General features: G+C 65.9%; 221 protein-coding genes, 2 tRNA genes and 2 pseudogenes (1 of these 225 only partly in view). 126 read left to right on the top strand and 99 right to left on the bottom strand.

All coding sequences use genetic code 11. The features are described from left to right. The 3 genes from GRI72_RS08150 to GRI72_RS08140 all read left to right on the top strand — a co-directional run. Positions 1-691: the 3' portion of an efflux RND transporter periplasmic adaptor subunit gene (locus tag GRI72_RS08150; protein WP_160733411.1), read on the top strand. The gene continues 509 nt to the left of window position 1, outside the view; 691 of the gene's 1,200 nt are visible here — the last part of the coding sequence; its start codon lies off the left edge, out of view; it ends in the stop codon at positions 689-691. 3 nt (positions 692-694) lie between these two features. Next, on the top strand, positions 695-4,183 hold the full coding sequence (locus GRI72_RS08145; protein ID WP_160733410.1) for an efflux RND transporter permease subunit: 3,489 nt from the start codon (positions 695-697) through the stop codon (positions 4,181-4,183). A 77-nt stretch (positions 4,184-4,260) separates the two neighbouring features. Then, positions 4,261-5,472 carry a DUF445 domain-containing protein gene (locus GRI72_RS08140; protein WP_160733409.1) on the top strand — a complete coding sequence of 404 codons (1,212 nt, stop codon included), beginning with the start codon at positions 4,261-4,263 and terminating at the stop codon, positions 5,470-5,472. A gap of 16 nt (positions 5,473-5,488) precedes the next feature. Here GRI72_RS08140 and GRI72_RS08135 read toward each other — a convergent pair whose 3' ends face one another. The 4 genes from GRI72_RS08135 to GRI72_RS08120 form a co-directional block, all read right to left on the bottom strand. After that, positions 5,489-6,406, bottom strand: a complete 918-nt coding sequence (locus tag GRI72_RS08135; RefSeq protein ID WP_160733408.1) for an energy transducer TonB — start codon at positions 6,404-6,406, stop codon at positions 5,489-5,491. Position 6,407: 1 nt separating this feature from the next. Then, positions 6,408-7,304, bottom strand: a complete 897-nt coding sequence (locus GRI72_RS08130) for an energy transducer TonB (protein ID WP_160733407.1) — start codon at positions 7,302-7,304, stop codon at positions 6,408-6,410. A gap of 94 nt (positions 7,305-7,398) precedes the next feature. Then, the gene (locus GRI72_RS08125) at positions 7,399-8,328 is read right to left on the bottom strand and encodes an electron transfer flavoprotein subunit alpha/FixB family protein (protein ID WP_160733406.1); all 930 of its coding nucleotides are present in this window, start codon (positions 8,326-8,328) and stop codon (positions 7,399-7,401) included. Between the two features lie 121 nt (positions 8,329-8,449). Further along, positions 8,450-9,196 (bottom strand): electron transfer flavoprotein subunit beta/FixA family protein, encoded by a 747-nt coding sequence (locus GRI72_RS08120; RefSeq protein WP_160733405.1) that lies wholly within the window; start codon positions 9,194-9,196, stop codon positions 8,450-8,452. A gap of 198 nt (positions 9,197-9,394) precedes the next feature. Here GRI72_RS08120 and GRI72_RS08115 point away from each other — a divergent pair, with 198 nt between their 5' ends. Further along, a complete protein-coding gene (locus GRI72_RS08115; protein ID WP_202389021.1) occupies positions 9,395-9,928 on the top strand; it encodes a DUF6265 family protein in 534 nt (177 codons plus the stop codon). Between the two features lie 21 nt (positions 9,929-9,949). Here the strand turns inward: GRI72_RS08115 and sucC are convergent, their stop codons facing one another. Beyond that, entirely contained in the window at positions 9,950-11,149 is a 1,200-nt protein-coding gene (gene sucC, locus GRI72_RS08110; protein WP_160733404.1) for an ADP-forming succinate--CoA ligase subunit beta, read from the bottom strand. 103 nt (positions 11,150-11,252) lie between these two features. Between sucC and GRI72_RS08105 the strand changes: the two genes are divergently transcribed. After that, positions 11,253-12,041: a 3'(2'),5'-bisphosphate nucleotidase CysQ gene (locus tag GRI72_RS08105; protein WP_160733403.1), complete on the top strand. Its 789-nt coding sequence runs from the start codon at positions 11,253-11,255 to the stop codon at positions 12,039-12,041. Positions 12,042-12,136: 95 nt separating this feature from the next. Here the strand turns inward: GRI72_RS08105 and GRI72_RS08100 are convergent, their stop codons facing one another. Continuing rightward, entirely contained in the window at positions 12,137-12,826 is a 690-nt protein-coding gene (locus GRI72_RS08100; protein WP_160733402.1) for a YiaD family glycine zipper/OmpA-like lipoprotein, read from the bottom strand. A gap of 167 nt (positions 12,827-12,993) precedes the next feature. Here GRI72_RS08100 and GRI72_RS08095 point away from each other — a divergent pair, with 167 nt between their 5' ends. Then, entirely contained in the window at positions 12,994-14,286 is a 1,293-nt protein-coding gene (locus GRI72_RS08095; protein WP_160733401.1) for a hemolysin family protein, read from the top strand. 90 nt (positions 14,287-14,376) lie between these two features. Here the strand turns inward: GRI72_RS08095 and GRI72_RS08090 are convergent, their stop codons facing one another. From GRI72_RS08090 to GRI72_RS14570, 11 genes are read right to left on the bottom strand one after another with little or no spacing between them, the layout of a single operon-like run. Beyond that, positions 14,377-14,805, bottom strand: a complete 429-nt coding sequence (locus GRI72_RS08090) for a DUF3035 domain-containing protein (RefSeq protein WP_160733400.1) — start codon at positions 14,803-14,805, stop codon at positions 14,377-14,379. A gap of 2 nt (positions 14,806-14,807) precedes the next feature. Beyond that, positions 14,808-15,338, bottom strand: coding sequence for a signal peptidase II (gene lspA, locus GRI72_RS08085; protein ID WP_202389020.1), 531 nt, complete (start codon positions 15,336-15,338; stop codon positions 14,808-14,810). Then, positions 15,335-18,355 (bottom strand): isoleucine--tRNA ligase, encoded by a 3,021-nt coding sequence (ileS, locus tag GRI72_RS08080; protein WP_160733399.1) that lies wholly within the window; start codon positions 18,353-18,355, stop codon positions 15,335-15,337. The genes lspA and ileS overlap by 4 nt, the downstream gene beginning before the upstream one ends. Before the next feature lie 49 nt (positions 18,356-18,404). Beyond that, positions 18,405-19,445 (bottom strand): glycerophosphodiester phosphodiesterase family protein, encoded by a 1,041-nt coding sequence (locus GRI72_RS08075; RefSeq protein WP_160733398.1) that lies wholly within the window; start codon positions 19,443-19,445, stop codon positions 18,405-18,407. Continuing rightward, positions 19,445-20,371 carry a bifunctional riboflavin kinase/FAD synthetase gene (locus tag GRI72_RS08070; RefSeq protein ID WP_160733397.1) on the bottom strand — a complete coding sequence of 309 codons (927 nt, stop codon included), beginning with the start codon at positions 20,369-20,371 and terminating at the stop codon, positions 19,445-19,447. Before GRI72_RS08070 ends, GRI72_RS08075 begins: the two co-directional genes overlap by 1 nt. Continuing rightward, on the bottom strand, positions 20,368-21,552 hold the full coding sequence (locus GRI72_RS08065; protein WP_337191157.1) for a dipeptidase: 1,185 nt from the start codon (positions 21,550-21,552) through the stop codon (positions 20,368-20,370). The genes GRI72_RS08070 and GRI72_RS08065 overlap by 4 nt, the downstream gene beginning before the upstream one ends. Then, positions 21,549-22,043: a dihydrofolate reductase gene (locus tag GRI72_RS08060; protein WP_160733395.1), complete on the bottom strand. Its 495-nt coding sequence runs from the start codon at positions 22,041-22,043 to the stop codon at positions 21,549-21,551. Before GRI72_RS08060 ends, GRI72_RS08065 begins: the two co-directional genes overlap by 4 nt. Before the next feature lie 7 nt (positions 22,044-22,050). Further along, the gene (locus GRI72_RS08055; RefSeq protein WP_160733394.1) at positions 22,051-23,106 is read right to left on the bottom strand and encodes a 5-(carboxyamino)imidazole ribonucleotide synthase; all 1,056 of its coding nucleotides are present in this window, start codon (positions 23,104-23,106) and stop codon (positions 22,051-22,053) included. Next, entirely contained in the window at positions 23,103-23,609 is a 507-nt protein-coding gene (gene purE / locus GRI72_RS08050; RefSeq protein WP_160733393.1) for a 5-(carboxyamino)imidazole ribonucleotide mutase, read from the bottom strand. Before purE ends, GRI72_RS08055 begins: the two co-directional genes overlap by 4 nt. Before the next feature lies 1 nt (position 23,610). Next, positions 23,611-24,297: a 2,3-diphosphoglycerate-dependent phosphoglycerate mutase gene (gene gpmA, locus GRI72_RS08045; RefSeq protein ID WP_160733392.1), complete on the bottom strand. Its 687-nt coding sequence runs from the start codon at positions 24,295-24,297 to the stop codon at positions 23,611-23,613. 34 nt (positions 24,298-24,331) lie between these two features. Beyond that, complete coding sequence (locus tag GRI72_RS14570; protein WP_202389019.1) at positions 24,332-24,493, bottom strand: hypothetical protein; 162 nt, start codon at positions 24,491-24,493, stop codon at positions 24,332-24,334. Positions 24,494-24,584: 91 nt separating this feature from the next. Between GRI72_RS14570 and GRI72_RS08040 the strand changes: the two genes are divergently transcribed. From GRI72_RS08040 to GRI72_RS08030, 3 genes are all read left to right on the top strand, one after another. After that, positions 24,585-24,659, top strand: a tRNA-Thr gene (locus GRI72_RS08040). A 78-nt stretch (positions 24,660-24,737) separates the two neighbouring features. Continuing rightward, positions 24,738-25,205 (top strand): PH domain-containing protein, encoded by a 468-nt coding sequence (locus GRI72_RS08035; RefSeq protein ID WP_160733391.1) that lies wholly within the window; start codon positions 24,738-24,740, stop codon positions 25,203-25,205. Between the two features lie 8 nt (positions 25,206-25,213). Continuing rightward, a complete protein-coding gene (locus GRI72_RS08030; RefSeq protein ID WP_202389018.1) occupies positions 25,214-26,755 on the top strand; it encodes a PH domain-containing protein in 1,542 nt (513 codons plus the stop codon). A 53-nt stretch (positions 26,756-26,808) separates the two neighbouring features. Here GRI72_RS08030 and GRI72_RS08025 read toward each other — a convergent pair whose 3' ends face one another. After that, positions 26,809-27,123, bottom strand: coding sequence for a GNAT family N-acetyltransferase (locus tag GRI72_RS08025; RefSeq protein ID WP_419880243.1), 315 nt, complete (start codon positions 27,121-27,123; stop codon positions 26,809-26,811). A gap of 56 nt (positions 27,124-27,179) precedes the next feature. On the opposite strand from GRI72_RS08025, the gene GRI72_RS08020 reads away from it, so the two are divergent. Continuing rightward, positions 27,180-28,175 (top strand): threonine aldolase family protein, encoded by a 996-nt coding sequence (locus GRI72_RS08020; protein ID WP_160733388.1) that lies wholly within the window; start codon positions 27,180-27,182, stop codon positions 28,173-28,175. Then, the gene (locus tag GRI72_RS08015) at positions 28,172-29,092 is read left to right on the top strand and encodes a DMT family transporter (protein ID WP_337191156.1); all 921 of its coding nucleotides are present in this window, start codon (positions 28,172-28,174) and stop codon (positions 29,090-29,092) included. The genes GRI72_RS08020 and GRI72_RS08015 overlap by 4 nt, the downstream gene beginning before the upstream one ends. A 10-nt stretch (positions 29,093-29,102) precedes the next feature. Here GRI72_RS08015 and GRI72_RS08010 read toward each other — a convergent pair whose 3' ends face one another. Next, positions 29,103-29,897, bottom strand: a complete 795-nt coding sequence (locus GRI72_RS08010; RefSeq protein ID WP_160733387.1) for a Rossmann-fold NAD(P)-binding domain-containing protein — start codon at positions 29,895-29,897, stop codon at positions 29,103-29,105. 54 nt (positions 29,898-29,951) lie between these two features. Here GRI72_RS08010 and pepN point away from each other — a divergent pair, with 54 nt between their 5' ends. The 8 genes from pepN to GRI72_RS07970 all read left to right on the top strand — a co-directional run bounded on the left by pepN (position 29,952) and on the right by GRI72_RS07970 (position 39,463). Continuing rightward, positions 29,952-32,606, top strand: coding sequence for an aminopeptidase N (gene pepN / locus GRI72_RS08005; RefSeq protein WP_160733386.1), 2,655 nt, complete (start codon positions 29,952-29,954; stop codon positions 32,604-32,606). Next, positions 32,599-33,351, top strand: coding sequence for a peptidoglycan editing factor PgeF (pgeF, locus tag GRI72_RS08000; protein ID WP_160733385.1), 753 nt, complete (start codon positions 32,599-32,601; stop codon positions 33,349-33,351). The genes pepN and pgeF overlap by 8 nt, the downstream gene beginning before the upstream one ends. 177 nt (positions 33,352-33,528) lie before the next feature. Further along, the gene (gene petA / locus GRI72_RS07995; RefSeq protein WP_160733384.1) at positions 33,529-34,116 is read left to right on the top strand and encodes a ubiquinol-cytochrome c reductase iron-sulfur subunit; all 588 of its coding nucleotides are present in this window, start codon (positions 33,529-33,531) and stop codon (positions 34,114-34,116) included. A 17-nt stretch (positions 34,117-34,133) separates the two neighbouring features. Continuing rightward, a complete protein-coding gene (locus GRI72_RS07990; protein ID WP_160733383.1) occupies positions 34,134-35,426 on the top strand; it encodes a cytochrome b in 1,293 nt (430 codons plus the stop codon). Positions 35,427-35,453: 27 nt separating this feature from the next. Then, positions 35,454-36,314: a cytochrome c1 gene (locus tag GRI72_RS07985; protein WP_160733382.1), complete on the top strand. Its 861-nt coding sequence runs from the start codon at positions 35,454-35,456 to the stop codon at positions 36,312-36,314. 73 nt (positions 36,315-36,387) lie between these two features. Continuing rightward, complete coding sequence (locus GRI72_RS07980) at positions 36,388-36,924, top strand: adenine phosphoribosyltransferase (RefSeq protein ID WP_160733660.1); 537 nt, start codon at positions 36,388-36,390, stop codon at positions 36,922-36,924. A gap of 77 nt (positions 36,925-37,001) precedes the next feature. Beyond that, the gene (locus GRI72_RS07975) at positions 37,002-38,855 is read left to right on the top strand and encodes a cation:proton antiporter (protein WP_160733381.1); all 1,854 of its coding nucleotides are present in this window, start codon (positions 37,002-37,004) and stop codon (positions 38,853-38,855) included. A 17-nt stretch (positions 38,856-38,872) separates the two neighbouring features. Further along, the gene (locus tag GRI72_RS07970) at positions 38,873-39,463 is read left to right on the top strand and encodes an OmpA family protein (protein WP_160733380.1); all 591 of its coding nucleotides are present in this window, start codon (positions 38,873-38,875) and stop codon (positions 39,461-39,463) included. Positions 39,464-39,466: 3 nt separating this feature from the next. Here the strand turns inward: GRI72_RS07970 and GRI72_RS07965 are convergent, their stop codons facing one another. Genes GRI72_RS07965 through cysD form a run of 3 tightly spaced genes read right to left on the bottom strand, consistent with a single transcriptional unit; the run spans position 39,467 to position 43,076 of the window. Then, positions 39,467-40,204, bottom strand: coding sequence for a 3'(2'),5'-bisphosphate nucleotidase CysQ (locus GRI72_RS07965; protein WP_160733659.1), 738 nt, complete (start codon positions 40,202-40,204; stop codon positions 39,467-39,469). A 2-nt stretch (positions 40,205-40,206) separates the two neighbouring features. Then, positions 40,207-42,132, bottom strand: a complete 1,926-nt coding sequence (cysN, locus tag GRI72_RS07960) for a sulfate adenylyltransferase subunit CysN (RefSeq protein ID WP_160733379.1) — start codon at positions 42,130-42,132, stop codon at positions 40,207-40,209. Further along, positions 42,132-43,076 carry a sulfate adenylyltransferase subunit CysD gene (gene cysD / locus GRI72_RS07955; protein ID WP_160733378.1) on the bottom strand — a complete coding sequence of 315 codons (945 nt, stop codon included), beginning with the start codon at positions 43,074-43,076 and terminating at the stop codon, positions 42,132-42,134. The genes cysN and cysD overlap by 1 nt, the downstream gene beginning before the upstream one ends. A 141-nt stretch (positions 43,077-43,217) precedes the next feature. Between cysD and GRI72_RS07950 the strand changes: the two genes are divergently transcribed. Next, positions 43,218-43,291 (top strand) — tRNA-Gly (locus GRI72_RS07950). A 179-nt stretch (positions 43,292-43,470) separates the two neighbouring features. Here GRI72_RS07950 and GRI72_RS07945 read toward each other — a convergent pair. Further along, positions 43,471-43,572: a helix-turn-helix domain-containing protein gene (locus GRI72_RS07945; RefSeq protein WP_160733377.1), complete on the bottom strand. Its 102-nt coding sequence runs from the start codon at positions 43,570-43,572 to the stop codon at positions 43,471-43,473. 49 nt (positions 43,573-43,621) lie between these two features. Then, positions 43,622-44,488: a pantoate--beta-alanine ligase gene (gene panC, locus GRI72_RS07940; RefSeq protein ID WP_160733376.1), complete on the bottom strand. Its 867-nt coding sequence runs from the start codon at positions 44,486-44,488 to the stop codon at positions 43,622-43,624. Between the two features lie 57 nt (positions 44,489-44,545). Between panC and GRI72_RS07935 the strand changes: the two genes are divergently transcribed. From GRI72_RS07935 to pgmG, 3 genes are read left to right on the top strand one after another with little or no spacing between them, the layout of a single operon-like run. Further along, positions 44,546-45,373 (top strand): division plane positioning ATPase MipZ, encoded by an 828-nt coding sequence (locus GRI72_RS07935; RefSeq protein ID WP_160733375.1) that lies wholly within the window; start codon positions 44,546-44,548, stop codon positions 45,371-45,373. A 3-nt stretch (positions 45,374-45,376) separates the two neighbouring features. Next, entirely contained in the window at positions 45,377-45,676 is a 300-nt protein-coding gene (locus tag GRI72_RS07930) for a J domain-containing protein (protein WP_337191154.1), read from the top strand. 9 nt (positions 45,677-45,685) lie between these two features. After that, a complete protein-coding gene (gene pgmG, locus GRI72_RS07925) occupies positions 45,686-47,089 on the top strand; it encodes a phosphoglucomutase/phosphomannomutase PgmG (protein ID WP_160733374.1) in 1,404 nt (467 codons plus the stop codon). A gap of 75 nt (positions 47,090-47,164) precedes the next feature. On the opposite strand, the gene GRI72_RS07920 is transcribed toward pgmG, so the two are convergent. Next, the gene (locus tag GRI72_RS07920; protein WP_202389016.1) at positions 47,165-48,034 is read right to left on the bottom strand and encodes a BON domain-containing protein; all 870 of its coding nucleotides are present in this window, start codon (positions 48,032-48,034) and stop codon (positions 47,165-47,167) included. Between the two features lie 242 nt (positions 48,035-48,276). Here GRI72_RS07920 and GRI72_RS07915 point away from each other — a divergent pair, with 242 nt between their 5' ends. Next, on the top strand, positions 48,277-50,739 hold the full coding sequence (locus GRI72_RS07915) for a ligase-associated DNA damage response DEXH box helicase (RefSeq protein WP_160733373.1): 2,463 nt from the start codon (positions 48,277-48,279) through the stop codon (positions 50,737-50,739). A gap of 18 nt (positions 50,740-50,757) precedes the next feature. Here the strand turns inward: GRI72_RS07915 and GRI72_RS07910 are convergent, their stop codons facing one another. From GRI72_RS07910 to GRI72_RS07890, 5 genes are all read right to left on the bottom strand, one after another. After that, positions 50,758-51,204: an ExbD/TolR family protein gene (locus GRI72_RS07910; protein WP_160733372.1), complete on the bottom strand. Its 447-nt coding sequence runs from the start codon at positions 51,202-51,204 to the stop codon at positions 50,758-50,760. 160 nt (positions 51,205-51,364) lie between these two features. Further along, positions 51,365-51,811, bottom strand: a complete 447-nt coding sequence (locus GRI72_RS07905; RefSeq protein WP_160733371.1) for an ExbD/TolR family protein — start codon at positions 51,809-51,811, stop codon at positions 51,365-51,367. A 30-nt stretch (positions 51,812-51,841) separates the two neighbouring features. Continuing rightward, a complete protein-coding gene (locus tag GRI72_RS07900) occupies positions 51,842-52,375 on the bottom strand; it encodes an ExbD/TolR family protein (protein WP_202389015.1) in 534 nt (177 codons plus the stop codon). 74 nt (positions 52,376-52,449) lie between these two features. Continuing rightward, positions 52,450-53,244 (bottom strand): MotA/TolQ/ExbB proton channel family protein, encoded by a 795-nt coding sequence (locus GRI72_RS07895; protein WP_160733370.1) that lies wholly within the window; start codon positions 53,242-53,244, stop codon positions 52,450-52,452. A 78-nt stretch (positions 53,245-53,322) separates the two neighbouring features. After that, positions 53,323-53,994, bottom strand: a complete 672-nt coding sequence (locus GRI72_RS07890) for an energy transducer TonB (protein ID WP_202389014.1) — start codon at positions 53,992-53,994, stop codon at positions 53,323-53,325. 336 nt (positions 53,995-54,330) lie between these two features. Between GRI72_RS07890 and GRI72_RS07885 the strand changes: the two genes are divergently transcribed. Continuing rightward, complete coding sequence (locus tag GRI72_RS07885; protein ID WP_160733369.1) at positions 54,331-55,194, top strand: hypothetical protein; 864 nt, start codon at positions 54,331-54,333, stop codon at positions 55,192-55,194. An 89-nt stretch (positions 55,195-55,283) separates the two neighbouring features. Then, the gene (locus GRI72_RS07880; RefSeq protein WP_160733368.1) at positions 55,284-56,594 is read left to right on the top strand and encodes a homoserine dehydrogenase; all 1,311 of its coding nucleotides are present in this window, start codon (positions 55,284-55,286) and stop codon (positions 56,592-56,594) included. A gap of 4 nt (positions 56,595-56,598) precedes the next feature. Here GRI72_RS07880 and GRI72_RS07875 read toward each other — a convergent pair whose 3' ends face one another. Continuing rightward, positions 56,599-57,135, bottom strand: a complete 537-nt coding sequence (locus GRI72_RS07875) for a hypothetical protein (RefSeq protein ID WP_160733367.1) — start codon at positions 57,133-57,135, stop codon at positions 56,599-56,601. 56 nt (positions 57,136-57,191) lie between these two features. Here GRI72_RS07875 and glpX point away from each other — a divergent pair, with 56 nt between their 5' ends. From glpX to GRI72_RS07800, 15 genes are all read left to right on the top strand, one after another. Then, a complete protein-coding gene (gene glpX, locus GRI72_RS07870; protein ID WP_160733366.1) occupies positions 57,192-58,175 on the top strand; it encodes a class II fructose-bisphosphatase in 984 nt (327 codons plus the stop codon). A gap of 133 nt (positions 58,176-58,308) precedes the next feature. Then, complete coding sequence (locus GRI72_RS07865; RefSeq protein ID WP_160733365.1) at positions 58,309-59,244, top strand: ribose-phosphate pyrophosphokinase; 936 nt, start codon at positions 58,309-58,311, stop codon at positions 59,242-59,244. Between the two features lie 9 nt (positions 59,245-59,253). Next, positions 59,254-60,042 (top strand): histidinol-phosphatase, encoded by a 789-nt coding sequence (gene hisN / locus GRI72_RS07860; RefSeq protein WP_160733364.1) that lies wholly within the window; start codon positions 59,254-59,256, stop codon positions 60,040-60,042. A 49-nt stretch (positions 60,043-60,091) separates the two neighbouring features. Then, a complete protein-coding gene (locus tag GRI72_RS07855) occupies positions 60,092-62,110 on the top strand; it encodes a sulfatase-like hydrolase/transferase (RefSeq protein WP_160733363.1) in 2,019 nt (672 codons plus the stop codon). Between the two features lie 164 nt (positions 62,111-62,274). Then, on the top strand, positions 62,275-62,478 hold the full coding sequence (gene rpmI, locus GRI72_RS07850; RefSeq protein ID WP_160733362.1) for a 50S ribosomal protein L35: 204 nt from the start codon (positions 62,275-62,277) through the stop codon (positions 62,476-62,478). Positions 62,479-62,507: 29 nt separating this feature from the next. Further along, positions 62,508-62,867: a 50S ribosomal protein L20 gene (gene rplT / locus GRI72_RS07845; RefSeq protein ID WP_160733361.1), complete on the top strand. Its 360-nt coding sequence runs from the start codon at positions 62,508-62,510 to the stop codon at positions 62,865-62,867. A 200-nt stretch (positions 62,868-63,067) separates the two neighbouring features. Beyond that, positions 63,068-63,925 carry a helix-turn-helix domain-containing protein gene (locus tag GRI72_RS14920; RefSeq protein ID WP_160733360.1) on the top strand — a complete coding sequence of 286 codons (858 nt, stop codon included), beginning with the start codon at positions 63,068-63,070 and terminating at the stop codon, positions 63,923-63,925. A 59-nt stretch (positions 63,926-63,984) separates the two neighbouring features. After that, positions 63,985-65,085: a phenylalanine--tRNA ligase subunit alpha gene (gene pheS, locus GRI72_RS07835; protein WP_160733359.1), complete on the top strand. Its 1,101-nt coding sequence runs from the start codon at positions 63,985-63,987 to the stop codon at positions 65,083-65,085. After that, positions 65,082-67,472 carry a phenylalanine--tRNA ligase subunit beta gene (pheT, locus tag GRI72_RS07830; protein ID WP_160733358.1) on the top strand — a complete coding sequence of 797 codons (2,391 nt, stop codon included), beginning with the start codon at positions 65,082-65,084 and terminating at the stop codon, positions 67,470-67,472. Before pheS ends, pheT begins: the two co-directional genes overlap by 4 nt. After that, positions 67,469-68,221, top strand: coding sequence for an SDR family NAD(P)-dependent oxidoreductase (locus tag GRI72_RS07825; protein ID WP_160733357.1), 753 nt, complete (start codon positions 67,469-67,471; stop codon positions 68,219-68,221). The genes pheT and GRI72_RS07825 overlap by 4 nt, the downstream gene beginning before the upstream one ends. Before the next feature lie 121 nt (positions 68,222-68,342). After that, a complete protein-coding gene (locus tag GRI72_RS07820) occupies positions 68,343-69,863 on the top strand; it encodes a peptide chain release factor 3 (RefSeq protein ID WP_160733356.1) in 1,521 nt (506 codons plus the stop codon). Positions 69,864-69,949: 86 nt separating this feature from the next. Beyond that, positions 69,950-70,540, top strand: coding sequence for a pyridoxamine 5'-phosphate oxidase family protein (locus GRI72_RS07815; RefSeq protein WP_160733355.1), 591 nt, complete (start codon positions 69,950-69,952; stop codon positions 70,538-70,540). Positions 70,541-70,557: 17 nt separating this feature from the next. Then, positions 70,558-71,259, top strand: a complete 702-nt coding sequence (locus tag GRI72_RS07810) for an endonuclease/exonuclease/phosphatase family protein (protein ID WP_160733354.1) — start codon at positions 70,558-70,560, stop codon at positions 71,257-71,259. A 149-nt stretch (positions 71,260-71,408) separates the two neighbouring features. Then, positions 71,409-71,747 carry a P-II family nitrogen regulator gene (locus tag GRI72_RS07805; RefSeq protein WP_160733353.1) on the top strand — a complete coding sequence of 113 codons (339 nt, stop codon included), beginning with the start codon at positions 71,409-71,411 and terminating at the stop codon, positions 71,745-71,747. Between the two features lie 14 nt (positions 71,748-71,761). Beyond that, positions 71,762-73,090, top strand: coding sequence for an ammonium transporter family protein (locus tag GRI72_RS07800; protein WP_160733352.1), 1,329 nt, complete (start codon positions 71,762-71,764; stop codon positions 73,088-73,090). A gap of 162 nt (positions 73,091-73,252) precedes the next feature. On the opposite strand, the gene GRI72_RS07795 is transcribed toward GRI72_RS07800, so the two are convergent. From GRI72_RS07795 to GRI72_RS07785, 3 genes are read right to left on the bottom strand one after another with little or no spacing between them, the layout of a single operon-like run. Further along, entirely contained in the window at positions 73,253-74,839 is a 1,587-nt protein-coding gene (locus tag GRI72_RS07795) for a GMC family oxidoreductase N-terminal domain-containing protein (RefSeq protein WP_160733654.1), read from the bottom strand. A gap of 26 nt (positions 74,840-74,865) precedes the next feature. Further along, positions 74,866-75,813, bottom strand: coding sequence for a sterol desaturase family protein (locus GRI72_RS07790; protein ID WP_160733351.1), 948 nt, complete (start codon positions 75,811-75,813; stop codon positions 74,866-74,868). A gap of 9 nt (positions 75,814-75,822) precedes the next feature. Then, positions 75,823-76,221, bottom strand: a complete 399-nt coding sequence (locus tag GRI72_RS07785; protein WP_202389012.1) for a hypothetical protein — start codon at positions 76,219-76,221, stop codon at positions 75,823-75,825. Between the two features lie 96 nt (positions 76,222-76,317). Between GRI72_RS07785 and GRI72_RS07780 the strand changes: the two genes are divergently transcribed. After that, entirely contained in the window at positions 76,318-77,751 is a 1,434-nt protein-coding gene (locus GRI72_RS07780) for an amidohydrolase (RefSeq protein WP_160733350.1), read from the top strand. 100 nt (positions 77,752-77,851) lie between these two features. On the opposite strand, the gene GRI72_RS07775 is transcribed toward GRI72_RS07780, so the two are convergent. Further along, positions 77,852-78,292: a protein tyrosine phosphatase family protein gene (locus tag GRI72_RS07775; protein ID WP_160733349.1), complete on the bottom strand. Its 441-nt coding sequence runs from the start codon at positions 78,290-78,292 to the stop codon at positions 77,852-77,854. Continuing rightward, complete coding sequence (locus GRI72_RS07770; protein WP_160733348.1) at positions 78,289-79,095, bottom strand: TerC family protein; 807 nt, start codon at positions 79,093-79,095, stop codon at positions 78,289-78,291. The genes GRI72_RS07775 and GRI72_RS07770 overlap by 4 nt, the downstream gene beginning before the upstream one ends. Positions 79,096-79,346: 251 nt before the next feature. Here GRI72_RS07770 and GRI72_RS14850 point away from each other — a divergent pair, with 251 nt between their 5' ends. The 7 genes from GRI72_RS14850 to GRI72_RS07735 all read left to right on the top strand — a co-directional run bounded on the left by GRI72_RS14850 (position 79,347) and on the right by GRI72_RS07735 (position 86,124). After that, positions 79,347-80,084 carry a cold-shock protein gene (locus GRI72_RS14850; RefSeq protein ID WP_160733347.1) on the top strand — a complete coding sequence of 246 codons (738 nt, stop codon included), beginning with the start codon at positions 79,347-79,349 and terminating at the stop codon, positions 80,082-80,084. A gap of 121 nt (positions 80,085-80,205) precedes the next feature. Beyond that, positions 80,206-81,396, top strand: coding sequence for an aspartate aminotransferase family protein (locus tag GRI72_RS07760; RefSeq protein WP_160733346.1), 1,191 nt, complete (start codon positions 80,206-80,208; stop codon positions 81,394-81,396). Beyond that, positions 81,396-82,325, top strand: coding sequence for an ornithine carbamoyltransferase (gene argF / locus GRI72_RS07755; RefSeq protein ID WP_160733345.1), 930 nt, complete (start codon positions 81,396-81,398; stop codon positions 82,323-82,325). Before GRI72_RS07760 ends, argF begins: the two co-directional genes overlap by 1 nt. Positions 82,326-82,371: 46 nt before the next feature. Further along, positions 82,372-83,265: an Hsp33 family molecular chaperone HslO gene (gene hslO / locus GRI72_RS07750; RefSeq protein ID WP_160733344.1), complete on the top strand. Its 894-nt coding sequence runs from the start codon at positions 82,372-82,374 to the stop codon at positions 83,263-83,265. A 45-nt stretch (positions 83,266-83,310) separates the two neighbouring features. Then, a complete protein-coding gene (locus GRI72_RS07745) occupies positions 83,311-83,748 on the top strand; it encodes a DUF3617 domain-containing protein (protein ID WP_237486941.1) in 438 nt (145 codons plus the stop codon). Between the two features lie 71 nt (positions 83,749-83,819). After that, positions 83,820-84,527: a 7-cyano-7-deazaguanine synthase QueC gene (gene queC / locus GRI72_RS07740; RefSeq protein WP_160733343.1), complete on the top strand. Its 708-nt coding sequence runs from the start codon at positions 83,820-83,822 to the stop codon at positions 84,525-84,527. Next, a complete protein-coding gene (locus GRI72_RS07735) occupies positions 84,508-86,124 on the top strand; it encodes a spinster family MFS transporter (protein ID WP_160733342.1) in 1,617 nt (538 codons plus the stop codon). The genes queC and GRI72_RS07735 overlap by 20 nt, the downstream gene beginning before the upstream one ends. A gap of 133 nt (positions 86,125-86,257) precedes the next feature. On the opposite strand, the gene GRI72_RS07730 is transcribed toward GRI72_RS07735, so the two are convergent. From GRI72_RS07730 to GRI72_RS07670, 13 genes are all read right to left on the bottom strand, one after another. After that, a complete protein-coding gene (locus GRI72_RS07730) occupies positions 86,258-86,797 on the bottom strand; it encodes a superoxide dismutase family protein (protein WP_160733341.1) in 540 nt (179 codons plus the stop codon). Between the two features lie 91 nt (positions 86,798-86,888). Next, positions 86,889-87,974: an OmpA family protein gene (locus tag GRI72_RS07725; RefSeq protein WP_160733340.1), complete on the bottom strand. Its 1,086-nt coding sequence runs from the start codon at positions 87,972-87,974 to the stop codon at positions 86,889-86,891. Positions 87,975-88,168: 194 nt separating this feature from the next. Continuing rightward, positions 88,169-88,642 carry a DUF2793 domain-containing protein gene (locus GRI72_RS07720; protein WP_160733339.1) on the bottom strand — a complete coding sequence of 158 codons (474 nt, stop codon included), beginning with the start codon at positions 88,640-88,642 and terminating at the stop codon, positions 88,169-88,171. Positions 88,643-88,700: 58 nt separating this feature from the next. Beyond that, entirely contained in the window at positions 88,701-90,899 is a 2,199-nt protein-coding gene (locus GRI72_RS07715) for a GTA baseplate fiber-binding domain-containing protein (RefSeq protein ID WP_160733338.1), read from the bottom strand. A gap of 5 nt (positions 90,900-90,904) precedes the next feature. Beyond that, complete coding sequence (locus tag GRI72_RS07710; RefSeq protein WP_160733337.1) at positions 90,905-91,321, bottom strand: NlpC/P60 family protein; 417 nt, start codon at positions 91,319-91,321, stop codon at positions 90,905-90,907. Next, entirely contained in the window at positions 91,318-92,133 is an 816-nt protein-coding gene (locus GRI72_RS07705) for a DUF2163 domain-containing protein (protein ID WP_160733336.1), read from the bottom strand. Before GRI72_RS07705 ends, GRI72_RS07710 begins: the two co-directional genes overlap by 4 nt. Then, positions 92,130-94,469: a DUF2460 domain-containing protein gene (locus GRI72_RS07700; RefSeq protein ID WP_160733335.1), complete on the bottom strand. Its 2,340-nt coding sequence runs from the start codon at positions 94,467-94,469 to the stop codon at positions 92,130-92,132. The genes GRI72_RS07705 and GRI72_RS07700 overlap by 4 nt, the downstream gene beginning before the upstream one ends. 322 nt (positions 94,470-94,791) lie before the next feature. Continuing rightward, entirely contained in the window at positions 94,792-95,196 is a 405-nt protein-coding gene (locus GRI72_RS07695; protein ID WP_160733334.1) for an HK97 family phage prohead protease, read from the bottom strand. Next, positions 95,193-95,501, bottom strand: coding sequence for a DUF6127 family protein (locus tag GRI72_RS07690; protein ID WP_160733333.1), 309 nt, complete (start codon positions 95,499-95,501; stop codon positions 95,193-95,195). The genes GRI72_RS07695 and GRI72_RS07690 overlap by 4 nt, the downstream gene beginning before the upstream one ends. A 174-nt stretch (positions 95,502-95,675) precedes the next feature. Further along, positions 95,676-96,812, bottom strand: a complete 1,137-nt coding sequence (locus tag GRI72_RS07685) for a phage portal protein (protein ID WP_160733332.1) — start codon at positions 96,810-96,812, stop codon at positions 95,676-95,678. A 97-nt stretch (positions 96,813-96,909) separates the two neighbouring features. Beyond that, positions 96,910-97,437, bottom strand: coding sequence for a hypothetical protein (locus GRI72_RS07680; RefSeq protein ID WP_160733331.1), 528 nt, complete (start codon positions 97,435-97,437; stop codon positions 96,910-96,912). A gap of 67 nt (positions 97,438-97,504) precedes the next feature. Beyond that, positions 97,505-98,809 carry a DNA-packaging protein gene (locus tag GRI72_RS07675; RefSeq protein WP_160733651.1) on the bottom strand — a complete coding sequence of 435 codons (1,305 nt, stop codon included), beginning with the start codon at positions 98,807-98,809 and terminating at the stop codon, positions 97,505-97,507. An 82-nt stretch (positions 98,810-98,891) separates the two neighbouring features. Next, positions 98,892-99,470, bottom strand: a complete 579-nt coding sequence (locus GRI72_RS07670; protein ID WP_202389011.1) for a hypothetical protein — start codon at positions 99,468-99,470, stop codon at positions 98,892-98,894. A 228-nt stretch (positions 99,471-99,698) separates the two neighbouring features. Here GRI72_RS07670 and GRI72_RS07665 point away from each other — a divergent pair, with 228 nt between their 5' ends. Beyond that, complete coding sequence (locus GRI72_RS07665) at positions 99,699-100,358, top strand: YqaA family protein (protein ID WP_160733330.1); 660 nt, start codon at positions 99,699-99,701, stop codon at positions 100,356-100,358. On the opposite strand, the gene GRI72_RS07660 is transcribed toward GRI72_RS07665, so the two are convergent. Beyond that, positions 100,335-101,018, bottom strand: a complete 684-nt coding sequence (locus GRI72_RS07660) for a Crp/Fnr family transcriptional regulator (protein WP_160733329.1) — start codon at positions 101,016-101,018, stop codon at positions 100,335-100,337. The two genes, GRI72_RS07665 and GRI72_RS07660, sit on opposite strands and share 24 nt — an antisense overlap. 49 nt (positions 101,019-101,067) lie before the next feature. Between GRI72_RS07660 and GRI72_RS07655 the strand changes: the two genes are divergently transcribed. Continuing rightward, positions 101,068-101,916, top strand: coding sequence for a sterol desaturase family protein (locus tag GRI72_RS07655; RefSeq protein ID WP_160733328.1), 849 nt, complete (start codon positions 101,068-101,070; stop codon positions 101,914-101,916). Here GRI72_RS07655 and GRI72_RS07650 read toward each other — a convergent pair. The 5 genes from GRI72_RS07650 to GRI72_RS07630 all read right to left on the bottom strand — a co-directional run bounded on the left by GRI72_RS07650 (position 101,913) and on the right by GRI72_RS07630 (position 105,003). Further along, positions 101,913-102,344, bottom strand: a complete 432-nt coding sequence (locus GRI72_RS07650) for an OsmC family protein (protein WP_160733327.1) — start codon at positions 102,342-102,344, stop codon at positions 101,913-101,915. The two genes, GRI72_RS07655 and GRI72_RS07650, sit on opposite strands and share 4 nt — an antisense overlap. A gap of 39 nt (positions 102,345-102,383) precedes the next feature. Beyond that, positions 102,384-102,869, bottom strand: a complete 486-nt coding sequence (locus GRI72_RS07645) for a GSU2403 family nucleotidyltransferase fold protein (RefSeq protein WP_160733326.1) — start codon at positions 102,867-102,869, stop codon at positions 102,384-102,386. Between the two features lie 144 nt (positions 102,870-103,013). Then, positions 103,014-104,264 (bottom strand): serine palmitoyltransferase, encoded by a 1,251-nt coding sequence (gene spt, locus GRI72_RS07640; protein WP_160733325.1) that lies wholly within the window; start codon positions 104,262-104,264, stop codon positions 103,014-103,016. Beyond that, a complete protein-coding gene (locus tag GRI72_RS07635) occupies positions 104,261-104,506 on the bottom strand; it encodes an acyl carrier protein (RefSeq protein ID WP_160733324.1) in 246 nt (81 codons plus the stop codon). Before GRI72_RS07635 ends, spt begins: the two co-directional genes overlap by 4 nt. A gap of 128 nt (positions 104,507-104,634) precedes the next feature. Further along, the gene (locus tag GRI72_RS07630) at positions 104,635-105,003 is read right to left on the bottom strand and encodes a response regulator (RefSeq protein WP_160733323.1); all 369 of its coding nucleotides are present in this window, start codon (positions 105,001-105,003) and stop codon (positions 104,635-104,637) included. Positions 105,004-105,118: 115 nt separating this feature from the next. Between GRI72_RS07630 and GRI72_RS07625 the strand changes: the two genes are divergently transcribed. The 5 genes from GRI72_RS07625 to GRI72_RS07605 are packed head-to-tail and all read left to right on the top strand — an operon-like array spanning position 105,119 to position 108,384. Then, positions 105,119-105,391 carry a DUF3572 domain-containing protein gene (locus GRI72_RS07625; protein ID WP_337191153.1) on the top strand — a complete coding sequence of 91 codons (273 nt, stop codon included), beginning with the start codon at positions 105,119-105,121 and terminating at the stop codon, positions 105,389-105,391. Further along, entirely contained in the window at positions 105,388-106,032 is a 645-nt protein-coding gene (locus GRI72_RS07620) for an HAD family hydrolase (RefSeq protein ID WP_160733321.1), read from the top strand. Before GRI72_RS07625 ends, GRI72_RS07620 begins: the two co-directional genes overlap by 4 nt. Further along, the gene (locus tag GRI72_RS07615; protein ID WP_160733320.1) at positions 106,029-106,487 is read left to right on the top strand and encodes a RidA family protein; all 459 of its coding nucleotides are present in this window, start codon (positions 106,029-106,031) and stop codon (positions 106,485-106,487) included. Before GRI72_RS07620 ends, GRI72_RS07615 begins: the two co-directional genes overlap by 4 nt. Continuing rightward, positions 106,484-107,248: a glycerophosphodiester phosphodiesterase family protein gene (locus GRI72_RS07610; RefSeq protein WP_160733319.1), complete on the top strand. Its 765-nt coding sequence runs from the start codon at positions 106,484-106,486 to the stop codon at positions 107,246-107,248. Before GRI72_RS07615 ends, GRI72_RS07610 begins: the two co-directional genes overlap by 4 nt. Then, positions 107,245-108,384: a GNAT family N-acetyltransferase gene (locus tag GRI72_RS07605; RefSeq protein WP_160733318.1), complete on the top strand. Its 1,140-nt coding sequence runs from the start codon at positions 107,245-107,247 to the stop codon at positions 108,382-108,384. The genes GRI72_RS07610 and GRI72_RS07605 overlap by 4 nt, the downstream gene beginning before the upstream one ends. Here the strand turns inward: GRI72_RS07605 and GRI72_RS07600 are convergent. Beyond that, the gene (locus tag GRI72_RS07600) at positions 108,381-108,710 is read right to left on the bottom strand and encodes a hypothetical protein (RefSeq protein WP_160733317.1); all 330 of its coding nucleotides are present in this window, start codon (positions 108,708-108,710) and stop codon (positions 108,381-108,383) included. The two genes, GRI72_RS07605 and GRI72_RS07600, sit on opposite strands and share 4 nt — an antisense overlap. Positions 108,711-108,998: 288 nt before the next feature. On the opposite strand from GRI72_RS07600, the gene dksA reads away from it, so the two are divergent. The 6 genes from dksA (at position 108,999) to kynU (ending at position 114,100) form a co-directional block, all read left to right on the top strand. Further along, a complete protein-coding gene (dksA, locus tag GRI72_RS07595; RefSeq protein WP_160733316.1) occupies positions 108,999-109,457 on the top strand; it encodes an RNA polymerase-binding protein DksA in 459 nt (152 codons plus the stop codon). Between the two features lie 186 nt (positions 109,458-109,643). Continuing rightward, positions 109,644-110,021 (top strand): PilZ domain-containing protein, encoded by a 378-nt coding sequence (locus GRI72_RS07590; RefSeq protein WP_160733315.1) that lies wholly within the window; start codon positions 109,644-109,646, stop codon positions 110,019-110,021. A gap of 73 nt (positions 110,022-110,094) precedes the next feature. Continuing rightward, positions 110,095-111,570, top strand: a complete 1,476-nt coding sequence (locus GRI72_RS07585; protein ID WP_160733314.1) for an ABC transporter substrate-binding protein — start codon at positions 110,095-110,097, stop codon at positions 111,568-111,570. An 18-nt stretch (positions 111,571-111,588) separates the two neighbouring features. Then, positions 111,589-112,011, top strand: a complete 423-nt coding sequence (locus GRI72_RS07580) for a DUF4112 domain-containing protein (RefSeq protein WP_160733313.1) — start codon at positions 111,589-111,591, stop codon at positions 112,009-112,011. 50 nt (positions 112,012-112,061) lie between these two features. Next, a complete protein-coding gene (locus GRI72_RS07575; protein WP_160733312.1) occupies positions 112,062-112,853 on the top strand; it encodes a tryptophan 2,3-dioxygenase in 792 nt (263 codons plus the stop codon). Positions 112,854-112,867: 14 nt separating this feature from the next. Beyond that, the gene (gene kynU / locus GRI72_RS07570; RefSeq protein ID WP_160733650.1) at positions 112,868-114,100 is read left to right on the top strand and encodes a kynureninase; all 1,233 of its coding nucleotides are present in this window, start codon (positions 112,868-112,870) and stop codon (positions 114,098-114,100) included. Between the two features lie 152 nt (positions 114,101-114,252). Here the strand turns inward: kynU and GRI72_RS07565 are convergent, their stop codons facing one another. Then, on the bottom strand, positions 114,253-114,858 hold the full coding sequence (locus GRI72_RS07565; protein WP_160733311.1) for an HNH endonuclease: 606 nt from the start codon (positions 114,856-114,858) through the stop codon (positions 114,253-114,255). Positions 114,859-114,996: 138 nt separating this feature from the next. Between GRI72_RS07565 and gluQRS the strand changes: the two genes are divergently transcribed. From gluQRS to GRI72_RS07540, 5 genes are all read left to right on the top strand, one after another. Further along, positions 114,997-115,848, top strand: coding sequence for a tRNA glutamyl-Q(34) synthetase GluQRS (gene gluQRS, locus GRI72_RS07560; protein WP_160733649.1), 852 nt, complete (start codon positions 114,997-114,999; stop codon positions 115,846-115,848). Further along, a complete protein-coding gene (locus GRI72_RS07555; protein ID WP_160733310.1) occupies positions 115,845-116,075 on the top strand; it encodes an HIG1 domain-containing protein in 231 nt (76 codons plus the stop codon). Before gluQRS ends, GRI72_RS07555 begins: the two co-directional genes overlap by 4 nt. A 17-nt stretch (positions 116,076-116,092) precedes the next feature. After that, positions 116,093-116,662 carry a cob(I)yrinic acid a,c-diamide adenosyltransferase gene (locus GRI72_RS07550; protein ID WP_160733309.1) on the top strand — a complete coding sequence of 190 codons (570 nt, stop codon included), beginning with the start codon at positions 116,093-116,095 and terminating at the stop codon, positions 116,660-116,662. Between the two features lie 92 nt (positions 116,663-116,754). After that, positions 116,755-117,624, top strand: coding sequence for a 3-hydroxyacyl-CoA dehydrogenase NAD-binding domain-containing protein (locus GRI72_RS07545; protein WP_160733308.1), 870 nt, complete (start codon positions 116,755-116,757; stop codon positions 117,622-117,624). Positions 117,625-117,677: 53 nt separating this feature from the next. Next, positions 117,678-118,016 carry a hypothetical protein gene (locus tag GRI72_RS07540; protein WP_160733307.1) on the top strand — a complete coding sequence of 113 codons (339 nt, stop codon included), beginning with the start codon at positions 117,678-117,680 and terminating at the stop codon, positions 118,014-118,016. Positions 118,017-118,041: 25 nt separating this feature from the next. Here the strand turns inward: GRI72_RS07540 and GRI72_RS07535 are convergent, their stop codons facing one another. From GRI72_RS07535 to mutS, 3 genes are read right to left on the bottom strand one after another with little or no spacing between them, the layout of a single operon-like run. Continuing rightward, positions 118,042-118,443 (bottom strand): YidH family protein, encoded by a 402-nt coding sequence (locus tag GRI72_RS07535; protein ID WP_160733306.1) that lies wholly within the window; start codon positions 118,441-118,443, stop codon positions 118,042-118,044. Continuing rightward, positions 118,421-118,858 (bottom strand): hypothetical protein, encoded by a 438-nt coding sequence (locus GRI72_RS07530; protein WP_160733305.1) that lies wholly within the window; start codon positions 118,856-118,858, stop codon positions 118,421-118,423. The genes GRI72_RS07535 and GRI72_RS07530 overlap by 23 nt, the downstream gene beginning before the upstream one ends. A 27-nt stretch (positions 118,859-118,885) precedes the next feature. Further along, complete coding sequence (gene mutS / locus GRI72_RS07525) at positions 118,886-121,522, bottom strand: DNA mismatch repair protein MutS (protein ID WP_160733304.1); 2,637 nt, start codon at positions 121,520-121,522, stop codon at positions 118,886-118,888. Between the two features lie 130 nt (positions 121,523-121,652). Here mutS and GRI72_RS07520 point away from each other — a divergent pair, with 130 nt between their 5' ends. Beyond that, complete coding sequence (locus tag GRI72_RS07520; RefSeq protein WP_160733303.1) at positions 121,653-123,917, top strand: NADP-dependent malic enzyme; 2,265 nt, start codon at positions 121,653-121,655, stop codon at positions 123,915-123,917. Here the strand turns inward: GRI72_RS07520 and GRI72_RS07515 are convergent. The 6 genes from GRI72_RS07515 to GRI72_RS07490 form a co-directional block, all read right to left on the bottom strand. Beyond that, on the bottom strand, positions 123,914-124,834 hold the full coding sequence (locus tag GRI72_RS07515; RefSeq protein ID WP_160733302.1) for a YeeE/YedE thiosulfate transporter family protein: 921 nt from the start codon (positions 124,832-124,834) through the stop codon (positions 123,914-123,916). The two genes, GRI72_RS07520 and GRI72_RS07515, sit on opposite strands and share 4 nt — an antisense overlap. Positions 124,835-124,865: 31 nt before the next feature. Beyond that, on the bottom strand, positions 124,866-125,336 hold the full coding sequence (locus tag GRI72_RS07510) for a carboxymuconolactone decarboxylase family protein (RefSeq protein WP_160733301.1): 471 nt from the start codon (positions 125,334-125,336) through the stop codon (positions 124,866-124,868). Between the two features lie 138 nt (positions 125,337-125,474). Next, a complete protein-coding gene (locus GRI72_RS07505) occupies positions 125,475-126,911 on the bottom strand; it encodes a dihydrolipoyl dehydrogenase (protein ID WP_160733300.1) in 1,437 nt (478 codons plus the stop codon). A gap of 46 nt (positions 126,912-126,957) precedes the next feature. Then, a complete protein-coding gene (msrB, locus tag GRI72_RS07500; protein ID WP_160733299.1) occupies positions 126,958-127,401 on the bottom strand; it encodes a peptide-methionine (R)-S-oxide reductase MsrB in 444 nt (147 codons plus the stop codon). Next, positions 127,398-128,021 (bottom strand): peroxiredoxin-like family protein, encoded by a 624-nt coding sequence (locus tag GRI72_RS07495; RefSeq protein ID WP_160733298.1) that lies wholly within the window; start codon positions 128,019-128,021, stop codon positions 127,398-127,400. Before GRI72_RS07495 ends, msrB begins: the two co-directional genes overlap by 4 nt. 121 nt (positions 128,022-128,142) lie before the next feature. Next, complete coding sequence (locus GRI72_RS07490) at positions 128,143-128,646, bottom strand: YkgB family protein (RefSeq protein WP_160733297.1); 504 nt, start codon at positions 128,644-128,646, stop codon at positions 128,143-128,145. Between the two features lie 125 nt (positions 128,647-128,771). On the opposite strand from GRI72_RS07490, the gene GRI72_RS07485 reads away from it, so the two are divergent. Beyond that, positions 128,772-129,641, top strand: a complete 870-nt coding sequence (locus GRI72_RS07485; protein WP_160733296.1) for a LysR family transcriptional regulator — start codon at positions 128,772-128,774, stop codon at positions 129,639-129,641. A 26-nt stretch (positions 129,642-129,667) separates the two neighbouring features. Here GRI72_RS07485 and GRI72_RS07480 read toward each other — a convergent pair whose 3' ends face one another. The 4 genes from GRI72_RS07480 to GRI72_RS07465 form a co-directional block, all read right to left on the bottom strand. Further along, positions 129,668-130,204: a choice-of-anchor V domain-containing protein gene (locus tag GRI72_RS07480; RefSeq protein WP_160733295.1), complete on the bottom strand. Its 537-nt coding sequence runs from the start codon at positions 130,202-130,204 to the stop codon at positions 129,668-129,670. Further along, positions 130,197-131,231, bottom strand: coding sequence for a Vgb family protein (locus tag GRI72_RS07475; RefSeq protein ID WP_160733294.1), 1,035 nt, complete (start codon positions 131,229-131,231; stop codon positions 130,197-130,199). The genes GRI72_RS07480 and GRI72_RS07475 overlap by 8 nt, the downstream gene beginning before the upstream one ends. Before the next feature lie 249 nt (positions 131,232-131,480). Then, positions 131,481-132,662 (bottom strand): type II toxin-antitoxin system HipA family toxin, encoded by a 1,182-nt coding sequence (locus GRI72_RS07470; RefSeq protein ID WP_202389009.1) that lies wholly within the window; start codon positions 132,660-132,662, stop codon positions 131,481-131,483. A gap of 75 nt (positions 132,663-132,737) precedes the next feature. Further along, positions 132,738-132,962: an XRE family transcriptional regulator gene (locus tag GRI72_RS07465; protein WP_008601437.1), complete on the bottom strand. Its 225-nt coding sequence runs from the start codon at positions 132,960-132,962 to the stop codon at positions 132,738-132,740. A gap of 504 nt (positions 132,963-133,466) precedes the next feature. Between GRI72_RS07465 and GRI72_RS07460 the strand changes: the two genes are divergently transcribed. From GRI72_RS07460 to GRI72_RS07355, 22 genes are all read left to right on the top strand, one after another. Next, positions 133,467-133,709: a hypothetical protein gene (locus tag GRI72_RS07460; RefSeq protein ID WP_143712226.1), complete on the top strand. Its 243-nt coding sequence runs from the start codon at positions 133,467-133,469 to the stop codon at positions 133,707-133,709. Positions 133,710-133,924: 215 nt separating this feature from the next. Then, on the top strand, positions 133,925-134,830 hold the full coding sequence (locus tag GRI72_RS07455; protein ID WP_156501945.1) for a DUF7146 domain-containing protein: 906 nt from the start codon (positions 133,925-133,927) through the stop codon (positions 134,828-134,830). A 75-nt stretch (positions 134,831-134,905) separates the two neighbouring features. Continuing rightward, positions 134,906-139,159: a strawberry notch family protein gene (locus GRI72_RS07450; RefSeq protein WP_160733292.1), complete on the top strand. Its 4,254-nt coding sequence runs from the start codon at positions 134,906-134,908 to the stop codon at positions 139,157-139,159. A gap of 59 nt (positions 139,160-139,218) precedes the next feature. Further along, positions 139,219-139,488 (top strand): type II toxin-antitoxin system Phd/YefM family antitoxin, encoded by a 270-nt coding sequence (locus GRI72_RS07445; RefSeq protein ID WP_010240558.1) that lies wholly within the window; start codon positions 139,219-139,221, stop codon positions 139,486-139,488. Between the two features lie 3 nt (positions 139,489-139,491). After that, the gene (locus GRI72_RS07440; RefSeq protein ID WP_064305634.1) at positions 139,492-139,848 is read left to right on the top strand and encodes a type II toxin-antitoxin system RelE/ParE family toxin; all 357 of its coding nucleotides are present in this window, start codon (positions 139,492-139,494) and stop codon (positions 139,846-139,848) included. A 378-nt stretch (positions 139,849-140,226) separates the two neighbouring features. Then, positions 140,227-142,200 carry a ParB/RepB/Spo0J family partition protein gene (locus tag GRI72_RS07435; protein WP_054523288.1) on the top strand — a complete coding sequence of 658 codons (1,974 nt, stop codon included), beginning with the start codon at positions 140,227-140,229 and terminating at the stop codon, positions 142,198-142,200. 233 nt (positions 142,201-142,433) lie between these two features. Then, the gene (locus tag GRI72_RS07430) at positions 142,434-144,368 is read left to right on the top strand and encodes a toll/interleukin-1 receptor domain-containing protein (RefSeq protein ID WP_054523289.1); all 1,935 of its coding nucleotides are present in this window, start codon (positions 142,434-142,436) and stop codon (positions 144,366-144,368) included. Next, positions 144,365-145,921 carry an argonaute/piwi family protein gene (locus tag GRI72_RS07425; protein WP_054523290.1) on the top strand — a complete coding sequence of 519 codons (1,557 nt, stop codon included), beginning with the start codon at positions 144,365-144,367 and terminating at the stop codon, positions 145,919-145,921. Before GRI72_RS07430 ends, GRI72_RS07425 begins: the two co-directional genes overlap by 4 nt. A 175-nt stretch (positions 145,922-146,096) precedes the next feature. Next, entirely contained in the window at positions 146,097-147,026 is a 930-nt protein-coding gene (locus GRI72_RS07420; protein WP_054523291.1) for an ArdC family protein, read from the top strand. 11 nt (positions 147,027-147,037) lie between these two features. Further along, positions 147,038-147,478 (top strand): hypothetical protein, encoded by a 441-nt coding sequence (locus GRI72_RS07415; RefSeq protein WP_054523292.1) that lies wholly within the window; start codon positions 147,038-147,040, stop codon positions 147,476-147,478. Positions 147,479-147,697: 219 nt separating this feature from the next. Then, the gene (locus GRI72_RS07410) at positions 147,698-148,636 is read left to right on the top strand and encodes a DUF2493 domain-containing protein (RefSeq protein ID WP_054523293.1); all 939 of its coding nucleotides are present in this window, start codon (positions 147,698-147,700) and stop codon (positions 148,634-148,636) included. A 130-nt stretch (positions 148,637-148,766) separates the two neighbouring features. Then, entirely contained in the window at positions 148,767-149,720 is a 954-nt protein-coding gene (gene dmeF / locus GRI72_RS07405) for a CDF family Co(II)/Ni(II) efflux transporter DmeF (protein ID WP_054523294.1), read from the top strand. Positions 149,721-149,843: 123 nt separating this feature from the next. Further along, positions 149,844-150,218 (top strand): hypothetical protein, encoded by a 375-nt coding sequence (locus tag GRI72_RS07400; protein WP_054523295.1) that lies wholly within the window; start codon positions 149,844-149,846, stop codon positions 150,216-150,218. A gap of 18 nt (positions 150,219-150,236) precedes the next feature. Further along, positions 150,237-151,535, top strand: coding sequence for a TolC family protein (locus tag GRI72_RS07395; protein ID WP_237486938.1), 1,299 nt, complete (start codon positions 150,237-150,239; stop codon positions 151,533-151,535). A gap of 11 nt (positions 151,536-151,546) precedes the next feature. After that, a complete protein-coding gene (locus GRI72_RS07390; RefSeq protein ID WP_067679325.1) occupies positions 151,547-152,695 on the top strand; it encodes an efflux RND transporter periplasmic adaptor subunit in 1,149 nt (382 codons plus the stop codon). A gap of 37 nt (positions 152,696-152,732) precedes the next feature. Then, the gene (locus GRI72_RS07385) at positions 152,733-155,996 is read left to right on the top strand and encodes an efflux RND transporter permease subunit (protein ID WP_160733648.1); all 3,264 of its coding nucleotides are present in this window, start codon (positions 152,733-152,735) and stop codon (positions 155,994-155,996) included. Between the two features lie 174 nt (positions 155,997-156,170). After that, positions 156,171-158,696, top strand: coding sequence for a heavy metal translocating P-type ATPase (locus GRI72_RS07380; RefSeq protein ID WP_160733291.1), 2,526 nt, complete (start codon positions 156,171-156,173; stop codon positions 158,694-158,696). Continuing rightward, on the top strand, positions 158,683-159,126 hold the full coding sequence (locus GRI72_RS07375; RefSeq protein ID WP_082892251.1) for a SpoIIAA family protein: 444 nt from the start codon (positions 158,683-158,685) through the stop codon (positions 159,124-159,126). The genes GRI72_RS07380 and GRI72_RS07375 overlap by 14 nt, the downstream gene beginning before the upstream one ends. Next, a complete protein-coding gene (locus GRI72_RS07370; protein WP_047822049.1) occupies positions 159,123-159,752 on the top strand; it encodes a cation diffusion facilitator family transporter in 630 nt (209 codons plus the stop codon). The genes GRI72_RS07375 and GRI72_RS07370 overlap by 4 nt, the downstream gene beginning before the upstream one ends. Continuing rightward, on the top strand, positions 159,749-160,591 hold the full coding sequence (locus tag GRI72_RS07365) for a hypothetical protein (RefSeq protein ID WP_160733290.1): 843 nt from the start codon (positions 159,749-159,751) through the stop codon (positions 160,589-160,591). The genes GRI72_RS07370 and GRI72_RS07365 overlap by 4 nt, the downstream gene beginning before the upstream one ends. Next, positions 160,591-161,520 (top strand): cation diffusion facilitator family transporter, encoded by a 930-nt coding sequence (locus GRI72_RS07360; RefSeq protein WP_047824211.1) that lies wholly within the window; start codon positions 160,591-160,593, stop codon positions 161,518-161,520. The genes GRI72_RS07365 and GRI72_RS07360 overlap by 1 nt, the downstream gene beginning before the upstream one ends. A gap of 141 nt (positions 161,521-161,661) precedes the next feature. After that, positions 161,662-163,896, top strand: a complete 2,235-nt coding sequence (locus GRI72_RS07355; protein ID WP_160733289.1) for a TonB-dependent receptor family protein — start codon at positions 161,662-161,664, stop codon at positions 163,894-163,896. A gap of 13 nt (positions 163,897-163,909) precedes the next feature. On the opposite strand, the pseudogene GRI72_RS07350 reads toward GRI72_RS07355, so the two are convergent. After that, positions 163,910-164,215: pseudogene (locus GRI72_RS07350) on the bottom strand (MerR family DNA-binding protein); the annotation flags it as partial. A 307-nt stretch (positions 164,216-164,522) separates the two neighbouring features. Here GRI72_RS07350 and GRI72_RS07345 point away from each other — a divergent pair. Further along, a complete protein-coding gene (locus GRI72_RS07345; RefSeq protein WP_067463339.1) occupies positions 164,523-165,620 on the top strand; it encodes a hypothetical protein in 1,098 nt (365 codons plus the stop codon). On the opposite strand, the gene GRI72_RS07340 is transcribed toward GRI72_RS07345, so the two are convergent. Beyond that, the gene (locus GRI72_RS07340) at positions 165,612-167,438 is read right to left on the bottom strand and encodes an HAD-IIIC family phosphatase (protein WP_160733288.1); all 1,827 of its coding nucleotides are present in this window, start codon (positions 167,436-167,438) and stop codon (positions 165,612-165,614) included. The two genes, GRI72_RS07345 and GRI72_RS07340, sit on opposite strands and share 9 nt — an antisense overlap. Before the next feature lie 743 nt (positions 167,439-168,181). On the opposite strand from GRI72_RS07340, the pseudogene GRI72_RS07335 reads away from it, so the two are divergent. Further along, positions 168,182-168,511 (top strand): annotated as a pseudogene (locus GRI72_RS07335) (cation efflux transmembrane domain-containing protein); the annotation flags it as partial. 132 nt (positions 168,512-168,643) lie between these two features. Here the strand turns inward: GRI72_RS07335 and GRI72_RS07330 are convergent. After that, positions 168,644-169,051, bottom strand: a complete 408-nt coding sequence (locus GRI72_RS07330; protein WP_160733287.1) for a MerR family transcriptional regulator — start codon at positions 169,049-169,051, stop codon at positions 168,644-168,646. 76 nt (positions 169,052-169,127) lie between these two features. Between GRI72_RS07330 and GRI72_RS07325 the strand changes: the two genes are divergently transcribed. Both GRI72_RS07325 and GRI72_RS07320 read left to right on the top strand, forming a co-directional pair. Continuing rightward, positions 169,128-169,745, top strand: coding sequence for a cation efflux transmembrane domain-containing protein (locus GRI72_RS07325; protein WP_160733286.1), 618 nt, complete (start codon positions 169,128-169,130; stop codon positions 169,743-169,745). 91 nt (positions 169,746-169,836) lie between these two features. After that, positions 169,837-171,768: a cytochrome c/FTR1 family iron permease gene (locus GRI72_RS07320; protein ID WP_202389008.1), complete on the top strand. Its 1,932-nt coding sequence runs from the start codon at positions 169,837-169,839 to the stop codon at positions 171,766-171,768. 20 nt (positions 171,769-171,788) lie between these two features. Here the strand turns inward: GRI72_RS07320 and GRI72_RS07315 are convergent, their stop codons facing one another. From GRI72_RS07315 to GRI72_RS07275, 10 genes are all read right to left on the bottom strand, one after another. Further along, the gene (locus tag GRI72_RS07315; RefSeq protein ID WP_251104431.1) at positions 171,789-172,211 is read right to left on the bottom strand and encodes a hypothetical protein; all 423 of its coding nucleotides are present in this window, start codon (positions 172,209-172,211) and stop codon (positions 171,789-171,791) included. Positions 172,212-172,324: 113 nt separating this feature from the next. After that, positions 172,325-174,682: a heavy metal translocating P-type ATPase gene (locus GRI72_RS07310; protein ID WP_160733284.1), complete on the bottom strand. Its 2,358-nt coding sequence runs from the start codon at positions 174,680-174,682 to the stop codon at positions 172,325-172,327. Between the two features lie 109 nt (positions 174,683-174,791). Beyond that, entirely contained in the window at positions 174,792-174,917 is a 126-nt protein-coding gene (locus GRI72_RS14845; RefSeq protein WP_255351904.1) for a hypothetical protein, read from the bottom strand. A gap of 84 nt (positions 174,918-175,001) precedes the next feature. Then, on the bottom strand, positions 175,002-175,400 hold the full coding sequence (locus tag GRI72_RS07305) for a copper-binding protein (protein WP_237486934.1): 399 nt from the start codon (positions 175,398-175,400) through the stop codon (positions 175,002-175,004). Further along, positions 175,379-178,546, bottom strand: a complete 3,168-nt coding sequence (locus GRI72_RS07300; protein ID WP_160733283.1) for an efflux RND transporter permease subunit — start codon at positions 178,544-178,546, stop codon at positions 175,379-175,381. Before GRI72_RS07300 ends, GRI72_RS07305 begins: the two co-directional genes overlap by 22 nt. Then, the gene (locus GRI72_RS07295) at positions 178,543-180,039 is read right to left on the bottom strand and encodes an efflux RND transporter periplasmic adaptor subunit (RefSeq protein ID WP_160733282.1); all 1,497 of its coding nucleotides are present in this window, start codon (positions 180,037-180,039) and stop codon (positions 178,543-178,545) included. Before GRI72_RS07295 ends, GRI72_RS07300 begins: the two co-directional genes overlap by 4 nt. A gap of 8 nt (positions 180,040-180,047) precedes the next feature. Beyond that, the gene (locus GRI72_RS07290; protein ID WP_160733281.1) at positions 180,048-181,277 is read right to left on the bottom strand and encodes a TolC family protein; all 1,230 of its coding nucleotides are present in this window, start codon (positions 181,275-181,277) and stop codon (positions 180,048-180,050) included. Between the two features lie 123 nt (positions 181,278-181,400). Further along, positions 181,401-181,646 (bottom strand): hypothetical protein, encoded by a 246-nt coding sequence (locus GRI72_RS07285; RefSeq protein WP_160733280.1) that lies wholly within the window; start codon positions 181,644-181,646, stop codon positions 181,401-181,403. 288 nt (positions 181,647-181,934) lie between these two features. Further along, positions 181,935-182,225, bottom strand: a complete 291-nt coding sequence (locus tag GRI72_RS07280) for a hypothetical protein (RefSeq protein WP_160733279.1) — start codon at positions 182,223-182,225, stop codon at positions 181,935-181,937. Between the two features lie 83 nt (positions 182,226-182,308). Further along, on the bottom strand, positions 182,309-182,575 hold the full coding sequence (locus tag GRI72_RS07275) for a hypothetical protein (protein ID WP_160733278.1): 267 nt from the start codon (positions 182,573-182,575) through the stop codon (positions 182,309-182,311). Between the two features lie 139 nt (positions 182,576-182,714). Here GRI72_RS07275 and GRI72_RS07270 point away from each other — a divergent pair, with 139 nt between their 5' ends. Beyond that, positions 182,715-183,173: a Cu(I)-responsive transcriptional regulator gene (locus GRI72_RS07270; RefSeq protein ID WP_054527532.1), complete on the top strand. Its 459-nt coding sequence runs from the start codon at positions 182,715-182,717 to the stop codon at positions 183,171-183,173. 14 nt (positions 183,174-183,187) lie between these two features. Here GRI72_RS07270 and GRI72_RS07265 read toward each other — a convergent pair whose 3' ends face one another. The 4 genes from GRI72_RS07265 to GRI72_RS07255 all read right to left on the bottom strand — a co-directional run bounded on the left by GRI72_RS07265 (position 183,188) and on the right by GRI72_RS07255 (position 186,030). Further along, positions 183,188-183,634, bottom strand: a complete 447-nt coding sequence (locus GRI72_RS07265; protein ID WP_054527531.1) for a DUF411 domain-containing protein — start codon at positions 183,632-183,634, stop codon at positions 183,188-183,190. 16 nt (positions 183,635-183,650) lie between these two features. Continuing rightward, positions 183,651-184,481 carry a multicopper oxidase family protein gene (locus GRI72_RS14565; RefSeq protein WP_337191166.1) on the bottom strand — a complete coding sequence of 277 codons (831 nt, stop codon included), beginning with the start codon at positions 184,479-184,481 and terminating at the stop codon, positions 183,651-183,653. Beyond that, positions 184,465-185,121 carry a multicopper oxidase domain-containing protein gene (locus GRI72_RS14560; RefSeq protein WP_202389006.1) on the bottom strand — a complete coding sequence of 219 codons (657 nt, stop codon included), beginning with the start codon at positions 185,119-185,121 and terminating at the stop codon, positions 184,465-184,467. Before GRI72_RS14560 ends, GRI72_RS14565 begins: the two co-directional genes overlap by 17 nt. 276 nt (positions 185,122-185,397) lie before the next feature. Next, a complete protein-coding gene (locus GRI72_RS07255; protein ID WP_160733277.1) occupies positions 185,398-186,030 on the bottom strand; it encodes a methyltransferase family protein in 633 nt (210 codons plus the stop codon). A gap of 441 nt (positions 186,031-186,471) precedes the next feature. On the opposite strand from GRI72_RS07255, the gene GRI72_RS07250 reads away from it, so the two are divergent. The 4 genes from GRI72_RS07250 to GRI72_RS07235 all read left to right on the top strand — a co-directional run bounded on the left by GRI72_RS07250 (position 186,472) and on the right by GRI72_RS07235 (position 191,330). After that, on the top strand, positions 186,472-186,915 hold the full coding sequence (locus GRI72_RS07250) for a CBS domain-containing protein (protein ID WP_067463815.1): 444 nt from the start codon (positions 186,472-186,474) through the stop codon (positions 186,913-186,915). 94 nt (positions 186,916-187,009) lie between these two features. After that, positions 187,010-189,574, top strand: a complete 2,565-nt coding sequence (locus GRI72_RS07245) for an NAD-dependent epimerase/dehydratase family protein (protein WP_160733276.1) — start codon at positions 187,010-187,012, stop codon at positions 189,572-189,574. A 135-nt stretch (positions 189,575-189,709) separates the two neighbouring features. Next, a complete protein-coding gene (locus tag GRI72_RS07240) occupies positions 189,710-190,372 on the top strand; it encodes a peroxiredoxin (RefSeq protein ID WP_160733275.1) in 663 nt (220 codons plus the stop codon). A gap of 556 nt (positions 190,373-190,928) precedes the next feature. Continuing rightward, positions 190,929-191,330, top strand: coding sequence for a hypothetical protein (locus tag GRI72_RS07235; RefSeq protein WP_153038138.1), 402 nt, complete (start codon positions 190,929-190,931; stop codon positions 191,328-191,330). 688 nt (positions 191,331-192,018) lie between these two features. On the opposite strand, the gene GRI72_RS07230 is transcribed toward GRI72_RS07235, so the two are convergent. The 10 genes from GRI72_RS07230 to GRI72_RS07185 all read right to left on the bottom strand — a co-directional run bounded on the left by GRI72_RS07230 (position 192,019) and on the right by GRI72_RS07185 (position 199,829). Beyond that, on the bottom strand, positions 192,019-193,371 hold the full coding sequence (locus tag GRI72_RS07230) for an MBL fold metallo-hydrolase (RefSeq protein WP_160733274.1): 1,353 nt from the start codon (positions 193,369-193,371) through the stop codon (positions 192,019-192,021). Between the two features lie 43 nt (positions 193,372-193,414). Beyond that, positions 193,415-194,119: an NAD(P)H-binding protein gene (locus tag GRI72_RS07225; RefSeq protein ID WP_160733273.1), complete on the bottom strand. Its 705-nt coding sequence runs from the start codon at positions 194,117-194,119 to the stop codon at positions 193,415-193,417. 108 nt (positions 194,120-194,227) lie between these two features. Further along, positions 194,228-194,716, bottom strand: coding sequence for a DUF6692 family protein (locus GRI72_RS07220; RefSeq protein ID WP_160733272.1), 489 nt, complete (start codon positions 194,714-194,716; stop codon positions 194,228-194,230). Then, on the bottom strand, positions 194,713-195,240 hold the full coding sequence (locus GRI72_RS07215; protein WP_202389005.1) for a DUF305 domain-containing protein: 528 nt from the start codon (positions 195,238-195,240) through the stop codon (positions 194,713-194,715). The genes GRI72_RS07220 and GRI72_RS07215 overlap by 4 nt, the downstream gene beginning before the upstream one ends. Continuing rightward, positions 195,237-195,650: a potassium channel family protein gene (locus tag GRI72_RS07210; RefSeq protein ID WP_119511733.1), complete on the bottom strand. Its 414-nt coding sequence runs from the start codon at positions 195,648-195,650 to the stop codon at positions 195,237-195,239. The genes GRI72_RS07215 and GRI72_RS07210 overlap by 4 nt, the downstream gene beginning before the upstream one ends. Next, entirely contained in the window at positions 195,647-196,996 is a 1,350-nt protein-coding gene (locus GRI72_RS07205) for an APC family permease (protein ID WP_160733271.1), read from the bottom strand. Before GRI72_RS07205 ends, GRI72_RS07210 begins: the two co-directional genes overlap by 4 nt. A gap of 282 nt (positions 196,997-197,278) precedes the next feature. Further along, entirely contained in the window at positions 197,279-197,929 is a 651-nt protein-coding gene (locus tag GRI72_RS07200) for an AlbA family DNA-binding domain-containing protein (protein ID WP_123880436.1), read from the bottom strand. Positions 197,930-198,178: 249 nt separating this feature from the next. Beyond that, a complete protein-coding gene (locus tag GRI72_RS14720) occupies positions 198,179-198,460 on the bottom strand; it encodes a DUF5676 family membrane protein (protein ID WP_054527892.1) in 282 nt (93 codons plus the stop codon). 203 nt (positions 198,461-198,663) lie between these two features. Further along, on the bottom strand, positions 198,664-199,128 hold the full coding sequence (locus tag GRI72_RS07190) for a DUF411 domain-containing protein (RefSeq protein WP_008603937.1): 465 nt from the start codon (positions 199,126-199,128) through the stop codon (positions 198,664-198,666). Next, positions 199,125-199,829, bottom strand: a complete 705-nt coding sequence (locus GRI72_RS07185) for a class I SAM-dependent methyltransferase (protein WP_160733270.1) — start codon at positions 199,827-199,829, stop codon at positions 199,125-199,127. Before GRI72_RS07185 ends, GRI72_RS07190 begins: the two co-directional genes overlap by 4 nt. Positions 199,830-199,962: 133 nt before the next feature. On the opposite strand from GRI72_RS07185, the gene GRI72_RS07180 reads away from it, so the two are divergent. The 26 genes from GRI72_RS07180 to GRI72_RS07055 all read left to right on the top strand — a co-directional run bounded on the left by GRI72_RS07180 (position 199,963) and on the right by GRI72_RS07055 (position 221,665). Beyond that, entirely contained in the window at positions 199,963-200,259 is a 297-nt protein-coding gene (locus GRI72_RS07180; RefSeq protein ID WP_066761572.1) for a hypothetical protein, read from the top strand. 3 nt (positions 200,260-200,262) lie between these two features. Continuing rightward, the gene (locus GRI72_RS07175) at positions 200,263-200,697 is read left to right on the top strand and encodes a Spy/CpxP family protein refolding chaperone (protein ID WP_160733269.1); all 435 of its coding nucleotides are present in this window, start codon (positions 200,263-200,265) and stop codon (positions 200,695-200,697) included. A gap of 6 nt (positions 200,698-200,703) precedes the next feature. Further along, on the top strand, positions 200,704-201,264 hold the full coding sequence (locus GRI72_RS07170) for an RNA polymerase sigma factor (protein WP_160733268.1): 561 nt from the start codon (positions 200,704-200,706) through the stop codon (positions 201,262-201,264). 55 nt (positions 201,265-201,319) lie between these two features. After that, positions 201,320-203,128 carry a copper resistance system multicopper oxidase gene (locus GRI72_RS07165; RefSeq protein ID WP_054522842.1) on the top strand — a complete coding sequence of 603 codons (1,809 nt, stop codon included), beginning with the start codon at positions 201,320-201,322 and terminating at the stop codon, positions 203,126-203,128. Next, entirely contained in the window at positions 203,125-204,438 is a 1,314-nt protein-coding gene (locus GRI72_RS07160) for a copper resistance protein B (protein ID WP_160733267.1), read from the top strand. Before GRI72_RS07165 ends, GRI72_RS07160 begins: the two co-directional genes overlap by 4 nt. A 24-nt stretch (positions 204,439-204,462) precedes the next feature. Next, positions 204,463-204,981, top strand: coding sequence for a YybH family protein (locus GRI72_RS07155; protein ID WP_009823989.1), 519 nt, complete (start codon positions 204,463-204,465; stop codon positions 204,979-204,981). A 27-nt stretch (positions 204,982-205,008) separates the two neighbouring features. Then, entirely contained in the window at positions 205,009-205,740 is a 732-nt protein-coding gene (locus tag GRI72_RS07150) for a PepSY domain-containing protein (protein WP_009823988.1), read from the top strand. 230 nt (positions 205,741-205,970) lie between these two features. After that, complete coding sequence (locus GRI72_RS07145; RefSeq protein ID WP_160733266.1) at positions 205,971-206,642, top strand: DUF2231 domain-containing protein; 672 nt, start codon at positions 205,971-205,973, stop codon at positions 206,640-206,642. A gap of 14 nt (positions 206,643-206,656) precedes the next feature. Further along, positions 206,657-207,064 (top strand): hypothetical protein, encoded by a 408-nt coding sequence (locus GRI72_RS07140; protein ID WP_160733265.1) that lies wholly within the window; start codon positions 206,657-206,659, stop codon positions 207,062-207,064. 283 nt (positions 207,065-207,347) lie between these two features. Beyond that, entirely contained in the window at positions 207,348-207,701 is a 354-nt protein-coding gene (locus tag GRI72_RS07135) for a hypothetical protein (protein ID WP_160733264.1), read from the top strand. 71 nt (positions 207,702-207,772) lie between these two features. Then, complete coding sequence (locus GRI72_RS07130) at positions 207,773-208,042, top strand: hypothetical protein (protein ID WP_160733263.1); 270 nt, start codon at positions 207,773-207,775, stop codon at positions 208,040-208,042. A gap of 269 nt (positions 208,043-208,311) precedes the next feature. Further along, the gene (locus GRI72_RS07125; protein ID WP_160733262.1) at positions 208,312-208,698 is read left to right on the top strand and encodes a single-stranded DNA-binding protein; all 387 of its coding nucleotides are present in this window, start codon (positions 208,312-208,314) and stop codon (positions 208,696-208,698) included. Positions 208,699-209,098: 400 nt separating this feature from the next. Beyond that, a complete protein-coding gene (locus GRI72_RS07120; protein ID WP_010240235.1) occupies positions 209,099-209,320 on the top strand; it encodes a hypothetical protein in 222 nt (73 codons plus the stop codon). Positions 209,321-209,892: 572 nt separating this feature from the next. After that, positions 209,893-210,165, top strand: coding sequence for a helix-turn-helix transcriptional regulator (locus GRI72_RS07115; protein WP_010240237.1), 273 nt, complete (start codon positions 209,893-209,895; stop codon positions 210,163-210,165). A gap of 9 nt (positions 210,166-210,174) precedes the next feature. Further along, positions 210,175-211,056, top strand: coding sequence for a replication initiator protein A (locus tag GRI72_RS07110; protein ID WP_160733261.1), 882 nt, complete (start codon positions 210,175-210,177; stop codon positions 211,054-211,056). Positions 211,057-211,076: 20 nt separating this feature from the next. Next, positions 211,077-211,745 (top strand): DUF2840 domain-containing protein, encoded by a 669-nt coding sequence (locus GRI72_RS07105; RefSeq protein ID WP_083508413.1) that lies wholly within the window; start codon positions 211,077-211,079, stop codon positions 211,743-211,745. Next, positions 211,742-212,323 carry a conjugative transfer signal peptidase TraF gene (gene traF, locus GRI72_RS07100; protein WP_160733260.1) on the top strand — a complete coding sequence of 194 codons (582 nt, stop codon included), beginning with the start codon at positions 211,742-211,744 and terminating at the stop codon, positions 212,321-212,323. Before GRI72_RS07105 ends, traF begins: the two co-directional genes overlap by 4 nt. Further along, complete coding sequence (locus GRI72_RS07095; protein ID WP_160733259.1) at positions 212,320-212,652, top strand: DUF736 domain-containing protein; 333 nt, start codon at positions 212,320-212,322, stop codon at positions 212,650-212,652. The genes traF and GRI72_RS07095 overlap by 4 nt, the downstream gene beginning before the upstream one ends. Before the next feature lie 43 nt (positions 212,653-212,695). Then, positions 212,696-213,337 carry a lytic transglycosylase domain-containing protein gene (locus tag GRI72_RS07090; protein WP_160733644.1) on the top strand — a complete coding sequence of 214 codons (642 nt, stop codon included), beginning with the start codon at positions 212,696-212,698 and terminating at the stop codon, positions 213,335-213,337. Positions 213,338-213,527: 190 nt separating this feature from the next. Then, positions 213,528-214,601, top strand: coding sequence for an IS110 family RNA-guided transposase (locus tag GRI72_RS07085; protein WP_047822294.1), 1,074 nt, complete (start codon positions 213,528-213,530; stop codon positions 214,599-214,601). Positions 214,602-215,102: 501 nt separating this feature from the next. After that, entirely contained in the window at positions 215,103-216,851 is a 1,749-nt protein-coding gene (locus GRI72_RS07080) for a relaxase/mobilization nuclease domain-containing protein (protein WP_160733643.1), read from the top strand. A gap of 74 nt (positions 216,852-216,925) precedes the next feature. Further along, complete coding sequence (locus tag GRI72_RS07075) at positions 216,926-217,357, top strand: antitoxin Xre-like helix-turn-helix domain-containing protein (RefSeq protein WP_047822813.1); 432 nt, start codon at positions 216,926-216,928, stop codon at positions 217,355-217,357. Next, positions 217,344-218,045, top strand: a complete 702-nt coding sequence (locus tag GRI72_RS07070) for an RES domain-containing protein (protein ID WP_202389004.1) — start codon at positions 217,344-217,346, stop codon at positions 218,043-218,045. Before GRI72_RS07075 ends, GRI72_RS07070 begins: the two co-directional genes overlap by 14 nt. A 100-nt stretch (positions 218,046-218,145) precedes the next feature. Next, entirely contained in the window at positions 218,146-220,140 is a 1,995-nt protein-coding gene (locus GRI72_RS07065; RefSeq protein WP_160733258.1) for a conjugal transfer protein TraG, read from the top strand. Next, complete coding sequence (locus tag GRI72_RS07060) at positions 220,137-220,607, top strand: CopG family transcriptional regulator (protein ID WP_160733257.1); 471 nt, start codon at positions 220,137-220,139, stop codon at positions 220,605-220,607. Before GRI72_RS07065 ends, GRI72_RS07060 begins: the two co-directional genes overlap by 4 nt. A 134-nt stretch (positions 220,608-220,741) precedes the next feature. Beyond that, positions 220,742-221,665 (top strand): HEPN domain-containing protein, encoded by a 924-nt coding sequence (locus tag GRI72_RS07055; protein WP_160733256.1) that lies wholly within the window; start codon positions 220,742-220,744, stop codon positions 221,663-221,665. A gap of 23 nt (positions 221,666-221,688) precedes the next feature. On the opposite strand, the gene GRI72_RS07050 is transcribed toward GRI72_RS07055, so the two are convergent. Both GRI72_RS07050 and GRI72_RS07045 read right to left on the bottom strand, forming a co-directional pair. Next, the gene (locus GRI72_RS07050) at positions 221,689-224,160 is read right to left on the bottom strand and encodes a tetratricopeptide repeat protein (protein WP_160733255.1); all 2,472 of its coding nucleotides are present in this window, start codon (positions 224,158-224,160) and stop codon (positions 221,689-221,691) included. Positions 224,161-224,338: 178 nt separating this feature from the next. After that, on the bottom strand, positions 224,339-224,703 hold a 365-nt coding region (locus GRI72_RS07045), incomplete at its 5' end, for an integrase core domain-containing protein (protein ID WP_160733254.1).

Here is a 224,703-nt window from a genome sequence, read left to right as displayed (position 1 = left end):
CATCTCCAAGGCCGACGTCGATCGCCTGACCGCGACCCGCGACGCCGCCCGGGCCCGCGTGCAGGTGGCGCGGGCGCAGCTGGGCGAGCTGCAGGAGCGCACGGCCCGGCTGAACATCTATGCCCCGGCTTCCGGCCTCGTGCTCGACCGCAATGTCGAACCGGGCCAGACGGTGGGGGCCGGCAGCGGCGCCCTGTTCACGATCGCGCGCGGCGGGGAAATGGAAATGCTGGCCAAGGTCAGCGAGACCGACCTCGCCAGCCTCTCGGTCGGGACCCAGGCCACCGTGCAGCCGATCGGCACGGACGAGACCTTCACCGGCCAGGTGTGGCAGCTTTCCCCCACGATCGAGGCGGACAATCGCCAGGGCACGGCGCGGATCGCGCTGTCCTATGCCCCCGGCCTGCGCCCCGGCGGCTTTGCCAGCGCCACGATCAGCAGCGGCACGATCGTGGCCCCGATGCTGCCCGAATCGGCGGTGCTTTCCGACAATCAGGGCAGCTACGTCTATGTCGTCGACGATGAGAACAAGGCGCAGCGGCGCGCGATCCGGCTGGGCATGGTGACCGATCGCGGCATTGCCATCGCCGAAGGGCTGTCGGGCACCGAACGGGTCGTCCTGCGCGCCGGCGGCTTCCTCACCGAAGGGGAAACCGTCGAACCGCGCAAGGTCGATGCCGACGGGAACTGACGCATGAATTTCCGCAACATCTCCGCCTGGTCGATCCGCAACCCGGTCATCCCGCTCGTGTTCTTCACGGCGCTGCTGCTGGCCGGGCTGCTGTCGTTCCGGCAGATGGACGTGGTCAACAACCCGGATATCGAGTTTCCGGCGGTCAACATCTCGATCTCGCAGCCCGGGGCCGCGCCGACCGAGATCGAGAACCAGATCACGCAGCGGGTGGAATCGGCCGTCCGCTCGATCAACGGGGTCAAGTCGCTCAACTCGACCGCCAGCGAAGGCAATTCGAACACTTTCGTCGAGTTCGAGATCGGGATCGATCCCAACGATGCCGTGTCCGAGGTGAAGAACGCGATCGACCAGATCCGCGGCAGCCTGCCCGACGGAATCATCGAGCCGCGCATCACCAAGGAGGAGATCGCCGGCGGCTTCCTGGGCATTTTCGCCGTCGAAGCCGACGACATGACGATCGAACAGCTCAGCTGGTTCATCGACGATACGGTCGCCAAGCGCCTGCTCTCGATCGAGGGCATGGCCGAGGTGAACCGCTTCGCCGGTGTCGATCGCGAGATCGAGGTGATCATCGACCTCGAGCGGATGCAGGCTTTCGGTGTCACCGCCAGCCAGATCAACAACGTCCTGCGCCAGACCAATATCGACGCGGCCGGCGGCAATACCGAGGTGGGGGGCACGCGCCAGTCGGTCCGGGTCCTGGGCAGCACCGAAACCGCTTACGAGCTGTCGCAGCGCCAGATCCAGCTGGGCGACGGGCGCACGGTCAAGCTGGCCGATGTCGCCACCGTGCGCGACGGCTACAGCGAGCGGACCTCGATCAGCAAGGTGCGCGACAAGGAAGTGGTGAACTTCGGCATCTCGCGCGCGAAGGGCGCGTCCGACGTCACCGTGTTCGAGGCCGCGGCCGAGGAAATCGCCGCGATCGAGGCGGAAAACCCGGGCGTGCGCTTCATCCCGCTGTTCAACACGGTCCAGTACACCGAAGAACAGTACGAAAGCTCGATGGCGGCGATGATCGAGGGCGCGGTCCTCGCGGTCGTCGTGGTGTTCTTCTTCCTGCGCGACTGGCGCGCGACGGTGATCTCGGCGATTGCCATCCCGCTCTCGGCCATCCCGACCTTCTGGTTCATGGACCTGATGGGGTTCAACCTGAACTCGCTCTCGCTCCTCGCGCTCGGCCTGGTGGCGGGCGTGCTGGTCGACGACGCGATCGTCGAGATCGAGAATATCGTGCGCCACATGCGCATGGGCAAATCCGCCTACCAGGCCTCGATCGACGCCGCGGACGAGATCGGCCTGCCGGTCGTGGCGACCAGTTTCTGCATCGTCGCGGTCTTCCTGCCGGTCGGGCTGATGCCCGGCATCTCGGGCCAGTTCTTCAAGAACTTCGGCATTACCGTGGTGATCGCGGTGCTGATGTCGCTCGCCGTGGCGCGGATGATCACGCCGATGCTCGCGGCCTATTTCCTCAAGGCCAAGGGGCACGCCGCGCATGGCGAAGGGCCGATGATGGACCGTTACATGCGCGTGCTGTCGTGGTCGCTCAACCGGGGCAAGATGCACTCCCGCCGCGCCGGGCTGGAGCCGCCGCGCAGCCGGTTCCTCTATGGCCTGGCCTTCCTGGCCGTTGTCCTCGTGCTGATCGCGACGCCGCTCGTTGCGGTCTTCCTCTCCTACGATTTCCTCCAGGGGCTCGCCGTGCCGGAGACGATCGCCGGCCCCCTGGCGTCGGACAGCGGCGGCGGCTTCCTGCACTGGCTGGTCCTGAAACCGCTCGAGATCGTCGAACTGGCGATCGCGGTGGCGATCGGCTTCGGCGCGGGGTGGGGCGTGCTCAAGCTGCTGGGGCTGCCCTGGACCGGCCGGCTGGGCGACAGCTGGCGCTGGCTGGAGGCGCGTTTCTACGATCACCGCGTGTGGATGATGATGACCGGCTATTTCGCGCTGATCCTCACCGTCCTGCTGTTCATGAACGTGCCCCCGCAGTTCCAGCCGCAGATCAACAGCGACAACAGCCGGGTCGAGATCGAGATGGTCCCGGGGACGACGCTGGAGACGACCGAGCGGGTGGCCGACCAGGTCGCGGAAATCCTCTACGCCGAACCGGAAGTCCTCCGGGCGCTCGAACGGGTGCGGGTCGGCAATGCGACGATCTACATCACCCTGCGGCCCGACCGCGAACGCACATCGATCGAGTTCGAGCGCGCGCTGGCGCCGCGCCTGGCGCAGATCCCCGATGCGCGGGTACGGTTCCAGTCGCAGTCCGGCGGTTTCGGCAGCGGCCGCGACCTGACCGTGATGCTCGCCGGGTCCGACCCCGACCTGCTGGAGGAAACCGCGGCCACCCTGGTCGAGCAGATGAAGGGGCTCGACACCCTCGTCGCGCCGCGCATCAGCGCCGACATCAACCGGCCCGAGATCATCGTCGAGCCGCGCGCGGACCTCGCAGCCGAGCTGGGGGTGACGACCGCGGCGCTGAGCCAGACGATCCGCATCGCCACGCTGGGCGAGATCGAGCAGAACGCGGCCAAGTTCTCGCTGTCGGACCGGCAGATCCCGATCAGGGTCAAGCTGCCGGAGCAATCGCGCGAGGACATGACCACGATCGAGAACCTGCCGGTGCCGACCCGCAACGGCGGCACGGTGCCGCTGTCGCGCGTGGCCGACATCAGCTTCGGTTCCGGCCCGACCGCGATCCAGCGCTACAACCAGAACCGCCGCGTCCTTGTGGGGGCGGACCTGGCGCAGGGCGTGGTGAAGGGGGAGGCCGATGCCCAGATCAGCCAGCTGCCGATCCTGCAGGACCTGCCGCGAGGCGTGATCCGCGACCTGGTGGGCGAGGACGAGTGGCAGCAGGAAATGCTCGGTAGCCTTAGGATTGCGATCCTTTCGGGCATCCTGCTGGTCTTCGCGGTGCTGGTCCTGCTCTACAAGCGGCTGATGAGCCCGCTGGTCAACATGACCTCGCTCGCGCTGGCGCCGCTTGGCGGCATCCTGCTCGTCTGGCTGGTCGGGCAGCCGCAATCGATGCCGGTCTATATCGGCATCCTGCTGCTGCTGGGCATCGTGTCGAAGAACTCGATCCTGCTGATCGACTTCGCGCTGGAAGAGATGGACAAGGGCACGCGCAAGCTCGACGCGATCCTCGATGCCGGTCACAAGCGCGCGCAGCCGATCGTGATGACGACCGTGGCGATGACGGCGGGCATGGTCCCCGTCTCGCTCTCGCTTTCGGGCGACGGGGCCTGGCGCGCGCCGATGGGCACCGTGGTCATCGGCGGCCTGATCATGTCCACCCTCTTGACCCTTCTGATCGTGCCGGCCGGTTTCAGCCTGGCCGACGGGCTGGAGAAGCGGCTGGGCCCGTGGCTGCGCAATCGCCTGCTCACCTATCGCCCGGGGGAGGAAGCGCCGCGGCCGGGGCCTGACGACGATGGCGACGGGCCGGTGCCCGCCACCCGGGCGGGGCCGCAGCCGGCCGAGTGACCGGGGAAACCGAGCCGCTGCCGGTGCGTTCCAGCAGGATGAGGCGTGCTTCGCTCCCGCCAGATCGTGCCCGCCGGATGCGCCTGACGGCCACGGCGATGCTGGTCCTGATGGCGGCGATCTTCCTCGCCACCCATCGCCTGCTCGATCTCCACCCGGCCTGGGGCTACGTCCACGCCTTCGCCGAAGCGGCGATGGTCGGCGGCCTGGCCGACTGGTTCGCGGTCACCGCGCTGTTCCGCCACCCCCTCGGCCTGCCGATTCCGCATACGGCGATCATCCCCGAGAACAAGGACCGGATCGCCGACACGATGGCGCAGTTCCTGCGCGACAACTTCCTTACCCCCGCGGTGGTCGCGCGGCGAATGCACGCGATGAACATGGCGCGCGCGATGGGCGACTTCCTCGTTCGCGCCCCGGGCGGCGCGCAGTCGCGAATCGGGGCGGGCGCGGCGGAGCTCTTTGCCGAAGTGCTCGAATCGCTCGACCCCGATCGTCTCGGCGGCCAGGTGCGCAGCGGCCTGAAGCACCAGCTGGAACGGTTCGAGGTCGCCCCGCTGCTCGGCCAGATGCTGGAGGCCGCGATTGCCGACAAGCGGCACCTGCCGTTGATCGACAGCATCATCCGATGGGCGGGCCTGACGCTGGAGGACAACGAGGACATGGTCCGCGCCATGATTCACGAGCGGGCGAATGCCTTGCTGCGCTGGACCGGCCTCGACGAGCGGCTCGCGAACTCGGTGCTCGACGGGCTCTATCGCCTGCTGGCCGAGGTTCTCGTCGATCCGGAGCATCCGCTGCGGCGCAAGATCGAGGAAGGGCTGGAGCAGACGGCGCACGATCTCGTTCACGATCCCGCCACGCGGGAGAAGGTCGAACGGATGAAGCGCGAGCTGCTCGACAACCCGGCGGTCGCGGAATGGTGGCAGGGGGTATGGGAACGGCTGCGGACCCGGCTGGTGGCCATGGCGCGCGATCCCGATTCGGCGCTCGACGGCTGGCTCGGTTCGACGCTGGGCGAAATCGGCGCCGCGCTGCGCCAGGACGTGCGGTTGCAGATGCAGGTCAACCGGTTCGCCCGACGCACCGCGGTCGGCGTGGCCACCCGCTATGGCGGGCAGATCGTCCAGCTGGTGTCCGAAACCGTGCGCCGCTGGGATGCGCGCACGATTACCGACCGGCTGGAGAACGCCGTCGGGCGGGATCTTCAGTTCATTCGCATCAACGGCACGCTGGTGGGCGGGCTGGTCGGCGTGACCATCCACGCGGTCACGGCCATCCTGCCGTGACCGGGCCGCGAAGGGCCTAGGGCACCAGGAAGTTGACCGTGCTGCGCCAGTAGGAAGCGACCGGGCGGCCTTGCGAATCGAGCGCCGGCTCGAACCGGGCGCGGCGCATCAGCGCGTTGCACACGGCCTCGTCGAAATCCCGCGGACGGATAGAACGTTGAATGTGGCAATCGGTCGGCACGCCTTCGGCACTGACGCTGAGCCTGAAATGGACGAGCCCTTCGACACCCTTGCTGGCGAGGTCGCCCGGATAGTCTCTGCTCACGACCCAGTGGCCGGGATTGCCCTTGGGCCGGACCTCGCGCGTCAGGGCGCGGTGGCTTTCCAGGTCGATACCCCAATGGGTGAGCAGCTCTTCGGTGCATTTGCGCATGGCGGCCATCGGCGGCCCCATCGAACCGAGCGCGAGCCGCACGGGGCGCCGCTTTCCGCGCTGGATCTCCAGCCAGGTAATCGCCGCCTCCTGTTCGAAAGCGATCGCCTGGTCGAATACGCTGATCGTGCCGGCGTCGGCATCGCGAGCCTCGGCGCCCCCGCGCTCGCCGAGGTTGGGCGGAGCGGCGAGGAAGAGGCCGCTGCCCAGCACGATGGGCGAGTATTCCCCCATCTCGCCGGTCCGGAACGCGCCCTCCTCCTCGTACCCGTCCGGCCCGAAGCGGAAGGCAGTGTCGGTGTAGAGCTGGGCCTTCAGCGGATCGCCGCCGACGATGAGGGAGAACCGGTCGCCGGGTTCGTACCGCTCGAGAATGAAGATCGTCTTCTCCTCCCCTTCGCCGAACGTGCGCGCCATGCGGCAGCTGTCGTCGGCATAGTCGAGGACCCACTGCGATGCGGGCCGGAGGACGAGCGGCTCCTTCGCCGCGGCCTGCGCGGCAAAGCCACCCAGCGCGGAGAGGAGCGCGCATGCGATTCCGATCTGCCTTGCCGCCGTCATGTCAGCGATACCGGGCGATGGCGAACAAGCTGGAACTGACCCAGTAAGCCGCCACCGGTCGTCCTTCGGCGTCGCGCGCCGGGGTGAACCGCGCGCGGTGGCGCAGCGCCTTGCAGGTGGCTTCGCGAAAAGCGTGATCGGAGTAGGCCGCCTGGACCACGCAGTCGGACACGTTGCCCTCCGCGTCCACGGCCAGGCGGAACCGCACCGCGCCGGCCAGGTTGTCGCGCAGCGCGGTGTCCGGATAGTCGGTCCCCCGGATCCACAGGCGGGGGTGGGACCGCGGGTGCGGCCAGGCGCTCAGCGCGCTGAGCTGTTCCGGATCGTAGCCCCAGCTGCGAACCAGGTCGACCAGGCAGGTGTCGAGCGCCGCCATTGCCTTGGCCAGGCTGCCGGTGCGGAGCGAGACCGGCTGCCTGACGCCGGAGACGATCGTGAAGGCTTCGGTCTGTTCGGCAATCCGGGTCTCGACCGCCTTCAACCCGCCCGGCTCGCTGCCACCGCCGACATGGGCGAGCATCGCGCGCGGGATCAGTTCGCCGGTGAACTGCCAGATGGTCTGCCCGTCGTCGGCCGTGCCGAACAGGGCATGGCGCTCCTCGTCCGGTTCGCGGACCGGGTCGAACCGATAGGCGAAACGATCGCCATCGGGGCGCAGCGGCGTTCCCGCCACGACGAACTCCATCGCGATGCCCGGGGCGTATTTCGCCAGCGTGAGCACGACTTCCTGCTCACCTTCGCCGAACGAGCGCGAAAGGCGGCAGGCTTCCTTGTCGTAGCGAAGCTGCCACGGTGAGGACGGGGCCAGGTGGACCGGTTCGCCGGCCGATGCCGGTTGGCCTGCGAAAACGGCCGCCAGGGCGGCGGCGCCGGCGGCCGGGACCGATAGTGTTTTCATCGTGCGCTCCCCCCGATCGGCACGGCGATGGAGGCGCACTTATAACACGGGCGGCGCCGACCGGAAGACGGCACCGCCCGTTGTCATGCAAGCATCAAAGCTTGTCGGTCAGTTCCGGAACGGCCTTGAACAGGTCCGCCACCAGGCCGATGTCGGCGACCTGGAAGATCGGGGCGTCCTCGTCCTTGTTGATCGCGATGATCGTCTTGGAATCCTTCATCCCGGCGAGGTGCTGGATCGCGCCGGAAATGCCGATCGCGAAATAGACTTCCGGGGCGACGATCTTGCCCGTCTGCCCGACCTGGTAATCGTTCGGGACATAGCCGGCATCCACCGCGGCGCGGCTGGCGCCGACGCCCGCGCCGAGCTTGTCGGCCAGCGGCATGATGTACTGTTCGAACGTCTCGGCATCCTTGAGCGCGCGGCCGCCCGAAACGATCACCTTGGCGCTGGTCAGTTCGGGGCGTTCGCTTTCCGCCAGTTCCTGGCCGACGAAGCTGGAAATGCCGGCGTCGCCGGGGCCGGACACCGTCTCGACCGAACCCGAACCGCCTTCGGCGTCCGCCTTGTCGAAGGCCGTCCCGCGCACGGTGATGACCAGCTTGGCGTCGCTCGATTCGACGGTCGCGATCGCGTTGCCGGCGTAGATCGGGCGGGTGAAGGCCTTCTCGCCTTCGACCGAGAGGATGTCGGAAATCTGCATCACGTCGAGCAGAGCCGCCACGCGCGGGGCGATGTTCTTGCCGGTCGTGGTCGCGGGCGCGAGGAAGGCGTCGTGGTCCTTCATCAGGTCGGTCGCAAGCGGGGCGACGTTCTCGGCCAGCTGGTGTTCGTAGGCTGTATCGTCGGCCAGGTAGACCGTGCCCGCGCCTGCGATCTTCGCCGCGGCATCGGCCACCGCGGCGCAGCCGCTGCCGGCCACGAGCAGGTTGACGTCGCCCAGCTTGGCCGCGGCGGTGACGGTGGCGAGGGTCGCGTCCTTCACCGAAGCGTTGTCGTGTTCGACCAGAACGAGAGTCTTCATCTCAACTTCCCTTCAAATCTGCCCCGCTCGGCCCGGTTCGCCGGTGCCGGCCCGGGCCTTGCGCTCCCGGCGGCTGCGCTGGCGGCCGGGGGCTCGCGCCGGGCGAGGCGGGGGATAATCCTCACGCGATGCCGAGCGCCTTGATCTTGGCGACCAGCTCGTCGACGTCGGCGACCTTGATCCCGGCCTGGCGCACCGGCGGCTCGGATACATTGGTCGTGGTCAGCCGGGGCGCGGTATCGACGCCGTAATCGGCCGGGCTCTTGGTATCGAGCGGCTTGGACTTGGCCTTCATGATGTTCGGCAGCGAGGCATAGCGCGGCTCGTTCAGGCGCAGGTCGGTCGTCACGATCGCCGGCAGGGTCAGCTTCACCGTTTCCAGGCCGCCGTCGATCTCGCGCTTCACCGTGACGCTGTCGCCGTCGATCTCGACCGTGTTGGCGAACGTGCCCTGCGGCCGGCCGGTCAGCGCGGCGAGCATCTGGCCCGTCTGGTTCGAATCGTCGTCGATCGCCTGCTTGCCCAGGATCACCAGGCCCGGCTCCTCCGCCTCGTAGATGGCCTTGAGGATCTTGGCGACCGCGAGCGGTTCGATTTCGTCGTCGGTCTGGACCAGGATCGCCCGGTCCGCGCCCATGGCGAGCGCGGTACGCAGCGTTTCCTGCGCCTTGGCCGGGCCGATCGAAACGGCCACGATCTCGTCCGCCTTGCCCGCTTCCTTGATCCGGATCGCTTCTTCCACCGCGATCTCGTCGAACGGGTTCATGCTCATCTTGACGTTGGCCAGGTCGACGCCCGTACCGTCCGCCTTGACGCGCGGCTTCACGTTGTAGTCGATCACCCGCTTGACGGGCACGAGGATTTTCATCGGTTGTCCTTCCTCTCGAATTACACGAGGGTTCGCCTAGCTAGCGTTTACGTAAGCGTCAAGTCGCGAGGACCCGCCCGCTCTGATTGAACCTGCCGGCTGTCCTCGCGTTCCGGGTCGGCGCGGTCAAGCCTCGATCGCTTTACCGCCCGGCCGATCCGGGATAGCCTCGCCCCGGGGCAATAGAGGGGAATGCCTATGATGCGCGGGGCCATGATGACGCTGGCGGCGATGCTCGCCCTGCCGGCGGCGGCACAGGAAACGCAGGTCGCAGCCGAAGGGCACGTTCCGCCACCGGCGACGATCGCCGATGCGGCGTGGCTGGTCGGCGACTGGGCCGGGGCCGGGATCGCCGGCGCGCCGGCGGCGGAAAGCTGGCTGCCCCCGGCCGGGGGCACGATGGTCGGCGTGTTCGTGCAGCAGCAGCACCAGGGCGGCCTGATGTTCACCGAACACATGCAGATCGCCGAGGAGGAAGGCAGCCTCGTCCTCAGGCTCAAGCACTTCAACCCCGACCTGACCGGGTGGGAGGAGAAGGACGAGATGGTCCGGTTCCGCCTGATCGCGGCCGAACCGTGCCTGCTGCGCTTCAGCGCGCTGACCTATCGCTGCGACGGCGAGGGCGGCCTGATCGTCGCCGTGCGGATGCAGGGGGAAGGCGAGACCTTTACCGAGCAGGTGTTCCGGTTCGCCCGCCGGGAGAAGACAGCGGCGGCGGAGCCCACGCCCTAGCGCGCGCCCCGCCGTGCCAGGTCAGGCGGCCTGCTTGACCTCGGCCACGATCTTGCGCGCGGCGTCGCCCAGGTCGTCGGCGCTGACGATCGGCAGGCCCGAGTTGTTCAGGATGTCCTTGCCCTGTTCGACATTGGTGCCTTCGAGGCGAACCACCAGCGGGACCGAGAGGTTCACGTCCTTGGCCGCCGCGACGATGCCGTCGGCGATCACGTCGCACTTCATGATTCCGCCGAAGATGTTGACGAGAATGCCCTCGACCGCGGGGTCCTTGAGGATGATCTTGAACGCGGCGGTCACTTTCTCGCGATTGGCGCCGCCGCCCACGTCGAGGAAGTTGGCCGGGAAGGCGCCGTTGAGCTTGATGATGTCCATCGTGGCCATGGCCAGGCCCGCGCCATTGACCATGCAGCCGATGTTGCCGTCGAGCTTGATGTAGGCGAGGTCGTATTCGCTCGCCTCGACTTCGGCCGGGTCTTCTTCCGTCTCGTCGCGCATCGCCTCCACGTCGGGGTGGCGGTAGAGCGCGTTCGAATCGAAGCTCATCTTGGTGTCGAGGACGAGGAGCTTGCCGTCCTCCGTCTCGACCAGCGGATTGATCTCCAGCATCGCGCAGTCGAGATCCATGAAGGCGGTATAGAGCTGCTTCGCCAGCTTCTGGGCCTGCTTGTTGAGATCGCCGGTCAGCTTCAGCGCGAAGGCGACCGCGCGGCCGTGATGCGGCATGAAGCCCTGGGCCGGGTCGATCGTGATGGTGGTGATCTTCTCCGGCGTGTCGTGCGCGACCTGCTCGATATCCATACCGCCTTCGGTCGAAACGATCATCGCCACGCGCCCGGTGGCGCGATCGACCAGCATCGAGAGGTAGTATTCACGCGCGATGTCGACCCCGTCGGTGACGTAGAGGCGATTGACCTGCTTGCCCGCTTCGCCCGTCTGCACGGTCACCAGCGTATTGCCCAGCATGTCGCGCGCGTTCGATTCGACGTCCTCGACCGACTTCGCCAGGCGCACGCCGCCCTTGGCATCGGGGCCGAGTTCCTTGAACGTGCCCTTGCCCCGGCCGCCGGCGTGGATCTGGGCCTTGACCACGTAGAGCGGCCCGGGAAGCTTCTTCGCGCCCTCGACCGCTTCCTCCACGGTCGTGGCGGCATGGCCGGCCGGGATGCCGATGCCATACTTCGCGAGCAGTTCCTTGGCCTGGTATTCGTGGATATTCATGGAAGGCGGGCCCCGTTGTTGCGGATGGGAAGGATGCGGCGGGGCATAAGCACGGATTGCCCCGCTTGAAAAGTCCGGCGTCCGCTCCCAACAGCGAAGCACGATGATCGATCGCGCCCGCCTGGAAGACATCGTCCGCGAAGCCGGGCGGATTGCGTTCGGGTCGTGGCCCGGCGCGGGCCATGCGCTGGAAAGCTGGGAGAAGACCCCGGGGAACCCGGTATGCGCGGCCGATCTGGCAGTCGATGCCTTCCTGCGGCGCGAGCTCGGCCGGCTGCTGCCCGCGGCCGGGTGGCTTTCGGAGGAGACGGCGGACGATCCCGCGCGGCTCGATCGCGGGCTGATCTGGCTGGTCGATCCGATCGACGGCACGCGCGATTTCATCCGCGGGCGCACCGGCTGGGCCGTGTCGGTCGCGCTGATCAGCGAGCGCCGGCCCCTGATCGGAATGCTGGCGGCCCCGGCGCGCGGGGAAGAATGGATCGGCATCTCGGGCCAGGGCTCGTGGCGCAATGGCGAGCCGCTGCGCGCGTCGCGGCGGGAGGTTTTTCCCGGGGCGCGGGTGCCGGCCGATTCGCTGCGCCGCGAAGACCGCGACCTGGCGACCGTGAACAAGCCCAATTCGATCGCCCTGCGCGCGGCGATGGTCGCGGCGGACGAGGCGGACCTGCTGGCGACGCTGCGCTGGGGTTACGAATGGGATATCGCCGCCGCGGCGCTGATCGCGCGCGAGGCGGGCGCTGCCGTGACCGACGCTTTCGGCGATCCGCTCAACTACAACAAGCGCGATCCGCGCGCCTTCGGCCTGCTGATCAGCGCCCCGGCGATCCATTCCGCCGCGGTCGATCGGCTGGCCGGCCGGGCGCACGCCCTGGCGCGGCCCCGGCGCTGAACAGCCTCCGGCGGGGCCGGTGGCCCGGGCATGGAAAAGGAGCCGATCCATCCGGGCCGGCCCCTTCGCCTTTGCTGCCCCGCGGGCAGGCGGGATCAGCGGTTCTGGGCCGCGTCGATCTCTGCCTGCGTCAGCGGGATGATCTTGATTTCCACCCGGCGATTGCGCTGCCGGCCGTAATCGGTCGAGTTGTCGGCCACCGGCATCGTTTCGCCGAAGCCCTGCCAGCGAATGCGCGCCGAGTTGACGCCGCGGCTGGTGAGGTAGTTCGCCACCGTCTGTGCACGCCGTTCGGACAGGCCCTGGTTGAACGATTCCGAACCGGTCGAATCGGTATGCCCGTAAACGTCGATCAGGCTGTTCGGATATTGCGTCAGGTTGGCGGCCACGTCGTCGAGCGTGGAGCGGAACGCGGGCTTGAGCGTCGCGCTGCCGACATCGAACGTCACGCCGTCGGGCAGATTGACCAGGATCGCCTCGCCATTGTCCACCTCGGTCACGTCGATGCCCGAGCCGGCGGTCGATTCGCGCAGTTCCTTGATCTGCTGGTCCATCCTGTAGCCCACGACGCCACCGATCGCGCCGCCGCCGACGGCGCCGATGATGCGCCCGGTCTTGCCCCCGATCAGCCCGCCGAGCAGTGCACCGGCCGCCGCGCCCCCGACGCCGCCGATCGCCGTGCGCGAAATCTTGCGTTCGCCGGTGTTCGGATCGGTAACACAGGCCGACACGCTCACCAGCGACATCGCGGCAAGGCTGGCAACGATCATTTTCGACTTCTTCATGGGTATTTCCCCTCTGCTGCACACGCATTGAGTCGTTGGAGGGCACGGCCCCCGTCTGCGTCTCGCCCTTGCGAAACTATCGTAAGGTGCGCCCGTTCCCCGATCCCGTCAACGATCCCGCACGCGGGAGGCTGGCGCGGCGCGGCATTTGTGCTAGCGCTGCCGGCGTGACACCCTTTCCCTGGTCAGACCTGCTCATCATCGCCGGGCTCATCCTGCTGAACGGCGTGTTCGCGATGTCCGAACTGGCGATCGTTTCCGCCCGCACCGCGCGCCTCAAGGCGGCCGCCGACAAGGGCAGCTCCGCCGCGACCACGGCGATCGCGCTGGCGGCGGACCCGGGCAAGTTCCTCTCGACCGTGCAGATCGGCATCACGCTGGTCGGGATCGTCGCCGGCGCCTATTCGGGCGCCAGCCTCGGCGGCCCGGTCGGCGAGCGGCTGGAGGCGCTCGGCCTCCCGTCCACCTATGCCGACGAGGCGGGCTTTGCCGTCGTCATCGCGCTGACGACTTACGGCAGCCTGGTCGTGGGCGAGCTCGTGCCCAAGCAGGTCGCATTGCGCGCCGCGGTGCCCATCGCGCTGGTCATGGCGCGCCCGATGGCGCTTCTCGCCCGGATCGCCGCGCCGCTGGTCTGGCTGCTCGACACCTCGTCCGGCCTGCTGATCCGCCTGCTGGGCGTGCGGCCCGGCGGGCAGTCGAGCGTGACCGCGGAAGAACTGCACATGATCTTCGCCGAGGCGACCCGGTCGGGCGTGATCGAGGTGGACCAGCACCAGATCCTCGCCGGCGTCGTGCGGCTGGCGGAAAAGCCGGTCCGCGACGTGATGACGCCGCGGACCGAGCTCGACTGGGTCGATGCCGATGCCGACGAGGCGGAGATGCGCGCCGCGATCGAGAAGAGCCCGCACTCGCTGCTGCCCGTGGCGGAAGGTTCGCCCGATCGCATCGTCGGGGTGGTCAAGGTGCGCGAGGTCCTGGCCCGGATGGTCGCGAACGAGCCGGTTTCGCCACGCGCGATCATGCGCCAGGCCGAAGTCGTGCCCGACCAGCTCGACGCGATGGACGCGCTGCGCGTCCTGCAGCAATCGGAAGTGGCCATGGCCATGGTGCACGACGAATACGGCCATCTCGACGGGATCGTCACCCCGTCCGACCTGCTGACCGCGATCGCCGGCCAGTTCGCCAGCGATCAGGACCAGGGCGACCAGCCGGGCATTGTCGAGCGCAGCGATGGTTCGCTGCTCGTGTCCGGGGCCCTGCCGGCGGACGACCTCGCCGACCGGCTGGGAATCGAGTACGGCGAGGATCGCGAGTTCGCGACCGTCGCCGGTTACGTGCTCTCGGTGCTCAAGAACCTGCCGCAGGAAGGCGAGAGCTTCGCCGACCAGGGCTGGCGCTTCGAAGTCGTGGATATGGACGGGCGCAAGATCGACAAGATACTGGTCGCGCCCGAGTAAAGCCCGGCCGCGCGCCGCCAGCGCCGCTTCGCATCGATGGTTTCGCCATTGCCTGCCGGGCCCGGGTCGGCACCGGCAGGGCGGGGCGCGTCAGCCCGGGATCACGGCCTGGGCATACTGGCCGTCGCCTTCGGGCGCGGCGACGATGTCGCGTGTCACGCTGCCTTTCGCGACGGTGTGCGTCTGCGGATCGCCGACGGTCGAACGGATGCCCGGGTCGGCCGCCCCCGCACGGTCGAGAACGCTGGTTTCGACCGCGCTGCGCGGGGCCGGGCCGCCGAACAGCGCCTCCAGCGCCTGTTCGCCCGCCGTGCCTTCCGCCGGGCGCGGCGCGCCGGGGGCCGGGGGCACGAGGTTGAAATCGGGCGGCACGACCAGCGGCGCCTGCCGCTGGACCGCGAACTCGTCGGGCCGTTCGCGCGCGAGGATCCCGCCGTTGCTGCCGCAGGCGGCGAGCATGGCGCTGGCGCCGGTCAGAAGGGCGAGGGTGGTCGCTTTGCGCCTGGAAAATTGGCTCATTGTCAGCTCTCCGCGGCGCCGGGCGCCGTCTCGGTTTCGGATGTTTCCTCCTTGTCGCGCAGGAAAAACGCGCGGGCAAGGATAATGAGGACGCCGATGGTGATCGCGGCATCGGCGATGTTGAAGATCAGGAAGGGGCGAAACTCGCCGAAGTGCAGGTCGGCATAGTCGACGACATAGCCCAGCTCGTATCGATCGCGGATATTGCCCAATGCGCCGCCGAGGATCAGGGCAAGGCCCAGGATCTCGCCCAGCAGCCGCTCGCGCAGCATCCAGATCGTCACCACCAGGGCGATCAGGCTGGTCACGCCGACCAGCAGCCAGCGCATTTCCATCGAATCCGCCTGGAACATGCCGAGCGAGATGCCGAAATTGTAGGTCAGCCGGAAATCGAAGAACGGCAGCAGCTCCACCACGTCGCCGCGCTGCATCGCCAGCGTCTGCGTGACGTAGTGCTTCATCGCCTGGTCGGCCAGGAACAGCGCGATCGCCACCGCGAAGCCGGCCAGCCGGTATTTCATGACCTTGCTCATGCCGCATCATCCAGTTGCGCGATCACGCCGGCGCAGCGGCCGCACAGGGCGCCGTCCTCGCTCACTTCGGGCAGGAGCCGCCAGCAGCGGCCGCACTTGTTGTCGTCGGTGCGCGTCACGGTCACGCCTTCGCCCTGCCCGCGCGCGACTGACGCAGTGATGAACAGCTCGGCCAGGTCGGCGTCGCCGAAACCCTCGGGCACGGCGGCTGCGGGCACCGTCACCGCGGCTTCCAGGCCCGATCGGATGACTTTCTCCCGCCGCAGCGGCTCGATCGCTTCCATCACCTGTTCGCGCAAGTCGCGCAGCTTGCCGAAGCGTTCGGCGAGGGCCGGATCGACCCAGCTTTCGGGCATCGGCGACAGTTCGAGCAGGTGCACGCTGCCGCGATCGGGGAAACGCGTCGTCCACACTTCTTCCGCGGTGAACACCAGCACCGGCGCGGCATAGCGCACGAGCGCGTGGAACAGGATGTCCAGCGTGGTGCGATAGGCGCGGCGGCGCAAGTCGCCCTCGCCGTCGCAATAGAGGCTGTCCTTGCGGATATCGAAGAAGAAGGCCGAAAGGTCCTCGTTCGCGAAATCGACCAGCGCGCGGGTATACTCGTTGAAGTCGAAATCGGCGATCGCGCGGCGCAGCGTGGCGTCGAGCGCATGGAGTTCGCCCAGGACGTAGCGCTCCAGCTCCGGCATTTCCGCCGGGTCCACCCCTTCCGTCTCGCTATCGAACCCCTGGAGCGCGCCGAGCATGTAGCGGAACGTGTTGCGCAGCTTGCGATACTGGTCCGCGACGCCCTTCAGGATCTCGTCGCCGATCCGGTGATCCTCGGTAAAGTCCACCGATAGCGCCCAGAGGCGGATGATGTCGGCCCCGTACTGCTGCATGACCTTGTTCGGATCGACCGTGTTGCCGAGCGATTTCGACATCTTCTTGCCGTCGCTGGCCATCGTGAACCCGTGGGTGAGCACGGCATCGTAAGGCGCGCGCCCGCGCGTGGCGCAGGCTTCGAGCAGCGAGGACTGGAACCAGCCGCGATGCTGGTCCGACCCTTCGAGGTAGAGGTCCGCCGGCCAGCGCAGCTCGGGCCAGCGCCCGCTTTCGAGCACGAAGGCGTGGGTGCAGCCCGAATCGAACCACACGTCGAGGATATCGGTCACCCGTTCGTAATCCGCCGGATCGTAATCGGGGCCGAGCAGGTCGGCGGCGGCTTCTTCCGTCCAGGCATCGACGCCTTTCGCGCGCACGGCCTCCACGATCCGCGCGTTGACCGCCGGGTCGGCAAGGTATTCGCCGGTCTTGCGGTCGACGAACAGCGTGATCGGCACGCCCCAGGCGCGCTGGCGCGAAAGGACCCAGTCGGGCCGCCCCTCCACCATCGCGCCGATGCGGTTGCGGCCCTTTTCGGGCACGAAACGCACGCGCTCGATTTCGGCGAGGGCGGTGCTGCGCAGGGTCGCACCCCCTCCGTCAGCCGCTGGCGCGGCTGCCACCTCCCCCAAGGGGGGAGGATTGTCGTAACCCGATCCTCCCCCGCTGGGGGAGGTGGCCCGAGCGGAGTGAGGGTCGGAGGGGGCCAGCGGCTTGCCCATCGGCACGAACCACTGCGGGGTGCAGCGATAGATGACCTTGGCCTTGGACCGCCACGAGTGGGGGTAGGAATGCCTGTAGTCGGCGCTGGCCGAAAGCAGCGCGCCCGCTTCGCGCAAGTCCGAGCAGATCGGGCCGTCGGGCGCGTTGAACTTCGGGTTGATGACCGACATGCGCCGTTCGTCGTCGCCGCCGAGCCACAGCCAGTCGTCGCGATAGCGGCCATCGGCCTCGACCACGAACCTGGGCGTCAGGCCGTTGGCCTTGCACAAGGCGAAGTCGTCCTCGCCGTGATCGGGCGCCATATGGACGAGGCCCGTACCGCTGTCGGTCGTGACGAAATCGCCGGCAAGCAGCGGGCGAGGCTCGGCGAAGAACCCGCCGAGGTGGTGCATCGGGTGGCGGGCGACGGTGCCTTCGAGGTCGGAGCTAGTTATCTCCTGTTCCAACTGCAGGAGAACGTCATACGGACGGGTCTCAGAGAGCCGTTGCTTAAAGGCGTCGACTAAATTGGCCGCAATCAGAATCCGACGCCCAATCGCTGGATCGTCCTTCGTGGCCTCGCGAAGACCATCTAACTTCTGATCGACAATGCTGTCCTCACTTGGCCCAGTCCACACCGCTCTAGGCTGGTCGACAACTCTATAGATTCCGTACTCAATCTCCGGCCCATAGGCCAAGGCCTGGTTGACCGGGATCGTCCATGGCGTGGTCGTCCAGATCACCGCGTGGGCGCCGACCAGTTCGGGGATCGGGCTTTCGACGATCTCGAACGCGACGTCGATCTGGGTCGAGGTGATATCCTCGTACTCGACTTCGGCTTCGGCCAGCGCGGTCTTTTCCACCGGGCTCCACATCACCGGCTTGGCGCCGCGGTAGAGATTGCCCGCCTCGGCGAATTTCATCAGCTCGGCGACGATCGTCGCCTCGGCCTCGAAATCCATCGTCAGGTAGGGATTGTCCCAGTCGCCGTTGATGCCCAGCCTTTTGAGCTGTTCGCGCTGCGTATCGACCCAGTGCTGCGCATAGGCGCGGCATTCGGCGCGGAATTCCGCCGGGGGCACCTCGTCCTTGTTCCGCTTCTTCTTGCGGTACTGTTCCTCCACCTTCCATTCGATCGGCAACCCGTGGCAGTCCCAGCCGGGCACGTAGGGCGCATCCTTGCCGAGCAGGGTCTGCGTGCGCACCACCATGTCCTTCAGCACGTGGTTGAGCGCGTGGCCGATATGCATGTCGCCATTGGCATAGGGCGGGCCGTCGTGGAGGACGAACGTCTCGCGCCCCGCGCGCTCCTCGCGCAGCTTGCGGTAGAGGCCCTGTTCCTCCCAGCGCGCGAGAATGCCCGGCTCCTTCTGCGGAAGGCCGGCCTTCATGGGAAAATCGGTCCTGGGCAGGAAGACCGTGTCCTTGTAGTCGCGCTGTTCAGTCATGCGGATGGGCCGTTAGGGCAATTGCCGCGCGCGATAAAGCCGGTTCGCGTCACCGGGCGGCCCGCCGCCGTTCGAGCGCGGCCTGCGCGGCGTCGATTTCCGCCTGCGAACGGTCGTCGAACCGGTTGATCAGCGCGGGGATGACGGTGAACCCGTCGTCCACCAGGGCATAGCCGTTGAAGCTGGCCGGGATCTCGCCCAGCTGCTCGGGGAAAGTCAGCCCGGCCAGGCGGTCGCCGCCGCCCGGCGCGGCGACGACGACGTGCGCGCCGGCTTCTTCCATCCGCGCGACCAGGCGGTTGGGCCAGCCGGCAAAGGCCCACTGGCGGTCGAGCGGCACGATCAGCGTGCCGCCCCGGCAGGCGGCGGGCACGATCCCGAACCAGCCCTGCCACCTGTAGGCGCTCGTGCATTTCCGGGCGCTTTCGGGCGAGAATGCCCAGGCATCGGGATGGATCTGCGCGATTCGCGCGATCGGCGCGGGCGGGCCGTGGAAACCGTCGCCGGCGGCCACCGGATCGCGGCCCGCCGCGCGCAATGCCGCGGCGAGCAGGTCCGCCTCGGCCGCGTCGTCGGCGGTAAAGCGATAGAGCAGGCGCGCGCGGCCGGCGGCGCGAATGCCCTCCGCCAGAGTCGCGATCGCGCCGGTTTCGCCATCGCGCAGCGGGTAGGTCCCGCCCTCGGCGCGGAAGCCATGGCCAGGGTCGAGCGCCTTGAGCGCGGCCATCGACTGCCCGCGAACCGGCCCGGTGCCGTCGGTCCGGCAATCGAGCGTCTCGTCGGCGAACAGCGCGATCTGCCCGTCGGCGGTCGGGGTCACGTCCACCGCGATCACGTGGGCGCCCAGCTTGGCCGCGCGCGCGATCGAACGCGCGGTGTTCGCGATGTAATCGTGCGCCGGCTGCTCGATCCGCGTGCCGGGGCAGGGCACGTCGTCGTTGTCATCCGGCGCCGGCAACTGGCGCAGGCCGCCATCGGCGATCAGCTTGACCGCCCCTTTCGGCTCGGGCGCGAGCCAGCTGGCGTTGACCACGGTAAGCGCGAGGAACCCCAGCGCGAGGGCAAAGGCGAGATAGCGCAGCCAGGGCATCAGCCGAGCAGCTCCCGCGCGCGCGCACAATCCCGCTCCATCTGCGCGATCAGCCCCTCGATCGTGTCGAACTTCGCCTCCGGCCGCAGGAAATGGCGGAAGGCAACTTCGATTTCCTGCCCGTAGAGATCGCCCGAAAAGTCGAAGAAATGCGGTTCGAGCAGTTCGCGCGGGGGGGCGAACTGGGGGCGCACGCCGATATTCGCCGCGCCGGTCAGCACCTGCCCGGTGGCAAGGACGCGGCCGGTCACGGCATAGATGCCGAAACGCGGGCGCAAGTAGCTCTCGATCGCGAGGTTTGCGGTGGGATAGCCGATTTCGCGCCCGCGCTTGTCGCCATGTTCGACGACGCCGCGAATGGCGAAGGGGCGGGTAAGGAGGCGGGCGGCTTCCTCCGGATCGCCGGCACGGAGCGCTTCGCGTACGCGGCTGGAGGATACGGGGGCACCGCCGTCCATCACGGGGGCGACCGCGCGCGTGGCAATGCCGGCCTCGCCGCCCAGGCGCGCCAGCACCGCGCGATCGCCGGCCCGGCCCTTGCCGAAAGTGAAGTCTTCCCCGGTGACCACCCCGGCAACGCCCAGGCGTTCGTGCAGCAGGACGCGGACGAAGTCTTCCGCGCTCGTCCCGGCCAGCGCGGCGTCGAAATGGAACACCAGCATCGCCGTCGCCCCGGCCGCGAGGTAGAGTTCCTGCCGCTGTTCCAGCGTGGTCAGGCGGAACGGAGCCGCGTCGGGTTTGAAGAAGCGCACCGGGTGCGGATCGAACGTGGCGATGATCGCCGGGCGCCCTTCGGCGCGGGCCCATTCGATCGCCTCGCGCGCGACCGCCTGGTGGCCGAGGTGGAAGCCGTCGAAATTGCCCAGCGCGATGATCGCGCCGCGCAGGCTGTCGGGCAGCGGCTGGCGATGGTCGAGCCACCTCATCGGGCCGGCTCCATCGGCGCGATCCCGGCGCGCAGCACGCGCAGGGCATTGCCCCCCATGGCGGCGCGGATCTCTTCGTGGGTAAACCCTTCGTCCAGCAGCGCCTGCGTCACCTGAACCAGCTGGCTGGTGTCGAACCGCACCGTCGTCGCCCCGTCGTAATCGCTGCCCAGCGCCACGTGCTCGATCCCCACCAGGTCGCGCACGTGCTTCATCGCCCGGGCCGCGGCGCGGGGAGAGGTATCGCAGATCGCGGCGTCCCAGTAGCCGATGCCGATAATGCCGCCGGTGCGCGCCACGCCGCGGATCTCCTCGTCGGAAAGGTTTCGGTTGACCTTGCAGGTGGCCTGGACCCCGCCGTGGCTGGAGACGACCGGGCGCCGCGCCATGGCGAGGATGTCGGCGACGCAGGCATGGCTGCAATGCGCGATGTCGACGATCATGCCGAGGTCTTCCATGCGCCGGATCGCCGCGCGCCCTTTTGCGGTCAGGCCGCCTTTCGCGATCCCGTGCATCGATCCGGCGAGGTCGTTGTCGAAGAAATGGGTCAGCCCCGCCATGCGGAAGCCCGCGGCGTGGAGCCGGTCGAGATTGGCGAGGTCCCCTTCGAGGTTGTGCAGCCCCTCGACCGAGAGCATCGCGCCGACCGGCGTGTTCCCGCCCTCGCCCCTGCGCGCGAGCAGGCCGTCCAGCTCGCCCGGCGTCGTCACCCGGGCGAGGCGGCCGTCCGAGGCGGCCACTGCCCTGTCCAGCTTCTCGCCGTGGTAGAGCGAGCGCTCGAGCAGCGATGTCCAGGTGCGGACCGGCTGCAACTGAGCGATCACCAGCGGGGTGATATTGTCGCTATCGCCGTCGTTGGCGTCGTAGTTCTGGCCGCTCGGCGTCTTGGTGACGCTGGAGAAGACCTGCAGCGCGACGTTGCCTTCCTCCATCCGCGGCAGATCCTCGTGCCCGCGCCTGGAGCGGGAGAGGAGGTCGCGATCCCACATCAGGGTGTCGGAATGCAGGTCGACGATGGTCAGCGTTTCGTGGAGCGCGCGCGCTTCGTCGGACACGGCGATCGGCGGCTGGCCGTCGATCCGGTTCATGCTGCGTTCGACCAGCGCCGGGCCGAGCGTGAAGAAGGCGCCCGCGGCCACCGCCACGACCGCCAGCAGGCCCCAGGGGAGCCGCGCCTTCACGCCGCTTCCCTGACGAGGGTGACGAAATCGAACGCCGGCAGTTCGCCCGACGCCGGGTGTTCCTCGCGCCGCTTCTCGGCCCATTCGGGGCCGAGCCGGGGCATCAGCACATCGCCTTCGTAGCGCGCGTGAATCTCGGTCAGCTCGATCCGGTCGGACCGCGGCAGGAAGACGTCGAAGATCGCCGCCCCGCCGATCACGGCGACTTCGGGGCAGGCTTCGCCGGCCAGGGACAGCGCCTCTGCGGGAGAGCGCGCCACGCTCGCGCCTTCGCTGCCCCAGCCTTCACGTCGGGTCAGCACGATGTGCCGGCGACCGGGCAGGAGGCCCGGCAGGCTCTCGAACGTCTTGCGGCCCATGATCATCGGCTTGCCCATCGTCAGGGCCTTGAACCGCCTGAGATCGGCCGGGATGTGCCAGGGCAGCCGGCCCCGGTCGCCGATCACGCCGTTGGCGGCCCGGGCGTAGATGCAGAAGATTTCCTGCGTCACGCGGGCCTCATCCCGCGCCGATCCGCGTGACGTGGCCCATCTTGCGCCCGGGGCGGGCCTGGCGCTTGCCGTAGAGGTGGAGGTGCGCGCCGGGCTGGCCCAGGCATTCGTGCGCGGCCTGCGCGTCTTCCCCGATGATGTTGGTCATCACTACCTGGCCGGCCGTGGTCGCGGTGTCCCCCAGCGGCAGGCCGCAGATCGCGCGCACGTGGTTCTCGAACTGGCTGGTGGCCGCGCCCTCGATCGTCCAGTGGCCCGAATTGTGCACCCGGGGGGCCATTTCGTTGAACACCGGCCCTTCGGCAGTGGCGAAGAATTCCAGCGTCAGCACCCCGACATAGCCGAGCGCCTCGGCCACTTGCGCCGCCAGGTCGCGCGCGGCGGGCACCTGTTCGGCGACCATGGCGCTGGCGGGCAGGGTCGAAGTGGCCAGGATGCCGCCGACATGGGTGTTCTCGGCGCTGTCCCAGAAGCGGACCTCCCCGTCGCGGCCGCGCACGAGGATGACCGAGAATTCGCACCCGAATTCCACGAACCCTTCGTAGATCGCCGGCGCGTCGGGCACGCGGATGGCGTTGGCGTCGCGCGCGGTCTGGATGCGCCACTGGCCCTTCCCGTCGTATCCGTCGCGGCGGGTCTTGAGAATGCCGGGCGCGCCGATCCGGTCGACCGCGGCGGCGAGGTCGTGCGCGCTGTCCACGGGGGCATAGGCCGCGGGCACACCGCCGAGCCCTTCGACGAAGCGCTTTTCCTTCAGCCGGTCCTGCGCGGTTTCGAGCGCGCGCGGATGGGGGGCGAGCAGCCCCTCGATCGGGGCCAGCGGGGCGACCGGGACGTTCTCGAATTCCCAGGTCACGACGTCGCACCCCTCGGCGAAGCGCGCGAGCGCGGCCTCGTCGTGCCAGGGGGCGCAAGTGAACTGCGCGCTCACTTCGGCCGCGACGCTGTCGCGCCCCGGTTCGTAGACATGGCAGCGATAGCCGAGCTGCGCGGCGGCAATGGCCATCATCCGGCCCAGTTGCCCGCCGCCCAGGATGCCGATCGTTCCCCCCGGTGCGATCATGAGTCCTGCGGCCGCTCGGCCACGGCGGCGCTGCGCGCGGCGCGCCAGGCCTGGAGGCGCTGCGAAAGGTCGGCATCGCCGAGCGCGAGGATCGCCGCGGCGAGCAGGCCCGCGTTGGTCGCCCCCGCCTTGCCGATCGCCAGCGTGCCGGTCGGCACCCCGGCAGGCATCTGCACGATCGACAGCAGGCTGTCCTGCCCCGAAAGCGCCTTCGATTCGACCGGCACGCCCAGCACCGGCAGGTGGGTCAGCGCGCTCAGCATCCCCGGAAGGTGCGCCGCGCCGCCCGCGCCCGCGATGATCACGCGGAAGCCTTCGCCCTCGGCCTCCTTGCCGAAGGCGTACATGCGGTCGGGCGTACGGTGGGCGGAAACGATCCGCGCCTCGTACGCGACGCCCAGCTCGTCCAGCACTTCGGCCGCGCACTTCATCGTCGGCCAGTCCGACTGGCTGCCCATCACGATGGCGACGCGCGCCCCGGTCCCCTCTCCGCCGCCGGCCATGTCAGCGATCCTTCAGGTACTGGCGTTCGCCGCACTTCATGTCGGCATCGAATTCATAGACGATCGGCTCGCCGGTCGGGATCTCCAGCCCGGTGATGTCGTCGTCCGAGATGGCGGAAAGATGCTTGACCAGCGCGCGCAGCGAATTGCCGTGGGCCGAGACGATCACCGTTTCCCCGCTGGCGAGCACGGGCAGGATCTCGTTTTCCCAGTAGGGCAGGACGCGTTCGATGGTCAGCTTCAGGCTCTCGGTCCGCGGAACCTCGATCCCGGCATAGCGCGCATCGGCCGCCAGGTCGTAGTCGCTGCCGTCCTCCATGACCGGGGGCGGCACGTCGAAGCTGCGGCGCCAGACATGGACCTGCTCGTCGCCGTGGCGGTCGCGGGTTTCCTGCTTGTCGAGGCCGGTCAGCCCGCCGTAGTGGCGTTCGTTGAGGCGCCAGTCCTTCGTCTCGGGGATCCACAGCCGCCCGCAAGCCTCCAGCGCCAGGTGCAGCGTCTTGATCGCGCGCGTCTGCAGCGAGGTGAAGGCCCGCGTGGGCAGCACGTTCTTCGCCGCCAGCAGTTCGCCCGCGGCGACCGCTTCGGCCACCCCCTTCTCGGTCAGGTCCACGTCCCACCAGCCGGTGAAACGGTTTTCCAGGTTCCACTGGCTCTGGCCGTGACGGACTAGGATCAGCGTGGGCAAACGAAAGGCTCCTCTATCGGTCGGGCGTGTGCGGTTAGCTTTTCGGGCCGGCGTTGGAAAGCCCGCTGTCTGCCGATTCGGGGCTTTCCGCGCCCGCGATCCGGCGCGACTGCGCCTTGCGTCGGCGCAGGTTTTCGCGCAGCTTGGCGGCCAGGCGTTCTTCGCGCGTGGGCTGGGGGTCGTTGTCCCGGGACATGGCGCTGCGTCTTGCCGCGAATGCGCGCGCGGCTCAAGCTTGGCTTGACTTTCGACCGGTGCGCGACAATAGCGCGCCCGCTTCGTCAGGCGCTGCTGTAGCTCAGTGGTAGAGCGCACCCTTGGTAAGGGTGAGGTCGGGAGTTCAATCCTCCCCAGCAGCACCATTCCTTCCGGGCACCCGGCCCGACGCCCGGCGAATTTGCGCCTTGCCCTTCGTCACCGTCTTATCCATGTAAGGCACCATGGACGACCGCGAAGAGCTGACCGCGCTGCACCCGAATCACGTCAAGGTCCTGCGCATCGCCGCCGCGCTCACCGCGCTGCCCTTCGTGATAGGCTCGCTGGTGCTCGAGGTCGCCGATCTCCTGCCGCGGGGCGCCTTTGCCGTCCCGGTCCTGCTCGTCGCCGGGTTTCTGATCGTGCGGGTGCCGCTGCGCCGCCATGCCGCGCGCGGCTATGCCATGGGGGAAGACAGGCTGCGGGTCGTGCGGGGCATTCTCTTCCGGTCGGATACCGTCGTGCCGTTCGGCCGCGTCCAGCATATCGACGTGGACCAGGGCCCGCTGGAACGCGCCTATGGCCTCGCCACGCTCACGCTCCACACGGCCGGCAACCACAATGCCTCGGTCGCGCTGCCCGGCTTGGCGGAGGAGGACGCGCGGGCGATGCGCGAGACGATTCGCGCGCGTATCCGGCGCGACACGATGTGACGCCGGCGATGACGGAATCTGGCGCGGAACAGGGGCAGGCCCGGCGCACCGAGCCGGTCGGCCTGGCCGTTCACGCGGCAACGGGGCTGCGCCAGGTCGTGCCCGCGCTGCTCGCGGCGGGCTTCGTCCTGCGCGACGAGGGGCGCTGGCTGCTGGCGCTCATCCCGCTCGCTTTCGCGCTGCTGTCGCTCACGCTCGGCCTGGCCTGGCTCCAGTGGCGGCGGCTGACCTATCGCGTGGGGGCGGAAGACATACGGGTGGAAAGCGGCGTGCTGAGCCGCGCCGCCCGCTCGGTTCCCTACGAACGGATCCAGGACGTCAGCCTCGAGCAGGGGCTGCTGGCCCGGCTTTTCGGACTGGTCGAGGTGCGGTTCGAAACCGGCGCGGGCGGGCAGGACGAGCTGAAGCTTGCCTTCCTGCGCGAAGAGGAGGGGGAGCGCCTGCGCGAGGTCGTGCGCGCGCAGAAGGACGGGCCCGGCGCCCCGGCAGGCGAGACCGAGGGCGAGACAGAGGGCAGGGCCGAGGGCGAGATCGAGGGCAGGCCGCCGATCTTCGCCATGGGGCCCCGGCGGATTGTCCTCTTCGGACTGTTCGAATTCTCGCTCGCGGTCGTGGCGGTCGTCGCCGGCCTCGCGCAGCAGTTCGATTTTCTCCTGCCGTTCGACCTGTGGGACTTCGACGCGTGGGAGGAACGGCTGGCCGGGCCCGGCGCGTGGCTTTCCGGCCTGGGCCAGACCGCGCAAGTCGTGGGCGGGACACTGGCCGTCGCCACCTTCATCGCGCTCGGCGTCGCGACCGGCGTGATCCGCACCGTCTTGCGCGACTGGGGCTTTGTGCTCGAGCGGACCAACAAGGGCTTCCGCCGTCGCCGGGGCCTTCTGACCCGGACCGACGTCGTCATGCCGGCCCACCGGGTCCAGGCGCTGACGTTCCGCACCGGCGTGATCCGCCGCCGGTTCGGTTGGCACGGGCTCAAGTTCGTCAGCCTCGCGCAGGATGCCGGGGCGGCCAGCCACGACGTCGCGCCCTTCGCCCGCTGGGGCGAACTCGCGCCGATCGCCCGCGCGGCCGGTTTCGCGATGCCGGCCGAAGATCTCGACTGGCACCGGGCCAGCGGCCGCTACCGGCTCGACAGCGCCCTGCTGGCCGGCGGGCTTGCCGGGGCGATCGCGCTGGCGGTTTTCGTCGCCTTGTCGCTGAACGGGCTGGCCAGCCCTTTGTTCGCGCTCGTGCCGCTGGCGGCGGGCGCGATCCTCGCGGCCTGGCAATGGTTTCTGTGGCGTTTCGAACGGCACGCGATCGACGACCGCTGGCTCTACGCCCGCCGTGGCTGGCTGGCCCCGCGGACCGACGTGGCGAGCCGGGTGAAGCTGCACTCGGTGGAAGTGGTCGCGGGCCCGATCGCCCGCCGGCGCGGCTATGCCACGCTTCGCCTGGGCCTCGCCGGCGGAAGCCTGGAAATCCCCGGCCTCGCGCACGGGCGGGCCTGGGCGCTGCGCGGCGCGATTGCCGAGAGCATCTGCGCGCGCGATTTCTCGCGCCTGGCCTAGCGTACCCCGGTTCAGGCCGGTTCAAGCCGGGTCAGCCCCGGATCAGGCCCGAATCAGGAAGGCGTCGGGGCCAGCAGCTCGCTCCATTCCGGGTGGCGGCGAAACTGGGCATCGACGTAGGAACACTGCGGCACGATCATGAAGCCCTGTTCGCGCGCGTCGGCCACCAGCGCCTCGACCAGCGCGGCCGCGACCCCGCGACCGCCGATTTCTGGCGGCACCAGCGTATGATCGGCGATTCGCGCATTGCCGCGCGCTTTCCAGGTCAGCCGCCCGACATGGTCGCTGCCGGGCACGTGCGCGCGGTACTCGCCGTGCACCGGCTCCTCCCCCGGTCCGGGGTGGCGCGTGATCTCCAGGCCTTCGATGGTCATGCTGCGCTCCTTCTTGCGCTCAACGCTGCGGCAGCTAGACGCGTTCCGCGATGCAGTTCCTTTCCGACAACGCCGCCGCCGTCCATCCCCGCGTGTGGGAGGCCATGCGCGCCGCCGACGCCGCCGATGCCCCCTACGACGGCGACGGCCTGTCGAACCGGCTGGACGAGGCCTTCACCGCGATGTTCGGGCGCGAATGCGCGGCGATCTGGGTCGCGACCGGGACCGCGGCGAACTGCCTCGCGCTGGCGACGCTGGTCCAGCCGCACGGCGCGGTCGTCTGCCACCGCGAGGCCCATATCGAGATGGACGAAGGCGGCGCGCCGGGGTTCTACCTGCACGGGGCCAAGCTGCTGCTGGCCGAGGGGGCGGGGGCGAAGCTCGATCCCGCGGCCATCGCCGCGACGATCGATCCGATCCGCGACGACGTCCACCAGGTCCAGCCCCATGCCGTCTCGGTCACCCAGGCGAGCGAATACGGCCTGTGCTACCGGCCGGGCGAACTGGCGGCGATCGGCCGCCTGGCGCGCGAACGCGGGCTGGGGCTGCACGTGGACGGCGCGCGGTTCGCCAATGCCGTGGCCTTCCTCGATTGCCCCGCGGCCGAAGCGGCCGGCCCGGCCGACGCCCTGAGCTTCGGCTGCATCAAGAACGGCGCGATGAGCGCGGAGGCCGTCGTCTTCTTCGACCCTGCCGCCGCCGATCTCGCCCGCTATCGCCGCAAGCGGGCCGGGCACCTGCAGTCGAAGGGGCGCTTCCTCGCGGCGCAGGTCCTCGCGATGATCGAGGGCGACCTGTGGCTGGCCAATGCGCGCGCGGCCAATGCCGCGGCCGCGGAAATCGCCGGGGCTTGCGGCGACCGTCTCCTCCACCCGGTCGAGGCGAACGAGGTCTTCGTCCGCCTTTCGCCGGAAGAACGCGCCGCGCTGCGCGGGCAAGGCTTCGGCTTCTACGACTGGGGAAGCGACGCGGCGCGCTTCGTCACCGCGTGGAACAGCGCGGACGCGGCCGTCGCGGCCCTGGCGCGCGCGATTTCCGGCTTGTGACCGCGCCCGGCCCCGCCGCTCCGCCGCACGCGCTGCTGCGGCTGCGGATCGCCTTGCCGTTCCTGGTCGTGGCGCTGATCTGGGGGTCGACCTGGTATGTCATCACCGGGCAGATCCACGAGGTCGCGCCCAGCTGGTCGGTCGCCTACCGGTTCGCGATCGCGACGCCTGCAATGTTCGCCGTCGCGCTGGCGATGCGGCGTTCGCTGGCGATCGGCAGGGCCGGCCACTTGCTGGCGCTGGCGGTCGGGCTGACGCAGTTCTGCGGCAATTTCAACTTCGTCTATCGCGCCGAACTGCACCTGACCTCGGGCGTGGTCGCGGTCATGTTCGGCATGCTGATGGTGCCCAATGCGCTGTTCGGGCGCTGGCTCCTGGGCCAGAAGGTCACCCCGCGTTTCCTGGTGGGCAGCGCCATCGCGATCGGCGGCATCGCGCTCCTCCTGCTGCACGAGGCGCGCCTCTCGCCGCTGGGCGGCAGCGTCATGCTCGGCGTGGCGCTGGCGATCGGGGGCATCCTCTCGGCCTCGATCGCCAATGTCATCCAGGCCAACGAGACCGGCCGCGCGCTGCCGATGGCCAGCCTGCTCGCCTGGTCGATGCTCTACGGCACGGGCTTCGACATCGCCGTCGCCTGGGCCCTTGCCGGCCCGCCGACGATCCCCGCCGCGCCGGCGTTCTGGGCCGGCACCGCCTGGCTCGCCATCGCCGGGTCGGTCGTGACCTTCCCGCTCTACTACACGATCGTGCGCCAGATCGGGGCGGGCCGGGCGGCCTATAACGGGGTGCTGGTGATCGTGGTCGCCATGGTCATCTCGACCCTGGCCGAAGGTTATGCCTGGTCGCTGCTGGCCGTGGCAGGCGCCGTCCTGGGGCTGGGCGGCATGTTGATCGCGCTGCGCGCCCGCCAGGTGTGACGCGCACCTTTCAGGCCAGCGCGGCCAGCCCTTCGCGGAACGTGGGATAGCGCGGCTCCCAGCCGAGTACGCGCCGTGCCTTGCCGTTCGCGATGCGGCGATTCTCCGCGTAGAATCCGCGCGCCATCGGTGAAAGGCCGGCCTGCTCGACCGTCAGGAGCGGGGGCGGGGCGCGGCCGAGCAGGCGGCAGGCTTCCTCCACCACCGCGTTCTGGCTGGCCGGGCAATCGTCGGCGAGGTTGTAGGCCCCGGCCGGCGCGCCGAGCGCGGCGATCGCGCCGGTCACGATATCGTCCACGTGGACGCGGCTGAAGACCTGCTGCGGCGCGCCGGGGCCGAGATCGATCCGGTGTGCCTTGCCGGCGCGAACCCGGTCGAGCGCGCTGCGCCCCGGCCCGTAGATCCCGGGGAGGCGCAGGACCCGCGCGCCGCGCGCGAGCCATTCCCGGTCGGCCGCCGCGCGCGCAGTGCGCCGGCCGGTGCCGGTGGGGGCGCTTTCGTCCACCCAGGCACCGCCGGTATCGCCGTAGACGCCGGTGGAGGAGAGATATCCGATCCACCGGCCGCCGCCTTCCAGCCACTCGCCATATTCGGCCAGGACCGGGTCGGCGCCGCTGGCGCGGTCCGGCGGCACGGAGGAAAGCACGTGGCTGGCCCGGTCGAGCGCCTCGCGCACCGCGGCCGCGTTGTCGAAAGCGACGTTTCCGCCCGAGCCCGTTCCGCCGACCGACCATCCGCGCGCCTCCAGCGCAGCGGCAATGCGGCTCGCCGTATATCCGATGCCGAAGATGAACATTGTGCCCATATGCGCGTTCTATCCGATGGACGCGCCAGAGAAAGGACCTAGAAGCTTCGAATCATGGACATTCGCCCCGATCCGAGCACGCCCGATGGCAACCCCGAGATGGCCGATGCAGCGCCCGAGCCGAAAGAGCCGCCGCTGATCCGGCGCGAGGATTACCGGCCATTCCCCTGGCTGGTGCCCGAGATCGCGCTGGATTTCGATCTCGGCCTCGAATGCACGGTCGTGAGGGCGAAGCTGACCGTCGCCCGCAACGCGCGCGGCGACCGGGCGGAGACGATCCGCCTCGACGGCGACGGGCTAACGCCGCGGCAGGTCACGGTCGATGGCCAACCGGTGAACGACTGGGCGATGGACGAAGGCGATCTCGTCCTGCCGCTGGCGGGGGATGCGCACGAGATCGCAATCGAGACCCGCATCGACCCGTCCGCCAATTCGCAGCTCATGGGCCTCTATGCCTCGGGCGGGATGCTGTGCACCCAGTGCGAGGCCGAGGGCTTCCGCCGGATCACCTTCTTCCCCGACCGGCCCGACGTGCTGTCCACCTATCGCGTCCGGCTGGAAGGGCCGCGCGCGCAGTTCCCCGCCCTGCTGTCGAACGGCAACAAGGTCGCCGAAGGCGAGGCGAGCGACGGCCGTCACTGGGCCGAATGGCACGATCCCTGGCCCAAGCCGAGCTATCTCTTCGCGCTCGTCGCCGGCGACCTCGTCGCGCGGTCGGATCGGTTCGTCACGATGGGCGGGCGCGAGGTCGCGCTGAACGTCTGGGTCCGCGAGGCCGACCTGCCGCGCACCGAGCACGCGATGGAATCGCTCAAGCGCGCGATGAAATGGGACGAGGAGGCCTTCGGCCGCGAATACGACCTCGACCAGTTCAACATCGTGGCCGTTGGCGATTTCAACATGGGCGCGATGGAGAACAAGGGCCTGAACATCTTCAACACGAAGTATGTCCTGGCCGACCCGGAAACCGCCACCGACGGCGATTACGACGCGATCGAGGGCGTGATAGGGCACGAGTACTTCCACAACTGGTCGGGCAACAGGGTGACCTGCCGCGACTGGTTCCAGCTGTCGCTGAAGGAAGGCTTCACCGTCCTGCGCGACCAGCTTTTCAGCCAGGACCTGCAGGGCGAGGCGGTCAAGCGGATCGAGGACGTGCGCGTCCTGCGCTCGGTCCAGTTTCCCGAGGATTCGGGGCCGCTGGCGCACCCGATCCGGCCCGACAGCTTCCGCGAGATCTCGAACTTCTACACCGCCACGGTCTACAACAAGGGGGCCGAGGTCATCCGCATGATGCGCACGATGGCCGGGCCCGAAGCCTTTCGCGCGGGGACCGATCTCTATTTCGACCGCCACGATGGCGAGGCCGCGACCTGCGAGGATTTCGTCAGGGCGATGGAAGACGGCGCCGGGCTGGACCTGGGCGCGTTCCGCCGGTGGTACTCGCAGGCCGGAACGCCCAAGGTCTCGGTCGATCTCGACCACGCGGGCGACAGCGCGACGCTGACGCTGCGGCAATACGTCCCGCCCACGCCGGGGCAGCCGTCCAAGCAGCCGATGCCGATCCCGTTGCGCCTGGCCCTGTTCGACCGCAAGGCGGGCACCCACCGCGGGGAAGAGCTGGTGATCCTCGACGAAGAGGAAAAGACGATCGCCTTCGACCGGTTCTCCGCCCCGCCGGTGCTCTCGATCAACCGCGGGTTCTCCGCGCCGGTCTCGATCGAGCGACAGGTCCCGCGCGAAGACCTCGTCTTCCTCGCCGCGCGCGACGACGATGCCTTCGCCCGGGCGGAAGCGATGCAGGAACTCGTCGTCGGCCACCTCGTGGCCGCGGCGGGCGAAGGGCTCGACGCGAAAGACCGCGAGCGGGGCCAGGCCGCGATTGCCGAGGCGCTGACCGCGGTGCTCGACGACGAGCGGCTCGACGACCTGATGCGCGGCGAGCTGATGGTCCTGCCGGGCGAGACCTATCTCGCCGAGCAGATGCTGGTGGCCGACCCCGGGCGGATCCATCGCGAGCGCGAGGGGCTGAAACGGTGGCTGGCCGGCGAGCTGGGCGACCGCCTGCTGCGTCTCCACCAGCGGGCGAGCGAGGTGCCCTACGGCCTCGAGCGCGAGGCCCGCGGGGCGCGCAAGGTCAAGACCCTGGCGCTGACTTACCTCGCCGCCGGCGATCCGGCCGGCGCGGCCGATGTCGCCGCGGGGCAATACGATTCGGCCGACAACATGACCGACCGCCAGGGCGCGCTGATGGTCCTGTGCGGGCTGGACAGCGCGGCCCGGACCGATCGCCTGATCGACTTCTACCGCCGCTACGAAGGCAATGCGCTGGTGATCGACAAGTGGTTCAGCCTGCAGGCGATGTCGCTTCACCCTGCCGCGATCGAACACGTCAAGGCGCTGCGCGGGCACGCGGACTTCACGCTGCGCAACCCGAACCGCGTGCGGGCGCTCTACATGGCCTTCGCCGGCAATCCCCAGGCCTTCCATGCGCCCAGCGGCGAGGGCTACCGCCTGATCGCGGACCTGATCCTCGAGCTCGACCCGATCAATGCCCAGACCGCGGCCCGCTTCGTCGCCCCGCTCGGCCGCTGGCGCCGGATCGAGCCGGGTCGCGCGGCGCTTATGCGGGCGGAGCTGGAACGTATTGCCGCCGCGCCCGGCCTTTCGCGCGACACGCGCGAGCAGGTGGGGCGCTCGCTTGGCTGAGGCATTGCGCGCAGCGGCGCTGGACGGGGTTCCGCACGGCTTCCTGACCCGCCGCGGCGGCGTGTCGCGAGGCGCGGTGGGCGGGCTGCAATGCGGCTTCGGCGCCGGCGACGACCCGGCCGCGGTGCGCCGCAACCGCGAGCTGGCGGCCGGCGCCGTGCTGCCGGGGGCGAGCCTGGTCGGCCTGCACCAGGTCCATTCCCCCGATGTCATCGTGGCGACCGCGCCGTGGGAAGACGAAGCGCGTCCGCGCGGCGATGCCCTGGTGACCGACCGCGCGGGCCTGCTGCTCGCGGTCGTGACCGCCGACTGCGCGCCCGTCCTCCTCGCCGATCGCGCGGCCGGCGTGGTCGGGGCGGCCCATGCCGGCTGGCGCGGGGCACATGACGGGGTGCTGGAAAACACCGTCGATGCCATGGTGGCGCTGGGCGCCGATCGCGCCGCGATCGCCGCGGCGATCGGCCCCTGCATCATGCAGGCCAGCTACGAAGTGGACGATGGCTTCCGCGCGCGCTTCGGCGAAGGCGAGGGCGCGTTCTTCGCGCCGGGGCGGGCAGGGCACTGGCAGTTCGACCTGCTGGGATATGTCGCGGCGCGGCTGGAGCGGGCCGGCGTGGCGCGGGTCGAGAGCCTGGGGCGCGACACTTATGCGGAGCCGGAGCTGTTCTACTCCTTCCGCCGCGCGACGCACCGGGGGGAGCCCGATTACGGGCGCCTGATTTCGCTCGTCGGAATGCCTGCCTAGCCCCCCGATCATCCGAAAAAGGCGGTTGGCAGCGGTGACTTTCGCGTCTACAGGCCGCCCAAACCGGCTCCGCGGGGGGCCTCGTCCGCATGTGTGCGGATGACGGCCGTGTGGGGGTCCTCCCCGCCGGCGGCGGGCCGGATCAGGGCAAGACACGTCGGAACTAAGGCAGAACTGATGGCTGATACGACTGGCGCCGCGACACCCGAAGCCGTCGCCGATCCGCACGATGCGGGGCATGGCGATGGGGTGCACCGGCGCGATTTCATCAACATTGCGGCGGTCAGCGCCGCGGGTTTCGGCGGGGTCGCGGTTCTCTATCCGCTGATCAGCCAGATGGCGCCTTCGGCCGACGTTCTTGCCGAGAGCACGACCGAGGTCGACGTTTCGGCGATCGAGCCGGGGCAGTCGATCAAGGCGATCTTCCGCAAGCAGCCGCTGTTCGTGCGCCGCCTGACCGAGCGCGAGATCGCCGAAGCGAACGCGGTCGATGCCAGCTCGCTGCGCGATCCGCAGACGCTGCAGGAACGGACCAAGGAAGGCCACGAGGACGTGCTCGTGACGATGGGCGTGTGCACCCACCTCGGCTGCGTGCCGCTGGGTGCGGCCGAGGGTGAGAACAAGGGCGAATTCGGCGGCTATTTCTGCCCCTGCCACGGTTCGCACTACGACACGGCAGCGCGCATCCGCAAAGGCCCGGCGCCGACCAATCTCGAAGTGCCGGAATACGAGTTCACGTCCGACACCGTGATTCGCGTCGGCTGAGGAGCGAGAGACAGAAAATGAGCTTCCCTTGGGCCAAGGAATATACGCCGACCAACCCGGTCATGAAATTCTTCGACGAGAAGCTGCCCCTGCCGCGGCTCGTCTACAACGCGGTGGGCGCCGGCTACCCGGTGCCGCGCAATCTCAACTACATGTGGAATTTCGGCGTCTTCGCCGGGTTCTTCCTCGTCCTGCAGATCGTGACCGGTATCGTCCTGGCGATGCATTACGCATCCGACGCCACCGTCGCCTTCGGCAAGGTCGAACACATCATGCGCGACGTGAACTGGGGCTGGCTGATGCGCTATGCCCACGCGAACGGCGCAAGCTTCTTCTTCATCGTCATCTACATGCACATCTTCCGCGGGTTCTATTACTCCTCGTACAAGGCGCCGCGCGAGATGGTGTGGCTGCTGGGCGTGGTGATCTTCCTGCTGATGATGGCGACCGCCTTCATGGGCTACGTCCTTCCCTGGGGGCAGATGAGCTTCTGGGGCGCGAAAGTGATCACCGGCCTGTTCGGCGCGATCCCCGTGGTGGGCGAGCCGCTGCAGGTCTGGCTGCTGGGCGGGTTCGCCCCCGATGACGCGGCGCTCAACCGCTTCTTCTCGCTTCACTTCCTCCTGCCCTTCGTGATCGCGGGCGTCGTGATCCTGCACATCTGGGCGCTGCACATCCCGGGGTCTTCGAACCCCACGGGTGTCGAGGTGAAGAGCGAGAGCGACACCGTGCCGTTCCACCCCTATTACACGGCAAAGGACGGCTTCGGCCTCGGCGTGGTCCTGATCCTGTTCGCGATCATGGTGTTCTTCCTGCCGAACGCGCTGGGTCACCCGGACAACTACATCGAGGCGAACCCGCTCTCGACCCCGGCGCACATCGTGCCCGAATGGTACTTCTGGCCGTTCTACGCGATCCTGCGCGCCTTCACGATGGACTTCATCCTGCCGGCGAAGCTGTGGGGCGTGATCGCGATGTTCGCCGCGATCCTGCTGTGGTTCTTCCTGCCCTGGCTCGACCGTTCGCCGGTGCGCAGCGGCCACTATCGCCCGCTGTTCCGCAAGTTCTTCTGGTTCGGCCTGATCCCGGCGATGGTCGTGCTGTTCTGGTGCGGCGGGGCCCCGGCGGAAGAGCCCTACGTCATGCTCAGCCAGCTGGCGACGGCATATTACTTCCTGCACTTCCTGGTGATCCTGCCGCTCGTCTCCTCGTTCGAGAAGCCCGAGCCGCTGCCCTACTCGATCACCGAGGCCGTGCTGGGGTCGGACAAGAAGGCCGTGCTCGGCGAAAACACCAAGCCCGCGACCTGAGTTGAGGACGAGAGAAAGAGACGCACAATGATCCGGCCTATCGCAATCCTCGTCGGTCTCGGCTTCAGCATCGTGGTGCTGCTGGCCTTCGTCACCGGCGCCTATACCTGGGCGACCGAAGAGACCCAGCCTTCCGCCGAGTACGAGTTCTACCTCGCGCCCCACGGGCCCGAGGGCGGGTTCCAGCACGACGGCCCGCTGGGCACCTGGGACGTGGCCCAGCTCCAGCGCGGGTACCAGGTGTACAAGGAAGTCTGCGCCGCCTGCCACAGCCTCAAGTACGTCGCGTTCCGCGACCTCGCCGGGCTGGGTTACACCGAAGGCCAGATCAAGGCCGAGGCGGCGAGCTACCAGGTGCCGGGCATCAACCCGGACACCGGCGAAGACACGTTCCGCCCGGGCCTGCCGACCGATTACTTCCCGTCGCCCTATCCCAATGCAGTGGCGGCGGCCGCGGCCAACAACAACGCCGTTCCGCCCGATCTCTCGCTGATCACCAAGGCGCGGCACCACGGCACCGAGTACGTCTATTCGCTGCTGACCGGCTATGGCCCGATCCCCGAGGAGCTGAAGGCGGAATTCCCGGATTTCGACACCCCGCCGGGGCTGCACTTCAACCAGTACTTCCCCAACCTCAACCTGGCGATGGCGCCGCCGATCACGGCCGATGGCCAGGTGACTTATGCCGAGGGGAACCCGGAACCGACGATCCGCCAGATGAGCGCCGACGTCGCCGCCTTCCTGACCTGGACCGCCGAACCCAAGCTGGTCGAGCGGCGCCAGACCGGCTGGCCGGTGCTCGGCTTCCTGATCTTCGCCACGATCCTGGCCTTCCTCGCCAAGAAGCAGGTCTGGTCGAGCGTGACGCCCCGGCGCGAACGCGACTGAAGCGGCCTGCAGCGCGCAGCATGATGCCCCCCTCCATCCACCGCGATGCGAGGGGGGCTTCGCATTGGGCATGATGACACCCGACGAACTCAAGGCGATCGTCCGCACCGTGCCGGACTTCCCCGCGCCGGGCATCCGGTTCCGCGACATCACGACCCTGATCGGCCACGGCGAAGGCTTCGCCGCCGCGGTGGCGCACCTTGCGGACCGCGCGCGTGCCGCCGGGGCGGAGGCGGTCGCCGGGATGGAGGCGCGCGGTTTCATCTTCGGTGCCGCGGTTGCCGTCACGCTCGGCGTGGGCTTCGTCCCGGTGCGCAAGCCGGGCAAGCTGCCGGTCGAGACGATCTCCGCCGATTATGCGCTCGAATACGGGTCCGACCGGCTGGAGATCGATCCCGGCGCCGTGGCCGCGGGGCAGAAAGTGGCGATCGTGGACGACCTGATCGCCACCGGCGGCACGGCGCTGGCGGCCGCCGCGCTGCTGCGGAAGGCCGGCGCGCAAGTTCCGGCGGCGCTGTTCGCGATCGACCTGCCGGATCTCGGCGGCGCGGACCGGCTGCGCGCCGAGGGGATCGCGGTGGAGGCCCTGATGCAGTTCGAGGGCGACTGAGGGATCGGCGGGCCGGCGGGATAGAAAACGCGGCTGGCGCGTTGGTTCGGGGCGGCAGAGGGGAACACTCCGAAACGATGGAAGAACAGGCACTCGTCATCGCCCTCGTGGGTGTGCTGGGAATCGGTGCCCAGTGGGTTGCCTGGCGCACCGGCTGGCCGGCGATCGTCCTGATGCTGGCCGCGGGTTTCCTCGCCGGGCCGGTGCTCGGCCTGTTCGATCCCGAACACGCCTTCGGCGAACTGCTGGAGCCGATGGTCGCGATCGGGGTCGCCCTGATCCTGTTCGAGGGCGGGCTGAGCCTCGACTTGCGCGAGCTTCGCCACGCCGGCGACGCGGTCTGGCGGCTGGTGCTGTTCGGCGTGCCGATCGGGTGGCTGCTGGGCAGCTTCGCCGGCTATTACATCGCCGGCCTCGTCTGGCCGGTGGCGATCCTGTTCGCCGGCATCCTGGTCGTCACCGGGCCCACCGTCGTCCTGCCAATGCTGCGCCAGTCGAACGTCCAGCCGCGCCCGGCGGCGGTGCTCAAGTGGGAAGCGATCGTCAACGACCCGATCGGCGCGCTCTGCGCGGTCATCGCCTACGAGTATTTCCGCATGGTCGCCGCGGCGCCCGATGCGACGGTGGTGGACGTGGTGCCGCCGATGATCATCGCCGCGATCCTGGCGGCGGGCATCGGCTATGTCGCCGCGCGCTTCGTCGCCTGGTCGTTCCCGCGCGGGCTGATCCCGGAATACCTGAAGGTGCCCGTACTGCTGACGATGGTGATCGGCGTCTTCGTCCTCAGCAACAAGATCGAGCACGAGGCGGGGCTCGTCGCCGTGACCGTCATGGGCGTGGCACTGGCGAACATGAACGTCTCCAGCCTCCGCTCGATCCACCCGTTCAAGCAGAACATCGCCGTCCTGCTCGTCTCGGGCATCTTCGTCCTGCTCTCCGCCTCGCTCGACTACAGCGAACTCAGCTATCTCAACTGGCGCTTCGGGCTGTTCCTGCTCGCGCTGCTGTTCCTCGTCCGGCCGCTGACGATCCTCACCAGCCTGCTGTTCAGCTCGGTGCCGTGGAACGAGCGGCTCTTCCTCGCCTGGATCGCGCCGCGCGGAATCGTGCTCGTGGCGATCTCGGGCCTGTTCGCGCTGCGCCTGTCCGATCTCGGTTATGCCGACGGGGAAGTGCTGATCGGCCTCAGCTTCGCGGTCGTCGTGGCGACGATCGTCGCGCACGGTTTCACCGTCAATCTCGCCGCGCGGTTGCTGGGGGTGAAGGGGACCAGCCGCCCGGGCCTGCTGATCGTGGGCAGCACGCCGTGGACGATCGCGCTGGCGCAGGAGATGCAGTCGCTCAAGACCCCGGTGATGATCGTCGATTCGAGCTGGCAGCGCCTCGCCCCCGCGCGCCGGGCCGGGCTGCCCTATTACCACGGCGAGATCCTCAACGAGGCGACCGAGCACAATCTCGACCTCTCGCCGTTCCAGGTGCTCGTCGCGGCCACCGATAACGAGGCGTACAACACGCTCGTCTGCAACGAGTTCGCTTACGAGATCGGGCGTGACACCGTCTATCAGCTGGGCGAATCCGCCGACGAGGCGGACAAGCACGCGATCCCCGCGTCGCTGCGCGGCCGCGCGCTGTTCGAATCGGGCTTCGGCGTCGCCGACGTCAACGAACGCCAGGCCAAGGGCTGGGTCTTCCGCAAGACCAAGCTTTCGGACGAGTTCGACTTCGACGACGCGCAAGAGGTCCTGCCCGACGAGGGGCACCTGCTCCTGCTGGTGCGCAAGGGGGGCACGCTGCGCTTCTTCACCCATGCCATGCGGCCCGATCCGCGCCCCGGCGACACGATCATATCCTTCACCCCGCCCAAGAGCCGGCCGGCGGGGGAAACGACGCGGCGGCCCGCCGGCGGCGAGCCGGGCGCCCAGCCGGCATGATCGAGAGGACCAGAAGCATGAAACGATGGCTCGCGACCGCGGCCGCGCTCGCTCTGGCAGGATGCGAAGGCCGCGAGGCCCCCGCCCCCGAGCCGAGCCCCGTGCCGACGACGACCTCCGCCTCCATCATCCGGCCCGACGTCGAGGTGGAGCGGATCGCGCCCGCGCTGGAGCCGCTGGAGGCCAGCGTTACGTTCGCCGAGGGTGGCGACACGCTGTCCGACGACGCGCTCGCGGACCTGGAGGCAATCATGGATTCGCCGCAGATGGAGGCCGGGGGGGATATCGTCCTGCGCGGTCACACCGATTCGCTGGGCGATGACGAGGCGAACCTGCGCGTATCGCGCCGCCGGGCGGAGCTGGTGCGCGACTGGCTGGTCGAGCGCGGCGTCGATCCGCAGCGGATCGGCGTGGTGGCGCTGGGCGAACAGCGCCCGATCGCGCCCAATGCCCACCTCGACGGATCGCCGGACGAGGCGGGGCGGGCCGCCAATCGCCGGGTCGACGTGTCGATCGCCGTGCCCGGCGACGCGGCGGGGGCCGCCGAAGAAGCGACCCCGACGCCCGCGGCGGACACGGCCGCCGCGGAGGATGCCGCGGCCAGCTAGCGCTCAGGAGGCGCGGCGCACTTCCTCCAGCACCCGCTCGGCCCATTCGGGGCGGCAGATGAGCAGGTCGGGCAGGGCGGTGTCGGGCCCGTTGTAGCGCAAGGGGCTGCCGTCGATCCGCGAACAGTGCAGCCCGTGCGCCGCCGCGACCGCGACCGGCGCGCAATTGTCCCACTGGTACTGCCCGCCGGCGTGGAGGTAGATCTCCGCCGCGCCGCGGACGACCGCCATGGCCTTGGCCCCGGCCGAACCCATCGCCACCAGCTCGCCGCCGATCGCCCGGGCCACCGCTTCGGCCTGGGGCGCGGGACGGGTTCGGCTGACGACCAGCCGCGGGCGTTCGGGTGCCGGCCCGGGCGGGGCGGTGCGGTCGCTGCGCAGGATCTCGCCGCCGTTGAGCCCGGGCAGCGCGACCGCGCCCACTTTCGCCTCGCCGCCGATCGACAGGCCGACGTGGACCGCCCAGTCGGCCCGCGCCTCGCCATATTCGCGCGTGCCGTCGACCGGGTCGATGATCCAGACGCGGTCCTTGTCCAGCCGGGTCAGCGTGTCGCGGCTTTCCTCCGACAGGATGCCGTCGTCGGGCCGCTGGGCGCGCAGCGCGTGGAGCAGGAAGCGGTTCGACACCTCGTCGCCCGCGCTGCCGAGCTGCTTGCCCGCGAACAGGCCGCTTTCGCGCACTTCGATCAGGATACGGCCGGCAGTGCGCGCCAGGTGCGCGGCCAGTTCGGCGTCGGTCATCGTCATTTCAGCGGCAGTATCCTGGAAATGATGTAGTCGGCGGCTTCTTCCACCGTCATCTCGACGGTGTTCACGCGGATTTCCGGGTTCTCCGGTTCCTCGTAAGGGCTGTCGATCCCGGTGAAGTTCTTCAGCTGCCCGCTGCGCGCCTTCTTGTACAGGCCCTTCACGTCGCGCGCCTCGGCCACTTCCAGCGGGGTATCGACGAAGATCTCGATGAACTCGCACTCGTCCATCATCTCGCGCACCATCTGCCGTTCGGCGCGGAACGGGCTGATGAAGGCGGTCAGCACGATCAGGCCGGCGTCGGTCATCAGGCGGGCGACTTCGCCCACGCGGCGGATATTCTCGATCCGGTCCGCCTCGGTAAAGCCGAGGTCCTTGTTGAGCCCGTGGCGCACGTTGTCCCCGTCGAGCAGGAAGGTGTGCCGGTTCATCAGGTTCAGCTTCTGCTCCACCGCGTTCGCGATGGTGGACTTGCCCGATCCCGACAGGCCGGTGAACCACAGCACGCGGGGGCGCTGGTTCTTCATCGCCGCGTGGTCTTCGCGCGTGATCGTGGTCGGCTGCCAGTGCACGTTCTGCGCCCGCCGCAGGCTGAAATGCAGCATGCCGGCACCGACCGTGGCATTGGTCATCTTGTCGATCAGGATGAACCCGCCCAGCGTACGGCTGTCGGCATAAGGTTCGAAGACGATCGGCCGCTCGGTGCGCAGCTCGGCGACGCCGATCGCGTTGAGGCCCAGGGTCTTCGCCGCGAGCCGCTCCAGCGTGTTGACGTTGATCTCGTACTTGGGCTCCTGCACCGTGGCGGTGACGGTCTGGGTGCCGAGCTTGAGCCAGTAACCGCGCCCGGGCTTGAGCGCCTCGTCGCTCATCCAGACGATCGTCGCCTCGAACTGGTCGGACGTCTCGGGCGGGTCGTCGGCGGCCGCGATCACGTCGCCGCGCGAACAATCGACCTCGTCGGCCAGGGTCAGCGTGACCGACTGGCCGGCCACGGCCTCCTCGCGCTCGCCATCGAAGGTGACGATCGATTTGACGTGCGTGGTCTTGCCCGACGGGACGACGCGCACCGGGTCGCCCGGCTTGACGGTGCCGCCTGCCAGCAGCCCCGAGAAACCGCGAAAGTCGAGGTTGGGCCGGTTGACCCACTGCACCGGCATGCGAAACGCCCGCGCCTGCGCGGCGGCATTGGCGATCTCGACCGTCTCGAGGTGCTCGACCAGGCTCGGCCCTTCGTACCACGGCGTCGCCGGCGAAGGGGCGGCGGTGATATTGTCGCCCTTGAAGCCGGAGATCGGGATCGCGGTGAAATCCTCGATCCCGATTTCCTCGGCGAAGGCGCGATAGTCGGCCACGATGCTGTCGAACGTCTCGCGGTCGTAATCGACCAGGTCCATCTTGTTCACCGCCAGAACCAGGTGGCGAATGCCGATCAGGTGCGCGAGGTAGGAATGGCGGCGCGTCTGCACCAGCACGCCCTTGCGCGCATCGACCAGGATCACCGCGAGATCGGCGGTCGAAGCCCCGGTGACCATGTTGCGCGTATATTGCTCGTGCCCCGGCGTGTCGGCGACGATGAACTTGCGCTTCTGCGTCGCGAAAAAGCGATACGCGACATCGATCGTGATGCCCTGCTCGCGCTCGGCCGCCAGCCCGTCGACAAGGAGGGCGAAATCGAGATCCTGGCCCTGGGTGCCGACTTTCCTCGAATCCGCCTCGAGGCTGGCGAGCTGGTCTTCGAAGATCATCTTCGAATCGTAAAGCAGCCGCCCGATCAGCGTGGACTTGCCGTCGTCCACGCTGCCGCAGGTGATGAAGCGCAGCAGGCCCTTGTTCTGGTGCTGCTCCAGGTAGGCGTCGATATCCTCGGCGATCAGGCTGTCGGCCTTGTAGGCCGGTTCGTGCGAAGCGTCGCGGGCCATCAGAAATACCCCTCCTGCTTCTTCTTCTCCATCCCGGCGCCGCCCTCGTCCTTGTCGATCGCGCGCCCCTGGCGTTCGCTGGTGGTGGTCAGCAGCATTTCCTGCACGACCTCGCTCAGCGTCGAGGCCTCGCTCTCGACCGCGCCGGTCAGCGGGTAGCAGCCGAGCGTACGGAAACGGATCGACCGCATGACCGGCTCTTCCCCGGGCGCGAGCGGGAAGCGCTCGTCATCGACCATCAGCAGCAGGCCATCGCGCTCGACGGTCGGGCGCGGCGCGGCGAGGTAGAGGGGGACGATCTCGATCCCTTCGGCCATGATGTATTGCCAGATGTCGAGCTCGGTCCAGTTGGACAGGGGGAAGACGCGGATGCTCTCGCCCCTGGCCTTGCGCGCGTTGTAGAGGTTCCACAGCTCGGGGCGCTGGTTCTTCGGGTCCCAGCCGTGGCTGGCGGTGCGGAACGAGAAGATCCGTTCCTTCGCGCGGCTCTTTTCCTCGTCGCGCCGCGCGCCGCCGAAGGCGGCGTCGAACCCGTAATGGTCGAGCGCCTGTTTCAGCCCCTGGGTCTTCCACATGTCGGTGTGGAGCGGGCCGTGGTCGAACGGGTTGATTCCGCGCTCCATCGCCTCGGGGTTGTGCCAGACGTGCAGCTCCATCCCCGCCTTCTCGGCCATCCTGTCGCGCATCTCGTACATCGCGGTGAATTTCCACGTCGTGTCGACGTGGAGCAGCGGGAAGGGCGGGGGCGAGGGGTGGAAGGCCTTGCGCGCCAGGTGGAGCATGACCGCGCTGTCCTTGCCCACGGAATAGAGCATGACGGGGCGCATGGCCTCGGCCGCGACCTCGCGCATGATGTGAATGCTCTCGGCCTCGAGCCGTTCGAGATGGGTCAGTCGACGCATGACGTTATGAGAAAGGTTCTGCCACTGCTGGGGATCGGCCATGCTGGCTAGCGCATCGGCAGATCGCGGCAAAAGCGGATTTGCTTGGGGGGCGGCAAGGTCAGCCTGCCGGAAAGGCGCCGCAGCGGCCAAACGCGATATTGCGAATCCGCGCCGATGATGGCAACGGAAGGTTCGGAGCGAGCGGGTATAGCTTAGTGGTAAAGCCCCAGCCTTCCAAGCTGGTTATGCGGGTTCGATTCCCGCTACCCGCTCCAGCCCTTCCGTTCGTATCCGGCCTGCGTCGCGTCCAGGATGCCCGGGGGTAACCGGGCCGCGGCACATCATGGCATGGGCGGGGTTCCGATATGGACTGCGCCCTCGAAAGGTCCGCTCTCCACGATATGCACCTGGGCATTCGCGAACGTCTGCGCGATCTGCGCGATCGTACTTTCCTTCACGCCCCGCTGCCCGCTTCGAACCGTTGCAGCATCGGTTTGCTGATGCCGGACTGCGCGGCGAGATCCGCCAGCGTCCAACCGAGGCCGGCCCTCGCCATCCGGGACTGTTGCGGCGTGATAGTCCGGTGTTTCGATGACACCGCGCTGTCAGCCAGGTCGCGGGCTGACCGGCATGTTGTCGATCAGGCGCGTGCCTTCGATCCGGGCGGCGACGAGCAGGCGGGCGGGGCGCGGGCCGAGGGATCGAAGGGGGGCGAGGCTCTCGGCATCGGCGAGCTCGGCGTAGTCGATCGGGGCGAAGCCAGCCCCGGCGAGCGCTTCTGCCAGCGCGGCCAGCGTCGGGCCGACATCCTCGCCGGCCTCGATCCGGGCGATCGCCTCGCGCATCGCGCGCGGCAGGGTGGCGGCCCGGGCGCGGGCCTCGGCCGAAAGGTACCGGTTGCGGCTCGACATCGCGAGGCCGTCCGCCTCGCGCACGGTCGGTACGCCGACGATCGCGTCGGCGCGCGGGGCGAGGAGATCGAGGTCGCGCGCCATGCACCGGATCACGGCCAGTTGCTGCCAGTCCTTCTCGCCGAACAGCGCGAGGTCGGGCCGGACCTGGTTGAACAGCTTGCACACGACCGTGGCGACCCCGTCGAAGTGCCCCGGGCGGCTCGCGCCGCAGAACCCCTCGCTCACGCCGGCAACGGCAACCGAGGTCGCGAAGCCCGCGGGATACATCGCCGCCACCGACGGGGCCCAGAGCAGGTCGACCCCCTCGGCCTCGAGCATTCGCGCGTCTTCGGCCAGCTGCCGCGGATAGGCGTCGAGATCCTCGTTCGGGCCGAACTGGGTCGGGTTGACGAAGATCGACACCGCGACCCGGTCGGCGCGCCTGCGCGCCTCGCGCACCAGCGTCAGGTGCCCTTCGTGCAGCGCCCCCATCGTCGGCACGAGGGCCAGCGCGCGCCCGCCGTCGCGCAGTTCGGCCACGGCCGTTCTCAACACATCAAGCTCGGTCGCGGTTTGCACGGGCCGGGGGCCTCCGATAAAGCTGGCGGGGCGCCACCTAGCCTCCGGCGCCCGGCAATGACAACAGACAGGAAGCCTGCACCCGTGCCCGACCAGCGTCCCCATCGGATCGTCTTCGCCAACGAGAAGGGCGGGACCGGCAAGTCGACCACCGCGGTCCACGTCGCCGTGGCGCTGGCCTATCGCGGGGCGCGGGTCGCTGCGCTCGATCTCGATTCGCGCCAGCGCACGATGCACCGCTATTTCGAGAACCGGGGCGAGACGGAAAGCCGCCGCGGGATCGAGCTGCCCGGCGCGCACTGCGAGGTCTTCCGCGGGCAGGACGCGGAAGAGCTGGAAGGCGCGCTGGAGCGGCTGGGCGCGGGCGTGGATTTCATCGTCGTCGACACGCCCGGGCGCGACGATCCGCTGGCCCGCCACGCGGCGACCGGGGCCGATACCCTGGTGACCCCGCTCAACGACAGCTTCGTCGATTTCGACCTGATCGGGCAAGTCGATGCGGAAAGCTTCAAGGTTCGGCGGCTGAGCTTCTATGCCGAGCTGATCTGGGAAACGCGCAAGACGCGGGCGCTCCAACGGCGGCAGGAGATCGACTGGGTCGTGGTGCGCAACCGGACCGGCCACGTCGAGGCGCGCAACATGCAGCGGATCGAGCGCGCGCTGACCGAACTGTCCAAGCGCGCCGGTTTTCGCGTCGCGCGCGGGCTGTCCGAACGCGTGATCTACCGCGAGCTGTTCCCCTCCGGCCTCACCCTGCTGGACAAGGGGCACCTTGGCGAACTGGGCACCAGCCACCTCGTCGCCCGGCAGGAACTGCGCACGCTGGTCGCCGGGCTCCACCTGCCCGAACCGGCGCGCCGATCGCCCGAACTCGAGCTGGCCTGACGCGTGCTGCGGCTGATCGTCATCGCGGCGGTCGTGTCGATCGGCTGCAGGATGATCTTCGGCAAGTGGCCGTGGGATTACCTGCGGATGCGTTCGGCGCGGGGCCAGGCGGTCGTGCGCGCGCGCCGCCTGCTGGGCGTGGGCGAGAATGCCGATCACGGGGAAATAATCGCCGCGCACAAGCGTTTGGTCGCCGTGGTGCACCCGGACCGGGGCGGCACCGCCGCGCAGGTGCACGAGGCCAACGCCGCGCGCGACCTGCTGCTCGATCATCTGCCCCGTCGCGGGCTCGACCAATCGTGAAGGATACGCATGGCGCACCAGTTCCATTCCACCGTTCTGCGCGAATACGACATTCGCGGTATCATCGGCGAAACGCTCGGCCCCGATGACGCGCGGGCCATCGGCCGCAGCTTCGCGACGCTGCTGCGCGAGGCAGGCGGCAGCAAGGTCGCCGTGGGGTACGACGGGCGGGTCAGCTCGCCGACGCTGGAACATGCCCTGATCGAAGGCCTCACCGCCAGCGGCTGCGACGTCGTGCGGATCGGCATGGGGCCGACGCCGATGCTCTATTTCGCGGAAGCCTCAGCCGATGACGTGGACGGCGGCATACAGATAACCGGCAGCCATAATCCCGCCAATTACAACGGCTTCAAGATGGTATTCCAGGGCCGGGCCTTCTTCGGGCAGGATATCCAGCGGATCGGGCGCCTGTCCGCCGACGGGGCCTGGAGCGACGGGACCGGCGAAGTCGAATCGCGCGAGATCATGGCGACATATGTCGATCGGCTCCTCGCCGGGCTCGACGGGATCGACCGCTCGGCGTTCGACGGCCTGCGGGTCGGGTGGGATGCCGGCAACGGCGCGGCCGGCCCCGCGCTGGAGGCGCTGGCCGCGCGCCTGCCCGGCGAACACCACCTGCTCTACACCGATGTCGACGGCAATTTCCCGAACCATCATCCCGATCCCACGGTCGAGGAGAACCTGTCGGACCTGCGCGCGATGGTCGCGGAAAAGAACCTCGACTTCGGGGTCGCATTCGATGGCGACGGCGACCGGATCGGGGCGATCGACGGGCAGGGGCGGATCATCTGGGGCGACCAGTTGCTGGCGATCTTCGCGCAGGACCTGCTGGCGCGGCAGCCGGGGGCGACGGTGATCGCCGACGTCAAGGCCAGCCGGGCGCTGTTCGACCAGGTCGCCGACCTCGGTGGAAAGCCGGTCATGTGGAAGACGGGCCACTCGCTGATAAAGTCCAAAATGAAGGAAACTGGTGCTCCCCTGGCCGGGGAGATGAGCGGCCACGTCTTCTTCGCAGACGAATACTATGGCTACGACGACGCGCTCTATGCCGGGGTGCGCCTGCTCGCGGCGAGCGCGCGGCTGGGCCGGTCGGTCACCGCGCTGCGCGGCGCAATGCCGGAGATGATCAACACGCCCGAAATGCGCTTCCAGGTCGACGAGGAACGCAAGTTCGCCGCGATCGACGAAGTCCGCGCCCGGCTGGCCGAGGGGCCGGCCGACGTCGACGGCACCGACGGCGTGCGCGTCACCACCGAAGACGGCTGGTGGCTCCTGCGGGCATCGAACACGCAGGACGTCCTCGTTGCGCGGGCGGAAAGCGATAGCGAGGAAGGGCTCGCGCGCCTCATGGCGCAGATCGACGAGCAGCTCGCGCTCTCGGGGCTGGAACGCGGGGCCCAGGCGGGACACTGATTGCGCGGCGGAACGAGAGAGGGGGGAGAGGGGCAGGCGCCCCGTCTCCCCCCCTTTTCGGCCCGCAGGAATGTCTCAGCCTTCGGCCGAGCGGGATTCGCCCGTTTCCGCGCGCTGTTCGCGCACGCTGACGCGCAAGTTGTTCTGCACGTGGTTGACGCCCGAAACCCAGTCGGCGCGGTCCTCCGCCCGGCGCTTCTCGAACCGGTTGGCGATCGTGCCGTCGAGCGTGACCTCCCCGTCCTTGACCGTGACCTGGATGTTGCGCGCGTCGAGCTCGCGATCGTCGGTCAGCGCGTCGCACACGTCCTCCAGGATGCGTTCGTCGGACCGGGTATAGTTCGCCGGGCCGCGGCCCCGATGGTCCATCTGCCGGCGGCGGGCGGCATCCTCGTCGCCGAACCAGCTGGCCACTTCGTCCCCGGCCTTCTCCAGGAAGCCGCGATCTTCATACCTGTCGGTATGGCCGGGGTGCGGCGCGGCGTCGTACCGGCCCGAGGCGTAGTCGGCCGAATAGCCGCCCAGTCCGGGGCCGTAGCCGCCATAGGGCCGGCGGGCGCCGGCCACGAAGTCCGCCCCGCCCTGGTCGTTGCCGGTGAAGCTGTTGAACCCGCGCCCTTCGCGCGCGTCGAAGCGCGAGGGGCCGAAGCTGGAGCCATAGTCGGACTGGCGCGGGCGATCCGCCTCGCGCCGGCCGCGCTCGGCATGGCGGCCATAGTCGCGCGAGCGATCGGCATACGGATCCCCGCGATAGGGGGCCTGGTCGCCCATCTGGCCGCCCTGCCAGTCGTCGTGGCGGCCTTCGGCATAGCCCTGCTGGCCGAAGTCGTCGGCCGCGAACTGGTCGGCCTGGCGGTAATAGCTGTCGTGTTCGCGATAGCGGTCGTTCTCGTGGCGCCGCGGATCGTCGCGATAGCGCCGGCGGTCGTCGTTTCGATAAGCCATGGTGAAGCATCTCCTGCCTGGTGTGAAACAGCGATTGGTCTGGCGCGGAAAGAGGCCTTGCGACCCCCTGCCGCGACACCCTGTTGCGTTGAATCAACGCGCGGCCGGCGCGATCGTTGCGTCGGCTGGGCGCGGAGAGGCGACGGCCCGGCGCAGCGGCACCGGCCGGGCCAGGCGCGGAACCTTTCGTGTCGCCGCGATATCTGCTGGAGTGACCGCGATGCGCACCCCCGGCCCGATCGATGCCTGAAGCGGCCGTTCCGCCCGAGGTGGAAAGCTGGTTTTCCGGCCGCGGCTGGCGCGTGCGGCGCCACCAGGCGGAGATGCTGGCAGCGGCCGATGCCGGGCGGCATGCCCTGCTGGTGGCGGACACCGGCGCGGGCAAGACGCTCGCCGGCTTCCTTCCGACCCTGGCCGATTTCTGCCCCTCGCGCCTCGGCGCTGCGCCCGCGCCCGACGGGCTGCACACGCTCTACGTCTCGCCGCTGAAGGCCCTGGCGCACGATGTCCAACGCAACCTCCTCGCCCCGGTGGAGGACATGGGGCTTCTCCTGCGGATCGAAACGCGCAGCGGCGACACGCCCGCCGATCGCAAGCGGCGGCAGCGCGGGCGCCCGCCGCATGTCCTGCTGACGACGCCCGAATCGCTGTCGCTCCTGCTCAGCTATCCCGAAAGCCTGGAGATGTTCGCCGGCCTGCGGCGGGTGGTGATCGACGAAGTCCATGCTTTCGCGACGGGGAAGCGGGGCGACCTGCTGGCGCTCGCGCTCGCGCGCCTCCAGGCGATTGCGCCGCAGATGCAGCGCGCGGCCCTTTCGGCCACCGTCGCCCGGCCCGAGGGCTACCGCGAATGGCTGGCCCCCTGGGGCGAGATCGAGACGGTCAGCCTGGTCGAGGGGGAGCCGGGGGCGCCGGCCGAAGTGGAGATCCTCCTGCCCGAGGAAGAGCGCGTGCCCTGGGGCGGGCACGCCGGGCGCTGGGCGATCCCGCAGCTCTATGACCAGATCCGTCGCAACCGGACCACGCTTGTCTTCACCAACACCCGGTTCCTGGCCGAATTCGTGTTCCAGCTGCTGTGGGACGTGAACGAGGACAAGCTGCCGATCGGCATCCACCACGGATCGCTGGCGAAAGAGGCGCGGCGCAAGGTCGAAGGGGCGATGGCCCGGGGGGAACTGCGCGCGCTGGTGGCCACGGCCAGCCTGGACTTGGGGGTGGACTGGGGCGACATCGACTGCGTCGTCCAGATGGGGGCGCCCAAGGGTTCCAGCCGGCTGCTGCAGCGCATCGGCCGGGCCAACCACCGCCTCGACCAGCCGAGCCGGGCGATCCTGGTCCCGGGCAACCGCTTCGAATTCCTCGAGGCCACCGCGGCGAAGGAGGCCGTGGACGAGGGGCGGCGCGACGGCGACGATTTCCGGCCGGGCGGGCTCGATGTCCTGGCGCAGCACGTCATGGCCTGCGCCTGTGCCGCGCCGTTCGACGAGGCGGCCCTGCTGGCCGAGATCCGCTCCAGCCTCGCATACGCCTGGGTCGACGAAGCGGTGTGGCAGCGCGTGCTCGGCTTCGTCGAGAGCGGCGGCTATGCCCTGCGCGCTTACGACCGGTTCAAGCGGATCGTGCGCGACGCGGCGGGCACCTGGCGCCTGACGCACCCCGAACAGGCGCAGCGACACCGGATGAACGCCGGGATCATCGTCGATTCGGAAATGCTCACCGTCCGGTTCCGCAACGGCCGCCAGCTGGGCAAGGTGGAGGAACGGTTCGCGGCGACCCTTTCGCCCGGCGACACGTTCTTCTTCGCCGGGACGAGCCTGGAGGTCGAGCAGATCAAGGACATGGACGTGATCGTGCGCGCCGCCCGCGCCTCGGCGACGATCCCTTCCTACGGCGGGCAGCGCCTGCCGCTGACGACCCACCTGGCGGACCGGGTGCGGGCCATGCTGGTCGATCGCGCCGGCTGGGCGCGCTTTCCCGACGACGTGCGCGAATGGCTGGAAGTGCAGGACTGGCGCAGCCGCCTGCCCGGACCGGGCGAACTGCTGGTGGAAAGCTTCCCCCACGCGCGCAAGCACTACAGCGTCTATTACACGTTCGAAGGCTGGAACGCGAACCAGAGCCTGGGGATGCTGATCACGCGCCGGATGGAAGATCGCGGGCTGGCGCCCGGCGGCTTCGTCGCGAACGACTATTCGCTGGCGGTCTGGGGCCTGAAGCCGGTGGCCGATCCGGCCCCGCTGCTCTCGCCCGACATCCTCGCGCACGAGTTCGTCGAATGGGTCACCGATTCGCACCTGCTGCGCCGCGCCTTCCGCGAGGTCGCGGTGATCGCGGGGCTGGTCGAACGGCAGCATCCCGGCAAGCGCAAGACGGGCAAGCAGGTGACCTTCTCGACCGACCTGATCTACGATGTCCTGCGCAAGTACGAGCCGGAACATGTCCTGCTCGAAGCCGCATGGGCCGATGCCCGCGCGCGCCTCACCGATGTCGGCCGGCTGGCGGACCTGCTCGAACGCTCGGCCGAACAGCTCGTGCATGTCGAACTCGACCGGGTCAGCCCGCTGGCGGTGCCGGTCATGACGATGATCGGGCGCGAGGCCATGCCGCAGGGCGCGGTGGACGAAGAGCTGCTGCTCGAAGCCGAAACGCTGGCGGCGGAGGCGATGCGGGTCGACCCGGCCGAGGACGAAATCGACCGGGCCTGACCGGTTTCCCGGCTCCGATCAGCGGGCGCCGAATGTCCGGTACTTCTCGTTCCCGACGAAGCCGAACCGCGTGACGCCAGACCGTTCGACCAGCCGCAGCACCCGGGCGGAGGCCTGGTAGCTGGCCGATGCCGCCGGCTCGAACTGGAGCTCCGGCTCCTGCGGGAGATCGCGCGCGGCGACGAGCAGCGCGGCGAGCTGGCTTTCGCCGACGATGCTGCCGTTCCAGGCGAGCCGGTCCGCCCCGTCGATCGTGAGCCGGTTGACCGTGGGATCGACTGCCGGACAGTCGGCGCAGTCGCGCGGCAGGTCCATGTCCACCGAATGGGTGGCGACCGGAATCGTGATGACGAACATGATCAGCAGGACGAGCAGGACGTCGATCAGCGGCGTCGTGTTCATTTCTGCCATCGGGGCGTGATCGGCCCGGGCGCGGTCTGGTACGGCGTGGTCGGGTTGGGGCATGCGTGCTCTCCCTCTCGCAACCCTCCCGCCGGGGGCATCGTAGCATGATTCGCGCCGGTTCGCGACACACGCCGCCGGATGCTGCCGCGAGCACGCCCGACACGAAAAAGGGGGCGGATCGCTCCGCCCCCTTTCGCTGTCCGGTAAGGAACCGTTTCGGTCAGGCGCCGGCCGGCGCGCCGAAGGTCCGGTACTTCTCGTTGCCGACGAAGCCGAACTTGGTGACGCCTGAACCCTTGATGATGTTCAGCACTTTCACCGAGAGGTCGTAGCTGGCGTACTGTTCCGGTTCGAACTGAAGCTCGGGCTCCGGCTCGATCGTCTTGCTGATCTCCAGGTTGCGAACCAGCTCGCCCTGGTCGATCGCGTCGCCGTTCCAGAGGATCTCGCCCGCCTGGGTGATGACGATCTTGTTCTTGATCGGATCGATCTGGTCTTCCGGCGGCGGGTTGGGGTTCGGCGCCGGGAGGTCGATGTCGACCGAGTGGGTCGCCACCGGGATGGTGATGATGAACATGATGAGGAGCACGAGCATGACGTCGATCAGCGGCGTCGTGTTCATTTCCATCATCGGTGAGCCGTCGTCGCGGCCGCCTGACATTGCCATGGTGGGCTACTCCTGTGTCCTTGCGCCCGATCAGCCGTTGGGGTCGACCGGGTTGGAGATGAATCCGACGGTCGGATAGCCGGCCGCCTGCACGTTGTAGATCGTGCCGGCGATGCACTGCCACGGGGCGTTCACGTCGCCGCGGATGTGCACCTGCGGGATCTTGTCCGGATCGTCCATGATCGCATCGGCGCCGCCGGCGCGCTGGACGATCGCGTCGAGCCGTTCGAACGCGCGGTCGTAGAGTTCCTGCGAATCCACGGCGGTCGTGTTGTTGAAGTAAACGCGGCATTCGCCCTCGCGGGCGGCCCCTTCGTAGCCGGGTTCGCCGGCACTGCGTCCCGCGGCGTCGGTCGTGCTGACCGTGAGCTGCAGGTTTTCGACCTTGTCCTTCGATTCGGTCGATTCAAACACCGGGATGCGCAGCTTCTCGATCGTCTGGATCGCGACCGGAACCGCGATCAGGAAGATGATGAGGAGCACCAGCATCACGTCCACCAGCGGCGTGGTGTTGATGTCCGACATCGGCGTTTCCTGGCCGCCGCCTCCCATCGAAATCGCCATGGCTATATCCTATCCAACTATTCCGTTTGCCTGGGTCGCCGGGCCGGAACGTTCCGGCCCGGCGGCTAGGCTTTTCAGCGCTTCGGCGCGGCGGTGGTGGCCGGCTTGCTGGCCGGGGCAGTGGCCGCGGCCTTGCCCGACTGCTGGGTCGAGGTCTTGGTCATCACGGCCGGCTTCACCGCACCCTTCGAATTGATGTTCGCGAGGATGTCGGTCGAGAAGCCCGAGAGCAGCTCGGCGATGCGCTTGTTGCGGCTCTGCAGCCAGTTGTAGGCCAGCACGGCCGGGACGGCGACGAGCAGACCGATGGCGGTCATGATCAGGGCTTCACCGACCGGGCCGGCGACCTTGTCGATCGAGGCCGAGCCCGCGATGCCGATGTTGATCAGCGCGCGGTAGATGCCGATGACGGTCCCGAGCAGACCGACGAACGGCGCGGTCGCACCGACGGTCGCGAGGAACGGCAGGCCGCCGGCGAGCTTGGCATTGATGGTCGCTTCCGAACGGGCGAGCGAGCCGTGCAGCCAGTCGTGCGCCTCGAGGCTGTCGGTCATCTTCGTGTGGGCTTCCTCGGCGGCGAGGCCGTCGTCGACCAGCTGGCGCCAGGCGCTGTTCTTGTCGAGCTTGGTCGCGCCTTCGCGCAGCGAGCCGGCTTTCCAGAACTGCGTGCGCACGTTCTTGTACTGGTTGAAGATCTTCTGCTGTTCGAGAAGCTTGGTGATCAGGATGTAGAACGAGCCGACCGACATGATCACGAGCACGCCGAAGATCGACCAGGCGATCAGGCCGCCCTGGTTCATGGCTTCCCAGAAGCCGAAGGAGTTCTGCGGAGCAGCTTCACCCGCCGCGGCAAGAAGTTCGATAAGCATTGCGAAAGTCCTCTCAGAAAGAAGCGAATTGGGAAGGAGTTACCGTGTCGCGCGCCCGGCGCGCGACACGGAATATCGTTAGTCCGGTATCTGCCAGCGGACGGTGCTCGAGTACGAGCCGGCCACTTCGTCGCCGTTGCCGTCGGTCGCCGGGCGGAAGCGGGCACGCCGTTCGATCAGGCGGCATGTCGCGTCCTTCAGCTCCTGCGGCGCGGTGCCTCCGGTAACCGAGCAGGATTCGACCCGGCCATTGGTGCCCACGCGAACGGTGAACGAGGCCGTGCCGCTGTACTCGCGGTTGATCCAGCTGCTGCGATAGTCGGAGTTCGTCACCCAGCTGCCCGGGTTGTTCCGCGGCTCCGCGGCCTTCGGCTGCACCCGCGGCGGGGGCGGCGGGGGCGGCGGTGCGGGCGGGGCCGGCGGCGGCACGCGCAGGACCGGCGGCGCAGGCGGCGGAATCGTCGGCTGCGTGCGGATCGGCGGCGGAGCCGGCGCGATGCTGATTGGCGGCGGAGGAGCCACGGGCGGCGGCGGGGCCGTATCGGGCTCGGGCGGTGGGGGCGGTTCGTCTTCCGGTTCGGGGGGCGGCGGTTCGTCGATATCGACCGTCGTCACACGCTCGACCACCTGGGTCACCGCCTCGTAGGCGAGACCGGTAATCAGCGCATACCCGACCAGAACATGGATGATCGCCACAATAATCAGGGCGACAATCCGGTTCCCGCTCATCTGTTGGTCAGCGTAGGCCATTCAGTCGCGTCACTCCATCGTCTCACGCCGGGGCAGACCCGGCGACTCTCCTCACGACAAGCAAATCCCTTGCCAGAGGGCAATCCCAATTGTCCACCCTGCCGGCGCTACGGCGACGCGTAGGCCAAATCGGACCCAGCGCCGCTTGGCCAGCATGGGCCCGCCCAAGGCGTTTTATCGTGTCATTACCTCGGGCTGGCGCGACCATTAGCTGCGATACCCGGGGCGCGCAAACGCTTTTCCGGTTAACCCCGGATTCACGCCGGCAAGTCTTGGAACGTCCGAGGCACGAATCGGTTCACGAAGTTGCGATCCGATGTCACGATTGGATTAGAAATGACCCATACCCGATCCCCGAAGACGTTCACCCTCGGGCTGGCAGCCGGGCTTGCCCTTGCCGGCGCGCTTGCCCCGGCAGGCGCCGCGGCGCAGCCGGCCGCGGTTCCCGCTAAAGGCGGCGGGCCGACTTACGCCGACCTCGCCGACCTGGCCGACCCGGCCGACCTGGTGATCCGCGCCGAGGTCCGCCGCCAGGCACTCCTCAAGCCGGAACGCGCGCCGAACGTGCGGCCGGGCTACGGGCGCCTCTATGTCGAGGCGCGCACGACCGCGCTGATCGCGGGCAATGCGCCGATCGGCGAATCGATCCGCTACCTCGTCGATGTCCCGCTCGATGAAGACGGCGATCCGCCCCGGCTGAAGCGGGAGGAGGTGATCCTCTTCGCCCGCCCCGGGGGCCGCCCGGGCGAGATCCAGCTGGTCGCCCCCGGCGCGCAGCTGCTGTGGAGCGAGCCGCTCGAGGCCCGCCTGCGCCCGATCCTGGCCGAGCTCTCGGCGCCCGACGCCCCGCCCTCGGTCACCGGGGTGCGCGATGTCCTGTCGATGCCGGGCAACCTCGCCGGCGAATCGGAAACGCAGATGTTCCTCAACACCAATGGCCAGGGGCCGGTCTCGATCACCGTCGTGCGCCGCCCCAACATGGCGCCGGTGTGGGGCGTTTCCTGGACCGAGATCGTCGACCAGGCCGCCCGCCCGCCGGCGCGCGACACGCTCGCCTGGTATCGCATCGCCTGCTTCCTCCCGCGCGAGCTGCCGGCCGAGGCGAACATCGCGCAGGACGCGCGATCGCGCGCGCAGGCGGCGGAAGATTTCGCCTTCGTCCGGCAGAGCATTGGCGCCTGCCCCCGCAACCGCAACTAGCGCCGCCCCAAGCGAATCTGGCTCCCAAGCGGCGCCGCGGCGGGCTAGGGGCGCGGGCATGAAACCTGCCAAACGCACCCCCCGCTCCGATGGCTGAGCCGCTGCGAATCGCCCTCGCCGGGCTCGGCACCGTCGGGGCGGGCGTCATCCGCCTGCTCGATACCAACGCCGCCCTGCTGCGCGCCCGCGCCGGGCGCGAACTGCAGGTCGTCGCCGTCAGCGCGCGCGACCGCGACAAGGATCGCGGCGTCGACCTGGCGCGGTTCGACTGGCACGACGACATGACCGAAATGGCCGCGCGCGACGACGTCGATGTCGTGGTCGAACTCGTCGGCGGTGCGGACGGCCCCGCGCTCACCCTGGCGCGCGGCGCGCTGGGGGCGGGCAAGGCGCTGGTGACGGCCAACAAGGCGATGATTGCCCATCACGGCCAGGCCCTTGCCGAGACGGCGGAGAATGCCGGGCTCGCGCTGAAGTTCGAAGCCGCTGTGGCCGGCGGTATCCCGGTCGTGAAGGCGCTGCGCGAAGGCGCGGCGGCCAACGCGATCGAGCGCATCTACGGCATTCTCAACGGCACCTCGAACTACATCCTCTCGACGATGGAAGCGAGCGGGGCGGACTTCGGCGAAACCCTCGCCGAGGCGCAGCGCCAGGGCTATGCCGAGGCCGATCCGGCCTTCGACATCGAGGGGACCGACGCCGCGCACAAGCTGGCGATCCTGGCCGCCATCGGCTTCGGCGCACGGGTCGACTTCGCCGGCGTCTCCTGCGAGGGGATCGCCGCGATCCGGGCGGAGGACATCGCCCGCGCCGACACGCTCGGTTACGTCGTGCGGCTGATCGGGATGGCCGACCTGGAGGGCGGCGAAGACGGCGCACCGGCCCTGTTGCAGCGGGTGAAGCCGTGCCTCGTGCCCAAGGGCCACCCGCTGGCCCACGTGACCGGCCCGACCAACGCGGTCGTGGCGGAAGGCAATTTTTCCGGCCGCCTGCTGTTCCAGGGCGCCGGCGCCGGGGCCGGGCCCACCGCGAGCGCGGTCGTGGCCGACCTGATCGACATCGCGCGCGGCGAGATCGGGGCGCCGTTCTCGATCCCCTCGGCCCAGATGACGCCGATGGCCAGGGCCGAGGCCGGGCACCGCACGGGGCGGACCTACTTGCGCTTTACCGTCGCCGACCGGCCGGGCGTCCTCGCCGAGATGACCGCCGCGATGCGCGATGCGGGCGTTTCGATCGAGAGCCTGATCCAGCAGGGGCGGCAGGAAGAAGGCGGCGAAGTCCTGGTCGCGATGGTCGCGCACGAGGGGCCGCAGCGCAATGTCGAGCGCGCGCTCGAGCTCCTGCGCGGTTCGGACAGCCTGACCGCCCCGCCGCTGTCGATGCAGATCCTCGAAGGCTGAGCGGTCAGTCCGGCCTCGCCGGCGGCGCGTCGCCGGCGGTTTCGGCTTCCCCCGGCGGCGCGGGCGTGAATTCCCCGTCGTAACCGCGCGGTGCCAGCCCGCGCGCGGCGCGATCGGCATCGGAGCCGGGCGGGGCCTCGGGCAGTTCGTCGAAATCGACCATGTGCGCCGGCGGCGGCGGGCAGGGCGGGATCACGCAGAGCCCGGAGACCGTTGCCGGCCCCTGGAAGATACCCGGCCCGGAGACGTCGGGCGCGGGCGGGTTGCCCTTGTTCATCGTCGCCGCGGCATATTCGTCCTCGGCCTCCTCGTCCGACCGGATGCGGAACTGCGACTGTTCCTCCAGCCGCGCGCAGACGACGATCTCGTTGCCTTCGGGCTGCTCGCAATCGGGCTGCGGGGGCGAAGGCGGCGGCGGCCCGTAAATCTCGCGGACCGCCTCGAACGCCTCGTCGAGCTGGTCGGGCTCCGCCTCCTGGGCGGCCAGCGGTGCCGCCCCCGCGACGAGGGCCAGCGCGAAAGACAGCTGTATTCTCGACATTCCCGCTCCCGCTGGCTAAGCGCCCTGCCAAGCACTCCCGGGGGACTGAATCCAGCATGAACACCGAAAATCCTGCCACCGGCTCGCAGCTCGATCGCGTCCTCGTGCTCGAACTGGTCCGCGTGACCGAGGCAGCCGCCGTCGCGGCCAGCAAGCTGATCGGCCGCGGCGACGAGAAGGCCGCCGATGCGGCCGCGGTGGAGGCCATGCGCAAGGCCTTCGACCAGCTCTATATCGACGGCACGGTCGTGATCGGCGAGGGGGAGCGCGACGAGGCGCCGATGCTCTACATCGGCGAGAAAGTCGGCGGCGCGCCGGGCAAGGGCCCGCGAATCGATATCGCGCTCGACCCGCTCGAGGGGACGACCATTACCGCCAAGGCCGGCCCCAACGCGCTGGCCGTTCTCGCCGCGGCGGAGGAAGGGTGCCTGCTCAACGCGCCCGATACCTACATGGACAAGCTGGCGGTCGGCCCCGGCTATCCCGAGGGGATCATCGACCTCGCCCGCAGCCCGAGCGACAACGTGCGCGCGGTGGCCGAGGCGAAGGGTGTCGAGCCGGGCGACATCATCGTCTGCGTGCTCGACCGGCCGCGCCACGCGGACCTGATCGCGGAGCTTCGCTCGCTCGGCTGCGGCGTGGTCCTGATCGGCGACGGCGACGTGGCCGGGGTGATCGCGACGACCGATCCGGAAACCACGATCGACATGTACATGGGGCAGGGCGGCGCGCCCGAAGGCGTCCTCGCCGCCGCCGCGCTGCGTTGCGTCGGGGGGCAGTTCAACGGCCGCCTGGTCTTCCGCAACGAGGACGAGAAGGCGCGCGCGCGCAAGTGGGGGATCGAGGATCTCGACCGGATCTACAAGCTGGAAGACCTGGCGAGGGGCGACTGCATCTTCGCCGCGACCGGCGTCACCTCGGGTTCGCTGCTCGACGGGGTCAAGCGGCTGCGCGGCGGCACGATGACGACCGAAAGCGTGGTCATGCGCGCCAGCAGCGGCACGGTGCGCTGGATCCGGGGCGAACATCGCCTGGGCTGACCTGCCCGGCCTGCCCGGGGATTTCTGCCCGCCGGTGCCCGCCTGCCGGGCCCCGCCTGTTGCAATCGCGTGACGCCGGGCTAAGCGGGGCGGAGCCGATTCCCGCCTCAGCAACCGAAGGGCACCCCTTTCCATGAAGATCATGTCCGGCAATTCGAACCTGCCGCTCGCACGCGCGATCGCGGCCTATCTCGAACTGCCGCTGACCGATGCCAGCGTGCGCCGATTCGCCGACGAGGAAGTCTTCGTCGAAATCCACGAGAACGTGCGCGGCGAAGACGTTTTCCTGATCCAGCCGACCAGCTTCCCGGCCAACGACAACCTGATGGAACTGCTGATCTGCATCGACGCGCTCAAGCGCGCATCGGCCAAGCGGATCACCGCCGTCGTGCCCTATTTCGGCTATGCCCGGCAGGACCGGAAGCCGGGGCCGCGCACGCCGATCTCGGCCAAGCTGGTGGCCAACCTGATCACCCAGGCCGGGGCGGACCGCGTGCTCGCGGTCGATCTCCACGCCGGGCAGATCCAGGGCTTCTTCGATATCCCCACCGACAACCTCTATGCGGCGCCGGTGATGGCGGCCGATATCCAGGCCCGCTACGGCGACCGGGACCTGATGGTCGTTTCCCCCGACGTGGGCGGCGTCGTGCGCGCCCGCGCGCTCGCCAAGCGGCTCGACAACGCGCCGCTGGCGATCGTCGACAAGCGCCGCGATCGCCCGGGCGAGAGCGAGGTCATGAACATCATCGGCCAGGTCAAGGGGCGGCACTGCATCCTGATCGACGACATCGTCGATTCGGGCGGGACGCTGTGCAACGCGGCGCAGGCGCTGCTGGACCAGGGCGCCAGCTCGGTCGCGGCCTATATCACCCACGGCGTGCTGTCGGGCGGCGCGGTCGCGCGGGTTGACGGTTCGATGCTGACCGAACTGGTCATCACCGACAGCATCCGCCCGACCGATGCCGCGCAGGACAGCGAGAAGATCCGCATCCTCACCATCGCGCCGCTGATCGGCGAAGCGGTGCGCCGGATCGCCGACGAAAGCTCCGTCTCCAGCCTGTTCGACTGAGCGGCCGCGATGCCGAGTGCTGCCGACCTTGCCCTTGCCAACCGGCTGGCGGACGCTGCCGGCGAGGCGATCCGCCCGCTGTTCCGCGGCGACTGGGCGGAAGAGCGCAAGTCCGATGCGACGTTCGTGACCGAGGCCGATCGCGCGGCCGAGGCGGCCATGCGCGCGATCATCGAAAGCGAGCGGCCCGACGACGGGATCATCGGGGAAGAATACGGCAACCGGAACCCCGGCGCGGGGCGCCAGTGGGCGCTCGACCCGATCGACGGCACGACCAGCTTCATCGCCGGGCGGCCGATCTTCGGCACGCTGATCGCGCTGATGGAAGGCGGCTGGCCGGTCATCGGCCTGATCGACCAGCCGATCCTGCGCGAACGCTGGGCGGCGCTGGTCGGCGCGGGGACGACCTTCAACGGGCAGCCCGCGCGCACCGCGCCCTGCCCGGACCTGTCCAATGCCGTGCTGGGAACGACCAGCCCGCATTGCTTCTCCGGCGAGCAGGTCGATGGCTTCATGGGCCTGGCGGGCAAGGTGGCCGAGCGCAAGATCGTCTATGGCGGCGATTGCTACAGTTACGGCCTGGTCGCATCCGGGCACATGGACATCGTGTGCGAGGCCGGCCTCAAGCTCCACGATTTCGCCGCGCTCATCCCGGTGGTCGAGGGGGCCGGGGGCACGATGTGCGACTGGCAGGGCGAACCGCTCAACGCCGATTCGGGGGGCGAGGTGATCGCGCTGGGCGATCCCGCCCGGCTCGAAGACGTGATCGAGGCCATGGCCGGGCACGATCACGGTTAGCACAATGCTAACCCTGCCGCGCTAGGTCGCTGCCAGTCCGGAGGGCGGGATGGCGATGGCAACGGCGGCGGAACGGCACGGGATCGATGGCACGCTTGCGCGCGCGGGAATGCGCGGGCTGCCCGTGCGCCTGCTCGCCTGGATGCCGCTCGCGGTCATGGTGGTGGTTTCGGCGATCGAGCTGGCGCTGGCCGATCGCAAGTATGGCCTGTTCAGCGGCGGTTTCGGGCAATCGCGCGCGGTCGATACCGCGGCCGAGCTGTTCCAGTTCGCCGTCGGCTACGCGCTCGCCCAGGCGCTCGTGGCCATGGCCGGCTGGCTCCTCGCGCTGCGCCTCGCGCGCGGGCGGCCGGGCTGGGCGGCGGCCTATGCCTTCGCGCTCGTCAACGGCGCGGGGTTCTGCCTCCTGCTCGCGGCGCAGTACCAGCTTCATTCCTATTTCAGCGACACGGTGAACTTCTCCCTCCTCAGCAAGCTCGGCGGGGGCAGCCTGGCCGACGCCCTGCTGTTCGCGGCGAGCGAGATCGGGATCGCGCTGGCCGGGCTGGCCGCGCTGGGCCTGGCGGCGTGGATCGTCTGGCGCATCGCCCTGCGGGCCCTGCCGGCCGGCATGGCGCCGCCGCAGCGGCCGCGCGCGGTCACGCTGGTCGCGCTCGCCTGCGCCTTCCTGGTGGCCGCGCAGGCCATCTTCGCGATCCGGTCCGACGCGGCTTTCGGGCTCGGGCGCACGCTCGCCTGGTCGGGCCTGGCCGCCGCGCTCGACCGGGCGACCGATTTCGACGGCGACGGCTACGGCCTGTTCGCGGTCCAGCGCGACGGGGCGCCTTTCGATGCCGCGCGCCATCCGCTCGCGCTCGACATTCCGGGCAACGGGATCGACGAGGACGGCTACGGCGGCGACCTCGCGCTCGTCCCCCTCGCCGCGCCGTTCGGTCCGCAAGCGTTCGTCGGGGACCGGCCCCATGTCGTCGTCGTCGTCATGGAATCGATGCGCGGCGACGTGCTGGGCAAGCGGGTCGACGGCAAGCCCGCTGCGCCCAACCTCGAGGCGCTGGCCGCCGCCGGCAGCGTGGCACAGCCCGCATACAGCCACGTCGGCTTCACCACCGAGAGCCTGAAATCGCTGTTCACCGGGCAGCTCGTGCCGCCGCCCGGCGCGCCGTCGCTGTTCCGCGACCTCAAGGCCAGCGGCTATCGCATCGGCGTGTTCTCCGGCCAGCCGGAGGATTTCGGCGACATCTCCGAAACGGTCGGCATGCGCGAGGCCACCGATGTCTATGTCGATGCCGAGGATCTGCGGGAAAAGCGCGCGTTCGATTTCGCGGCCAAGGGCAGCCTGCTGGTCGACGAAAGCCACCTGCTCGCGGCGTTCGACCGGACCCTGGGGGCGCAGGACTGGGACGCCGCGCCGCATTTCGTCTATTTCAATTTCCAGACCGCGCATTTCCCCTATCACCACGGTGACGTGGCTCCGCGCCTGGTCGAAGAACCGATCGCGCGCGGTGCCATCGGCGCCGACCGGGCGGCCGATGTCCAGGCGACGTACTGGAACGCGGTCGCCCATGCCGACGCGTGGCTGGGCGAAGTGATCGCGCGGCTGAAGGCGAAGGGGGCGTGGGAGGACACGATCCTGATCGTGACCGGCGACCACGGGGAAGACCTGTTCGAGGATGGATTCCTCGGCCACGGCCACGTGATCAACCACCGCCAGTTCGGCACGGTCGCGGTCGCCAACCGGCCGGGCGTTCTGCCGCGCGGCCCGATCGGCTTGGCGGACTATCGCGCGATCCTGGCCGCGGCGATCCGCGGCGAGGCGCCGCCGGCGCCGGTGGCCGCGCCTTTCCTCCACATCGGGCCGCTGTCGGCGCCGACCGCGATCGGGCTGGCCGGCGAAGGCGATGAACTGACCAGCCTGCGGCTCGACACCGGCGAGGCGTGCCTCGTCGAACGGGGGGAATGCGCCCCGCACGAAAGCCTGCGCCCGGCCGCGCGGGCCCGCGTCGATGCGCTGATCGCGCGCTGGGGATCGGAACGCTGGCGCAGCCATCGCGCGCAGGCCGCGGACTGAGAGCGCGCGCGGCTCTGCCGCCCCCCCCCTCCCCCCGCGAATCGCTTGCCTTCCGGCGCGATTGCCACTAATGGCGCGCGCTTCACCGACACGCAGATATCTGCCGGTCTGGCCGAAAGGGCTGCCAGGGCTGGCTGGACGTGTTTCTGAAACAGGAGACGAAAATGCCCAAGCTGAAGACCAAGAGCGGCGTGAAGAAGCGCTTCAAGCTCACCGCCACCGGCAAGGTCAAGCATGGTGTCGCGGGCAAGCGCCACCGCCTGATCAGCCACAATGCCAAGTACATCCGCCAGAACCGCGGCACCACCGTCCTGTCCGAAGCGGACACCAAGACGGTGAAGAAGTGGGCGCCCTACGGCCTCGACTGAGCCCGTTCGACTTTCAGGAGTACTAGCACATGCCTCGCATCAAACGCGGCGTCACCACGCGCCAGAAGCACAAGCGGATCCTCGACCAGGCCAAGGGCTATCGCGGCCGCCGCAAGAACACGATCCGTATCGCTCGCCAGGCGGTCGAGAAGGCCGGGCAATACGCCTACCGCGACCGCAAGGTTAAGAAGCGGAATTTCCGCGCCCTGTGGATCCAGCGCATCAATGCCGCCGTCCGCGCCGAGGGCCTGACTTATTCGCAGTTCATGCACGGCGCCAAGCTCGCCGGCATCGAGCTGGATCGCAAGGTCATGGCCGACCTCGCGATGAACGAAGGCGGCGCGTTCAAGGCGATCATCGCGCAGGCCAAGAAGGCGCTGCCCGCCTGAGCCGCGCGAACCTGCACGACAGGGCCTGAAGGGGCGCGGGAAGCACGACGCTTTCCGCGCCCTTTTCCTGTCCACTCCGCGTCCGCTGCCCTCCGCCCGCGATCCGCCTTTGCCAAGGCGGCCCGGCTGGGGTATCCTCGCGCGCGGGGGAAATCACACGGGACATTTTCGTCGTGGCTTCGGCGCAATGCGAGATTGCGGTGCGGTTCCACGCACCGCCGGCCGACCTGGCACGGTTCTTCACGACGTTCTATCGCGTCGAGATCGTCGTGCCCGAGGGCGCGCGCGTGGCCGATGCGCTGCAGCCGGAATGGGCCAACCTGCGGTTCTTCGCCGGCGATTTCCCGGTCAGCCGGTCGGTCGCGGGCGACCGGGTCGCCGGGGCCGATTTCGTCGCCACCGGGCCGAGCAGCGGGCCGCTGGACTTCACCGTCGGGACGACGCGGCTCTGGGGCATCGGCCTGCTACCGCTGGGCTGGGCGACGTTCGTCGGCGAGCCGGCGCACCGGGCGGCCAACCGCGTGTTCGACGGGCGCCAGGCCCCGCCTTTCGCCGCGTTCGTTCCGCTGGCCGACGATCTCGCGGCGGACCCCGGGCGGGAAGAGGCGGAATATGCGCGGCTGGTGCAGTTCTTCCGTCACGAGGCGTCCCGCCACGGCGACGAGGACCCGCGCATTGCCGCGATCCACGCGATGCTCCTGGAAGAGGACGTCGGCGATGTCGCCGACATGGCCGAGCGGGCCGGGCTGACGACCCGCACGCTCGAGCGGCTGGCGCGGCGCGCCTTCGGCTTTCCGCCCAAGCTCCTGCTGCGGCGGCAACGCTTCATGCGCAGCCTCGCCAACTACATGCTCGACCCGCAGGCGGGCTGGAGCGGTTCGATCGATCGCGGGTACTACGACCAGTCGCACTTCGTGCGCGACTGCCACCGCTTCCTGGGCATGGCGCCGAGCGAATATGCCGCGATGGGCCACCCGGTCATGGCCAGTTTCGTGCGCGAACGGCACCGGCTTTACGGCAGTGCGGTGCAGACGCTCGACCGGCCATCCGCCGCCTGAGGGGCGGCGCGCCACATGCGCTTTGCCTCGCCGGCGATTTGCGCTAGCGGGCCGGTGCCATGAACGAACTGCAGACCCGCAAGGAGCAAGCGCTCGCCGCGATCGACGCCGCCGACACCGCCGACGCGGTCGAGGCCCTGCGCGTCGAGGCGCTGGGCAAGCAGGGCTGGATCAGCCAGCTGCTCAAGACGCTGGGCGCGATGACGCCCGAGGAACGGCAGGAACGCGCGCCCGCGATCCAGGCGGCGCGCGGCGAAGTCGCCGATGCCATTGCCGCGCGCAAGCAGGCGCTCGAGGCCGCCGCGCTCGAACGGCGGCTGGCGTCCGAGACGCTCGACCTGACGCTGCCCGCACCGGACACGCCGGCCGGCTCGGTCCACCCGGTCAGCCAGGTGATGGACGAACTGGCGGAGATTTTCGCCGATCTCGGCTTCTCGGTCGCCACCGGGCCCGAGATCGAGGACGACTGGCACAATTTCACCGCGCTCAACATGGCCGAAACCCACCCGGCGCGCGCGATGCACGACACGTTCTATTTCCCCGACCGCGATGCCGCGGGCAACCGGATGCTGCTGCGCACCCATACCTCGCCGGTCCAGATCCGCTCGATGAAGGAAGAAGGCGCGCCGATCCGCATCATCGCACCGGGACGGGTCTATCGCAGCGACAGCGACGCGACCCACACCCCGATGTTCCACCAGATCGAAGGGCTGGTGATCGACCGCGACATCCACCTCGGCCACCTCAAGTGGACGCTGGAGACTTTCCTCAAGGCCTTCTTCGAACGCGACGACATCGTCCTGCGCCTGCGCCCGAGCTATTTCCCCTTCACCGAACCTTCGGTGGAGGTCGACGTCGGGTGGCAGGACGTGAAGGGCCGCCGCGTGCTGGGCGGTGACGGCGATGCCCCGGGCCATGGCTGGATGGAACTTCTGGGCAGCGGCATGGTCAATGCCCGGGTGATCGAATTCGCCGGGCTCGACCCGGCCGAATGGCAGGGCTTCGCCTTCGGCGTCGGGGTCGATCGCCTCGCGATGCTCAAATACGGGATGGACGACTTGCGCGCCTTCTTCGATGGCGACCGGCGCTGGCTGGCGCACTACGGCTTTTCGCCGTTCGATCAGCCGACCCTGTCCGGCGGCGTGGGGGCACGGGCATGAAGTTCTCTCTCGAATGGCTGCACGATTTCCTCGAAACCGATGCCTCGGTGGCGCAGGTCGCCGCCGCGCTGAACGCGATCGGGCACGAGGTCGAAGGGATCGAGGACCCGACCGAAACGCTCGCCGGCTTTCGCGTCGCCGAAGTGCTGGAGGCCGCGCCCCACCCGGATGCGGACAAGCTCCAGGTCCTGTCCGTCTCGACCGGCGAGGGCGAGCCGATGCAGATCGTGTGCGGGGCGCCCAATGCGCGCGCCGGCATGAAGGGCGTGCTCGGCCTGCCGGGGGCAATCGTGCCCGCCAACGGGATGCGGCTGCGCAAGAGCGCGATCCGCGGCGTCGAATCGAACGGGATGATGTGTTCGGTGCGCGAGCTGGAGCTGGGCGACGAGCACAGCGGCATCATCGAGCTGCCCGAAGATGCCCCGGTCGGGGCCGATTTCGCCGCCTATCACGGCGCGAGCCCGGTGCTCGACGTGGCGATCACGCCCAACCGGCCCGATTGCATGGGCGTGATGGGGATCGCCCGCGACCTGGCCGCGGCGGGGATCGGCACGTTCCGCCTGCCGGCCCTCGCGCCGGTGACGGGCGAGGGCGCGTGCCCGGTCGAGGTCCGGATCGAGGATGCCGATGGCTGCCCGGCCTGGTATGGCCGGGTGATCCGGGGCGTCGCCAACGGCGCATCGCCCGAATGGATGCAGCGCCGCCTGCTTTCCGCAGGCCAGCGGCCGATCAGCGCGATCGTCGATGCGACCAATTACCTGATGTTCGCCTATGGCCGCCCGGCCCATGCCTACGATCTGGCCAAGCTGGCCGGACCGCTCGTCGCCCGTCGCGCGCGCGACGGGGAAAAGGTCCTGGCCCTGAACGAGAAGACTTATACCCTCGATCCCACGATGACCGTGATCGCCGACGATGCCGGCGTGCACGACATTGCCGGGATCATGGGCGGGGAACATTCGGGCGTCACGGCCGAAACGCGCGACATCGTGCTCGAGATCGCCTATTTCGATCCCGAGCATATCGGCGTTACCGGCCGCAAGCTCGGCCTTGCCAGCGATGCGCGGACGCGGTTCGAACGCGGGGTCGATCCCGCGTTCCTCGACGAGGGGCTGGCGCTCCTCACCGCGCTCATCGTCGAGACTTGCGGCGGCACGGCGAGCGAGGTCGTGCGCGCCGGCTCACCGCCCGACACGGCCCGCACGGTCGCGTTCGACCCCGGCCTCACCCGGCGCCTGGGCGGGGTCGAGATCGCGGCGGACGAACAGCGGCGCATCCTCGGTGCACTCGATTTCGCGGTCGGCGACGACTGGCAGGTCGCCTGTCCCGCCCGCCGGCACGACATCGAGGGGCCGGCCGACCTGGTCGAGGAAGTCGTGCGGATCCACGGCCTCGACAAGATCGAAAGCGTGCCCCTGCCGCGCGCGGAAGGCGTCGCGCAGCCCACGGCGACCCCGCTCCAGCAGCTCGAGCGCAAGGTTCGCCGCAGCGCGGCCGCGCGCGGGCTGAACGAAGCGGTCACCTGGTCATTCCTGCCCATGGCCGAAGCCGGCCATTTCGCCGACGGGCACGACCTGTGGGTGCTGGAAAACCCGATCAGCGAGGACATGAAGGCCATGCGCCCCTCGCTCCTGCCCGGGCTGCTGGCGGCGGCCAGGCGCAATGCCGATCGCGGCGCTGCCGGCAGTCGCCTGTTCGAGATCGGCCGCCGCTATTTCCGCGGGCCGGACGGTGCCAGCGACGAGAAGCCGACGCTCGGCCTCGTCCTCGCGGGCGAGAAGCGGGCCCGCGGCTGGGCCGGCGGCAAGGCGCAAGGCTTCGACGCCTACGACGCCAAGGCCGAGGCGCTGGCCCTTCTCGAGGCAGCGGGCGCGCCCGTCGGCAACCTGATGGTGATGGGCGAGGCGGGGCCGCAGTTCCATCCCGGCCAGTCGGCCACGCTGCGGCTCGGGCCGAAGAACGTGCTCGCGCGCTTCGGCACGCTCCACCCGAACACGCTGAAGGCGTTCGACATCGACGGGCCGGTCGTCGCGGCGGAGCTGTTCCTCGATGCCATTCCGGCGCGCAAGTCGGCCGCCGGGTTCGCCCGGCCCGCCTATGCCCCGCCCGCGCTGCAGGCGGTCATGCGCGATTTCGCCTTCCTCGTCCCGGCCGAGCTGGCCGCGGGCGACCTGGTGCGCGCGGTTCGCGGGGCGGACAAGGCGGCGATCGTGGACGCGCGCGTCTTCGACGTCTTCACCGGCCAGGGGGTCGAGCCCGGGCACAAGTCGGTGGCGGTCGAAGTCGTTCTGCAGCCGGGCGAGAAAAGCTTCACCGACGCCGAGATCAAGGCCATATCGGACAAGGTCGTCGCGGCGGCCGGCAAGCTGGGAGCGGAGCTGAGAGCATGAGCGGAACGGCACTGGTAACCGGCGCGACCGCCGGCATCGGGGAAGCCTGTGTGCGCCGGCTGGTCGCCGCCGGCTGGCGCTGCATCGCGACCGGGCGGCGCGCCGAGCGGCTGGAGGCGCTGGTGGCCGATCTCGGCGCGGACAAGGTCCATGCCGCGGTGTTCGACGTGCGCGACGAGGCCGCGCGCGACGCCGCGCTCGGCGACCTGCCCGGGGATTTTGCCGGAATCGACCTGCTGGTCAACAACGCCGGGCTGGCCCTGGGCACCGCGCCGGCGCAGGAGGCGCGCCTCGACGACTGGAAGACGATGATCGAGACCAACGTGACCGCGCTGGTTTCGCTGACGCACAAGCTGCTTCCCGCGCTGGTCGAGCGGCGGGGCGCGGTGATCAACATCGCCTCGGTCGCGGCGACGTATCCCTATGTCGGCGGCAACGTCTATGGCGGCACCAAGGCCTTCGTGCGCCAGTTCACGCTCGGCCTGCGCAGCGACCTGCACGGCACCGGCGTGCGGGTGACCTCGATCGAGCCGGGCATGGTCGAAACCGAGTTCACCCTGGTGCGGACCGGCGGCAACAGGGACGCCCACGATCGCCTTTACGGCGGGGCCGAGCCGATGACGGCCGACGACATCGCCGAAACGGTCTGCTGGGTGGCGGCGCGGCCGCCGCATCTCAACATCAACACGCTGGAGTTGATGCCCGTCAGCCAGAGCTACGCCGGGTTCCAGGTCGCGCGCGGGGACTGATCGGGCGGCCGAGCGCGGGACCGGGCGCGGAGACCGGACGCGGGGGGCGAGGGCCGGCCCGCCGGCCCCTTGGCGCATCTTCGGTGGACGAAACCGCGCGCTGCGGCTAGGCGCGCCGGCCATGTCCAATCGCCGCACGTTCGCGATCATCTCCCACCCCGACGCGGGCAAGACCACGCTGACCGAAAAGCTCCTGCTGCAAGGCGGGGCGATCCATCTCGCCGGCGAGGTCAAGGCGCGCGGCGCGGCGCGGCGCGCGCGTTCCGACTGGATGAAGATCGAGCAGCAGCGCGGCATCTCGGTCACCTCCAGCGTGATGACGTTCGAGAAGGACGGCATCACCTTCAACCTGCTCGACACCCCGGGGCACGAGGACTTTTCCGAAGATACCTATCGCACGCTGACCGCGGTCGATTCGGCGATCATGGTGATCGACGCGGCCAAGGGCATCGAGCCGCAGACGCGCAAGCTGTTCGAAGTCTGCCGCCTGCGGTCGGTGCCGATCATCACCTTCGTCAACAAGGTGGACCGCGAAGGCCGTTCGATCTTCGAGACGCTCGACGAAGTGGCCGATGCCCTCGCGCTCGACGTTTCGCCGCAGAGCGCGCCGCTGGGCATGGGCGGGCTGTTCACCGGCGTGCTCGACTTCGCGAGTGGAACGGTGGCCCGGCCCGAAGGGGAAAGCCGCGAGTATCGCGGCAAGCGCGAGGCGCCCGGCGACCTGCCCGCGGACCTGGCGGAGGAGATCGAGCTGGCGCAAGTCGGCTATCCCGAGTTCGACCTCGAGGCCTATCGCAACGGCGACCTGACGCCGGTTTTCTTCGGTTCGGCGCTGAAGAACTTCGGGGTCGAGGAACTGATCGCGGCGATCGCCCGCTGGGCCCCGCCGCCGCGGCCGCAGCCGGCCGGGGACGAAGAGATCGCCCCGTCCCGCGACGAGGTGACCGGCTTCATCTTCAAGGTCCAGGCCAACATGGACCCGAACCACCGCGACCGGATCGCCTTCATGCGCCAGGTGTCGGGCACGTTCAAACGCGGGATGAAGCTGACGCCCAGCGGGCTGGGCAAGCCGATCGCGATCCATTCGCCGATCCTGTTCATGGCCCAGGACCGCGAGCTGGCCGATACCGCGCTGGCCGGCGACATCATCGGCATCCCCAACCACGGCACGCTGCGCGTGGGCGACACGCTGAGCGAGAAGAACCAGGTCCGCTTCACCGGCCTGCCCAACTTCGCGCCCGAGATCCTGCGCCGGGTGGTCCTGCGCGATCCGACCAAGACGAAACAATTGAGGAAGGCGCTCGACGACCTGAGCGAAGAGGGCGTGATCCAGGTCTTCTACCCCGAGATCGGCGGCCAGTGGATCGTCGGCGTCGTCGGCCAGCTCCAGCTCGACGTGCTCGTTTCGCGGCTGGCCGCGGAATACAAGGTCGAGGCGGTGCTGGAACCTTCGCCCTTCGCCACGGCGCGCTGGCTTTCCGGCGATGGCCGGGCGATGGACGAGTTCGAGAGTTTCAACCGCGCCAACCTGGCGCGCGACCGCGACGGCGACCTGGTGTTCATGGCCAAGAGCGCCTGGGACGTGAACTACCAGCAGGAACGCAACCCGGACCTGAAGTTTTCCGCGACCAAGGAACGCTAGGCCGCCCGCGATCGCCCGGGCTTCGGCGCCGGGCCCGCGTGCGGCCAGGGGTGACGGGACGGGGAAGCTGCGGTAGACCGCCTTGCATGGCCGACTTCACCGAAACGCTCACCGAAGCGCACATCGCGATGATCGCGAAGCAGCCGGTGTTCTTCGTCGCCACCGCCGCCGAAGGGGCGCGGATCAACCTCAGCCCCAAGGGGCTCGATTCGTTCCGCATCCTCTCGCCGGAACGGGTGGCCTACCTCGATCTCGGCGGGTCGGGGAACGAGACCAATGCCCACCTCCTGGCCGACGACGACGGCGAGGGCGGGCGCATCACGGTGATGTTCTGCAATTTCGAGCAGCCGGCGCTGATCCTGCGGATCTACGGCCGGGGGCGGCCGGTCCTGCCGGCCGATCCCGACTGGGATGCGCTGGCGGGCCACTTCAGGCTCCTGCCCGGGACGCGCCAGATCTTCGACATCGCGGTGGAAAGCGTGCAGACGAGCTGCGGCTGGGGCGTGCCGCTGATGGAGTTCGAGAAGGAACGGGCGACGCTGGTGAAGTATCACGCCCAAGCGGACCCGCAGACCTGGGCCGAGAAGGCCGGCCGGCGCACGCGCAGCATCGACGGGCTGCCGGCGCGCCCGACCGATCGCTATATCGCCGGGGAGCCGGGCACCGGACCGGCCTGACAGGCGTTCTTCCCCGCGTGCAGCTGACTTTCGCGAGCTACAACATCCACAAGGCGGTCGGGCTCGACCGGCGGCGCGATCCCGACCGGATCATCGCCGTCCTGCGCGAGATCGATGCCGACATCATCGCCTTGCAGGAAGTGGACCGGCGGATCGGCGACCGCGCGAGCGTGATCGCGCGCGCGGCGCTGGACGACACGCCGTGGAAGCCGGTCGCGCTCGCCCGCCGTCCGCGCAGCCTCGGCTGGCACGGCAATGCCATTCTCGTGCGGCGCGGGTTCGACGTGCTCGATGCCGAGCCGCTCGACCTGCCCACGCTGGAGCCGCGCGGCGCGGTGCGGGCCGATCTCGACTGCCACGGCGTGCGGGTGCGCGTGATCGGTACCCATCTCGACCTCTCGGGCCTGCGGCGGCGCGACCAGGTCAAGGCGATCCTCGACCATCACCGCCAGTGCGAGCCCGCCTGCCCGACCGTGCTGATGGGCGATTTCAACCAGTGGGGCACGCGGACCGGCGCGATGCGCGAGTTCGCCGGCGGCTGGCGGGTTCTCGACCCGGGGCGCAGCTTCCCCAGCCGGCGCCCCGTCGCCCGGTTCGACCGGATCGTGACGACCGAGCACTGGCAGGCCGAAGAGGCCCGGGTTCACCACAGCGCCCTCGCGGCGCAGGCTTCGGACCACCTCCCGGTCTGGGCGCGGCTGGATATGCCTAACAAATAATCGCTGCCTATTACGTAGGCACTTCCATGCGCCTAGAAGCGCGTCCCTTGCGCGGCCGGCGGCTGGAAAGACACGAAATTTCGTGTCTGGCACGCGCCTTGCACACTCTGGCGGGCCGGGGGGTTCCGGCGACCAACCAGGGGGGATCGATGAAGTTCATCATCGCCATCATCAAACCGTTCAAGCTCGACGAAGTGCGCGAGGCACTGGCGGGCGTCGGCGTGGCCGGAATGACCGTTACCGAAGTCAAGGGCTTCGGCCGGCAGAAGGGGCAGACCGAGATCTACCGGGGCGCCGAGTATTCGACCAACATGCTGCCCAAGGTGAAGCTGGAGATTGCCGCCAGCGACGACCTGGCGCCGCAAGTGGTCGAGACCATCCAGCAAACCGCCAGCACCGAGGCAATCGGCGACGGCAAGATCTTCGTCGTCGACCTTGCCAGCGCCACGCGCATTCGCACCGGCGAAACCGGCGACACCGCGCTTTGAGGGGGCTATCGCAAATGACCAGCAAACTTCTCTATTCCGCGCCCCTGGCCCTGGCCGGGGTGCTCGCGTCCGCACCTGCCCTGGCGCAGGAGGCCGCCGTTCCCGAGGCCGTCGAGGCGGTATCGGGCGGCACGGCCTATATCTTCAACACGCTGCTGTTCCTGATCGGCGGTTTCCTCGTCATGTGGATGGCCGCCGGCTTCGCCATGCTCGAGGCCGGGCTCGTGCGTTCGAAGAACGTCTCGGTCCAGTGCCTGAAGAACATCGGCCTCTATTCGATCGCCGGCCTGATGTTCTGGGTGATCGGCTATTCGATCGCCTATCCGGGCTTCGAAGGCGGCTTCTTCGGTATCGCCGATTTCCCTTACGGGATGCAGGGCGTGGGTGAAGCCGACACGGGCACCGGCTATTCGGTCGCGTCGGACTGGTTCTTCCAGATGGTCTTCTGCGCCACGACCGCCTCGATCGTGTCGGGCACCGTGGCCGAACGCATCAAGATCGTGCCGTTCTTCATCTTCGTCACGCTGCTGACCGGCTTCATCTATCCGGTTATCGTGAGCTGGGAATGGGGCGCCGGCTGGCTCGACGCGATGGGCTTCTCCGACTTCGCCGGTTCGACCCTGGTTCACTCCACCGGTGGCTGGGCCGCGCTGATGGGCGCGCTGATCATCGGCCCGCGTCTCGGCCGCTACACCGACAAGGGCATGACCGTGTTCCCGGGTTCGAGCATTCCGCTCGCCACGCTGGGCACCTTCATCCTGTGGCTCGGCTGGTTCGGTTTCAACGGCGCATCGCAGCTCGCGATGGGCACCGTGGGCGACGTGTCCGACGTGTCGAAGATCTTCGTCAACACCAACATGGCGGCCGCGGCCGGCGTCGTGGTGGCAATCATCTTCACCCAGCTGCGCTATGGCAAGGCGGACACGACGATGGCGCTCAACGGCGCGCTGGCTGGCCTCGTCGCGATCACCGCCGAACCGCTGACGCCCAATGTCGGCATGGCGATCGTCATCGGCGGGATCGGCGGCGCGCTGCCGGTGATCTTCGTCCCGATCCTCGACAAGCTGAAGATCGACGACGTCGTCGGCGCCATCCCGGTCCACCTGATCGCCGGTATCTGGGGCACGCTCGCCGTGCCGCTGACCAACACCGAAGTGCCCTTCGTGGCGCAGATCACCGGCGTGGTCGCAACCGGCCTGTTCGTCTGCGCGACCTCGGCCATCGTCTGGTTCGCCCTCAAGGCGATCATCGGCGTGCGCCCGAGTGCAGAGGAAGAGATGGCAGGTCTCGACCTTGGTGAGACGGGCATCGAGGCCTACCCGGAATTCGCCCGGGCGACCTGATCACCAGTTCGGCGGGGGCGCCGCCTTCTCTCCTCTCCAGCGGCGCCCCCGCCTTCCCGTGTTCCTCCTGCGAACACCGCCTTTATGGGCCGGGGCCAGCCGCTCCGGCCCATTTTTTGTTCGTGGGGTGGGGCGCCGCCGGGCGGGGATGGCGCCGGGCGGCTAGGCGAGGGCCGCGCGGACGAAGTCGGCGCAGCGTTCGCCGATCATTATGCTGGGGGCATTGGTGTTGCCGCTGACGAGGCGCGGCATGACCGATGCATCGGCGACCCACAGGCCCTCGATCCCTTTCGCCTTCAGCGTCGGATCGACCACGGCGTCGTCGTCGGCGCCCATGCGGCAGGTGCCGACCGGGTGATAGACGGTGTCGGCGCGGTTGCGGATAAGGTCGTCCAGCGCCGCGTCGTCGTCGAGATCGACCGGGTAGCGGTCTTTCGGGCGATAGTCGCGCATCGGCGGCGTATCGACGATGCGGTGCGACAGGCGCACGCCCGCGCGCAGCGTGGCGATGTCGGCCTCGTTGTCGAGGAAGTTGGGATCGATCAGCGGCGCGTCGGCGGCATCGGGGGACGCGAGCCGCACCGTGCCCCGGCTCTCGGGCCGCAGGACGCAGGCGTGGAGCGAGAAGCCGTGGCCCTTCACCTTGGTCCGCCCGTGGTCCTCGAGCATGGCGGGCACGAAGTGCCACTGCACGTCGGGGGCGGGCGCATCGGGCATGACCCGCCAGAATCCGCCGGCCTCGGCATAGGGCGTTGTCATCGCCCCCGTCCGGTGCCGTCGATGTTCGACGATCGCCTTCACCATGCGCCAGGTGCCGGCCAGGCTGTCGCCGATGAAGTCGCGGTTCTCGGTCTCCCAGCTCGATACGTAGTCGATGTGGTCCTGCAGGTCGCTGCCCACTGCCGGCCGGTCGAGCGCCACGGCAATGCCCCGGTCGCGCAAGTGATCGTCCGGGCCGATCCCCGACAGCATCAGCACCTGCGGGCTGTTGAAGGCACCGGCGGACAGCACGACCCCGCCCCGCGCGTGCAGCGTTTCGCGGCGCGATCCGCGGCGGATGGCGACCCCGGTGACCCGCCCCTGATCGATCACCAGCCGTTCGACCAGCGTGCCGGTCAGGATCGCGAGGTTTTCCCGTTCGCGCAGCGGCTCGACATAGGCGCGCGCGGCGGACCAGCGCTCGCCCCCCTTCTGGGTCACCTGGTAGAGGCCGAAGCCTTCCTGTCTCGCGCCGTTGAAATCGTCGTTGCGCGGCAATTGCAGCGCGGCGGCGCTTTCGATGAAGGCCAGGCTGCCGGGGTTGGGCCATTTCTGGTCCGAGACATGCAGCGGCCCGTCGTCGCCGTGAAAATCGCTCGCCCCGCGCGCGTTGTTCTCCGCCCGCCGGAAAAAGGGCAGGACATCGTCGTAAGCCCAGCCGGTGCAACCCAGCGCGGCCCAGTTGTCGTAGTCCCACCGGTGGCCGCGGATATAGAGCATGGCGTTGATCGCGCTCGATCCGCCCAGGCCGCGGCCGCGCGGCTGGTAGCCGGTGCGCCCGTTCAGCCCCTTCTGGGGCACGGTGTCGTAGCGGTAGTTCGCCGCCTTGGGCAGGAAGGGCATCATCCCCGGCGTCTTGACCAGGAAATTGTCGTTGGTCCCCCCGGCCTCCAGCAGGCAGACCCTGCGCGTGCCCTCGGCCGCGAGCCGCCCGGCGACCGCGCTGCCCGCGCTGCCGCCACCGATCACGATGACATCGAATTCCATGATACCCTCTCCTCTCCCGGGAGACAGGGTTAGGCAGCCTCGCCCTCGACTGCAATCGGGTTTTCGTTTGATACCTTTTGCTCGTCCGATAGCGCGCGCTCCTTCCGCGCGCGCCACCGGGCGCGGATCTCGTCGCTCGTCTCGCGGCTTGCGTCGTGCGACCAGCCCGGGGCGCGCAGGAGATAGGAAAGCTTGTGCCGCCAGGGCGCGCGCCGGATGTCGTCGAGCATTGCCGCCCATTCGTGGAACGCCGCCCACAGCAGGTTGAACGAGCCGAGCTGGCGCACGATGCCGTATCGGATCGGTTCGCCGGCGTGCTCAGGCTCGAACGTGCCGAAGAGCTTGTCCCAGACGATGAAGACCCCGGCATAGTTGCGGTCGAGATAGCGCGGGTTGGTGGCGTGGTGCACTCGGTGATGGCTCGGGGTGTTCATCACCGCCTCGAACCAGCGGGGCATCCGTCCGACCGCCTCGGTATGGATCCAGAACTGATAGACGAGGTTGAAGCCCGCGCAGACGGCGATCATGCCGGGATGGAACCCGAGCAGGACGAGCGGCAGCTTGAACGCGAAGCCCAGCGTGAAGGCCCCGGTCCAGGTCTGCCGCAGGGCGGTGCTGAGGTTGTAGTGCTGGCTGGAATGGTGATTGACGTGGCTGGCCCAGAACCAGCGCACGCGGTGGCCCGTGCGGTGGACCCAGTAATAGGCGAGGTCGTCGAGCACGAAGCACAGCGCCCAGGCCCACCAGGCCCAGCCGATATCGAGCAGCCGGTATTCGTAGGCCGCGAAGAACGCCATCAGCGCGGCCCCGCCGAACAGCACGCCCGCGACCGTGCTGCCGAGGCCGAGCGCGAGGCTGGTCAGCGTGTCGCGCGCTTCGTAGGCATCGGGCCGGTGCCGGCGCGCCCAGAGCATTTCCACCAGGACCAGCGCGACAAAGGCCGGGATCGCGTAATCGACGGGAGAAAAATCGGGCATCGCGACGGCTCAAAGCCTCCTGAGGCTGGCGGCCCAGCGCGGCGCCGCGGGGCCGAGGTCGAGCGCGACGCTGCCGAAGCGCCGATCCGCCGTTGCCACGAACAGCAGGCCGCGATCGAGCCGGACGTCGCCGTGCCCGGTCACCAGCCGCCCCGCAAAGCGCGCGCCGTGGCGGCGCAGCAGCAGGACCCGCCCGTCGCCCCCGCGCACGAGCGCCGCCTGCCCGGCGCGGTCGAGGGCGATGTCCTGCGCGTCGAAGCCGTCGATCGCCTCTTCGGCCAGCGCGCGGGCATGGGCCGCGTCGCGAATGCGCGGTTCGCCCCCGAGGCCCAGCCTGTGCGCGAGCGCCGCGAGCGCCAGGATCGCCAGCGCAGAGGCCCCCAGTTGCAGCAGGACGTCGATCTCCATCCGCGCGGGTTTGCCACCTGTCCGCCGGCCTGTCGAGCGAGGGCGTTGCCAGCCTTGCGCTTCGAACCTAGAGCTTGCGGCAACGAGGAGAGACAGATGAAGAAAGCCGCCCTTCTGACCGCCCTTGCCGGGGCCCTGGTGCTGTCGGCCCCCCGGCCGGCCCTGGCCGAACAGTTCGATGCCGTCGGCGCGGTCGATGCCCAGTACGATCGCACCGCGCGGGTTGCGCGCCAGCTGTGGGAATGGGCGGAAGTCGGCTACCAGGAAACCCGGTCGAGCGAGCTGCTCCAGGCGGAGCTGGCCGCCAACGGCTTCACCGTCACCGCGGGCGTGGCCGATATCCCGACCGCGTTCGTCGCCGAATACGGCAGCGGCGGCCCGGTAATCGCGATCCTCGGCGAATTCGACGCCCTGCCCGGGATCAGCCAGTCCGACGCGCCGACCCGCGAGCCGGTCGCCGGGCTCCACGCCGGCCACGCCTGCGGGCACAACCTGTTCGGGGCCGGCTCGCTGACCGCGGCGATCGCGATCGCGCAGTGGCTGGACGCGACGGGCACCCCGGGGCGCGTCCGTTTCTACGGCACGCCTGCGGAGGAAGGCGGATCGGGCAAAGTCTACATGACCCGCGCCGGCCTGTTCGACGATGCCGACTTCGCGATCCACTGGCACGCCGGCGACGAGAACAGCGCGGCGGCCAACACCAGCCTCGCCAACCGTTCGGCCAAGTTCCGCTTCCACGGCCGCTCCGCCCATGCCGCGGGCGCGCCGGAGCAGGGCCGCTCCGCGCTCGACGGGGTCGAGGCGATGAACATGATGGTCAACATGATGCGCGAACACACGACGATGGACGCGCGCATCCACTACGTCATCACCGAAGGCGGCACCGCGCCCAACGTGATCCCCGATTTCGCCGAAGTGTTCTATTACGTCCGCCATTCCGACCCGGCCGAGGTGGAGGCGATGTGGGAACGGCTCGAGGCCGCGGCCGAAGGGGCGGCGATGGGCACCGGAACCCGGGTCGAGTGGGAGGTGATCCACGGCAACAACCCGCTGCTGGTCAACCAGTCGCTGGCCCGGATGATGGACGCCAAGCTGCGCCAGGTCGGCGGGGTCGAATATACGCCGCAGGAACGCGCCTGGGCGGAGGAACTGGCCGCCAGCCTGGGCGACGCGGCCCGGCCGCTGGCGGTCGCCAGCGAGATCCAGCCTTACGAGACTTCGCTCGGCTATGGCTCGACCGACGTGGGCGACGTGTCGTGGGCGACCCCGACCGTGGGCGTGCGCACGGCGACCTGGGTGCCGGGCACCGCGGCCCATTCGTGGCAATCGGCAGCGGCCAGCGGGACGACGATCGGTTTCAAGGGCGCGCAAGTGGCGGCCAAGGCGATGACGCTTGCCGCGATCGAGCTGTTCACCAACCCCGACCTGCGCGAACGCGCGCGGGCCGAGTTCACCGCGGCCCGCGGCGAAGGATACGAATATCGCTCCCTGCTGGGCGACCGCGACCCGCCGCTCGATTACCGCAAGTAACGCCGGCGCAGGCCCGGCCGGCAAGCGGGCGGGGCCTAAGAGTGAGCCGGACCTGAAAGCGGGCCGGGCCTGAACGCGATGGGGCGGGCGTCCGGCCGGGTCAGCCCCTGGCGCGCGCCGCGAGCATGTCGATCGCCGGGCGCACCGGGGCCACGTCGTATCCCGCGGCCTGCGCGGCGGCCGCAATCTCTTCCGGGTCGCGGCCGGCGCGTGCCTGGGCGAGCGACCATAGAAGAGTGGAGCGCGTACCCGACCGGCAATAGGCGAGAACCGCCCCTTGGGCGCTTTCCAGCGCCTCTGCCATCGCTTCCACCTGCGGTTCGCCGAAGCCGGCCCCGCCGACGGGGATCGCGCGGTAATCCATCCCCGCCTCGCGCGCGGCGGCCTCTATCCGGGCGCCGGGGGGCTGGTCTTCGGCCTCCCCGTCGGGGCGGTTGTTGATGACCAGCGTGACCCCGGCCCCGCGCGCCGCGGCGATGTCGTCCGGGGTGATCTGGGGGCTGGCGAAGACTGTCTCGCTCAGGCGGCGGAAACCGGTCATCCGGCATCTCCCTTCGGCGCAGCGGTGCGGCGCTTGCGCTGGATCATGTTGAGGATCTCCACCCCGACCGAGAAGCCCATGGCCGCGTAGATGTAGCCCTTGGGAACGTGGAAGCCGAAGCCGTCGGCGATCAGGACGAGGCCGATCATGACCAGGAAGGCCAGGGCCAGCATGACCAGCGTCGGGTTCTTCTCGATGAAGCGGGCCAGCGGGTCGGCGGCGACCATCATCACCGCGACGGTGACGACGACGGCGGTGACCATGATCGGGATCTCGTCGGTCATCCCCACCGCGGTGAGGATCGAATCGACCGAGAACACGATGTCGATCGCCACGATCTGCGCGATGACCGTGCCGAAAGTGGCCTTGGCCGCGTCGGCCACGCCGGGCGTCTTGTCCAGCAGGTCGCCCGAATTGTCCTCCGGCTCCATCGAGTGGTGGATTTCCTTGGTCGCCTTCCACAGCAGGAACAGCCCGCCGACCAGCAGGATCAGGTCGCGGCCGGAGAAGGCGGTTTCGAAGCTCGGCTCGCCATAGGCATTGGGCGCGCCCTGCAGGCCCAGGTCGAACAGCGGCGTCTGCAGGGTCACGATCCAGCCGATCAGCATCAGCAGGCCGATTCGCATGACGAGCGCCAGCGTCAGCCCGATCCGGCGCGCCCGCTGCTGCTGGTGTTCGGGCAGCTTGTTCGAAAGGATCGCGATGAAGATCAGGTTGTCCACGCCCAGCACGACCTCGAGCGCGATGAGCGTCAGCAGGGCCGCCCAGGCGGCGGGGTCGGAGAGAAGTGCGACGATGTCCATGCCCGGCTGATGCCTCAAGCCCGGGTGGCGTGCAAGCCGCTCGGCAATGCGAAAATGTCACAATTTTGCTTCATCGAGGGGCGAGCCGTTAAATCGTTCGCGCAGGATCGCTTTCTGCGCTATGATCGGCTTCTGACAGGTGGGGATACCGGCGGGATCTGCGCGGTTCGGACACCACATGACCTCGCAGGGACCCGCCCGCCCGCGAGGCATGGAATTGCTAGGGGCGGTGCGAAGGTACGTTGTTGGTTATGGGTTATGATAGAGGCCGCCGGGGTCGCGGACGCGACAAGCGCGATGGTTTCGGTGAAGACGGTTTCGATCCCTTCGGTGGTGGACCTCCCGGAGATTTCGGCCAGGGTGGTTTCGGCGGCGGCGACCGGTTCGGTGGCGGTGACCGTTTCGGCGGTGGCGGCGATCGCTTCGGCGGCGATCGGGGCGGTCCGCGCGGCGGCGGTGGCGGCGGGGGCGGTTTCAACCGCATGCCCGCGCAAGTCGTCGGCACCGGCAAGGGCACGGTAAAGTTCTTCAACAGCCAGAAGGGCTTCGGCTTCATCCAGCAGGAAAGCGGCGGCGAGGACGTGTTCGTGCACATCAGCGCGGTCGAGCGTGCCGGCCTCCAGGGGCTGGGCGAAGGGCAGGAGCTCGAATTCAACCTCGTCGATCGCGGCGGGAAGATTTCGGCGCAGGACCTGCAGATCGTGGGCGACGTGGTTCCCGTGCAGGCGCGCGGCGGCGATCGCGGTGGCGCGCCGCAGCGCGAGCTGACCGGCGAAAAGGCCACCGGCACGGTCAAGTTCTTCAACTCGATGAAGGGCTTCGGCTTCCTCGTGCGCGACGATGGCCAGCCCGATGCCTTCGTGCACATCAGCGCGGTCGAACGCTCGGGCCTGTCCGCCATCAACGAGGGCGAACGGTACGAATTCGATCTCGAGGTCGATCGACGAGGCAAGTACTCGGCGGTCAACCTGGTGCCCGTTCAGGGCTGACCTGCCAGCTTTCCGCCCGGCGTTTGACCGGGCGAATGCAAGAACCTAAACGGTGCGAATGGCGGCTCTGCGGGGCCGCCATTTGTCGTTTCCCAACTGCCGAATCGCGAAGGAACCGCCGATGTCGATCACGCCGCTCATGCCTGTCTATCCGCGCTGCGGAGTGCGCCCCGTGCGCGGCGACCACTGCCACCTGATCGACGAGGACGGCACCCGCTATCTCGATTTCGCGAGCGGCATCGCGGTCAATCTCCTCGGCCACAGCCACGAGGGGCTGATCGGCGCGATCCAGCGCCAGGCGGCGACGCTGATGCACGTGTCGAACCTCTACGGCAGCCCCCAGGGCGAGGCCCTGGCGCAGCGGCTGGTGGACAAGACGTTCGCCGATACCGTCTTCTTCACCAATTCGGGGGCCGAGGCGGTCGAGTGCGCGATCAAGACCGCGCGCGCCTATCACCAGGCCGGCGGGAACGAGGACCGGCACGAGCTGATCACCTTCACCAATGCCTTCCACGGCCGTACGATGGCCACGATCAGCGCCTCCAACCAGGAAAAGATGCACAAGGGGTTCGCCCCGCTGCTCGGCGGCTTCCGCTACGTCGAATTCGACGACCTCGCCGGCGCCGAGGCGGCGATCGGCCCGGCCACGGCCGGATTCCTGGTCGAGCCGATCCAGGGCGAGGGCGGCATCCGTCCCGCCTCGCAGGAATTCATGACCGGGCTGCGCCGCCTGGCGGACGAGCACGACCTGATGCTTGTCCTCGACGAAGTGCAGTCGGGCGTGGCCCGCACGGGCAAGCTCTACGCGCACGAACACTACGGCATCGATCCCGACATCCTCGCCACGGCGAAGGGGATCGGCGGGGGCTTCCCGCTCGGCGCCTGCCTCGCGACCGAGAAGGCCGCGCGCGGCATGACGTTCGGTACACACGGTTCCACATATGGCGGCAACCCGCTGGCCATGGCCGCCGGCATGGCGGTGATGGACGCGGTCGCGAACGACGAGTTCCTCGCCGAAGTGACCGAGAAGGGCGAGCGGATCCGCTCGCGGCTCGAACAGTTCATCGGCAACTATCCCGAGCTGTTCGAGCTGGTTCGCGGGACCGGCCTGATGCTCGGCATCCGGATGAAGGTCGAAAGCCGCCCGTTCTTCGTCCACTTGCGCGACAAGCACCAGCTGCTGACCGTCGCCGCGGGCGACAACACGCTGCGCGTCCTTCCGCCGCTCGTGATCGGCGATGCCGAGATCGACGAGTTCTTCGAGAAACTTTCGGCCGGCGCGGCGGATTACCAGGTCCCCGAGGCCGGGTGATGGCGGTGCGGCATTTCCTCGACTTGTGCGATGCGGGGGCCGATGCCCTCGCGGCGATGATCGACGATGCCCAGCGGCGCAAGGCGGCCCGGGCCGACTGGCCGCGCGGCCGGGCCGATGCCGATGCGCCGCTGGCCGGCCATGTCCTCGCCATGGTGTTCGAGAAGAATTCCACCCGCACGCGCGTCAGCTTCGATATCGCCATGCGCCAGCTGGGCGGTTCGGCCCTGGTGCTCGATTCGGCATCGAGCCAGCTCGGGCGCGGCGAATCGATCGCCGATACCGCGCGCGTGCTCAGCCGCATGTGCGATGCGATCATGCTGCGGACCGACGACCACGCCAAGGCGGAGGAGATGGCCCGTCATGCCAGCGTGCCGGTCATCAACGGGCTGACCGATCGCTCGCACCCGTGCCAGACGGTGGCCGACCTGCTGACGGTGATCGAACATGGCAAGCCGCTGCCCGGTCTCGAACTCGCGTGGTTCGGCGACGGCAACAACGTGCTGCACTCGCTGCTGGAGGCGGCCGGGCTGTTCCGCTTCAACGTGCGCGTCGCGACGCCGCCGGGCTACGAGCCGGAGAGCGAGTTCGTCGAGCTGGCGCGCGCGGGCGGGGCGCAGGTCTTGCTGACCGGCGATGCCGCGGCGGCGGCGGATGGCGCCGATGTCGTCGTCACCGATACCTGGGTGTCGATGGGACAGGACCACGCGGCGGAAAAGCTGGCGGCCATGGCGCCGTTCCAGGTGAACGAGGCCCTGATGGCCCGCGCGAAGGACGACGCGCGCTTCCTGCACTGCCTGCCCGCCCATGTCGGCGACGAGGTGAGCGAGGGCGTGTTCGAAGGGCCGCAGTCGGTCGTGTTCGACGAGGCCGAGAACCGCATCCACGCGCAGAAATCGGTCCTGCTCTGGTGCTTCGGCCGGCTCTGACGGGCGCGCGCCTTACTTTCCCCGGCGCAGGCCCCATATTGCGGCCATGACGCAAGCGACCGAGACATATACCGACAAGCTGCTGGGTTTCACCATCCCGGGGCGCGACGCACGCGGCAAGGCGGTGCGGCTCGATCGCACGGTGGACGCGATCCTCGCCGCGCACGACTATCCCCCCGCGATCACCCACCTCCTCGCCGAGGCGCTGGTGCTCGCGACGCTGACCGGGGGCCTGCTCAAGGACGAGAGCGGCCAGCTGACGATGCAGGCCCAGACCGAAGGGGGCGTCGTGCGCCTGCTGGTCTGCGACTATCGCGACGGCGCACTGCGCGGCTACGTCGATTTCGACCGCGAGCGGCTCGCCCGGCTCGGCGCCAATCCGTCGCTCGAGGCGCTGTTCGGCGAAGGCTACCTTGCCATCACCTTCGACATGAGCGGCGGGCGCGGCCGCTACCAGGGGGTCGTGCCGCTGGAAGGCGAATCGCTGGCCGAGGCCTGCGAAAGCTATTTCGCGCAGTCCGAACAGGTGCCGACGCTGATCCGCGTCGCTGCGCGCGCCGGGCACGACGGCTGCGTCGCGGGCGGCCTGCTGATCCAGCACCTGGCCGACGGCGAGGAGGGGCGCGAGCGGCTGCACGTGCGCATGGACCACCCCGAATGGGAACACGTCGCGGTGATGGCGGGGAGCACCCGACACGAGGAGCTGGTCGATCCCGGCCTGTCGCTGGAGGCGCTGGTCTGGCGCCTGTTTCACGAGGAAAGCGAGGTCAGGATCCAGCCCGGCCCCGACGTCGTGCGCGGCTGCCGCTGCTCGGCCGACCATTACCGGCAGGTCCTCGGGCGCTTTCCCGAGGAAGACCGCGCCGACATGCGCGATGCGAACGGGAAAATCCTGGTCGATTGCGCGTTCTGCTCGAAAGTGTTCGAAATCGAGGCGTGAACGGCCTGTCGCGTCTGTGCAACGTCTTGTCGGGAGGCGCGGTTTATGAATAGTCTGCTTCGCGAACTGTCGGGAGGATGGAAAATGGCCCCCAGGGCCCTGGCCACTGCCGCGCTGCTCGGCGCCGGATGCACGCTGTTCCCGGCCGCGGCGCAGACGCCCGGTCTCGCCATGCTCGACCGGCTCGACAGCGGCGAATGGGAATTGCGCCTGCGCGAAGACGGCGCACGGCAGCGGGTCTGCGTGCGCCACGGGCGCGACCTGATCCAGCTGCGCCATCCGCGCGGCGACTGCTCGCACTACGTTGTCGAGGACGGCGCGAGCGAAGTGACGGTCCAGTATACCTGCCGCGGCAGCAACTATGGCCGCACCAGCATCCGCCGCGAAAGCGCGACGCTGGCCCAGATCCAGAGCCAGGGGATGGTGGGCGGGCTCCCGTTCCAGTTCACGGCCGAGGCGCGCCGGGTCGGCGCCTGCCGCTGACGGCTGCTGCCGGCGGGCGAGGGGCCATGGTTGTGATTGCCACCGCGGCGATTTCTGCCTAGCCCGGCGCAATGGGATCGCCACCGGGCCAGACCGCCGGCAACCGCGCCGTCGTCCTCCTTTCGGGGGGGCTCGATTCGATGGTTGCCGGGGGCATCGCGCGCGAAGAGGGGCGCAGCCTCTACGCGCTGACGATCGATTACGGGCAGCGTCACCGGGTGGAACTGGATGCCGCGCGAAAGGTCGCCGACGCGCTCGGATGCGAACGGCACGTGATCCTGCCGCTGGACCTGACCGTGTTCGGCGGTTCGGCGCTGACCGACGACATCCCCGTGCCCACCGGCGGCGTGGAAGAGGGCATTCCGGTCACTTACGTGCCGGCGCGCAATATCGTTTTCCTCTCGCTCACCCTCGCCTGGGCCGAAACGGTCGGGGCCGAGCAGATCTTCATCGGCGTCAACGCGCTCGATTACTCGGGCTATCCCGATTGCCGGCCGGAATTCATCGCCGCGTTCGAACGGATGGCCCGGATCGGCACGAAGGCCGGGGCGGAGGGGAGCGCGCTGACGATCCGCGCCCCGCTGCAGTTCATGACCAAGGCCCGGATCGCCGCCGAGGCCGCGCGGCTGGGGCTCGACACCGGCATCAGCTGGTCGTGCTACGCGCCCACGCCCGCCGGGCTCGCCTGCGGGGTTTGCGACAGCTGCCGATTGCGGCAGAAGGGTTTTGCAGAAGCGGGGATAGAGGACGGGATAACGTATGAGCGAACCACAGGCTGAGGCACCGCAGGCGCAGTCGGGCGCCGTTCCCGACAACGACAAGGTGCCGGCCTACAGCTGGTACGCGCTGGGCGTGCTGGTGGTTGTCTACGTCCTCAACTTCATCGACCGGCAGATCCTCTCGATCCTCGCCAACGACATCAAGCTCGACCTGGGGGTGGAGGACGATTACCTCGGCTTCCTCTACGGCACTGCCTTTGCCGTCTTCTATGCCCTGTTCGGCATTCCGCTCGGCCGCCTGGCCGACAGCTGGAAACGGATCCGGCTGATGAGCCTGGGGCTGGCGCTGTGGTCGGCGATGACGGCGCTCTCGGGCTTCGCGCGCAACGCGGCGACCCTCACCGTCGCGCGCATCGGCGTCGGCGTGGGCGAGGCGACGGCCAGCCCGGCCGCCTATTCGCTGATTTCGGACTGGTTCCCGGCGCGGCTGCGCGCGACCGCGCTCGCGATCTATTCCTCGGGCCTCTACATCGGCGGCGGCGTCTCGCTGCTGATCGGCGGCCTGGTGGTGGAGAACTGGAACGCCGCCTACCCCGACGGCGGCCCGCTCGGCCTCGCCGGCTGGCAGGCGGCCTTCCTCGCGGTCGGCATCCCCGGCCTCCTGCTGGCGCTGTGGGTCCTGACCTTGCGCGAGCCGGTGCGCGGCGCGATCGACGGGCTGCCGACGCCCGAAGACCCGCATCCGTTCCGCGGCTTCGTCAACGAGCTGCTCCAGGTCATCCCGCCCTTCACGGTGATCGGCGCTGCGCTGCGCGGCCTGCCGGCGCTGGCCATCAATCTGGCGGGCGCCGCGTTCTTCGCGGTCGCGGCGGTCCTGCTCTCGCGCGCCGTGCCGGCGACCTCGTCGCTCGTGCCCGGAATTTCCGACCAGTGGCTGTTCCTCGGCGTCGGCTATTACGCGGTGTTCAGCTGGGCGATCTCGCTCAAGTCGCGCGACTTGCCGACTTTCCGCCTGACGTGGGGATCGCCGGCCTTTCTCACGATCGTGCTGGGCTACGGCACGGTCGCCTTCATCGCCTATTCCGCCTCGTACTGGGGCGCGCCCTATGCCGAGCGGGCGCTGGGCGCGGACAAGAGCGATCTCGGCTGGTTCCTCGGCGCGCCGTCGGCCGTGGCCGGGTTCCTCGGCGTGATCCTGGGCGGGCGCCTGGCCGACTACCTGCTCGAACGGTTCCAGACCGGGCGGATCTGGGTGGTCCTGTTCGGCCTCCTGGCGTCGGTGCCGCCGCTGGTGGTCGCCTACAACACGCCGAGCCTGCCGCTGTTCTACGTCGCCAGCTTCCTCGCGCAGCTCACCTCGGCCTCGGCCCTCGGTGCGGCGGCAGCGACCAGCCAGGCGCTCGTCCTGCCGCGGATGCGGGGGCTGGCGACGGCGACGTTCTTCCTCTCGACCACGCTTGTCGGCCTGGGGATCGGGCCGTTCATGGCCGGCTACGTCTCGGCCACCAATGGCGACGACCTCTCCTTCGGGATCATGTCGACGCTGGTCGTCGTGCCGATCGGCTTCGTCCTGCTGATCGCAGCGCTCAAGCTGGTGCCTGCTGCGGCTTCATCGGTCGTCGAGCGCGCGCGCGCGGCGGGGGAGCCGATTCCCTGATCCGCGATCCCGCGCCTTAGGAGGCGAACAGACGGCAGCGGCCGGGACTGCGCGATAGGCGCATGATAGGCGCATCCCGGCCGCGTTTCATCGGGCGGTTCGGTGGCGGCGGCCCGCGCGGCGGGCGCGCCGATCAGGCGCGTTCGAGCACGCCGCAGGCGACGCGGGGCCCGGCATTGCCCGACGGGTTGGTGCGATAGTCGTCCGCCCCTGCGTGGATCACCACTGCCGTGCCGTCGGCGTCGAACAGCCATTCCAGCGCGCGATCGCGCCCGTGGCCGAGGTCGAAAGAGGCCGATGCGGTGCCCCCGGCGCCGACCTGCAGGTTGGGCAGGTCGCCGAAATGGCTGCCGTCGGGGTTCTCCATGCCGTGTTCGTTGTCGGTCGGGTTCAGGTGACCGCCGGCCGAGGTGAAATCGGGCGCGCGGCAGGCCCCCGTCGTGTGCAGGTGGAAACCGTGCGCGCCGGGCTCGATCCCGCTGGCCGTGACGTTGATCGACAGCTGATCGCCGACGGCCACGATCTGCGCCAGCCCCGCCGGCGTGCCGTCGGCCTTCGCGAGCTGGGCGACACCCAGGGTTTCAGCCGCGGGCGCGGTCGGCGAGACGCAGCCGGCAAGCGCGGCCGAGGCGGCGAGGGCGGCGATGCTGGTGAAGGTGGCGGTGCGGGTCATAGCGATCTCCTGTTGCGGTGATTCATGCCCTCTAACGAAAAAGGGGCCGGATTGCTCCGGCCCCTTTCCGAGTTCTTCGCTTTCGCGAAACTTACATGCCCGAACCCGGACCGTAGGTGATTTCCACCCGGCGGTTCTGGAGTTCGCGCACGCCGTCCGCGGTCGGGACCCGCGGCTGCGTTTCGCCGAACGCTTCGCTGGAGATCCGCGCACCCGGGACACCGCGGCCCGTCAGGTATTCGCGAACCGAGTCGTTGCGACGTTCCGCCAGGCCCATGTTGTAGGCTGCCGAACCCGAACGGTCGGTGTGACCGGCGAGCATGACCGAGGCCGTGCCGCAGTTCGTGTAGGCCGAAACCGCGTTGTCGAGAATGGTGGCAGCTTCGGGCGTGATGTCCGACTTGTCCCATTCGAAGAACACGATGTACGGGCCCTTGTTGCACACCGGAGCCGGCGGCGGCGGCGGCGGGGGCGGCGGGGGCGGCGGCGGCGGCGGGGGCGGCGGCGGAACCACAGCCGGCGCGGCCGGGGCGCCACCGAAGTTGAACGTCAGCGTGCCGAGGATCGAGTGCGAGCGGAAACGCGTTTCCAGTTCGCCGCCATCGGCGTCGATCAGCGTCACGTCGGGGGCGTTGAAGAAGCGATAACGCAGGCCGACGTCGATGCTGTCGGTCAGCGGCGCACGCACGCCGGCGAGAGCCTGCCATGCGAAGCCGGTGTCCGAATCGTCGAGGATGTCGGGGCCGCCGATCGTGGCGTCGATGCTGGTGCGCGCGACACCGGCACCACCGCCGACGAAGCCCTGCAGGCCGTCGTCTTCACCGAAGTCGAGCAGGCCGTTCAGCATGAACGAGAGGGCGCTGGCGTCGCCACCGGCCTCGTACTGTTCGCCGGCCGCGGTCACGCGGTCGATCGAAGCCTGACGGTAGCTGGCATCCGCTTCGAGGCGGAAGGCACCGAAGTCGTAACCGACGACGCCACCGAAATCGTAACCGGTGTCGGTATCGGCACCCGCGGTGTCGACCACGTCGCCATCGGCGTCGACGATGTCGAAGTCGAGATCTTCGACGATCATCGGGCCGCCCTGGCCTTCGATGTACCACTGGCCGTCACGTGCGAGGGCAGGCGATGCAAGGGCCGTAGAGGCCATCGCCATTCCTATGACGAGTTTCCGCATTATGTAATTCCCCTTTTTTAGCGAAATTGAAGCCACCGAGTGGCGGGTTTTCTAACTTTTCCCCAAGAGGGAGGCAAGCGGCCAATCATCCCAAACTGTTGCAAGAATGCCTCGCTTTAGGTTGTTGTGACCGAAATCTTGATCGAAAACGACCCTCCTGTCCCGCCCGAACGCGCCAGTCGCGATTGGGTTCCTCACTCGGCAGGCGGCAGAACTCCTGCAGCGGCAAGCGTTGCGATCAGGTTACCGATCGCCTCGCGCGCCTCGCTATCGACCGTCGCCCCGCCCGCGGGTGCGGCGACGGCATCGATCGCCTGCCAGCCCTCGGGCGCGCCTTCGCGATAGAGGCGGAAGTGGCCGCCTGCCCGGTCGAAGACGCGCATCCCCGCGCGCGGCACGACGAACAGCCAGGCGCCCGCCTGCCAGGCGGCAAGCTCTCCGCCGCGGCCCGCCCACGCGCCGGAGGGGGTGTCGGCGACGATCCAGCATTCCCCCTCGGCCGGCTCGCCGGGCGGCTCGGCCGCCACGCCTTCGACCGCGCAGTGGAGCAGGGCATCGATCCGCGCGAGCGATTCGTTGACGACGAATTCCTTCTGCGCCTGCGCGGGGAAGAGATGCGGCAGGGCGAAGCGGGCCGTGCCCGAGGCGAAGGCGAGTGTGTCCGGCATGGGATGGCTCCTTGGTTCTTCGGGAGGAGGGGGACCGGGTGGTCGGTGCGGAAACGGCCTAGTCGAGCGTGGCGAGGACGAGCGGGTCGGAGGCCGCGAAACTGCCGACCTGGCGGACCCAGACCGGCGCGCCGGGCATGTCGGCGGCCAGCGCGGCGCGGTCCGCCGGCGCGATCGTGAAATGCGGCTCGGCAATGTCCCAGGTGCGCAGCGGCGCCTCGGGCGGGCCGGCGCCGAGCCGGTAGAGCTCGGCCTGCTCGACCAGCGGGGCATCGACTTCGGGCAGCCATTGCCAGGCCCCGCGCGCCCGGCGGATCCAGCCGAGCGCGAGCGCGCCCGACGGCAGCAGGCGCGCCCTCGGGTGGACCGGGGCCAGTGGCCGCAAGCCTTCGCCGTGCCCCTCGATCGGGGCGATGACCGGCGCGTCGTCGGCCTGCCCGATCGCGGCGACGCGCGGCGCGGGCGTGCCGGGGGTCAGCCGGTCGCCGATCGGCAGCAGCGCGGCGTCGATCAGCGTCACCGCGGTCCCGGCGGGATGGCCGGCCCCAGCGGCCGCTTCGGTCCCGCCCCGCCCGCGCAGCAGCCCTTCGAGCCGCCAGCGCCGCGCGCCTTCCTGCACCGCGCGGGCATATTGCAGCACTTCGCGGCCGACCAGCAGCCGGTTGGCCCCGGCCGCCAGCGCCTCCGCGCCCGCGGAGGCGAGGACCATGTCGGGCGCGTGGAGATCGAGCGTGATCGAGGCCTGGCGTTCGAGCAGCCGCGCGGGCGAAGCGCCGAGCGCGCCGGCAAGGGTGCCGCCGATGCTGCGCGCCTGCCCGCTCGGCCCGATCTCTTCCAGCACGCCCCCGTCTTCGAGGTAGAGGCTCGCCCCGCGCCAGCCGGCATCGGCGGCCGACGCGGCGGCGAACGCGGGCGGCCGGGCCGGATCGCCGCGGCCGTCCCACGGCAGTTCGAACGCGCGCAGCAGCGTCGGCGGGGTGGCGCCGTCGCGGGGCAGCGCGGGCCGGCCGGCATCGCCGGGCAGGTCGGCCTCGGCCGCCGCGGCGAGTGCGTGCCGCCGCAGGTCCAGCGCAATGCCGTGTTCGTCCCACTCCCAGCTTTCGACCAGCCACAGCCCCTCAACGCCGGGCACGCGGGCGAGCTTGCCGGGGCCGAGCGCCGGGTCCAGCTCGGCGATCCGCAGCGATAGCCGCGTGCCGCGGGCCCGGGCGCGCACCGCGGCCGCCCCGGCGAGCGTGCGCGCGCGATCCGGTGCCAGCGCGCCGGGAAACTCGATCGCGCGTCCATCCTCGTTGTCGCCGCCGGCACTCGCCGCGCGCTGCAGACCGGGCTGGTAATCGCGCGCGACGTCGTAATACCGCAGCGCCGACGGGGCGGGCAGGGGGCCGGCCTCGCGCTCGAACCGCGGGCCTTCCCATGCCTCGGCCCCGTCGCGGCAGGGGGCGAGCACCGGCTCGGGCAGGTCGATCGCCGTTGCCGCGGGCGGGTAGGCGCCGGCCAGCGCGATCCCGCCGCCTGCCGTATCGGCGGCGAGGGGGAAGAGCCGGTCGATCGTCGCCAGGCTCTCGCGCAGCGGGCCGCCTTCGTAAGAGAACCCTTCCAGCCCGGCCAGCGCGACCTCGCCCCGCGCGCCGGGCACGAGCGGCCCGACCAGGTCGGACAGCGCGAACCCGCCCGCGTCGGCGAGGACTTCGAACGTCAGCGCGGGGATGCGATTGCCGAAATCGGCCAGCTCAAGATCCTCGAACACGGCATAGGCGCAGCCGCGAAAGGCGGGGCAGACGCCCCCGGCGTCGGCGGCGATCAGCGGGTCGGGGGCCTGGTCGCCGTGGCCGCCATAGACGCGCAGCGCGCCGCCGACCTTGAGATCGCCCGCCGCCCCGCGCAGTAGCTTGCCATCGGCCCAGATGCGCCCGAGCCCGGCGATCGGCCGGCTCGACAGCGCGACCGCGAACGAGCTGGAATAGCTGTAGGTCGTGGTCTTCGGCCGCCCCTTGCCGCCGCCCCCGGTCTCGCGGTTCTCGACCAGGTCGGTCGCCCAGATCACGCTGCCGGCCACGCGCATTCGCCCGAAATGGCGCGGCAGCGGCTGGCCATAGCTGGACGTGGTCACCGCCAGGTCTTTCAGCCGCGGGCCTTCGCGCCGGCCCGTGCCGATCACCGCGCCGTCGATCCCGCGCCCGACGATCGTGCCGAGCGCGCCGCCGAGGGGCCCGCCGACGAGCGTGCCGATCGTGCCGAGTACGAGAGTGGCCATTGCAGTCAGTCCTTTCCGCCGGGCCGCCAGCGGCCGAGCACCGGCCAAGGCAGCGGCCCGGGCATTGCCACGACCCGGCGCAACCCGGCGTGGGCATGGATGAAGCGGTCCGCCCCGGCGCAGACGAGCAGGTGCAGCTGCCCGGGCCCGGGTCGGACGATCACGACGTCGCCGGGGCGGGGCGGGCCGCTTGCCGGGTGGAGCGCGCTGCGCCGGGCGATCGCGTCGGGATCGCCCGGATCGGCATTGCGCAGGCCGTAACCCGCGGGCGGATCGGCCGGCAGGCCGGCACTTTCCAGCGCCGCGGCGACGAGCCCGATGCAGTCGAGGCCCGAACGCGGGTCGCGCCCGTGGAGGCGGAACGGCGTGCCGACCAGCGCCCGCGCCGCGCCGGCCACGGCCGGGCCGGGATCGCGCGTCATGGCGCGGCCGGGTAGCGCGCGAGGAGGTCGAGCCCGGGCAGGAAAGGCTCGCCCCGGAAATTGGCCGCGTTGCCGAAACGCGCGGCGCATGTCGCCAGCCGCCCGTCGCACCCCTCGCGCAGGAGCACCCGCGTGCCCGGCGCCGGCGCGGGGTCGAGCGCCCGGTCGAGCACCAGTGCGCCGTCCGACGCCGCGAGCACGCGCATGGCCAGCCCGCACAGCGGCCCGTCGATCCAGCGGACCTGCCCGCCGGGCATCAGCGCGGGATCGGGCGCGGCGAACCGGGCGGTGCCGGCCTCCGCGTCGATCGCTTCCAGCACTGTCTCGTGCGTGAAGCGCGCGGCGGGCAAGCCGCATCCCGGCCCGCAGAACCGGGCCCGGCAGGTCGGCCCGGTGCGGGGGACGAAATCGCGTTCGAGCGCGGCCTTGGCGGATCGCAGTTCGGCCGCGAATGTCCCCGCCCTCTCGCTCACCTGCCCGATCGTTCCGCCGTAGAGCACGGCGGTCTCCAGGCTTTCCCAGCAGACCGCGCCGATTTCCACCCGCGCCCCGTCGAACCGGCCCGCGGCCAGGTCCGCCGCGGCGATCCCGTCGTGGGTCAGCGCCCCGCGCACTTCGGCCTCGTCGTCGGCGAGGCCCGCGGTGCGGCGCAGGGCATGGGGCACGATGCCCGGCGCGGCGCGGTGGAGCAGGCCGCCGAAATGCAAGTCGCGATCGTGGGTAACGAAGCCGAGCGCGACCCCGTCGCGGCGGAAGATCCGCCAGAAGGTCGCGACCGTGTCCAGCTCGCGCGAAAGGAACGCCCGGCTCATGCCGCCTCGCGGATTTCGATCAGCGGGACGGAAGGCGCCTCGCCCGCGGCGAAGTTCGCCCCGGCCACGTCGAGCCGGTCCTGCTCGAACCGCACCGGCACGTCGAACGCGAACCCGGCGCGGATCTCGGCCCCCGGGGGCGGGGCCTCGACGAACTGCACGCGGCCACCGGGCAACAGCGTCCAGGCGAAGCTCTCGGCCCCGTCCACCGACACGCGCACCGTGCCTGCGCGCGGGCGGGTGATCGGCCGCAGCTGCGGCTCCGCCCCGTCGCCATAGGCCTTGACCAGCGCGAACGTGTCGCGCGCGCCGTCGCCGGTGCCGAGAAGCTGGTCGAGCGGGCCGGGCGGGCCGGTCATCCCGCTGGAGCTGTGATCGAAGGGATCGCGCAGGCGAAATCCGCGCGCCGCCCCGCGCCGGGCGCGGAAGAAGGCGATCAGCGTGCCCAGTTCGTCTTCGGAGCGGATGCCGGGCCCGACATCGAACCGCAGCCGGGCATCGGCCCACAGCGTGTTGCGCCGCTCGTGCCCCGAGGCGGTGACCGCGACCGAGGTCGCGAACTCGGGGCTGGCCGCCGCGTCGCGCCCCAGCGCGAGCGGATATTCCACGTCGTCGAAAGCCTGCACGTCGTCGTCCTCCTTCGGCGGCGCGAGCCGCGTGTATCCATCGCGCGCGACCTGCGGCAGCGCCCAGACGTAGCGTTCGCCCACCCCGCGCCCGGCGGCCCGGTCGAGCGCGGCATCGATCCGGGGCCAGAACGCGTCGGCATCGGCGGGATCGAGCACGAAGCCGGAGAGGTAATCCTGCCGCTCGACCGGGTAGCCGAGCCGCGCATCGACTTCGGCGATCGCCGCCCGGCAGCGCGCGTCGAACCCCGCGGTCAGCCAGTCGTAATCTTCCAGCTGGAGCCGGTCGAAAGCCGGCCAGGCCCAGCCCGCCGGCAGGTTGGCCCGTTTCAGTTCGGGCATGGCGGGATCGAGGATCGTCGGGGTGAAGGCGAGCAGCAGGATCTCCGTGTCGCCGCCTGCCGCCCCGCCCGCCGCATCGCGCACCGCCTGCCCCAGCGCCGCGGTCGATTGCGCCAGCAGCGCGCCGGCATCGTCGAGCAGGGCGGTCTGCGCGCCGTCCAGCGGGGCGCGCATGTCGGCGATCACCGGCGGCGCGCCGCCGAAGGCCGCGATCGCGGCATCGTCGTAGAGGCAGGGCGCGCCGCTGTGCGGGACGACCCACCACCATGGCTCGCCCACCTGGAACAGGACCGGCAGGCCCGCGGCCTGCTGCAGCGCGGTGAACTGGACCGCGGCCGATTGCAGCCAGGCCATCGCCTCCCCATTGGCCGGCGACAGCAGGGCGGAGGGTGGGTCCCACCCCGTGCGCGCCGCGCTGCCGTCGTGCGCGCGCTGTTGCCATTCGGCCGGGCAGTGATCGGCCAGCAGCTCGTAGGACAGCGAATTGATCACCGCGTATCCGGCGGCCCCCGCCGCGGCATAGAACCGCTCGTGCCAGCGCCGCGCCGGGGTGCAGATCGCCGCCGGCCGTGCGACCGGCATCGCATCCCCTTCCGCCTCCAGCCGGGGGAAATGGCTCATGCCCAGATAGTGCAGGATGCGGTCGCGGTAGCCGAGCCCGCGGATATTTCGCAGCAGCCGGGTCGGTTCCTGGTTGTAGGCATCGTCGTAAGCGGTCGCGATCCGTTCCCCGTGCGGCGGCAGCATGACATCGCCGATCGCCAGGCTCGCGTGGTCGCCGTGGCACGCGATCTCGCTCATTTCGACAAACCCTTCGGCCCGCGCGGCGAGCGGCGCCGTGCTGCCGGGGACGTAGCCTTCGGGGACCAGCGAGATGAACATGCGGTCGATGTCCGCGGGGTGGACCGGGGTGCCCGGCAGCGACCAGCCGCTGCCCAGGGCGGAGAAGGACAGCTCGATCCGCGCGTCGGTGGGGCTGCCGCTGGCATAGTTCCACAGCCGCACGTACCAGCTGCGCGCCTGCCCCGCCGCGTCGCGCCCCTCGATCGTCAGGGTCGGCCCGTTGGCCCGGTCGAGCGCGACGATCCCGCCCGAACGCCAGTGGAAGCGCAGGACGGTGTGCGAATAGTCGCGCTGGGTTTCATAGGCGAGCAGCGGGTGGTCGAGCCGATCCTCGCTCGCCCAGATCAACCCGGCGAGCTGGCCCTGGTAAAGGAACTCGCAATCGACGCGCAGGGCATCGGGCGCGGTCGCGACCACGCAGGCCATCATCGGGCGCGGGAAATCGACCGTCCAGAAACGCGGATCGAACCGCTGTATCCAGTCGGCCTCCTGCCCCCGCCGCTCGCGCGCAAGCCAATAGGGCATGGTTGTGTGTCCTTTTTTGTGGGAGCCTCAGGTTTTTTGGAGCCTCAGGCGCCGGCGGGGCCATCCGGGCCCTTGGCTATCCTCGCTCCCTGCGGTCGCTGCGGACGGCCGGTCGGCCTTGCGGTCCGCTGGTCGCGGACCGGATCTTTCCCGGCATCCTTGGCTGGGAAGGGGCTTCTTCAGGCGCTCGCGGCTGGGAAAGGTCCGGGGCTGCGACCAGCAGCCCCGCAAGCGCGACCGCGCGCCCGGAGCGCTTTGCGCGGAGGATAGCCAAGGCCGCGGATGCGGCCGCCGGCGCCTGAGGTCAACGGAAACACTTCGGTCAACAAACAAGAAACACCCGCGCGCCGTGCTGCAGCGGGTGGGTGACGAGGCTGACTTCGAACAGCTCCACATCCTCCAGCACGCGGCCCTCGGCCTCGCGGTGAAACCGGCGCGCGCGATAGCCGAAGCTGAGGCCGCTTATCGCGCGGCGGCGCAGCAGGGCGGCGGCGCGCCCGGCGGGATTGTCGAGCGCGGCGATCACGCGCAGGCCGCGCGCATCCTCGCGCGCCCGTTCGATCCAGCCGATCCGCCGGTCGGGCCGGTGCTGCCAGTAGAGCGGCAGGGGCCCGAGCGATGCCGTCCGGCGCTCGGCCAGGGTGCGGGCGAAGGCGCCCGGGCGGATCGTGTCGCGCGCGGCGTCGGCGCGGCCGAACAGCGCGGCGTAGCCGGCCAGCCGGGTCACCGCAGCGCCCCGGCGAGGCCCAGCCGCACGGTAATCCCGATCACGAGCAGCGCCAGCGCGCCGCGCACCAGCCAGGCGATCGCCGCGCGCCAGGCGCTGGCCTTGGCGTCGCGCCAGGCCTGGAGCAGCTCGCGCAGTTCGGCCAGGTCCTCGCGCGCGTCGGGATCGGCGAGGCCGGTGCGCTGGAGCGCGCGGTCCGCGCCGAGATCGGTGGCTTCCTCGACGATCGCGCGCAGCGTCACCAGCTCGCAGCCGCCGTCCTTCGCCTCGGCCATCAGCCGGGCGATCATGTCGGTCCTGTCCATGGGATCGATGTCCTTGTCGCTAGTCCTCCCCAACGACTTGCGTTGGGGAGGTGGGCGACGCCGCAGGCGTCGGTCGGAGGGGCGATGTCGCGCAGGGCCCCTCCACTCCGAGCCGCTTCGCGTCTCGCGGTCCCCCTCCCCATCGCAAGACGATAGGGAGGACCCTCTCTTCAATCACGCCAGCCCCAGCAGCGCGCGTTTCTCTTCGGCGGAGAGGAAATCGGCGGCGCTGACCTGCGCCCAGAGCTTCTCGCGGTCTTCGGCCAGCGCGGGCACGCGGTCGAGATCGACCGCCAGCCTGGCCTGCGGGAACCACGGCTCCAGCCCCTGGCCCAGCCCGGCGAGGATCTTGCCCGCCAGCGGCAGCAGCGTCAGCCGCCAGAGCGCGCGATTGGCCTCGCGGTAATTGGCATAGGTGTTGTCGCCCGGCAGGCCGAGCAGCATCGGCGGGACGCCGAAAGCGAGCGCGATGTCGCGCGCGGCGGCGGCTTTGAGGGTGGCGAAGTCCATGTCCGCCGGCGAATGGGCCATGGCCTGCCATTTCAGCCCGCCTTCGAGCAGCATCGGCCGCCCGGCATTGGCCTGGCCCTGGAAGCCGGCGGCGAGTTCGGCCTTGAGCCGTTCGAACTGCTCGCCGGTCAGGGGCGCGCCGTCGGCCCCCTCGAACACCAGCGCGCCCGAGGGGCGGGCCGCGTTCTCCAGCAGCGCGCGGTTCCAGGCGGAGGCGGCGTTGTGGATCGCCACCGCCTGCTCCGCCGCGGCCAGCGCGCCGGCGCCGTAATGGTCGTCGGCGGGGTGGAAGGCGCGCAAGTGGACGATATTGGGCCAGCCGTCCTCGTCCTCGGGCGCGATCGTCAGCGTCCGGTCGGCCAGCTTGTAGGCATAGGCGGCGGGCCAGCCGTCGTCGCCCGCCACGACCGAAACCCGCTCGGGCCGCAGGGCGAACAGCTCGACCGGCTGGCCGGCGGCGTCCTTCATCACCTGGACATAGGCATTGCCGTGCAGCAGCAGGTGCGCGGCGACCGTCTCGATCAGCGCCTGCCCGGCGCCCGTCGCGCCGACCAGCGCCTCCAGCGCCGGGTCGCTCGGCTGGATCGGCGCGCTGCCGACCCCCTCCGCGACGAGCCGCACGCTGCGCTGGGCGACCGGGTTGTCGAGGTAGGCCCGGCGCACGCTGCGGCCATATTCGTAAGGCGGGGCGCCCGCACTTTCGACCGCGAGCGCCCAGGGCGAAACGAACCCGCGCGCCAGCGGCACGCGAGCCCCGCCCCCGCCCTTGAAGGCGGAAGCGATGGTGGCGAGGAAGGACATGGGGTTTCCTTTCGGGCAATGAAAAACCCTCCCCGTCGCGGACGGCGGGGAGGGTCGATGACCGGCTCTTGCGAAGGGGGGCGGACGGGCCCCGCGGCTAGGGGCTGGGCGGGGCTTCCCACGCCAGCCCGGCGAACTTGAACTGACCGGTGGAGCAGAACACCATGACCTGGGCCGGCGCGAAAGGCCGGCTTTCGAACCGGTGGACGGTCTCGGCAACCTGCAGCTCGCCGGTGCCGTCGGCCGCGATCGACAGGGCGAAGGGGATCGGTCCTTCGGCGCTCACGGGGGGCAGCTCGCGGCGGGGCTGCTGCGCGCCGCGGTCGTTGAAGAAGACGTCGAGCCTCGGCGACCTGGGCGACGGCGCGATCAGCTGAAAGCCGAAGCTGTGGCTCCCGTCGGTCCGCGCCAGTCGCACGCCCGCCACCGGAAGCGTGTCTCCCGATCGCATTTCGACCGGCTCTATCGTCCCGCTGATGCGGAGCGGCCGGGCCGTGTCGAACGTGATCGAGGAGAACCGGCCCGCCTCGACGTCGCAATCGAATGCCAGGTCCTGGGCCATGGGCGTTCCCGGGGCGGCCAGCGACAGCGCCGCGGCCGCGGCGACGAGAGTGCGCTTCATCATCGGATCGTGTCTCCCTTCCTCTTCCTGCCTGCTTACGGGCATCGGTCCGACGCTGTCCATCGCCCTCTCAGATCACCGAGATCCGCGGGCGCGGGGCGGGGCCCAGCATCAGTTCGGTCAGCGCCCAGACGAGCGCGTCGGCGCGGTCGGGGCTGCGGCCGGGGCCGTGGTAGCGGCCACCGGCCATCAGCCCGCAGAGCTGGTCTTCCAGCGCGGGGAACAGCGCCGCGTGGCGAACCCGGCCCGCTTCGTAGAGCGCGGCGACCGGTTCGGCGCGGGCCACCTTGCCGCGGCGGGCGTGGACCAGCCGCACCGGCAGGTCGCGCCGCGCGGCGCGCAGCACGCTGGCGACCATCGCGCCGCCCTGGTTCGCCTCGGCCACGACCCGGTCCGCCTGCCAGGCGCGTGCCGCCTCGGCGACCGCGCGGGCCCAGCTTTCCGGGCTGGCGCGCTCGATCGAGGCATCGGCGAGGACGCGCGCGCCGCCGCAGGGCATCAGCGCGGCGACCACGATCCCGCAGGCATCGCCGCGCGTGCCGGCCGGGGGATCGACCCCCACGACCACGCGCACCGGATCGCCGGGCAGGGCAGCATCCTGCGCCAGGCGGCAGCGTTCGAGCAGCGCGCGGCTCCACAGCGCGCCCTCGACTTCGGCCAGCAGCTCGCCGCCCAGTTCCTGCCGGGCGAAGCTGGTCCCGCCGAACTGGCGCTCGATCGCGGCCACGAACCGGCCCGGCAGGTTGGGCCGGTTGTCGAACGTGGTCCCGCGCGTCACCGCGACCTCGCCCGTGTCCTCCGCCGCCAGCAGGCGCAGGAGGAGCGGCACCGGGCGCGGCGTCGTGGTCGCCAGCGCGCGCGGGCTTTCGCCCAGCCGCAGGCCGAGGGCGAGGTTGTCCCACGCCCGCGTCGCGCGCTCGCCCGCCATGTCCCACTTGGCGATCTCGTCGCACCAGGCATGGCTGTGTTGCGGGCCGCGCAGGCTTTCCGGCTCGCCCGCCGAATAGAGCGTGGCCAGCGCCCCGTTGGGCCAGGTGAGGCGGCGCAGCGAAGGCTCGTAGGCCGGGCAGCGGTGCGGCGGCGAGCAGGCGAGAATGCCGCTTTCGCCCTCGACCATGACCGCGCGCACTTCGGCCAGGCTCGCGCCGACCAGCGCGATCCGGGCGCGCGGATCGCGCTTGGCGATCTCGCGCACCCATTCGGCGCCCGCGCGCGTCTTGCCGAAACCGCGCCCGGCGCAGATCAGCCAGGCGGACCAGTCGCCCGCGGGCGGCAACTGGTCGCGCCGGGCCCACAAGGTCCAGTGGTGGCGCAGCTCGGCGCGCTCGTGGGGCGCGAGCCGGGCGAGTTCCTTCTGCCGTTCGTCTTCCTCCATCCGCAGCAGCTCGGCCAGCTTGCGGTCGAGCTGCGCGTCGAGCGGGTCGTCGGGCGGGTCGTGCGGCGGATCGCCCGCGCGATCAGCGGCCATCGCCCGCGTCCCCGCCGCCGGCTTCGTCGTCGTCCCCGTTCGGGCCGGAGCCGGAGCCGGAGCCGGGGGCCGCGCCGGGGCCGGATTCGGGGCCGGATTCGGGGCCGGATTCGGGGGCGGCGCGCATGGCGATCCGCCGCTGGCGCATCCGTTCCAGCTTGGCATCGATCGAGGCGAGCACTTCGTCCTCGTAAGCATAGTCGTTGCGGCCCCGCTGGCGCTGGACGCTGGCGCGGTGCGCGGCGAGCAGGCGCAGCGCGGTGGCATTGTCGTACTTGCGCCGCGCCTTGCCGGCCGGGGTCGTCGCGCCGGCCAGCTCGCCTTCGCGCAGGCGGCGCAGCAGGTCGAGCTCGAGGTTGTCGTAGCCTTCGCACAGCGCCTCGAACCACTGGTGGGCGAAGGCCGGGTCGCCGCGCCGCGCGCCATAGGCCGCGCCCGGCTCGATCCCCGCCGCCCGGGCGGATGCGGCGACGTTGGACGTGCGCGCCAGTTCCGCCAGGAAGGGCTTGCGCCATGCCTTGCCCGCCGGCGCGCGGCCGCGGGCAGGCGAGGATTTCGCCTTGGTCATGATTCGGCTCCGTGTCTTGGTGGAGAGGGGGTGGGAAGAGAAAGGGAAGGGGGACGCCGCGAGGGCGGTCCCGGCGAATCGCACTATCGCGATGTTCGTCTTTTCTAACCAATGAGCGTCGCGATGTCAAGATAAAAGTGCCAAATAGGTTATGAAAGTGCGCCGTCCGATACTTGCGCCCGCGCGCCGGCGCTTGCCTGCCCCGCACCGCTGGCATAGGGCGCGGCGATGCTGCGCAAACTCTACGACTGGACGATGGCCAAGGCCGCGCATCCCCATGCGGAGGGGTGGCTGGCGCTGATCAGCTTCATCGAATCGAGTTTCTTCCCGATCCCGCCCCATCCCCTGCTCGGCCTGATGTGCCTGGCCGAACCGGCGAAGGCGATCCGCTTCGCGCTGGTCTGCACCGTCGCCTCGGTCCTGGGCGGGCTGTTCGGCTACGCGATCGGCTATTTCCTCTACGACACGGTCGGCACCGCGATGCTTTCGGCCATCGGGCTGGCGGAGGAGTTTCCGGTCGCCGCCTGCCACTTGCGCGAGCGCGACTGGGAAGTGATCTTCCTCGCCGGGAGCACCCCGGTCCCGTTCAAGCTGCTGACGATCACCGCCGGCTTCATCGAAATGGCGCTGGTGCCGTTCATCCTCGCCAGCATCGCCGGGCGCGCGCTGATCTTCATGACCGTGGGGATCCTGTTCCGCCTGTTCGGCGCGCCGATCAAGCGGGTGATCGACGAATACCTGGTCACCGTCACCACCGTCTTCGCGGTGCTCGTCGTCGGCGGCTTCCTCGCGCTGACCTGGCTCTCGGGCGGAGAGGACGGCGCGCAGGATGCCTGCGCGGCGGCGGCGATCGCGGCGCCGGCCTCACCCGGCGGCGAAGCGGCGTAACCGGTCCGGATCGGGCACCTCGATCGCGCCGTATCGCCGGCCGATCAGCCCGCCTTCGTCCAGTTCGCGCAGCGCCTGGTGCGCGGTCGAGCGGGTGACGCCCAGCAGGTCCGCGATCTCCTGCTGGGTCACGGCCAGCCGGCGGGGGGCTGCGCCCGGACCGCACAAGTTGGCGAGCAGCCCGGCCGCGCGCGCGGTCGCCGTGCCCCGGCGGATTCCGGCCATCACGTTGAGCACTTCCTGCAATTGCCCGGCCATCGCGCCCAGCAGGCGGCGCATCGCGGCCGGGTCTTCGGCCAGCGCGCGTTCGAACCGCGCCCCGTCGATATGCCGCAGGACCGCCGCCTCGCGGGCGACGGCATCGACGACGCGGCGGCGCGCGGCGAGCCAGGCCAGCTCGCCGTAGGAATCGCCCGGGCCCAGCAGCGCGACCTGGCGGAAATCCCCGTCGGCAAGGAACTGCCCGACCGCGACCGCCCCCTCCTCGATCAGCCAGAAACCGCGCGCCGTCTCGCCGCGCTGCTGGATCACCTGGCCTTCGGCGAAGCGGCGCGCCGGGGCGCGATCGCGCAGCCGCGCGGCGAGGGCAGCCGGCAGGGCGGCGAAGAGCATCGCCGTGCCGGCCGAACTGAGCGGCACCAATTGTCCGGTTTCCGACATTTCACCGGGCGTTCTAGCGCTAGACCGGGGCGGGGAAAAGGAGAGGACAATGTCAGCACCGATCGTCGCGGTTCTCGCGATCTATCTCGGCTTCGCGCTGCTCGAACTGTGGCGCACCGGCCTGCTGGCCAAGCCCGGGCAGACGCGCGACGACGGAATCGTCGAGGCGGCCAGCACGGTCATGCTGCTGGGGGTGACCCAGCCGGCGATCGTCGCGCTTTCGGCCATCCTCGCTTCCGCCGTTGCGCCGCAGTGGCAGGGGGCGCTCGCCGGGCTCCACCTCGTGCCCGCGGTGCTGCTGTTCCTCGTCCTCGACGACATGACGCAGTACTGGTGGCACCGGGCGAGCCACAGCTTCGCCTGGCTCTACAACCTCCACCGCGCGCACCACAACGCGCGCTACATGTCGGTGCGCCTCGTCTATCGCAACAACGTGTTCTATTACATGATGATGCCGGGGCTGTGGTTTTCCGGCGTGCTGCTCTACCTCGGCCTCGGCTGGGTCTATGCCGGGTACCTGGTGGTCAAGATGGCGGTGATCATCGGCGCCCATTGCGACATTGCCTGGGACCGGCCGCTCTACCGGATCGGCTGGCTGTCGCCGGTCATGTGGGTGTTGGAACGCACGATCTCGACCCCCGCCACGCACCACGCGCACCACGGGCGCCATGCGAGCGACCCGGCGGTCCATTACAAGGGCAACTACGGCAACCTGCTGTTCCTGTGGGACGTGATCTTCGGCACCGCGCGGATCACGCGGACCTATCCGCGCAGCTACGGGGTGGAGAACCTTCCCCCGGCCGGCGCGGCGCAGCAACTGCTGTGGCCGCTGGCGCCCGAGCCGCGGGCGCAGGACGCGGCGGCGCCGGCCGGTGCGGAAGACGTCGCCGCCGGCTAGCCCTCGAACGTCGTGTCCAGCGTGATCTCGGCCTTGAGCAGCTTGGAAATCGGGCAATTGGCCTTGGCCTCTTCGGCCAGCTTCGCGAAGTCCTCGCGCCCGATCCCCTCGACCTTGCCGGTGAGCGTCAGGTCGGAGCGGGTGACGGTAAAGCCTTCGCCCTCCTTCTCCAGCGTCACTTTCGCGGTGGTTTCCAGCGTCCCCTGCTCGTGCCCCGCGCGGGCGAGCGCGAAGCTGAGCGCCATCGTGAAGCAGCTGGCATGGGCCGCGGCCACCAGCTCCTCGGGATTGGTGCCCGGCGCATCCTCGAACCGGGTGTTGAACCCGTAAGGCTGGCCGTCCAGCGCGCCCGAGCCGGTCGAGACACTGCCCTTGCCGTCCTTGCCCAGCCCTTCGTAACGCGCGCTACCGGTATTGGTCGTCTTCATTGCTGCAATCTCCTTCACCATCGAGACGGCCGACGTGCCCTAGCGTTCCGCGCCGCCGCGCCATTCGCGCCCCAGCGGCGCGAGCTCCTGCGGGATCGACTGCGCGAATGCCGCGTCGAGCGGATAGTGCGGCATGGCCTGCGCCACCGCCTCGAGCACGGCATTGCCTTGCGCCAGATCCTTGCGCCGTTTCAGCGGGTCGCGCTTCGCCTGTCGTCCGAGCCACAGCTTGTGCAGCGCGAACCAGCGGGGATCGGGCGCCACGATCCGCGCCGCGCTGCCATCGCGGCAGGGCACGACCTGATCGACCGGGGTGCCGAGCAGCAGCCATTCCTGCTCGGGCAGAGGGATCGGCCGCGGCCGGTCACGCCGGGCGAGGGCGTCCGCGCGCGAGGGGGCAATGAGCAGCTCGACCTCGTAGGCATCGGCATTGCGGGCCTGGAATCCGCGTTCGGCGTTGACCGCGAAGGTCGGGTCGACCGCCTTGAGCAGGTCCCAAACCGGCGCGCCATGCCCGCTCGGCATCGCGCCACGCCTCATAGCGCTGGCGCAGATTGACCAGCGCCCGCGCCTGTTCGTCGGTGTACTGGGCAAGCCCCATCGGTCATATTTATCCCACATTTTTCGCGGAATGGGAAACTGTGGGATAAATACCGAAATTACAGTAGATTAGATAATTCCGACCGCCTTGCCCGCGCGTTCGAACATGCCGAGGATCGTCCCGACTTCCTCGGCCGAGTGTTCGGCGCAGAGCGAGCAGCGCAGCAGCGTCATGTTGGCGGGCGTCGCGGGCGGGCGGGCGAGGTTGACGTAGAGCCCTTCCTTCAGCAGCGCCTCCCACATCGCCGCACCCTTGGCGAGGTCGGGCATGATCACCGCGACGATCGCGCTCTGCGGTTCGTCGGTCCCGAGCTCGAAGCCGAGGTCCTTCAGCCCGGCATGGAGCCGCCGCGAATTTTCCCACAAGTGCGCGCGCTTGTTGCCGCCGTGCATCAGCTTGCGAATGCTGGTCGCCGCGGTGGCGACCACGCTGGGGGGCAGCGAAGCGGTGAAGACATAGGGGCGGCAGACCAGCCGCATGATCTCGAACTTCGGGTGGTTGGAAACGCAGAAGCCGCCGACCGTGCCGACGCTTTTCGAGAAAGTGCCGATGATGAAATCGACATCTTCGATCACGCCCTGTTCCTCGCACACGCCGCGGCCGTTCTCGCCGATGAAGCCCATCGAGTGGGCCTCGTCCACCAGCACCATCGCGCCGTATTTCTTCGCGATCGCGACCATTTCCTTCAGCGGGGCGACATCGCCCAGCATCGAGTAGACGCCTTCGAGCACGACCAGCTTGCCCGCGTCTTCGGGAATGCGGCGCAGGCGCTTTTCCATCGCGTCGAGATCGTTGTGCCTGAACGGCACGACTTCCGCCTTGCCCATCGCGCACCCGTCCCAGATGCTGGCGTGGCTGTCGATGTCGAGGACGATGTAGTCGCCCTTGCCCGCGATGGTCGAGATGATCCCGAGATTGGCCTGGTAGCCGGTGGAGAAGACCATCGCGTGGTCCATCGCGTAGAATTCGCGCAGCGCGTCCTCGCACTCCCGGTGGCCCTGGTACGTGCCGTTGAGCACGCGGCTGCCGGTCGTCCCGCTGCCGAAATCGGCCAGCGCCTGCTTGCCCGCGGCGACGACGTCGGGATCGAAGGTCATCCCCATGTAATTGTAGGTGCCGAGCAGGATCGTGTCGCGCCCGTTGCAGATCGCGCGGGTGGGGGAGAGGACTTTCTCCATCACCAGGTTGAAGGGGTCTTCCTGCCCGCTGGCGAGCAGCCCTTCGCGCATCGCGATCAGGTCGTCGAACTTGCTGAACAGGTCGGGCGCGTCGCCTTCGCGCACCTGCGGCCGGTCGGGCTGGCTGATTCCTTCGCTCACGCGTCGGCCTGCATCTTGTGGACCGCGTCGACCAGCTGGCCGTAAGTCTCGATCTCGGCCTGCTGGTTCATCGAGATGATCACGTCGAACTCGTCCTCGATCGCGGCGACGAAATCCATCACCGTCAGGCTGTCGAACTCTAGGTCGCCGGCGAACGTGGTCGAATCGGCGATCTCGATGCCTTTCTTGTTGAACGGTTCGATCAGCGATCTGATGGTCTGGTCGGTTTGCGCGCGATCCATGGGGGGCGGTTCCAATCTCGTTAGTGCGGCGGGCATCGTGCCCGCCCTGCGAATGGCCCGGCAAAGCGGGTCCGGCCCCCGCTTGTCAAGCACCCGCGGCGCGAACCGCGCGGCGCGCGCGGCCGCCGTCAGGCCGGGACCAGCCGCCGCACCGCGGCCATGAAGGGGCCGATCGAAACCGGCTTGGCCAGGTAGTCGGCGGCGCCCGCGGCGCGGATCCGTTCCTCGTCGCCCTTGCCGGCATAGGCGGTCACCGCGAGGACCGGCACTTGCGCCAGCCCCTTGTCGCCCTTGAGCGCGGCGATCAGGTCCACGCCCGAGACATTGGGCAGCTGGATGTCCATCAGCACGAGGTCGGGGCCGAAGCGGCGGGCCGCCTCCAGCACCAGTTCGCCGTCGGCGACAGGCTCCACCTCGTAGCCGTTCGCGCGCAGGACGTCGCAGAACAGCTTCCGGTTGAGGTCGTTGTCCTCGACAACGAGTATTCTCTTTGCCACAGCCTCGCTCACCGGGGCGCGCTCCCTTCCTGCCGCCCGCATGCCATATCGGCCCTGCCCTTACGAGCTGACGAGGACGCTGACAATCATACACCAGACCCCATCCCCCGACCACGTGCCCGGCGACCCCGAGTCGCTGGCGCTCGGCGCGCTCGGCTGGGTGCTGCAGGACGACGACCGGGCCGGGCGCCTGCTGGCGCTGACCGGGCTGACGCCGGAGATCCTGCGCGACCGGCTGACCGAGCGGAGCGTCATGGCCGCGGTGCTGGACTTTCTCGCCAATCACGAGCCGGACCTGGTCCTCGCGGCCGATGCGCTGAACGTCGCGCCCGAAACGCTGGTCGCCGCGCGCCGCGCGCTGGCCGCCGGCGGGGAGGCGGGGGCATGAGCCGGCCGCTGGTCATCTCCGACTGCGACGAGGTGCTGCTGCACATGGTCGCCCATTTCCGCGACTGGCTGGGCGAGAGCGAAGGGGTGGACTTCACGATCGGCAGCAACAGCTTCGCCCGCGCCATGCGCTGGCGCGAGAGCGGGGAAGCGGTCGAGGAACGCGAGATCTGGCGCCTGCTGGGCCGCTTCTTCGATACCGAGATGGACCGCCAGCACCCGATCGAAGGGGCGGTGGAAGGCATCGCCGCGCTGGCCGACCACGCCGACGTGGTGATCCTGACCAACCTCAACGACGAGCGGCGCGAACGGCGCGCGCGCCAGCTGATGGACCACGGAATCGACGCGCGGGTCTTCACCAACCAGGGGCCGAAAGGGCCGGCGCTGAAGGCGATACTCGACGAATATGCGCCGAGCCGGGCGATCTTCATCGACGACCTGCCGCAGCACCACGCCTCGGTCTCGCAGGTCGCGCCCGAGGTTCGCCGCCTGCACCTGTGCGGCGAGCCGCTGCTGGCGCCGCATATCGATTGCGCCCACCGCGCGGGCGATGCACATGCGCGGATCGACCGCTGGGCCGAGGCGCTGCCATGGCTGCTCGACCAGCTTGCAAGCGAAACACAGGACCGGGAAAACGCATGAGCATCGACGCAAGACTCGCCGAACTGGGGATCGAACTGCCGCAGGCCGCCGCGCCGGTCGCCAGCTACCAGCCCGTCGTCGTCCATGGCGGCTTCGCCCATGTCTCGGGCCAGTTGCCGTTCGTCGGCGGCGACCTGGTCAAGGGCCGGCTGGGCGAAGACGTCTCGCTGGAAGACGGCACCGCGGCGGCGCGCGCCTGCGGGCTGATGATCCTGGCCCAGCTCAAGGCCGCGCTGGGTTCGCTCGACAGGGTCGAACGCGTGGTCAAGCTGGGCGCCTTCGTCAGCTCGGCCGCCGATTTCACCGACCAGCCCAAGGTCGCCAACGGCGCGTCGGACCTGATGTTCGAGGTGTTCGGCGAGGCCGGGCGCCACTCGCGCAGCGCGGTCGGCGTGCCGGTGCTGCCGCTGGGCGTGGCGGTCGAAGTGGACGCGATCGTCGCCGTCAGCCCGTGATCCTGCGCCCGATCGACGCCTGGCGCGCGCCGCCGCCGGACCCGCGACGCGTCGAGTGGCTGGGGCAGTGGACATATGCCCACAGGGGCTGCCATTCGCCCGGCATCCCGGAAAATTCCGCGTCCGCCTTCGCCGAGGCGATCGGGCGCGGGCTGGGGATCGAGTGCGACGTCCAGCGCACCGGCGACGGGCGGGCCGCGGTGTTCCACGACTGGGACCTCGACCGGCTGACCGACGATAGCGGGCCGCTGATGCGCCGGCCGCTGGCGCAGATAGAGGCGCTGGCGCTGAGCGGCAGCAGCGACCGCGTCCCCTCGCTCGAACGGCTGCTGTCGCAAGTCGCGGGGCGCGTGCCCTTGCTGATCGAGCTGAAATCGCGGCGCCAGAACCGGGTCGCGCCGCTGTGCCTCGCGGTGCGCCGCGCGCTCGACGGCTATCGCGGCCCGCACGCGGTGATGAGCTTCGACCCGCGGGTTTCGCGCTGGTTCTCGGTCCATGCCCCGCGCACCGTGCGCGGGCTGGTGGTGACCGAGGAGAACGATCGCGGCCCCGCCGGCCGCTGGCGCCGCCACGCGGCCCTGTGGCACGCGCGGCCCGATTTCCTCGCCTACGACATTCGCGACCTGCCGAGCGCCTTCGCCGCGCAGCAGCGCGCGCGCGGCCTGCCGGTGCTGACCTGGACCGTGCGCGACGCGGCCCAGCGCGCCCGGGCGGCCGAGCACGCCGATGCCCCGATCGCGGAAGGGGACGGGCTGGCGTGAGTGCGGGCGAAGAGCGGATCCGCGTGGCCGATGCGGTCGGCGCGCTGCCGCGCGACGCCTGGGACCGGCTGGCGGGCACCGACAATCCCTTCGTCTCGTGGGATTTCCTCACCGCGCTGGAGGATTCGGGCAGCGTCGGGCCGGGCACCGGCTGGCAGCCGCTGCCGATCGTGGTCGAACGCGGCGCGGGCCAGGTGCTGGCCGCGGCCATGCCGTCCTACGTCAAGTCGCACAGCCAGGGCGAATACGTGTTCGACCATGCCTGGGCCGATGCCTACGAGCGCGCGGGCGGGGCCTATTACCCCAAGCTCCAGGTCGCCGCGCCTTTCACCCCGGCGACCGGGCCGCGCCTGCTGGCCCGCAGCGACGACGACGCCGCGCTGCTGCTGCGCGCGGCGCAGGCGGTCTGCGCCCGGTTCGCCCTGTCTTCGGCCCATGCCACGTTCATCGCGCCGGACCAGCGCGCGCTGTTCGAACGGGGCGGCTGGCTGATGCGCAGCGATATCCAGTTCCACTGGGAAAATCGCGGCTACGACAGTTTCGACGGCTTCCTCGGCGCGCTCAGTTCGCGCAAGCGCAAGGCGATCCGCAAGGAACGCGCCGCGGCCCGCGAAGGGCTGGAGATCCGCCACTTGACCGGCGACGCGATCGCGCCCGAACACTGGGACGCGTTCTGGACGTTCTACCAGGACACCGGCGCGCGCAAGTGGGGGCAGCCCTACCTGACGCGCGAGGCCTTCACCCTGCTGGGGGAACGGATGGCCGACCGCATCCTGCTGGTCCTGGCCTTCGACGGCGCGGAGCCGATCGCGGGGGCGCTGAACTTCATCGGCGGCGACACGCTGTTCGGCCGCTACTGGGGCTGTCGCGAGCAGCGCCGGTTCCTGCATTTCGAGCTGTGTTACTACCAGGCGATCGACGCCGCGATCGCGCGCGGCCTCGCCCGGGTGGAAGCCGGTGCCCAGGGCGGGCACAAGCTGATGCGCGGATACGAGCCGGTGGAAACCTGGTCGGCGCACTGGATCGCCGACCCGGGATTGCGCGAGGCGGTGGCCGAATACCTTCGGCACGAACGCGACGCCGTGGCGCAGGACCGCTCGGCCTTGGGCGAGCACACGCCTTTCCGCGAAGGCTAGGCCGCGCTGCGTTCTTCCGCGTTCAGCCACTCGCGCGCCCGGCGCTGGGCCTCGGCGATTTCGCGCGCGGTCATTTCCTCGGCGATGTCGGCGCGGCACACGGCCGCTTCCTCGTGGCCGTTCAGCGCCGCGAGGTTGAACCACTTGTGCGCTTCCACCAGGTCGCAGGCGACTTCGTGGTCGCCGGTCGAAAAGGCCACGCCGAGGTCGAAATAGGCCATCGCGTCGCCCTGCGCCGCGGCGGCCAGGCAGCGCGCGACCAGCAGGTCGGCGGCGGCGGTGTCGGCCGGGACGGCCATCCCGCCTTCGATAGGAGTGAGCTTCATGTCATGCCCCCCGTTTGCTTGCGGGCGATCCCCAATGCCGCCCGGTCACGGCTTGCCCCGATTATGGTCAACAAAAGGTTAACATCGCGCTGGCAATGGCCCGGCGCGGGCGGTCGGCGCCGGGGCGGGAGATGAATTCCCGGCCATTTCCCGGCGCGTTTCCAATTGCCGCTTGTGCGTGCCCTGACCCCCGCTTATAGGCGCGCCCTGCGGGGCCCGGACCGTCGGACACGCCGGCGGGCCGGACAGGTAACGCCGGCGGCTGCCGGCAGGGGTTGAGAGGCACATATGGCGTCGGCGACGACCACCGACATCGAAGTTCTCGAACAGGCCAGACAAGCTATCGCGCCGGATTACGAGCCGAGCGACGACGAGCCTTACATGAACGAGCGGCAGGTGAACTTCTTCCGCATGCTGCTGCTCGAATGGAAACGATCGATCCTCAACGCGTCGTCCGCGACGCTGCAGTCCCTGCAGGACGGCCCGATCCGCGAGCCGGACCTGAACGACCGCGCATCGAGCGAGACCGACTGGAGCATCGAGCTGCGCACCCGCGACCGGCAGCGCAAGCTGATCGCCAAGATCGATGCCGCCCTGCGCCGCCTGGACGAGGGCGAATACGGCTATTGCGAGGTGACCGGCGATCCGATCGGCCTGCGCCGGCTGATCGCCCGCCCGGTCGCGACGATGACGGTCGAGGCGCAGGAAGCGCACGAGCGGCGCGAGAAGATCTCGCGCGACGACTGAAGGCGCGCCGCCGGTCGCCCGCCGGGCCGGTATTCGGGGCCAGGTTTCGGGGCCAGGTCCGGGGCAGGGGGTTAAAGCTTCATTAGCCTCTCCCCCGCTAGAAGACCCTTCGTATTTCCCGGCCCGCGCGGTTCCGTTTCGCGCCGGGGCCGGGGCGGTGGCCGAAGAAAGGACGAAAGGCGAACGATGTCCGGCGTCGATACGCGTCACATTGCCAGGGACAGCCTGTTCCTCCTGGCCACGGTGCGCATCGCCGGCGATTCGGCGGAGCACCGGGTCAAGGTGCGCAACCTGTCGGCGGGCGGCATGATGGCCGAAGGCGAAGTCCAGGTCGAGCGCGGCACGCGCCTGGCGGTGGACCTGCGCAACGTCGGCTGGGTCGAAGGATCGGTCGCCTGGGTCCAGGACAAGCGCTTCGGCATTGCCTTTGCCGAGGCGATCGACGCCAAGGCCGTGCGCGCGCCGGTGGGCGGCGGCGGCGAGGGCACGCCGCGCTACGTTCGGCCGGCCTCGATCCTGCCCGATCGCATGTCGATCGACCCTTCGCGCCTGCGCAAGCTCTGACCCGGCGAACGCGCGCCGCGCGGCTGCGCTTGCCCGCTGACCTCGCGGCGATAGCCTGCTAGTCAGCATCGCGATGCCACTGTCCCGCCCGATCGCCCTGGCCTGTGCCGCTGTCGCGTGTCTCCTCGCCGGCTGTTCCGGCGGGCGCGACGATCTCGTCAACGTCGTCTTCATCGGGGAGCCGGAGGAGTTCGAGCAGACCGGCCTGCGCCTGTCGCCGGCGGCCCAGCACTTGCGCGCGGCGACGGCCGAAGGGCTGGTGGCGCTCGATGCCACGGGCGGGGTGGTCCCCGCGGTTGCCGAACGCTGGGTCGTGACCGACGACGGCCTCAGCTACATCTTCCGCCTGCGCAATTCGCGCTGGAGCGACGGCACCCAGATCGAGGCCGAGCATGTCCGCGACGAGCTGCGCGGCATATTGCGCCGCCTGCGCGGGACCTCGCTCGGCCGCGACCTCGACAAGGTCAGCGAAGTGCGGGCGATGACCGGGCGCGTGGTCGAAATCCGCCTGACCAGCCCGCTGCCCGACCTGCTGCAGATCCTGGCCCAGCCCGAACTGGGCCTGCGCCGGGGCGGCGAAGGGACGGGGCCGATGGCCGCGACCGAAACCGAGGACGGCTGGCTGCTGCAGCCGCGCCCGCCCGAAACCCGCGGCCTGCCCGAAGTGCCCGAATGGAACGAGCGGATCCGCCAGGTCCACGTGCGCGCCCTGCCGGCCCGCGCGGCGGTCGACGCATTCGACGCGGGGGAGGCCGATCTCGTGCTCAACGGCACGCTCGCCAACCTGCCGCTGGCCGATGTCGGCGCGCTCTCGCGCGGGACGGTGCGGCTCGACGCCGCGCTCGGCCTGTTCGGGCTGCGCGTCCGCTCGGGCGAGGGGCTGCTGGGCGATGCCGCCCGGCGCGAGGCGTTGGCCATGGCGATCGACCGGCCGCAATTGCTGCAACCGTTCAATATCGGCGGCTGGGTGCCGACGACGCGGATCGTCGCGCCGGGCCTGCCCGACGACATCGGCACGATCGACGAACGCTGGAGCGACCTTTCGCCCGAGGCGCGCCGCACCCTCGCCGCGCGGCGCATCGCCGGCTGGCTGGGCGCGGAGGAAGGGCGCACGGCCCGCGTCACGCTGGCCCTGCCGCAGGGGCCGGGTTCCGACCTGCTCTTTTCCGGCCTGGCCGAGGATTTCGCCGCGATCGGCGTTGCGCTCGAACGCGCCGACGACCCGCGCGAGGCCGATCTCGTCCTGGTCGACCGGGTCGCGCGCTATGGCGGCGCGCGATGGTTCCTCAACCAGTTCGCCTGCGACTTGCGCGGCGGGCTCTGCTCGCCCGAGGCCGACGCGCGGGTGGAAGAGGCGCTCTCTGCCCAGAACCCGATGGTCCGCTCCGCCCTCTATGCCGAGGCGGAGGCCGAGCTGGCGGCGAGCAATGTCTATATCCCGATCGGCGCGCCGATCCGCTGGTCACTGGTGCGCGGCGGGGTTGAGGGGTTCCGCGAAAACCGCTGGAACATCCATCCCTTGCTGCCGCTGGCCATGCGCCCCATCTAGGGGTGCGAGGAGAACGCCATGACCCAGAACCGGCAGCAGCAGCCGCGCCCGATGGGCGTCGAACTGCCCACCGGAACCGACCCGCAATCGATCCGCCGCCGGATCGAGACGATGGAATTCCTGCTCGAACGCAGTTTCCGCATCCCGGGCATCAACTACGCGGTGGGGCTCGACGCGATCGTCGGCCTCGTGCCCGTGGTCGGCGACCTGATCACCGCCGCGATGGGCGGCTATATCGTGTGGGAAGCGCGCAACCTCGGCCTGCCGAAGTGGAAGCTGTGGCGCATGGCGGGCAATATCGCGTTCGACACGGCGCTGGGCGCGGTGCCGCTGGCAGGCGATGCCTTCGACCTCGCGTTCCGCTCCAACACGCGCAACCTCAAGATCGTGCGCAAGCACCTCGACAAGCACCACCCCGAAACCCGCACGATCGAAGGCTAGGATCGGGGGCATAGTTTCAATCGTCACCGCTTGGCGCTAGTCCCTTCGCCATGGCCCGCGACGTAACCTATTCATCCTATCTCGATCTCGACCGCGTTCTGGCGGCGCAGCACCCGGTCTCCGGCGCGCACGACGAGATGCTGTTCATCATCGTCCACCAGGCCAGCGAGCTGTGGCTCAAGCTGTGCCTGCACGAGCTGGAGGCCGCGCGCGGCTTCATCCGCGAGGATCGCCTGCGCCCGGCGTTCAAGATGCTGGCCCGGGTCGCCCGCGCGCAGGGGCAGCTGATCCAGTCGTGGGACGTGCTCTCCACGATGACGCCGCACGACTATTCGACGGTGCGCCCGCACCTGGGCAATTCCAGCGGGTTCCAGTCGGCGCAGTACCGGCTGATGGAATTCCTGCTCGGCGGGCGCAATCCCGACATGGTGACGATGCACGAGGCGACGCCCGATGTGGCCGCGGCGCTGCGGGCCGAGCTGGACCGGCCGAGCATCTATGCCGAAACGATGCGCCTGCTCGCCCGGCGTGGCCTCGCGATCCCGGACGCGGTGCTGGAACGCGACCATCGCCTGCCGTGGGAACATTCGGCCGAGGTCGAGGCGGCCTGGGCCGAAATCTACCGCGATCCGGCGGCGCACTGGGATCTCTACGAGCTGGCCGAGAAGCTGGTCGATCTCGAGTATCATTTCCAGCGCTGGCGCTTCGGCCACCTGAAGACGGTGGAACGGATCATTGGCTTCAAGAAGGGCACCGGCGGCACGCCGGGCGTGCCCTATCTCGAAGGGGTGCTGAAACAGGCCTTCTTCCCCGAGCTGCTCAGCGTCAGGACGGCGATCTGATGCCCGCCGGTGCGATGATGGACGCGGCGCGGGAACGCGACCGGGCCGATCCGCTGCGCGAATACCGCGACCGCTTCGCCCTGCCCGACGGGGTGATCTACCTCGACGGCAATTCGCTCGGCGCGCTGCCGAAAGCGACCGCGGAGCGCATGGCGGGCGTCGTGCGCGGCGAATGGGGCGAAGGGCTGATCCGCAGCTGGAACCCGGGCGAAAACGGCGGGGCCGACTGGATCGGCCTGCCCCGGCGCGTGGGCGGCAGGATCGCGCGGCTGGTGGGCGCGGCGCCGGACACCGTGGTCGCCGCCGACAGCACCAGCGTCAACCTGTTCAAGCTGATCGCCGCCGCGCTGGCCATGCGGCCGGGGCGCAAGGTGGTCCTCTCCGAACCGGGCAATTTCCCGACCGATCTCTACATGATCGCCGGGCTGGAGGCGCAGGGCCTCGCCGAACGCCGCCTCGCCCCGCGCGACCGGCTGGCCGATGCGCTGGACGGCGACGTCGCGCTGCTGCTGCTGACCCACGTGCATTACAAGACCGGCGAAGTGTTCGACATGGCCGCGCTGACCCGCGCCGCGCACGACGCCGGGGCGCTCGTCCTGTGGGACCTGTCGCACAGCGCGGGCGCGATCCCGGTCGGGCTCGATGCGAGCGGGGCCGATTTCGCGGTCGGCTGCGGCTACAAGTACCTGAACGGCGGCCCCGGCGCGCCGGCATTCGCCTATGTCGCGCAGCGCCATCACGCCGCGCTGGAACAGCCGCTGACCGGCTGGATGGGCCATGCCGCGCCCTTCGCCTTCTCCGACGACTACGCGCCGGCCCCCGGCGTCGGCCGCCTGCTGTGCGGCACGCCGCCGGTCCTCGCCCTCGCCGCGCTCGAGGTGGGGGTGGACCTGGTGGCCGAAATCGGGATCGACCGCCTCGCCGCCAAGTCGCGCGCGCTGTCGGAATTCTTCCGCGACTGCCTCGACGGCCTCGGCGTCGCGCTCGAACTCGCCAGCCCGGCCGATCCCATGCAGCGCGGCAGCCAGCTCTCGTTCCGCCACCGGCAAGCCTACGCGATCTGCCAGGCGCTGATCGCCCGCGGCGTGATCGGCGATTTCCGCGATCCCGACATCCTGCGCTTCGGTTTCGCCCCGGCTTACGTCTCCTTCGAAGACGCGGCCCGCGCCGCGCGGCACCTGGCCGAAGTGCTCGAAACCGGCGAATGGCAGCGCGAGGAGTTCCGCGAGAGGGCGGCGGTGACGTGACTGCTGGAAAGAGCCCTCTCCCCTTCAGGGGAGAGGGTTGGGAGAGGGGGAGCCGCGTAATCCCCCCTCTCAACTCGGGCTAGGCGCTCCGCACCAGGCCTGCGTATCTCTCCCCTGAAGGGGAAAGAGCGTGGCAAGAGCCGCATCCTGCATCACTCCTCCAGCTCGATGTCCCAGTAGAGCCAGTCGCGCCAGGTCTCGTGGAGGTAGTTGGGCGGGAAGGCTTTGCCGCGTTCCTGCAGTTGCCAGCTGGTCGGGCGGATCGGGTTGACCGCCGGCATGTGCGCTTCGCGCGGGGTGCGCCCGCCCTTTTTCATGTTGCACGGCGCGCAGGCGGTGATGATGTTCTCCCACGTCGTCCTGCCCCCCTGGCGGCGGGGAACGACGTGGTCGAAGGTCAGGTGGTCGGGGCTGCCGCAATACTGGCAGGCGAAGCGATCGCGCAGGAAGACGTTGAAGCGGGTGAAGGCCGGGAACTCCGACTGCTTCACGTATTGCCGCAGCGCGATCACGCTGGGGATCTTCATGTCGAGCGAGGGGGAATGGACCTCGCGCTCGTACGTCGCGACCACGTCCACCCGGTCGAGGAAGATCGCCTTGATCGCGGTCTGCCACGGCCACAGGCTCAACGGGTAATAGGACAGCGGGGTATAGTCGGCGTTCAGGACAAGCGATGGACATGCCGACAAGTTGCGTGTCGGGTCTTCATCGGCGCTTCTGAACCGCGCCGCGCGCTCGATCAGTTCAGCCCTGAACATTGGTCATGACACGTGCGCGTGTCCTCCCTTATGTCGTGAAGGGAGCATTTGCGGCAAAAAGCGTCAAGCCTGTTACATGGGCCGAATCCACAAGCTTTTTGCGCGAGTCGCGGCTTTCGAGTCACGAAAGGTACGGCCCTGGTCACCACCCGCTTCGCCCCCAGCCCGAACGGTTCGCTGCACCTGGGGCACGCCTTTGCCGCGCTGGTCGCGCACGATCTCGCGCGGGAGGCGGGCGGGCGCTTCCTTCTGCGGATCGAGGATATCGACGGGGCGCGCAGCCGCCCCGAACTGGCGGAGGAGTTCCGTGCCGACCTCGCCTGGCTGGGCCTCGAATGGGCCGAGGTCGCGCCCCAGTCCGCCCGGCTGGCCGACTATGCCGCCGCCGCCGACCGCCTGCGCGCCGAGGGGCTGCTCTATCCCTGCACCTGCACCCGGGCGCAGATCGCAGCGAGCGCGCGCGAAACGGGGCCGGAAGGGCCGGTCTATCCGGGCACCTGCCGGGGGCGCGGCGCGCCGGCCCCGGGCGTGCCGGTCGCCTGGCGGCTCGACGTCGCCGCCGCGCTCGCCCGCACCGGGCCGCTCGAATGGGTCGATGCGCTGGCCGGCCCGCAGCGGGCCGACCCGGCGCGGCTGGGCGATGTCGTGCTGGTGCGCAAGAACGAGCCGGCGAGCTATCACCTCGCGGCGACGCTCGACGACGCGGCCGACGGGGTATCGCTGGTCACGCGCGGGCGCGACCTGTTCGCCGCGACCCACGTGCACCGCCTGCTCCAGGCCCTGCTGGGCCTGCCGGTGCCGCGCTGGCACCATCACCCGCTGCTGATCGACGATGCCACCGGCACGAAGCTGGCCAAGCGGCGCAATTCGCCCTCGCTGGCTGACCGGCGGCACGCGGGGGAAGACGGCGCGGCCCTGGCCGCGGCGCTGCGCGGGCATCGCTTCCCGGCTGGCATTTCGCTCGGCCAGCGCCTACATCGCGGGACATGACCACTTTTCTCGCCATCGTCCTCGTCATCCTCGTCGCCCTGGTGGTCTATTCGCTGGTGCGCGGGATCGTCGCCTTCCTCAAGAGCACCAAGATGGACCTGGAGCGCGACGATGCCGAGGGCGCGAGCGAGATGCAGCTGATGCAGAACAAGATGATGTTCGCCCGCATCAAGTACCAGGCCCTGGCGGTCGTCGTCGTGGCGATCCTGCTCGCGATCGCCAACTGACGCGCGGGCGCGCGCCGATGGTCAGGCTCAACCGGATCTATACCCGCACCGGCGACGACGGCACGACCGGGCTGGTCGACGGTTCGCGCACGGCCAAGCATTCGCCGCGCATCGCCGCGATCGGGCGGGTGGACGCCGCCAACAGCGCGCTCGGCCTCGCCGCCGCGGCGCTTGCCGGCGGCCCCCATGCCGGGGCGATCCACCGGATCCAGAACGACCTGTTCGATCTCGGCGCCGATCTTGCCACGCCGGGCGAGGATTTCGAGCCCTCCGAGATGGTCCTGCGCGTCGTCCCGGCCCAGGTCGAATGGCTGGAGCGCGAGATCGATCGACACAACGAGACGCTGGAGCCGCTGAAGAGCTTCGTCCTGCCCGGCGGCAGCGAGGCCGCGACACGCGTGCACGTGGCCCGCGCCGCCGTGCGCGAGGCGGAGCGGGCCGTGGCGGCCCTCGCGGCGGACGAGCCGGTCAACCCCGCGGCCCTCGCCTACGTCAACCGCCTGTCGGACCATCTCTTCGTCCTCGCCCGCGTGCTGAACGACAATGGCGCGGCGGACGTCAAATGGGTGCCGGGCGCCAATCGCTGACCGGCGCCGCGCGCCCTGCCGCGCCGCCCTAGCCAGGCCCGTCCGCAGGCGTTACCAGACGCCCCTGCTGCAACTGCGAAGGACATGTGCACATGCGAAAGGTGGCGATCGTCGGCGCGGGCCAGATGGGCTCCGGAATCACGCAGACCGTGGCCGGCCACGGGATCGAGGTTCTCCTGGCCGATGTCGAGCTGAGCCTGGCGGAGAAGGCCCGGGCGGGGATCGACCGCGCGCTGGGCAAGCTGGTGGGCAAGGGCAAGATCGAGATCGCCGATGCCGAGGCGGCGCTGGCGCGGATCACCCCGGTCGCCGGCTACGACGCGATGGCCGATGCCGACCTGATCATCGAGGCCGCGACCGAGCGCGAGGACATCAAGCGCTCGATCTTCGAGGCGGCGGGCAATGTCCTGGGCAAGGACGCGATCCTGGCCAGCAACACCAGCTCGATCCCGATCACGCGCATGGCCAACTGGGCGCCCGACCCGGCGCGCTTCATCGGGCTGCACTTCTTCAACCCGGTGCCGGTCATGGGCCTGATCGAGGTCATCCCCGGGCTCGCCACCTCGGAGGAAACGACCGCGCGGATGCGCGCCTTTGCCGAGAGCCTGGGCAAGGAAGTCGTGCTGAGCCAGGACGAACCCGGCTTCGTCGTCAACCGCATCCTCCTGCCGATGATCAACGAGGCGATCTTCGTCCTCGGCCAGGGCACGGCGGACGTGGCCGATATCGACAAGGGCTGCCGCCTGGGCCTGAACCACCCGATGGGGCCCTTGCAGCTGGCCGATTTCGTCGGGCTGGATACCTGCCTGGAAATCATCAGGGTCCTCCATGGCACGACCGGCGACCCGCGGTATCGCCCGGCGCCCCTGCTGGTGAAATACGTCGAGGCCGGCTGGTTGGGCCGCAAGGCGGGCCGCGGGTTCTACGACTATTCGGGCGAGGAGCCGGTGCCGACCCGCTGAGGCGCGGAACGCCCTGCGCCCCCCGTCCGTTGGCCATGCAAAGGAGAATTCGCATGACCGACAAGCCGGTGAAGAGCCAGGAAGAGCGCCAGGCCGACCTCGCGCCCGAGATGCACAACGACGAGCAGGACGATCACCGCGCCCAGGCCCAGGAGATCGCCAGGGAAGCGCGCGAGCCGGCCGGCGTGAGCCCGACCGAGAGCGAGAAGAGCGACAATTCCAGCGGGCTGATGAACGATTCGACCCAGGACGTGGTCGATCGCATGCGCGACATGGAAAGCTCGGGCCGGATCGACATGGACGCCTATCGCGGCGAGACCAACCACGACGACAACGTCGACAAGTACGGCAAGCCCCGCAAGCCCGACGGGCTGCGGGGCGACGGCACCTGAACTGGCCGGGTGAACGGGGGCCGGGCTAGCCGGCCGTCTTCGCCAGGTCCCCGTCGTTGAGGACCCACAGGCCCGCGATCAGGATCGCGGCGCCGGCCATGACGGCATAGGCGAGCAGCCGGAAATTGGGGCTGGAGGCACGTTCGAACTCGTGCGAATCGAGCCGCGAGAGCGTGTGGCACGCGCGCCGCTGGGCCGAAAAGGCGAGCAGGGCGCCGGCGGCGATGAAAAGCGTCGCGATCGCCTTGGCCAGCCAGGGCGGCTCGAAGGCACCGAACAGGACGCGGAAGGCAAGCCCGATCCCGATCGCGGCGAAGGCCGTGCGGATCCACCCGGCGAAGGTCCGCTCCATCGCCATGATGTTGCGATCTTCGGCGTATTGCGTCCGCTCTTTCGCGAGATCGTTAGAGTCCTGCTTCTCCGGCATCGGGCACGACGATAGCTGCTTCTCCCTCAGCTTCAATCACCGCCTCGCTGCCCGGTTCCCGGTCGTGGACGATCATCGGTGCCGAGCCGAAGCCCTCGGCATCGTCGATCAGCACCTCGTCGGGGAAAGGCTCGGCCTCTTCTGCCAGGTCCTGCAGCGGATCCTCGTCGAAGCCCGGGCCGGGATCGGGGGGCATCGGCGCGCGGGGCGGGGCCAGCACCCGCATGGGCCGATCGCTTTCGGATGCCGGCGGCGGCAACGGCTCGCCCCCTGCGGCGGGCTGCCCGGCCTGCTGCGCCAGCCGGTCGAGCACGCCCCCGCCGTCCTCGTCCCCGACGAGCGCGCCGGCGCCGACCACGACCAGCAGGGCAAGGGCGATCGCCGCCCACTTGTTGGTGAAGGGATTGGCGTCCATGACGCGCGCCAGCCTAGCTGCGAATGCTTAAGGCTTGGTGGACCCGGCTTCCTGCTTGAGGCGATAGAGCGTGTCGAGCGCCTCGCGCGGGGAGAGGGCATCGACATCGAGCGCGGCGAGCGTTTCGCGCAGGCTGTCGACCCGTTCCTCCTCCACCGCGGTGGCCGCCGCGAACAGCGGCAGGTCGCCCAGCCCGGCGGCCAGGCCGCCCGTTTCCGCGCGCCCTTTCTCCAGCCGTTCCAGCACGGCCCGCGCGCGGGCGACGACCGCTTCGGGCACCCCGGCCAGCCGTGCGACGGCGAGGCCGTAGCTGCGGTCCGCCGGCCCCCGGGCCAGTTCGTGCAGCAGGACCAGTTCGCCCTTCCACTCGCGCGCGCGGACGTGGTGGAGGCTCAGCGCCTCGCAAGTCTCGGCCAGGCGCGACAGCTCGTGGTAATGGGTGGCGAACAGGCAGCGGCAGCGCAGCGTCTCGTGGACCGCCTCGACCACAGCCCAGGCCAGGGCCAGCCCGTCGTAGGTCGAAGTGCCGCGGCCCACTTCGTCGAGGATGACGAAGCTGCGTTCGCTCGCCTGGGCCAGGATCGCCGCGGTCTCGACCATTTCGACCATGAAGGTGGACCGCCCGCGGGCGAGGTTGTCGGAAGCCCCGACCCGGCTGAAGAGGCGATCGACGAGGCCGATCCGCGCGCTCGCGGCAGGCACGAAGCAGCCGGCCTGGGCGAGCAGGACGATCAGCGCGTTCTGCCGCAGGAAAGTGGACTTGCCGCCCATGTTGGGCCCGCCGATCAGCCAGAGCCGGTCGTCGTCGCCCAGCCGGCAGTCGTTGGCGACGAAGCGTTCGCCCGTGCGCGCCAGCGCGGCTTCGACCACCGGGTGCCGCCCGCCGGCGATCTCGAGGCAGCGGTCCTCCACGATCGCGGGCCGGCACCAGTCGCCTTCGGCCGCGCGCTCGGCGTTTCCGGCCGCGACGTCGAGCCGCGCCAGCGCCGCCGCGGTCTCGGCAATCGTCTCGCGCCGCTCGGCCACGGCACCGGTCAGCTCCTCGAAATGGGCCTCCTCCGCGGCCAGCGCGTGGCCGCCGGCCTCGGCGATGCGGGCGGCCTCCTCGTGCAGGCCGAGCGAGTTGAAGCGGACCGCCCCCGCCATCGTCTGGCGGTGGGTAAAGCCGCTGTCGGGCGCCATCAGCGCGTCGGCGTGCTTGCTCGGGACCTCGATGAAATAGCCGAGCACCCCGTTGTGCCGGATCTTCAGCGCCGCGATCCCGGTTTCCTCGCGGTAACGGCTTTCCATCGCCGCGATCGCGCGGCGCGCATTGCCCGAGGTCTGCCGCAGTTCGTCGAGCCCCGCGTCGTAGCCTTCGGCGATGAACCCGCCGTTCTGCCGCTCGGTCGGCGGCGCAGGCACGAGCGCGCGCTGGAGCAGGTCCACCAGCGCGCCGTGCCCGCCGAGGTGCGGCAGGAGCGCGTCGAGCAGGGCGGGGCGGTCGGGGCGGGCCTGCAGGTGGTCGCGAATGCGCCGCGCCTCGGCCAGCCCGTCGCGCACCTGGCCCAGGTCGCGGGGGGAGCCGCGCCCGGCGACGATCCGCCCCAGCGCACGGCCGATATCGGGCAGGGCCCGCAGGACTTCGCGCAGTTCGGCGCGCAGGACCGGGTCGGCATGGAACCAGCCGACCAGCGCCAGCCGCGCCTCGATCCCGGCCGCGTCGGTCAGGGGGGCGGACAGGTCTTCCGCCAGTTGCCGCGCGCCGGCGCCGGTGGCGCAGCGGTCGATCGCGGCCAGCAGGCTCCCCTCGCGCCCGCCCTGCTGCGAACGGACGATCTCGAGGCTGGCGCGGGTCGCCTCGTCCATTGCCAGGGCCGCCTCGCCCGCCCGCACGACGGGCGGCAGGAGGAGCGGCAGCCGGCCGCGCCCGGCATGGTCGAGATAGGCGATCAGTCCCCCGGCGGCGGCCAGCATCGCGCGCGAGAACGCGCCGAACCCGTCGAGCGTGGCGACCCCGTGGATGTCCTTCAGCCGGCGTTCGCCGCCGTCGCTAGCGAAGTCGCTGCGCGCCCGCTCGATCGCGCCGGCCGGGCGCTCGCCCCAGTCGGCGGGCCAGTCCTCGGGGATTACCACCTCGCTCGGCGCCAGGCGCGCGATCGCCGCGCCCAGCCGGGCCGGATCGCAGTCTTCCAGCACCATGCGCCCGGTGGAAATGTCGATCGCGGCAATCCCCGCCTTGCCGCGCACGTCGCAGATCGCGACCAGCAAGTTGGCGCGCCGCGGTTCCAGCAGCGCCTCTTCGGTCAGGGTGCCGGCGGTGACGAAGCGCACGATGTCGCGCCTTACCAGTGCCTTCGACACCGGCGAGCCTTCGCGCCGCGCGCGGGCCTTGGCCTCCTCGGGCGTTTCAACCTGCTCGGCGATGGCGACCCGGCACCCGGCGCGGATCAGGCGGGCGAGGTAGCTTTCGGCGGAATGGACCGGCACGCCGCACATCGGCACCGGCTCCCCCCCGTGTTCGCCGCGGGTGGTCAGCGCGATGTCGAGCACTCCGGCCGCGGTCCGGGCATCGTCGAAAAACAGTTCGAAGAAGTCGCCCATGCGATAGAACAGCAGGCAATCGCCGGCCTCGCGCTTGAGCGCGTGATATTGCTCCATCATCGGGGTGGACTTGCCCGCCATGCCCCGGGCCTAGCCGCGCGATCGGCGATTCGGAAAGGGCGGCCCTTGCGCTTTCCCCTACCGCTCGCGCGCCGAGTGTGGTTTAGGGCGCCGCGGCCCCCAACTGAGCCGAAGATCAGGAGACGACACCTTGGCCGAGGAAAAACAGGCGAGCTTCACCGCGCGCGAGGCACTGTTCTATCACGAGACGATCCGTCCCGGTAAGATCGAAATCGTCGCCTCCAAGCCGATGGCCACGCAGCGCGATCTCAGCCTGGCCTATTCCCCCGGGGTCGCCGCGCCGGTGGAGGCGATCGCGCAGGACCCGGCCAATGCCGCGCGCTATACCGCGCGCTCCAACCTCGTGGCGGTGATTTCCAACGGCACCGCGATCCTCGGCCTCGGCAATCTCGGCGCGCTGGCGTCGAAGCCGGTGATGGAAGGCAAGGCGGTCCTGTTCAAGCGCTTCGCCGACGTCGATTCGATCGATATCGAGCTGGCGACCGAGGACCCGGAAAAGTTCATCGAGGCGGTCGCGCTGATGGAGCCGAGCTTCGGCGGCATCAACCTCGAAGACATCAAGGCGCCCGAATGCTTCATCATCGAGCAGGCCCTGCGCGAGCGGATGAACATACCGGTCATGCACGACGACCAGCACGGCACCGCGATCATCGCCGCCGCCGGGCTGATCAACGCCTGTTACCTGACCGGGCGCGAGCTGAAGGACGTCCGGATGGTGGTGAACGGCGCGGGCGCATCGGCGCTGGCCTGCACCGCCCTGATCAAGGCGATGGGCGTGCCGCACGACCAGGTCACCGTGTGCGACCGGTCGGGGCCGATCTACCGCGGCCGGACCGATTCGATGGACCAGTGGAAGAGCGCGCACGCGATCGACACCGATGCGCGCAGCCTTGAAGAGGCGCTGGAGGGGGCGGACATCTTCCTCGGCCTGTCGGCCGCCGGCGCGCTCAAGCCCGAATGGGTCGACCGGATGGCGAAGCAGCCGATCATCTTCGCAATGGCGAACCCGGTGCCCGAGATCATGCCCGACGAGGCCAAGGCCGTACGCCCCGATGCGATCATCGCCACCGGACGCAGCGATTTTCCCAACCAGGTCAACAACGTGCTCGGTTTCCCCTTCATCTTCCGCGGCGCGCTGGACGTGCAGGCGACCGCGATCAACGAGGAGATGAAGATCGCCGCCGCGCGCGCGATCGCCGAGCTGGCGCGCGAACGGGTGCCCGACGAAGTGGCCGCCGCCTACGGCAAGAGCCACGCTTTCGGCACCGATTACATCATCCCCGCCCCGTTCGATCCGCGCCTGATGGAAGTCGTCTCTTCCGCGGTCGCCCAGGCGGCGATGGACAGCGGCGTAGCGCTGGCGCCGATCGAGGACATGGATGCCTATCGCCTCTCGCTCAAGGCGCGGCTCAACCCGACCACCGCGGCGCTGACCAACACGTACGAGATGGCGCGCAGCAACCCGAAACGGGTGGTCTTCGCCGAGGCGGAGGAAGACGTGGTCCTGCGCGCGGCGATCCAGTTCCGCGATTTCGGCTACGGGACGCCGATCCTCGTCGGCCGGACGGAAAAGGTGCGCGAGCGGCTGGTCGAACTGGCGGTGGACGATCCCGACGAGTGGGAAATCCAGAACTCGGCGGATTCGGAATTCGTCCCGCAGATGGTCGATTTCCTCTACCAGCGGCTGCAGCGCAAGGGCCGGACGGAACGCGACGTGCGCCGCCTGGTCAACCAGGAACGCAACGTCTTCGCCGCCCTGCTGGTCGCGCTGGGCCATGGCGACGCGATGATTTCCGGCCTGACGCGGACGTTCTCGCAGACCGCGCGCGAGGTGAACCTCGTGCTCGATCCCAAGCCGGGCCAGGTGCCTTTCGGCATCCACATGATGATCGGCAAGAACCACACGACCTTCCTCGCCGACACGACGATCAACGAGCGGCCCACGGCCGAGGAACTGGCGCATATCGCGCGCGAGACGGCCGCCGTGGCGCGGCGCATGGGCCACGAGCCGCGCGTCGCCTTCCTGTCCTATTCCACCTTCGGCAACCCGCCGGGCCAGTGGCTGGGCAATATCCGCGAGGCGGTCGCCATCCTCGACGCGGAAAAGCCGGGCTTCGAATACGAGGGCGAGATGGCGCCCGACGCCGCGCTCAACCCCAAGGTGATGGAGCTGTACCCCTTCAGCCGCCTTTCCGGCCCGGCCAACGTGCTGATCATGCCCGGCCTGCAGTCGGCGAACCTGTCGGCCAAGCTCCTGCGCGAAATCGCCGGCGACGCGACGATCGGGCCGATGCTGATCGGGATGGAAAAGCCGGTCCAGATCGCACCCATGACCGCGATCGCGCCGGACGTGCTGACCCTGGCCGTCCTCGCCGCCGCGGGCGTCGTGGGCTAGCTTGCGCCCGTCGCCTGCCTGTTCGCCCGGCCGACCGCCGTCTTGTACAGCCAGAGGCAGACCAGGATGGTCGCTATCATGACTGCATAGGCGACGAGGCCGTAGAGCGCCGCACCCGGTATCGTCCACAGCAGGAGGGCATCGTTCCCCCCCGGCACGGTCTGCGCGCCCAGGCCCATCAGGAGGCCTCCGGCGAGGCCGCCGGCAGCGCGGTAGATGGTCGGTCGCCGAGCCGAAAATCGGCCGGCTATCCATGAACTCAGCGCCGCGCCGGCGAAGATGGCGATGGCCGCCAGGTCGGCGGCCGTTTGCGACTGGAGGAACGTGCCCTGCGTCCCGCGCTGCAGTGCCGCGAGGTAACTCCACTGCGGGTTGCCGGAAAAGAGGGCCGCGCCGATGAGACCGACGGCGAAGAGGTAGCGCAGGGTGGCGTTGCGCCCGATCCTGACGCGCATCGCGGCCCAGCCGAGCACGAGCAGGAAGGCAAGGCCGAAAACGGGTGTCGCCGGCTCCGCCAGCACGTCGGCCGAGGCTTGGCCTTCCGTTGCCTGGGGCAGGATGTACAGCTGCGGCGCGACGACGAGCGACAGCGCCAGCCCGGCCAGCGTCAGCAGGTAAGTGCCATCGCCCTCGGACAGGCGCGAAATGCTGCCCAGCATGCAGGCGCGATTGATCGTCGCGCCAAGGCCGAGCAGGATTCCGCCCGCGACGGGGGCGAGGCCGAGCGCGCGCCGTTCGGGCAGGGCGAATGCTTCTCCTGGAAGGGAGGCCAGGACGAACAGGGCCAGCCCTCCCGAGGCGGCGGCCGAGGCAAGACCCAGCAACCAGTCCCATCGCCGTTCATGGACCAGGCGTCCGACGGCCGCGACCGTGCAACTGTTGGCGCGGGCGAGGCAGAAGCCGAGCGCGCCGGCCATCAGGGGGAGAAGCGGGCCTTCCGTCACGATGTCAGTCCACGAAGACCGGTGTGGCGCCTTGCGCCAGCTTGAGCCGGGTCCACACGTTCATGTTGATGGTGACCGCCGCGATCTCCGCGATCTCGCGGTCGGTGAAAATCTCGCGCGCCCGGCGGTGCGCAACGTCGAAATCGCGCGGGCGACCGTCGGTCAGCGCTTCGCAATAGGCCAGCGCCGCTTGCTCGGCGGGCGAGTAGAGATCGCTTTCCCACCAGCTTGTCAGGTTGTCGATCCGGGCGTCTTCGATGCCGTGTTCACGCGCGGCCTTCGAATGCAGGATCAGACAATAGGAGCAGGTGTTGACTTGCGCGACACGGAGTCGGAGCAACTGCGCCAGTTCGCGGTCGATCGCGAGATCGGCCGTGTATCCGAATGCGCCGGCCATCTGCTTGGCGAGGCCGTGGAAGGGGGTCAGGTCGGGATCGAACCGACGGTTCTCGAACTCGGGCATTCTCTCGTTCATCCGAACTCTCTCCTTGTTGGCGGGGGAGGTTTCATCCCCGTCTCGCTATGCAGCCCAAAGGACCGCCGAAGGTGGCCGCGGCCCCCGCCCGCGGATGGCGTGTCGACGGTCCATGGCAGGGGCTGCGCCGCGGGGGGCTCAGCCCCCCGGACCGCAGTCGAGGCAGCGGGGCGGTGGCTTGGCGCCCATGCCGAGGTTGTAATTGAGCACGCGTAGTGCCGTTCGCAGGCCTTCTTCCAGCACCGGGTGGTAGAAGGGCCGCTCCAGCATCTGCGCGATCGTCAGCTCGGACTGGCGCGCCCAGGCGAGCAGGTGGGCGAAGTGTTCGGCCCGGGGGCCGACCATCTCGGCCCCGAGGAACCTGCCCGTGTTCCGTTCGGCATAGACGTGCAGGATGCCCTTGTTCACGCCCATGACACGGGCCCTGCCCTGGTCTTGCCAGTCCACCGAGCCCGTTTCGAACTCCGCCCCGCGCGCGACGAGATCGCGGTGACTTTCGCCCACGATCATGATCTGGGGGTCGGAAAACACCACGCCCAGCGGCGTACTGCGCGCGAACCTGCGAACTTCGGGAAAGCGGGTTGCGTTGTATCCGGCGACGAAGCCCTCGTCGGCGGCTTCGTGGAGAAGCGGCAGTTCGGGCACGGAATCCCCGGCGATGAAGATATGGGAATCGCCGCATCGACCGCTGAGGGGGTCGTAGAGAGGAATGCCGCGTTCGTTGAGTTCGAGGCTGGTGTTCTCGAGCCCGAGGTTGTCGACATTCGGCCGGCGACCGGTGGCGACGAGGCAATAGTCGAACGTGGTGGCGACTTCCTGCCCCTGGACGATGTGCGTCACCTTCACCCCGTCGCCCGAACGTTCCACGCGTTCCACCCTGGCATCGGCGTGAAAGGGGAACTCGGCGGCGAAGATATGCCGCGCCTGGGCAGCGACCTCGGGGTCGGAAATCGGCCCGACAGCCCCGTCGCGGCCGAACAGTTCGGTGCGTACGCCCAGGCGGTGCAGTGCCTGGCCGAGCTCGAGTCCGATCACGCCGGCGCCGAACACCGCGACCGATCTGGGCAGGTCGTGCCAGTCGAACACGTCGGCGTTGGTGATCAGGCGATCGCCGAGCCCGGCGAAGACCGGGGGGATATTGGGGCGCGAGCCTGTGGCGATGATGATGCGCTTGGCCTCCACGACCGTTCCGTCGCTCAGCTCGAGTTCGTGATCGCTCCGGAACTGCGCGCGCGCGCAGGCCTTGTGCTCGTCCGGCCAGTCGTCGACCGCCTGGAGGACGAAACCGACGAAGCGGTCGCGCTCCTCCCGTACTCGTTTCATCACGGCACGACCGTCGATATCCGGTTCGCCGAAGCGCACGCCGAAAAGGTCGCTGTGCCGGCCGTGCCACGCGGCTTCGGCAGCGGCGATCAATAGCTTGGACGGCATGCAGCCTTCCCGTGCGCAGGTGGTCCCGAAGTCGGCCGCCTCGATCAGCAGAACCGAATCGGTATGCGCCGACACCTCGCGATATGCGCGCATGCCGGCCGTACCGGCGCCGATGATGGCAATTTCCACGTTCTTGCGGGCCATGTTCAGGTTTCCTTTCGCCCTCCCTCACCCGGAGGTCGTTGCCGGTTCAGCCGATGCTCGTCTGATCGATGAATGCGCCGTATCCTTCGGCCTCCATGTCGTCGCGATGGATGAAGCGCAGGGCGGCCGAATTGATGCAGTAGCGCAGGCCGCCCCGATCGGTCGGTCCGTCGGGGAAGACATGTCCGAGATGGCTGTCCCCGTGGGCGGAGCGGACCTCGGTGCGGATCATGCCGTGACTGTCGTCGCGCAGTTCGTTGACATGTTCCTTGACGATCGGCTTCGTGAAGCTCGGCCAGCCGCAGCCGGAATCATACTTGTCCGACGAGGCGAAGAGCGGTTCGCCGCTGACGATGTCGACGTAGATTCCGGGTTCGGTATTCGCCAGGTGCTCTCCTGTCCCGGGGCGCTCGGTGCCGTTCTGCTGGGTCACGCGGAACTGTTCCGGCGTCAGGGCGGCGACGGCCTCCGCGGTCTTTCGGTACGTCATATCGGTTCTCCCGTTTCCGCCGGGCTCCGCATCCGGGAAAGGATCTTTCCCAGTTCAGCCGGGTCCAGGCGATTGCGATAGTTGGTGTCGAGAAAGCTGTATCGGACCTCCCGGTCCTGGCCGACCACATAGGTGGCCGGCACCGGGATCGCCCATTGCGACAGCCCCGTTCGGGCAATCGGCTCGAACCCTGCATCCAACGACATCTGCCGGACGCCCTCGGGCAGTTCGCACACGAGGCCGTATGCTTCGCAGACCCGGGCCTCGCGGTCGACCAGCAGCGGAAAGTCGATGCCGTATTCGCGCCGCGCCTTCAGGGCCGAATCTTCCGGTTGGGGCGAGATTGCCAACAGGGTTCCGCCCTGGCGCTCCAGTTCGCCGTGCACTTGGGCAAGCGCCGCGATCTCCAGCGAACAGAACGGGCACCAGTGCCCGCGATAGAAGCTTATCACGACCGGTCCGTTGCCACAGACGCTGCGGAGGCTTGTGCGGCCTCCACCGGCGACCGGAAGATCGAAATCCGGCGCTTCGTCGCCCGCCTGGATGGCCCGGTCGTGGTCGAAAAGGTCTTCCATGATCTTGTCGGCGGCAGTGACGTGGTCGATCTCCTCGGCACTCATGTCCGCGAAATATCTCGCTCGCCTGCGTTCTATCCTTTGGGTGAAGTTCATTCCGGGTCCGTCCGTTTCGCGAAGGGTGCGGCTGGCGGCACCCGCTTGGGGTGCCGCCAGCCAGCCCGTGTCAGCCGCGGATCGCGGCGAGCGCATCCTTGAAGGCCCAGAGCGAAACGGCAAGCAGGACGATGTCCTTCAGGAGAAACTGTCCCGGTACGACGGAAATCGCCAGCGAGCCGACCTCGGGCAGGAACACCCCCGGCGTGCTGAAGAAGAAGCTCGAGGTGAGCACGAAGGTGGCGCTGGCGCCGAGCGCGCCCACAGCTGCGAGCCTGGGGGCCAGGTACCGGGTTGCAAGCAGCCCCGCGATCGTCAGTTCGACGATGCCGATCAGCCTGGCCGCGCCGTTGGCACCGAACAGGTCGAGCAGGAAGAAGACGAACGGGCTGTTCTCGATCAGCCCCTGGATCGCTTCGGCCTCGTAGGCGGTGAATTTCATTCCGCCGAACCAGAGAAAGACAAGGGCCAGCGAAAAGAACATGGCCTTTCCGGTCAGGCGGTCGAGCAAAGGCAACAGGTGCGAGGGCTGGGTCGAGATCTCGCTGTCGATAGATGTAGCGTGTGCGGTCATCGAAATTTCCTCTCAGGAATGAATGTCGGTGAAGCAGTAACTACTGGGGCCGAAAGCCTTGCGGCAGCCGGGCCCAAGTCATAAGAGATATTCCCATGGGGAATGATGGGATCAATGTATCCTTGATGCGACAGTATGTCGCGGTGATAGAGCAGGGCTCGTTCTCGGCCGCGGCGCGCAAGCTGGGCGTCGGACAACCGGCGATATCGAAGGCGGTGGCGCGTCTCGAGGATCACCTGGGCGTGCGCCTGGTGCTGCGTTCGACCCGTGCCACCAGGCCAACCGACGCCGGGCGGCGGTTCTACGAAGGATGCCTCGAAGTGTTCGAAGCGGTGGCCACGGCCAGCCAGGCCGCCCGCGACGAAGCGGTCGGCAGCGGCGGTGCGATACGCGTTTTCGCGCCGGAACTGTTCGGCCCCGCGTTCCTCGTTCCGAAGCTGAAAGGCTTCCTGACCGGCAATCCGCTGGTATCTTTGTCCCTGTCGACGCTGAGCGAGGGAATGGACCTGGTATCGCAGGGGGCCGATGTCGCGATATTCATCGGCCGGCCGACCCAGCCCGACGTGATCGTGCGCAAGGTGGGCATGACGCGCAGCGCCCTGGTCTGCGGGCCAGACCTGGCCCTTCGCTGGGCGGACGCTATTGCGCCCCAGGACCTGATGGCCGCACCGGCGGTTGTCTGCAGCCAGGGGCAGCCGCGGCTGCGATGGAGCTTCCAGGATGGCGGCGCCAAGGTGGCCGTTCGCCCCGAACAGAACATCACGGTCGATTCCGATTCGGTGGCCCTTTCGGCCGCGGCATGCGGGCATGGCCTGTGGATGACGACCCGGCTGATGGTGGCCGAGGATCTGACCGCGGGCAGGCTGTGCGAGATATTGCCGCGCGCGGCCGTGCCGATGCCGGTCTATCTCGGTTTCGCGGCCGGACGCACGCGGCCTGCAAGGGTGGACGCCTTTGCCCAGTGGCTCGGCGAAGAACTGATCGCCGAGGGGTGACAGGGAAAGCGGCCCCGATCGCGGCGTCAGCGCACGGCGAGCGGGATCGTTTGCGCGTGCAGCGTGTCGCCCAGCGGCGACTGGTCCCCATTGCCCGCATTGGCCGCGAGCTGCAGGTGGACCGTGCCCGGCGCTTCCGGGCTGGTCCAGGCGAAAGACCAGCGCAGGCCATCGGCCGTGGCGGCCCGCACCGGCGGGGCGGAAATCACCGCCGCGTCCCGGGCGGCCGTGCCGTCGCCTGCCGCCAGCGTGCCGGCGGCGCCGTCCTCGCGCCAGAGCGCGGCGAGGAATCCGCCCGTCTCCCCCTCCGCGAGCGCGAGGTGCACCGTCAGCACGTGGGTCTCGCCCGCGGCATAGTGCCCGGCCGGATCGACCAGCGAGATCGCCGGCGAATCGACGAGCGGCGGGCCGTCGAAATGGCATTCCGCACAGCTTTCCACCGGGTGCCCGGGGGGCGCCGGAGCGGCCAGGTCGGGCGTGGCGACGACCGCTGCCGGCAGCAGCGCGAGCGCAAAGATCGGTGCCGTCGCCAGCAGGGCGGCCGGCAGGGCCGGCCTAGTCAAGCGCGATCCGGCCGACGGTATTGGTGTCGGCCCCGAACCAGATCGTGTCGGTCGGCGCGTGGTAGTGCATGTGGCGCACCGTCCCGCCGCCCGAGGGGATATCGGCCGACGCGACGAACGTCTCGCTCGCCGGGTCGAAGCCGACCAGCCGGTTCGGCTCCACCCCGGTCTCGACGAACCAGATCCGGTCGTCGCCGTCCACCGCCATGCCATAGGGGCGCGATTCGCTGCCGGCGGGCGCGGCCCATTCGCTGAACGACCCGTCGGCCGGGTCGAAGGTGCCGACCATGCCCTGGGCATAGTCGACGTACCAGATGCGCCCGTCGCTGGTGATCCCCATGCGCCGCGGGCGCGCCTCGGCCCGGGGCAGCTCGTACTCGGTCAGGCGGAGCGTTTCCGGATCGACCGAAGCCAGCTTGTTCGTGCCGAGCAGGACCGACCACACGGTGCCGTCGGCAGCGACGTCGATCCCGTACGGCCGCGCGCGCGGCGTGGGCACTTCGACCAGGTCCACCGCGCGCGTCGCGGTCGCGAGCCGGCCGATGAAGTTGCCGCCCTGGACGGTGAACCAGATGTCGCCGGACTCGTCGAACACCAGGGTATGCGGATCGCGCGCGGCCTCCTGCGGCATGGCGATCTTCTCGATCTCGCCGGTGGCGGGATCGATGCGCCCGATATGGGCCGCGCGGTTGCCGGCGTACCAGATCGTTCCATCCTCGCCGACGATCAGGTTGTGCGGCCCGGCCCCGTCCTCCAGGTCGATCCGTTCGAACGCGCCGGTGGCGGGGGCCAGCCTGGCCACGTAGTCGCCGCGCTGGCCGACGAACCAGACTTCCTCGGCCGAGACGGCGAAGGGGTCGCGCGGGCGGGTGTCGGGCCAGGGAACGGTCCACTCCTCGATCTCGACCGACACGGGCTGCGCGGGCGCGGCGGCCGGCGGTGCGCCGTCCTGCGCCGCGGCGGGAACGGCGGCAAGTGCGAGGATCGCGGGGGCAAGCGGGGCGAGAAACGTCGCGGAATTTCGCATGGCTTCGACTCTCCGTGCTGCAATGGCGCGCGTCGATTACCACACGCGGCCCCCGCGATGCCAGCCGCGCGCTATCGGCGCCGGAACCGGAAGTACCAGACCTTAGTGGTCATACTATCATAATAGACTGATATACAATCACAAATCGGCATTTTTTGATCCCCATTTTCTCGGCTAGCAATCACCGGGTAATCACCATGCCAAATTAGGCAAGCACGCGCCCCCATGAACGGATTTCTGCGTTTGCGATCATGACACAGGTGCTGCCAACCGGAAGCAGGTGGCGAAACGCTTGCGATCAGCCGCGCTTATCCCTGCTTTTGTGAATAGGTGTTCCCACCGTGTCGCTACGATTCTGCTCATGTCTTCGGCGATTGCGTTCGCGTCATCATGGCTGAGGTCGAAGACCGCGGCACCGGCGAGAGCGTTCTCGATCGTTGCAGCGCGGCCTTCCGGCCCGACGCCGAGGACGAGCCGGCGCTCCAGTCCCAGCTGAGGCTTCGGCACTACATCGTAAAGCGGCGAAAGCCGCCATCCCTCACCATCGAACAGGAAGCCATGATTACGTAGGTGATCATCATCATTGGTGACGAGGATATTGAACAGCATGCGACGAAATAATTCGTGCAGATCCTGGCGTACTTCGGTTCCGAATTGCCGGATCGCTCCTGCGAGATCGGCATAGCTGAAGCTGCTGACCTCGCTCTCATGCGCCCCGAGCATTGTGAGCCCCGAAGCAAAGGGCCTGCGTTCCAGCCAGTTGCCGTGAGGAATCCGATCGAACCGCTCGATCAGATAGATGTCACGATCAAGGACACAGCGGAAGTCGAGTGGCGGCACATCGAGACCACATTCGCTGGCAAGCCGCATTGTCGCCAGTTCGACCCGGCATTCGGGGAAGCTGTCTCCCCGCTTCTGAAATTTCGCGATCCAGGGTTTGTCGCCGATTTTTGTAGCAGCCTTCGGCCGGGCGCCGCCCAGAGATGACCCGGCGGCTAGCAACGCCCTCAAGTTCTCGTCGAGTTCGTCGACATGCTGCGCTCGTTCGGCGGCTTCTGCTAACTCTGCGAGCGTGAACTCTTCGCCCGGAGCAGGGCCGTCCCCCCATGGTGTAATTCTCTCAGGCTGGGCGGACGTCGGCCCAAAGGCGAGCGCACCCACGCGATGTTCGCCCGAGGCCAGAATGAGATCGATTTCGCTCGGCAAGCGATCGCCCATCGCCTTGTACATTAGGTATTGGCCCCAGCCGTCAGGAGCAGCATCCCGAATGCCACCGAACACGGCAAAGCCTTCTTCCGTCCTGAATGTTCGAGAAGTTCCAGGTTCGTGCAACGGCAGAGCTACAGGATCGACCGCAATACGGTCAGCGCGTTCCAGATAACGCCGCCCGTAAGCGAAGGTAGCAAACTGGTTGCGCGGTTCGTCGGTCATCGTGAGAAGGCCTGCCGGAACAGGCCCCTCCTCAAGATGCACGAAGACATAGGTGCGGATGGTCGTCACGGCTTGCTAGAAATCCAGATCATCGTCGCTGACAGCGTGGGTCTTCTGGGGCAGGCGGGACAAATCCTCGCTGATGCCAGCCCGGTCACTGTCTGGGGTTACCAGCTCGGCAAGGCGCTGTGTCATCCCCAGGACATGCAGGGCGCTCGCCAGAACCGCGAGGCCCACGGTAGGATCTCCCGCTTCGAGGCGTTGCAGCGTTTGAACCGAGACGATCATGCGCTCGGCCATTAAACGCTGGGGAAGTTTTCTCCGGCGGCGAGCAAGGGCGATATCCTTACCTAGCCGTGTAATCGCACGTTGGCTCTGGGGCGGTAGTCCGCTAGCAGCTCGAGACGAACGGGGCATGGCCCGATATATGACATATCATGCGAAATTCCGCAAATAGAAATGATATGTCATGTTTTTGTGCTCTTTCGCTTGAAGCAGATTTACCGAAGGAAGATGCTTCACCGCCTCCTGCACGAGGCTTACAATGACCATGACTGAGTGGAGAGGCGCTGGTGAGCGGTCGCTAGGCCGCGGCTTGACCATCGTACTTCAAAAGTCGCTGTGCAGTTGCGCGAATTGTCTCAGCGACTATATCGCAAACGTCACGCATGTCGGCACAAGCCGACAGCTTCGGAAGAATTCCGAGGTCCCGTCCTCCAGTTGGAGGTTAACCGGCGGACCCTGCAGAGGGTTCGCCGAATTTCGTTCGAACGCTCTCGCAGGTCCAACCCGATGGAGCATCGAATGCATTATTCAGACGAGGAAATCGAACGCGCGAAGACATTATTCGCTCGTGAAAATGATCAACCCGGCCATGGCAGAATGCCGGTTGCCGCGATGGCGGGAATGAGCAAGCCCGGCAAAATCAGCCATATCACTCATCGACGGACTTGGCGGGACTACCTTCCGAAGGCACGACGCGATTTGCAAAAGGAAAGATCGGACCGGAATTTTCGATTAGGTAACGTGTCGCATGATCTAAACTGACCAGGTCGTGGGGCAGCGATAAGGATCAATGGCGCTAGTGAGAAGTCACTACGAATAATCGGTAGACCTCGCGGGTGAGCGGCGATGTCGATGTGACGCTCAAATCGACGGGCTCGCAGTGCAGACGTGAATCCCCTCCGACCTGTTCTTACAACACAGAAGGGCTGGAGGGGAGGAGGGCCTTTGTGAGCGAGCCGAAAGGATCGCGATGTGCCATGTCCCACCGATATTCCACCAAGATAAGCTCTTTGGAAGAAGCCGCCCGCCGCATCTGTGAAAACCGGGGCGGCAAATGGTCCGGCACAAAGGGCATGGCCTGCTGCCCTGCGCATGACGACCGTACGCCGTCACTCGGTGTGTCGCTCGGCCAAAAAGCGATCCTTTTCCATTGTTTTGCGGGATGTGATCAGCAGAGCGTGCTGGCTGCTCTGGCGAGTGAAGGTGTCGACGCAACCTCGCTCTTCTCAGGTTCTGCGACTATCAACGGTCCCGAGCCGACCATAACGAGCAAACCCTCGGCGGCAGCGCTGAGGATCTGGCGCGACGCACAGCCACTGCGTGCCAGTCCGGCAAAGGCATATCTTGAGAGCCGCGGCATCCTCGCCGCATCTCCGGCCCTCCGCTTTCATCCCCAAACGCCGCTTGGCCCGAAGGGTCGCACCCGCTTTTTGCCGGCCATGATTGCGGCGGTCAGTCTCGACGAGGGACCGATCGCCATCCATCGCACATTCCTTTCGGGCAACTCCAAGGCCGACTTCGACAAACCGAAGCGCGCGCTCGGCGCGCTCGGCGAAGCTGCTGTCCGCCTCTTCGCTCCGGCCTCCGGCAAGCTCGGCCTTGCCGAGGGGATCGAGAGCGCGATGTCCGCCTATGCTCTTACCGGCATCCCCGCCTGGGCGACCCTGGGCAATGAGCGTTTCGGTCTCGTGAGCGTGCCCGAGAGCGTGACCGAACTCCACCTCTTCGTCGATCACGATGCTGGCGGCGAGCTGGCCGCGTCGCGTGGCCTGGCCGCTTATGCCCGCGAAGGGCGGACGATCCACGTTCGCAAACCATCCTCACGCGACACCGACTGGAACGATGAACTTAAAGCATGGCTGCGCCGCAAAGCGGCGCGGTAGAGGAGAGAGAGCTTCTCGAATTCCTGATCCGGCAGAGGGCGTGTCCCGATGCCCTCATCAGGAGGACGAATTGCCATGTTTCAATCAGACCTGTTTCCCGCCGGCGAGCAGATGCCGGCAGTGCCCCTGGCCTTCGCCATCGGTGCCCGGATTGCCGCGCTTCTCACCTCGGGTCGTCATCTTACCCGTGCCGGCATTTCCGGGCTGTTCGCCGAAGAGACCGGTGTTCTGGACTGGGGAGGTGCATGGACGATCGACGACTACAACAACGCGGTCGAGATCGGCGCACTGCTCTGGCTGCGAGAGTCTTCGCGCATCGATCTGGCGACAAGCATGCACGAAGCAGAAGCACGTTTTGACTGGCTCGAAGCTGCATTGCCGCCGCGGCACGTTCGCAGCGAAGCACAGGTCGAGCTCCAGCAGTTCTCGACCCCGCCGATGCTGGCCTGGCTGATGGCGAAGGCCGCAGCTGTTTCTTCGCAAGACACGCTGCTCGAACCGTCCGCAGGCAATGGCGCCCTTGCGCTCTGGGGCAGCGTCCAGAACGCCTCGTTGGCCCTCAACGAGATCGATCCGGCCAGACGAGACGGGCTGGGCCATATCTTCCCCACGGCCACAATTAGTGCACATGACGGAGAACTGATGGCCGACCTGCATCGCGGCCCTGTTCCGTCGGTCGTCTTGATGAACCCGCCGTTCGCCCGCAGCCAGGAACGCGGCAAGGATGGCGAGACGGCGCAGCGCCACCTACGCAGCGCGATCCGGGCCGTTGCCAATGGGGCGAGGATTGTCGCCATCATGCCTGAAGGCTTCGACGCTTCCACCTTCGCCAAGGTACAGGATGAAGCGTCGCTGTTCCTCGATGTCCGGCTGCAGCAGATGTTTCGCCGCGCAGGGACGGGGATTGCCGTTCGCCTGGTCGTGTTCGGCAAGACGCCGGTTGCGTCTTCTCCCGCAATCAACGGAGATACTGCCGACCTGATCGCGCTCCACGAGCTTGTCACTGCGCTTCCGCCCCGTGCGCAGACATCCGCCAGGACTCATCGCCTGCCAGTCGGCAAGCCAGTGCGCCTCGTGGGCAAGACGTCGACCCATCGCGCGCCGGTCCGGCCGCTGGCGCCGTTCGCCGCGACACCAGCAGCTAAAGCGAATGCGACCAATCTTGCCTATTCGGTCTTGGCCGACCCCGCGCCGGTACCCGAACAGACCGGCATCTACCTACCTTACCGGCCCAGGCGCATCACGTTCGAAGGCGCGCCGGTTCATCCCACCCCGCTCGTGGAATCGGTCGCCATGGGCTCGGTCGCGGCGCCCCAGCCGGACGTTCGCCCGCGCCTTCCCGCAGGCTGGCAGGCCAATGGCCTCTTGTCCGAAGCGCAATGCGAGACACTGGTCTACGCTACCCAGGCATTTGCGCGCGATCTTCCGGGTCAGTTCAAGGTTAGCCAGGAAGGCACCTCGCTGGAACTCTCCGAGGACGGACACTCCTACCGCCAAGGCTTCTTCCTCGGCGACGGAACCGGAGCGGGCAAGGGACGGCAGATCGCCGCGGTCATCCTGGACCGCTGGCTCGCAGGCGAGCGCCGGCGTGTCTGGATCACCAAGAACGAGGCGCTGCTCGAAGATGCACGCCGCGACTGGGAAGCGCTTGGCGGGCTGCCGCTCGATGTCCAGCCGCTCTCGCGCTGGAAACTCGGCCACCTTGTATCGATGTCCGAAGGCATTCTCTTCGTCACCTACCCGACGCTGCGCTCGGGACGCGTCGAGGATACGCGGCTCGACCAGATCCTTGCCTGGGCGGGTAAGCATTACGACGGCCTGATCGCCTTCGACGAAGCCCACGCCATGGCCAATGCCCTCGGGGGCTCATCGACCCGCGGCAAGGTCAAGGGCTCCGAACAGGGGATAGTGGGCCTCAGGCTGCAGAACCATCTCCCGCGCGCCCGCGTGCTCTACGCGTCTGCCACAGGTGCCTCGGAAATCGCCAACCTCGGTTACACTTCCCGGCTTGGCCTCTGGGGACCCGAGACCGCCTTTCCGACCCACGAGGCGTTCATGACCGAGATCCGCGCCGGCGGCGTCGCGGCGATGGAGCTCGTCGCCCGCGATCTCAAGGCACAGGGGCTCTACCTTGCCCGTGCGCTGTCCTTCGCCGGGGTCGAGTACGAAATCCTCGAGCACTGCCTGACCGAAGCGCAGGTGCGGATTTACGATGCCTATGCCGAGGCCTGGGCGATCATTCACCGCAACCTCGAAGCCGCGCTCGAAGCAACCCGCGTGGTCGACGAGGACAGCGGCGATACGCTCAATCGCAACGCCAAAGCGGCAGCGCTGTCGATCTTCGAGGGTACCAAGCAACGCTTCTTTGCCCAGCTCCTGCTTTCGATGAAACTGCCAAGTCTGATCCCCGCGATGAACGCGGCGCTTGGCGAAGAGTATTCGGTTGTCGTGCAGCTGGTCTCGACCGCCGAGGCCATGCTCGACCGGCGCCTTGCCGACCTTACCGTGGAAGAACGCGAAGCGCTCGATATCGATCTCTCACCGCGTGAATATGTCATCGACTATCTTGCGAAGAGCTTTCCGGTGCGATTGATGCAGGTCTTCGCCGACGAGGACGGAAATCTTCGCTCCGAGGCGATGAGTGATGAGGAAGGCAATCCCGTTTTCTGCCCGCGCGCCATTGCCGCGCGCGATGCGCTGATCGAGCAGCTTTGTGCGCTGCCGCCCATCGCCACTGCGCTCGACGCGATCATCGAGCACTTCGGCACCGAGGCCGTGGCAGAGGTCACGGGCCGGACCCGCAGGCTGGTCCTGGGCCGCGATGGTCAGCAGCGCCTCGAACGGCGAAGCCCGAGCGCTAATGTCGCCGAAGCGCAAAGCTTCATGGAAGGGGCCAAGCGCATCCTCGTCTTTTCGGATGCAGGCGGCACGGGGCGATCCTACCACGCCGACCTTCATGCGAAGAACCAGCAGCGCAGGGTTCATTTCCTGCTCGAGCCGGGCTGGCGGGCCGACAATGCGATCCAGGGTCTTGGCCGCACCAACCGCACCAATCAGGCCTCGGCCCCGTTGTTCCGGCCGGTAACCACCGACGTGAAGGGCGAGCGCCGGTTCATCTCGACCATTGCGCGAAGGCTCGACGCATTGGGCGCGCTGACGCGTGGCCAGCGCCAGACCGGCGGACAGAACCTGTTCGATCCGGCAGACAATCTTGAAAGCGACTATGCGCGCGATGCGCTCAGCCGCTGGTTTCAGCTGCTCTATGACGGCAAGCTCGAAGCCACCACGTTCGGCAATTTCGTCGAGCGTACCGGCCTCCGGCTTGAAAACCCCGATGGTGGGCTGACCGACAATCTTCCCACAATCCAGCGTTGGCTCAACCGCATCCTCGCGCTCCCGATCGCGCTCCAGAACGCGATCTTCGAGGAATATCTCGGACTGGTAGAGGCGCGGATCGAGGCCGCTCGCGAGGCGGGGACGCTCGACCAGGGACTGGAGACCGTGAGGGTCGATCGTTTTACGGTCCTGGCAGATGAACTCCTGCGCACCGATCCCTTGACCGGAGCCGAAACACGCCTCGTCTCGCTCGAAGTGACGAGGCACCTTCGGCCTTTGCGCTTGCAGCGACTGGTGCGGATGCACGAGATCGGCAGCCCGCACGCGGTCCCGATGCGCAATGCGCGGTCGGGCAAGGTTGCGCTGTCGGTTCCAGCCCGGCGTCTCATCGCCGACGACGGGGCCGTGATCGAACGTCGGCGCCTTCTGCGACCGCTCAAGTCCGCGAACTGGACGCTTGACGCACTCGCTGAGAGCCACTGGGAGGAAATTGGCGTCACTGCATTCACCAGCGCCTGGCGGGCCGAGGAAGAAGAGGCCGCCGCTTCACCGGTGACCGAGCGTGTCCATCTCGCCACTGGTTTGCTGCTCCCTGTCTGGAAGCGCCTGCCGGGCGATCATGTCCGCGTCACCCGGCTCGTTGCCGAGGACGGCCAGTCGATCATTGGCCGCGAAGTGCTCGATATCGATCTCGCTGCGATCGCCGATACCTTTGGCCTTTCCGGAGTTACCGGACCATCGGCTGAGCAGATCGGCGACCTCGTCCTCGTCAGCGGCAAACCGCTGGGCCTCACAAGCCACGATGCCTTGACCGTAAAGCGCTCGCTGGTGGGAGGCGAGCAGCGCCTTGAACTGACCGGATTCTCGCCGGAACGCCTCGAGTGGTACAAGGGCAAGGGCTGCTTCACCGAGATCATCCGTTACCGCACGCGGCTATTTGCACCGGTGTCGAGAGCAAGCGAGATCCTCCAAAGCATCGCAATCGAGCCTTGAACTTCTCATTTGCCCTAAACTGGTCTATATAGAGACCAAATTCAGTCCTAAGGTGTTCTATGAAGCTGGACCAGCGCATCAAACCGATCAGCTATCTGAAGGCCCACAGCGCCGAAATTATCCGGGAGATTGGAGATGGCGCCGGGCCAATGGTCATCACGCAGAATGGCGAAGCCAAGGCAGTTCTGCAGGATGTCGCCAGCTACGAGCGCGCACAGGAAACGCTCGCTCTGCTAAAACTTCTGGCGCTCGGACAGGCCGATGTTGCCGCCGGTCGGACCCGCCCGGTGGCAGGCCTTGCGGATCGCGTACGGGGTAAGTCAAACTGAATGATGACGGCCGCCGTAGCGATCGAGATCACCTCCGGTGCGGAGCGCGATCTCGCGGGTATCTGGCAGCGCCGCTTGACGCAGCGCGGGCCGGATGGCGACGATGGTGCGGACGCACTGCTGGATGACCTTGTCGCGTCTATCGAATCCCTTGTGAACAATCCTGAGAAAGGACCGGTTCCACCGGAACTTGAGGCTCTCGGGATCACCGACTTTCGGCAATTGTCGCGCTTTCCGTTCCGCATAATCTACGGGTATCAGCCCGAGCCGGCACCCGGTCAGGTGACCGTGTTCGTAATCGCTGATGCGCGTCGGGATTTTCGGACGCTTCTCGAAGAGCGCTTGCTTAGCAGCGGATAGGCATAGGCTCCGCTGAAGAGGTCAGGGTCCGGATGAAGCTGAGCGCTGCCTCCGATTGCGCTTAGGTTTCCCCTTCTCTCCTCCCCTCCGTGTGTCTGAATGAACCGATAAGCTCCCGTGTCGCGTACGCCGGAGCCTGATCACGTCCTTCCTCAAGTCCGGGCGACTGATCTGCCTGTGCCCGCTGATGACGGGCTTGCGAATGGGTTCGCGCATCGAGAACAACTGCTCTCATGGACGGATCTCAGCCGATCCCTGATCGCCCCATCCCGGTAGCATAGATGGTCGCCACAGCCATTGAAGAGAGTGGAGGGAGCCCGTTGGGCTTGTGGGCCTCGTGATCCTCACCTGCGCCTTCATTCCATCAGGAGAACACCCATGATCCAGTCGATTCCCTTGAAGAAGCTCGTCCCGAGCCCGCGCAACGTTCGCAAGTCGAGCGATGTGCTGGCTGACCTCCAGCTGCGGGCAGACATTGGTGCGCGCGGTCTGCTGCAGAACCTCGTCGTGCGCAAAGGAAAGCGCGGCAAGTTCGAGGTCGAGGCCGGTGGTCGCCGCCTCGCCGCGCTGCAGGCGCTGGCAGAAGAGGGTACCTTGCCCAAAAACCACGAAGTTACCTGCCTCGTCATCGAAGGCGAGGAAAGCGAAGTGCGCGAGGCCAGCCTTGCCGAGAACTTCCAGCGTCTCGCGATGAACCCGGCCGACGAAGCGCAGGCTTTCGCGGCGATCATCGAGGCAGGCGCTACCACCGAAGACGTGGCGCGCCGCTTCGGCCTCACCGTCCGATTCGTCGAAGGGCGTCTGCGCTTAGCAAGTCTCGCACCCTGCGTCTTCGAAGCGCTCGCCGAAGGCACGATTACGCTCGACATGGCCAAAGCCTATGGCGCGATTTCCGACGTCGAGCGCCAGGCGCATGTCTATGCCGAGCTGCAGGACGCCTGGTACCAGATCACGCCTGACACGATCCGCCGCATGGTGCTCGATGCAACTGTTCATGGCTCCGATCCGCGCGCGGTTCTCGTCTTACGAGATGCCTATCTCGCCGCAGGCGGCCGGATCGAGCGCGAACTGTTCGACGATGATGCCAGCGAGAGCTGGATCGATGTCGCGCTGCTCGAAGACCTCGCGCACAAGGCCATGGAAGAAGCCGCCGAAAGGATCGCGCTCGAATATGGCCTTGCCTGGGTGCACCCGACGCTGGGCACCTATGTCAGTCATGACCTTGTCGAAGGTCTGAGCCGTCTGCCTTGCGAACCTGCGCCGATGACGGAACAGGAAGCGAAGGAGCTTGGCGAACTCGAGGCTGACTATGACCGCGTCGCCGCCGTGCTCGAAGACGAAGACAGCGACGAAGACGAGGTCGCCAAGGCCGAAGAGGAACTCGTGGTGATCGACCGCGCCATGCGCGCGCTCAATGATCGGCCGCCAGTACTCGCCGATGAGCTGAAATCCGAGGCTGGTGCCTTCCTCGTCCTTTCGCGTAATGGCGAGCCGACCTTGGTCCCGCAGTTCTATACCAAGACCGAAGTCATCGCTGAGGAAGGTCCTATCGAGGCAGTCGAGGACAGCGGAACGGCGAAGCCCAAGGGTAGCTCGCTGTCCCAGCGCTTGCTCGACGAGCTCGCGATGCAACGCCGCGACATCCTGGCAATCCATCTCGCCAACGATCCGGCACTGGCGCTCGACTTCATGGTCTTCACGCTCGCCGATGCCGATGGGCACGACTGGCGCGCCAAGAAGGCGTCGACGCTTGTCGGCTCTGTCGCGTCCGGCCCGGTCACCGGGTTCGAGGCCAAGGATGCGCCCGCGAGTGCTGCTTTGGCCGAGTTTGCCGGGTCGCTCGATGAAAGCTGGCGCTCTGGCGAAAGCGATGTTGAGCGGTTTGCCAGGTTCCGGGCACTATCCGACGAGGGGCGCTCGGCCTGGCTTGGTCATGTCGTCTCGCGCACGCTTGTCGCGAGCCTGGCCTGCGAAGGCGAGCGCTCGGTGCCTATGCATGAGGCTCTGGGCTCGCTCCTGGAAATCGAGACCGCGCATTGGTGGCGTCCCACGGCGGCGAACTACTTCGACCGCGTGGCCAAGGCCCGCACGCTCGAGGCACTCGATGCTGCCGGTGGTCCCGAACTGGTCAGTCGCTACGCTGCATCGAAGAAGGCCGAATTGGCGAGCGCTGCCGAGCGCATCTTCTCCGGCAACTTCATTGGCGAGTCTGAGGTCAAGGAGCGGGCGCAGGCTTGGGTTCCGCCGATCATGCGTTTCGCCGGTTCCGAAGAAGGCGAATTGTCCGACCGCGAAGAAGACGAAGCGGTCAACGCAGTAGAAACTGACGAGATTGCCGAGCAGGCTGCCTGACCCCTCCTGACAGGTCCAGGTCACTCGGCGGGCGGTCCGTCCCTTCCGGGACGGGCCGCCTTTTCCGTGTCAAATTTCGGGGCGGTTGCAGACCGTTGGGTTTTGGTGAGCAGGCAGGAGAAAGCAGCCGTTTTCTTTCAGGAGATCGGCGAATGCCAATGTATCCCCACGAAAACCTTGGGCAACTTGCTCAATTACTTGACGCACGTCTCCCAGAAACGTCATCTAATTGGGTGACCTACGATTTCGCTTCCTTGTCGCACAGTGAGTTCGAAGAACTGGCAAACGCGCTCATCGGGGCAGAGCTTGCGGTTCGGTTTGAACGTTTCGCAGAAGGACCGGATCAGGGAATCGATGGCCGATACGCCGAGAGCGACCGCAGCGTCATTTTGCAGGCAAAGCACTATCTGCGCTCGGGCTTTTCCAAACTGAACTCGGCGATGGCGAGCGAGCGCGCCAAGATCGATCAGCTCGCGCCTAGCCGCTATCTTCTGGCAACTTCATGTGACCTAACGCCAGCTCGCAAACAGACGCTCGCCGAGAAGATCGGGCCCTCTCTCCAGTCTCCCGGTGATATTTTCGGTCCTGCGGATCTAAACGCCCTGCTGCGCAAATTTCCTGACATCGAGAAGGCTCATCCGGCGCTTTGGCAGGGGTCGACCGCAGCCTTGCGGTCCATCGTCTCCGACGCAGTCGTCGAGGCGCTGGGTACCAAGCAGGATCTCCCAGAAATCTTCTCCGACCTGCTTGGTCAATCAAATGCGGCGAAAGGCGAAGGAGAAAAGGCGTCGAATTTCGAACGCAACGTGTTGTTTCTGATTAAGACCCATCCCGCAGACGACGAGTTCGCGCTCTGGCTCGCTCCCAAGCTCGAGGCAGAAGGGTACACTGTCTTTGCTGATATCCTCTCACTTGAGCCTGGAGACAGATGGCGACGCGAGGAAGGCTTGGTCCTGCAACATCGCGCAGCCAAGGCCTTGATCTGCGTCTCGGCGGCGGCAACCGCAGACACAAACGTTCAGGACAATATCGATCTCGCTCTGGAAGTGGCGCAAGCGATCGATGACAGCCGCTTCATGATACCATTGAGACTTGAAGCGACCAATCGCATCAAGGGGATCGGGGATGCTCGGCCGGTCGACTTCGTGCGCGGATGGGGCGAAGGACTGCAGACCCTTCTGGAGACTTTGCGCCGGCAGAAGGTGCCTCAGCGTGCCGACGGCGTTGCGATCAACCTGAATTGGGAATTGTTTCGGCGGCGTCGCAGCATAGAATTGTCGACCGATCCCGAGCCCTTAACCTCGAACTGGCTCAGGGTTCTCGAGGCGCCCGACACGATCCGCTTTTTTTCCGCAATGGGTGCTCAGACCGAACAAACGAGTGCCATCGCCGCCAAGACGCTTTCATACCCGGCAATTGCCCATCGCGGCGGGATTGTCAGCATGGCGGACTTAGGCGACATCGAGGCTGAGCTCGGGTCAATCGGCCGTTTCGAGCTCACCGCTGAATTGCCGATTGAGGAATTTGCTGAGCATGGCTGGGCCGAACTCGCGATCGTGCGGCAGGTCGCGCAAAAGATGCTGGTGCAGATGTTTGGCGAGGCTTGGATCAGCTACTGTCGTGAGCGAGGCCTGCTGCAATACAATTACTCCAGTTCAATCGGTTTTCATGCGTCGCCAGAGCTAGCGCCGATAGGAAAACTGATCCCTTGGGGGCGGCAAGGCGAACGACGCGCTTCGATGCTCCGCAACATTGCCAAGGGTCATATCTGGCAGTTCGGCGTGACCGCCACGCCAGTCTTGTGGCCCTTCTGGCATCTAAGACTCAAATCCCGCGTTCTATTCGCGGACGACAACGGCACCCCCGAAGGCTTGCAGATCGACGATGCGAAGAAGATGCATCGATTGCGCAGATCAATCTGCAAGGGCTGGCGCAATAAGCAATGGCATGGCCGATTGCTTGCCTTCCTCGAACTGCTCTCGGGTGAGTCCGCCTATATCCGCCTCAAGCTTGGCGGTACGCGCTCGCTCATGCTCGATGCCTCTCCGATCCTGTTTACCTCGCCTGTCAGCACGGTCCTTCCAGACCTGCTGGATCCGGACGCTGAGGAAACTGACGCCAGTACGCTCGGGAGACCCGAGCTGTCGCTGGAAGAGGATTCGGCATGAGGTTCCCGGAGACGCAACTCAAGGTTGAGCACCTCGCTGAACCGCAGCTTGAGTTCGCTTTCGGCCAGCAGAGTCCGCATCCAAAGGACGGGCTGTTTCTCTACGGCCCGCTGGCCAAAGCCAAGAAAACGAAGGAGATTAGGGTCGGCGTGGTCGGCACGCCCGAAGGTCTCGCGCATTTCCGGAGCTGGTCGCGTTCTTTGCTCCGCTCGGTTGAGGTTCCGCCGCCGGGAAAAGGGGAAAAGGCGGACCGGTTGCATCTGGCAAATTTCCCCGGGCTCGAAGAGGCATTCGGCATTTCCTTCGATCCCGACGAATGCAGCGTGCTGTCAATTCCGCTCGCGGATATCGACAGGGCCACGCGCGTGACCAACCTCAATGAGGCGGTCGACCAGGTGGCCAGTCTCTACATCGATCGCGTGCAAAAGTATCTGCGCAACGAGGAGAAGGCGATCGATGTCTGGGTGCTGGTCCTGCCCGAAATCGTCTATGAGCGCTGCCGTCCGGAATCTCGCCGCACCGGTTTGCCCTTGGTCAAGGGAGAATTCGGCAAAAAGCAAAAGTTTCGCGCAGACCTGCCGCTCCTGTCAGGGGCGGGAATCATCGACCAGAGCGGCGAGCGGATCTTCGAAGATGTCCCGGACTTTCACCGCCGTATCAAGGCAGAGTTCCTAAGGATCGCCCCCACTCAGCTGGTGCGCGAAACGACGCTCGCTCCAGGGGCATTCCTGAACAAGGCAGGCTACCCGATCCGCAATACGCAGGATGCCGCGACCACTGCCTGGAATCTGGCAACGGGTCTCTACTACAAGACCCAGCCAAAGCCACCCTGGCGCCTAGCCGAAGTGCGCCAAGGCGTTTGTTATATCGGGATGGTCTACAAAAGCCTGCCTAACGATCCTGACGGTCATTCATGCTGCGCCGCACAGATGTTTCTCAACGAAGGTGACGGCGTCGTCTTCCGCGGAGCCAATGGCCCTTGGAAGACGGGCGACCGCGAGTTCCATCTCAAGCCGCGGGCCGCCCGAGAGCTCATGGAACTCGTCCTCGAGACCTACATCGAAACACATGGAGCCCCGCCAGCTGAACTATTCATTCACGGGCAAACGACATTCAACGACGAAGAGTGGCAGGGCTTCGTCGCGGCAGTGCCGGCTGAAACCAACCTTGTAGGGGTTAGAATCCGATCAACTGGCGGTGAAACAAAGCTTTTTCGCGATGGGGATTATCCGGTCCTGCGCGGCACGGCACTTTTGCTTGACGACCAGACCGCCTACCTTTGGTCGTCAGGCTACGTGCCCCAGCTGGATACCTATATAGGTCCGGAAACACCCAATCCGCTTCACATTACTGTGCTGCGAAGCCGATTCGCCAAACCCAATATCCTGACGGTGCTACAAGACATCATGGGACTGACCAAGATCAACTATAATTCCTGCAACTTCAATGACGGCCTGCCCGTAACTGTGCGGTTCGCCCGTATGGTCGGCGATGTCCTCACCATGGGCTCGGCAAAGGGAGAGGAGAAGCAGCCCTTCAAGTTCTATGTCTAATTGTTGCGGCACATTCTTTGCGAGATGTCCTTTTGGCTGTCCGCTATTGGGATAGCGTCGCGCGCGGCAACAGGTCCGAAACGAAGACTCGTAGCGGCATTCATTAATGAGAGGGGAGGAAGCTTTGCTCTTCCTGAACCGGGACAATTCGGTCTCGGCGATCAGGAGAACTCCCATGAAGAAGTCCCGTCGCGCTGCATCGACTTCGCCGGCTCAGAGCATCACCGCCGCTATCATCGAAAAGCTCGAGCAAGGCACCAAGCCTTGGGTCAAGCCATGGCGCGGTGTGCCGGTCTCGCGGCCCTTGCGGAGCTGCGGGACACCCTACCGCGGCATGAACACATTCTGGTTGTGGATGGTGGCCGATGGCTGCGGCTATACCTCGCCTTACTGGATGACCTATCGCCAGTGTCAGGCGCTCGGCGGACAAGTCCGCAAGGGTGAAAAATCGACCCTCGCGATCTTCTACAAGAGCTACACCAAAGAGGTCGAGAACGCCGAAGGCGAAGCTGACACCGAGAACCGGCGCGTGCTCAAGGCCTATGCCGTGTTCAACGCCGATCAGTGCGACGGCCTGCCCGAGTTCTACTTTCCCAAGTCGCTGGTTGCCGCGCTTGAGCCAGAAGGACGCGAAGACCGGCTCGATGCTTTCTTTGCCCATATTGGCGCAGACCTGCGCCATCATGGCTCGCAGGCCTACTACGAGCCGCTGCGCGACCGCGTCACCATGCCGCCAGCCGAACTGTTCGAAGCCTACGACCACTACTACGCGACGCTCGCACACGAGTTGTCGCACTGGACGGGGCATTCTTCGCGGCTCGACCGCGATCTCAAGAACCGCTTCGGCAGCGACGCCTACGCAGCAGAAGAACTGATCGCAGAACTGTCCTCGGCAATCCTTGGAGCCGAATTGGGCCTTCCGGTCACCCACCTCGACCATCACGCCAGTTACATCGCGTCCTGGCTCAAGATCCTCAAATCGGACGAGCGCGCGATCCTGACCGCCGCGGCCAAGGCCGAAGAAGCTGCCAGCCTGTTGCTCGAACTTGGAGGCCATCAATCCCGTGAAGGCGAGGCCGACATCGATCTCGCCGATGCAGCCTAAGGAGTAGTGAGATGGGACGTTCCGTCAGCTACCCGACCGGCTCCGTAGTGGCCTTTCGCTTGCTCGATGACGGCGAAGACGAAGATATCGACTGGGTCTATGAGTGCCTCGTCGACGAGGTCATCGATGCCGCGAAAGCGGCCTTTCCTTCGTTCGAGCGCTTCAATGGATGGCGCGGCCGCGAAGATCGTATCCTCCTTCGCAATGCCTTCGCTGATTGCGGCATATCGACCTATTGCGGTCTCGCCGCGATCTGGCTCGTCGAGCGTGACGATGCCCGATACTGGGAGGCGGATTTCTACGTCCCACGAACGGCAAGGGCACGGCACTGGCTCGCCCAGGTGTCGGGACGCTTTATTGACCTGTTCGGGGATCTGCGCCTGGTCGGGCGATTCTCGAATGGCGAAGCGATCTTCGAGCGCTCCCGATCCACCTGCGACATCGGGACCTGATCCTGCCTCATCCCTGTCCGCCGGGAGAGGCCCTTGGGCCGGTCGGGGCGCGCCGCAACCTGCGGCCCGTCGGCCCGTGTTGCCCGCGCCAGCCTAGGGCCGCAGGTTTCCCGCTACGCGGTGCGTCACGCCCCTTGTCCCGGCCCTGATCGGGCTCCGGCGGACAGGGCCGAGGCAATGGTGCCTCCTCTCCTTGTCCCCGCGATCAGGAGACACCCCATGTACGACAGCTTCATCGACCAATTGAACGGTCTCGATCTCTCGGGCCTAAGCATCAGGCCAGCCCCCTTCAACGAGACCGACTTTCCCTGCGAGGATGCGATCGAGCAGACCCTCGCTGCAGTCTGGTCCGATCTTTTCGCGATGTTTTCGGACACGGCCCTGGAGGCCGATGCCGAGGACATTGCCTGGGGCATGGTCAATCTCTTTCACCGCGCAGCCAGCCGCAAGTCGGCTCAGCTCGACCGGGCCAGCGATGAAATCCGTGTTCTGCTCGCATCGGCCGATGGCTCCGAAGTGCATTCGAGCAATCTGGAAGAGCAGGTAGAGCGCGCGCAGGCCGCCGAAGCCAGCATGCTTGCCTTCGAGCAGATGCGCGAGGCTGCGGCAGCACTCTATCGCGACGAGACCGGTTCCTCGTGGAAGCCCGTTTCCGGCTCGCGCACGAGCCATTCGCGCAACCTTACCTCGACTGTGATCGATGCCCGCGACTTCCTTCGCGCACGTGCTGAGAACCGGCGTCACGCCCTGATCCCGGAAGGCACTCCAATCGTCTTCGCCGGTGGTCGCCAGAGCTTCGAAAACGCAGAAGATGCGCGTGTCTATGCCGACAATATCTGGGCGACGCTGGACAAGGTTCGCGATGCGGTTCCCGATCTCTTCCTGGTCCATGGCGGCGACGGCAAGGGTGCCGATCGTCTGGCAGCGAGCTGGGCCGAGCGCCGCGAAGTCCAGCAGCTGACGTATTCGCTCGATCGTCGGCTTGGTGCCCGCGCCGGGTTCAAGCGCAACGAGCAGATGCTTTCGCTCAATCCGCGTTACGTTGTCGCCTTTCCGGGCAATGGCGTGACTGAACGGCTAGTGATCGACGCCAAGACGCGCCGGATCACCGTGGTCGATCGCAGGACCGTGACGTCCGGATCCAAGACTAAGGGATAATAGTCTGTTGGTCGCTGCAGCATGTCTACCATCGATTGGCTGCGGCGACCATCTCAGACAATTGTCATCGATTGCCTTTTCGGTTGGAGAGGGGATTTCTTGGGAAGGCATCTCGGGTTATCAGCCCCGCATGCACCACGCCGACTCCAATCCGCTCGCCCATGATCACAACTTCCTGAGCGCCTCGCACGACGCCCATGAGCGGCGCACGCGTTATGTCGTTGCCTTGACCGCCGCGATGATGGTGGTCGAAATCGTCGCTGGCCTGTGGACCGGATCGATGGCGCTTCTCGCCGATGGTATCCACATGGCGACCCACGCAGGTGCCCTGGGCGTCGCGGCCTTTGCCTACTGGTTTGCCAGGCGCCATGCGAACAACCCGCGTTTCACATTCGGTACCGGCAAGGTGGGCGACCTCGTCGGCTTCGCGAGCGCGCTTGTCCTCGCCATCTTCGCAATCGGGATCGCGGTTGAATCGGCTCAAAGGTTCGTCAGTCCGCTCACGATTGCCTATACCGAGGCGATCTGGATCGCCCTGCTCGGCCTCGTGGTGAACCTCGCGAGTGCCTGGCTGCTTGGTGCCGATCATCACCATGGGCATGATCACGACCATCATCATCACCACGACCATGCGCATGCCGACAACAATCTGCGCTCCGCCTATTTCCACGTGCTTGCCGATGCCCTGACCTCGGTCCTGGCTATCGTGGCCCTTCTCGCCGGCATGTACCTCGGCTGGGCATGGATGGACGCAGCAATGGGTCTGGTAGGTGCATTCGTGATCGGGCGCTGGTCATGGTCGCTGCTGCGCGATACCGCAGCCGTGCTTGTCGACGCCGAGGCGGACTCTGAACGATACACAGAAGTGAGCGAGGCGCTAGAGGACCGGGACGCCGCGATCGGCGATCTGCACATCTGGCGTATCGGCCCTGGCAAGTATGCGGTCATCGCCTCGCTCATCGCCGGTGATCCGCTCGCGCCCGACCATTATGCGAGCCGACTTTCAGAGCATGCGGAATATGTGCACGTCACGATCGAAGTGCATCGCTGCGAGCATCCCCATCCCGAGCTTCGCGCGGCCTGATCGCGCCGTTCTAAAAGACCGAAACAGTATTCGAGGACTGTTATACTGTAACAAACGACTTATACTTCATCGTGTTACGGAGCTTGCAATCTTGATCCGGTTTGCTAGGAGCCGTCGGAATCCATGACCACAAGCTATCGTCGCCTTGTCCTGCATCCTTTCGTCGTCCTGCTCATGCTGGTCGCGATGGTGTTCGTGACGGCGGCGGATGCTGCTGCTTGCGGCGCCGAAGTGGCGCCCGGAAGCACGCCCGTTCTGGTTTCGCTCGACAGCGCGTCCGCGTCATCCGCAGCTACTGACGAAGTTCCGGGCGATCCGGATGCGCCGACCGAGCAACACGGCGTGTGTGGGCACGGCCATTGTCATCATGGGGCGAGCTTTGCCAGCACCGTGCAGAAGAATTCGGTTCCTCACTTGGTTGTGGTTCCCGATGCGCCTCCCGCCGAAGCGCTCGCTTCCGACATTGCCGACCGACTGAAGCGCCCCCCTCGCGCCTGACGACCGTCACCGCGCTGCATGGCGCAGCGCAGTTCGGATCGTCAGCAGAGGAATATTCGAAAAATGTCAGCCATTCATTGGCGAGGGGTCCTCCTTGGAGGGCTGTTCCTCGCCGCTCAAGCCACGACCGTGGCGGCGCAGGAGCGTGAGCTTCTGACGCTCGAAGCTGCGCTCGCTCGTGCGGGCATCGTCGACAGCGCAGATGAGCCCCCAGAAAATCCGCGCCTGATCGGACCGCGGGCCGAAGCCGACGCGGCGCGGGCCCTAGTCGACCAGGCGCGGCTGCGGCCCAACCCAGAAATTGCTTTCGAAGCCGAAAACATTGCCGGGAGCGGCGCGTTTTCGGGATTGCAGGCCACCGAGTATACTTTGTCCCTGAGCCAGCGGCTCGAATTGGGCGGCAAACGGGGAGCGCGCGTCCGCGCCGCCCAGGCGGAAGCGCGCGTCGCGACCCTTTCAGGAGCGCTCTCGGTTGCTCAGCTCGGGCGATCGGTGCGCGAACGCTATGTCGAAGCCGTCGCTGCGGCAGCCCGATTGGAACTCGCGCGGGACATAGTCGAGCGCAATCGCGAGCTTGCCAGGATCGCAGGCGTACTGGTCGATGTTGGGCGGGAGCCTCCTCTGCGATCGCTTCGTGCCGAAGCGGCACTTGCGGAGGCGCTCGCGGAGCTTGAAGCGGCCCTGGCTGCCGACAGTACGGCGAGGAACGCGCTCGCCGCGCTTTGGGGCGAGGCAACACCTGCTACGGACGTGCCTTCGGTGTTCCCCGAGATCGAACCTCCGGCGACGCTGCTCGCGTCACCTTCGGCCTTACGACTTCAGGTCGCCCGTGCCGAACGCGAGGCCGCGGATGCCGCGATCGCCCGGGAACGCTCTCTCGGCATTCCGGATCCGGCAATATCCGCCGGAGTCCGACGGTTCGAGGAAAGTCGAGACCAGGCGTTTCTCGTGGGGGTTTCGATCCCGCTTCCATTGCGTAATCGCAACCAGGGAAACATCGCCGCTGCCGAAGCGCGGCTTCGCGCCGCGACGGCGCGGGAAGCAATTGCCCGCACCGATTTCGAACTCGAGGTCACGCAGGCCCGCGGACAATTTCTGGCAGCCGAAGCGCGGGTCGAGACCCTCGCGGAGACGTCCTTGCCCCAAGCCGAAGAAGCCTTGCGCCTCGTTCGGATTGGCTACCGCAACGGCAGGTTTCCGCTGATCGAAGTTCTGGCTGCGGCCGAAGCGCGTGACACCATCCGTGAAGCTTTGATTCAAGCTCAGGAAGATCGTGGTCGCCTGGCGGCGACACTGATCTGGCTCGGTGCACAATGAGGTATTTTCCGATGAACCGTAAACGTCTGGCCGTTGCGATCGGCCTTTCCATTCTCTTTGTAGTCGCGGCGCTCATGCTGTGGCCCGATAACGAAGCTGACCAAATCGCCGAGGAGACGAGTGAGGAGGTCGAGCTTCCCGAAGGCCTTGTCCTGCTTGGCGCCGAACAAATTGAAGCGTCCCAGATAGTGGTCGAAACCGTCGGCCAGGGATCGGCGGTCGAGCTGGTCTTCCCGGCCACCGTCGCGGCAAGCCCGACGGCAAGTGCCCGCATCGATGCCCGCGCGGCGGGCGTGGTCCGCAGTGTCGGCAAAACGCTGGGCGATTACGTGAGGCAGGGCGAGACGATTGCCCGCATCGAGAGCGCCGACGCGGCTGCTCTCGCAGCGCAGTTGAGCGCAGCGCGCGCGAGGGTCAACGAACTGTCCGCTGCCTACGATCGGGAGCGCCGCCTGTTCGAGGCCAATGTCACCGCACGGCAGGATCTCGAGGCCGCGCGAGCAAATCTGCAGGTCGCCCAGTCGGAACTTGCGCGCGCCCAGGCGGCAGTCTCCGCGGCGGGCGTTAGCGGCGACGGGCGCTCCCTTGCGGTCACGAGCCCGCTCGCAGGCCGAGTGACCTCGGCGCCTATCGTTCTCGGCTCCTTCGTCGATGCCGGGGAAGAACTCTATCAGGTCGTGAATCCGAGCGGCATGCAGGTCGAGGTTGCCCTCCCGTCGGCTGAAGCAAGCCGCATCCAGCCTGGCGACGAGGCGACGCTGGAAATCGCGGACAACCGGGAAGTGGGTGCGCGCGTGCGGTCTGTCACTCCCTCGCTCGATCCCGAAAGCCGCAGCGCTACGGCGGTCCTGTCGCTGGCAAGACCGATCCCCGGTCTGCAACCCGGGGCCTTCCTGCAGGCACGTATCCGCCCCTCGGGTGAGGTCGATACAGGCCGCATGTCGGTGCCGGAAAGTGCCGTCCAGACAATCGATGGCGCAGAAGTGGTCTTCGTTCGCACGCGCCGCGGGTTTCAAGCCCGTCCGGTGGTCACCGGTGCGCGTTCGGGAGGACGCGTGGTCATCGAGTCCGGTCTCGAAGCGCAGTGGCGGATCGCCACCGCCAATGCCTTTTTGCTGAAGGCTGAACTCGAGAAGGAGGAGGCCGAGCATGGACACTGATCACATGCAGGACGCGGATCGCTCCCACCGCCATGGCCTGATCGGCATGATCCTCGACGTCGCCGTGCGCTTTCGCTGGGCGATGGTCGTACTGACGCTCGGTGTGGCAATCTATGGCGTGGTGAATTTGCTGCGCCTGCCCATCGATGCCGTGCCCGATATCACCAATGTACAGGTGCAGATCAACACCGAGGCACCAGCCCTGTCGCCTTCGCAAGTCGAAACGCAGGTCACCTATCCCGTTGAAACCGGGCTTGCCGGTATCGAGGGTCTGGAGATGACCCGCTCAATATCGCGCAACGGGTTCAGCCAGGTGACCGCGATTTTCGAGGAAGGGACCGACATCTATTTTGCGCGTCAGCAGGTCAACGAACGGCTGACGCCCATAAGTGCCTCCCTACCCGAGGGTGCCGAACCGGTGATGGGACCCATCTCGACCGGCTTGGGCGAAGTGCTCATGTATACCATCGAGTACGAGTTTCCTGACGGCAAGGAAGCACCGCTGGGCGGAGCGGTCGGTTGGCAGTCCGACGGGAGCTTTGTGACCGAACGTGGCGACCGGCTCGACAGCGATGTTGCCAAGGCTGCCTATCTGCGAACCATCCAGGACTGGGTGGTTGCCCCCCTCATGCGGTCGGTCGACGGTGTGGCGGGTGTCGACTCGATCGGCGGCTTCGAAAAGCAATACCTTGTCCAACCCGATCCCGCGCGATTGACCGGGTACGGTTTATCGTTCGACGAAGTGATCGATGCGCTGGAAGCGGCCAATCTCGCCGAAGGGGCCAATTTCGTCGAGCGGGCAGGCGAAGCCCTCCTCGCCCGAGTTGATGCGCGCCTCGGCAGTGTCGAGGATATCGAGCAGGCGGTCGTTTCTACACGCGAAGGAGTCCCCATTCGCGTAGGAGACGTCGCCACGGTCAGCATCGGTGGCGACCTGCGAACGGGCGCGGCGTCGCTGAACGGCGATGAAGCGGTCGTGGGCACCGTGCTCATGCGCGCGGGCGAGAACAGCCGCACCGTGTCGGCCCAGGCGGCCGAACGGCTCGAGGAAGTTCGCAGCTCCCTGCCGGAAGGAATTGTCGCGGAGATCGTCTACAACCGGTCTTCGCTGGTCGATGCGACGATCGCGACCGTCGAGAAGAATCTCGTTGAAGGCGCGCTTCTGGTGATCGCGATCCTGTTCTTGCTGCTGGGCAACATCCGGGCAGCGATCATCGCGGCGCTGGTCATTCCCTTTTCCATGCTGATGGCATCGATCGGAATGAACCGGCTCGGCGTGTCGGGCAATCTCATGAGCCTGGGTGCGCTGGACTTCGGCCTGATCGTCGATGGTGCCGTCATCATCGTCGAGAACAGTGTCGCGAGGCTCGCGGCCCGGCAGGAACACGAAGGCCGGCTTCTCACACTGGGCGAAAGGTTGACGGAAACGCGGCTTGCCGCGCAGGAAATGATCAAGCCGACTGTGTACGGGCAGGCGATCATACTTCTCGTCTTCGCACCGCTTCTGACCTTTACCGGGGTCGAAGGCAAAACCTTCTCGCCCATGGCGATCACGGTCATGCTCGCGCTCGCCTCGGCGTTCGTGTTGTCGCTGACCTTCGTCCCGGCAATGATCGCCATCCTGCTCAACAAGAAGCTGACGGAAAAGGAGGTCAAGCCGATCCGGATCGCCAAGGAGCGATACGGACCGCTGGTCCGCAGGGCGATCACCCGCCCTTGGCCGGTCATCGGCATGGGCGTCGGCATCTTCGCCTTTGCGGCCTTCGTGTTCAGCTTCCTCGGGAGCGAGTTCACACCGCAATTGGACGAGCGCGACATCGCCGTGCAATCGCTGCGTATTCCTTCGACATCGCTCGAACGTTCGCTCGCGATGCAAAGGCGGGTCGAGGACCGGCTCGAGCAGTTTGAGCAGGTCGAGCTCGTCTTTTCGCGGACGGGCACGGCGGAAGTGGCCAGTGACCCGATGCCGCCGAACGCTTCCGATGCGTACGTGATCCTCAAACCCCGTGAGGAATGGCCCGATCCCGACCTCGCCAAGGACGAGTTGGTCGCGCAAATGGAGAGCGCCCTCAGCAGTCTCGTCGGCAACCTTTACGAGTTCAGCCAACCGATCGAATTGCGGTTCAACGAATTGATCGCAGGCGTTCGCGGAGATGTTGCCGTCAAGATCTACGGAGACGATCTCAGCGCCATGACCTCGGCGGCGAACGAGGTTGCGGGCGTGCTGCGCAATGTCGACGGCGCCGCGGACGTCAAGGTCCAGCAAGTGACCGGGTTCCCCACCCTCGATATTGCCTTCGATCGGCCAGCGATTGCCCGTTACGGGCTGAAGGTCGAAGACGTTGCGCAATCGGTGGCGATCGCACTGGGCGGTCGGCCTGCGGGCCTCGTTTTCGAAGGCGATCGCCGCTTCGATGTGGTTGTGCGGTTGTCGGACGCGACCCGCGACGATTTCGACCAGTTGGGTGCTTTGCCGGTGCTGCTCCCGAACGGGGCAACCATACCGCTACGCTCGGTTGCCGAGTTCCGTGTGGTGGATGGTCTCGCGGAGGTTCGCCGGGAACAGGGACGCAGACTGGTGATCGTTTCGTCCAACGTGCGAGAACGCGACCTCGGGTCTTTTGTAGAAGAGGCCCAGGAAAGGGTTGCGGCGCAGGTCGAACTGCCCGCTGCCGCGTTTATCGAGTGGGGCGGTCAATACCAGAACCTCCAGGCTGCCCAGGAAAGACTTCAGATAGTCATTCCTATCGCTTTCGCGGTCATTCTCTTGCTGCTTTACATGGCGGTTGGGGGCTGGGTGCCGGCGCTCGCCGTATTCAGCGCGATCCCGTTGGCCCTGGCAGGCGGAATATTCTCCTTGGCTCTACGCGGGATGCCATTCTCGGTATCTGCGGCGGTAGGCTTTATCGCCCTGTCGGGTGTGGCGACCTTGAATGGCCTCGTGATGGTGACTGCGATCCGTCAGCGGCTCGACAGGGGCATGGCGCTCGATGACGCCATCGTCGATGGTGGATTGGCGCGCCTGAGGCCGGTTCTCATGACCGCGCTCGTTGCATCGCTCGGCTTCGTGCCGATGGCCATTGCGACCGGGACCGGCGCGGAAGTGCAGCGTCCCTTGGCGACAGTCGTCATCGGAGGATTGATCACGGCCACCGCGCTCACCCTCTTCGTCTTGCCCGCAATCTTGAAGCTGGTTTTCGGGACCAGAGAAGATGACCGGACCTGGCGACAGCGTTGGTGGGACAGGCTGCGGCGCAATGTCACGCCTGAAGAGCGCGAGGAGCTTCAAAATGTGACCTAGTGGCGAAGCTATATGGCGGGACAGCGTCCTTTCTCGCAAGCGCGCGGAGGAGTGGCAGCGCTGGCCCGCCAAGCTATCGAATGACCGGCTCGTTCGATCCATGAAGGCTCGGGTGCCGCGAATTCCGGCACGGCTCAATTGCGTTCGACGGTTTCTTCAAAGGAGAAAGGCAAATTGGCACGTACTATTCAAATCGAAGTGTCAGCTCTCGTGCCCGAAGCAACGAGCGATGATCCGTGTATCGGAAGACTTCAGGCGCTGCTGCGTGGACAGACAGGTGTTCACGACGTCACCGTGGAAGAGCAGCCGGGCCAATCTGCAGCGCGGCTTAACATCTCTTATGATCCAGACCGGCTCTCCGTCGCGCGCATCAAGGAGCTTGCGCATGTGGCCGGGGCAGAGATCTCCAGTCGGTACGGCCACCTGACCTATGACGTCGATGGCGTGAACTCCACACGGCGCGCCCGGACCGTTGCCGATCTTATCGCTCGGCAAACCGGGGTGCTCGAAGCCTATGCCGATGCGGCGGGGACGTTCGTGATCGAGTTCGACCGCCAACGGACCGACGAGCAGAAAATTGTCGCAGCGCTAAAAGGATTTGGCGCTACGCGACGAGCGAAAACTTCCGGCAATGTTTCCCACTCTTCACGCGAACGGCATGCCCACGATGGAGGTGGCGAGCACGATCATAAGCATGGCGGCATTCTTGGTGCCAATACGGAGCTCTATTTTTCCCTGGCGTCGGGGGGCTTGCTCGCAACGGGCTTCGGCATTGAAAAACTATGGGGGAACTACCCCCAGTTCGTGCCTCTTCTCTGCTACGTTACGGCATATTTTTTCGGTGGGTTCTACACACTCAGAGAGGCCTGGGACAATCTCCGGCTCCGCCGGTTCGAGATCGACAGTCTTATGCTTGTGGCGGCTGCGGGCGCTGCGATCCTCGGCGAATGGGCGGAGGGCGCGTTGCTGCTTTTTCTGTTCAGCTTCGGCCACGCCCTTGAGCGCTATGCAATGGGTCGCGCGAAAAGAGCGATCGAAGCGCTCGCCGAGCTCGCTCCCGAAACAGCTCGCGTGAAGCGCGGCGAGGCTGTCGAGGAGATACGCGTCGAGGAACTCGTGGTAGGCGATGTTGTGGTCGTCCGCCCGAATGAGCGCTTGCCTGCCGATGGCTTTGTGTCTGAAGGGGCGAGCGCCATTAACCAGGCCCCGGTCACGGGCGAAAGCGTGCCCGTCGACAAGAGCGCGGTATCGGATATCGCTTCCGCGCGGAAGACTCCCGACAGGCTGGCAGACACCCACCGGGTTTTCGCCGGCACAATAAATGGCTCGGGGGCTCTCGAAGTCGTGGTGACCCGCCGGTCGAGCGAAACCACTCTTTCGAAAGTGGTGCAGATGGTGAGTGCCGCCGAAGCGCAGCAATCGCCAACCCAGCGTTTCACGCAGCGCTTCGAGCGCATTTTCGTGCCTGCCGTGCTCGCGCTTGCGGGGCTTTTGCTCTTCTCCTGGGTCATCATAGACGAGCCGTTCCGCGATAGCTTCTACCGCGCCATGGCAGTGTTGGTCGCTGCCAGCCCCTGCGCACTCGCTATTGCGACGCCTAGCGCGGTCCTGTCCGGGGTCGCGCGAGCTGCGCGAGGCGGCGTCCTCGTAAAAGGCGGCGCACCCCTCGAAGATTTAGGTGCATTGAAGGCCATCGCATTCGACAAGACGGGCACGCTGACTGAAGGTGAGCCCCGAATAACCGATATCGAGACAGCGACCGGCGTGTCCGAGCGCGAATTGCTGAGAATCGCGTCGGCAGCGGAGAGTTTGAGCGACCATCCGCTGGCCCAAGCCATCGTCAGGGATAGTGCCGAGCGAAATGGTGAAGAAGCGTTGCCGGCGGCGACCGACCTCGAAAGTTTCACGGGCAAGGGCATTACCGCGATCGTCGGAGGTGAAAAAGTCTGGATCGGCAAACTCGAGATGTTCGGTGTCGACGGGGTCCCTCCGCTTGGCCCTGAATTGACGAGCGCAATCGAGGTTTTGCGCGAGCGTGGGCGGACCACGATGGCTATCCGTTCGCGGACGCGCGATCTTGGAGCCATTGGGCTATTGGACACACCGCGCGCGGCAGCAAGAACGACGCTTAACGCGCTGCGCGAACTCGGAATCACGAGAATGATCATGATCTCCGGCGATGATCAGAGGGTCGCCGACGCTGTCGGAGAGGATGTTGGTCTCGATGAGGCATGGGGCAATCTAATGCCTGATGACAAAGTCGAAGCTATCCGCAAGCTCGCCGGTCAGGACAAAGTGGCAATGGTCGGAGACGGGGTGAACGATGCTCCTGCCATGGCAAATGCAACCGTCGGGATAGCAATGGGCGCAGCCGGGTCCGACGTCGCATTGGAAACCGCCGATGTCGCACTTATGGCAGATGACCTCGCCAAGCTGCCGTTCGCGGTCGACCTCAGCCGCAAGACCCGTTCCATCATTCGCCAGAACATGGTGGTGAGCCTCGGGATTGTCGCAGTGCTCATTCCGGCGACCATCTTCGGTCTCGGCATTGGTCCCGCAGTTGCTGTGCATGAGGGCTCTACACTGATTGTCGTTGCCAATGCTCTACGGCTTCTCGCCTATCGCGAGAAACGTTCTAGCGACAATGGGCCTCCATCCCACCATAGCAGTGAGCAGGCTTTGGCAAATGTCGGCGCTTGAACTTTCCCACGTCCCCATGCCGACGGCCCGCGCTGAACGAACTTCAAGTGTACCAACTTTGGAGGGAGCTGTGTTGAATTTGTCGGAAGAGGATGGACTGAACCTGGTCGAGGCCGCCCGAACGGTGCAAACATCAGATTGCGATACCTTCGTGGCCGTTTTCGAACGTAGCGCGCGGCGCAGAAACGATACGGTTCCGATGCTGCTCGCACTCGCACCAAACTTTTCGGGAGGTCTTTGGCGTGACCTTAAGTTCGACATCCGGCCCAAGGACAGCTTCGGGCGGATTGCTATCGTCGACGACCAGAAACCGGAAAAGCGGGGCACTCGAATATTTGACCGCCTGTTCCGCGCGGAGTTGCAGGTCTTTCCGTTTTCCAAACGCAAGCAGGCGGAGAATTGGGCTCAAGCCCGAGGTGTCAACGCATGAGCGGCGAAGGGGATCTGCAACTCGATACAACTGCCAAGCGGAAAACGCTTTCGATTGTTCTGTGGCTCAACGTGGCGATTGCCATCGGGTTTTTCGCCGTCGGCTATCTGGCCGATTCCAACGCCCTCCTGGCTAACGGCCTCGATAATTCTTCGGACGCCATTGTCTATGCGCTCAGCCTGCTCGCCTTGACCCGATCACGGAAATGGAAGCGCGGAGCCGCTCGCTTTTCAGGGATCATGCTGCTGGTCTTCGCTGCCGGGGTCATTGCCGATGCCATAAGGCGCTTCGTGGAGGGTTCCGATCCCGGCGGAGTAATGATGATGGCGATGGCTGCAGTGGCAGCTGTCGTGAATCTGATCTGTCTACGAATGCTGCAGAACATGCAGGAGAAGGACGTCAATCTCCGCGCCGCCACAACCTTCAGCTTTAACGATTTCATCTCCAATGGTGGCATCATAATTGCCGCCATTATCGTCATGCTGACAGGTGCCAACTGGCCCGATCTCGTCGTTGGCGTCGCCGTTGCGGCAATTGCCATATATGGCGGGATCGACATTCTGCGCGACACCCACAAGGATCGGCATGACGAACGCGGAACCGTGCATGGCGACAAGCGCGAATGACGCTTATTCATGAAATATTCGCCACCGAGGATATCTCGCGGGTTCTAGGCATGGCCATGATGGCGAGCCTAGGTCTCGGGATCGGTGCAATCTGGGAAGAACGGAACGGATCCTCGCACGCCGTAGAGCGACTCTGGGGCGCTATAATTTCCGGTGTGTTCGTCATGCTCGCGTTCATTATGGCCGAGCAGTCGGGCGGTTTTATAGCGGGAAGCTTGGGGTCCGTCGTCTTGTTTCCTGCGGGCGGTGCCCTCTATCTTCTATCGACGAAGGTCGTAGAAGGGATCTACCGGCGCTGGGGACCCAAGCGCGGGCCGAAAGTAGGCATTCTGTGTGCATCCGGCATCGCGCTGGCATGCGGTGGGCTCGTTTTAGGAGCTGCATCGGCCATCTCTGTCTACGCTGGCTTGGCTGCCACATTTGGAGTCGGCCTATCCGCTCTCTTGGTCGCAAGAAGAACCACCGCCAGTCTGCTCGAAGAGATCGTGAACCCCATGGATCGCGGCGCGGTCCATGTCATTCTCGCGCTTGTCTTCGTCGCCTGGGTTGTCGGGGCTTTCTGGCTTTTGCACGGGAGAAACAGCAACGTCGATGGCGCGATGGCGATACTGCTCGCGGGCTATTTTCTCTTGGCCTCTGTTCACTTGATTGCCCGGCCCTTTGTCAAGCGATGCCGAATGAACGTGAAGGCGCTGGTGGCATTTATATGCGGCATGGCGGGATTCGGCCTGCTCGCCGCCGGTCTCGACGCCGTGCTCCAAGCGACAGGGGTTTCCGATGCCATCCTCCAGCATCCGAGCGCAACCGATAGTAAACTTTCTAAAGAAGGAGCGCGATGATGGCGCACGCCCACGGCCATGCAGGACACAGCCACGGTGAGGAAAACCTGAGCGATCGCCAGCTTGTGTTTGCTGTCGCCATCAATGTTCTCCTGACGTTGGCCCAGATCATCGGCGGCATCGTTTCGGGCTCGCTGGCACTAATCGCGGATGCGTTGCACAATTTCAGCGACGCGGCTTCCCTGGGCCTTGCATGGTTTGCGCGCCGGATGGGTCGACGTCCGGCCGACAAGCTGATGACCTTCGGGTACGCCCAGGGAGAAGTGGTCGCCGCGCTCATCAATTTGACGACCTTGCTCATCATCGGATTCTATCTGATCGTCGAGGCAGTCAACCGTTTCGCCGAGCCGCAGCCGGTCGAGGGATGGACGGTGATCTGGGTGGCGGGCATCGCTCTGATCATCGATCTCGTGACCGCCTTTATCGTCTATCGCGGCGCGCATGACAGCATCAATATGAAGGCAGCCTTCCTGCATAACGTCTCGGACGCGTTGGCATCGGTTGGCGTGATTGTAGCCGGCGTACTCATCCTTCTCTACGATCTTACCATCGCCGACCTTGTGATAACGCTGATCATCGCAGGTTATGTGATCTGGCAGGGTGTTACGCTTCTTCCGCGAACTGTGCGACTATTGATGGGAGCTGTTCCCGACGAGCTGGAATTCGACCGGATCGTCGCCTTTCTTGAAAGCCAGCAAGGCATCGAAAGCGTGCACCACGTCCATATTTGGAATCTCGGCGAACACCATCGCGCTCTCGAAACGCACATTGTTCTCTCGTCGGGATCACTCGATGATTTTGAAACCTTAAAAATGTCCGTGAAAGAGCAACTCGCTCAGCGGTTCGAAATTGCGCATGCGACGCTCGAGGCTTGCAAAGCGCACGATTGCAACACCGACCTGGTTCCGCCTCATCACTCTTCTCGGTGAGGTAGCTGTTTGAGCGTCCCGCCAAGTCTCTAGCACCCACCTTTCGCCTCCTCGCAAACGCAGGACATCGGCATATATCGCTATTGCGAATCAATAGCAGAATGGTTATTAGGGCGTCGAACGGATTTGAAAGGATTGAATATGTACCGTGCAACTGTCTCTCTTCTGGCATTGGCGCTCTCCAGTCCGGCGGTCGCGCAGTCGGTTGATGCCAAAAGCGGTTCAGGCGCGCAGGGCGGCATGCCTCCGCAATCCGAATCGATCATCGTCACCGGCGGGCGAGTTGATGAGGGCGACGTCGCCGGGTCGGCGGACATTGTCGGCCCCGAGGACCTTCGCGAATTTGAGTATGGCGACGTCAATAGGGTCTTGCGGCAGGTGCCGGGGGTCAATCTTCAAGAAGAGGACGGGTTCGGACTTTTTCCCAATATCGGATTGCGCGGTACTCCGGTGGAACGTTCGAGCAATATCACGCTGATGGAAGACGGGGTGCTCATTGCGCCAGCCCCCTACGCGGCCCCCGCAGCCTACTATTTTCCGGCGGTTGGCCGAATGGCGGCTGTCGAAGTCGTCAAGGGAACTAGGGCTGTGGCTTACGGACCTCGCACGATCGGCGGGGCCGTGAACTTTCGCTCGACGCCGATCCCCGTCGCGGGCTTCGCCGGTTCGGCTTCAGGCCAATACGGATCGCGCGGCTACTACCAGGGACATGGCTGGGTCGGTGGCGAGACAGATAATGTGGGTGCGCTGCTCGAGACCTTTCAGCAGGGGAGCGACGGGTTCAAGACGATTGACGGGTTCCCGAATGCCGACACCGGCTTTGATCGTCAGGATTACCGCGGGCGGTTTGCCGTGCATTCAAGCCCTGACGCGCCCACCGACGCTCGCCTCGAGCTTGTCTATGGAAGATCCGAGCTGGACGCGAACGAGACCTATCTCGGGCTTGTTGATACAGACTTTGCCGCCGACCCTTATCGACGTTATGCGGCAAGCCAACGCGACCGCTTTACCGGTGAGCATGACCAATACCGGATAACAGGCAGTCTCCGCCTGATCGATGATACGAAGATCACCGCGACGCTTTACCGCAACGATTTCGCTCGAAGCTGGTCGAAATTGCAGGATATCGACTTCGATGCCGATGGCCGCTTTGAGGCCATTCAGCCCGTGTTTGATGATCCTGATGCAAACCCTGAAGCCTTGGCCATTCTTCGTGGAGCGGACAGCGCCGCGGGAGCGCTTCGGGTCCGTAACAACAATCGCGTGTACCGCAGTCAGGGGGTACAGGTGTCGCTGGAAAAGCCTTTCGAAGCCGGAGGGGTTCGCCACAATCTCACCGTATCGGCGCGCGTCCATGAGGATGAAGAGGACCGCTTGCAGAATGAGGACTTTTATACGCAAACAGCCGGCGATCTTGTTTTTGTCCGTCAGACGGCGCTCGGAGAGCAGGCCAATCGCGAGGCCAAAGCTGATGCCATCGCCTTCTACCTCGAGGACAGGATTGAGTTTGGAAGGCTCACACTCACACCTGGCATTCGTTACGAAGGCATCACGTTGACCAGGCTGGACTATGAAAGGGACGATCCCGAGCGATTGGCCGGTCCGACACGCACGCGCAAAACGAACATCGATGAATGGCTCCCAGCTCTCGGTGTCACATACGACTTCGGGGATGTTCGTCTGCTTGCGGGAGTGTCACGCGGCTTCTCCCCTCCCGGCCCGGGCAATCCGGACGCCCGCGCGGAAAAAAGCTGGAATTACGAAGCTGGCGCCAGGTTCCAAAACAATCTGGTAAGCGCCTCTGCAATCGCGTTCTACTCCGATTATTCCAACCTGCTCGGAAATTGCACGCAGTCGGTCGGGTGCAGCGTGGGAGACATTGGCGATCAGTTCAATGGTGGTGCCGTTACCGCCAAAGGTGTTGAGCTCTCCGCCTCGGCGACACCGACGATTGGCGAGGCGATTTCATTTCCCATCTCAATTGCGTACACCTTTACCGACGCACAGTTTGACAGCAATTTTGAGAGCGAATTTTTTGGTTCGGTTTCCGCCGGCGATGCCCTGCCGTATCTCGCCCGCCATCAGCTGTATGCCGAGATGGGCGTTGTCTACGGTCCTGCATCCATGACGTTAAGTGCCAACTATGTATCAAAGGTGCGAACCGAAGCCGGCAGCGGCCCCATTCCGGTTGCCGAGCGGGTGGACGACAGAATCATTTTTGATCTTGCTGGACGATTTGCCGTCACCGACGAGGTATCACTTTTCGCGCGTATCGATAATCTGCTCGACGAAACCTATGCTGTCGCACGCCAGCCAACCGGCCTGAGACCGGGTGCGCCACGCCGATTCGTAGGAGGAGCTAGTTTGCGCTTCTAGAGGCGCCTCCGATTTATCCATCGCGCACGGCAAGAGTGTCAATGATCCTACACTCACTGATCGTGTCCTGTTCGCACTTCGCGATCATGCGCGAGAGTTCATCGCGCATGACCTGCAGGGCGGCAATCTTACGTTCTACCTGACCAAGATGCGCGCGCGCCAATGAATCAAACTCTGCGCAGGATCGATCATCCTCTTTCGAGAGCTCGAGCAGTTCGCGGATATCCGGCATCGAAAAACCCAGCCCGCGCGCCCGGCGAATGAAGATCAATCTCGCCGCCTCGGCAGGTCCGTAATCGCGATGGTTGGATCGTGTTCGGGGCGGGCAGCAAGTGGCGCGGAAGCAGCGCCCGCTAAGGCGTTCAGTCGGCTGGACTGCAGTCTAGCGGTCGTCGGCTCGGTCACCTGATCGTGTTTGTCGGGCATCTTCGAAAGGCGGGACGATGAGTATTTTCGGTTTCTGGTTTTAGTTGTTTACATGAGGCCGGGCAGCGCTAACCTATTAATAAGTCAGTAAAAGGCACATTACCCGTGTTTTAAGGGATCGCCGTTTTGCAAAAACTTTACGGTTCGGAATGTATTATGGGGGTCTCGGAGCCTGATCAATCACTAGAAACGACTCTGCGATGACTGGCAGAATACGCAGCGTAGGATCCCTCAAGCCTTTGGCTTGGTTCCTAGCCATAGCGCTCGCGTCGATTGTCTCGTGGTCTGCCCTGACTGCCTACGAGTTTTACGCTCTCGGCCTCTACCCGGTCAGGGAGGAGCCACCGGTCTTCACGACGTATTTCCTTCTTCGTTCATTGTTCGCCCTGGCAATTGCCGGAGCATTGGTCAGCGTGCTTACTTTCGGGGTAGTCGATAGCGCGCTTTGCCGCGAGCGGTTGACAATTACCCAGCGGACCCTCGCGCTCGCCGCAATGTTTACAGGGTTTGTCCTAACAGCGGTTTTTCTCGCCGATCCTGAAACGTTTCGAGCCATGGCCGAAGAAGACAGCGCGGCGGAATGGCTGTCAGCAATCTTCACGCTCGGCGCGGGCTGCCTATTCGCGGTCGAGGCTCTGATACGAGCTCGAAATCTAGAGGGCGGGCGGCTGAGACACGTCCCGGTGTTGATTGCCAGCGGGTTCGCTCTACTCTTCTTTCTGATCGGCATGGAGGAGATTTCATGGATGCAGCGTATCGCCGATTTCGACACGCCCGCTGCAATCGAGGAGATCAATTGGCAGGGAGAATTCAATCTCCACAATATCCATACGGACCTGTCGGAAACCGTTTATTATACAGGCGCCGGGATATTTCTGTGCCTGTTTCCCCTATTGCGGGAAACTGTAAGGCCTGGCGTCGCAGCACTCGATGCATTGCTTGGTTTCTTACCAGCGCGCAGCGTCGCCGCCATCAGTGCGCCGACGGCAATGTTCAATTACGGACACTGGAACCTGATACCCATTCAGGTGACCGCATTCGCCACTTTGCTCGTCATGCTTGCGTTCGGGAATGCTGCCCGCCTACGCGGAGACAGAAGTGAGGCATGCCTTTTCGGATTCTTAGCCTTCGGGATCCTTGCGGGGCAGTCGATCTTCCTCACGCTCGGTCAGCGAATGATCGAAATACCCAACGCTACCGAATTCAAAGAACTGTTCATATCGGTCGGAATTGGATGGTTCGCGATCAATCGGTTCATGACTTGGTACAAAAAAGGCTCTTTCAGTGCGCTACGGTAGATCGCCTGTCGGCCCCGGCTGACAATTTTCGATCGTTACGATATCGGTGTCGAAAATCCCGGGCGTCATTGTGATGCGGCGAACCTCATTTGTTGTGGGTTCGAAGCCCAAGTCGTCGAGGACCGCGCTAGCCGGTCCATTCCGTTTGGTTTGATGGAAAGCGATCTCTACAGCGTCAAGCGTATGACCATTTTTGTTTGTTAAGTGGTACAGCAGCGCACGTTCGATCTGCTTCCCCTGTACGCGGCATGAGAGCATCAGGTCTTCGATGCGCAGCACCCTGCCTTCAAGGCGTGTAAGACAGAAGCCGACCACTCCATAACTACCATAGCGGTCGGAACATTCTATTACATGGCGAACTAAGGTGGAGTCATCCAGAAGCAGTGCTACTTCGCGATTTGAGTATTTGTGGCCGGAGAAATTCAGCTGGTTAGTTCGCTGGACGAGCTCTTGAATACGCTCTGCGTCACGCAACTCATTGGTCCGTATCGTCAAACGAATTTCGCAAGAGCGGAGAAAGTCGTTGTAGTTTCCATCGAAGGATGTGGATGCTTCCTTCCGCGTTTCCGCTTCCTTGTATAAGCGGCGCCGCTCCTTCGACTCGCTCGTTGCGGCGCCGGCCAGTTGAGGGTCGTCAAGCAGGTCGTCCAGCGCCTTTTCCGACAAGGTTCTGACGCCGGGCACGGCACGTTCGACCTCGGCCCGCTCGAAAGGACTGTCATCGATTAGAAGCAGCGCATCGGTCCCGATATTGAGCTGGTCCGCTATTGCCTTCACACCTTCCGACTTGGGGCGCCAGCCAATTTGCGATTTCAGCACATATTGATCCAGGCCAAAGGCCCGAAGCTGTTCCTCGGCCGCAGCCGGATCATTCTTGCTTACCACCGAAATCAGAATTCCTCTGTGGTCGAGCACCTCAAAAAGGTGCGCGATCCCGCTCTTCAGCTGGACGTCGCCTTCGACCAACGTGCCTTTCCATAACGTCTCGTCGAGATCGAAAATGACACATTTGACGGGCAAATCCTGCACCGGTTTCTGTTCGTCGATCTTTTTGGGTTGCGCGATTAGATCTAGTGTCGGGAAGACCAGATGAGTATCTTCTTGAAGTGGCTCGATCGCGATTTCGAATGGTAGTCCCGAAGAGGCGATGGGAGCGAATTTTTCCCCAGGGATGATCTGAGAAAAGTGTCCGGAAGGAATGCGGAGCGTTTCGTAGAACGGCACGGGTAGTTTATGCTCCTCGCGTCGCGGGCGCATCCGGCTTCGATCAACCGAGATTTGCAGCACCAGTTCCACGATCCGGTCGGTCGGATTGAATATTTCGATCGCAAGCGCATAGGGGCGCTCGGTTTGAAATCTGGCGGCAATCCCGGTCATTCTGTCCCAGACATGGTATCCAAGGTACGACCAGCGGCGATCCCCCGAAACTCTTGCTGCGAGCGATCCGATTGCGTCCAAGATGGGCGACGTTCGTAAGATCAGCCACTCAGTCGCCGTTGCCAGCCAACTGGGAAGCAGCAACGTATTCCCCTTCGCCATAAGACGCGCCCATCGTCTGAACTTGATCTCGGCGGCGGCACTGCCCGCCGAAGGGAAGTTTCGATTGGGCAATGCTCCGAATTCAAACCGTCGACAGCGGCCATCGGGCCTTGGGTCGTAAAGCGAGCAGCTTTCGTAGCAATCTGGCGCGGCGCATTCGGTGCAATGCTCTCCCCACAGCAACTGGCTACGATGCTGCGCGCGGACCGGATCTGCCAAGGACTTGCTTGGTGACGAAGGGCGGGGGTTCTTCTTATCAGCCTTGTCGAACTCAAACATGATTTTCCTCGGATGCTGGAGGGGGAAGATCGGAGAAGCCAGGCAGCCGCGCAGCTGTTCGTGCGCGGTCCTCCACACACATCTCGAGGGGTGGTCTGAATCGGATTGCGTCGGGGCTGATTTCCGCGGGTAGGGCGCTTGGCGCTTTTTTCCACTCGCTGCAGGGCAGGGCAATGCATGAAACCCGCTCGCTCTGTCCGATTATCCCGGCCCGCGGCGAAGAAAGGGTAAGAGGATGCAGCCCACCAAGGTGATCCGGCGACAGCGTTTCTGGCGCTGCGCAAGCCACCGCGGGTAGGACCTCCAGAGCCGCTGCGGTGAGGCCAGTGATCTTGGTGTGCTGGTAGAAATTTCGATAGATTGGCTTTTCAACGCTTGGCATATTCACCACCCACTGAAGGACCCGGCACCGGCGCATGTAAGCCCTCCCCATTATCTTCCTACGGCCTCGTCACCGAGGGGATGAAGCTGCCATATCTTCCAGTACGAAAATCAGAGGCCTTCCCCTCACTGGGCTCAGCATTCCCAGGGCATACTCATTTGTCACCGACGCTCACCGCGCGCCAAGCGATAGTGGGAGAAGGGCCATTCTTGGTGGCAGCGGTCCCGGCCCGAAGGTCGATGGCGGAAATCCTCCTCTTGATCCCGACACCCTGCAGCGCGCGCGACCCTTCTGGCATTGTGCTGTCTGTCGACGGCTGCACGACCTATCTACTTAAGGGGAATATTCATCGCGTCCCGACATCGCGTGCCTTGCACTCGCCCACGACTACCAAATCCTGAGCGCCTCGCACGACGCGCATGAGCGGCGCACGCGCTATGTCGTTGCGTTGACCGCCGCGATGATGGTGGTCGAAATCGTCGCTGGCCTGTGGACCGGATCGATGGCGCTTCTCGCCGATGGTATCCACACGGCGACCCATGCAGGTGCCCTGGGCGTCACGGCCTTTGCCTACTGGTTTGCCAGGCGCCATGCGAACAATCCGCCTTTCACATTCGGTACCGGCAAGGTGGGCGAACCCGCCGGCCTCGCGAGCGCGCTTGTCCTCGCCATCTTCGCAATCGGGATGGGGCGCTGGTCATGGACACCGCTGCGCATAGTCCGAAATTCAGAACGATGGGGCTTATGACATTCAAGCGTCCGAATGGCATCGCTGCGATGGGCCAACAGACATCAATACACGAGTGCCGTTCCCATACCGTCCTCAGGTGCCATCTTGTGTCGTTTGGCCGACCAGAGCATCAATGATCCTGCAGTCGCTCACCCTGTCTTGTTCGCAGCTCGCAATCATGCGCGAGAGTTCATCGCGCATCAACTGCAGGGCGGCAATCTTTCGTTTTACCTGATCAAGATGCGCGCGTGCCAATGAATCGACCGCAGCGCAGGATCGATCGTCCTCGTTCGAGAGCTCAAGCAGTTCGCGGATATCCGGCATCGAAAACCCGAGATCGCGCGCCCGGCGAATGAAGACCAATGTTGCCGCCTCGGCAGGTCCGTAATCGCGATAGTTGGACCGAGTTCGAGGCGGGGCATTTAAAATGCCTTCGCGTTCGTAGAAGCGGATCGTCTCCGCCTTGACGCCGGTTTTGCGCGCGACTTCACCAATTTTCATACCATCAACCCCCAATCGCTTGACCTTGTAGTGGCTACAAGGTGCATAGGCTGTCTCGAAACTAGGAGTCGAGTGGATGGCGAAGAATTGTTGCGATGCTGCCGATGTCGGCGATGCCCATAACGATCCGAGATGGCGCCGGGTCCTGTGGGTGGCCCTCGCTCTCAACGCAATTATGTTCGCTATCGAAATCGTGGCCGGGATAGCCGCAGATTCGCGCGCGCTGCAGGCCGATGCACTCGATTTTCTGGGCGATTCGGCCAATTACGCCATCAGCCTCGGAGTTGCCGGAATGGCAATTGCATGGCGCGCACGCGCGGCGCTCGCGAAAGCGGCGACCATGCTGGGATTTGGTCTTTGGGTCCTTGGCTCGGCACTTTGGGGGTTTTTTGTGGGTGCCTCACCAGATGCCGGCACGATGGGCATCGTCGGTTTCCTGGCGCTCGCAGTAAATCTCGCGGTCGCGGCGATGCTCTTTCGGTATCGAACCGGGGACGCGAATATGCGCTCGGTGTGGATCTGTTCGCGCAACGACGCGATCGGAAACGTCGCGGTGCTCGCGGCCGCGGTCGGTGTCTTCGGGACGGGGGCGGCATGGCCCGATCTTGCTGTTGCGGGAATCCTGGCAAGCCTGGCGATCTGGGGGAGTGCCGACGTGTTCGCCCAGGCGAGGCGCGAGCTCAGGACAGCATGAAAGGTCCGAAGTACAGCCGCCGGTTGCGTCCGACATGAGAAGTAGCCTATTCGCTATTGCGAGTTAGTTGCATATCCTTAAGGGGGCTCGGATGCCTGTTTCCATTCCATCGCCGCACAAGGTGCTCAAGGTCTTCATACTGGCCCTCCTTCTGAGCCTGTCGGGCATGGCGCGCGCGGAGGGCTCAGAGGTGCGCACGACGTGGCGCCTTCTCGACTACATCGCTGTCGATTACTCCGCAGCGGTGTCGAACGGGCAGGTCATTGACAATTTCGAATATGACGAAATGGTCGAATTTTCTTCGACCGTCGGCGAACAAGTAGCCGCGCTTCCCGATGCTTCGGCCAAACCCGGTCTAATCGCGATGTCTGTGGACCTGCGTCAGGCGATTGAGAAGAAAGCTTCGGTCGAGCGCGTTTCCCGGCTGGCCCGTGCCTTGGGTGGATCGCTGTTGGAGGCGTACCCGGTTCCGCTGGCTCCCCGAAGCCCGCCCGATTTGTCTCGCGCATCGACACTCTTTTCCCAGAACTGCGCCTCGTGTCACGGTGCATCGGGCCGTTCCCCTCCGGCAGCCAGCATGACGCTCGAGCCTCCTCCGATCGATTTCACCGATGCCGACCGAGCGCGCCAGCGCAGCATTTTCGGTCTCTATCAGGTCATAACACAGGGCCTTGAGGGCACGTCGATGCCCAGCTTTGCTGGACTTTCGGAAGCCGATCGCTGGGCCCTCGCATTCTATGCAGGCGGCATTGCATTCGAGGATCTCGAACGGGGGGAGAAAATCTGGCGCGAAGATGACCGGGTGCGGCGTCTGATACCCGATCTCGAGACACTTGCGGCCATCACGCCCGCAGAGCTCGCCGACGCGATCGGAGAGAACCGGGCATTGGCCGTCATGGCATACCTGCGATCAAATCCCGGAGTTGTCAGCCAGAGAAGCGAGAACGGCTCGCTCGATCTTGCGCGGCAGACCCTGCAGCAAAGTCTCGCCGCCTACGAGCGGGGCGAACGCGCAGAGGCGCGCCGACTAGCTCTGTCGGCCTATCTTGACGGCTTCGAACCGGTCGAGGGTATTCTCGCGACGCGCGATGGTGATCTCATGCGGCAGATCGAGCAAGCGCTCAGCCAATATCGTTCAGATATCGAGCGCAACGTGCCTGTCTCGCGATTGCGCGAACGACACGCTTTCGCCGCGAGCCTGCTTGAGCAAGCGGATGTCGCTCTCGCGCCCGAAGCAGCCAGCGACATCTCCACTTTTCTGGGTGCCTTCACGATCCTGCTGCGCGAGGGGATAGAGGCACTTCTCGTGGTGATTGCCATGATCGCCTTCGTTCGCAAATCGGATCGCGGCGAAGTAATCGCCTACGTTCATGGCGGCTGGATCGCCGCGCTGCTGGCAGGCGTCGCCACCTGGGTGGCCGCGACCTACTTCGTCGCTATTAGCGGAGCGAGCCGCGAGCTCACCGAAGGATTCGGTGCGCTGTTGGCGGCGGTCATCCTCATTTCCGTCGGGATCTGGATGCACGGCAAGAGCCAGGCAGATGAATGGCGACGCTATATTCAGCAAAGGATGGGGAAGGCTCTTTCCAGGCGATCAGCATGGTTTCTCTTCGGGCTCGCTTTTGTCGTAGTCTATCGCGAAGCCTTCGAGACGATCCTGTTCTATGCCGCCCTCTGGACCCCTGATAGCAGTTCGGTGATACTTGCAGGGGCGGTGTCGGCTCTCGCCGTCCTGTCGGCTCTTGCATGGTTCATGCTCCGCTACAGCCGCAAGCTGCCGATCACGCAATTCTTCAAGTACAGCGCGATACTGATCGCAGTCCTCGCGATCATCCTGGCCGGCAAGGGTGTGGGCGCGTTCCAGGAAGCGGGCACGATCTCCATGACCGCGGTGTCGGGACTTCCCCGCCTGCCCGATCTCGGGTTCTTTCCCACCGTGGAAACGCTCGCCGCTCAGCTGGTAGCCTTCCTCGCTTTGGTGCTTGGATTTCGCTACGGTAATCGTCACCACCGCTCACAGTAGCGGGGCATCTCGAACTTGCTCTAATTGTTCGGGAGACGCTCCTTCGGTCCGACGCCTATTCTGCGGACCAGCCACAGGGTCGCAGTAGGGACAATGACCCACATGAGCATAGGAACAAGTCCAATATGCGTTCCTGGCAGCAGGGGCATGAGATCGCTGTAGGTCCAGCCCCAGTCGGCCCCGACCGCGAGAACCTCGACGCTCGCAGTGATGACAAGACCTGTCGCGAGGTATGCACTAAACCGTCCCGCGGGCCAGCGCACCAGCCATGGGGAATACGAGTTGCCGATGGAGCCCACGAGATAGGCCGCGACCATGATACCGGCATCGCCGAGCGATGCGAGGCCGCAGCGGTATGCGGCCTGCGCGGGCGTCAGGCCGCCCGCCTCGTAGAACGGCAATTGTAGCATCTCCCAGACGAACGCGATCAGAAACCCGATCACCGAAATCCAAACCAATGGATGTGCGCCGCGCCATGGTTCACCGCTCGGATTAGCGCTCGTTCCATGCGATCGCGTGGCGACATCCGTGCGTTCGTCTTTTCGGTCAGTACACCTCACGCGTCGAACCTTGGGAGCGATAGGCCTCTAAGCCTCAGCGCATTGCCGATAACGGAGACCGACGACAAACTCATTGCCGCGGCTGCGATCATCGGGCTGAGGAGCATGCCAGTCCAAGGATAAAGGACGCCGGCGGCCACGGGAATCCCGAGCGTGTTGTAAGCGAAGGCGAAGAACAGGTTCTGGCGGATATTGCGCATCGTGGCCCGGGACAGGACCAGCGCTTGAACAACGCCAAGCAGATCACCGCGGACCAGTGTCACGCCCGCGCTTTCGATGGCGACATCGGTCCCGGATCCCATTGCAATTCCGACGTGCGAAGCGGCGAGCGCAGGGGCGTCGTTGATCCCATCGCCGGCCATGGCGACACGGCTGCCGCCGCTCTTCAACTCCTCAATCTTGCGATGCTTGTCTTCTGGCGAGACGTTCGCCTCGACCTCATCGATGCCGACCTGTTCGGCAACCGCGAGGGCGGTAGCCTCGCTGTCGCCGGTCAGCATCACGACCTTGATGCCTCGCTCGTGCAACGCGGTAATGGCAGTGCGGCTCGTTTCCTTGATCGGGTCGGCGACCGCGATGAGGCCCGCCGGCGCTCCGTCCACTGCCACGAACATCACCGTTTGGCCCAGCTGTCGACCTTCTTCCGCAGACTGCCGCCAGGTTTCCTCTAGGGCGCCGATGCGCTTCATCATTTTTTCGTTGCCGATCGCGATATTGCGACCCTCGACGCTTGCTTGGATGCCTTCGCCGGTGACGGATTCGATATTCGCGGCATCCAGAATGGCTGCTCCGCGGTTTTCAGCACCCTCGACTATCGCATGCGCGAGCGGGTGCTCGCTTCCGCGTTCGACCGCCGCCACCAGGCTGAGCAATTCGCCGTCGGTGAAGCCGGAGCGGGGTTGCACATCGACCAGATCCGGTTTCCCGAGCGTCAGCGTGCCGGTCTTGTCGACCACCAGTGTATCGATCTTTTCGAGGGTTTCGAGTGCCTCGGCATTCTTGATAAGGATCCCGTGCTGGGCACCTTTGCCCGTGCCGGTCATTATCGACATCGGCGTCGCCAGTCCGAGGGCGCAGGGACAGGCGATGATCAGAACGGCGATCGCGTTTATCAATGCGTATGCCAGAGCCGGCGCAGGCCCCCACACCGCCCAGACACCGAAACTGACGATGGCCACCAGAACAACGATGGGTACGAACCAGGCAGTAACCTGATCGGCGAGACGCTGGATCGGCGCCCGGCTGCGCTGCGCCTCCGCCACCATCTGGACAATTTTGGATAGCATCGTATCCGCGCCAACCTGCGTCGCGCGCATGGTGAAACTGCCGGTCTGGTTCACCGTACCGCCGATTACCGTATCGCCGGCATTTTTCTTGACCGGGATGGGCTCGCCACTGATCATCGATTCGTCGATGGCGCTGCTGCCTTCCTCGACGCTGCCATCAACCGGAACCTTGTCACCTGGGCGGACGCGCAGGAGATCGCCCGAACTCAATTCGTCGAGCGGCACTTCTCGCTCGTCGCCGCGGGCGAAAATCTTCATCGCTGTTGGAGGTGCTAGCTCCAGCAGGGCGCGTAGCGCGCTCGAAGTAGACCCCCTCGCCTTGAGCTCCAGCACCTGGCCCAACAGTACCAGTGTGGTAATGACCGCGGCGGCTTCGAAATAGACGCCGACGCGGCCCGCATCATCGCGAAACGCATCGGGAAAGATGTCCGGCACGAGCGTCGCCACCACGCTGAAAAAATAGGCGATCGCTACGCCAAACCCGATCAGGGTGAACATGTTGAGATTCATCGTGCGGACCGACTGCACCGCACGCGTGAAAAAAGGCCAGCCGCCCCACAGAACGACCGGAGAGGCAAGCACCAGCTGCAGCCACTGTGCCCAGGCCGGGTCGATGACCCCGTGGAATGGTCTCGAGGGCAAAAGGTCGCCCATGGCATACGCAAACAGCGGAAGCGTGAAGAGCGCGCTCCACCAGAACCTGCGACTCATGTCGACGAGTTCGGGATCCGGCCCGTCGTCAAGGCTGACTGTCTCCGGTTCGAGCGCCATCCCGCAAATGGGACAGGACCCCGGTCCGGGCTGTCTGATTTCGGGATGCATGGGGCAGGTATAGATCGTGCCTTCAGGTACATCTTCTACGGCGTCGAGGTGAGCCTTCGAGAGATAGAGTTCGGGATCGGCGCGGAATTTGTCGAGACAGCGCGAGGAGCAGAAGTAATGTTCGGCTCCCTCATGCTCATGCGTATATTTCGCCGTCTTCATAGCGACGTTCATTCCGCATACGGGATCGACCGCCGCTTCGTTCGGGACAGCGGTCTGCGTGCCTGTGACAGATTTATCAGTCATGTATTCTTCCCGTTTCGAAAGCGCCTATTGAAATACTATGCTCTGGCTGCACTTGTTCCGAACCGTCCAAGGCCTCGACCACGACCACTTCGCGCCGCCGTATGGTCTTCTACGTTCTGAGGTATTTGAGCAGTGCCAGGATCCCAAGGATCATAAGTGTCAGGAGCAGGACCCAGAAGAGGCCCATCGCCCACATCATCATGGGGGCATCCATCATGCTGTTTCCGGTCATCATCTCGCGCTCCTTTCTGACGGATATTGATTTAAACAATCCGGGTTGAAGTGCGCCGCACCGTCCTTCGGTGCGGCGCTTCTCGATTCACTGCTTGGCGATTGCGGTGAGCTCTCCGCTCCCGCCTTCTGTAGTCCGGAACTCGAAAGTCACGCGGTCGCCGACCGACACCTTGCCGAGGCTTTCCTCATCGGCGGCGAAAGCCATGGTCATGGCCGGCCATCCCACCGCGGGGATAGGGCCGTGATCAATCGTGATCTTTCCTTCGGTCTCGTCAATCTCGGTCACCGAGCCTTCGCCGCTGCCAGACTGGCCCACCTCCGCATTGTCCATCATCGGCATATCGTCTGACATCGGCATGCTGTCCGCGTTGGACATTTCGTCGGCCATCATCGTTTCTGCCGGTTCGCTCGCATCCTCGGCGCTATCGCAAGCCGCCAACGCCAGCGGAGCTGCGAGCAGGATCATGTAGGTTGGGGTACGCATTCTTCGTCTCCTTCGGTTTGTGCCGGTTTTTCCGGACGGGGCCGCCGCAACAGCAGATATGCGGCGGGAAGCAAAAACATCGACAGAAGCGGGGCAGTTATCATACCCCCGATCATCGGTGCGGCGATCCGGCTCATCACTTCCGAACCTGCACCGGTGCCGATCAGGATCGGGAAGAGGCCAGCAAGAATGACCGCCACCGTCATCGCCTTGGGTCGCACGCGCAGGAGCGCGCCTTCCCGGATGGCTTCGTCCACTTCTTCAGCGCTGAGGGTACCTTGCCGCCGCTCCAGCGCGGCTTTCAGGTAGATCAGCATCACCACACCGAACTCGGCCGAGACACCGGCGAGCGCGATGAAGCCGACCGCTGTCGCCACGGACTGGTTGTAGCCCATCAGATAGAGCAGCCAGTAACCACCGCTGAGCGCGAACGGCAGGGTGCCCATGATGAGCATCGCCTCATCCACTCTCCTGAATATGAGATAGAGCAGCAGGAATATGATCACCAGTGTCGCGGGCACCACGATCTGCAACCGCTCATAAGCGCGTGTCAGATATTCGAACTGGCCCGCATATGAGAGGCTGACACCGGCGGGCAGATCGACACCCGCAGCAACCGCCTCCTGGAGATCGGCCACCACCGAGGTGAGATCCCGGCCCCGGACATCGACATAGATGTAGCTGGTCAGCCGGCCCTGTTCGCTCTTGAGCATGGGCGGACCGTCGCTGACCCCCACCCGGGCTACGGTTCCAAGCGTGATCTGCTGGCCGGACGGCGTGAGGACCGGCAAGGCTCTAAGCTCATCGACGCTATCGCGGATTTCGCGCGGATACCTCACATTGATGGGATAGCGCGCGAGGCCCTCGACCGTCCGGGCGACATTGGCACCGCCGACCGCGCCGGAGACTATCTGCTGCACGTCGGTTATGTTGAGCCCATATCGCGCAGCGGCCATCCGATCGATATCGACATCGACATAGCGGCCACCCGACAGGCGTTCCGCCAATGCCGAGCTGACCCCGGGGACCGTCTTGGCCACACCTTCCACCTCGAGCGCCACGCGTTCGATCTGCTCAAGGTCGTCGCCTGAAACCTTCACCCCGATCGGACTCTTGATGCCGGTCGCGAGCATGTCGATCCGGTTGCGGATCGGGGGCACCCAGACATTGGCGAGGCCCGGCACCCGCACGACCCGGTCGAGTTCCTCGACGAGCAGATCGGGCGTCATTCCCTCGCGCCACTCCTCGCGCGGCTTGAAACGGATCGTCGTTTCGAACATCGTCAGGGGGGCCGGATCCGTCGCCGTATCCGCACGGCCCGCCTTGCCGAACACGGTTTCCACTTCCGGGACCGACTTGATCAGGCGATCGGTGCGCTGCAGCAGCGCCGAAGCCTCGCCGGGCGAAAGCCCGGGCAATGCGCTCGGCATGTAAAGCAAATCGCCCTCATCGAGCGGGGGGAGAAACTCGCCGCCAAGCCTGGTGAAGGGAATCGCGGTGGTCAGGAAGATCACCGCCGCGATCGCCAGCGTTGCCTTGGGGCGCCGCATGACCCAATCGAGTCCCGGGCGGTAGATTTTCGTCAGCCAGCGGTTGAGAAAATTGGAATCCTCCGAAGGGATCTTCCCACGGATCAGCCATCCCATCATCACCGGTACCAGCGTTACCGAGAGAATGGCCGCGGCCGCCATGGCATAGGTCTTGGTAAAAGCGAGCGGCGCGAACAACCGACCTTCCTGCGCCTGCAGGGTGAAGACCGGCAGGAATGACAGCGTAATGATCAGCAGGCTGAAGAACAGCGCTGGTCCCACTTCCTTCGATGCATCGGCGATGATCCTCCACCGTTCCTTTACCGCGAGCACGGTATCCGGGTTTTCGTGCTCCCATCGTTCGAGATGCTTGTGGGCGTTCTCGATCATCACCACCGCGGCATCGACCATCGCCCCGATCGCGATGGCGATGCCACCCAGCGACATGATATTGGCGTTCACTCCCTGAAAGCGCATCACGATGAAAGCGGCCAGCACACCCAGCGGCAAGGTGATGATGGCGACCAGGGCGGAGCGCGCGTGCCAGAGGAACAGCCCGCAAACGAGCGCAACCACGATGAATTCCTCGATCAGCTTGTGAGTCAGATTCTCCACTGAGGCATCGATAAGCTGCGAACGATCATAGGTCGTGACGATCTCGACGCCTTCGGGCAGGCTCGCCTGCAACTCGTCGAGTTTTTGCTCCACGGCCTGGATCGCGCTTCGCGCATCCGCTCCCTGGCGCAGAACGATGATGCCGCCGGCAACCTCACCTTCGCCATTGAGCTCGGCGATGCCACGCCGCAGTTCAGGGCCGACCTGGATCGTCGCTACGTCGCCAAGCGTGACCGGAACGCCGCCGCTCGCGGTACGTAAAGGGATTTGCCGAAAATCATTGAGGTCGCCGAGATAGCCCGAGGCGCGAACCATATATTCGGCTTCGCCCATCTCGACGATCGAGCCGCCCGCTTCCTGGTTGGCAGACTGGATGGCGCTCACGATCTCGGCGTGGGTCACGCCGAGCGAGGCCATCCGGTAAGGTTCGAGCACCACCTGGTACTGCTTGACCATACCGCCGACGCTCGCGACTTCGGCAATGCCGGGGATCGTCTTGAGCTCGTAGCGCAGGAACCAGTCCTGCAGGCTGCGTAGCCCGGCAAGGTCATGACCGCCGGTGCGATCGACCAGCGCGTACTCGTAAATCCAGCCGACCCCCGTGGCATCTGGACCCAGCGTGCTCGTCACACCATCGGGCAGGCGGTTCTGCACCTGGTTGAGATACTCGAGCACGCGCGAGCGCGCCCAGTAGAGGTCGGTTCCGTCCTCGAAGATGATATAGACATAGCTGTCGCCAAACATCGAGTAACCGCGGACGGTTTTCGCCCCCGGCACCGAGAGCATGGTCGTTGCCAGCGGATAGGTAACCTGGTCCTCGACGATCCGGGGGGCTTGCCCCGGATAGTTGGACCGGACCACAACTTGGACGTCGGAAAGATCGGGCAGCGCGTCGACCGGCGTCGTGCGCACTGCCCAGAAACCGCCTAGCGTTACCGCGATGGCCGCCAGAACGATGAACAAGCGGTTGGCGATCGAGGCATCGATTATCCGAGCAATCATTGTCCGGCCCTCCCGATGGTCTCGATCCGGGGGCCCTCATCCTCCTGGATGAAGGTGAAACGGACTCTGTCTCCCTTCTCGAGCCCGCGCATCTGCGCCGCGCTCTTCGTGCGGAAGGTCATCGTCATGGCTGGCCAGTCGAGCCGCGGGACGGGCCCGTGGCGCAGCGTTACCGAGCCATCGGCGATTTTCTCGATTGTTCCAATCGCACTGAAAGTCGTTGCTTCGTCTTCATCTGCCTGCTCGCGGCTGACCTGTTCAATCGGGCGGACATCGAGCCCGGCCAGGCTTGCCTCGGAATCGAGCAGGAACTGACCCGATGTCACGACCTGTTCGCCGGCGGAAAGTCCGGCCAGCACTTCGGTCCTTCCACCCGCTTCGCGGCCGATCCGAACCTCGGCGGGCATGAAACCGCCCTCGTCCTGCCTCACCATTACGATGGTTCGACGTCCGGTCCTGATAACCGCTTCGGACGGTACCAGCAGCGCGCGGCGTGTGTCCGGGGTCAGCGAAACCTGCGCGAACATGCCCGGTTTGAGGCGTCCGGATGCGTTGGGCAGCTGCGCACGAACGGTGATCGTCCGGCTCGCATCCTGTGCACTCGGCAGGATGGCGATAATGCGCCCCGCGAACCGTTCGTCGGGAAACGCGGTCAGGTTCGCGCTGACAGGCTGGCCAACCCGTACATTCGCAGCCTGCGTTTCAGGCACCGCGGCTTCCAGCCAGATCGGCGAGAAACCGGTGATCTCAGCGAGCGTCTGTCCGGCCATGACCGTCATTCCCGGACGCACGCCGAGCGATGTGATCGCCCCGCCGATCGGCGCGGTAACAGTGATCGTCGAATGCGGTCGTCCGCTGCGTCCCACCGACGAGATCAGGCCTGGAGACATGCCCAGAAGGCGCATGCGCTCGCGCATCGCCTGCGCAAGTTCTTCATCACCGCTATTCAGGACGGCCAGATATTCCTGCTGCGCTCCGCCCCATTCGGGAACCAGGATATCCGCAAGCGGCGCGCCCCGTCCAATCACGTCATCCGGCGCACGACCGTAAGTCCTTTGAACATAGCCCCCGGCGCGGGGCTGGACGATCGCGACGTCGCGTTCATTATAAGCGAGCACGCCAGTGACGGTTATCTCGGGCTCGAGAAGACCGTACTCTGCTTCGGCGGTGCGAATGCCAAAATTCTGGACCAGGCCCGCGTCGATCTGAACGCCAGCGGTCGCCTCCTCGCCTGCACATTTGGGCACCAGTTCCATGTCCATGAACGGCGATTTGCCCGGTTCGTCGAAGTGCTGTCCGGGGACCATCGGGTCGTACCAGTAGAGGACATCCTCGCATTCTGCGCCCGACGTTCCGCTGCTCTCGGCCGTTCCTGCGCCATCTTGGCCAAGCTGCGAGAGGCCATATCCGGCGGTAACACTGATGAGGGCAACCGTGGCTGCCATCGTCCAAGACTTCTGGCGTGGTGACAATCTGTCCCACGCAGCTCCCATTGCGGCTCTCATAGATGGTGTTCCCTGTATGTCAGTCGTAGGTTGGCGGCAGCTTCGACAGTCGCTTCCTCGCGTTCGAGAATATCGATGCGAAGCAGCGCCAGCGCCTTGATGGCTTCGATCACGTCGAGCAGTTCCGCTCTGCCCGCCGCAAAGCTGGCTCGTTCGAGTTCGGCTCGGCTTTCGGCCAATGGAAGCAACTCCTCCGTCGCGCGCTGCCATTGTCGGAAGGCGCTGCGCCACGCGGCCAGATCAGCCTCGAATTGCGCCTCGAGCGCGCGCAGCTCGTCGAGCTGCGCCTCACGTGCCGCAGCCGCTTCCGACCGCGCCGCAGCAATGCGTGGCTCCTGCCTTTTCTTGCTGAACAGCGGCAAGGTGACCGTCCCCATAACCGAAAACAAATCACCATATTGGCGCTCCCTGACGCCGTAACTGACCCCGACGCTGAAATCCGGGCGCAAGTCCGACCGCGCGAGGTCGATTGCCGCGTCAGCCTGACGGACTTGAGCTGCCGCCAGAATAATCTCCGGGTTGTATTCCAGCGTAGCCCGCAGCCGCTCGGCTTGGATATCGACCGGTGGAATTTCGCCCGAAGCGACCGCATTCTCGGCGCCAATAAATCGGGCGAGACGAGCCTGCGCGGCTTCGCGCTCTGCCGCGATCCGCGTCCGCGCGTCTTCCACTTCAAGGACGGCTCGGCGGATCTCCAGACTTTCGCCAGGCCGTGCAGTACCCGCCGCAACCGAACTGCGCGCAAGGGGTATGAGGCGTTCGATCTCGTCTAGTGCTTCGCCAACGACCAAATCCGCGCGCTGGGCATAGGCAAGCGAGATCCACGCGCGTCCAGCGCCCAGTCGTGCCATGTGCCGCGCATGAGCCAGTTGGGCCGAAGCAAAATCGATATCCGCAGAAGCGATGCCCGCACGGGCACGCCGTTCGGCAAGGTTGGGAAAGTCCTGCTCGATCCCGATCTCGACCATGGTCATCATCGTGGGATCGAGAATGTCCGGCCCCGTCACCGGGAGGTTACGAATGCCGCCGCGCAATTGCGGATCGGGCAGTTCGTCAGCCGCCTCGGCGATCTCTCGCCGGGCGTCGAGCCGTAGTTCGCTGGTGCGAACCTGGGGCTGGCCGCTGACCGCAGCCTCTAGAGTTTCTTCATAGCCCACCGATTGGGCGTGACTCGCCGGCGCGATAGCCAGCAGGACCGGAAGCGCGGTCCAGCATATTCGTTTCATGACAGTAGGATTCCGCTAAAGGGCGCGGCGAGCGCGCGTTCGAGACAGTTCGCGCACATCCTTCGCGCGCGCAAAATGTCCAGCCATAGCCTGCAGAGCTATATCTGCATCAATTCCAGGTTTCTAGGCTTGCGGAGGGGGCGGTTCCGGCCCTGCGCCGGTGCCAGTCAACTCGAAGAAAGCGAGATCGGTAAACTGGCTAGCGACCGCCAGCGGCACCCTCACAACCGCGAGGTCTTGACTCATGACAAGCGGCGGAATGCAGCCAAGGGCAACCAGGCAATCGAGCCGCAGGTCGGCGCACGGCGATCTTTCAGCCTCGTCGTCGGTGGTGTCCATGACCATGTCGTTGCAATTGCGCTCGACCATGCTCGGCTCCTGGGGAAGCGCCGACGCATGAGCTGCCGTTTGAACAAAGAGTCCAACGCCAACCAAGATAAGGCCGAGAGCGCGCAGCATCCGCATCATCCCACAATACGGAAACGAGCCGTCACCGGCAAGCGCAGGTTTGCCGCCACCGCGCGGCGCCCCATCGTTCTATCCTGGCGGACTATCGTCATAGCGTTTGCATTGGCCTTATAACAGAAGGGTCCTGCCCCGCAGGTTCATGCGGGGCAGGTGGGGGGTGAAGCATTCGACAAAGATTGGCGCCCGGTTTCAACCTTCTTCGCCCTGCGACATCTGTTCCTGCTTTTTCTTCATCATTTCGTTGCAGTTACGCATCATTTCCATCATCTCGGCGCGCATCTCCGGATCGTTCATCATGGCCATCATGCCGGACATCTCCCTCATATCGCCTTGCATTCCGCCCCGCATTTCTGCGCGCTGCTGCTCCTGCGTGTTTTGGGCTCTGTCGGGACGGTGATCGACCTTGGGCTGCGCGACGGCCGTCGTTGCGAGGCCAACCGTCGCGAGCGCACCGAGTGCGGTAATTTTGAAGTTGTTCATGGGGTTTTCCTTTCATTTATCAAATAGCGCGCTGCACAAATCTTCAGGTCATCGTGCGAGCACACATGCGAATCGTATCGAAATCACGTCCCGGTAGATGTCCCGTCCTTGCGCATGCACACGGCGACCATTGCCAGGCAGGGCAGTACATAAAGAAACGGAAGAATCGCTGCGAAGCCCAACCACATCGAGCCAAGCGCCAGCGCGGCCAATGCCAGAACGACACCAAGGGCGAGCATCCACTTGCGCTGTCGGCCTTTACCGGCAGAACAGAGGCCTTCCGCATCGGTATTGGAGCGCGCGGAAGTGGCGGTGACCGGCACCAAGGCTCGGGACGACGGAATAGTCATGTCTTATCCTTCATCGAATCAACCAATGCACATTAAGTAGGGCTTCCCATCATTGGAAGGTCAAGACACTTTGTGGGGATTTTCTCGTCTTTCAGCCAGCCACCTTGCATTCCAATCATTGGAAGGTTAAAGCGCCCGCATGAAACATTCACACACGATTGGCGAGGCGGCTGCAACGAGCGGGGTTTCTGCCAAGATGATCCGACATTATGAAAAGATCGGTTTGATCGAGGCGGCGGACCGGACCGATGCCGGTTACCGCCTCTACACTCCGGCAGATATTCATACGCTCCGGTTTGTGCGGCGCGCTCGCAATCTGGGCTTTTCGGTCGACGATATTTCCGAACTGCTCGATTTATGGAAAAACGACACCCGCGCGAGCAAGGACGTTCGCCGAGTGGCGGATGGCCATCTTTCGGCCCTGCGGTCGAAGGCTGCCGAAATCCATTCTATGATAGACGCGCTCGAACATCTTTTCGAGAATTGTACGAATGACGAACGTCCCGACTGTCCCATCCTCAAGGACCTCGCTGACGATGCCAATCCGGCTCGTCCCAAGGACGTTGGTCACAAGTTTGGCTTCGAGCGCGTTTGCTAGGCTTCGGACGGTGCTCAGTATCGCGCAAAGACGCTCGTGGCACCATCCGCTCTTACCCCCGTAATCGTCCACGTGCCTGTCTTGGCACCGCCCATGCCCGGCGAACCTGCAGGCATGCCGGGAAGCGTGATGCCTGAAATCCGCGGACGTTCCTCCAGCAGGCGGTCAACGCTGTCGGCCGGCACATGTCCATCGACGAAGTAGCCGCCGATGAGCATCGTATGGCATCCCTCGAGCCCGGCGGGCACACCCTGGCGTTCCTTGATTAGGGCGAGGTCGTGGGTCGCGACCATCTTCACCTCATATCCGCTGGCTTCGAGATAGTCGCCGTAGCTTTCACAGCAACTACACTGAGGGTTCTTGAAGATCGTGGCAAACGGTCTTGCTTCCTGTGCCGCCGCGGCCGAGGGCAGCAGCGCGAGGGCCGAAAACGACATCAAGACCTTGGGTAACAAACGCATCAGTTTTTCCTTTCTTTCAGTTAACTTGAATGGTGGCCATCATTCCTGCGGCCTGGTGTTCGAGAATATGGCAATGGAACATCCAGTCGCCCGGGTTGTCCGCTACGAATGCGAGCTCGACGCGCTCTTCGGGCGCCATGAGCACGGTATCCTGCCACTCGCGATATTGTGTCGGCTGTCCATTGCGCGACAAGACACGGAAACTGTGGCCATGCAGATGGATCGGGTGCCACCACGCAGTCTCATTGGTCATGTCGAGGAGAAGCGTGGTCCCTCGCGCGGCGGAAATAATCGGATCGTGAACATGGCCGCTCGCCGAAACACCGTTGACGGTCCAGCCCATCATTCCTCCGGACATCATTCCCGAACCTCCCATCCGCTCCATCATCATGCCGGAGCCGGTTCGTTGTTCGTTCCTCGCGTCAGAGCCGCTGGCTGTTCGCCCCATCATGCCCATCATCCCGCCACCGAATATGATCCGGTGACGCTCGGCCGTTGCCAGTTCGGGTTCGGCGAGAGCGTTGGGCGGTAGCGGCGCGGGGTCGGGCAGGCGTCTTTCCCTGACCTCTTTGCCCTGACACTCGAATGTGGTGAGTTCGTATTCCAGTCCATCATAGAACACATCGCGCAGTGAATGCCGGGTCCCGGCGGGATAATCGAAATCGACGATCAGGTCCGCCCGCATTGCCGGCCCGAGAAGCAGGGGCGCGCTTAGGCGGTGAGGCTCGACGGGCTGGCCGTCGAGCGCGACGACCATTGGATCGAGGTCACCGAAATCGAGCCCGAAGATGCGGGCATTGGCAGCGTTCACGAGCCGCAGCCTGATCCGCTCATTCGGCCTCGCGATCAGTGGTGCCGCCGGCTTTCCGTTGATAGTGATCGTGTTGCCGATCCGGGCCTGCCATCATCGCGTCGTGCCGACTGCCGAACCCTCCACTTATTTGCCCCTGGTCATTGAGCCTCCAGTCGTCGAGCATCCAGACGAGGTCGCGATCGACCTGCGGCGGCTCTGCCTCTTCGATAATGAGCGGTCCGTAGAGGCCGCGACCGACCTGCTCGAAGCTGCGCTGATGGGGATGGTACCAGAAAGTGCCCGCATCCTCCGGCGTAAAGGCATATCTGAACCTTTCGCCGGGCTCCACGGGGGGCTGGGTGAGGTGGGGAACGCCATCCATCGCGTTGGGAACACGAACGCCGTGCCAATGGATGGTTGTCTCCTCATCCAGAGCGTTTTCCAGCAGGACCTCGAAGGCCTCTCCCTGCCCAACCCTGAGAGCAGGACCCGGTACCGAGCCATTGTAACCCCACACCGGTATTTGAAAGGCTTTGTCGATAAGTGGCGCGCTGGTCGTTCCGGCCTTGAGGACGCGGCGACCGGCGGGTGTGCTGGCACCCACCGGAGTTCTACCTCCGGCTCCCAGAACGGCGGCCAATCCACCGCCAATGGCCAGAGCACCGGAACCGGCGAGGACCGCGCGGCGCGTCAATCGTGATTCTTTTGATTGCATAGAAAGCATCTCCGCAGCGCCAGATTAAGGTTCGACCCACAATGTAGTCCTTCCCATCATGGGAAGGTCAAGGCGGCCCATTGGACATCAGCCGTTAAAAGCACGGAAGACACCGAAACTTCTCTGTATGAAGGACGCGCAGGCAGGTGCAGGACAATTATCCTCCACCCCGAAACTTCACGCGTACCGTCCGCCGGGTCCAGCGCCGTTTCTCTTGATATGGGTATTCAGAGTTGGCGCTCGGTCCAGGTCCTGTTAGCTTCTTGGCTGCTGCGATTTCTTGGCCAGCTCTTTCCAACGACGGGGGCGTGGCAGCAGCATTGGAACCTTGCGCATATAAGCGCGATACTCGTCGCCAAATTTACGGATCATGCCGCGTTCTTCCTTGCGCGCGAGAAGATAGTAGGCGAGCACGATGACCGGGAAGAGAACGACCGAAAAGATTGTCGGCCAATGAATGACGCCTTCTCCGAACAGGGCGAGAAACAACCCGGTATACTGCGGGTGCCGTACGAAACGATATAGTCCATCGGTGACAAGCCGTTCGTCGTGACGCGCCCTATAGACCGCGCGCCATCCGTGAATGAACATTCCCACGCCGATGAAGGCTAGCGAGTAGCCTATCAGCATCGAGACAAACATCCCGGTTTCGCCCAGACCCACGAGTGTAGACCACAGATTGGCGCTGACATATTCCCGATCAATCCCGAACGATCGTATGAGAAGGTATACGGTCAAAGGGAAGCCGAACATTTCAGCATAAAGAGCGATTATGAAGGCTTGGACGAGCCCTGCGCCAGTCCATTCCCGCCAGCCGGTTGGCGCGAAATACCGGTAAAAGATCCACGACACGATCACGATCATCACTGCGGCGATACCCCAGGCCATCGGTCATTCTCTCCTGTCTTCGATTCTAGTAAGCCTCGCCCGCCGTTCGCCAGATGGCCGTCTTACCGACTGATCAGTCGTCGCTACGAATTTGCGTTCGATGGAACGGGCAAGAGCAGGCAATCCGTGATCATCCGCCAACAAAGCTTCGAGGGTAATATGCGCCTTCTCATCGTTGGAAGGTCAAGCGCGGCTTTCATCGACCGCAAAAGAATAGCCTGCGGCGTGGCAACACCACTCCATTCCGGGGTTGATTATCTAATAGAAGAAAGAAGTTCGCCCGGCGCACAGCGTTCTAATCGGCTCAGACCACCCCTTGACCTTCCAACGATGGCAAACACTAGGTTTGCGACCTGATGATTCGACAGGAAATTCTTCTTGAGGCGCACGCCCGAAGATTTCTCGGTGTCGGACACAACGCCAAACATAATGGAGAGAGACTTGAAGATCAGCGAAATCATGACCAGCGATCCAGCTTGCTGCAAGAAAGATGAAAACCTTCAGGAGGCAGCAAAGCTGATGGTCGAACATGACTGCGGTGAAATCCCGGTCGTCGACGACGACGGCGGTCTTGTCGGTGTAATCACAGATCGCGACGTGTGCTGCCGCGCGGTTGCAGAGGGCATGCCGGCAGAAACGCGGATCGAAGAGGTTATGACCCGATCCGTCGTGAGTGTCACCCCCGATACCTCGCTCGAGGACTGCCTGACTTCGATGGAGAACAGCCAGGTACGCCGCGTACCGGTTATCGACGATGACGGAAAATGCTGCGGTATGGTGTCCCAGGCCGACATCGCCCGAACCGGTAGGGATGCGAAGACAGCCGAACTCGTTCAGGAAATCTCACGAGCGCGCGCGGACGAAAAGTCTTCGGGTTGCTGCTAAGCGACAGGAATTGGCAGCCGTCCCTTGAGGGGTGGCTGCCATCCGCTGCGTAACCAAGTGGAGATAACTCAAAAACGGCATCGAGGCTTTCTGAATGGACAAGCAAATCATTCTGATCACGGGCGCGAGCGGATTTATCGGTCGCGCGCTCACGAAGCGGCTCGGCCGCACCTATCGCGTGATCGGTCTCGACCGCTCTCCGGCGAAGGACGATCCCGATCTCGCCGCGTCCTATCGCATGGATCTCGGCGATGATGCGTCTGTTGCGACTGCTCTCGAACAGGTCAGGAGCGACTTTGGATCTGAAATTGCCGCTTGCATTCACCTCGCCGCGTATTTCGACATTACTGGTGAGTCCAATCCTCTCTACGAGAAGGTCAACGTCGAGGGTTCACGCCGCCTGATCACGGCGCTGCAGGCCTTCGACATCGAACAGTTCATCTATGCAAGCTCCATGCTTGTTCACGAGCCCAAACAGCTGCCCGACGAGCGTATCGACGAATCCAGTCCACTTGGACCGACCTGGCCTTACCCTCAATCGAAGGCCGATGCGGAACAGGTGCTGCGCGAGAACCGTGGCGAAATTCCGGTTGTATTCCTGCGATTCGCAGGGGTTTACGACGACGAGGGGCACTCCGCCTTTCTCGCCGAACAGATTGCCGGTGTCTATGAGCACCGTGTGTCGGCGCATCTGTATCCGGGGATGTTGTGCGCTGCGCAGTCGGCACTGCATCTTGACGATCTGACCAAGGCGGTCGAGCAGACTATCGCTCATCGCACTGACCTCGAGGGCGAGACGCCGATACTTGTCGGAGAGCCCGAAACGCTTGGATACGCCGAGATTCAGGACATGGTTCATTGCCAGATCCACGGCGAGGAATGGACGACAGTGCGCATTCCAAAAAGCGTGGCGAAACTGGGCACGTGGATCGAGGAAGAAGTCCTCGGTCATGACGGATTCGTCAAGCAATGGATGGTCGATGACGCTAACGCTCACTACATTCTCGATATCTCCCGCGCCCGGAAACTGCTGGGGTGGGAGCCAGAGCACTCGCTCCGCGAAACGCTTCCGACCATCATCGACGCGTTGCAAGCCGACCCGCAGGACTGGTACGAAACGAACAAGCTGAACACGTCCCGCGTGGCCTGGCATCCAAAGAGTTCGGATGCAGCGAAGACCGAACCGGCGCGACTACCATCGCATGACACCGACATGGCTCATGATGGGCACCAGATGGACGGCAACATGCACGACATGGACGGCCCCCAGCGCGGTACCCGTTGGACGCAGTTTGCTGTCATCGGGCTTGGCCTGTGGCTTGCTGCAAGTCCTGGTGTTTATGACGTCGTATCCGCCGATACTGCGCGTGCTTCGGTCGTAGCGGTCACTCTCGAGCGGGGTTTGCCGTCGATCGAATGGCGGGCCAATGCTCTTGCCCTAAGCGATATGCTGAGCGGGATCGCATTGATGATCTTCGGCGCGATGTCGCTTTCGAAGCGCACCGCCTGGTTGGGGCAGTGGGCGACGGCCTTTGTCGGCATCTGGCTGCTTTTCGCGCCCTTGTTCTTCTGGAGTCCGAGCGCGGCCCAATATCTGACCAATCTCCTGGTTGGTACATTGGCGATCGCATTCTCGGTGCTGGTGCCAATGATGCCCGGCATGAGCATGGAAGGGATGATGGACAAGAAGTCCATCCCGCCCGGGTGGACCTACAGTCCCTCGACCGATGCCCAGCGATTCCCGATCGTGGCGATGGGCATCATCGGCCTTCTGATATCGCGCATGCTTACCTCCTACCAGCTTGGCCATATCGATGTGGCGTGGGAGCCGTTTTTCTCCGGATCGCTTGGCGATCCCAAGAACGGCACCGAGGAAATCATCACGTCGGATGTATCCAAGGCCTGGCCGATCCCGGATGCAGGACTAGGAGCGGTCAGCTATGTGCTCGAGATCCTGATGGCGGTCATGGGAACCCGCACGCGCTGGCGCACGATGCCGTGGATGGTTACCTTCTTCGGCATTCTGGTCATTCCGCTCGGTGTGGTCAGTATCTATTTCGTGATCATTCAGCCGATAATGATCGGGACGTGGAGTACGCCGGCTCTGATTGCTGCGCTTGCGATGCTCATCATGATCCCGTTCTCGCTCGATGAAGTCATCGCCATGGGACAGTATCTCTACTGGTCGAAAAAGGAAGGCAAACCGCTTGTCCGCACCTTCTTCAAGGGCGGCGCAGTGTCGAACGGTGAAATCGACGATACCGACTATATGACCGACGCGCGTTCGATCTGGAACAACACGGTGCGCGGCGTGACATTCCCCTGGACCCTGGTGGCCAGCACGGCTTTGGGAGCCTGGCTGATGCTGACAAGGATCACGCTTGGCAGCGAGGGGGCGATGGCCAACAGCGATCACGTGGTGGGTGCTTTGGTGATTACGGTGGCAATCATCGCGACTGCGGAAGTCGCGCGCGCCCTGCGCTTCATCAACGCTGCGTTCGGTGCCTGGCTGGTCGCAGCGCCATTCATCCTTGCGGGGGCTTCGCCTGCCGGGACGGTGGCCTCGGTTGGGGTCGGACTGCTCTTGATCGGACTGAGTCTGCCTCGCGGTAAGCGAAGCGGTGAGCATTATGCGGGCTGGGACCGGTTTGTCGTATGACCGATTGACCCGAGCAAAGCGGCTCTGGCGTTCTTCCTTGAGGAACAGCGTCAAGCCGAGTTCGAACCCGCATTTTTCTCAGAGCATCGCTAGAAATGCGCCCTGAGTTCCCACAAGATAAGTAGGAGTAATTACATGACCCTTTCCATTGGCTCGACAGCCCCCAATTTCACAGCTCAGACCACACAAGGCAGCATTCATTTCCATGATTGGATGGGTGACAGCTGGGCAATCCTCTTTTCCCATCCCAAGGCATTTACACCGGTTTGCACGACCGAGCTTGGTTACATGGCCGGGCTTGGCGAGGAATTTGCCAAACGCGACACCAAGATTCTTGGCCTTTCGGTCGACAGCAGCCAGGATAATCGCGATTGGCTTCCCGATATCGAGGAGGTGAGCGGAAATAAGATCGACTATCCCGTGGTCGGCGACAGCGACCTACAGGTCGCCAAGCTTTATAATATGCTGCCGGCCGACGAAGCGGGTAATGCGGAGGGGCGAACCGCAGCCGATAACGCCACCGTCCGCGCTGTCTATATCATCGGGCCAGACAAGAAAATTCGCGCCATGCTGCTTTATCCGATGAGCAGCGGGCGGAATTTCGATGAAGTGCTCCGGCTGCTGGACTCGGTGCAACTCACCGAACGCAAGGGTGTAGCGACACCGGTTAATTGGCAGAAGGGTGATGATGTGATCATTCCGCCTTCCTTGTCGGACGAAGATGCGAAAGCCAAATATCCCGATGGCTGGGACGAAAAGAAACCGTATTTGCGTGTGATTCAAGAACCAATCGACTAATTGCGCGAGCAGGTTGCCAGCAATTGCATGTCGGCGTGAATATAGCATGCTCATGCTAGGATTTGAGCGCGTCGCCACACCTGCGAGTGGATCTATCTGTTCGATATATAGATTGGCAAGAAGCGTAAGCGATTAGGTGTACGGTAAAACCAAATCCGGTCCCGATCGGTTTTCTCCTCGTTAATCGAATGGCGGCCCCACCTCCCCCTGAACCCTGCGGATCGCAGGTGTCCCGGGGCCGTTCAGGAACCCCGCGCTTCACCCAACCCTGGCGCGGGGTTCCGTCTTTCAGGTACAATAGCTGTTGAGCGCAGCTATGTTGGTCAAAGGACTGCGGCGTCCGCCGAGCTTGGACACTTCAGCTGCGTGACGGGGTTGAGGAGCTGTCAGAAATTTTGACGCAATTGACCTCGACCTTCATTTGGTGGAGGGCTATGCCATATCCGCGAAATACAATGAACCCTCGCGTGGGAAGCCTCTGTTCGGAAGAGTACTATGGCAGACCTATTTGAAGACTTCATATGGGTAAGGGCCGTCCGTGGTTGCTAGTCGCTTGATGGCCAAACCGACTCATGCTGTCGAACCACTACCTTTGCACGACGGCAAGACGAGCGTTGTTAGCATCATAAGCAGTTCGGCTGCTGTTTTGGCAGCTTGCTCTTGCTGCATTCTACCGATGGTGCTGGTTGCCGCCGGGCTGAGTGCGAGCCTGAGCAGTGTTTTGGCACCTCTGGGTTCGCTCCATTGGCCAATGACCGCATTTTCGATGATTGCGGTGGCGGCTAGTTGGCTCATTGTTCTGCGCAAGTATCGGCACAAGAGTCATTGCCACTCCCAGGTCGCAGTTAGATGGCTCAAGAACCGTCAGATAATTATGCTCCTGGTTGCAACCGTGATGAGCTTCATCGCGGCCGCCTGGGGTTATTTCGAGCCAACTCTCATGAAAGCATTTATGTAATCCGAGGTTCTGAGAGAACGACACTCGGATTGGCTCCTTTTACTGCGATAGCGAAACTTTGCGGGGGCCTATAAAGCGCCACCGGACAATGAGGGTTCAGACGATCTTCTGCGCGCAACGTCCTACAGACAAATGCGCCTTGGCAATGTTCGAGGGGAAGCATTTTCGGAATCGAGCGAAAAAAAAGCGGTCTTAATTGCGACAGGTTCAAAAAAGCTCCCCAATCCCGAAGGACTCCAATTCGATTATCATCCCGATGTGGTTCTGATGATAGCCTCCCGGTTCGATCAAATGATTGGGAATGCGGATAGCGCGCAATAGCCCGCACATGGCTCCGCGGTGGCCAAGGCAATCCAACCTATCCCTGCGGTGATTTCCCGCCGAGCTCGTGCAGTCGCTCGACAGCGTCTTCAGAGCAATTTCCGCATTTCAGATTGGTAGGCACGGCCACGTCGATTTTTTCAAGGTAGGGCAGGTCCAGCACGGCCCTGATCTGCTGAAATTCGAAAAAGTGAGACATCGCCATTCAAGCGGGGGTTGCGTTTGCCTGCCTGTATGATCGTCGAGACGCGCCCCCCTGCACAATCAAGCGCAGGATAGACCAGCGTGTCTTCCGGTAGGCCAAACAGCTTTCGCGGACGGCCCTGAAGGGATCGCGGGTTGGCCATTTTCGAGGTTTTCCAGCTTTTTAGCCCTGCGCGTTTGTCCATGCGCCCATGGAGCCCAGATAGACGTCGAGGTGTTTGAAGCCTTGGCTTGCGAGCCAGCCCGCTGCTACGCTCGCCCTCATGCCGCTGGCGCACATCAAAGTGTAATGAAGGTCGCGATCGAGCTCTTTCCAGCGGGTGTTGAGCTCGCCGACATAGACATGTTCGGATTCATCGATGCTGCCTTGCTGCCGTTCGTCAAGGGCGCGCACGTCGAGCAAGGTCCAATCTTCGCTGTCCTCAGCGAGCCTGCGTGCGACTTCCTCGGTGTCGATCATGGCAATACTTTGCATCGCTTTGCCCTGTGCGGCGGCTGGGATCACGCCGACATAACCGCCGACAATATTATCGAGACCAATGCGCACCAAATGCGCCATAGCTTGAGCGAGCTCGTCTTCTTCGGAAGCGATTAGGGCTATCGTGTCGCCTTCGCTGATGAACCACCCGGCAAAGGCGGGTATCATTCCCACTGGAAGGCACACGGCACCCTGCATATGACCGGCGGCATAGGCGAGCGGCTCGCGTACATCGACCAGGTGATCGGCGCCGCTCTCGCCGAGGTCTTCCAGCCCCAGAAGCCTTGGCCGCATGACTCGCGGCGCGGCATTGGCGCCTTCGAGATTGAGCCGCTCCATTAGCCGAAAATAAGGTGGCTGGTAATGATGCTCTTCTACCTTCGCCTTGATGAACTCGTCGCGGTCAGCAATGCGCAGCCGCGGGTTGTTGCGCCGCTCATGGCCGATTGTCGAGAATTCCCGGTCTGCCATTTCGGACCCGCAAACTGATCCGGCACCGTGCGCCGGGTATATGATTGTCTGGTCACCCAGAGCGCAAATCTTTTGCAATGAATCGTACAGGAGGCCCGCGACCTCCCGCGCGCGCTCGGGATAGAAATCGGTTCGGCCGACGTCGCCCACGAAGAGCGCATCGCCGGTGAACACGCCGACCGGTCCTTCGGGATAATCGTCGTCGTGAAAGACGAAGGCGAGATGATCGTCGGTGTGACCGGGGGTTTCGAGCACTTCGACCCTGATCTTACCGATCTCGAAAACATCGCCCTCTCGCGCGGTGTCGGCGAACACAACCTCATCCGCAGGGTTTGGACCGTGCAGAACCCGGGCGCCGGTCATTTTGGCCAGTACCGGCGATCCCGTGATGAGATCCTCATTCCTGTGCGTTTCGAAGATATGCGTGATCTCCAGCCCTTCGGCGCGGGCTCGCTCGAGATATATCTCGCAGTCGCGGCGCGGATCGATGACCGCTGCCTTGCCCTGCGAACCGATCAGATAGGAAAGGTGCGAAAGGCCGGGGGTCTTTATCTTCTCAAGCAGCATATCTTACCTCGTTGTTGGAATGTTTCCGCAAGTCCGCATCGATCTAGTTGATCCCGAGTTCGGCCTTGAGCGCCGAGACGTTCTCGAAGCGGTCTTCTTCTGGCCGGGCGATAGCGGGTTTAGCGTTGACCCAGGTGTTCTCGCAGACGAATTCGAGCATCGCTGCCGCGAGGTCGGCGTGCCTGCAGCGAAAGCAATCTTGGGCAAGGCGCTCGTCGGTAATGACGGCTTCACCCGTATAGGGTTCGTCGAGGAGCCAGCCCGGTCGCGCAGCCGTCCATTTCAGGCCTTTCGCGCGCTCCAGAAGATCTTCCATGGCGCGCATCTGTTCGAGAATATTGTGCAAGGCTGGTCTTGCTGTGAGCTCGAACCATGCAGGAACGCTGGGCTGCGGCTCTACAAACGCCGCCGATATCACGACGATCCGGGAAATGCGGGTCGTCGACATCGCTTCCACCAGCTTGCGGGTTCCCTCCGTATAAAGCGGAGGCGGATCGATCGCCGTAGATGGACTAAACTCTATACCGAGTGCGGAAATAACAGCACGGCAACCTTCGAGCTCGCTGCTGAAGTCGTCATTGAGTACATCGCACTGGAGGTACTCGACGTTGTCGACCCGGTCCGATGGTTCGGGCAAGGTGTGCTCGAACGCTCGAACTTCGATGCCCTTGTGAACCGCATGGCGCAGTATTTCCGTGCCGGTCTTTCCTCCGGCACCGAAGACCGCAAGGGGGGCTGCATCGCTCACAGGCTCAGCTTCCACTGTAGCACCTCATTATAAATTCGGCCGCGCGTGCCGGGCCGAACATGATCATAGAGCGGGCACCGACGCACGCTGGCGCCCGCTCGCTCGTGTTCACGCTTCGCTGTTGCCGCAGGTCGTGTACCCCCAGAACCCGAACTCGTCCTTCATCCGAGGTCCGGCGACGATGAGTTCCTGCATCTGCAGGCCCGCGTCTCCTTCGTCATCGAGAAGGCGCGTGCGGATACGAAGCTCACCATTCGCATACTCACCCGAGGCGCTTGCTGTGACAGGGATCAGCTTGCCGTTGATCTTGATCGTCCCGCGACCGCTGTTGTCGTAGACGAACGACGGAAACGCGACCTCGGTCAGGCGAAACTGACACGTGTTCTCGGCTCCCAGCGCGGCGAGGTCCGCCTCGCTCATCGTCTCGGGCAGCATGAGGCCGGGGCTGAGATTGGCAAGAGCGCTCGCAGCACTCTCTATCGGCGCCGCCGTTGCCGGAGGATCGAGCTGTGCTTCGCGATCATTGCCGACCGCGGTATTGGTGTTGCAGGCCGCCAGCGGGAGGGCTGCAAGCGTCAGAATTGCGATCTTGTTCATTGCTGCATCTCCTCGGGCAGACGTTCCTCGGTGCGCGGACCGTTCTCCTCGATATCCTGGATGAGATATTTCATCTCGGCGATCTCGCGCCGCTGCGCGACGATGATGGCCTGCGCGAGTTCGCGAACCCGCGGATCCTTCAGGCTCGCTCTCTCGCTGGTCATGATCGCAATCGAGTGGTGCGGAATCATCGCGGCCATGTATTCGGTATCGTCCACCGTGGTCTGGCTGCGTACGAGCCAAAGCGCGAGCGCGAAGACGACGGCTCCGACACCCAGGATGATGAAGTTCTTGGTCCGGTCCTTGTACATGCCCCACATGAAGAGAAGCATGACCACCATCATCATCGCGCCCATGACGAACATCATCCAGAAGCGCGTCTCGCTCCAGAAAACGTCGTCCATGTCGAAGCTGTTGGCATACATCAGGAAGAACATGATCACGGTCGAGGTCGATACCATGGCCATGAACCGCCAGTAGTTGCCGCCCCCTCCCTTATCCGAGTGGCATGTGCTTTCAGTCATGCGTTTTCTCCTTCCTTCATCATGGTCCAGAACAATTGTGCCGAGCAGCTGATGAGCGCGAAGCCGGTCAAGGCTTCGACGCCGGCAATGACGCGCAGGTGCTCGGTCGGGTAGATGTCGCCGAGCCCCAGCGTGGTCACGTTGATCAGCGAGAAATAGAAATAGTCCATCGCCCTCATCGCCGGCGTCTTGTCGAACCCGCCGAGGTCCAGTTCCGCGCCCAGCCAGAAACCGCCAGCGAAGAGCGTCGCGACAAGCAGGTGCGATGCCAGGACAAGAAGCGCGACCCCAAGCTTGGCGGAGAAACTTCCGGGTGCGTCGAGCACGCGATGCCCGGCGCCGAGGATCGACAGATGCATGCCGACCGAGGCCAGGAAAAGTGCAATGGCGAGAATTAGTGCGGCGATCATCGATGATCTCCATCGTGTGTGGCGGGCATTTCCCGCAGCGCAGGATTTCGACGGAGATAGAACCATTCGGCTCCGAACACTGCGGCAATACCTGCGACCGCATAGGCAACGACCGCAGGGTCGGTTTTGAGCTTGGCGAGGGCAAAAGCCGTCAGGACTACGCCGTCCGCCATGAGCGCCGACCAGAGGATCCAGGCACGCGCGCCTATCTCTTCCCGCAAACCGCGCAGCACGCCCCAATGCACGAGCATGTCCATTACGAGATAGAAGAACGCTCCGAGCGAGGCGATCCGCGAAAGATCGAACAGGACCGCGAGCGTGCCTGCGACAACAACGGTATAGACCAACATGTGACTGCGGATCGGTCCGCTCATGCCAAAATGGCTATGCGGGATCATCTTCATCTCGGTCAGCATGGTCAGCATACGCGAAACGGCGAAAACGCTGGCGATGACACCCGAGGTCGTGGCGGCGATGGCGATTGCCACTGTGAAATAGAAGCCAAGCTCTCCGAGCGCGGGACGCGCAGCCGCCGCAAGCGAATAATCGCGCGCCTCAGCTATTTCTGACGTGCTGAGGCTGGCACCGACCGCCGCCGCGACAAGCAGGTAGACGACCACGCATATTGCGATCGAGATGATTATGGTTCGACCGACATTCCGGTGCGGATTGATGATTTCACCGCCACTGTTGGTGATGGTGGTGAAACCTTTGAAAGCAAGGATCGAGAAGGCGACCGACGCGAGCAGCGCGTCGAGGCCCGAAAGCGCGACCGGCTCTGAGAAGGCACCGTCCGAAAATCCGCTGGCCCAGATCGCCGCAATCGCGAACAGGGCGATGCCGCCGATCTTGATCGCCGACATAATGAGCGAAAATCCGCTGACCGATTTGTTGCCGGCGGCATTCACGAAATAGGCGAAGACGATGAGCGCCAGTGCCGCGACGGAAACCAGAATGCCGCTGCTCTCGAGCCCAAAGGGCCGCAAGGCATAGGTCGCGAAGGTTCGAGCGACCAGGCTTTCGTTGATGACCATCGACAGCGCCATCAGGAGCGATGCCGAGGCTGCCACGACGCCTGGTCCGTAGGCTTTCTGAAGGATCATCGCGATGCCGCCCGAGGAGGGCCAGCGGTTCGACATCTTGATGTAGCTGTAGGCGGCGAGCGAAGTAACCAGCGCGCCGGCAATGAACGAAAGCGGAAATAGCGGTCCAGCCAGTTCGGCAATCTGGCCAGTCAGTGCGAAGATACCGGCGCCGATCATGACGCCGGTTCCCATCGCGACGCCGCCCAGCAATGTTATCGAGGCCGCACTCTCGTTATGTTGATCGTCGCCATCTGTCTGCAAGTCTTTCCCCTGTCGATGTCCTCCCGTCCGAGAAACATCACGCCAGACAGTACGTTGCGTAGCGCCTCACCCCTCAAAAAAGTTTCGACATGGTGCGCGCCTGCCCCAGGGGGCGGTTTGGCAAGATAGGGAGTCCGCTTTTCGCGAGGCTTCTCTCAGCACAAGGTGCGTCGATAGGAGGCGACGCGTATCGCCAGGGTGGCCCACTGTGATTTTTCTCTAGCAGGTCTCGCGAGAGGTAACTGGCCCTGTTCGATCAATCTGACGTGCCCAGCAGCCGGATTAAGCTCGACCGGGGGATCGATTGCGCAAATGTGCCTGCGCTTCGCGCACGTCGAGCTCACGCGTGCTGTTTCCGATACGTAACATCAGGCGCGCGGTACCTCCCTCTACGAGGTAGACAGGATCAGCGCTCCTTTCAGCAATGACCCGGCATACCGTCTTCTCTGTCATTTCGTGAAAACGGCAATGGACCAAAGCGCACGCGTGACCGCCGAAACCATCCTTCACGAGGTCCATCACAAGGCGCTCGAACCCATCCCGATTGGCATGTTTGAGTGTCTGCATATCGGCTTCAATGCCAGTGATGTTCCCATCGTCTCCAACCCCGATAAGCAGTGTTCCGCCCTCATGGTTGAGAAAGCCGGCAACCGTTTTGAGTACGACCTGCTGGAGTGACCGGTTGACCCGGTTCTCACGCCTGTCCCACCGCAAGGACGATTTGAATTCCAATCGCTCGCCCTCGCCGCGTGCGATAAGAAGCGGCAATTCCTCGTCGAGTTCGCGTTCGAGAAAAAGTACCTTGGACTGAGCTCGCGCCAACCGCATGTGATACATGCCAAATCCCAGACCAAGGGCGCCGCCGATCACCGCGTAGATGGCGCTCATGGGAAGCATTTCGAACGCGAAAGCATTTACCAGCCGGCCGATCATGAACCCAATGGCAGTATTGCTGCCGGTGTCGTGCGACGGACCGAACTCGTACCAGAAGACGAGGGTGGTTACCGGATGGAGGATCGTGATGCCGAGGGCAGCACCAAGGACCGCATGGGCGGTTAGCGTTCGAGCGCTCTGTGAAGGCTTTGTCCTGTAGATCGCGCATTCCCTTTTTTCGTTTTTTCAGGCTACCGGCCTAATGGCTTCGCATGCAAAACGTCTTGTCCCGCGAAGGGCATCGGGAAATCAGACCGAATTACCAGTTCGTCTCCGGAAATACCGATAGAGCGGAACCGCGATGAGTGCGATGTACCAGCCATAGAGAAAGCTCCCCACCGCTCCGGCGAGGAACCCGCGCGGCGTTAGCCATTCGAACCATGGCAGTAAGGGAGCCCAGGCTTCGTGCATGTGAAAGCGCTCTGGTGCGAGGACTCCGAAGGCAATGCAGAGGAGATAGCTGACAAGCAGGAACACGCTGAGCGTCCAGCCCCATGCGAATATCGAGCTCTTGATTGATCCTTTTACCATCGCATTTCTCCCACTTCATGCGTGCTTAAATCATACAATTGGACGGGTCCGGGGCGGTGGGGGCAGCCAGCCCCGGACCCTGCGAGAATTCGATAGGCTTCTTACCGCCTGTCCCGGTTTTACCGGGTTCTGTGTCGCTTCCCGCAAATAATCTTCATCACCTTCATCCCTTTCACGGTGACGCATGGTGTGGTTCCACACACTCACGGAAACGACGCGAAGACGCTCTGTCCGGTTGGGCCAAAGGCGATGACGTCGTAAGGCTGGATCCGGTTTCCGGCCTCCATGCCGGGCGATCCCAGAGGCATTCCCGGAACCGCGAGGCCGGCAACGCCGGCGGGCCGTTCGCGCAAAAGCTTGGCGACGGCTTCTGCAGGCACGTGACCTTCGATGATGTATCCATCGACCTCCATCGTATGGCATGACCATAACTCTTGGGGTACGCCCCGCGCGGTCTTGATCGCCGCCATGTCGTTGCTGTCGACCGATGCCACCTTCGTGTTCATCCCGTCTTCGACATGGCCTGCCCAGTTGAGACAGCACCCACATCCTGGATCCCGGAACATCGTATAGGTCGCTGCCTGAGCCACGTTCGAACAGGCTGCCAGCACGAGCAAGGCCGCGCCGCTAATCGATCGCCGGAGCAGCGAAGGCTTTTTCAAATTCATTGTGCAATTCCTTTCTTGTATCCGCGCCATAGCGAGATCGTCCCGGTTGCCGTCGGGAACCGTTGGAGCAGGCATGGCTCGGTGAAGATTTCGGCGAACAGTTTTTCGACTTCGCCGTCGGCGCTGGGCTGCGTGTCGCTTATGCCGTCAAGAGACTGGACGGTCGCCCGGAAGAGGCTCCGCATGAGTGGGCTATCCTGCTTCATATAATCGGAGATCAAGACGGTTCCGCCTGGCACGAGCAAGCTTTCGATGGTTTCCAGGATTGCCTGCTTCTTGCGCAAGGGGACCTGGTGCAGGACGAGGCTGCTGACGATCTTGTTCGGCTGCCACCCTGCGGGTAGCTTGAGGCTTTCGAGAAAGCCATTGTGCCATTTCACGAGATCGGCTCCCGCGCCAAACTTGCGCCGCGCAAGCGCGAGCGCATCCGGGTCGGGTTCGACACCGATCAGACCCGCTTCCGGACAATCCGTCATCAAGGCCTTGAGAAGAGTGCCGGTTCCGCTGCCAACATCGATCACCCGGTCGCCGGGGACAAGGTGCAGCTCTTCGACAATCCTTTGGCGCCAGAGATGTTCGCGGGTGAACAGACCGATCGCCCGGTCGTAAAGCGGCGTCAGAAAGCTCTTGCCAAGAAGAGGCGTAAATTCGCCGTGATCTTCAGGTGCGGTGATATTGCTCACGAGTTGGTTTCCATTCATCCCGGGTTCGACCCGATTCTGACAGACCCGTCTCGGTTACGTATGGCGCTGGACATTCCCTCAAAAAAAGAAGTTTAAGGGATTGTGCAGGCGAGCGCGTATAGGACACGTGCAACCCACAGGAGTTTTTCGGATGCGTGACAATCACTCTCTTGATGCGGTGCTCGGAACGCTTTCCACCACCGCCGCCAACGAGGTCCCAGCCGACTTCATGGATGGCGTTTGGCAGCGCGCCGGACAGCTTGGCGAAATCGCCGACCGACGCCGCCGGACGGCCCTTTTCGTCGGTCTGTTCGTCGTCGGGCTTGGAGCTGGCGCCGGAACGAGCGGTTGGCCCGGCGGCTATGGCACGTCTTCCGCGTCATTTGGCGAGGGTCTTATCCTCGGCGAACAGCTGTCCCCATCGGCGCTCCTCCATGTGGAGCAATAGGGTTTGAAGACGACGCATATCGTTCTCGCGGTGCTTCTCGCAGCACTTGCAGGATGCCTCGGCGCGATTGCCGCGGATCGCTGGGCCAATCACGAGGCCGGCTCCGGCCTCCACGATTTCGTGCACGACGAGCTCACCCTGACGGCCGACCAGGAGCAGCGTCTCGATGCGCTCGAGGCCCGTTTCGCTGTCGAAAGGGCACGGCTCGAAGGATCGGCGCGCGCAGCCAATGCCCGGCTCGCCCAGGCGATGGAAGACGAGCATGAATACGGCCCCGAGGTCTCGGCCGCGATCGACGAGGTGCATGCACGCATGGGCGATCTCCAGAAGGCAACAGTGCGCCATGTCTTCGACATGCGTGAAATTCTCGAACCCGAGCAGCAACGCCAGTTCGACCGCAAGGTCTCCGACGCCCTGACCCGCGACCCGCGCGACTGAAGCGCCATGTCGGGGGCGGGCGACAATCCGGATGAGGCCCTTGTTTCGCAGGCGAGGGCTGGAAACAAGCGGGCTTTCAGCCAACTCGTCGAGCATGAAACCGGTCGGCTTCTCGCGCTTGCGACACGCATGCTTTCCTCTCCTTCTCAGGCCGAGGACGTTGTTCAGGACAGCCTCGCTTCGGTGTGGCTGACGCGCCATCGGCTCGATCCGGACAAGCCGATCGGACCCTATCTGACAACCGTCGTCCTCAACCGCTGCCGGGACCGTTTGCGCAGGCGCAAGGTCGCAGGCTTTTTCGGACTGTCAGATGATGACGGACTCCATTCCATCGCCGACGATTTGCCGGGTCCTGAAACGTCGGCCGTTTCCAGGGAAGAGCTCAATCTCGTTCAGGCCGAGATCGCGCGAATGCCTGTAAGGCTGCGCGAAGCCATCGTGCTCGTGACCATCGAGGGGCGTAGCCAGGCCGAGGCGGCCGATCTTCTCGGAACGACCGAAAAGGCGATCGAAACCCGCGTATACCGCGCGCGCAACAGGCTGAAGGAGCGCTTCGAAAAACTTTGAGGGGTTGGGTGGGCGCGCGCGTAAGTAACGGTAAACGCCACGTCAGGAGCCCTTTATGATCGCCGTCAATCGACGCAAGTTTCTCGGAGCCGGAGCAGGAGGAATGGGTCTGCTCGGCCTTGCCGGGGCGATGCCTGCCTGGGCACGGGGCGCGGACATCCTCGCAGGTAACGCCCGCAAGGGGCTGGACGAGATATCCGGCCCCAATATCGACCTCACCGTTGCCCGATCGGCCTTCGCGACCGGCAACAGGCGCGGCGGCGCGATCGCCGTCAATGGCACGATCCCCGGTCCGCTGTTGCGTTTGCAGGAAGGCACGACCGTCCGGCTCAATGTCCATAACCAGCTCGAGGAAGATACCTCGATCCACTGGCACGGTCTGCTCGTGCCGTTTCAGCTCGATGGAGTGCCTGGCGTGAGCTTTCCCGGCGTCAAACCGGGAGAGACCTTCACCGCCGAGTTTCCGGTTCGCCAGTCGGGTACCTACTGGTGGCACTCGCATAGCGGCCTGCAGGAACAGGCCGGGCATTACGGCGCGATCGTGGTCGACCCCGCCGGACCCGATCCGGTCCAGGCCGACCGCGAATATATCGTGGTGCTGAGCGAATTCAGCGAAATGTCGCCCCACACGATTTTCGACAAGCTCAAGAAGGGCGAAGGCTACTTCAACTACAACCAGAACACCTGGACCGACGATTACCCGCTTTCGGGCGAGGATCGCCGGATGTGGGCGAAAATGCGCATGATGCCGACGGACATCCTCGATGTTTCGAGCGCGGCTTATACCTATCTTCTGAACGGCCATGGCCCGCTCGACAATCTGGAATACCTCTTCCGCCCGGGCGAACGCGTGCGGCTGCGCTTCATCAATGCCGGCGCCATGACCTTCTTCAATATTCGCATTCCCGGCCTGCCGATGACCATCGTTCAGGCGGACGGGCAGAACGTCGAGCCGGTGGAGGTCGACGAGTTCCAGATCGGTGTGGCCGAGACATACGACGTCGTCGTGACGCCGGGCGCGCAACAAGCCTACACGCTGGTCGCGGAGTCGATGGACCGCTCGGGCATGGGTATTGCCACACTCGCGAGCGCACCCGGCGCTCGCGCCGCCATTCCGCCGCTGCGCGATCCGCCGCTTCTAACCATGGCCGACATGGGCATGAGCGGCATGGACCACGGCTCGTCTGGCGATGCCGGCATGTCGGGCATGGACCACGGAAGTGGCGGCGACATGGCGGGGATGGATCATGGTTCGTCCGGCCAATCCGAGATGGCAGGCATGGCCGGCATGTCGGGGATGCAGATGCGCGACACGTCGCTTCTGCCGCCCGATGTGAAGGTCGGGCCCGGTCTCGACATGGTCTCGATGAACCCGGTCGACCGCATGGGCGATCCCGGCATCGGTCTCGCCGATGTGCCGCATCGTACGCTCGACTATCGCAAGCTGCGCGCTCTGACTCCACACCGCGAGGGCCGCACGCCGTCCCGGCGAATGGAAATTCATCTGACCGGCAATATGGAGCGCTACATGTGGTCGTTCGACGGCAAGAAGTTCTCCGCCGTCTCAGACGAGCCGATCCGTTTCGCCTATAACGAGCGCGTGCGCGTGAAGCTCGTCAACGACACGATGATGGCGCACCCCATTCACTTGCACGGTCATTTCTTCGAGCTGGTCAATGGCGCGCCGGCCGATCGTCAACCGCTCAAGCACACGGTAATCCTGCAGCCGGGTGGCAGCGCGCAGTTCGACCTGACGGCGGACGAGCCGGGCGACTGGGCCTTCCACTGTCACCTTCTCTACCACATGCATGCCGGGATGTTTCAGATCGTCACGGTCGCCAATCCCGACGGGAGCGAAGCATGAAAATTCGTATTGTCAGCCTGCTCGCATCGGTCGCAGCCGGCTCAGTTCTCGCCTCCCCCGCGGCGGCGCAGCATGCCGGTCATTCGCCGGCGGAGCCGCAGCAAAGCGCCGAGGCGCAGGCTGACGCGAAGACAAAGTGCGAGGAAGAAGCCGAGCGCCATCGCGCGATGGGGCATCCGGTTGTAGATGGAGCATGCGAACCGGCTGCTCAACCTGAAGCCGCCATGGACCGCTCGCAGATGGATCACTCAACCATGGATCATGGTGCGATGACCGCTCAGGATGGCCATTCTGGCATGACAATGCCTGTGGACGCTGCCCGTCCACAGGCATCGCCCGAAAGTCATGAAGGAATGGATCACGGCTCGATGCCGCAGGGCAAGCCCGCCGAAGGCGCGATGGATCATTCGCAGATGAATCACGGCGAGATGGGTCAGGCGGAGGCCAGTTCGTCGATGGACCATGGGCAGATGGATCACAGCCAGATGAACCATGGGGAGACGCCTTCGCAGGACAGGCAGGGCATGGACCATTCGGCGATGCAGATGGGCTCGGACGATGATATCCCGCTGCTGCCGCCTCCTCCAGAAGCAGGGAGCGGCCCAGCGCGCGCGGCGGTCGCCATCTGGGGCGAGGAAGCCATGAACGAAGCGCGCCGCGAGCTTGTCCGCGAGACCGACGGAGGAATGCGCTTCTGGTTTCAGGGCGACCGGCTCGAGTACCGCGCCCGCGAGGGGAAGGATGGATATCTGTGGGACATCCAGGGATATTATGGCGGCGACATCGACAAATTCTGGTTCAAGTCCGAGGGTGAGGGCAGCTTCGGCGAACCCATAGAAGGCGCCGAGGTCCAGGCGCTCTGGAGCCGCGCCATTGCGCCCTTCTTCGATTTCCAGGCGGGTGTTCGCCAGGACCTGACCGGTCCGGAACGCACGCACGCGGTTATCGGTATCCAAGGGATCGCGCCTTACCAGTTCGAGGTCGATGCCGCGGCCTTCGTCTCCACCAAGGGCGATGTGACGGCGCGTTTTGAGGGCGAACTTGATCAGCGCATCACGCAGCGGCTGATCCTTCAACCGCGTGCCGAAATCGCACTTTCCGCTCAGGATATTCCCGAACTCGGCATTGGCGCTGGCCTCGACCGGATCGAGGCAGGTCTGCGTCTTCGCTACGAGTTCGCACGCGAATTCGCGCCCTATGTCGGCGTTTCCCAGGAATGGCGCATCGGCGACAGCGCGGATTTTGCGCGGGCCGCCGGAGAGGATCCGAGCGTCACCAATTATGTCGTCGGTGTGCGATTCTGGTTCTGAAATCTCAAAAAGGATAGAACTTCCATGACCAAGACTTTGACACGCATCGCGGCGACTGCGCTTGTTGCCACGCTGATACCGCTGCCAGCCTTCGCGCAGCAGATGGACCACTCTTCCCATGCGAACCATCAGATGCACGCGATGGACGCTTCGGCGGACGATGTCGCGGGCGCTGAAGAAACCCTCAAGGCCTATCGCACCGCTCTTGAAGCGCGCGACGCGCAGGCAATGCGCGCGCTCTTCGCCGAGGACTCGGCGATCTTCGAGAATGGCAAGGCCGAAGGAAGCTTTGCCAATTACATGGAGCACCATTTGGGCCCCGAGCTCGACGCGATTGTGAGCTTCACCTTTACCGACCCCACGCTGACCGTCACCCGGATGGGGCACATGGCCCATGCCTATGAGACGTATGGCTATCGCATCGAACTTAGCGATGGCCGGGTGATCGAGCGCGACGGCGTGGCGACATCGGTGCTTGCTCACGATGCGGACGGGTGGAGAATCGTCCAGTACCATTCCTCGTCGCGCGCGCCGCGCAACTGATTACGGCTTTCGAAGAGGTAGCACCGGTTGGCAACGCCGTCGCTGAAGCTGCGCCTGCATGTGCTCGGCAGCAAGATCCACAAATGGCTGGCGATTTTCGTCGGTGTCCAGGTTCTCTTGTGGATGGGAACCGGCGCCCTCATGTCGTTTCTCGACTTGGAAGAAGTTCGCTCCGAACATGTCGTTTCGCGTGAACAAGAGGCGCTGCCCGCCGATGCCCCGCTCCCGGCCTGGGTCGCAAACGACGGTACTCTTGCAGCGGTAACGACACGTTCGCTCGACGGCGATGCCGTGACCGAGGTCCGCAAGGTTGACGGTAGCGTGAGCCTCCACGATCCGGTGACTGGGCGTAAACTCTCCCCCATCTCGGCGGCAACGGCAAAATCCATCGCCTTGCGCGCATGGACCGGGCCGCGCACGACCATCGAGGCCGCACGGATCGTCGATGACCCCATCGGAACCGAGTTTCGCGGCCCTTTTCCGGCCTGGCAGGTCACCTATGCTGACGAGGCTTCGACGCGCATCTACATCGATGCCGCCAGCGGCACGCTCGGGGCGGCGCGTAGTGATACATGGCGCCTGTTCGATTTCATCTGGGGCCTGCACATCATGGACTGGACCGAGCGTGATCGCATCAACAGTTGGTGGCTTCTGCTGTTCGGCATTGGCGGCACGATCATAGCCCTGTCGGGTTTCGTCCTGCTGGCGAACCGGATGCCGAGGCTGCGCCGCCGCGCAAAGAAGAGCAAGCTCGCCTGAGCCCATGGGGCTCATGTGCGTGGGCGAACGCCTTACCCCCGTTCGCCAGGCCCAACGGGCCAGGAGCCGAATGCGTTCGACGATCGCGATCGTGCCGGCATCGGACCTGATCCCGCAGACGCTCTTCTGTCGCGCCAATACCATCAAATTAATGTGAGGGGCACGCGGCTGCCGTGCGTATCAGGCACATAGGTCGCACTTTAACTGCAGGTTCGGAAGACATACGAGACATGAAAGCCCCCTCATTTCTGGCGCTGCTCGCCGCAAGCCTGCTCTTCGTCGGACCCGTTCAGGCTCATGGCGACGAAAAGCACGGCGAAGAGGCGAGCGCCGCGCCTGCTGCCACCAATGGCGATGTGCACGACCAGGCGGCCATGGCGCAGATGGGCGAGACTGCGGATGCTGGCGAGTCCTCCGGCGCGCACGATGAAGCGGGCGGAGGTCATGACGAGGCCGGTGGCCATGCGAATGAGGGCGAAGCCGGCGTCATGGCCGTACTGAAGAAGCTGCATCCGGCAACGATCCATTTCCCGATCGCCTTGTTTCTCATGGCTGCGGCCACCGAATTGTTCGTGATGCGCCGGAAAGGAGCGGGCCTGGAAAGTGCGGTACGCGTGCTTGTCTACGGCGGAGCCATCGGCGCGGTGGTCGCAGTCCTGTTCGGATGGATTCACACCGGCCTGTGGTTCGGCGGCGACACCGTCATGCAGGTGCATCGATGGAACGGTATGCTGATCGCCGTTCTCGGTATTGCGATGGCCTATCTCGCGAGCAGGCCGAGCCAGAGCCGCGCATGGTTGCGCGCGTCGATATTCTCCATGGCGGCGCTCGTTCTCATCCAGGGCTTCCTTGGCGGCGAGCTCGCGCATGGGCCGAACCACCTCGGTATTTCCTGGCTCTGAAGGAGTTGAAGAGCATGCGTACTTCCAGATTGAATGCAGCGATCGGGTTTCTCGCGATCGCGCCCTTGATGTCCGCTCTTGCTGCTTGCGACGAGGCGCAGGAGAGCACACCGATCACCGAGGTTTCGCCTATGGGCGAAGCTGCAGTGATGCCTGGCACGGCACCCGAGGCGGGTCTTGCAGACCCGGCAACCTCTCCCTCCGAAAATGAGGCAGCGGCCGCACGTCAGGACGCTCTTTCGACAATTGGCGCCGCCACGCCTGCGTCACGGCGCGCTGTCCCGCCCGCATCACGCGCAACTGCCACACCCGCAGCGCCAGCAACGCGCACGCAACCCGCGAGCGAAGCGACCCAACCCGCCGATCCCCATGCGGGCCATGACATGTCCTCGATGGCCGATCACGACATGGAAGGTATGTGATCGGACGCGTTTCCCGGTAACTCGGCAATTCAGGAGATATCCTCGGCAAGAAATCGCAACGAACAACGCAAGATCAGGAAAGGACGGCCCCGCCTCCCCCCGAAGCCCTGCGGGTCGCAGGTGCCCCCAAGGGGTCGTTCAGGAACCCCGCGTGAAGACCAACCCGCGCGGGGTTCCGTTTGCCCGGCTTCGCTGTCGCCGTGCCAGGCGCATCCCGGTAGGGCTTTGTGCTATGTGAGCAGCGTGCAGACGATCGCCTCGTTGGCTATGAAAGGAACCGCATATGTCGGAAACGGGAAAAGCCGGGGCGCTGTCGCGCTGGGAAGACGAAGGCGGGGCATTGCCCTGCGGGCCGCAGGAAGCGCTCGCTGCCGATTGCGAGAAATGGGATATTCCGCCACTCTCCGATGCCGAGATCATCCAATTGCGCATCAGGGTGATCGCCCTTGAGAACATGGTGCTCGGCCTTCTGTCGCAGGCCAGCGCCGATCAGCTTGCAGCAATCGAAGAAATCGCGGAATTCATATCCCCGCGTGCCGATGCGAAGCCGCATCCGCTTACCCTGCATGCCGCCACCCAGATGGAGCACTTCGTCGAGCGCGCCCGGCGGCTTCGCGAGCAACCCACCGCTGATTGAGCGACGCATGACCGGGCCACGAATGCTGGCCTTCCTCGCCGCGGCCCGACCGATGATCCGAAAAGAGTGCGATGGACCTTGATACGCTTCTCATCCGCTATTTTGGCACTGCCGATCCTCGAGCGACTGGCGCAGAAACCTTGGCCTCGGGGATCGAGCGATGCCAGGTCGATCTCGGTCTGGAGCAGGACCGGGGAAAACGCTTTGCCCTGTGGGCCATGCTCTACCTGCTCGGGTCTGCCCCCGACCTCGACGTGGCCTTCGAGAACGAGGAAGACCGGGAAGCAGCCCGCAACTTCATGGATCTCCTGGCGGCATCGGAAGGCAATGAGGTAAGCTGATTGCAGCAGGGTCCTGGCACCTTCAGACCCGCACCCGATACCCATCCGGCTTTTGTCGCGAACAGTCCTGAACCAGGTCAGCTGAGGAGCCGCAACCCGTTCCTTTGACGGCCGTGTTGGCAGCTGCGCTGCCTGCCCGCACCACCCGTCATGAACAGGTTTCCCTTCGGCCCTTCAGGCCTGCGGTGCAGTCCTCCCATGCCCTGCTTCTTCTGGATGTTCGCAAGCCGGAGATGGTCTCCGGTTTGAGGAACTGAAGGACTACTATCATGACCAATATTGCAATCCTCACTGGCCGCATCGCTCGCGATCCCGACACCCGCGAGACCAAGGGCGGCACCAATGTCACCGGGATCACCGTCGTCACCGATCGCCCCGCACGCGACAAGGATGGCAAGACCTACAATGACGAGAACGGCTACACCGCCAAGGAAAGCGAGTTCCACCGGGTGACATGCTTCAATGGCCTCGCCAAGACCGTCGGCCAGTATTGCTCAAAGGGCCAGCTGGTATCGGTCCAGGGCCGCATCCATTACACCCAGTGGGAGGACAAGGACGGGGTCACGCGCTACGGGACCGAGATCCTCGCGGACAAGGTCGACTTCCTCTCGCGGGCCAATGGCGGCGACAACCAGGACGCCCCTCCGATCGACTGATCCGGCGCCATCGAACCAGCCAAAGGAGGCTCTGCCGGAAACGGCAGGGCCTTTTTCGCTGTTCACCCTTCCTTTCGCTCGGTCTTTTCTCCGGGGAATAGCCAGGCGCTGCCCGGAGGGCCCGACCCATTATGGCAGCGATCATCTGAAACGGTCGTTTGAGGTGGACTGGATTGGCCTGGCTTACCGCATTTCCAGCATGATGGTCCCGCGCCGCCCGCATCAAGGACGGCAGGGGCCCCACCATTTTGTCCGCCGCCGGATTGCATCCGGCACCGGACAAAACCGTTTCCCCCTGCGCCGCTTCGCGGTCGCCCTGTCAGGCGATCCTGTGACCCGGTCTGCCCGGGCCCATCGGCCAACCTCATGTCGTCTCGCGACAGATTTCAGGAGGATTATCATGACCTATTTCACGAAATGCACACTGCCTTCGCGCAATTATTTCGAGGCTCTGGAAACAGCTGAGCAACGGGCCTTGCACAGCTTCTTCGACCAGCATGTTATCGAGGATGACGAACTCGGATATCGCGCGGTCGACGAAGGCGACTACAATGCGCTGCCCCCGCATCTTGCGATCCGGGTCGTTCATACCGTCCATGGCGGAATGCTCGACGAATTCTGAGGCATTCTGCAGGGCAGGGACCGGCAGCGGTTCCTGCCCTTTTTTCGTGTCTCTTATGGGCTGAGCTACAGGTTCAAGTTTCGATCCAGCAGCAATCGGCGGTTCTCCAAACATCGGCTTGGCCAACTGGCGATCGGGATAAATGGAGCGGGGCTGGGGACGCACTCTGTCCCGCGCATCTGGCGATACGCTCCTGAGGGTGCGGCATTACGTGTTTTTGGGGCCCCGCATGCACTTGCGAACCGGCAGCGGGTCGGGCGAGCGGGAAGCTACGGCCGCGACAGGTCCCGCTTGCCTTGCTTCCCACAGGCCCTTGGCCACTGCCTCTCTCGCAGGTGCGGTTCATTGCTCTGAGCCTTCGGCATTGCAGCCGAAAGCCTGCCGGGCAGCGCGATAGCGTCGGGTTCTGCGCGGATGCCGCCCCTCCTCGATCCTGCCGAGCTCAGATCGGTAGGGGCGACAAATCCGAACGCGGCATCGTGTCGCTCCCCCCATTGCCAGGGCATGCGCCATCACCCTCCGCAATCAGCGGCAGTTAGCCGCAGCCACCCAAGCCTCCTGGAGCTAACCCCATGCCCGCCGTTCCCGATCCGGTCCGTCCCCGCTACCTGCGCACCCCGGATGCCGCGGTGCATCTGGGGCTTTCGCCGCGCACGCTCGAAAAGCACCGATGCTATGGAACAGGGCCGGTCTACCACAAGCTCGGCGGCCGCATCGTTTACCGGCCCGAAGATCTCGACGCCTGGGCCGAGCAGGGCTTGCGCCGTTCCACCAGCGATCCGGGCAAGGGCGTCGTTCATCCTGCCAAGCGGATCGACGGCTACACCGGTCCGGTCCGGCGCTGAAGCGGTACCATGCGCTCCTTGAAGACATCGGACGGCGGGGCCGGACAGCTCGACCTGTTCGTCGGCGCGGGCAGCGACATCGCCGCGCGCGATGCGCAGGATCTGATGGCCTGGCCTTTCTTCAGCCTCGCCAAGACGAAGCGCGTGAAGCCGATCGACTTTCGTATGGGCGAGGTCGCCATTCTGGTCGAAGCGACCGCCGAACATGGCGTGGCCACCATCTGGGACGCCGATGTACTGATCTGGGTAGCGAGCCAGATCGTCGAGGCGCGCGATGCCGGCAAAGCCACCTCGCGCCTTATCGCGGCGACGCCCCATGAAATCCTTACCTTCACCCGGCGCGGAACCGGAAAGGCTGGCTACGAGCGCCTGAAGGCGGCGCTCGACCGCTTGCAGTCGACCAGCATTGCCACCTCCATCCGGCAGGCCGGGGCGCGACGCCGCCGACGATTTTCCTGGATCAACGAATGGCGCGAACGGCTCGACGACAACGGGCGCGCGCTCGGCATCGAAATGATCGTGCCGGACTGGCTCTACGAGGGCGTGCTCGATCGTGCGCTCGTCCTGACCATCGACCCGGCCTATTTCGCGCTTACCGGCGGTCTTGAGCGCTGGCTCTATCGCATCGTACGCAAGCATGGCGGGAAGCAGAAGGGCGGGTGGAGTTTCGACATTTCGCACTTGCATGTGAAGTCCGGCGCGCTCTCGCCATTGAAGCGTTTCGCTTTCGAAGTGCGGGCCATCGTTCGCCGCCAGTCGCTCCCCGGCTACAATCTCGCTCTTGAGCACCAGTTCGGCCGCGAGCGGCTCCTGTTCGTTGCAGCGCCTGTCGATCCCTTCGCGTCCGCGCGGCGCCGTATCGGGCTGCCCCCTGTGGAAAAGGGTGCGTGATGTTCGGACTATCGGGAACCATGACGTTCGGACGATCGGGAACCCTATTCCCGGACTATCGGGAACCGGGAGCCTGCGCGACTCGCCGAAAACGCGGCGCCTGCGAAGCCCTTAACAATGCTAACAAGGAATCTTTCAGATTCCTGCTAACACAGCCACGCCTGTGCAAAAGCGCAGCGCGCGCTTCGCTTCCGCCTCCGGAACCGGTCGAGGCAGGTTCCGGTGATCCGCCACTTACGCACGTCACGCTGGTGTGGCGCGGCGGCGTGCAGGAAGACTGGCTTCGGTTCGGCAAGCCCGTTGCAGAGCGCATCCTCGATCGCCGGACGCGTATCGAAAGCTATGCTCCGGGACAGGTCTTTGCCTTGGTTCGGTGGGCTTCGAACGACTACGGGACCGTTGGCTCCACACTCACGATCGCCCAAGCCGCCGGTTTCGGCGAGCCGTTCACCACTCTGCCGCAGGTCGATCCTGGCGCGCAAATCCTGCTCTCGGTGCGAAGCTGGCCAAAGGTTCGCCAGGTCTTTGCGCTGATCGATGCGATCGAGGACGTTGGCATCGATCCCTGCGATGTAGCTCCCGACCACTGGCATCATGTCCACAACAGGCTGGCAGGGGGCATGCAAGTACGTTCCTATTCCCCTGCGCGCCATCGCGACTGGCTGCGGCGGCGAAAGCTGCAATCATGAGGCGGCGCACCGCCTTTCTGGCAGGCATGGTCGCGGCAGCGACACTGGCCAGCATCGCAATCCCGCTCTCGCGACTTTTGGTCTGGAACGTGACGGCCAGCGTGCCGGTTGGACTGTACTCAATCGGCGGAAAGACCGGTCTTGAAAGAGGCGACCGCGTCGCGATCGATCCTGCTTTCAGGCTGCAGAAATACCTCGCCTCGCGCGGCTATCTTCCTGCGGGCGTTCCGCTCATCAAGGAGGTTGCGGCGCTTGGCGGGGATAGGGTCTGCCGGCGCGACCTGCTCATCGAGATCAATGGGACACCTGCGGGAGCGGCGCGCCGGCTCGACAGCCTTGGACGCGAACTGCCTGTCTGGGAAGGGTGCCGGACGATTGCTGCGCACGAACTGTTCGTGATGAACGGGCGCGCCCCCGACAGCTTTGACGGGCGTTATTTCGGCCCGGTCGTACGCGCCGATGTCATCGGGCGGGCGCGGCCCGTTTGGACCGATGAAGCGGGCGACGGGGATTTTGTCCTGCTTGCCTCACCCGCAGACTTTCCCATCCAAAACACCACTGAAGGAGACGCACAATGACCTGTATCGGCACTTTTGCAGCCACACCCGACGGCTTCGAGGGACGGCTGAAAACCCTCACCATCGATAGACCGCTGACCCTGGTGGCCGTCGACCCCTGCGACGTCGAGAACGCCCCTGACTATCGCATCATGGCAGGCGAGGGCGAGGAAACCTACGAGGTGGGTGCAGGCTGGAAATATGTCGGCGACAAGGCAGGCAGTTTTGTCACGCTCGTCGTCGACGATCCGGTATTGCCTCGGCCCCTGCGCGCCAATCTGTTCAGTTCTGACGACCAGAACCATGTCCTTATATGGTCGCGCGGCGCGCGCCGCCCGGCAAAGGACTGATTCCGTGGCCCGCCCGTATCTTCTGCCGGGACTCCTGGCTGCCATGCTGGCGGCGAGTCCGGCGCAGGCTTTTGCGCAATCGGAGCAGTTTGTCCGAGCTTCCCAGCGCGTCGAGATTGCAGCGCATGTCAGCGAGGCATCGCAGCAATTCGGCATTCCCGAGCAATGGATTTATGCGGTGATCCGGGCCGAAAGTGCGGGCCGGGTGCGGGCTGTTTCCACAGCAGGAGCGATGGGTCTCATGCAGCTCATGCCCGGAACCTGGTCGCGGCAGCGCGCCCGGTTCTCCCTCGGGCAAGACCCGTTCGACCCGCGCGACAACATTCTGGCCGGCACGTCTTACCTGCGCGAAATGTACGATCGCTACGGCGCGCAAGGCTTCCTCGCTGCATACAATGCGGGTCCGGGACGCTACGAAGACTGGCTTGCCGGACGGCGTTCGCTGCCACTCGAAACACGCCGCTATGTCGCCCGGATTGCGCCGCTGTTGCAGTCCGAGGGCATTTTTGCGGCGGCGCCTCTTCAAGCCGGGGATGTTCCGCCCGGCGTCTTGCAGCCTTCCGGCGCGGCGCGACAAGAGTTGGACGAGGTGGCTGCGCCCGGCCCCGTAGCGAACCCTTTTGCGCGCCCGGAACAGCCCGCGCATGATCTTTTCGCGCCCGTCTCGACGGCTCCTTCTAAATGAGAGCGGTCCTCGCACCTTCGCGCAGGCATGCGTTCCCAAGCGAAAGCGGGCGTAGGAGCGGAGACCTAGGCATCAATGGAAGGGAGGGATTGACCGCGTAATTGGGCCAGCGTCGGGCGATCTCGCCATGGTGCACGGGAAGGCGCAAGGTCGGGGTGTTGTTACACCCCGCAAGAGAGGACGCCCCCCGATGCAATACCATGCCGCACTCGACACTTCCGCCACCACAACTGCGATCTGCGTCGTCAAAGCCAAGGACGGCGAGATCGCGCTGGAGACCAGTGTGACCACCGACCCCGAAGCGATCTGGCAGGCGCTTGAGCCGTATGCGAACCGGCTGCTGCTCGTCGGCCACGAGGCGACCAGTTGGTCGGCCTGGCTGCACCGCGAGCTGGAGAAGCACGGCATCCCGATGGTGCTGCTGGAGACCCATCACGCAGCCCGCATGCTGGACGCCCAGCGCAACAAGACCGACAAGAACGATGCACGCGGGCTTGCTCAACTGGTGCGATCGGGCTGGTTCAAACAGGTTCATGCGAAGAGCGAACGCGCCAACCGGATGAAGCTGCTGCTGGCACACCGACGGACTCTCAAGCGCAAGCTGCTCGACATCGAGAACGAGGTTCGCCAGTCCTTGAAGATGTTCGGTCTGATGGTCGGACCGCGTGTGCAGCGCAGCACCTTCTGCAATCGCGTTCGCGAGCTCGTCGCAGGCGATCCGCTGCTCCAAGTGCTCAGCGAGAGCATGCTGACCTGCTGGCAGGTATTGTGGGACCAGTACCGCGAGCTGCACAAGATGCTCGTTCAGCTGGTCGGCCAGGAGGAGCTGTGCCGCCGCTGGTGCGAGATCCCCGGCGTCGGGCCGGTCACCGCGATGACGTTCATGGCGGCGGTCGACGACCCGCACCGCTTCGCCAAGTCGAAGACGCTGGGCGCGCACTTCGGGCTGACGCCCAAGCGCGAGCAGTCGGGCACCTCGGTCGACCGCGACGGACATATCTCGCGGCGCGGCGACGGCGAGGTTCGAACCGCGCTCTACGAGGCGGCGAGCGGCATGCTCACGCGCTCGAAGCAGCACAGCACGCTTAAAGCTTGGGGCATGAAGATCGCGACTAAGCGCGGTCACAAGCGTGCGGTCGTTGCGGTCGCGCGCAAGCTCGCAGTGATCATGCACCGCATGTGGATCGACGGATCGCGGTTCCGGTTCTCGGCGGCGAACGACCAGCCCGAGAGCAGCGGCAACGCAGTTGCGGTGCAGGCATGACGCACGCGCGCTGCACCACGAGAACGGTTTAACAACGAGGCGATAGCACGAGTTCCGCCGTGATGGCGGTTGGTTGAGGTGGATCGAAGCGGATGCGAAGAGCACGATATCTTGCCGGCGACAGCGCTCCCAGAGAGCGGTCAATCGCGCGTGATTGGATGTGTGGCCTCGCGATCCCGACGCGGACATGTGCGCCTGCATGGCATGCAGGGCGGAGCACGAACGATTGCGGGGACCACCCCACACCAGAGCGCCAATACTGGCGTGCTCTATCGACTACTAGCACACTTGAATGTATGACTTGGAAAGGAGAGCGAAGATGCAGAAACGGGCCAAGAATAAGGGCCCAATTACGATGGCGAGATAAAAGCAGCGCCGTCGGTCGGGCTGCAGGTGGTTGGTTTCGCGGGAAATTACGCGCCGTCTCTGCTGTAAGTCTGCAGGCGCTTGAACCGCAATCCTTAGGCTTTTCAATGCTGAAAGCGCCGTCTTACGATTTTCCTGTCTGTGGCTGACGACGAATTCGACATCAGGCCGGGCCGGTCGAGAGACAGCGATGCGCGCGCCTATCGCAAGGCCGGTTCGCTGGTGGGACGCGTACTGCAGGCCTCGCGCCGGTCAGGCTATACGCCGCTCGGGCGAGGCCGGGCAGGCGGCGGAACCGGGCATCTGGGACGCGGCAAACGTGCTGCGTTCCGAGGCCGCCCCCATGCTTTCCAGCGGCGGGTCATCATCAAGGCGCGCGTCGTTCGCCATGGCGGCAGCCGGTTCCGCTCGGCACCGCTCGCCCGCCACATCGCCTATCTCGAACGCGACGGCGTCACCCGTGACGGATCGGATGCCCAGATGTTCGATGCCTTATCGGATGAGGTCGATGGCGATGCCTTCGCCGCGCGCTGCGAAGACGACCGGCATCACTTCCGCTTCATCGTGTCGCCGGAAGACGCAAGCGAGATGGCTGACCTGCGCGCTTTCACGCGCGAACTCCTTGAGGATATGGCGAGCGATCTCGACACCAAGCCCGACTGGGTGGCGGTCGATCACTGGAATACCGACAACCCGCATGTCCATGTCCTGGTCCGCGGCGTTGCCTCGGACGGCAGGGACCTGGTGATCGATCGCTCTTATATCAGCGAAGGTATGCGGGCCCGCGCCCAGGAGCGCGTCACCGTCGAGCTCGGCCCGCGCAGCGAGCGCAATATTCAGCAAGCGCTCCGCCGCGAGGTCGATGCCGAGCGCTGGACCTCGCTCGACCGCCGCTTGCAAAATCAGCGCGACGATCTTGGCGTGGTCGATTTGTCCCCCGAGGACGATGCGACACGCCGCAGCAACCGCGCATTCCTTATTGGCCGCGCACAAATGCTCGAACGCATGGGATTGGCCGAGCGGATCGGGGCGGCGCGCTGGACCTTGGCCGCAGACCTCGAACCGACCTTGCGCGCGCTTGGCGAGCGCGGCGACATCATCAAGACCTTGCACAAGGCGATGCGTGGACGCGGCGCACAAGGCGCCCTTGCATCCTTCGCGCTGCATGGAGAAGACGAGAACCGCCGGGTCATCGGAAGGTTGGTCGAGCGCGGTCTTCATGATGAGCTGACAGGCGAGGCTTATGCGATCGTCGAAGGAGTGGACGGGCGTGCGCATTATCTGCGTTTTCCCGATCTGGACCAGACAAGCGATGCAGCACCCGGCGCCATCGTCGAGACAGGCGAATGGACCGACCGCAACGGGCGACGGCGCAGCAGCCTGCTGGTGCGTTCGGACCTGCCGCTCGAACGACAGATTGACGCGCGCGGGGCGACCTGGCTCGACCGGCAGCTGCTGTCGGCACGAGCCGCGTCGCTGGGAGGCGGCTTCGGCAATGAAGTCCGGAAGGCTCTTGACGAGCGCCGTGAATGGCTCGTCGATCAAAGTCTTGCGAAGCGACATGGTAGGAGCGTGACCTTGGTGCGCAACCTGCTCGGAACGCTCCGCAAGCAGGAACTGGACGCGGCAGGTAAAGCGCTGGCTGCGCGTCATGGTCGTCTGGCAAATCCGGTAACGGAAGGTGATCACATTTCCGGCATCTACCGCGAGCGCATTTCGCTGGCGTCGGGTCGCTTCGCCATGATCGATGACGGAGCGGGTTTCCAGCTCGTGCCCTGGAGGCAAGACCTCGAGCGGCATCTTGGAAAAGAAGTCGCTGGCAAGGTCCATGTGCGAGGCGGTGTCGACTGGAACTTTGCGCGTTCGCGCGGTCCGGCGGTTTGAGGAGCACCGGCATCGTAACGGAAATCTTGACAAACGCACCATATGATGCTTATAAACGCATCAGGAGATGCGATATGGTAAGTGCAGCGATTCAGCATGCCGAAGCTCCCCCGGGGCTTCAGACCTTTGCAAGCGACGGTGATCGCAGCCGCCTCACCAGCGCTGCGGTAAAGGCCGTGCTGCGCCTCATTGGGGCTTGGGGTGCGAGCAACGCTGAGGGCGCTGCGCTGCTCGGCGTGTCCGAAAGCACCTGGGACCGGATGAAAGCCGGAACCTGGGAAGGCTCGCTCGGTCAGGACCAGCTGACCCGCGCGTCGGCGCTGATCGGTCTGTTCAAGGGACTGCATCTGCTGTTCGCCAACGACATGGCCGATCGCTGGCCAAAGCTCGAAAACAGGGCCCCGTTGTTTGATCGCCGCTCGCCCATCGGGGCGATGATCGAAGGCGGCATTCCGCGCATGCTGGAGACCAGACAATATATCGACGCGCTTCGTGGCGGGCTCTGAGGAGGCAGGCGAGCCGCCGCAGATCCGCGAAGCATTCGAGCGGACTGTCCGGCTCGTTTCCAGCGCGCGTTTACGTGACGCGGTCATGGCTCCGCTTGCTGACAATGATGAAGAGCTTGCGCTGCTCGCTGAAATCGAGGGGGCGACGAGTTCGCGCCTGATCGCCGAAGAGCGCGGGTTTGGCGGGCTGACAGCCGACGAACTGGTTCACGGCGTGCCGCATGCCAGGTTCATCAATGCGAGCTTTGCCTACGCCAAACCGCGCGAGCCCAATCGCTTCAACCCCGCGAACCGCGGCGCATGGTATGCCGCGCTCGATGTCGAGACCTGTATTGCCGAGGTCGGCCATCACCTGACACAGGCGCTCGCCGATGCCGGCGATTTCGATGCCGTTGTCGAATATGGCGAGATGATTGCCAGCATGGCGGGCGTCTTCATCGATTTGCGCGACCTCCCTGGTCACCCGGCCCTCGATCCGGACAAGACGAAAGGCTATCCTGTCGGCAATGCTCTAGCGGCGCAGGCACGCGCAGCCGGTCATAACGGCATTATCTATCCCTCTGTGCGCCATGCGGATGGGACTTGCATCGCGGCCCTGTGGCCCAACGTCGTGCAATCGGTCGCGCAAGGGGCGATGTACCGCCTGACCTGGTCCGGTAACCCGGAATATAGTCGGGAAGCAATCTAGCCGTACGCTGCTTTTGCTACGCCAACCTGCGATCACGCAGCTTCCGACTTGAATATGCAATGCAAAGCCGCCGTGCTGTCCTTCACGAAAGGAGCCAGCCTTGTCGGCAACCCGGATATTGTGGGGTCAGATACTCGTCGTCTTTGCTCTCACGCTCGCAGGTGTGTGGGCGGGTACCCAATGGACGGCGCACGCGCTTGGCTATCAGGCGCAGCTGGGCGCGCGGTGGTTCAGTGTCTCCGGAGCGCCTGTCTATCCGCCTTATGCCATCTTCTGGTGGTGGTTCAGCTACGAAGCCTATGCGCCGCGCATCTTCGAGATCGGCGGAATGATCGCCGCATCGGGCGGTCTCGTGTCGGTCATGGTCGCGATCGGCATGTCGGTCTGGCGCGCCCGAGAGATCAGGAACAGCGCGACCTATGGCTCGGCGCGCTGGGCGACCCGTTCCGAAATATCACGCGTGGGCCTTCTGGCAGGCAAGGGCGTCATTATCGGCCAGCATGCCAATCTCTATCTTCGTCACGACGGGCCCGAACATGTGCTCTGCTTCGCACCGACGCGCAGCGGCAAAGGTGTAGGCCTTGTCGTCCCGACGCTGCTGACCTGGCCCCACTCGGCGATCGTGCATGATATCAAGGGCGAGAACTGGGAGCTAACCGCAGGCTTCCGCTCCCGGTTCAGTCGCACGCTTCTCTTCGATCCGACCAATGAGGCGTCGGCAGCCTATAACCCGCTGATGGAAGTGCGACGCGGCATCAACGAGGTGCGCGACGTGCAGAACATCGCCGATGTGCTGGTCGATCCCGAAGGCTCGCTTGAACGGCGCAACCACTGGGAGAAGACCAGCCATGCGCTGCTCGTCGGGGCCATTCTGCATGTGCTTTATGCCGAGCCTGACAAGACGCTCGCCGGGGTGGCGAACTTCCTCTCCGATCCACGCCGATCCATCGAGGCGACACTGACCGCAATGATGCACACACCGCATCTGGGGGAAGACGGCGTCCATCCGGTTGTCGCGAGCGCGGCGCGAGAATTGCTCAACAAGTCGGAGAACGAACGCTCGGGCGTGCTCTCGACCGCCATGTCGTTCCTCGGCCTGTACCGCGATCCGGTTATCGCAAAGGTCACGCGGCACTGCGAATGGCGCATCGCGGACCTCGTGGCACAGGGCCGCCCAGTCACGCTCTATCTCGTCGTTCCGCCGTCAGACATCAGCCGCACCAAGCCGCTCATCCGGCTCATTCTCAACCAGCTCGGAAGACGTCTGACCGAGGATCTGCAGGAAGGTGCCGTTCGCGAGCGGCTTCTCCTTATGCTCGACGAGTTTCCTGCCTTGGGTAGGCTCGACTTTTTCGAAAGCGCGCTCGCCTTCATGGCGGGCTACGGCATCAAGGCCTTTCTGATCGCCCAGTCATTGAATCAGATCGAGAAGGCCTACGGGCAGAACAATGCCATTCTCGACAATTGCCATGTGCGGGTGTGCTTCGCGACCAATGACGAGCGCACTGCCAAGCGCGTTTCGGAATCGCTCGGGACTGCGACCGAAACCCGCGCGATGCGCAATTATGCCGGACACCGCCTCTCTCCGTGGCTTGGTCACCTGATGGTCTCGCGCTCGGAGACGGCGCGCGCTCTTCTGACCCAGGGCGAAATCATGCAGCTGCCCGACACCGACGAAATCGTGATGCTCGCAGGCGTGCATCCGATCCGTGCCAGGAAAGCGCGCTACTACCGCGATCCGCGGCTCAGCAAACGGGTGGAGCGTCCACCGACGGTCCAAAAGTCGGACTTCGCGCCGGACGAGAGCGAATGGCACGGGAGACATGTGACCCCGCCTTCGCAATCGGAGAAATCGCTGGCCGGGACTGAAGAGTTTCGGGTCGATGATCGCCAGTCCGATGGCGGGATCCGCCAATCGCCCGAATTGCCGGACTACGAAGATGTGGCGCTGTCGCCGGTCGAGATCCCCAACGAATTTGAGTTTGACGACCGAACGGAGGACGATCAGGCAAACCGCAATCGCAGAATGGCCCAGCGGATGCAGGCCAATGCGCGGCGCGCTGCGCTCGATCCCGGCGACGGGATCGAGCTATGAGCAAGGGCAACCGTATCAAGCATACCTTCCGTCTGCCGCCAGCCCTTTCCAGGCAGCTTGCGGACTATGCGGGTCGCAAGCGCGTTTCGCAGGCTTCGGTGGTAGAGGCCGCCATCGGCTCTTTTCTCTCTCCCGATGGATCGGAACGCATGGAAGCGGCCTTCAGCCGACGCCTTGATCGCATAAGCCGACAGATCGGCAAGCTCGACTATCATATCGAGGTCGGGAACGAGGCCTTCGCCCTCTACCTCAGGCGATGGCTGGCGGTGACGCCGGCTATACCTTTGGAAGCCAATGCCGCCGCCCGTGCCGATGCAGAAAAGCGCTTCGACTTCTTCATCGAAGCGCTCGCGCGGCGCATGGAAACGGGCAGGCATCTCGCTGACGATCTCATTCGCGCGGTCCCGGAACCAGAGCTTGGTGAGGTCGAGAAAACAGACGGAAGCGGCCCAGAGCCTCCAGCGTAGCCCTGACAGAAGCCTTCGATAGTCCGGCGGAGAAATCCAACCAATGGAGGAGAGGGACGCTTTCTTGGGTATGCCGACGCACCTGCAGGAATGCGAGGGTGCAACCATTCCAAGTGCTTGCTAAAGGTCCAGTAATGCGCACCGAACTCGATCACCTGCCCCCGCAAAAGCAACGCGAACTTGAGCGCGTGGTGCAGCTGATTTTCGAAGAATTCGATGATGCCTTTGCCCTGGCGAAGCACGAGTGGAAGAAGGCCGGCCGCATTCTCAAGGTCATTCTCTACGGTAGCTATGCCCGCGGCACTTGGGTCGACGAGCCGCATACGGCCAAAGGCTACCAGTCGGACTACGATCTGCTCATCATCGTCAACGACAAGCGGCTGGTCGACCGGGTCAAGTACTGGTCGAAGCTCGATGACCGGCTGATGCGCGAGTACGGCGTGACCAAATCGCTCAAGACGCCGGTCAATTTTATCGTCCATACGCTGCAGGAGGTGAACGACGGTCTCGCGCACGGACGCTATTTCTTCATGGATGTCGCGAAGGACGGGATCGCGCTCTACCAATCCGATGACACCGAGCTCCACACGCCGAAGCCCAAGACTGCCGGTGAGGCGCTGGCGATGGCGCAGGAGTATTTCGACGAGTGGTATCCGAGCGCTCTAGTCTACCTAAAGACTGCGAGGGGGCTATGGGACGAGGGCCGCACAAAGGAGGCCGCCTTTATCCTTCATCAGTCGTGTGAAAGACTATATCACACGGTTCTGCTCGTATGTACCTTCTACACCCCGCACGTGCACAACCTCGGCTTCCTGCGAACACAAGCCGAACGTATCGACCCACGTTTGACCTATGTCTGGCCGCGCGACACGCGCCGCGATCGTGCGCGCTTCGAGAAGCTGAAGGAAGCGTACGTCAAGGCACGATACTCAAAGCATTACCGTATTACCAAGGACGAGCTCGATTGGCTTGGGGAACAGGTCGAGGAACTCGGCCGGGTCGTGCACGAGGTATGTTCTGAAAGGCTGGCTGAGCTCCAGATAAGGTCCGAAAACTGATCAGGGCTTGAAGCCGAAGTACATCACTCGGTGCTTTTTTCTGGTCGCGGTCGAAATAGCTCCAACTCGTCATGGACCCCGTCGTCCGCATTCACCATGAACTCGCGGACTCTGGCTCCCGTCAAGCCCTCCACTCCCATCTCGCGTGTAAGGTAGGTGGCGAGCCAGTCTGCTAACCGGAACATATCGCGGGAGCGTGGATCGGGGGAGCAGCAAAACCTCAGCAATTCGTGCACTAACCCGATCTCCGGATCGCCTGTGCTGTCCCGACTAGCTTCAAGCTCCCCAACAAGGAATGCGAGTTGCAACGGAATGTTCAATACGGTGCAGGTGAACCGCTCGTCGAAAGAAGCGGCGGCATCGGCAAACGGCACGAGAAGGTCTGTTGCGGTCTGCAAAGCCCAGTCACCCGTCAGGCGCGCCTGACGCGCGAAGATCCCGAGTGCGACGGTACCGAAAGCCTTGCGAGCGACTACGAAGGCTCGGTTCAGGTCCACAGAACTATCCTGCAGGGACCTGCGAATTTCCCATTCGAGATCCTCGAAACAGGCCTGGAGGCCTTCAGGTTTCCCGGTTCGTACGCTGGGTAGATCGGCGTCGATGAGAGCGAACCCCAGTTCGCCGCTGGCATTGCTGGTGAACTCTTTCATCTCGACCGCGAGGAAAACGGTCAGCGCTTTCGCGTAGTATTCGGCGGCCTGGGCGTGATTGCCCAGATTGCCTTCGCAATTGCCGATCTGATGCAATGTCTGTCCGAGGTTGACCGCTACCGAGGCGCCTCGCTGATGCCGAAGCGCGTGCCGATAGGCATCGGCGGCCTCCTTATATTTCCGCATGGCGAGTTGGGCATCGCCATGCAACTGCAGGGCGGAAGCGAGATCGTTGTGGATCCCTTCGCGGCGTTCTTTCTCCGCTTGTTCGTCGAGTTCATCTCGATCACCCGGCAAAGGCTCATCCAGCTTCCTGCTAGCGGCCTTGAACCTTTCAAAGGCCTCACGTGACAAATTGCTCGCGCGTTCGGGTTCGCCTGCATCGAGCGCCAGCATGGTCTTGGCTATCAGCAGGTCTCCTTCAGTGCCGTCGCTCAAAGGGCGACAGGCTTCGACCTTGGCAATGACTTCTTCAGCGACTCCGGCAATATGGGCCCCTGACTGTCTAGCGAGGCCAATGAGCATACCTGCGAATGAGGCGGCTCTGTCAGGCCGCTTATTGGCGAGCGCAATCCTGGCCGCCTTCAGCATCGCGTGCCCACCCTCCTCGGCCATACGTTGCACGAAGAAATACCTGACCAGCGACGAGCATACCGCTTCGGCTAACAAGGCCACCTCATCATTTGCCTCCTTTTTGAAGGCTTCGTTGATGAGATAATCGATATTCGGCATCTCTTCCGAATACCGGGCGACCATGTATCCGACCTCCTCCGCCTCGAGCGACTTGTCCTCGATCACCGACACCATCATCGCGATATCGAGCAGGAGCGACCGTTTGAGTTTATCCGCCCATTCGCGATTCGCCGTAGGCCACCGGTCCGCCACAAACAGGCGTATAGGTGACAGGCAGTGGATCCGCTCGCGAATGCCAGGATCAGTTGTGTAGATGAGATTCCAGCGACGCAATTGGGCGAGAGCCTCGACCGGCTCCCTAATTTCGAAGTTTCCGCGTTCAAGTTGAGCTCGGAAAAGACCGGCTGGAGCCTGAGCGATCACCCAGAGCATGGCCTGCGCTTCGGGCGATAAGGCATGGAAGGTGACATCGAGACAGATATTCAGAGAACTTGTGCGATCGTGTCGTTGACGAGCCGGAAGAGCTATGGCCTGCGAACCGCGCTCGTTCACGAGATCGATGCAATGACGCATGGATCCGTAGTGCGACGTGATCGCTCCCGCGAGCTGCAATGTGAGCGCATGCCCCTCGCAAAGTTCGAGAAGCTCCTCGAGTTCAGGTCCGTCCTCGAAGATGTCTTCATCAAATCCGCTCGCGAGCAACTTGTGACTGTCCGCGCGTCCGAGCGCTCCTGCCACGTGTCGGACGTCGACAGGGGCTCGCAACAGATTCACTTGTGAGGTTATTACAAACTGAGCTTTTCGGGTTTCCGCATACAGCTTGCTGAACCTGTCCTCGAAATTTTCTAGGTCGTCCAGGTTGCCTCGATCGATGCCATCGAGGATCAAAATCGCCTCGCACTGGTCAAGGCGATGCGCAATATCTTCAATTCCACAAGGCTCGCCGTCGGCGGAAAGCGCATTCCGAAGAGCGTCCAGCACTGCGCTGGAAGACGCGTAGCGCTCCACATCCACCCAGATTGCTTTACGATCCGATCCAAGCTTGTGAAGCGCCTGGAGAACCAATTCGGTCTTGCCGATGCCACCTGGCCCCGAAATTAGAATTGAGCTTCCTGCTACTAAGCTTTGGACGAGTATATCGACGTCGTTCTCACGACCATAGAACCGAGCCGTGGGGCGGGGAATACGCGTGTGCGTTAGTGTTCCGTCCATCCGTGCGCGGAGATTTGCCCGGGTCGCTTCTACCATCTCCGATTTACGCGCTTTGAGCTGTGCGGTGGTGATCGTGCCTTCCGTATCGTGCCTTCCGTGACAAACTGAGCACAATCGGATGAGATTATGACGGTAGTGCGAGAGGGTGACGTGACCCCCAGCTTTCCCCCAGCTGGGATTAGAGCCGGGCGGTTGTTTCGCGCATGAGCGCGGTTGAAGCAATGGGCTGCGTAGCGGAGCCCGTAGGGCGTAGTGAAGCAGGCCATTGCTTATCCAGTTCGGCGGCGAACGCCGCCGGTGTTGCGTAGCCAAGCGATGAGTGCGGTCGCTCCCGGTTGTAATCGTCCACCCAGGCGGCGATCTCGACACGGGCATGGGCCATGCTCAAGAACAGCGTCTCGTTGAGCAGTTCGTCCCGCATGCGACCGTTGAAGCTCTCGACATAGCCATTCTGCATCGGCCTTCCGGGCGCGATATAATGCCACTCGACGCCGATCTCGCCGCACCATGCCAGCACGGCGTTGCTGGTGAGCTCGGTTCCGT

The sequence above is a fragment of the Pelagerythrobacter marinus genome (assembly GCF_009827515.1).
Taxonomy (GTDB): Bacteria; Pseudomonadota; Alphaproteobacteria; order Sphingomonadales; family Sphingomonadaceae; genus Pelagerythrobacter; species Pelagerythrobacter marinus.
Note: the sequence above shows the minus strand (reverse complement) of the source record. Positions and strands in the feature narration are given on the sequence as shown.

Coding starts and splice junctions, on each gene's coding strand:
- GRI72_RS08145 (WP_160733410.1), top strand. CDS start 695: ATGAATTTCCGCAACATCTCCGCCTGGTCGATCCGCAACCCGGTCATC.
- GRI72_RS08140 (WP_160733409.1), top strand. CDS start 4,261: ATGCGCCTGACGGCCACGGCGATGCTGGTCCTGATGGCGGCGATCTTC.
- GRI72_RS08135 (WP_160733408.1), bottom strand. CDS start 6,406: ATGACGGCGGCAAGGCAGATCGGAATCGCATGCGCGCTCCTCTCCGCG.
- GRI72_RS08130 (WP_160733407.1), bottom strand. CDS start 7,304: ATGAAAACACTATCGGTCCCGGCCGCCGGCGCCGCCGCCCTGGCGGCC.
- GRI72_RS08125 (WP_160733406.1), bottom strand. CDS start 8,328: ATGAAGACTCTCGTTCTGGTCGAACACGACAACGCTTCGGTGAAGGAC.
- GRI72_RS08120 (WP_160733405.1), bottom strand. CDS start 9,196: ATGAAAATCCTCGTGCCCGTCAAGCGGGTGATCGACTACAACGTGAAG.
- GRI72_RS08115 (WP_202389021.1), top strand. CDS start 9,395: ATGATGCGCGGGGCCATGATGACGCTGGCGGCGATGCTCGCCCTGCCG.
- sucC (WP_160733404.1), bottom strand. CDS start 11,149: ATGAATATCCACGAATACCAGGCCAAGGAACTGCTCGCGAAGTATGGC.
- GRI72_RS08105 (WP_160733403.1), top strand. CDS start 11,253: ATGATCGATCGCGCCCGCCTGGAAGACATCGTCCGCGAAGCCGGGCGG.
- GRI72_RS08100 (WP_160733402.1), bottom strand. CDS start 12,826: ATGAAGAAGTCGAAAATGATCGTTGCCAGCCTTGCCGCGATGTCGCTG.
- GRI72_RS08090 (WP_160733400.1), bottom strand. CDS start 14,805: ATGAGCCAATTTTCCAGGCGCAAAGCGACCACCCTCGCCCTTCTGACC.
- lspA (WP_202389020.1), bottom strand. CDS start 15,338: ATGAGCAAGGTCATGAAATACCGGCTGGCCGGCTTCGCGGTGGCGATC.
- ileS (WP_160733399.1), bottom strand. CDS start 18,355: ATGACTGAACAGCGCGACTACAAGGACACGGTCTTCCTGCCCAGGACC.
- GRI72_RS08075 (WP_160733398.1), bottom strand. CDS start 19,445: ATGCCCTGGCTGCGCTATCTCGCCTTTGCCCTCGCGCTGGGGTTCCTC.
- GRI72_RS08070 (WP_160733397.1), bottom strand. CDS start 20,371: ATGAGGTGGCTCGACCATCGCCAGCCGCTGCCCGACAGCCTGCGCGGC.
- GRI72_RS08055 (WP_160733394.1), bottom strand. CDS start 23,106: ATGATCGCACCGGGGGGAACGATCGGCATCCTGGGCGGCGGGCAACTG.
- purE (WP_160733393.1), bottom strand. CDS start 23,609: ATGGCCGGCGGCGGAGAGGGGACCGGGGCGCGCGTCGCCATCGTGATG.
- GRI72_RS14570 (WP_202389019.1), bottom strand. CDS start 24,493: ATGTCCCGGGACAACGACCCCCAGCCCACGCGCGAAGAACGCCTGGCC.
- GRI72_RS08035 (WP_160733391.1), top strand. CDS start 24,738: ATGGACGACCGCGAAGAGCTGACCGCGCTGCACCCGAATCACGTCAAG.
- GRI72_RS08030 (WP_202389018.1), top strand. CDS start 25,214: ATGACGGAATCTGGCGCGGAACAGGGGCAGGCCCGGCGCACCGAGCCG.
- GRI72_RS08020 (WP_160733388.1), top strand. CDS start 27,180: ATGCAGTTCCTTTCCGACAACGCCGCCGCCGTCCATCCCCGCGTGTGG.
- GRI72_RS08010 (WP_160733387.1), bottom strand. CDS start 29,897: ATGGGCACAATGTTCATCTTCGGCATCGGATATACGGCGAGCCGCATT.
- pepN (WP_160733386.1), top strand. CDS start 29,952: ATGGACATTCGCCCCGATCCGAGCACGCCCGATGGCAACCCCGAGATG.
- petA (WP_160733384.1), top strand. CDS start 33,529: ATGGCTGATACGACTGGCGCCGCGACACCCGAAGCCGTCGCCGATCCG.
- GRI72_RS07990 (WP_160733383.1), top strand. CDS start 34,134: ATGAGCTTCCCTTGGGCCAAGGAATATACGCCGACCAACCCGGTCATG.
- GRI72_RS07985 (WP_160733382.1), top strand. CDS start 35,454: ATGATCCGGCCTATCGCAATCCTCGTCGGTCTCGGCTTCAGCATCGTG.
- GRI72_RS07980 (WP_160733660.1), top strand. CDS start 36,388: ATGACACCCGACGAACTCAAGGCGATCGTCCGCACCGTGCCGGACTTC.
- GRI72_RS07975 (WP_160733381.1), top strand. CDS start 37,002: ATGGAAGAACAGGCACTCGTCATCGCCCTCGTGGGTGTGCTGGGAATC.
- GRI72_RS07970 (WP_160733380.1), top strand. CDS start 38,873: ATGAAACGATGGCTCGCGACCGCGGCCGCGCTCGCTCTGGCAGGATGC.
- GRI72_RS07965 (WP_160733659.1), bottom strand. CDS start 40,204: ATGACCGACGCCGAACTGGCCGCGCACCTGGCGCGCACTGCCGGCCGT.
- cysN (WP_160733379.1), bottom strand. CDS start 42,132: ATGGCCCGCGACGCTTCGCACGAACCGGCCTACAAGGCCGACAGCCTG.
- cysD (WP_160733378.1), bottom strand. CDS start 43,076: ATGGCCGATCCCCAGCAGTGGCAGAACCTTTCTCATAACGTCATGCGT.
- GRI72_RS07945 (WP_160733377.1), bottom strand. CDS start 43,572: ATGGCGAGGGCCGGCCTCGGTTGGACGCTGGCGGATCTCGCCGCGCAG.
- GRI72_RS07935 (WP_160733375.1), top strand. CDS start 44,546: ATGACAACAGACAGGAAGCCTGCACCCGTGCCCGACCAGCGTCCCCAT.
- pgmG (WP_160733374.1), top strand. CDS start 45,686: ATGGCGCACCAGTTCCATTCCACCGTTCTGCGCGAATACGACATTCGC.
- GRI72_RS07920 (WP_202389016.1), bottom strand. CDS start 48,034: ATGGCTTATCGAAACGACGACCGCCGGCGCTATCGCGACGATCCGCGG.
- GRI72_RS07915 (WP_160733373.1), top strand. CDS start 48,277: ATGCCTGAAGCGGCCGTTCCGCCCGAGGTGGAAAGCTGGTTTTCCGGC.
- GRI72_RS07910 (WP_160733372.1), bottom strand. CDS start 51,204: ATGCCCCAACCCGACCACGCCGTACCAGACCGCGCCCGGGCCGATCAC.
- GRI72_RS07905 (WP_160733371.1), bottom strand. CDS start 51,811: ATGGCAATGTCAGGCGGCCGCGACGACGGCTCACCGATGATGGAAATG.
- GRI72_RS07900 (WP_202389015.1), bottom strand. CDS start 52,375: ATGGCGATTTCGATGGGAGGCGGCGGCCAGGAAACGCCGATGTCGGAC.
- GRI72_RS07895 (WP_160733370.1), bottom strand. CDS start 53,244: ATGCTTATCGAACTTCTTGCCGCGGCGGGTGAAGCTGCTCCGCAGAAC.
- GRI72_RS07890 (WP_202389014.1), bottom strand. CDS start 53,994: ATGGCCTACGCTGACCAACAGATGAGCGGGAACCGGATTGTCGCCCTG.
- GRI72_RS07885 (WP_160733369.1), top strand. CDS start 54,331: ATGACCCATACCCGATCCCCGAAGACGTTCACCCTCGGGCTGGCAGCC.
- GRI72_RS07880 (WP_160733368.1), top strand. CDS start 55,284: ATGGCTGAGCCGCTGCGAATCGCCCTCGCCGGGCTCGGCACCGTCGGG.
- GRI72_RS07875 (WP_160733367.1), bottom strand. CDS start 57,135: ATGTCGAGAATACAGCTGTCTTTCGCGCTGGCCCTCGTCGCGGGGGCG.
- glpX (WP_160733366.1), top strand. CDS start 57,192: ATGAACACCGAAAATCCTGCCACCGGCTCGCAGCTCGATCGCGTCCTC.
- GRI72_RS07865 (WP_160733365.1), top strand. CDS start 58,309: ATGAAGATCATGTCCGGCAATTCGAACCTGCCGCTCGCACGCGCGATC.
- hisN (WP_160733364.1), top strand. CDS start 59,254: ATGCCGAGTGCTGCCGACCTTGCCCTTGCCAACCGGCTGGCGGACGCT.
- GRI72_RS07855 (WP_160733363.1), top strand. CDS start 60,092: ATGGCGATGGCAACGGCGGCGGAACGGCACGGGATCGATGGCACGCTT.
- rpmI (WP_160733362.1), top strand. CDS start 62,275: ATGCCCAAGCTGAAGACCAAGAGCGGCGTGAAGAAGCGCTTCAAGCTC.
- rplT (WP_160733361.1), top strand. CDS start 62,508: ATGCCTCGCATCAAACGCGGCGTCACCACGCGCCAGAAGCACAAGCGG.
- pheS (WP_160733359.1), top strand. CDS start 63,985: ATGAACGAACTGCAGACCCGCAAGGAGCAAGCGCTCGCCGCGATCGAC.
- pheT (WP_160733358.1), top strand. CDS start 65,082: ATGAAGTTCTCTCTCGAATGGCTGCACGATTTCCTCGAAACCGATGCC.
- GRI72_RS07825 (WP_160733357.1), top strand. CDS start 67,469: ATGAGCGGAACGGCACTGGTAACCGGCGCGACCGCCGGCATCGGGGAA.
- GRI72_RS07820 (WP_160733356.1), top strand. CDS start 68,343: ATGTCCAATCGCCGCACGTTCGCGATCATCTCCCACCCCGACGCGGGC.
- GRI72_RS07815 (WP_160733355.1), top strand. CDS start 69,950: ATGGCCGACTTCACCGAAACGCTCACCGAAGCGCACATCGCGATGATC.
- GRI72_RS07805 (WP_160733353.1), top strand. CDS start 71,409: ATGAAGTTCATCATCGCCATCATCAAACCGTTCAAGCTCGACGAAGTG.
- GRI72_RS07800 (WP_160733352.1), top strand. CDS start 71,762: ATGACCAGCAAACTTCTCTATTCCGCGCCCCTGGCCCTGGCCGGGGTG.
- GRI72_RS07790 (WP_160733351.1), bottom strand. CDS start 75,813: ATGCCCGATTTTTCTCCCGTCGATTACGCGATCCCGGCCTTTGTCGCG.
- GRI72_RS07785 (WP_202389012.1), bottom strand. CDS start 76,221: ATGGAGATCGACGTCCTGCTGCAACTGGGGGCCTCTGCGCTGGCGATC.
- GRI72_RS07780 (WP_160733350.1), top strand. CDS start 76,318: ATGAAGAAAGCCGCCCTTCTGACCGCCCTTGCCGGGGCCCTGGTGCTG.
- GRI72_RS07775 (WP_160733349.1), bottom strand. CDS start 78,292: ATGACCGGTTTCCGCCGCCTGAGCGAGACAGTCTTCGCCAGCCCCCAG.
- GRI72_RS07770 (WP_160733348.1), bottom strand. CDS start 79,095: ATGGACATCGTCGCACTTCTCTCCGACCCCGCCGCCTGGGCGGCCCTG.
- GRI72_RS14850 (WP_160733347.1), top strand. CDS start 79,347: ATGGGTTATGATAGAGGCCGCCGGGGTCGCGGACGCGACAAGCGCGAT.
- GRI72_RS07760 (WP_160733346.1), top strand. CDS start 80,206: ATGTCGATCACGCCGCTCATGCCTGTCTATCCGCGCTGCGGAGTGCGC.
- argF (WP_160733345.1), top strand. CDS start 81,396: ATGGCGGTGCGGCATTTCCTCGACTTGTGCGATGCGGGGGCCGATGCC.
- hslO (WP_160733344.1), top strand. CDS start 82,372: ATGACGCAAGCGACCGAGACATATACCGACAAGCTGCTGGGTTTCACC.
- GRI72_RS07745 (WP_237486941.1), top strand. CDS start 83,311: ATGAATAGTCTGCTTCGCGAACTGTCGGGAGGATGGAAAATGGCCCCC.
- queC (WP_160733343.1), top strand. CDS start 83,820: ATGGGATCGCCACCGGGCCAGACCGCCGGCAACCGCGCCGTCGTCCTC.
- GRI72_RS07735 (WP_160733342.1), top strand. CDS start 84,508: ATGAGCGAACCACAGGCTGAGGCACCGCAGGCGCAGTCGGGCGCCGTT.
- GRI72_RS07730 (WP_160733341.1), bottom strand. CDS start 86,797: ATGACCCGCACCGCCACCTTCACCAGCATCGCCGCCCTCGCCGCCTCG.
- GRI72_RS07725 (WP_160733340.1), bottom strand. CDS start 87,974: ATGCGGAAACTCGTCATAGGAATGGCGATGGCCTCTACGGCCCTTGCA.
- GRI72_RS07720 (WP_160733339.1), bottom strand. CDS start 88,642: ATGCCGGACACACTCGCCTTCGCCTCGGGCACGGCCCGCTTCGCCCTG.
- GRI72_RS07715 (WP_160733338.1), bottom strand. CDS start 90,899: ATGGCCACTCTCGTACTCGGCACGATCGGCACGCTCGTCGGCGGGCCC.
- GRI72_RS07710 (WP_160733337.1), bottom strand. CDS start 91,321: ATGACGCGCGATCCCGGCCCGGCCGTGGCCGGCGCGGCGCGGGCGCTG.
- GRI72_RS07705 (WP_160733336.1), bottom strand. CDS start 92,133: ATGAGCCGGGCGTTCCTTTCGCGCGAGCTGGACACGGTCGCGACCTTC.
- GRI72_RS07700 (WP_160733335.1), bottom strand. CDS start 94,469: ATGCCCTATTGGCTTGCGCGCGAGCGGCGGGGGCAGGAGGCCGACTGG.
- GRI72_RS07690 (WP_160733333.1), bottom strand. CDS start 95,501: ATGGACAGGACCGACATGATCGCCCGGCTGATGGCCGAGGCGAAGGAC.
- GRI72_RS07685 (WP_160733332.1), bottom strand. CDS start 96,812: ATGTCCTTCCTCGCCACCATCGCTTCCGCCTTCAAGGGCGGGGGCGGG.
- GRI72_RS07680 (WP_160733331.1), bottom strand. CDS start 97,437: ATGATGAAGCGCACTCTCGTCGCCGCGGCCGCGGCGCTGTCGCTGGCC.
- GRI72_RS07675 (WP_160733651.1), bottom strand. CDS start 98,809: ATGGAGGAAGACGAACGGCAGAAGGAACTCGCCCGGCTCGCGCCCCAC.
- GRI72_RS07670 (WP_202389011.1), bottom strand. CDS start 99,470: ATGACCAAGGCGAAATCCTCGCCTGCCCGCGGCCGCGCGCCGGCGGGC.
- GRI72_RS07665 (WP_160733330.1), top strand. CDS start 99,699: ATGCTGCGCAAACTCTACGACTGGACGATGGCCAAGGCCGCGCATCCC.
- GRI72_RS07660 (WP_160733329.1), bottom strand. CDS start 101,018: ATGTCGGAAACCGGACAATTGGTGCCGCTCAGTTCGGCCGGCACGGCG.
- GRI72_RS07655 (WP_160733328.1), top strand. CDS start 101,068: ATGTCAGCACCGATCGTCGCGGTTCTCGCGATCTATCTCGGCTTCGCG.
- GRI72_RS07650 (WP_160733327.1), bottom strand. CDS start 102,344: ATGAAGACGACCAATACCGGTAGCGCGCGTTACGAAGGGCTGGGCAAG.
- GRI72_RS07645 (WP_160733326.1), bottom strand. CDS start 102,869: ATGCCGAGCGGGCATGGCGCGCCGGTTTGGGACCTGCTCAAGGCGGTC.
- GRI72_RS07635 (WP_160733324.1), bottom strand. CDS start 104,506: ATGGATCGCGCGCAAACCGACCAGACCATCAGATCGCTGATCGAACCG.
- GRI72_RS07620 (WP_160733321.1), top strand. CDS start 105,388: ATGAGCCGGCCGCTGGTCATCTCCGACTGCGACGAGGTGCTGCTGCAC.
- GRI72_RS07615 (WP_160733320.1), top strand. CDS start 106,029: ATGAGCATCGACGCAAGACTCGCCGAACTGGGGATCGAACTGCCGCAG.
- GRI72_RS07600 (WP_160733317.1), bottom strand. CDS start 108,710: ATGAAGCTCACTCCTATCGAAGGCGGGATGGCCGTCCCGGCCGACACC.
- dksA (WP_160733316.1), top strand. CDS start 108,999: ATGGCGTCGGCGACGACCACCGACATCGAAGTTCTCGAACAGGCCAGA.
- GRI72_RS07590 (WP_160733315.1), top strand. CDS start 109,644: ATGTCCGGCGTCGATACGCGTCACATTGCCAGGGACAGCCTGTTCCTC.
- GRI72_RS07585 (WP_160733314.1), top strand. CDS start 110,095: ATGCCACTGTCCCGCCCGATCGCCCTGGCCTGTGCCGCTGTCGCGTGT.
- GRI72_RS07580 (WP_160733313.1), top strand. CDS start 111,589: ATGACCCAGAACCGGCAGCAGCAGCCGCGCCCGATGGGCGTCGAACTG.
- GRI72_RS07575 (WP_160733312.1), top strand. CDS start 112,062: ATGGCCCGCGACGTAACCTATTCATCCTATCTCGATCTCGACCGCGTT.
- kynU (WP_160733650.1), top strand. CDS start 112,868: ATGATGGACGCGGCGCGGGAACGCGACCGGGCCGATCCGCTGCGCGAA.
- GRI72_RS07565 (WP_160733311.1), bottom strand. CDS start 114,858: ATGTTCAGGGCTGAACTGATCGAGCGCGCGGCGCGGTTCAGAAGCGCC.
- GRI72_RS07555 (WP_160733310.1), top strand. CDS start 115,845: ATGACCACTTTTCTCGCCATCGTCCTCGTCATCCTCGTCGCCCTGGTG.
- GRI72_RS07550 (WP_160733309.1), top strand. CDS start 116,093: ATGGTCAGGCTCAACCGGATCTATACCCGCACCGGCGACGACGGCACG.
- GRI72_RS07545 (WP_160733308.1), top strand. CDS start 116,755: ATGCGAAAGGTGGCGATCGTCGGCGCGGGCCAGATGGGCTCCGGAATC.
- GRI72_RS07540 (WP_160733307.1), top strand. CDS start 117,678: ATGACCGACAAGCCGGTGAAGAGCCAGGAAGAGCGCCAGGCCGACCTC.
- GRI72_RS07535 (WP_160733306.1), bottom strand. CDS start 118,443: ATGCCGGAGAAGCAGGACTCTAACGATCTCGCGAAAGAGCGGACGCAA.
- GRI72_RS07530 (WP_160733305.1), bottom strand. CDS start 118,858: ATGGACGCCAATCCCTTCACCAACAAGTGGGCGGCGATCGCCCTTGCC.
- mutS (WP_160733304.1), bottom strand. CDS start 121,522: ATGGCGGGCAAGTCCACCCCGATGATGGAGCAATATCACGCGCTCAAG.
- GRI72_RS07515 (WP_160733302.1), bottom strand. CDS start 124,834: ATGGCCGGCGCGCTCGGCTTCTGCCTCGCCCGCGCCAACAGTTGCACG.
- GRI72_RS07510 (WP_160733301.1), bottom strand. CDS start 125,336: ATGAACGAGAGAATGCCCGAGTTCGAGAACCGTCGGTTCGATCCCGAC.
- GRI72_RS07505 (WP_160733300.1), bottom strand. CDS start 126,911: ATGGCCCGCAAGAACGTGGAAATTGCCATCATCGGCGCCGGTACGGCC.
- msrB (WP_160733299.1), bottom strand. CDS start 127,401: ATGACGTACCGAAAGACCGCGGAGGCCGTCGCCGCCCTGACGCCGGAA.
- GRI72_RS07495 (WP_160733298.1), bottom strand. CDS start 128,021: ATGAGTGCCGAGGAGATCGACCACGTCACTGCCGCCGACAAGATCATG.
- GRI72_RS07490 (WP_160733297.1), bottom strand. CDS start 128,646: ATGACCGCACACGCTACATCTATCGACAGCGAGATCTCGACCCAGCCC.
- GRI72_RS07485 (WP_160733296.1), top strand. CDS start 128,772: ATGCGACAGTATGTCGCGGTGATAGAGCAGGGCTCGTTCTCGGCCGCG.
- GRI72_RS07475 (WP_160733294.1), bottom strand. CDS start 131,231: ATGCGAAATTCCGCGACGTTTCTCGCCCCGCTTGCCCCCGCGATCCTC.
- GRI72_RS07470 (WP_202389009.1), bottom strand. CDS start 132,662: ATGACCGACGAACCGCGCAACCAGTTTGCTACCTTCGCTTACGGGCGG.
- GRI72_RS07465 (WP_008601437.1), bottom strand. CDS start 132,962: ATGGCCGAGCGCATGATCGTCTCGGTTCAAACGCTGCAACGCCTCGAA.
- GRI72_RS07460 (WP_143712226.1), top strand. CDS start 133,467: ATGCATTATTCAGACGAGGAAATCGAACGCGCGAAGACATTATTCGCT.
- GRI72_RS07455 (WP_156501945.1), top strand. CDS start 133,925: ATGTCCCACCGATATTCCACCAAGATAAGCTCTTTGGAAGAAGCCGCC.
- GRI72_RS07450 (WP_160733292.1), top strand. CDS start 134,906: ATGTTTCAATCAGACCTGTTTCCCGCCGGCGAGCAGATGCCGGCAGTG.
- GRI72_RS07445 (WP_010240558.1), top strand. CDS start 139,219: ATGAAGCTGGACCAGCGCATCAAACCGATCAGCTATCTGAAGGCCCAC.
- GRI72_RS07440 (WP_064305634.1), top strand. CDS start 139,492: ATGACGGCCGCCGTAGCGATCGAGATCACCTCCGGTGCGGAGCGCGAT.
- GRI72_RS07435 (WP_054523288.1), top strand. CDS start 140,227: ATGATCCAGTCGATTCCCTTGAAGAAGCTCGTCCCGAGCCCGCGCAAC.
- GRI72_RS07425 (WP_054523290.1), top strand. CDS start 144,365: ATGAGGTTCCCGGAGACGCAACTCAAGGTTGAGCACCTCGCTGAACCG.
- GRI72_RS07420 (WP_054523291.1), top strand. CDS start 146,097: ATGAAGAAGTCCCGTCGCGCTGCATCGACTTCGCCGGCTCAGAGCATC.
- GRI72_RS07415 (WP_054523292.1), top strand. CDS start 147,038: ATGGGACGTTCCGTCAGCTACCCGACCGGCTCCGTAGTGGCCTTTCGC.
- GRI72_RS07410 (WP_054523293.1), top strand. CDS start 147,698: ATGTACGACAGCTTCATCGACCAATTGAACGGTCTCGATCTCTCGGGC.
- dmeF (WP_054523294.1), top strand. CDS start 148,767: ATGCACCACGCCGACTCCAATCCGCTCGCCCATGATCACAACTTCCTG.
- GRI72_RS07400 (WP_054523295.1), top strand. CDS start 149,844: ATGACCACAAGCTATCGTCGCCTTGTCCTGCATCCTTTCGTCGTCCTG.
- GRI72_RS07395 (WP_237486938.1), top strand. CDS start 150,237: ATGGCGCAGCGCAGTTCGGATCGTCAGCAGAGGAATATTCGAAAAATG.
- GRI72_RS07390 (WP_067679325.1), top strand. CDS start 151,547: ATGAACCGTAAACGTCTGGCCGTTGCGATCGGCCTTTCCATTCTCTTT.
- GRI72_RS07375 (WP_082892251.1), top strand. CDS start 158,683: ATGTCGGCGCTTGAACTTTCCCACGTCCCCATGCCGACGGCCCGCGCT.
- GRI72_RS07370 (WP_047822049.1), top strand. CDS start 159,123: ATGAGCGGCGAAGGGGATCTGCAACTCGATACAACTGCCAAGCGGAAA.
- GRI72_RS07365 (WP_160733290.1), top strand. CDS start 159,749: ATGACGCTTATTCATGAAATATTCGCCACCGAGGATATCTCGCGGGTT.
- GRI72_RS07360 (WP_047824211.1), top strand. CDS start 160,591: ATGGCGCACGCCCACGGCCATGCAGGACACAGCCACGGTGAGGAAAAC.
- GRI72_RS07355 (WP_160733289.1), top strand. CDS start 161,662: ATGTACCGTGCAACTGTCTCTCTTCTGGCATTGGCGCTCTCCAGTCCG.
- GRI72_RS07345 (WP_067463339.1), top strand. CDS start 164,523: ATGACTGGCAGAATACGCAGCGTAGGATCCCTCAAGCCTTTGGCTTGG.
- GRI72_RS07340 (WP_160733288.1), bottom strand. CDS start 167,438: ATGTTTGAGTTCGACAAGGCTGATAAGAAGAACCCCCGCCCTTCGTCA.
- GRI72_RS07330 (WP_160733287.1), bottom strand. CDS start 169,051: ATGAAAATTGGTGAAGTCGCGCGCAAAACCGGCGTCAAGGCGGAGACG.
- GRI72_RS07325 (WP_160733286.1), top strand. CDS start 169,128: ATGGCGAAGAATTGTTGCGATGCTGCCGATGTCGGCGATGCCCATAAC.
- GRI72_RS07320 (WP_202389008.1), top strand. CDS start 169,837: ATGCCTGTTTCCATTCCATCGCCGCACAAGGTGCTCAAGGTCTTCATA.
- GRI72_RS07310 (WP_160733284.1), bottom strand. CDS start 174,682: ATGACTGATAAATCTGTCACAGGCACGCAGACCGCTGTCCCGAACGAA.
- GRI72_RS14845 (WP_255351904.1), bottom strand. CDS start 174,917: ATGATGACCGGAAACAGCATGATGGATGCCCCCATGATGATGTGGGCG.
- GRI72_RS07305 (WP_237486934.1), bottom strand. CDS start 175,400: ATGCGTACCCCAACCTACATGATCCTGCTCGCAGCTCCGCTGGCGTTG.
- GRI72_RS07300 (WP_160733283.1), bottom strand. CDS start 178,546: ATGATTGCTCGGATAATCGATGCCTCGATCGCCAACCGCTTGTTCATC.
- GRI72_RS07295 (WP_160733282.1), bottom strand. CDS start 180,039: ATGGGAGCTGCGTGGGACAGATTGTCACCACGCCAGAAGTCTTGGACG.
- GRI72_RS07290 (WP_160733281.1), bottom strand. CDS start 181,277: ATGAAACGAATATGCTGGACCGCGCTTCCGGTCCTGCTGGCTATCGCG.
- GRI72_RS07285 (WP_160733280.1), bottom strand. CDS start 181,646: ATGGTCGAGCGCAATTGCAACGACATGGTCATGGACACCACCGACGAC.
- GRI72_RS07280 (WP_160733279.1), bottom strand. CDS start 182,225: ATGAACAACTTCAAAATTACCGCACTCGGTGCGCTCGCGACGGTTGGC.
- GRI72_RS07275 (WP_160733278.1), bottom strand. CDS start 182,575: ATGACTATTCCGTCGTCCCGAGCCTTGGTGCCGGTCACCGCCACTTCC.
- GRI72_RS07270 (WP_054527532.1), top strand. CDS start 182,715: ATGAAACATTCACACACGATTGGCGAGGCGGCTGCAACGAGCGGGGTT.
- GRI72_RS07265 (WP_054527531.1), bottom strand. CDS start 183,634: ATGCGTTTGTTACCCAAGGTCTTGATGTCGTTTTCGGCCCTCGCGCTG.
- GRI72_RS07255 (WP_160733277.1), bottom strand. CDS start 186,030: ATGGCCTGGGGTATCGCCGCAGTGATGATCGTGATCGTGTCGTGGATC.
- GRI72_RS07245 (WP_160733276.1), top strand. CDS start 187,010: ATGGACAAGCAAATCATTCTGATCACGGGCGCGAGCGGATTTATCGGT.
- GRI72_RS07240 (WP_160733275.1), top strand. CDS start 189,710: ATGACCCTTTCCATTGGCTCGACAGCCCCCAATTTCACAGCTCAGACC.
- GRI72_RS07235 (WP_153038138.1), top strand. CDS start 190,929: ATGGCCAAACCGACTCATGCTGTCGAACCACTACCTTTGCACGACGGC.
- GRI72_RS07230 (WP_160733274.1), bottom strand. CDS start 193,371: ATGCTGCTTGAGAAGATAAAGACCCCCGGCCTTTCGCACCTTTCCTAT.
- GRI72_RS07220 (WP_160733272.1), bottom strand. CDS start 194,716: ATGAACAAGATCGCAATTCTGACGCTTGCAGCCCTCCCGCTGGCGGCC.
- GRI72_RS07215 (WP_202389005.1), bottom strand. CDS start 195,240: ATGACTGAAAGCACATGCCACTCGGATAAGGGAGGGGGCGGCAACTAC.
- GRI72_RS07210 (WP_119511733.1), bottom strand. CDS start 195,650: ATGATCGCCGCACTAATTCTCGCCATTGCACTTTTCCTGGCCTCGGTC.
- GRI72_RS07200 (WP_123880436.1), bottom strand. CDS start 197,929: ATGATCGGCCGGCTGGTAAATGCTTTCGCGTTCGAAATGCTTCCCATG.
- GRI72_RS14720 (WP_054527892.1), bottom strand. CDS start 198,460: ATGGTAAAAGGATCAATCAAGAGCTCGATATTCGCATGGGGCTGGACG.
- GRI72_RS07190 (WP_008603937.1), bottom strand. CDS start 199,128: ATGAATTTGAAAAAGCCTTCGCTGCTCCGGCGATCGATTAGCGGCGCG.
- GRI72_RS07185 (WP_160733270.1), bottom strand. CDS start 199,829: ATGAATGGAAACCAACTCGTGAGCAATATCACCGCACCTGAAGATCAC.
- GRI72_RS07180 (WP_066761572.1), top strand. CDS start 199,963: ATGCGTGACAATCACTCTCTTGATGCGGTGCTCGGAACGCTTTCCACC.
- GRI72_RS07170 (WP_160733268.1), top strand. CDS start 200,704: ATGTCGGGGGCGGGCGACAATCCGGATGAGGCCCTTGTTTCGCAGGCG.
- GRI72_RS07165 (WP_054522842.1), top strand. CDS start 201,320: ATGATCGCCGTCAATCGACGCAAGTTTCTCGGAGCCGGAGCAGGAGGA.
- GRI72_RS07160 (WP_160733267.1), top strand. CDS start 203,125: ATGAAAATTCGTATTGTCAGCCTGCTCGCATCGGTCGCAGCCGGCTCA.
- GRI72_RS07155 (WP_009823989.1), top strand. CDS start 204,463: ATGACCAAGACTTTGACACGCATCGCGGCGACTGCGCTTGTTGCCACG.
- GRI72_RS07145 (WP_160733266.1), top strand. CDS start 205,971: ATGAAAGCCCCCTCATTTCTGGCGCTGCTCGCCGCAAGCCTGCTCTTC.
- GRI72_RS07140 (WP_160733265.1), top strand. CDS start 206,657: ATGCGTACTTCCAGATTGAATGCAGCGATCGGGTTTCTCGCGATCGCG.
- GRI72_RS07135 (WP_160733264.1), top strand. CDS start 207,348: ATGTCGGAAACGGGAAAAGCCGGGGCGCTGTCGCGCTGGGAAGACGAA.
- GRI72_RS07130 (WP_160733263.1), top strand. CDS start 207,773: ATGGACCTTGATACGCTTCTCATCCGCTATTTTGGCACTGCCGATCCT.
- GRI72_RS07125 (WP_160733262.1), top strand. CDS start 208,312: ATGACCAATATTGCAATCCTCACTGGCCGCATCGCTCGCGATCCCGAC.
- GRI72_RS07120 (WP_010240235.1), top strand. CDS start 209,099: ATGACCTATTTCACGAAATGCACACTGCCTTCGCGCAATTATTTCGAG.
- GRI72_RS07115 (WP_010240237.1), top strand. CDS start 209,893: ATGCCCGCCGTTCCCGATCCGGTCCGTCCCCGCTACCTGCGCACCCCG.
- GRI72_RS07110 (WP_160733261.1), top strand. CDS start 210,175: ATGCGCTCCTTGAAGACATCGGACGGCGGGGCCGGACAGCTCGACCTG.
- GRI72_RS07105 (WP_083508413.1), top strand. CDS start 211,077: ATGACGTTCGGACGATCGGGAACCCTATTCCCGGACTATCGGGAACCG.
- traF (WP_160733260.1), top strand. CDS start 211,742: ATGAGGCGGCGCACCGCCTTTCTGGCAGGCATGGTCGCGGCAGCGACA.
- GRI72_RS07095 (WP_160733259.1), top strand. CDS start 212,320: ATGACCTGTATCGGCACTTTTGCAGCCACACCCGACGGCTTCGAGGGA.
- GRI72_RS07090 (WP_160733644.1), top strand. CDS start 212,696: ATGCTGGCGGCGAGTCCGGCGCAGGCTTTTGCGCAATCGGAGCAGTTT.
- GRI72_RS07085 (WP_047822294.1), top strand. CDS start 213,528: ATGCAATACCATGCCGCACTCGACACTTCCGCCACCACAACTGCGATC.
- GRI72_RS07075 (WP_047822813.1), top strand. CDS start 216,926: ATGGTAAGTGCAGCGATTCAGCATGCCGAAGCTCCCCCGGGGCTTCAG.
- GRI72_RS07060 (WP_160733257.1), top strand. CDS start 220,137: ATGAGCAAGGGCAACCGTATCAAGCATACCTTCCGTCTGCCGCCAGCC.
- GRI72_RS07055 (WP_160733256.1), top strand. CDS start 220,742: ATGCGCACCGAACTCGATCACCTGCCCCCGCAAAAGCAACGCGAACTT.
- GRI72_RS07050 (WP_160733255.1), bottom strand. CDS start 224,160: ATGGACGGAACACTAACGCACACGCGTATTCCCCGCCCCACGGCTCGG.